Source organism: Halorubrum sp. 2020YC2, from assembly GCF_018623055.1.
Classification (GTDB): Archaea; Halobacteriota; Halobacteria; order Halobacteriales; family Haloferacaceae; genus Halorubrum.
The window spans coordinates 1518600-1745209 of the sequence record NZ_CP076019.1 but is presented as its reverse complement, the minus strand read 5'-3'; the positions used below and the strand labels follow the sequence as shown (position 1 = coordinate 1745209).

The window sequence follows — 226610 nt, the reverse complement described above, 5'->3', positions numbered from 1 at the left end:
GGGAGAGTTTCAGGTTCGCGACCATGACTCCGCCACTTCACGGGAGTTCACGCCTCACCCGGTCGTCGTGGTCGGCCGCCGACTGCCAGCGCCAAACCGTCGGTACTCCTGTCCTCGACGCGGTGAATTCCTCTCCGTTGTCTTTGCCAGCGGGGAGTCGCTGACGCGTCGCCGGACTCGGAGTTATCTCCTGTCCGCTTGACCGACAGGCAAAACGACGAACCCTTCGAGAATTCGCGTTCACCGCGTCGGTGGTTCGGATACTGCCTCATTGAGTGGCGGAGAGACCGCCTCCGGAGGTCGTTCGGAATCCGCTCCGTTCCGACCTGACCCTACTATCGTCTCGTCGTTTTTTCGAAGTCCAAAGCACGCAGTAGAAACTCGAACAAATCCGTCGAACGTGGGGTATCCCACGTCTTCGGATTCGTCCCACGGCTAAAGCTGCGGGTATTCTCTCTGATTTCGTATAAATAGAAATCTCGAAACCGCCGCTCCAAGCATTAGTTCGTTTCTAGTGTTGTTCGGAAGCAGTACCTCGTAGTACCATACGCGAGAATCGTTCTGATAACCCTTCCCGGTCCAGTTTGGGTGCTTATTCGGATTCGAGACATTTTTCGAGATGCCAGACCCCCGCCCACTCACCCGGCCGCGTAGCATGCGGCGGCCACGGACCCGGCTCAGGCACATCGAGTCCGGGACCGACTTCCTCACGCAGGTACAGCCGGCCCCACGTCGTGATCGACCGGTGGTCTCGACGCGACTGAACCCGACATCGCGGTCTTTGCGCTCGACAAGTCCGGCGTCGACCAACACGGTCGAGCGGTTCAACGCCGACGCTCTCGAATTTTGGTGTCCAACGGAAATAGAAACCCGACAGGGGTTACAACCGAACTACGCGATTAGCTGAAGTCCCACGTCCGCTCAAAGATCGCGTTTCCGCTCGGGTCGTGAATTATCCGAACTTCGGCCTCTCCACCGGTCCAGCCACCGTCGGTATCCTTAATGATCTGCCTTTGTACACCGGTCTCCCAAGGACCGCCCCCAATGGATTCATTCGCCCTCTCTCCGTTAACAGAAAGCGCGAGATCGCCACCATCAATCGACTGGCCGCCTGTTTTGGTTATATTGATCGTGTCCGTACCATTGTCGTCGATCGTGAAACTCGCCTGCGGCGCGGTGTCGCCTAACTGGTCGCCCAGCCCGAGGACGAAGGTCCCGATGACGGCCGCCAGGATGACTGTAATTGCGACCATCAGGATGACCCCGATAACGGGGCTTACTGCGCGGTCGTCCGAGTCAGATCGGTTGTTTGGTTTCATTGTTTGAACCCAGCGGTTCACCGACGAACGGACGCCGAAGGCCTCGTGTGCCATCGTTTAGCGGCCCGCGGCTCCGTTCCGATCGGTTGCTGGTTACTTATATGGATGCGGACCTCGCTTATGTACTTAATGGCACGAATATCAGCGCCGAAAATTGAACGGCGGGCGTCGCCGCGTTCGGGGGCACACCCCTCCGTTTCGGGGAATCCGTCGAAATACGCGTGACCCCGGCGGCCTCCGGTCGGCGGGCGGCCGGCTCGGGCGTGGGTACAGATGCCCTCGATGGGTACATTCTTATTTCTACCCACACTACGTCCGCGTATGTCCGAGGCGACGCTCGACGACCGAGGGCGCATGACGCTTCCGAAGGAGCTGCGAGAGCGGTACGGCGACCGCTATCGCATCGTCGAGGTCCACGACGGGATCAAGCTGATCCCGGTCGCGGAAGACCCGCTCGACGCCCTCCGAGACGAGTTCGCGGGGGTCGAGAAGACGGCCGACGAGCTTCGCGAGGAGGCGCGCGAGGCGGCGTTCGACGAGGCCGGGCGCTGAATGTACGCGGAGACCGATTTCCTCCTCGCGCTGATCAAAGACGAGGACTGGCTCGGTGAGGCAGCCGAGGAGGTGTACCGCGACCGTCGGAGCGAGCTGTGGACGTCGCAGTTCACCCTCATCGAACTCCTCCTGGTCGCCTACCGCGAGGACCGGGACACGGAGCGCGTCGTCACGAACGCCGCGAATCTCGTGGAGGTCCGCGGCGACGTGGACACGGTCGTCGCGGCGGCGACGTACGTCGAAGAACACGGGTTCACGCCGTTCGACGCGCTCCACCTCGTCGAATCCGACGGCGACACTATCGTCTCTAGCGACAGTACGTACGACGGCTTCGCGCCGCGATACGACCTGGCGGAGCCGAGCGAGGACTGACGCTCCGCAACCACTAAACGCGGCTCGCTCCTTTGCTCCGGTAATGGCCGACTGGACGGAGAAGTACCGCCCGAGCACGCTCTCGGAGGTGCGCGGCAACGACAAGGCCCGCGACGCGTTCGCGGAGTGGGCCCGCTCGTGGGACGACCACCGCGAGGCGGTCGTCCTCCACGGCAGCCCGGGCGTCGGGAAGACGAGCGCGGCGCACGCGCTCGCGAACGACATGGGGTGGGAGACGGTGGAGCTGAACGCCTCCGACCAGCGCACCGCCGACGTCATCGAGCGCTTCGCGGGGCGGGCGGCGCGCAACGCGACCCTCGGCGGGAGCGCGGCCGGCGGCGGCGCGAGCGGCGGCGACACCGCCTCGCGCCAACTCGTGATCGTCGACGAGGCCGACAACATCCACGGCAACTACGACCGCGGCGGCGCGAGCGCGATCACGAAGCTGGTCAAGGAGTCGGGCCAGCCCATCGTCCTCATCGCCAACGACTACTACGACATGTCGCGCGGGCTCCGGAACGCGACTCAAGAGGTCGAGTTCCGCGACGTCTCCGCGCGCTCCATCGTCCCCGTCCTCCGGGACATCTGTCGCAAGGAGGGGATCGAGTTCGAGTCGGACGCCCTCCAGCGGATCGCGGAGGGGAACCGCGGCGACCTGCGCGGCGCGGTCAACGACCTCCAGGCCGCGACGCAGGGGCGCGACTCGATCGCGGTCGAAGACGTCGTCACCGGCGACCGCGACAAGGCGCTCGGACTGTTCCCCTTCCTCGACGCGGTCCTCAAGGAGGAGTCCGCCGAGGAGGCGCTGCAGTCGGCGTACGCCGTCGACGAGACGCCCGACGACCTGATGCGCTGGATCGAGAACAACCTCCTCGACGTGTACGAGCCGACGGAGGCGGTCCGCGCGTACGACTTCCTCGCGAACGCCGACGTGTGGCTCGGCCGCGTGCGCGCCACGCAGAACTACTCCTACTGGCGCTACGCGACCGACAACGCGGCCGCGGGCGTCGCGGCCGCCCGCGACGGCGAGAAGGGCGGGTGGACCCGCTACGGCCGCCCGCAGTTCTGGTCGTCGTCGGACGCGACCGCGGACGAGGTGGTCGGCAAGATCGCGGCCGCCAGCGGCTGTAGCGTCGCGACCGCCCGCCGCGAGGTGTTACCGTTCCTCGAGGCCGTCACCCACCATTGTAAGCCCCGCGAGCTGACCGTCTCGATGGCGGCGGCGTACGACCTCGACGAGGCGGGCGTCGCCTTCGTCACCGGCTCGGGCGAGTCGACGAACAAGGTCGCGTCCATCGTCGAGGACGCGCAGGCCCGCCGCGAGGAGCTGATCGAGGAGCACGCCGACGGCGCCTTCGCGCTCGACGCGGGGGGGCGCGCGGACGACGGCGACGACGATGCGGCCGCCGCCGAGGGTTCCGCCGCGGACGGCTCCGAAGCGAACGCCGCCGAGACCGGTCGCGACGACCCCGCCGACGGGGAGACCGACGACGCGGCCGCGGAGGACGACGACGCGGGCGACGACCAAGCCGGGCTGAACGACTTCATGTGAGTCGCCTCTGGCCGCGCGCCGGGGAGGGTCTCCGGGGCTGGCAGGCGGACCCTTCCCCTTGTGACCTGCTCTCCGTCCGACACCGTCGCTGTCGGGCTGTGACGCGTCACCCGACGAGCGATCCGGCGGAGGCGGTCAGACGCCCCGAGTCGGACTCGTCTCGCCCTCGGACGGCTCCGCGGTCTCGATCGGCTCGTCGCAGACGAACTCGAACCGGGCGCCGCCCTCCCGGCTCTGGGCCGCCGAGACCGTCCAGCCGTGGGCCTCCGCGATCCGCTCGACTATCGCCAGTCCGAAGCCGGTGCCGCCCGGGGCGGTCGTGTGTCCCGGCTCGAAGACGGCGTCCCGCCGGTCGGGGTCGATCCCCGGCCCGTCGTCCGCGACGTAGAACCCGTCGTCCGTCCGGCCGACGCGGACGCGGACCGCGGCGTCCTCCGCGGCGCGCTCTCCCGGCGACCCCTCGCGCGTCGAGAACGTTCCGGACGCGACGCGGTCCCCGGACCGGTTCCCGGCCGGATCCGAGTCCGGGAGGGCGTCGACGTCCTCCGGCGTCCCGTGTTCGAGGGCGTTCCGGAAGAGGTTCTCGAGGGCCTGCCGGAGCCTGTCGGCGTCGCATGGCACCGTCCCGAGCGGGTCGTCGACGACGAGGGCGGCGTCCGCGCGTTCGCCGACGGTCTCCCACGCGCTCTCGACGACCGACCGCAGCTCCGTCGGCTCGGCGGACTGGACCGTCTCCCCCTCCCGCGCCAGCGTCAGCAGTTCGCCGATGAGGTCGTCCATCCGGTCGAGCGCGTCGAGGGCTCGGTCCAACCGCTCGGCCGACGCGTCCTCGTCGAGTTCGGCGGCCAGTTCGATGTTCCCGACCGCGACGGAGAGGGGGTTCCGGAGGTCGTGCGAGACGACGCTCGCGAACTCCTCTAACCGCTCCCGCTGTTGCTCCAGTCGCCGTCGGCGCTGAACGCGTTCGTCCGCCAGAAAGAGGTACCCCACCACGTCGCCGTCGTCCGTCGCTCGCCCCCGCTCGTGGACCCACCGCGGCTCCCCGTCGGAGGCGACCCGATACACCACGTCGACGGGGTCCGAGTCGAGCGCCTCGCGGAGGCGCTCCTGATCGTCCCCGACGACGCGGTCGAGCCACCCGCCGTCGGGCCGTTCCGCGACCTCAGGTCGCGGCTCCCCGGAGGCCTCGATCACGAACCGCGACGGGTCGCCTTCGGGGCGACGGTACGCGATCCCGGGCCGTCGTTTCGTCGAACGCGCCACGTGTCAACGAGGTTACTCGGCCGTGATAAACCTTACTCGGATATCACTTTTCGCGCCCTGAGAACAAGTGAATATCGCGTGAAATAATCGGCGGAGCCCGGGAACGCCGGGAGAACTTTGTCGCGTGCGGCGCTGGGTCGTCGCATGCGCGCAGCGATCCTGCGGGAGTACGGCGAGCCGCTCGCGGTCCGCGAGGTCCCCGCCCCCGAACCGGCGCCCGACGGCGCCGTCGTCAGCGTGGACGCCTGCGGCGTCTGCCGCAGCGACTGGCACGCCTGGGCCGGCCACGGCGAGTGGGCGGACGACCGCGTCCCGCGCGGACAGGTCCTCGGACACGAACCCGCCGGCGAGGTCGTCGCCGTCGGCGGCGAGGTGGACCGGTTCCGTCCGGGCGACCGCGTGGTCGTCCCCTTCTCGCTCGGGGACGGCACCTGTCCGCACTGCCGCCGCGGGGCCGGGAACGTCTGCGAGGACGGACGCGCGCTGGGGTTCGAGCCGGCGGCTCCCGGCGCGTTCGCGGAGCGGGTGGCGGTCCCGGCCGCCGACTACAACCTCGTCGAGCGCCCCGAGTGGCTCGACGCGACCGCCGCCGCGGCGCTCGGCTGTCGGTACATGACCGCCTACCACGCGCTCGCGGAGCGGACGGCCGTCGGCGGGGGCGACGCCGTCGCGGTCCACGGCTGCGGGGGCGTCGGGCTCTCCGCGGTCCAGATCGCGGCGGCGCTCGGCGCGCGCGTGATAGCGGTCGACGTCGACGACGACGCCCTCGACCTCGCCCGCGAGTTCGGCGCGGCCGAGACCGTGACTCCGGAGTCGCTGCCGGCGGAGAGCTCCGTCCCCGAGCGAATCCGCGCCCTCACCGACGGCGGCGCCGACGTGTCGCTCGACGCGCTGGGCATCGCGGAGACCTGCCGCAACTCCGTCCGGTCGCTGCGGCCGCGGGGCACGCACGTTCAGGTCGGGCTCACGACGAACGCCGAGCGCGGCGAGGTGTCGCTGCCGACGGACTGGATGACTCGGTGGGAGATCTCCTTCGTCGGCTCGCGCGGGATGCCGCCGACGAGCTACCCGGACCTGTTCGCGCTGGTCGAGGCGACCGGGATCGATCCGGGCGCGCTGGTCGCCCGCGAGCTGTCGCTGGGGGAGGTCTCGGACCGGCTCGCGGCCATGAACGAGTACGACGTGCGGGGCGTCGAGGTCGTCACCGACTTCGAGGGGTGAGCGTCACCGCTCCCGGTTCGCACCGAGTCCGGGGATCGCAACGCGGGCGTCGACGCGCTCCATGAACTTCGACGCCGTGAGCACCAGCGCGAGGTACATCGCGCCGAGTATGAGGAAGACGGCCGTGTACCGGAAGGTGTCGGTCGCGACCTGGTTGGCCCGGTAGTACAGCTCCGGGACCGTGATGAAGCCCGCGAGCGACGAGTACTTGATTAGGTAGACGAACTCGTTCGTCCACGAGGGGATCGCGTACCGGAGCGCCTGCGGGAGCACCACGTAGTAGATCGACTCCAGCTTCGAGAGCCCGATCGCCCGCCCCGCTGTGATCTGCCCCTCGTCGACGCTCTCGACCGCGCCGCGGATGTACTCGGCCTGGTAGGCGGCCCCGTTGAGCGTGAACCCTAAGATAGCGACCCAGACCACGTCGCGCGGAAACACGCCGGACAGCGCCGCGGGCACCGACGCCGCGAGGTTGAGTCCGTAGTACAGCACGAACAGCTGCGCGAGCAGCGGCGTGCCGCGCAACAGCTCGGTGTATCCCAGCGAAAGCCACGCCGAGGCGCGGCCGTACACCCGCGCGACCGCCAGCGGCACGGCGATGAAGAAGCCGCAGACGAGGCTCACGCCGGTGATGACCACGGTGAGCCACGTCCCCTGCGCGAGGACGGGCGTGAGTTCGACCACGAACGCGGCGTCGGCAGCCACCGCGGCGAGCCCCGGCACCGCGGCGAACGCGCTCTCGACGGCCTCCGGCGAGACGAACGGCTCGCCGACCGGGGCGATCACGCCGCCGAGCCATCGGTTGACCCAGCTGACGACGAGCCAGCCCCAGAACAGCGCGCCGACGGCGACGAGGAGGACCCTCCCCGCGGACGGGTCCGCGTCGGACACGCGCTCGCCCACCGTCTGCGGTCGCGTCGCCCCCGCCATCACTCGTGGCTCGCGATGCGTTCGAGGAAGCGGCCGGTCCGCTCTTTCTCGGGCCGTTCGAACAGCTGCTCCGGCGGGCCGCGCTCGACGACCCGACCGTCGTCTAAGAACACGACCTCGTCGGCGACCGCCCGCGCGAAGCTCATCTCGTGGGTGACGACGAGCATCGTCATCCCCTCGTCGACTAAGGCCCGCATCACCTCCAACACCTCGCCGATGAGCTCGGGGTCGAGCGCGCTCGTCGGCTCGTCGAACAGCATGAGCTTCGGCTCCATCGCCAGCGCGCGGGCGATCCCCACACGCTGTTGTTGGCCGCCGGACAGCTCGGCCGGATACGAGTCGAACTGGTCGCCAAGGCCGACGCGCTCCAGCTGCGCCGCGGCGCGCTCGCGGGCCTCGTCCTCGGAGAGTCCGAGGACGCGGCGGGGCCCGAGCGCGACGTTTCCGACCGCGCTCAGGTGCGCGAACAGGTTGAAGCTCTGGAACACCATGCCGACCTCCCGACGGAGCCTGTCGACGTCGGTCTCGGGCGAGAGCACCTCCTCGCCGTCGAACGTGATCGAGCCCTCTTGGGCCTCCGCGAGCCGGTTGACGCAGCGCAGCAATGTCGATTTCCCGGAGCCGGACGGGCCGATCAGCACGGTCACGTCGCCCCGGTCCATCTCGAAGGAGACCTCGTCGAGCACCTGCTCGTCGCCGTACCACTTCGAGACGTCGCTCACCCGGAGGAAGTCGCCGTCAGTCACGCCGACTCCCCCTCCGGGATCGCGTACCGGGTACCGAGGTAATCGAGCGCGCGGTTCGTCGTGAACGTGAGGACGAAGTAGATACCACTGATGAACAGGATGACTTCGAGGACCGCGGTCGTCTCCTGCGTGAACAGGTCGTACCCGCGGGTCAGCAGCTCCGCGAGCCCGATCGCGAAGACGATGCTCGTGTCCTTCAACACGATGGTGAACTCGTTTTGGAACCCCGGGATCGACCGCCGAAGCGCCTGCGGCACGACGACGTACCGGATCGCTTCGAACTGCGAGAGCCCGACGGAGCGACCCGCCTCCAGCTGGCCGTCGTCGACGCTCGACAGGGACGCCCGGAATATCTGCGACTGGTACGCCGCGCTCCGCAGCCCCAGTCCCAAGATGCCCGCCGAGACCGCCGGTGAAATCGACCCGACGCCGGTGTTCACCTGCGGGACGCCGATCACGAAGTACATCACGAGGAGGATGACGACGATCGGCGTCCCGCGGAGGACCACGCCGGCGGTACTCACGAGCCGCTTCGGGAGCCCCTCGCCGTACACCTCCACCGCGCCGGCGGGGAAGCCGACGAGGAACCCGAGCAGGATCGACGCGACGGTGAGCCCGACCGTCAGCAGGACGCCGCCGGCCAGGTAGTCGACGTTCCGGACGACGAACCACCAGTCGGCGGGATCGCCGACCAGCCACCAGTCGATCGACTCGATCACGGACCCGACGGCGGCGGCCGTCGGCGGCGTCTCGCCGGAGGCAGTACTCGGCGCGAGAGCGCCGAGGCTATCGGACGCGTCGAGCGCGAGGGGCCCCGCGACCGACATCCTACTCCTGCCCGAACCAGGTGTCTCTGAGCTCTCCGAACGTCCCGCCGTCTTGGACGGTCTGGAGCCCGCTGTTGAGCGCAGACTGGAGCTCCGACTCGTTCTGACGGATCCCGAATCCGTACTGTTCGCCGGTCTCCTCGACGAACGCGACCGTCACGTCACGGCTCGCGGTGAACGTGTCCGCGACGGGGGTGTCGACGACGACCGCGTCGATGTTCCCGTTCGAGAGGTCCTCGACCGCGAGGACGTAGCTGTCGTACGTCGAGAAGCTGTCCTCCGAGATGATCCCCTCGTCGACGAGGTTCGACTCCACCTCGGCGGCGCCGGTGGTCCCGGACTGCGCGCCTACCCGGGTGCCCTCGAAGTCCGCCCACCCGGACGGCTGGAAGTCGCCGTCCTCGCGGACGAGGACGGCCTGGTTGGCCTCCCAGTAGGGGTCGGAGAAGGCGATCGTCTCCTGACGATCTTCGCTGATCGTCAGCGCGGCGGCGATCACATCGATCTCCTCGTTCTGCGTGAGGGCGGGGATGAGCCCGTCGAAGTCGAAGGTGGCCCACTCGCCGAGCTCGTAGTCGGTCTCGGCCACGACGGCTTCGAGCAGGTCGACGTCGAACCCGACCAGCTCGCCGTCCTCCCGCATTTCGAACGGCGGGAACCCGGGAGCGGTTCCGGGCGTGATCGTCATGCTGCCCCCGCTCTCGCCAAGACAGCCGGCGAGGCCGGTAGCTCCCACGGCGGCCGTTCCGCCGGTCAGTTTCAGGTACGTCCGACGGCTCACGTCGGCTTGGGTGCGGCGTGTCATACCCGTGCGAGTACGGCGAGTGATTTCAACCTTTCCTCCCTCGGGCAGGCTCACCCCGTCTCTGGCGGTCCAACACAGCCTTTGCCAAGATGGCTAACAAGAACTCGGCCGTGCAGCGCCGGTCAGTCGCCGCCGATCGGAACGGAGCCGTCGCGCATCTCGTCCGTCCCGCGGAGCGTCCACGCCGCGCCCGCGGCGAGCGCGACTGCGACGCCTAACGCGACGAGGTTGATTTGCTGCCACGTCGCGGTGTAGAGGACCAGATCGCGGCCGAGCAGCAGCGTCACGACAAGCGCGGCCATCGACCCGGCGGCGAGCGCGCGAACGGTGCCCGCGGTCCCGCCGTCGAGACCGTCGTAACCCCCTCGAACCGCCTCCGTCGCGTACGCTATTGTCGCGACGAGCCCGAGGTGTCCGGCGAGTCCGGTGACGTAGAAGGCGGCCTGCGCGGGCGGCGCGTAGGTGAGGAACGGCACCGCCCGCGAGAAGACCGCGCTGGCGACGATGCCGGCGACCGCGACCCCCGCGGCGGCGCGGAGCAGCCGCGAGTTTCCTCGGCCGCCGCCCCAGATGGTCGCCAGCCCGAGCAGCGTGAAGATGGTCAGCGCCCCGATCAGGTGCGCGGCGTGGGTCGACACCGTGTACCCGCCCTCGATGAGCCCGCCGAGGGTGACGGTGATCGCGCCGACGGTTATCTGGAGCGGTAAGATTGCGACCGCGAGCGTCGCCGCGAGCTTCGTGCGGCGCTCGAATCCGGAGCCGAGCCACGTCCACCCGACGACCCCGACCATGAGGAAGCCGGTGACCATCGCCCACGCCCGGTGGAACCACTCGATGAAGTCGGGGTTGATCGTGAGTGCCGGAATTAGCTGGTCGGAACACAGCGGCCATTGGGCCTGACACGCCAGCCCGGAGCCGGTCGCCGCGGTGTAGACGCCGAGCGAGAAGAGGACGAGCGTCATCCCGGTCGTCGCCGCCGCGTATCGCCTGAACGTTAGCCACGCGGGCCGAAGACTCATTGGCCGATTTCGGGCGCGCGCGCACTTAGACCGTTCGGCCGCTCCCCGCGCCCGGGAAGCGCGGGCGTCGCGCCCGCCGGCTTCAGAACGCTTTTGACTGACCAGTCAGTCAGTATTAGTACGAACCGAATGGAACACACGGAACGACCGACCCCCGACGCCGCGCACGGCCCTCTCCGCGAACGCGACGATCCGACCCCTTCGGGGGTGACCCGCTGATGGGGCTTCGCGACTCGATCGACTCGCTGTTCAAGGGCGCCGACGAGCTCGACCTCACCTCGGGCGACATCGGGTGGCCGCTGTTTTTCCTCTCTTTACCGATCGTCGTCCAGAACCTCTTTCAGGTGCTGTACAACCTGGCCGACACCTTCTGGCTCGGCCGCTACAGCACCGAGGCGCTCTCCGCGATCACGTTCGCGTTCCCCATCGTTTTCCTGATGATCTCGCTGGCGCTGGGCGTCTCCGTCGCGGGGAGCGTCCTCGTCGCCCAACATACCGGCGCCGGCAACGAGGAGCGCGCCGCCTACGCCGCCTCGCAGACGATGGCGTACGCGGCCGTCATCTCCGTCGTCCTCGGGGTGCTCGGGTACGTCTTCGTCGACGACGTCACCGCGCTCCTCGGGGTGAACGCGACCGTCGCGCCCCTCGTCGTCGAGTACATGCGCGTCTACGCGGTCGGCCTCTTCGCCGTCTTCGGCTTCGCGGTGTTCATGGCGCTGATGCGCGGCTACGGCGACACGGTGACCCCGATGTACGTCATGGCCGGCTCGGTGGTGCTCAACATCCTCCTCGACCCGATATTCATCTTCGGGTTCGACGCGAACCCCCTGTTCGGATTCCTCGGTCTCGGCGGACTGGAGGCTGCGGCGCTCGACGCGACCGGGTTCACCGGCTGGGGGATCGCGGGCGCCGCGATCGCGACGGTCGGCTCGCGGGCGCTCGCGCTCCTCGTCGGGCTCCAGATCATGTTCCGCGGCGACCGAGGGGTTCAGATCCGGCTCTCGGAGATGCTCCCGGACCCCGAGTTCGGCAAGACCGTCCTCGGCATCGGCCTGCCGGCCTCCGCGGAGGGGGCGGCCCGGTCGGTGTCGATCACCGCGCTCCTCGTCGTGGTCGCGAACTTCCCGAACGCGGTCAGCGGGGCGTACGGCATCGGCACGCGGATCTTCTCGGTGATCTTCCTGCCGGCGCTCGCCGTCTCCCAGGGGATCGAGACGATGACCGGGCAGAACATCGGCGCGGGAGAGCTGGACCGCGCCGCCGAGACGAACCACTTCGGCGCGCGCGCCATGCTCGCGCTGCTCACGGTCGGTGGCGGGATAATCGTCCTCGCCGCGCGGCCGATCGCGACCGCCTTCTCCCCGGACCCGGCGGTCGTCGACCACGCGACGACGTTCCTCCGCGTGAGCGGCCTCTCGTTCGGGTTCATCGGCGCCATGCGAGCGTACACCGGCGGGTTCCGCGGCGCCGGCCACACGATGATCGCGGCCGTCATCTCGCTCGTCACGCTCGGGTTCGTCCGCCTGCCGGTCGCGTGGGTCGCCGCCGGGTCGCTCGGCGCGATGGGGCTGTGGATCGCGTTCCCGATCTCGAACGTCGTCGGCGGGGTCGTCGCCTACCTCTGGTTTAACCGCAACACCTGGCGCGACGGGAACCTCACCGACGAGGGCCCGTCGGCCGAGGAGATCGGGTCGAACGTCTCGTCGCCCGACGACTGACCGCGGACGAGCCGAGCGGACCCGCTCGATGCGCTCGGCTCGCTGGTCACATCTCGAAGAACGTCTGCGAGCGTCGACCCTCGGGACGTAGAGCGCTATCCAGACAGTTCGCGCTTCGCCTTCCGCGCCCGCTCCGACATCTCCCCGTTGCCGTCAACGTCCGCGAGCGTCTCGATCGCCTCCAGCTTCCGGACGGAGTCGTCGAGGAAGGAGAGCACGTCGCCGGTGTACGCGTACACCATGTAATCGTCGGTCATCACGTCGACGATGGCCTGCGGGCCTAGCCCCTCGGCGCGCAGTTCGAGGACGTAGCGCATGAACTTCTCCTCGGGACAGCCGCAGTAGGGGTTCGCGTCGCAGTCGCAGTCGAGGAAGTCCTCCGCGAAGTCGAGGACGCGGTCCCGGGTCGTCTCGTCGAGCTTCGAGAGGCCGTCGCCGGTGAAAAGCAGGTCGAGGGTGGCGCCGGCGAACGCGCCCTTCGGGATGTTCGTCTCCAGTTGGGAGGCGAGCTGCCGGTGGTTCTTCACGTAGATCTTGTCGGTAAAGGCCACGAGTTACCCCTCAATACGCCCGCGACCCTCAAAAGCGACGCGGTGATCGAGGAATCAAGCGGTGCCCGGTCCGAACTCCTCGATCCGATTCGGGCGCCACTCGGTGCCACGCCCGTCCGGGAGTCGTAACCGTTATTTATCGAAGCGGGGTACTTGACGACGCGTGTCCGGGTTAGGGTAGTGGACTATCCTTCAGCCTTGTGGAGGCTGAGACGCGGGTTCGATTCTCGCACCCGGACCTACACGGCGGAGCCGTGTTGCGTTTTCACCGGTTCTCAACACAACGAGAACCATATGTCTCAAGTCAAAAAGGCGGGTATCCGGGTGGTTCCAAAACCGTCCGAAGAGTACCTGTCACAACGTCAGTTGACCGACTACCGAGAACACCGAGAACGCCTCATCGGATGGATGGTAAACATCGGGAAAGATCCCGACCACGGAGACGGATACGCCTACGATACTGCGAACGGACGAGCATATCGTCTTGACGCCTTCTACCGGTTCGTTTGGGACGAAGAAGACCGCTATACTACCGAGATCACACACGACCACGCAGACGCCTACATGAGGAAGCTTGCCTACGGAGAGACCTCTCAGGAGAACAAGGCAAGCCACCTGAAAGCGGTCAAAATGCTGTTCCGCTGGCGTACGCACACGCTTGACGGGGAAGAGTGGGAACCAGAAATCACGTTCTCCACGAACACCGGGAACACGAATCCCAAGGACTTCCTCACCCGCGAAGAGCGGAGTGCCGTCAGAGAGGCCGTGCTGGAACACGGGAGCGTTCCGAGCTACAACAACCTCACACCCGAACAGCGCGACCGATGGAAGATACACCTCGCACAGCGCTTTGAGAAGCCTAAGAGGGACGTCGGCCCCGACGAATTCAAACAGGCCAACTCGTGGAAGATCCCGAGCTTGTTCTGGACCGCACTCGATACTGGTTTGCGCCCGGTAGAGGTGAAACGAGCAAAAGTCGGATGGGTAGACGTTAGGAACTCCCTCTTGCGGATTCCTAAAGAGGATTCGTCAAAGAACACGGATAATTGGACCGTCTCTCTCACGGATCGTACTGCGAACGCGCTGGATAGATGGCTCACCGAGAGACAGCAATACGACAAGTATCTGGATTCGGATTCTCTGTGGCTCAATCGATCGGGGAATCCGTACAAGTACTACTCTCTGAACCGTCTGTTTCGACAAGTCTGCGAGACTGCGTGTATTCCCTCTGAAGGCCGCACGTTCTATTCGATCCGTCACTCGACGGCAACCTATATGGCCCGAGAAGAAGATTTGGGAGCGGCACAGGCCCAACTCAGACATAAGAGCGCTCAGACGACCATGCGATACGATCAGGCGCCGGTAGAAGATCGACGGGACGCGTTGAATCGGATGGGATAGGAAGTGACACCACCACTTTCAGTATAATAACAGACACACTTATTTTATCCAAATAATACAATCAGTAATAAACATCCAAAAACGCTGGATTTATATATTGATTCTAACTCGATATGATTGTATGTCAGACACATTCGCTCTGTCTGCTTCGCCACCGGATTGGGTTGGTGACTATCCGCGGGATGTAAGCAAACCGAAGGGAACTGCTACCGATGGGGTTGGGGTACTCCATGAAACCGATTCTACAGTTTACTGGAAAACCTTTGAAGTAGTTGAACTTGATGATGGATCAGAACAAATTCGATCAGGGTACTACACCAAATCTGGATGGAGAAACAAACCCCTGATGCTCCCGACTCAGGAATTTAACGATCTGGTCACGTTCGCTGAGGGTAGAATTCTATAAATAAACTCACGCGGACCCAATATCGACACTGACTAATTGGATATTTAAATTTTGAAATAGATAACAATAAAAGCGTTAATTCCTGAGTTTATAGATCGCTCAAGTCAGCCATTAGATCAGAACTTCGCTCATTCCACTCATCTCGCTCTTCTGTCTCGCGCGCATCATCTTTAGCCTGATCTTGCGTATACTCATCCGGAAATTTGTAGTCATCTGGAACCTCTTCAAGCGAAACCGTGTAATCAAGGTCGCTATCTCGGTATGTTAATTTTTTCTTGAATTTTTTGAATATAGTATCAAAGGATTCTGTAGTGTTCTTCCATTTACCCTTCAGAGTGCCCGACGCTGGAATTAGTTCAACACAGATTACATCACCATCATCACCCCGATGATATGCCGGATTGGATCCTCCGAAGAGTGGAATATTCCTGTCTGAATACACCTGTCCGGCGGGATTAGCCGGTTTTGAACTCCGACCACCGGTCAGTTTCACTAAGAGAACATCTCCCTTCTGTAATTCCATCTATACGTATTGTCTCAGTAGAATACAAAAGTGTATCCCTATCTTACCAATTTAAAATTATAATTTCTCTCCGAACTGATCTAATGAGCATAATCACAGATACAGTCTTTTTGAGCTGATTTGATCTCTTTGTACGGTAACTAACTCAGCACTCGGGTTAAGGTCATCATGTGATTCACCAACTTTCGCAGTTGCCCCTCCAGACAACGCTTGGAATCCATCATTTTGGTATTCCGAACGAGAATGTGTGTCCAGATATGATTAAATCGAGCGGAACGTTGGAAGCCTCTAAGATACTATTGACTGAACAGTCCGGGTTGTTACTCGTCGTAAATGGGGCTATAGATTGGTGTACACAGAGTATTGTTGGAAAATCACCAGTACCAGATTCGAGGTCAAAAACAAAATCACTCCAGTTAGACCGATAATCAACTCCGTAGACTGCTACAGCGTCATCGATTACTTCGTAACGTGGGCCAAGATGTACAGCAAGGCCATCATCAACGAACCGTTCCATAGTTTGTCGGCCAGCTTGGCGTTCGTGGTTTCCGTAAATGAAATAGAATGGAATACCATGCTCTGCCAACTTTGTCAAACTCTCGCGACAGACGGCAACATCTTCATCCTCAATACCACTTCCAGGATTATGGAATAAATCGCCGCCATGGATAACGGCATTCACATTCTCTTGGATCGCACGCTCTATCGCAGTACGGAATCCATCTACAGGGGATACCGGCCAACACGACCCACTATAGGTGTGTTCTGATTTACCAAGATGACTATCAGTCAGGTAGATCAGATTCACTTGGCTACCGCTTTGGCGCATCCCAAGCTTCTCAATCCCAAGTGAAGAGGTACCATGAAGCACTTTTCCAGAGGGCCAATTGTTTATTGATACTCCACTCAGCCGATACCAGCAACTGTTCTGCCAATTGTAATTGCGTCCTTCCTCCGACTTCTCCCATACAATAAACGGGAACCGCGTCCCATTAGAGTCCTCTAAGCTCAGCTCAAACGCACGATTGTCTTCTTTTGTACGCGAGTAATCTCGAACTCTAACAACGATCTCGTATTGATTGCTCTCCTCAAGATCTTCGTATAACGTTTCCACAACGGCACTGCGTGGCACGGGGTGATAACCAGATTGGTAACCGGACCAAACGAATAATTGGTCGTTGCTATCAGCGTCTATCTGTCACGGTGTGAAAACCAATGAGACCCAACAAACCCTGTTGATGAGAAGATCTACTTGGTGTCAAACATATACTCCGGAGTAATCTCCTAATGCGCCTGTTTCAGATTGGTGTTTCTGGATAGTTCGGAAGCAAGGAGAACGAACCGCTACGCGATCGACATGAAGAACCTGTCTGAGATGGACAGTCGTGCGTTCACTCTGACCCCGGACTCGTCCGAGGAACAGACCCGCGCGATCAACACCCGACAGGTGGAAATGCGCGACGGAACCTACGAACAGCGAGTTGACGATAATCGGCTCGCTGAAATCCGTCAATACTACCGCGGAATTCCGATCAAGAAGTACACGGAGTCGGAGGCCGGTGAAATCCTGAATCTCACGATGGCCGGGGTTCAGGAACAGGAACCGCTTCCGCCGAAGTTCGTGAAAGCGAGGCGCGACATTTCCCGTCTCATGGACTTCATCGACGCGGTTGCCCTGTTTCATCACGAAGACCGAATGGAAATTACGAGTGAATATCCTCAGAAACTCTTGGTCGCACCCGCCGACGCTTGGTACGGCTTCAAGATTTTCGGAGAGGAACTGGTTATGAGCGCCCTGAATCTCAAGCCCCTCGACCGGAAAATGCTCCACTTCCTTCGGGCACGAACCAACCAGAAGTATTCCGCGATGGACTTACAGAAGGAAATGGGGCGGCCTGAGTACGGGGAGAACCGGGCGGTTTCCGAGATTCGTCAGTCCCTCGAAGACATGATCGAGAAGTTGTATGTTGAGAGGCATGAAGAGAATCCGGTCGCGTATTCCGCAAGCCCGTTCGGACAGTCCATCGACGTGTCGGAACAGGCCAAGCTCGATTGGTCAAAGGTGGTTGAACGTGCCAAGGAGAAGGCGCGTGAGAACCTTGAGCCGGACGAGGCCGAGAAGTACATCCAGAACCATTGCGAGGGTTCCGGCCTCATTGTGACTCACCCGATCAGCGGGGAGACGGTTAACATCCTCGAAGACACGGACTTCGAAGAGGAACTGGAAGAGGCTCAGGAGGAAGTGGACGAGGTAATGGACGAGCCCATGGACACCAATTGGAGAGATGTGAGGCACCTTGCGGACGACCAACCCAATCCAGCAACTACTGATGGAGGAGAAGCGACCAACAGAATATAGACTGATGCTACCCCCAACTTGGAACTGGAGAACGAACACACAATATAAACTGAGACAAGTTTATCGTAGCTTCCCCTGATCCGGTATATGACAAATCGAGATCCAAATAGAGATAATATACAAGACAACACCCATGTCCGTTTGAAATAGAACGTTGAAATACGAAGGGTTATACGCGCCGGCAACCTTTGTAAAAGAGGGAGAGTCCTGACGGATGTTTTGCTCTGAGTAGTCAGGTCTACGTTCAGCGATCAGCGATTACCAGTTCTAAGCTACTACCAGAGAGAGTGCTGACTCTGGTGATCCTTCTCTAGGCGACAATTCCCCCGTAGAACGATGATTCAAAAAAGTATATTCGCGTACGAGAGTAGTCAGATACCAGAGTTTTTGAACAAATTATCATATTTCGATACAATATCTGTAGGACAGTGTATCGGATATATTGGGGAAGACATTGGAAGAGGTAAACCAAAGACAGGCTACTTAGCTAAGAGACAGCGAACAAGCCAAAATAACCACTTCTCCAAGGAAATAAACGGCTATCCTATCTCTGAAGAAGTTCTGGAGGCGTGTAAGTCGCACAACGCTACCGAGATATTCATCATCGAAGAGAAAACTGGTCGGGTTCTTGAGTTCACTCTCAACGACTACCTACACGGTACCAAACTCGATGGAGACTCCGATAACAGCCACCGATGTGTTCCCATCGAGACTCGTCGCCACAGCTGGAACGCGGACGAGATATTCCGATAATGATAGCAAGAGAAGACAGCGAACTATCGAGTCTTGAAAAGGAAGTCACATTTCGTGTGAACAAGTCCGATCAAGTCGTAGTAGTTCATTCAGAGATCGGCAGTGTCAATCGAGCATTACTTACTCGTGATGATTTCGAGCAAACAGCGAACAGAACAGATGACGACGGAGTGATTGTCGCACTAACTGGAACACTACCTATGGGCGCACTCAAGATCTCACAACATGCTCGAACGGGTGGCTCATTCAACTCCATCGTCTCACCTCACGACTGACGTGTGGTTCTCGCTCAATGACTGCCGTGCGAGAGCAGTCTTTAGAACTTGATAGCTGTACGTGACCCGTGGGACGTTTAGAAATCAAATTCCACCAGCGGCCCGTGAGCCGACTCAGTGTAATCTACAGGAATTCGCTCGGAGATGTAGCTCACTCTGTAAACGAGTCATCATAAGCGGATCTCAAGGCAGTTCAACTGTACTAATCCAATATCGAATGTTCCGGATAGAATCACAATCAATTCTAAGAGGCTTGCTGGACCCGTGGTGAAGCTCCCCCACCGTCTACGACCCTTGGCCCACCTCACACGTGAAATCGCTCAGGGAGGACGTGGGGACAGGGGGTGTGCTAATAGTCTCACAGGGGTCCCTTATGGTATCCCTGTTGAGTACATTACAGCAACTTTAGTAGAGAAGTTGTAAAGGAGAACACCCCTCATTAAAAACAGTTGTTAACAGCAACAGCAACAACAGCATCAGCAACAACAGCAACAACAGCATCAGCAACAACAGCAACAACAGCATCAGCAACAACAGCAACAACAGCATCAGCAACAACAGCAACAATAGCAACAGCAATGAGTTGTTACTATGCCGTCTCTGCTGGTTAACCGTTCTTTCTCTTATTGTACTACCCCCCGCCACCTCACTGTGTTATGTTGCGAGAATCGCATGACTGTAGCGGGATAGGATGGCAGAAATTCAGAGAGATATATAAAAGAATTCTGCTGTGAGTCTGTATAACTGAGTTCGGTAGAAGCGAGAAGTCGTATTAACAGATTCGGGAAATATCTGATAACAGTACATAAATGTCAACTGATAATACAGCGATTGAACAGTCCAAGAATGGTGCGGCGAATAACGCAGTTCCCGAGAACTGGAACGACATACCGTGTGTTCAGTACGGATTTGCTGAAGGAGAAGGACCGAAGCGGGCTCCAACACTCCGGACGATCTTTGAGCCGATACCCGATGGTGTAGAGACAGCAAGTGCGGTCTACGTGCTTACTCGTGATCAGTATGACCGCCAACAGAACCTCGAAAGCGGATACCAAATCGATGGAGAGTACACATCGATTGCCACTGAACTCCAGGAGGAGTGCGAAGTAGACGATCGTGTTCTCTACCCCATCTATATCGAGAGCGACGCGCTAAACGAAGTTGGCCCGGACAAGCTCATGAGATGGTTCGAGGTATTTGTCGAAGAATATCTTGAAATACCGTTTCAAACGTGTAAACGGTATTTTTCTGGAAACCGTTCGATTCACATTCATGTTCCTCGTTTCGTAAAGGAACATGGCCGGGGAGAGCTGAAAGAATTGGCCGAATCGTACTGTAAAAGAACTGGTGCGGAGTTTGATTGCGGGATCTACTCTTCCAAACCATTATTCCGAATTCCGGGTGTAGAACACTCAAAAACGGGAGTCAGAAAAATAGAATTTGAGGGAGAATGGGACAACGCCGTTCTCGCTGGTAAAGTTCAGTCGGGTGCGGATGACACGCCCGAGTCGTATGTAGACGTGCTTCAACACGTATTCCTCTCCCAACCATCCCTAACTGTAGATTCAAGTCAGACTGTTCAAAATGACCCGTTTAGCTTGTTTCGGAACCTCGATGGTGAGAAGTCGGTTCTCTCGTTCGAGTCAGCTGAACCATATATCGAGACTCCACTAATAGAGAAGGAAGAGTATCCAGACCAGAACGGGAACGTCCCAAAGTGGGCCCAATACAACGACAAAGAGTTCTCGCCGTATGCTCTTGCCACAGGTGGTTCTCGGAGTGTTGCGGTCGTGGAAATCAAAGGAACTCCGTTTGCTCGACGAAACAAAACGATTGGAAACCGTAGCGAGCCGATCCACGCTCTGATTCCATCATACTTCTACGGAGCCAGAGGGTGTGCTGGTGAAGAATTCACCAAAGATCATGTACACGCGCCACTTCAGCTCTCGAAAGCTGACTACAAAAAATGGGACTACGAACCGGGAGATAATGTGGTGATTATCGGGGGCAAGAGCAATGAGTCGGTCATTTTCAGTGTAGATTCGTTCCAAGCCTCCGACATTGGAAACTCTCTCACCGGGGAGGACGGAAGCCGTCAAGCCGCTCTTGATTACCTGAAAGATGAGGGGTACGATGTTGGGAAGGCTGGTAAAAGTGAATCAAAGCCTTTCACAGATAACAAACGACAACAAACTTACTCTCAATCACAATCAAGCGGAAAGTCTGAGACGAAAGCCTCACGGCTACAACGTCTGGCCGAAGATGACGGAATTCAACTCTTAGGCTACACAGAGGTCGCAAACGTAGCGAACCGTCTTCTCCAGATTGGGGGTTGGCCCCTCGCATGGGAGTGGCTTGAAGAACAGTATGGGGCGCAATTCAAACCGAAGAGGACATGGGAAAATCTCAAAGAGATTATTGAGTATTATGATAACATACATGTCTCGATTCCACCGAAGCCGAACTAAATCAGGTATTCAATTATCTCTGTGAAATTAATATCATGACCGCTTATCCGTACAACCTCTAATACCCGACTAATGGACAGAGAGAGCAAAAATGAGTTGTGGGATCAGTGGGTTTCTGAGACGATACTCACCGACATTACCTCTCCAGTCACACCCGATCCGGTTCCCATGGTTGACGAGTCCGGATCGCAACTGGAGATGACCGATGAATACGACTCGTATCGCTTGGGACGAGGGAACGGAGATTATCTGTACCTACTGTATGTCCTTGACGAGCCTGTGAGCGGCTCGTCTGATATTATCCCGGTCTACATCGGAGAAACGAGTCAGGTCTCCAGTAGACTACTGGACCACTTCAGAAAGCTCCGTAACTCTCTCCCAACCTCTGAGTGGAAGGATGATGGCTCGTGGGGAAGTTACGGAAAATACGATCATATCGCGACGGTATTCGAGAAAGCAAATTCACCCCTGTATGTGTGGGTCGTCGATGTGAATGAGATTGAGACGGGGCCGTACGGATATTCCACATATCGACAGGAGCTTGAGGCAAAGACCGTCGGGCTTGTCCACTCACATCCCCAATTCAATCGGGTGTTCGCAAACCGGGATTTTGTTCCAAATAGAGTCGCCCATGAGATGGGGAAGGTAGGCCCCGATTGGGTTGATTTAGAAAACGATTCACCAAACGAAGAGGCGGTGGTAGCCGCTGATAACGCGGGAGACGGCGTCAGCGGCACGAGTAAAGCAGATCTTTGGCATGAGTGGGTTGAACAAACTATCCACAAAGAGATTCATGACCCCGAAGGTGAGGATCCAATACCACTCTTCGAGACGGACGACGATCTCGTCGTTGAACTCACTGAGGTCGGTTCTTCTACGGTCCTCAAGCGTTCTGAAGCGATTGATACTCGAATCCGCCAGGAAGGAAAACGATGTGTTCACAGAACCGGAGTGAAGGATGGTCCTAATGGATTACTCTATGTTATGTACCAGCTTGAGTCCGACCCGCCTTCTCCCGAGCAAATTATCCCTCGATATATCGGCAAAGCAGAGGCGTATGGCAAAAAGAACGAGTTGAGTGCGAACTTCGAAGAGATCGCGAAGGACCGAAGTGGAACACGAAGCTTCGCTCGATGGGGCGATGGGAGTTACTGGCACGTCGGAGAGCTATCAGATACTGTCTTTGGCGTGGATTCGAAGAAACTCAGTTGGGCGAGCGAGCTATTCGAACAGGGAACACACCAACTCAAAGAGCAAACCTATCTGTGGATCCGAGCATGGGATCCAGAAAAGTACACGGGGCCGTACGGCTATCCAGCCTACTTGGCTGAAGTCGAGGCGTTGTTGATCGGGTTAGCCTACCAAACGAACCCTCATCAACTGCTCAATCACCATGAGGTTCCAAATGGGGCACCAGCGAACCAGAAGCAGTTTGAGTTTGATCCATCTTCAACATAGCTCCACCATTCTTGACACACTCCAACTACGTGTTGCCCGGTGAACCACCAATGAGATACTGCTCCGAGTAGTGATTGACTCTCTCTTGTCTGTACTTGTTATTGTAGTACCCCAACAACCTCACTGTGTTATGTTGCGAGAACCGCAACACAGCAATGGGATGAATGAATTCTGCGTTAACAGTACTTATAAAAGAATACTCATAGCCACTTGAGTCAGATGGCCTTCTGGTCAGTCTATACCTCTCGTGTACACGCCGCGTGTGTGCGACATAGACGACTTGGTCTATGAGACATAGTGGGTCTTCTGTATCTGTAAAACGCGCGTCAGAGTGTCGTGAGACCCACGTGTGGACAAGGATAGATGAGATATAGGCAAAGTCTCAATAGAAGTTTCACCAACGATTTTATTTATACACTCTATTGGGATCTCGAAGGTACTGTCGTATCCTCGTCTGGCGTTTTTCGCACCATCACACAGTTGGAGGGGGGTGAGAATAGATTGACAAGAGGGGGTTAAGAACAGTTAGTTCTCTACCCACAAAGACGAATAAGTAAGGTACAAGTACGAACGGCGATTGGCTTGTCGTAAGGGCTCGTAGATCAGTGGCAGATCGCTTCCTTCGCAAGGAAGAGGCCCGGGGTTCAAATCCCCGCGAGTCCATCATTTTTGGAAGCCGCTGAATGGCTGTATTCATCCTTTAGAAGGCCTAAAACATCAATATTTGTATTCGGGAATCACCCGAGAATGCCATTTAAATCCGTCTCGTGGACGGGATTGCCGCCTACAGTTGATTCGGTAATGGGGTCGCGGGCGGACCATGTCGCGGTTTTTTTTTGAAAGGAACGATTGTCTGCCCACCGGGAAGATCCCCATCGTTGACGGTCTCCTGCGTTCCGGTGCCCGAGTTACGAGAGAACCGCCCACTCAGAGGGAACCACAAGTGGCCATTCGTCTTTAGTTAATACTCAACAGCCTCACTTCTGGCCAGATTCGGCACTCTGACGCCGGCTATGGGATGAAAATAACATTTTCGAGAGATACTTACCGTTCGATATCAGCAACGCGGGAGTCTGAGCTGTGAATTCCCTTGTTGCTAATACTGAACAGATAATTTATATCTGAATATTACCATTGGGCTTAACTAAAGACGAATGACTATTCTGTATAAGAGAAACGTCCGGAGATCAGTCTCTCTTTCTAACTTCGACTGTATGGGTGATTCTTATCGGAAACAGTGATATCGGCTCACCAATAGGGTGGAGAACATGGCAGAGTATCTTGGTCTGGATTGGGCCGGAAACGGATGGCTTGGTATCATTCTACGGGACGATGGTAATCATGACTTCGACCTGTTCCCATCAATTCTCAGTGTCTGGAGCAATTACAAAGACGCAGATCAAATTCTCATCGATATCCCAATTGGCCTGAGTAAAAACGGGAAGCGAACCTGTGACGAACGTGCGGTGGAGTTACTCGAGCCAACTCGTCACAATAGCGTCTTCTCAACTCCTGTCCGAGAGGCAGTCTACGCTAAGACGCTCACAGAGGCGAAAGAAATCAACGAGGAATTCGGATTCAGTATTTCCAATCAAGCTTGGTCGATCTGTCTTCGTATTCGTGAAGTAGATGAGCTGTTCGACGAATTCAGTGAGGCAACAGGAAGAGTACGGGAATCACATCCTGAAGTCTGTTTTGCCGCTCTTAATGGGTCCGCCATGGAACACAAGAAGAGTACCGAGGAGGGACTCAGTGAGCGTAAGGAGTTTCTCTTTGACGAAGATGAATCACTTGAAGCGCTGTATGAAAGTGTAATTGAGACGCTTGTTGAACCACCGTCTTGGGCACGACGCGTTAGCAAGAATGGAAAAGACGACGTGCTTGATTCACTGGTTTTAGCCTATACTGCTCAACTATCTGAGGAGGAACGAACCACACTTCCGGAAGATCCAGAACTGGATCGCTCAAAGACAGAGCCGCTTCCAATCGAGATTGTTAAGCCAAAATGATTGGACTCTAAATATACTACTACCTATAGGTCATCCGTTGAAAAGATGAGAGATGTGCTGTTATCTTCTAACCACTCAGAGTGTTCTGTGTACTCAGGATCGTGTTCTGCGACCAGCGACCAGAACTCGTCAGTATGATTCTGTTCACGGAGATGGGCCAGCTCGTGAACAACGACGTAATCGACAATATCTGATGGAGCCATCATCAATCGCCAGTTCAAACCGAGAGTGCCTGTGGTGGAACACGATCCCCACTTCGTCCGTTGATTTCTGACCTCGATCTTGTCGTACTCGACTCCTATCTCCTCCGAGAAGTGATTAGCCCGGTTTTCAAAGAGTTCCCGAGCTTTCCGCCGATAAAGAGTCTCCAAAGCCCGCTTGATAGATGTCTGTTCCACATGGTGCTTTGCCAGTCGAAATTCGTTCTCGACTACCTGTGAAGCGGGACGTTGTTCCACGACAATTTCGTACTGTTCCCCGAGATACGGAAATCGTTCTCCTTCTTCGAATTCCCGATCAGGGATTTGCTCACGATAGGCGTCGTACTTTCGCTTCTTTTCCAGAACCCACACGGCGTTCTCCTTGAGAAGCTCCTCGGGGTCCGTGGTGGAGTCATCTGGAAGAACGACCCGAACTCCATGTAAATCCAAATCTATCCGTGGTTGCGTTGCCTCGTCGCTCTGGCGTACCTCATAGGCGACGTTCTCCCCTTGAAGTGTGACCTTCCGGGGTGCCGTTTCAGGCATAATTGTTCACGAGGTAATTCCGGATCGCGTCTACGAGTGGGTCATCGATCAGGTCGGGCCGGTTGTATTCAAGCGCGACCACGTCGAGGATCAGCTCCTCCACATCTTGTTCGGTCGCCTTGTTAGTCTCCCACCCTGAATAAGCACGATCCACGCGGTCCTCAAACTGATCGACAATGGAATCTGCTATGTCGGCGGCATTTCCCCGTTCAAATTCCTCGTCAAGCTCCTCTGTTAGGTGATTCTCAATGGCGTATTTGGCACGCTCGTCGGAGTCATCACCAGCTTCTTTCTCAACTTCAATGACTTCTTCTTCAACTGATTTGAGTGCCTCAACCGCTTCCGGATCAGCCACGTCACCGCCTTGCCAGCGTTCAACGATCTCTGTCACCCGTTCGCTTAAACGCTGGTAGCGGGGATTCTGACCCGTTCTCGGATGGAGGTGATCCTGAGTTGCGTGAGCTATCTGAGAGGCTTTCACGCCGGGATTGTCCAGCCCTTCTGCGTCTTCAAGGAATTCTTCTCCCAATTTGTACGTCGGGAAATCGTCGCGGATCTCACCCACATCCACGTTCTCGTTGATTATCTGGCGTGTCTTCTCCCGCATATCGTCTTCAGGGGCCTCTTTCCCGGAAGTAGTTCGCTCAAAGGCTACCTGAATCCGACTCAACCACTTGTACTGGTCCTGAATCCCTTCTTTAATCAACCGACCGTCCGGGGCCACGGATTCGTAGAGGTTCTGGAGCCCTCGGAAGCCCTGTTTGAATTCGCGGCGTTCAGGGTGCTTACTGATCCGGGAGACTGCGGCGTTTGTAGCCTCTTGGGAATCGTCTTTCGGGATCCCGTCGAAAATGTCCATGACCGTCTCCAACTGGTCAACGAGATCGTCGAATAGCTCTTCCTCGTCACGAGCCGCGTATGCCTTCGTCTCGGCGTCGTAGTCGAGAGCGTCGTCGATGTTCTCAAAGACCCCTTGAAAGTCTACGATCTCCCCGTTCTGTTTCCCATCGGCTGGCCGATTTGTCCGGGCAATAGCTTGGAGGAGATTGTGGTCTGTCAGGTTCCGATCGAGATACATCGTCTTCAGGATCGGAGCGTCGAAGCCCGTAAGGAGCATATTGTGAACGACGAGAAGGCTCGGATTCTCCTCGGGTTCCTTGAAGCTTTCAACGATACTGTCACGCTCCTCGGGGTCCGTGTGGAACTTCCGAATGAGGTCGGGATCGTCGTTGGTGGATGTAAAGAGGACTTCGACGGCGTCCTCTCCCCGACGCTCTCTCAATCGTTCCCCGTACATGGCGGCTGACCGCCGGCTCGGTGTAACGACCATTCCTTTCCAGCCGTTGGGGGCGACCTTCTCCTGATAATGGGCGTCTATCTCTTCGACGGCCCGATCAACCCGAGGCTCGAGTTCGGCCATGGTCCGGCTGGTGACGTTTTTACTGATGAACTCTCGCTTCTCCTCGGTCGTCATCCCACGGAACTCGTGTTCGAACTTCTCGTCAAGGGCGTCTTCGGATACTTTCCACTCCATCTCGTGTCGGAGAGTGAAGTAGACCGGGAGAATGAGGCCGTCTTCGATCCCCTGTTTGACCGAGTACCGGTGGAGATAGTCCTCACCTTCGGGACTGAACTCGGTGAATGTGTTTCGGTCCTTCTCTCGTTCCCCTTCCCGCACGGGAGTCCCGGTGAAGCCGAAATGTGAACTATTGGGGAGTGCGGCGTCGAGACGGCTTCCGAGGTCGGCCTCCATGAATCGGTGGGCCTCGTCGGACATGACGATCACTTCGTCGTTCCCTTGCGTGTCCGGCTCTACGTCTTGGAACTTCTGAATAGTCGTGAGAATCAGTTGGCTACTCCCTTCCTCGATCAGTTCTTGGAGATGATCGATGGATTTGGCCTCTGTCCATTGGGCCAGCGAGAGGTTCGAAAGCTGGTCCCGCATTTGGCTGTTGAGCTTGTCCGTATCGACGATGATGAAGACTTGCGGGTTGCGAACTACCTCGCTTCGAGAGAGAAGGTTCTCAGCCGCATAGAGCATAGTGAACGACTTCCCTGAGCCTTGGGTGTGCCAGATAAGTCCTCGATCGTGAACCCCCTCACGGACTCTGTCGAGGATTCTGTTGACGGCGTAGTATTGGGTGTATCTCGGGATGATCTTGGCGTCGCCACCCGGTCGCTTCTCGAAGAAGACGAAGTTCTTGAGGACGTCCACAAGAGTCGCCGGATTACACAAGGCTTGGACAGCCTGTTTCATCTGGTTGTCCTCGTTGGCGTACTGTTCGGGGGCCTCGTTCCACAACTCGTAGAACTCGTCAGGGGCACCCACAGAGCCGTATCGGAACTCCATGGTGTCGGCGGCGACGTTGAACAGTCCGGGAATAAACATCCGGGGGACGTCTTCCTCGTACTGTTGGAGGTCGTTTATGGCGTCGTAGTAGTCGTTATCTTGTGCCAGAGACTTCAACTCCATCGTGACGAGGGGGATCCCGTTGACGAACAGCGTCACGTCCGGGCGAATGGTTGCTCCTCGGGAGACAGAGAACTGATTGACAGCGTGGAATCGGTTTGATTCTGAGAAGGTCTTCGGACCGAAGTCGATCAGGTCAACGTAGATCGTGTCGTTCCCGCCGTGGGCATTCTCCACTCCAAAGGTTTTGCCCTTTGTGAGAAGTTCATGGAAGTTCTGATTGCCTTCCAATAAATTCTCGTAATCAAGCTCTCGACGGAGTGAATTGAGGAACCGATCGGCGTTGTCCTCAGTAATTTCCTCATTGATTTCAATTATTTGCTCTTTCAGGAGGTTCCAGTAGATGACCTCGTTACTCCGGCGGTCGTACTTCCCGTCGAGAACGTTTGCGCCCCGGCTTCCATCTTGCCCGTGTGTTTCCCAACCGACGGCGTCAAGCCATGAGAGGAGGGATCGTTCGACGCCGCCTTCGTTGGGGACGCTAACCATGTTGGGTGATTTTGTCGGGCACCTCTATGTTAGTGTTGGTTGTTCTGACTGTTCCAGAGAGAAGGTCTCGCATGAGACCCTGTTTAACACGTCGTAGCTGATTTAGATACCTACTTTCCGAATGGAGGCCGTCCTCAACAACTGAAACTTTCTTAAGAATCTCCTTTTGTTCAGATAGCGGCGGTACTGGTATTGACAGTTTCTTAATTTCCTCAAGGTGTAAGTTTGTTACAGTTCCTGTCTTTGACCGGGCATTTGCCTGTCTCATACAGATTCGTGATTCTAATAGTGTAGCCAAATAATCTGGATGAATTGTACTCTTATTGGGACGTATCAGCGCGAGACTAACGAAATGGCTGAATTCGTTATCCCAATCAACTACTTTTGAGATACCAATAGTTCCATTCTTGGATAATAGAACATCTCCTTCTGTTGGATTACTTCGATTGGTTAGCTTCTCATGCTCTTCTTCAGGTATTCTGGCTACTGAACCCCAATCGATTCTATCTTGTTTGATATTTTCCACTTTTAAAAATGGGATTCCACTTTCTACATACGTCGGTGTCTGATGGGCGCCGTCTGTAATTAGAGTCGTTATATCTTCCAAAAATTCTAATCTCCAATGATTTGGGATTTCCCACCTTTCTGGAAGCATTGGCACTTTATGTTCGACTAAATTCTCATTACCAATACCTGTCGTAGCTATATCCTCAATAAGGCCTGATAGGATAGTTTGATATTCTTCTACGATTTCCTCTGTCTTCTCGATCGCCTGGTCAACCGTGTAGAGTACGGTGGCGATCTTGCGCTGTTCAGGGAGCGGTGGAGAGGGGACTTTGAGGGATTTGGCAATCGCCTTACTGATGGAAGGTACTGCCCCTTTCTGTGCGACTGCCTCCATGTCAATGACACACGATATATAGTAGAGGAACTCTGGATTGATTTCATCAGGAACCCAACCCATCACATTATTATCAAATGAAGAAGGCTCGGTAAGCAGACGGCGCTTGTTTGTCAACAGTGCGGCTCCAACCTTAGGGAGAATTGTCGTTCCTTCTGGATAGAGCGTATGATTTATTTTTTCTAAATTTTCTTTTGAGAGTCGGTTTGAGCTGTCAGAGACGTATTTCTGATTTCCAGTAGCATTCATGTCGGAAACTTTGTAAACGGGATGCCCGCTTTCATTTCCATTCTGATACTCTGTCGGTAGTGAGTTCCCGCTGACTACATGAACCAATTCGCCTAATCTTGCTACAGTCCAGTCTTGTGGTGGAATACCGCAGACCGTTTTCCGGACTAAATCCTCTGCCTCTGGTTCAGAGGAATCGGAATCTGTTTCAGCAAACTCGTCCAACGTCGTATCCTTACTCATAATCCAGCGCCTCCATATGCTCTGTCATCGTCGCCTCAATCTCATCACGCTCAGATTGTAACTCCCGTAATTTAGCTAGTTCTTCTTTTACATCTATGTCTTCTTCAGGCTCAGTCGTGTCCACGTAGAGCGCAATATTGAGATTATAATCGTTCTCCCGGATCTCGTCCAATGAGACAGTTCGGCTCACCCTTTCTTCGGTTGACCACCCACGGAAGTTCTCAATAATGTGGTCAAGCCCGTCCTCGGTTAGTTCGTTTTGATTCGAGAGTTCGGTGTAGAAGTCCTCATCAGCGGCGTGAACGAACTGTACTTCGTTCTCCCGATCCTCTGGCTTGTTCGTATTCAGCACGAGGACAGCCGAAGGGATCGAATTGTTCTGGAATAGGTTTTCGGGGAGGCCGACAATCGCCTCCACCATGTCGTTCTCCAACATCGACTTTCGATACCGACTCTCGTGTTTCCGGAACAGAACGCCGTGAGGGATAACGATGGCCGCTTTCCCGCCGTTCCCATCATCTTCGGGACGCTTCAGTTGTTTTGCGATGTGCTGAATAAAGGCATAATCGCCACGGTCTGCTCGGGGAAGCTTCTCGTGCCAATCGAATCGATTGTAAGGGTCATCCTGTAGTTCGTCTTTCGCCCAATCCGCCGAGAAGGGGAAGTTGGCGAGAACCCGATCGAACCGAGTGAGTTCGTTTTCGTCCTCATTGGTAAACGCTGGCTTCGAGAGAGAGTCCTCACGCTCGATGGTCCCATTCAATCCGTGGATGGAGAGGTTCATCTTCGCGATCGCGGCAATGTCCGGATTAATCTCTTGTCCGGAGAACCGGAGCTTCTCGGGGTCACCACCTTGCTCCTCACGGTAGTAGCGAGCCGCCTCAATGAGCATTCCCCCGGATCCGACCGTTGGGTCGTGGAACGTTTGACCGTCCTCAAAGTCGTCTACGAGCCGCACACACAGGTTGACAATATGCGGCGGCGTGAAGAATTGGCCGCCCGATTTCCCTTCTTCTTCGGCAAACTGACGGACGAGATCCATGTACGCCTCTCCGAGCATATCCGGCGGGATACTGTCTCGGTCGAGGTCGTGTGTGGAGAGGTGTTCGACCAGTTTCCCGAGGCGATCGTCGTCAAGGGCGTCGGCGTCGATGTAGTCGGCCCGGAAGACGCCTTGTAGCTCGGGGTTCGCATCGGTGACGGCGTCGAAAGCCTCGTTCAGCGCTTGGTCAACGTTGTCGCTAACGCTCCGGAGGTCTTCCCACAGGTAGCCTTCGGGAACAACGGGAACGTCGTAGAGTTTCGGGCGTCGGGCGAGGTCTTCGTCACCGTACTTCTCAACGTTTTCTTGGTATTGCTTCTCGTACTCGTCGGAGATCGCCTTATAGTAGACGAGCGGGAGAATGAACTCTTTGTAGTCGGTTGGATCGACGGCGTCCCGAATTATGTCGGCACATTTGAAGAGGTGAGAATCGAGGTCGGGGAGTGACAGCGACATAGAGGAGTAGTGTGTTCAGGGGGTCATATCTCCTGTGGTGTGAGTAATAGTCGGAGGAGATAGTGGTACAAAAAGTAGACCTAAGAACTAATGGAGGCACCTCAAACGACTAATTGCTTTCAGATATTTCCTCAAGTAAGGAGGACAAACCCCCATCATTATTCTGCTCATCAGATTCAGACGACAATTCTTGGTTATAACTCTCACCATCCTGTCCGTGATGAACCCTATAGTGACAGTTTGGGCAAAGTGCTACTACATTCTCTGGTGCGTCAGAACCTCCATCACTTAGTTCGTGGATGTGGTGAACTTGGAGATATGGATCGCCGCTTTTGTCGGTGAATGGCGCTGGTTCATTACAACCCTCGCAGACACCATCAGCACGAGCTTTTACATAATCCTTGATTTCTTGTGACCGTGAATAACGAGTTGTCGTAGAACTCGATTTACTTACGGTGGCTGAAACGTTATCAGTAGCCGCTTCTTCAGCTTCTTTCCTTAGTTCATCAAGAGATTTCTGTGTCGTGGTATCCTCTGGAGGTGAATTCTTGTTTTCATTGGATAAATCAACCACTTTGGCCACTACGTAACCATCTCGCCGAGATTGTATCTCTACATCAACCTCCGTACCAAGATCTTGATCTCCTACGATTTTTATTCTTTTTTCTCTTCTTGAACAGAAGTTATTCTCAGAGTCATACACAACCGCTACTCCTTCAATTACTTCTCCCGGGTCCGAGGATTCAGCTATACCGAGGTCTATAGTTTCACTACTACCACCGGCGTTGTCAGGTGGGAATTCACTACCACAGGTACCACACTTCCATTTCTCTCCTGATTTCAGTGCGACTGAGCCACAATCCTCGCAGAACATCGCCGAGTCAATAGTCTCTTTTCCAAATTTGTGGAACTGATGGCGATTTGCCCTCCAAAAGTTCGAAGTATAGTTCTCGGCTCGAACGCTTTCCGTTATACAGATACCAGAAGCACCAGAATACATTTCCACCCCTACTTTTGTCCCGTCAGCATTCGGTTTTACAGGACCAATATTGATGTGTGATTCATTTGTGTTGACAATGCCATTTCCTGAGTTGCTGATTCTATCTATTGTGGCTACGAATCGATCCCCCTCCTGTAACTGGTTTTTATATAGATCAGTACTCTCATCATTTTCTTCATCGCCTTCTGGTAATGAAGATATTTCACCAGCGAGTGTGGAACTCTGCTTTTGATAATTGTCATGTGTAGCAATATATCGTCTAAGATCTTCGCGTTGGGACTCTGAAAGATCTTGAGCAAAATCTTCGTTTATTTCTCCAATATCATCTGTCTCTACTTCTCCAGTACTATCTGATTTGAAATGTAGATCACCTAATACGCGGAGTGGACGGCAAATGTCCCATGGAACATCTACCTCATCCCCTTGATTAGGAACACTAAATCCAAGTTCCGCAAGAAATGATACAGCCCTAGTTTTGACCTGATATGTGCTTGGGCGATTGTGATCTGGATATGGCTTCCATCTAACAATCACACCCTTACTGGTAGTCTTATTGCGAAGCGTTGCCACGGCAAATCATTATGACAGGGACATATCCAGTTTTCGATCACTTACGAATTGGCAGTAAAGCTACAGACAGTGTAGCTGAACTTACTACCAACCACCGCCGAACTGAACAGAGCAGTCACACACTTCTACTAAACGACCAATTTCCCTCTGCTTCTGTCCAGAGCTTAGGTTGACTTCAAGATAATATCCGCCAGCAAGTTCCCGAGGTTGCTTCATCTGCTTTCCCTCAAAGCTGTTCTCGTCATGTATGATAGGGCGCGTCCGTCCCGGAATGTACGGAAGTGGCTCAAGTTCCGAGATGAGGTTATGATTTCTGACGAGGTAATCCACAGCCTCAATAAACACGTCGGCCTGTTTTGACGCACCGAACTCCGCAAGCTCGTTCTCTCCATCAAAGAACGTAATCTGATAAGCTCCGTTAGAGTTCGTCTGATCTTTCTCAACTATAGCTTGAGGTGATTCCTCTATATCGTCTCGCTCAGGAGAATCTCCGTCACTATTGATTTCGTTCTCAATATCATCGATTAGACGGTCAATCATCTCCTTTGCTTGCGACTCCGTCTGAGGAGTGATCTTACCCGAAATCCGCTCAGAGAACAGTTCCGCAACTTCTGTCGCTAAATCATCCTTCTCTCTTTCAAGTGTCGTCCGTGCTTCGCGGAGTTCCTTGATTCGGTTGAGAATCTTTTCCCACTCGTTGCTCTGGATCGCGTCTTTGGTGAATGCTCTTAGTGTTGTAACCCTATCAGGAAGACTTTGAAGGCCCGTTCTCCCGAGTGTATTCACGTTGACTTTGGTGTCAACCACTTCCCGCCGATAGAACTCGTATTCCTCTCCGTTCGTGAGGATACCCAAGTTTACATCCTCGTTCTTGAGATAGGCTTCCAACTTCTTTCTGTGCTTGTCCGTAAGCGACGTGTCTACGCCTTTGGCTTCGAGGAAGGCAACGGGGGTACCGTCCAGAATCAGGGCGTAATCTACCTTGTAGGTCTTCCCGAAAGCTTCGACAGAGTATTCCAGTTGAGTGTTATCGGGGATCGTCCAGTCGAGAAGGTCGAGAAAGTCACGTAGAACGGCGGCTTTCGTGTTGGCCTCATCCATCTGTGGGGCCGCCTCAATAGTCGCTTGGGCGTGATCGACGTAGTCTTTCACCGCGTCCTCATCCATAGATGGTCGTAGTTCAGACGGTTATCATATCAAAGTATTCGATGAGAGGTGGAGAACTCTCTGAACCTTTGTTGACCCTTGCGGCACAAAGGCGCTGTTTTATATCGGGTGGTATCCTGTGTATTAGGTGAGAACCGGTATAGGTCCCATCCTTCAGTTCGCGCCCGAAGATCGCAATTGGGTCTGAGGGCGCTTGTGGAGGCTGAGACGCGGGTTCGATTCTCGCACCCGGACCTTTTCCGACGAACGGAGTGCCGAACCGATCAGCACTCGATCCGCTCGCCGTCCTCAGGCACCAGCACGTCCTCCGTCTCGGCCCGGAGCTCCTCGCGCGAGAGCAGGCAGTGGTTGATCGCCTCCATGTGGACCACGGCGACCGCGGCGTCGGTGGCGTCGCGCACGGCGGTCACGTCGTCGACGCCCATCGTGATCGGCTCGCCCTGATTGAACCGCGCCGCGCCGCCGTTGAGGACGACCGAGTCGGGGTCGTACCGGTCCAGCGTCTCCGCGACCGGCCCGTACCAGACCGTGTCGCCGGCGAGGTACAGCGTCTCCTCGGCGTCGAGGACGAACCCGGAGACGGGACCCATCCGCTCGGCCAACTCCCCGTGGCCGTGTCGGCCGGGCGTCCGGTGGAGCGTGACACCGTCGAAGGACGCCTCCTCGTCGACCGGTCGCACGTCGGTGAACCCCTCTTCGACGAACTCATCGGCTTCCGCGGGCTGGCAGAACAGCGGCACGTCGGCGCCGAGTTCCTCCCTCGCGGCGTCGTCGAAGTGGTCCGGATGGCGGTGGGTGACGATCACCGCGTCGTGCGAGCGGTCGACATCGGGCATCGGGACCAGCGGGTTGTTCCGGTCGTTCGGGGTGTCGTCGATCGGCGGCATCGCGCCCTGCGGGGCGAACAGCGGGTCGACGAGGAACGTCGTCCCGTCGACGGTCGCGAGAACGGTGGCGTTGCGGACGAGGGTGACGGCGGCGCCGGCGTCTGTCGGCATACCTCTCCTTCGGGGAGTCGCGGGTTGTGACTTGCGGCGCGCTCGCTCCGCGCACGCGGTTGCGAACTCGCGGTACGCCCGCTCGAACGCCGTCGATACGGGTCCATTCGGCGTCGACGCGGCCGGCCGCCGCTCCCCTCACGGGCGAGTTTTATTCCGATGGGAGGTTATCCCTCTGAGTATGACCGAACCCCACAGGCGTCTGAACCGACGGGACGCGATTCGGGCCGACGCGGCGGTAGAGACCGGATTTCTCGGCGCCCTCGACGGGTGTCCCGGTCGCCACGGCACCGCGTTCGAGGAGGGGTTCGAAGGCGGACTCGGCGGTCGGGCGACCGGTTCCGCGATCGGTCCCGGGCGCGACGCCGACGAACTCGCGGCGTGCGTCGGGCGGCGATGACCGGTCCGGCGGGGGCGACGTCGGGCACGGACGACGCTCCCGACGCCGAGAGCGACACGGACACCGCCGACACGATGCGCGAGCGCGCCGGCGAGAACCGGCTGAAGCTCTGGCTGTTGTTGCGCGCGGACCGGCTCGTCGTCGCCGCCGTCCTGACGCTCGCCGTCTTCGTCGCGTTCGTCGCCGTCGCGGCCGTCCTCTCGCCGCCGCTCGCGGAGAAGGTCGGAGCGAGCGACCCGATCGAGACGCTGTTCGCGTCGATGATCACGGCCATCGTCACGGGGGCGACGCTCGTCGTCACGATCGGCCAGCTCGTGCTCACACAGGAGAACGGCCCCCTCGGGGACCAGCAGGAGCGCATGGACGGCACGCTCGCGGTCCGGGACGACATCGCGGCCCTGACGGGCGCGCCGACCCCCACGGACCCGGCCGCGTTCCTCGACGCGATCCTCGACGCCGCGGCGGAGCGCGCCCGAGAGCTCCGCGACCTGGTCGACGACCGGGAAGGCGACGGACCGGACCGGGCCGCACTTCGGGGCGACGTCGACGACCTCGCCGCGGGAGTGACCGAGAACGCCGACGCCGTGCGCGGCCAGCTCGACGGCGCCGAGTTCGGCTCCTTCGACGTCGTGTTCGCCGCGATCAACTTCGACTACGGCCCGAAGATAGGCGGGATCGAGCGTCTCGTCAGGAATCACGACGAGGCGCTCACCGACGACGAGCGCGACCTCCTCGGGGAACTGACGGAGTCGCTGTCGCTGTTCGGTCCCGCCCGCGAGCACGTCAAGACCCTGTACTTCCAGTGGGCGCTGATCGACCTCTCGCGACAGATCCTCTACGCCGCGGTGCCGGCGTTGGTCGTCGCAGGCCTCATGCTGGCGGGCGTCGGCGCCGGAACGGTCCCGGGACGGACCCTCGGGGTCGACCACGTGACGCTCGTCGTCGCGGGCGCGTTCGCGGTCACGCTCCTCCCGTTCTCGCTTTTCGTCTCCTACCTGCTCCGCGTCCTCACCCTCGCGAAGCGCACCCTCGCCGTCGGGCCGATGGTGTTGCGAGACTCGGAGTGACCGGTCGCCGTCGCTCTCGGAGTGCGGAAATGTACGCCCGCGACACTACCGGACGAAAATCTACTAGTAGGCTTAGTGAAAGTGAATTAGCCTTTCTGAAGGCCTCATAGCTGTGAAATTGGAGTATCTGATCAGATCCACGGGTCGAGTTCTTCTCGTCCACCGAACGCCTCTCGGGTCGGATACGTATCGACTATCGTGATAAGGCCAGCCGCGACCTGATACGCCGGCATCGTATCGTCGTAGAGGAGAACGATGCCTGCGTGGGCATCTGGTGGTAGTCCACCGAAGTCTTTCACCTCACTCGTTACGGTGATCAGTTGGTGTTCCCGCGCGTACGGCAGGACGTCCGCTTCGTCATCGGCTCCCTGCCAGAGCGCATCACGGACGTGCTCGGCGTGGATTCCTTCCTTCTCCAGATACGTCGCCGTCTTTAGATCGATGTTCTCGTCGAGAAGAAAACGCTATCCACCCATTTCAGGCAGCGTCCGGATCGATACCTTCGGGACGATCGATCGACTCGTGGAAGTCCACTATCGCGTCTTCGCGCTCTCGTTCGGCCTCACGCATCTCTCGTGGGTGGTCGTGATAGTACGCCAGCGCGTGGTACACGTCAGCTACGTCGAGATCGTACCGATCGGCAACGGTCTCGGGGTTTTCACCCCGGTCTTCGACGAGGGCGTACACCTGCCGGACGCTGATTCGACGGCCACGAATGTGGGGCTCGCTCATGAGCTCGCGTGCGATCCGCCTCGATTCACCCTCAGCCATACATGGGCGTTGCTGCTACTCCCGCAAAAATATACTGTTGACTGGGTTGAGAGGGGACTGCAATACGTGAAATGTACGCCCGCGACACTAACGACCGGTCTCATCTCCGGCGGCGTGCCGCGTCAACCGGGAAACCCTCGTGGCGGGCGGTCGCCTGCGCGGCGACGGGCGGGTCGCGTCAGCGACCGGTGTCGCGCGCCTGGGTTCTCCGCGCTATCATCGCTCCCATCGGGGAGTACTCGGGCGGGGACTAATGGCGCGCGACCCCCATTAGCCGGTGAGCGCGTTTAAAAGGTCGGATCGGCCGCTCAGTCCTTCTCGCTGCCGGCGACGACCACGCGCTCCCCGTCGTCCGCCTGCGGCTCCGAGACCGAGACGGGGTCGATCCCGCGGCGATTGGCGTCGAACTCGGAGAGGAGGTAGACGAGCGCGACGAGCGTCAGGACGCCGACCGGGAGCAGCACGAACGGCGAGATTCCGAAGAACCCCCACGCGAGCAGCAGCGCCACCGAGACCAGCCCGACGGTGACGGCGTAGTAGATCTGCGTGCGGACGTGGTCGACGAGGTCTGCGCCGGTGAACGTCGCGGACAGCACCGTCGTGTCGGAGATGAGCGAGCTGTGGTCCCCGAAGATCGCCCCCGAGAAGATGACGCCGACCATGACCGCGACGAGGGTGTGTCCCTCGGCGCCGCCCCCGCTGATCTCCCACGCGATGGGGACCGCGATGGGCGTCATGATCCCCATCGTCCCCCAGGAGGTCCCCGTCGAGAAGGCGATGAAGCCGGCGACGACGAGCACGAGCGCCGGGAGCACGGGCCGTGGCACCGTCCCGACCGTCGCCTCGGCGACGTACTGCCCCGTCTCCAGCGCGGAGATGACCTCGCCGATCCCCCACGCGAGCACGAGGATGGACACCGCGGTGAGCATGATCCCGAACCCGTCGACCGCGTACTCCGTCGCGTCACCGAACCCGAAGATCCGGTACGCCTTCCCGAGGGCGAACCCGGACAGCACCATGCCGAACGCGCCGATCATCAGCGCGGTCGCGAAGTCGGCGCCGATGACCGCCTCCCAGAGGCGGTCGCCCGCGCTCGCGAACTCGGCCGCGAGGAGGTCGGACAGGAAGCCGGTCGGCGCGAAGCCGCCGGACCAGAACGCGGTCGCGACCGTGACGGCGATCAGGACGGCGACCGGCGCGAAGAAGTTGATCAGCCGCGGCGTCGACGCCGGCGGCTCGCCCAGTTCCCCGGCCACGTCCTGCATCGGGTCCGCGCCCTCGCGGGTGACCCGCCCGGTCGTCCACGACCGGTGTTCGGCCGTCAGCATCTCGCCGTAGTCGCGGCCCCACAGCACGACGATGGCGACCATCGCGACCGCGAGGATCGCGTACATGTTGAACGGGATGGAGGAGAGGAACACCTCGAAGGTGCTGGGCCGGTTCGCCTCCGCGACGCCCGCCTCCGCGTACCCGTCGTCGATCAGCGACAGCTGGAACGCGACCCACGAGGAGATGCCCAGCGTGGCGACGGGCGCGGCGGTGGAGTCGACGACGTACGAGAGCTTCTCGCGGGAGATCCGGAGCTGATCGGAGACGTCTTTCATGGCCGAGCCGACGATGGCGGTGTTCGCGTAGTCGTCGAAGAACAGGACCACTCCGAGGACCCACGCGGCCAGCCCCGCCTTGCGCTGCGTGTCGAGGCGTTCGATCGCCCAGTCGCGGACGGCGTAGGTCCCGCCGAGGTTCCACACCATGGCCACGCCGGAGCCGAGCAGCAGCGTGAACACGAGGATCGTCGCTTGGAACCCGTCGTCGGCGACGATCGCCGCGACGATCCAGTCGAACGTCTGGACGATCCCCAGTCCGCCCGTGTAGACCACGGCCCCCGACCAGATGCCGAGGAACAGCGAGAGGATCGCCTTACGGGTAACGATCGCCAGCGCGATGGCGAGCAGCGGCGGCAGAATCGAGAGTACCCCGAACTCGGACATAGCGCGGCAGTACCACGCTCCCCTATTTATAATGCGTTGCCTAACGGGGCCGATCGCGGGACCGTGGCGGGATCGCGCCGGCTCGCGAGTGCGACGCCGGCCGCGACCGGCGGTATCGACGCCTATCCGAACGCACTTACGTCCCTGTCACGGACCCACGCGCAATGTCAGTCCGAGTCGGCATCCTCGGCGCGACGGGCGCCGTGGGCCAGCGATTCATCCAGTTGCTCGACGACCACCCGACGTTCGACCTCGCCGCGGTCACCGCGAGTTCGGAGAGCGCGGGGGAGACCTACCGCGAGGCGGCCAAGTGGCGCGTCGACACGCCCATCCCCGACGACGTGGCCGAGATGGAGGTCGCGGAGACGACGCCCGCGGGGATCGCGGACGACGACGTGGACCTCCTCTTCTCCTCGCTGCCCTCCGGCGTCGCCGCCGAGGTCGAACCGGCGTTCTTAGCGGAGGGGTACGTCGTCTCCTCGAACTCCTCGAACGACCGCATGGCCGCGGACGTGCCGCTCACCATCCCCGAGATCAACCCCGACCACCTCGACCTGATCGAGGTCCAGCGCGACGAGCGGGGCTGGGACGGCGCCTTAGTGAAGAACCCGAACTGCTCGACGATCACGATGGTGCCGACGCTCGCCGCCATCGACGAGTTCGGCCTCGAAAGCGTCCGCGTCTCGACGCTTCAGGCCGTCTCGGGCGCCGGCTACTCCGGCGTCACCTCGATGGAGATCATCGACAACGCCATCCCGCACATCGGCGGCGAAGAGAACAAGATGGAGACGGAGTCGCGGAAGCTGCTGGGCGAGTTCGACGGCGCCGAGGTCAGTCTTCACGGCGCCGACGTGGCCGCCTCCTGCAACCGGATCCCAACGCTCGACGGGCACTTGGAGAACGTCTTCGCGGAGTTCGCCGCGGACCCGTCGCCCGAGGACCTCCGCGAGGCGATGCGCTCGTTCGAGGGCGCCGGGGACCTCCCCAGTTCGCCCGACCGGCTGATCAAGGTGTTCGGTGACGACGAGCCGGAGCGCCCGCAGCCGCGCCTCGACCGCACGTACGCGGACGGGATGGGCATCGTCGCCGGCGGCGTCCAGTCGACCGACGCCGGCGCGAAGTACAACTGCCTCGCGCACAACACGATCCGCGGCGCGGCCGGCGCCTCGCTGCTCAACGGCGAACTGCTCGTCGAGGAAGGGTACGTCTAAGGTCGAATTCGGTCGCGACCGTCGTTTCCAGCGACCGCGACTTCTTTTAAATAACCGGCAGCGACTGGACCGCGGATCGGAACCTCAAATTTCCAGTGGCGCGTGCCGGTGAGCGGCCGCAGGCCGCGAACCGCACGCGCGAGGGAGTCAGTCGCCGGAGCGAAGCGGAGGTGACTGACGAGGCTGGGGAGGCGTGAGGTGCTGTGCGGAGCGGTGCGGGGCGGGAATCGAAGGGGCAGTCGCGAGGCGGGCGCAGACGACGCAAGCACCGCAGGGAGCGAACGCAGTGAGCGACCGAGGAGCGCAGCGAGTGTGCGCCCGCCTCGCGGCTGGGGCTTCGGTGGTATCGGTGTTGATCATCGGTTTATAAACAGTAGCGTACAGCCGAGCGGCTGGGGCTTCGGTGGCGTTCTTTTCGACTCCGTGATCACTCAGTTATAAATGCGTAGTCGGAGACGCGATGATCCCTACTACGGCGGACCCTTTCGCCTATTACTTCCCTTCGAACTCCGGCTCGCCGTCGCCCATGAACGCCGTGACCCCCTCGATGAGGTCGTCGGTGTTCATCACGTGGCCGAAGCCCATCGCCTCGACCTCCAGTCCGGCCTCGTTGTCGGTGCGGCCGGCGTGGATCGCGCGCTTCGTGTACTTCTGGGCGATCGGCGGACCGCGGGCGAGCTTCTCGGCCAGCTCGCGCGCCCGCTCATCGAGCTCGTCGTCCGGGACGACCTCGTTGACGAAGTCGTAGTCGGCCATCGTCTCGGCGTCGTAGCGGTCCGCGGTGAGGATGATCTCCTTCGCGCGCCCCTCACCCACGATCCGGGCGAGCCGCTGCGTGCCGCCCCACCCCGGGAGCAGGCCGAGGTCGAGTTCGGGCTGGCCCAGCTCGGAGCGCTCGGAGGCGATCCGCATGTCCGCCGCGGTCGCCAGCTCCATCCCGCCGCCGAGGCAGTAGCCGTCGATGGCGGCGATCACGGGCTTGTCCGACTCCTCTAACTTGCCGAACGTCCGCTGGCCCTGCCGGGAGAGCTCGACGGCGTGGATCGGGTCGGCGCCGCCCGCGGCCATGCTCTGGACGTCCGCGCCCGCGGAGAAGGCGCGGTCGCCCGCGCCGGACAGCAGGATGGCCCGCACGTCGTCGTCGGCGTCGAGCCGGTCGATCGCCGTCTCCAGCTCGTCGAGCACCTCGCCGCTGATCGTGTTCATCCGGTGCGGGCGGTCGATCTCAATGTGGCCGACCCGCTCGTCGACGCTGACGTTCAGGACATCGAATTCGGGACCGGCGTCCGCGTCGCCGCTCCCCCCGTCTGCGCCGCCGCGGAAGCCGCCGGACTCGGCGGCCTCGCGCAGGTAGTCGGCCGCCTCGTAGCGCGCCTCGCCCGTCTCCTCCGCGAGGTCGTCGAGCGTCTCGACCAAGGCGTCGAGCCCCTCGGCGTCGGCCAGCTTGGCCGGGCCGTCGGGGAAGCCGGCGCCGAGCTTGACCGCCTCGTCGATGTCGTCCGCGTCGGCCACGTCGTTGCCGATCAGGCCGGCCGTCTCGTTGGCCATCACCGCGAGCAGGCGGCGGCTGATCTCCTCGTCGAGCGCGTCGCTCGGGATCTGGGCGCCGTCGCCGTCCTCGTAGTCGTAAAAGCCCTTCCCGGTCTTCTTCCCGAGGGTCTCCGCCTCCACCTTCTCACCGAGCAGCGGGCACGGGCGATAGGCGTCGCCGAGGACCTCGTGCATGTACTCCAGCACGTGGTAGCCCACGTCGATGCCGACCTGGTCCGCGAGTTCGAACGACCCCATCGGGAGGCCCATGCCGAACTTCGTCGTGGAGTCGACCGTCTCGACATCGGCGTCGCCGGACTCGACGATCCACGCCGCCTCGTTCATCAGCGGGACGAGGATGCGGTTGACGACGAACCCGGGGCTGTCCTTTCGGACGCGGACCGGGGTCTTCCCCATCGACTCCGCGAGCCCCTCGATCAGGTCGAGGGTGTCCTCCGAGGTGTGTTTCCCCGAGATGACCTCGACGAGGTCCATCCGCACCGGCGGGTTGAAGAAGTGCATCCCGCAGAAGCGCTCGGGGCGGTCGGTGACCTCCGACAGTTCGGTGATAGAGAGGCTGGATGTGTTGGTGACGAAGACGGCCTCGTCGGGGGCGTGTTCGACCACCTCGTCGTACACGTCCTTCTTGATCGCCATCTTCTCGGGGACGACCTCGACGACCACGTCGGCGCCGTCGAGCGCGTCCTCGAGGTCGACGAACGCCTCGACGCGGTCGAGCGCGGCGTCGGCCTCGTCGCCGCCGATGCGGTCCTTCTCCGCGAGCTTGCCGAGCGACCACTCGATCTGGTCGTACCCCTTCTGGACGAGTTCGTCGTTGATGTCGCGGAGCGACACGTCGTAGCCGGCGAGCGCGGCCACTTCCGCGATCCCGTGTCCCATGTTTCCGGCGCCGAGCACTACCACGCGCTGGACGTCTTCGAGTTGCATACCCGAACGGTCGGAACCGTCATGATTGAACCTTTCCATCTTCCAAACGCCAAACGCGCGGTGAGTTTATCGCGGTGAGGAAGGGGCGGGACGACGCGCACCGAGGCGGCCGCCGGGTCGGCGCGGAACCGAATCGCACTCGTGCGTGCGGTCCCGCCCACCGCCATGGACGATTCCGTCGCGGCGACCCTCCGCGAGGACCCGACGATGGCGGCGCTGGTCGACCGGCGCGGCCCCCTCGACGTCGCGCCCGCGGACGACGAGTTCGCCCGGCTCTGTACCTCGATCGTGAACCAGCAGCTCTCGACGGCCTCCGCGGCGGCGATCCGCGAGCGCTTCGTGGACGTCCTCGGCGGCGCGCCGACGCCAGACCGCGTCCTCGCCGCCGACGAGGCGGCCCTGCGCGAGGCCGGACTCAGCGGCACGAAGGTCGAGTACCTACGTAACGTCGCCGCCGCCTTCCGCGACGGCGAGCGCGACTTCACCCGGGAGGGGCTGGCGGGCGTGAGCGACGAGGCGGTCGTCGACCGGCTCACCGAGATCCGCGGCGTCGGGGCGTGGACCGCGCGGATGTACCTCATCTTCGCGCTCGGCCGCGGGGACGTGCTGCCGCTCGGGGACCTCGCGGTGCGGAAGGGGATAGAGCGGATCTACAACGACGGCGAGGAGCTGTCGCGCGCGGAGATGCGGGAGATCGGGGCGGCGTGGCGGCCCTACCGGAGCTACGGGACGCGGTACGTCTGGGCCGAGTACGAGTCCTGACCGGTCGGCGGTTCGGCGTCAGTCGAGGACGACGTGGTCCGGGTCGCACGACCGACAGAGCCGCGAGACCTCGCCCGGCAGTTCGAGGAACGACTCCTCACAGCGGATACACGTCCGTTCGCGGGCGCGTCCCACGACGCTCTCGCCCGCCGAGCCGGCGGCCGCCCCGAGCCTGCGGCCCGGACAGTCGTCACAGATCCGCGTGACCGTTCCGGAGGGTTCGGTGAACCGCTCGTGACACCGGATACAGGTCCGGGTCCGTTCGAGCGTGACGACGTTCATGCGCACGCGGCGCCGACCGGGCTATCGGCTCCGGGTCGGCGGCTCCTGCTCGCGCTCGGGCGCCGGCGGCCGCCCGTCGCTCGGTGTGTCCTCGCGGTACAGCCGGAGGATCTCCTCGAGGAGGACCGCGTGGCGGTCGCCGGGGACATACTGGTGGTCGATGAAGTCCTCGGCGTCGCTGAACTTCCCGCGGAGCGCGAGCTTCCGCACGAACGCGACGGACTCGAAGAACGGCGGCCCCTCCGCGTCGCCGTCGGTGCCGAGTTCCCGATCGGTCTGCGGGATCACCTCGGCCTCGATCGACTCGTAGTCGATCGTCTCCGGGTCGTACTCGTCCAGCGTCCGGGAGAGCACGTAGTCGGCCGAGAAGCGGTAGAACTCCGACTTGCTCTCGAACTGCCCCTCGTCGACGAGCGATTCGATCTCCTCGACGACCGACTCGGGGAACCGAACCGTGCTCTTCACCATGTGCCGTGCCATTGACACCCTCGGTCTTATAACTTCTTGAGACGGCTCCGGCGTTCGATTCGAGAGCGATCCGCCGGCGTCACTCCTCCTCTTCTAAGATCTCGCCCGCCTCGTCGCGCTCCGCCTCGTCGGTGTCGGCGCGCCGGCGCACGTCGACCCGGTAGTCGGTGAGGATGTCGCGGCCGAGCAGCAGCGGGTACTCCATGTGGCCGCGGTCCTCGACGCTCGCGGTGACGGTGTGCTGGTTGCCGCCGATGCCGATGACGAGGTCGACGACCGGGCGGGCCTTCCCCCCCTTCACGCTGCCCGACTTGACGCGCGTCATGCTCTTGATCGGGCCGGCCCCGATCTCGGCGGCCAGCTGGGTGTCGATGCTCGTCCGGGTCGCGCCCGTGTCCGACTTCGCGAGCGCCTGCGTGGAGCCGGAGGTGCCGGTGACGACGACCTCCTCGATGTAGCCGATGTCGGGCTGCTCGGTCGAGGTCGGCTTCGGCGCCGGCGCGCAGGAGGGCCGCGAGTCGTCGAGGGTCGCGGCGACCCGCTCGACCGCCTCGTCGTCCACCTCGCCGCCGACCGTCTCGATCGCGAGCTTCGCGATGTGGGGCGCCGGGCTGGTGCCGGTCGCCTCGAAGAGGCCCTTGAAGCCGGCGGTGGGGTTCACTTCGAGGACGTACCAGCCGTCGTACCCCTCGACGAGGTCGACGCCGGCGTAGTCGAGGCCCATCACCTCGGCCGCGTAGAGGGCGGTGTCGGCCGCCTCCTGCGGCATGTCGTCGGTGGCGTCCTCGACCGCGCCGCCGAGCGCGACGTTGGTCCGCCAGTCGCCCTCGGGCGCGTAGCGGTACATCGACCCGACTATCTCGTCGCCCACGACGTACACCCGCAGGTCGCGGTGCTTCTCGTCGTCGCGGTCGATCAGCTGCTGGAGGAACGCCTGCCGGTTCCCGACCTTCGGGTTCACCCGCTCCGTGAGGTCGACCTTCCACGTCCCGCCGCCGTGGGTGCCGATCGCGGTCTTGTACACGCCCACGTCCCCGAACCGCTCGCGGCCCTCGTTGAGCCGGTCGTTCGAGAGCGCGAGCAGCGCGTCGGGCACGCGGATGTTCCAGTCCGCCAGCGTCGCGGCCGTGGCGAACTTGTGGATCGACGCCAGCACCGCGTTCGGCTCGTTCAGCATCGGCCGGATGCGCTCGAACGTCGCCGCCAGCCCCAGTAGCTCCGCGGGCTGGTCGGTGTTCGACAAGAGGAGGCGGTTCGCGATCACGTCGACCGCGGGCTCGACGGACACGTCGCCGTCCTCGACGCTGACCGCCGCGTTCTCCTCGCGGAGCCACACCGGCTCGTGGCCGAGGTCCTCGACCGCGTTACAGATCGCCTTCGTCTCCTTGCTGTTGTGCAGCGACAGCACTCCCACCCGAACCGAGTCCGAACTCATACGCGTCCCTGCGTGGGGGTTCCTAAAAGTTCGACCGATCGGTCTCGCCCCCGAGCGGACGGGGAGACGCGTCGGGGGAGCGGCCCGCTCGCGGGTCGCCATATATATAGCCGCCGCCGTGTTCCGCTCCGGCATGAGCGACGACCGGGCGTTCACGTACAACGGCGGGGCGGTGCCGCCCGGCGAGACGCAGAACATCCGCTACGGCATCAGCGAGACGTACCTCGGCGACCCGGTTCGGATCCCCGTCACCATCGTCAACGGCGAGCGCGACGGGCCGACCGCGTTCCTCACCGCGGCCGCCCACGGCGACGAACTGAACGGCATCGAGGTCGTCCGCGAGGTCGCCCACGAGTGGGACCTCTCGGCGCTCGCGGGCACGTTGGTCTGTCTCCCCGTCCTCAACGTCCCCGGCTTCCTCGCCCAACAGCGGTACCTCCCGGTGTACGACCGCGACCTCAACCGGTCGTTCCCCGGGAAACGGGGGTCGACCAGTTCGAAGCGGATGGCCCACCAGATCTACGAGAACTTCATCGCGCCCTGCGACTTCGGGCTCGACTTCCACACCTCCACCCGCGGGCGGACGAACATGCTCCACGTCCGGGCCGACATGACCGACGAGGGCGTCCACCGGCTCGCGCTGGCGTTCGGCTCCAAGGTGGTCATCGACAGCGACGGCCCGGGGGGAACCCTCCGCGGCGAGGCGACCGCCGACGGCATCCCGACGATCACGATCGAGATGGGCGAGGCCCACCGGTTCCAGCGGCCGCTGATCGACGACGCGCTCGCCGGCGTCCGATCCGTCTTCGCGGAGTACGGCCTGCTGGAGACCGACACGGTGCGGTGGCCCGGCTGGCGCACCATCGTCGCCGGCGCGGGCGAGAAGACGTGGCTGCGCGCCGACTCCGGCGGCATCGTCGACACCCACTTCGAGAGCGGGTCGCTCGTCCGCGAGGGCGAGCGCATCGCGACGATCACCAACCCGTTCAAGCAGGACGCCGTCGCGGTCGAGGCGCCCTTCACCGGCCTCCTGATCGGCCTCCTGGAGAACCCGGTCGTCTACCCCGGCAACCCCCTGTGTCACCTCGTCGAGATCGGTGAGGCGACACGCCGGGCGATCGAGGCCGGCGACGCGCCCGAGCCGGTCGGCCAGCCGACGCCGCAGTAGTCGGGTCGCGGTCGCGGCGAGTTGTGGTCGTGGCGGGTCGCGGCCGCAGTGCGGCGCGGTACGGCGGGTCGCGGTCGTAGCGAGGGACCGACCGGTTAGCGGCCGCCGAGGCGTCCCCGAAGCCCGACCGCGGCGCCGGCGACGACCGCGAGGAACCCGCCGAGGAACGCGGCCGGCTGGAGCAGGACCCGCTGCGCGATGACGGCGCCCGGTTCGCGCTCGACGGTCCGAGTCCAGAACTCGTACCGCTCGCCGCCGTACTCGACGATCAGCAGTCCGTCCCCGAGCGTCGGCTCGGTCGGGTACGGCAGCGAGTCGACGCGCTCGGCCGGGTCCTCGACGCCGAACCCGCCCTCCGGCGCGTCGCGGGCACGGTCGAACGCCTCGCGGGCGTCGGGGGCGAGGTCGGCGTACGCGACGACCGCGTCCGAGGCATTGGAGTCGTTTTCTCCGTCGGACCCGCTGTCTCCGTCGGTCCCGTTGCCCGCGCCGGTCGCGGGCGACTCGATGCCGGCGACCGACCCATCGGTCACCGGCTGAACGGTGTGCGTGTAGGCGGGGTTCGGCTCGCCGACCGAGACGGGGAGGAACAGGGGGTTCGCCATCAGGAGGACGCCGAGCGCGACGAGTCCGGCGGCCGCGAGCGGGGTGCGCATGGCTCGGGGTTCGTCGGGCCGGGAGTTGAGCCTTTCCGACTCGATGAGGATTTATAAGTTGAATTGGTCGTCTCTGTTGGTCGTTTATAAACAAACAGCGACTCTACGGGGTACCTCTCCGAAGTCACAACCGCTTGTTTATAAACTGCTACTGACGGATCGATGGCGGACATCTTCAAAGCCCCAGCCGTGAGGCGGGCGCACGCTCGTTGCGGTCCTCGGTCGGTCGCTCGCGCTGCTCGCTCCTTCCCTGTGGTCCTTACGTCGCCTGCGCCCGCCTCACGGCTGCCCCTTTGAGTCCCGCCCCGCACAGCACCGCAGCCTCACGCCTCCCCAGCCTCGTCGGCGGTCCTCCGCTTCGCTCCGGACCGCCGACTCCCTCGCGCGTGCTGTCTCGCGGCCGCCGAGGGCGGCCGCTCGCAGGCACGCGCCGCCGCACCATTCTTTATAAGCGATTGTCGCCGCCGCTCGCGAATATTTAAATACCGTATCGCTCCCGCAGCCGCGATTCGCACACTCCCGAAGTCGGTCCCGCCGTCCCTTATCGCCCGATCGTCCCCTGCCGCGTCACGGGCGCGTCCGGGTCGATGAGGAACGCTACGGCGGTCGCGCCCTCGTCGCCCGCGGTCACGGTCGGCGGGGCGCCGTCGCCGGTCCACAGGGCGCTCTCCGTCTCGTCGAGCGCGACGCCGTCGACGTCGGCGTCCCCCTCGAAGACGTACACGTAGGCGTCGCGGCCCTCAATTTCGGGGAGCGTCGCCCCTGCGTCCGCGTCGAGGCGGACGTCGTAGCAGTCGACCGCGTTGCGCACGGTGAACGGGTGGTCGGACCCCGCGGGCGCGAACACGCGACGCCACGCGTTCGGCTCGGGGTCCGGGAGCGGCCCGTGCTGGATTCCGGGCTCCAAGCCGGTCTCTTGCGGGCGGACGAATATCTGGAGCATCCGGAGGGGCGGGTCGTCCGCGAGCGTCTCCTCGGCGTGCCAGAACCCCGCGCCCGCGTTCATCACGAGGAGGTGCTCGGAGTCGGTGACGAGTTCGTTGCCCTCGCGGTCGTCGTGGCGCATCACGCCCGCGGGGACCCACGAGACGATCTCCTCGTCGCGGTGCTGGTGCATCCGGATCAGCGTGCCGGGGTCCATGAACGACTCGACGACCGTCGAGAGCGGGCCGTACCCGTGGTCGTCGCGGTCCGGGAGGTTCCGGCCCGGGAAATTGAACCGAGTGCGGAACGTCCCCTGGTTCTGAAAGACGTCGGACCGCGGCGCGTGGAAGAGGCCGCTGTCGGCCCTGGCGGCGTTGTTCATTACCAATTGGTAAAACGCGCGTCGCAAAAAGCCGTCCGGTGGACCGCGGCTCGGGGGCCACCGGCGACGCCCTCTTACTTCCCGCGCCCCGTGTTCCGGTACCGTGACGACCGTCCTTTCCAACCGCGACCGGCGCAAGCGGGACGACCGGCCCGACGGGGCGTTCTACGACGAGCCGCGGTTCGTCACCCACGCCGACGACGCCTTCCTCGACAGGCTGACCGCGCTGTACGCGTCCGTGACCGACCCCGGCGACCGCGTCCTCGACGCGATGAGCAGCTGGGTCTCGCACCTGCCCGACGCGGACTACGAACGCGTCGTCGGCCACGGACTCAACGAGGCGGAACTGGCCGCCAACGACCGGCTCGACGAGCACGTCGTCAGCGACCTGAACCGGGACCAGTCGCTCCCCTTTGCCGACGACGCCTTCGACGCCGTCTGCTGTGCGCTGTCGGTCCAGTACCTCCAGTACCCGGGAGCCGTCTTCGCGGAGTTCGCCCGGGTCCTCGCGCCCGGCGGGACGGCCGTCGTCAGCTTCTCGAACCGGATGTTCCCGACCAAGGCGGTCCGCGCGTGGCGGGCCGCCTCGATGGACGAGCGCGCCGACCTCGTCGAGCGGTACCTCGCGGCCGGCGGGTTCCCGGCCTCGGAACGGATCGCGGAGCGCCCAAGCGGGGACCCGTTCTACGCCGTGGTCGGGACCGCGCCGTGACCCGCCGCGCCCTCAGTCCGTGGCCGCCGGCCCCCCCGTCTTCAGTCCGGACCCGCTCGGCGGCCGGAGAGCGAACACCGCCAGCCCGGCCGCGAGCGCGAGTCCGCCGCCCAGCGTGAATGTCGGGGTCCACCCGAGCGTGGCGACGAGGTAGCCGGCGACGGTGCCGGAGAAGACGCCGCCGCCGACCTTCGCGGTGTACAGGACCGCGTAGTTGCCGGAGGAGTTGGCCGCGCCGTAGTAGTCGGCCAGGAGCGACGGGAAGAAGACGTACAGCGGCGAGGAGAAGAACATCGCGCCGAGGACGAACGCGACGAAGACGGCGCCGTTTCCGGCCTCGCCGGCGCCCACCAGCCCGATCCGGAACAGCCCGGCGAGGAGGAAGGATCCGGCCATCACGCGCTTGCGGCTGAACCGGTCTATCGCCTCGCCGAGGATCAGCCGCGAAACGCCCGCGGCGACGGGGAGGAGGGTGGCGGAGAGCGTCGCGACGAGCGCCGCCAGCCCGAAGTTCTCCGCGAACCGGACCACGTTCGCGATGACGATCAGGTCGGCGCTCGCCATCGCGATGAACATCGCGTACAGGAGCCAGAACTGCCACGTCGAGAGCATCTCCCGCGTGGAGTAGTTGCGGCCGCGGATCGACGCCGCGAGTCCCTCGTCGCCGGCCTCGTCGCCGTCGTCGCCGCCGTTCTGCCGATCCAGCCAGTCCGTCGGCGGGTCTCGCAGGAGGAACGAGCCGACGAGCGTCACGACCAAGATTCCGAGCCCGACGTTGCGGAGCACGTCGCTGTACGCCGACACGGTCGCGTTCGCGCGGACGTACGGGACGACGAGGGCGCTCCCGGCCGCGAACGCCATCGTGCCGACGCCGGTCGTCAGCCCCGTCCGGTCGGGGAACCACTTGACCGCGGTGTTGACCGCGACGGTGTAGACGATGCCGACGCCGACCGCGCCCAGCGAGTACAGCAGGTACAGCTGCCAGAGGCTCGTCGCGTACGCCAGCCCGATGTACCCGCCGCCGGCCAGCAGCGCGGCGAGGAACGTGAGCGCGCCCGGCCCGCGGCTGTCGCGCCACTTACCGGCGGGGAACTGCGAGAGCGACTGGAACACCACGTAGAAGGAGAACACCGCGCCCAGCGCCGGCAGCGCGATGTCGAGGCTGTCCGCGAGCGGCTGTTCGATGGACGACCAGACGTACTGGTACGGGCTCACCGCGGCCATCATCCCGGCCGCGGCGGCGATCTGCCACCACCGCGAGAAGCCGAGGACCTCGGCCGCCCGCGCCGCGTAGTCGACGCCGCCGGCCGCCTCGCCGTCGCGGCCGTCGGCCGGTCCGCCCCCGACCTCGCCCTCGTCGACCGCGCTCCCGCCTTCGTCGCTGTCCTCACCCATCGTTTCCGTCCGTCGGCCGCGTGGTGGTGTTCGGTGTCATGTCGTGTGCTCCGACCGCGTCCCGAGGGCGGTCCGTCGCGCCGCGCTCGTTCGTACCGACACTGTTCGGACTGATCGATTAAAACGCGTCGTTGGGGCCGTACTTACCGCGTCGACTCGCGGCCGGATCGGTCCCCGGTGTGGCGGACCCTCAGAGCGCGTCCGGGTCCGCCGCGGTGTAGCGCACCGCCGGCGGGATCAGGCCGCCGGCCGCCAGCATCGCGAGGCCGCCGACCCACAGCGCCGCGACCCCGGCGGACGCGCCGTAGCTGATCAGCGGGAGCGACAGCGCCATCAGGACGAACGCCAGGACGAACCGGTCGAGGACGCCCATCTCAGGCCACCCCCAGCAGCCCGGCGGCGTTCAACAGGACGATGGCGAGCCCGACCAGCGCGCCGACCGCGGCGACCCACGGGATCGTCACGCGGAGGACGTCGCCCTCGCGGCCGACGACCCCGGCGGCGGTCGTGCCGAGGATGACGTTCCCCGGCGATATCGCGTTCCCGATGGCGCCGCCGGCGCTCTGGCCGCCGAGGATCAGCGCCTCCGAGAGGCCGCCGAGCTGGGCGGCCGTCTGCTGTTGGAGCCCGCCGAACAGGATGTTCGACGCCGTGTTGCTCGACGTCATGAACGCGCCAAGCGAGCCGATGAGCGGCGAGAGGAACCCGTAGGTGTTCGGCGTCGCGACGCTCGCGGCCCCCTCCGCGAGGACGAGCACCTGCCCGCTGTGGTCCATCAGCTTCGCCATCACGAGGAAGGAGATGACCGCGATCGACGCCGGGATCGCGGTCGCCAGTACCGCCCGCGTGAAGCCGGACCGGTCGGCGTCGGCACGCGTCGCGGCGTTCTCGTAGTAGCCGCCGCGCCGGTACGCGAGGAACGCGGCCAGCGCGCTGACGAGCAGGAACGTTCCCGGGTGCGACAGCGGCGAGAACGGCGAGTACGGCGCCGTCGCCTCGGTGACGACGCCGAGGCCCGTCGATATCTCCGGGAAGGACAAGCCGACCTGGAGGCTCCCGAGCGCGTCCCCGAGCGGGGTCACGACCGCGGTGACGAACGCGATCCCGGCGAGTACCGCGAACGGCAGCGCCGCGAGCGGGAGGCCCATCAGGTCGTCGTCGTGTTCGGCCGCGTCGGCGGGCGTCGCCGCGCCGCCGTCGGCCACCGCGGTCCCGTCGCCGTCCGCGCCGGCCGCGGGGCTCCGCTCCTCGGCCATCACGAGCCGCTCGCCGATCGCGTCGGTGGCGCTGGCGTACCGGTCCCACGCCGCGAGCGGCGCGAGCGCGAGCAGCCCGACCGTCGCCGCGAAGAAGTTCGCGAACTCCGGCGGGATGACGGTCACCGCGGCCAGCTGGCCGCCGCCGTGGATCAGCGAGATGACCAGAATCATCGGGGCAGCGTACCGCACCGCCTCCGTCCGGCCGTAGATCCACGCGATCGAGAACCCGGCGACGAGGTTGGGGATCCACAGCAGGACGGCGAGCGCGAGCGCCGTGACCGCGACGCTTTGCATCTCCGTGACCTGTACCAGCGCCAGCCACGCCACGCCGAGCGTGCCGAAGGTGTTCGCCCACGCGTGGCCGATGAGCGGGATGGCGACCGAGTACACCGGCTTCACGCCGAGCGCGAGCAGCAGCGGCGCGACCACGACGATGGGGGTCCCGAAGCCGGATATCGACTGCATGAACGAGACGAACACCCAGCCGAACGCCAGCACTAAGAACAGCTCGTTGTCTGTGAACTCGGTGATCCGAGTGCGGAGCGCCTCGAACCCGTCGGCCCGGTCGATCACGTGGTAGAAGACGAGCGCCGGGAGGATGACGTAGAGGACGAACACCGCGTCCCACACCCCCTTGCCGCTCGCGACGGCGAGGGCCTCCGCGGGCATGCCGTACGCGGTCAGCGCGACCGCGGCCGCCGCGAACATCCCGACCGACGCGGCCTCGTGCGCCCGCCAGCGCAGCACGACGAGCGTGAAGAGGAGCAGCGCGAGCGGCAACAGCGCCAGCGCGGCGTACGTCGGGTCAACTGGCAGCACGACGTTCACCCCCCGTCCGCGGTGACGGACCGTACGCCGGTCGGCTCCGACTCGTTCGTTCGCCCTCGTCGTTCCGACGAATCTCTCAGGTTTCGTTCGATTTTCTCATTGGACGACGAGTTTGAGTGCTTTATTGGTTTACAAAAGGTTGCTCATAATACAGATCGGTGAAATACTAATCGACTTGATTTCGAGTAGTGTAATAGGTTGTTACAGGTAATTTCGACGAAGGACCGATCGGACGGTCGGATTTACGCCGCGAATGTTTCGAACAGAGTTCTCCGGAGTTCACGTCGTTCCGCGGTTCGGGGTGCTCCGCGCGGATCGCCGCGGTCCTCCCGTGGCCACCGAGCGATCCCGAGACGGGCCGTCCGGGCCAGCCGACCGGTCGCACCTCGTAGTAAATTATGATAATTGTCTATCCTGTCGAAAATTGTTAAGATGGATCCGTCCGTACCGATATTCAAACACGAGTCGTCAGATCGACGGCTCAGAGCTAAACTCATGTCAACCGACATCGACGCCATCGACCGGACCGACGGAACCGCGAGGAGGTCCCGTACCGACACCGCCGTGACGGGTGCCGGGGCGGGGCGCTTCGAGCGCGTGCTGGTCGTCGCGACCGACGACCCCGCCGGGCGGGCGGCGGTGTCGACGGCCGTCGGCCTCGCGGCGACTCACGGGGCGACCGTCGACGCGCTGTACGTCGTCGACACCACCGAGGGCTGGGACTTAGTCGTCGAGCGCCGCGAGCGGACCGGGGAGGAAGTCGTCGAGGCCGCCGCGGAGGCGGGCGCGGCGGCCGGCGTCGACGTCGAGAAGTGGTTCCGCTACGGCGCCCCGCACCAGGAGGCGATCGACTTCGCCGCCGCGCACGACGCCGACCTCGTGGTGGTCGGGTCCGCCCGCCGAACCGGGATCGACCGGCTGCTGCACCCCGACCCGGTCCCCGGCCGCGTCCGGCGCGGCGTCGACGCCCCGGTCATGGTCGTCGGCCCGGACGACGGGTGACCGTCCCCTCGCACCTCACACTTCCGCCCTTTCGCCGTCCGGTCCGTCGGCTCTTCGCCGTCCGCCGCGCCGCTTTCGCCGCCGACTCCGTCGGACGCGACCGATTAAGTGGATCGGACCCGAAGGATCGGTGTGACAGACGTAGGCATCGTCGGCGCGGGCGCGGGGGCGGCCGCGGCGGCGTTCGTCATCGGCGAGACAGTGCCCGACGCGGACGTGACCGTGCTGGAGAAGTCCGGCGGGCTCTGCGGGCGCGCCGCGACCCGCCGCCACGAAGACCTGACGTACGACTACGGGGCGAACTACCTGAAGAGCGACGAGGACCGCGTCGTCGAACTGATCACCGAGACGCTCGACGACGAGGGGCTCGTCGACGTGACGGAGCCGGTGTACACCTTCGAGGCCGACGAGGCGGTGTCGCCGGGCCGCGACGCCGACGAGCACAAGTGGAGCTACCGCCGGGGTCTCACCCAGATAGCGAAGCGGCTGTTCGGCCGCACCGACGCCACCGTCCACCGCCGGACCCGCGTCGAGACGGTTCGGCGGGTCGAGGCAGGCAGTGAGTGGGAACTCGACGACGCCGACGGCGAGACGCACGGCCCGTTCGACGTCCTCCTCATGAACCCGCCGGCCCCGCAGACCGCCGAACTGCTCCGGACCGCCGAGTGGGACGACCCGCTCCGCGAGACGCTCGTCGAGGCGGTCGGCGGAGTCGAGTACGGCAGCGTCTGGACCGCGGTGTTACACTACCCGTTCGCGCTCGACGTGCCCTACTACGCGCTCGTCAACACGGACAAGGAGCACGCGGTCGGCTGGATATCTCGCGAGGAGTGTAAGGCCGGCCACGTCCCCGACGGCGAGACGCTGCTCGTCGTTCAGGCGAGCGACGCGTGGTCCGACGCGCACTACGACGACGACCCGGCCGAGAACGTCGCCGCGCTGGCCGACCACGCCGCCAACATCGTCGGTGACGAGCGGCTGGCCGACCCCGCGTGGACCGACCATCAGGGGTGGCGCTACGCGCACCCCGACGCGGGCGTCGACCGCGGCCCGGTCGACTCGGCGCGGGACGCCGGGTTATTCCTGCTCGGTGACTGGGTCGCGGGCGAGGGGCGACTCCACGCCGCGCTGGCGAACGGACTCGACGTCGGCGAGCGCGTCGCGTATCGGGTCTGAGAAGGACGGCAGGTCGCACGGCGGCTGCGATTTTTCTTCGAGGGCGGCTCGGCGGCGTTCCGACCGGCGGTCGGTCGCTCGCGCGTTCAGTTCGTCGTGATGCGGTACTCGACGGTCCCCAGTCCGGGGAGCGTGAGCGTCCGGACGCGGCCGCTGCGCCGGCGAAGGGTCCGCAGGACGGACCGCGAGAGGACGGCGAGCGCGACGGTGCCGGTCAGCAGCGCGACGGTCGGCACGGGGTACGCGAGCGCGACGAACGGGACGACGACGAGCGCCAGGTACGCGAGCGTCCCCAGCGACGAGCGGGCGGCGGGCGGCGATTCGGAGCCAACGGGTCGGCGCCGCGCCCCCGTAGCGGTGGTGTCTCGATTCATACTACTCCGTACGAACTCCGGCGACTAAAACCTTTCACTTTCCAAATAAGTTCTGAGAATCGGTACCACACACCATCCTGCTAGAAGTTCTAAAACGGTTGTTAATGAGGTGTAAACTGTACCATGGTACTCGTTGGTATACTTCTCACACTTCTGTGACTTACGCCGAACGCGGCATCGATCGGCCCCCGCGTCCGGGGCTCTCCGAGGGCGAACGCGCCGCTCGCGGGACCCGCCTCGACGCCGCGCTCGGTCGGCGGCGCGGACCGATGTCCGCGTGCGCTCGCCGGTGCTTTTATTTCGGTTCGATACCTCCCGTAGATACGGATAGACACACGATGTCAATCGACACTCGCACCACCGATCCAGCGGTCGTCGCGGCGCCGGAGCGCAGGCGCGTGGTCGCCGGTCTCGCGGACGGGACCGTCGAGACGGTCGCGGATCTGCGCGTTCGCGGACGGGCCGAGGAGATAGCGGCCGAGCTCCGCGAAACCCACCTCCCGGCCCTCGAAGAGGCCGGCTACATCGAGTGGGACCGGGAGGCCGGCACCATCGAACCCGGCCCGAACTTCGAGGAGGCCGCCGACCACGTCGACGGCCTCCCGCTGCCGGAGTCCGACGACGACTGAGCGGTCGACCGCGCGACCCGAGAGACGAGTGGACGGGCGCGGCGGACGCGGCCCGGGACGTTTATCCCCGGGCGCGGGCGACACCCGACGGATGGCCGAGCCGATCCTGAAGTGGGCCGGCGGGAAGCGGCAGCTGCTCGACGAGCTGTACGCTCGGTTTCCGGCCGAGTTCGGCCGGTACCACGAGCCGTTCCTCGGCGGCGGCGCCGTCTTCTTCGACTTAGAGCCCGCCGACGCGACGGTCAACGACGCGAACCCCCGGCTCGTGAACTTCTACGAGCAGGTCCGCGACCGGCCCAAGGAGCTGATCGACCGCCTCGCGGCGTTCGACGACCCCGAGAGCGACCCGGACCCGGCCCTCCCGCACGCCGAGGAGACCGCGCGCGGCCGCGATGTGGACGCCTACTACTACCAGCAGCGCGCGCGGTTCAACCGCCGCCCGTACGAGGGGGCGTTCGACCCGCTGGAGGAGGCCGCGCTCCTCCTCTACCTCAACCGCACCTGCTACAACGGACTCTACCGCGAGAACGCCGACGGCGGGTTCAACGTCCCGATCGGTCGGTACGCCGACCCCGACTGGGTCCAGCGCGACCGGATCCGGCTCGCGAGCGACCTGCTCGACGACGCCGAGCTCCGTAACGGCGACTTCGCGTACGTCCTCGACGCCGCGGAGCCGGGCGATCTGGTCTACTTCGACCCGCCGTACGAGCCGATGAGCGCGACCGCGAAGTTCAACGAGTACAGCGCCTCGGGGTTCGACCGCGAGGACCAGCGCCGCCTGCTCGACGTCGCCGGCGAACTGGACGAGGCCGGGGTGTGGGTCGTGCTCTCGAACAGCGGCGTGATGTACGACGCGTACGACGAGGCGGGGTTCCGCGTCGACCGCGAGGACGCGACCCGCGCGATCAACAGCGACGGCGACAACCGGGACGCGGTCGACGAGATCGTCGCGACGAACGTCCCGCCCGCCGAGCGCCGGGAGGCCGGCCAGCGGGAGCTGTCCGGGTACTGAGACCGCTGCGGTCGCGGCGTTGGGGCGGGCTTTTTGACCTCCCCCGCCGACGACTCGGGTATGACCGATCTCGACATCGACCTCGTCCTCGTGCCCGTCGACGGCAGCGAGGAGTCACACGAGGCGGTCGATTACGCCATCGCGCTCGCGGCGGAGTACGAGGCGAGCGTCCACGCGCTGTACGTGCTCGACGAGGACGTCGTCCGGGCCATCGACCACGGCGTGGTCGACGAGAGCGAGGTGGCCGACGACTCCGAGGCGTTCACCGACTCCGTCGCGCGACGCGCGGAGGCCGCCGAGGTCCCCCACAGCAACTCCATCGCGTACGGCTTCTCCACCTCGGTGAAGACCGTCCACCCCGGGAGCGTCGTCCTCGACACCGCCGAGGAGCTGGAGTCCGACTTCATCGTCGTCCCGCGCGAGCCGGTCTCCGGCGACCCCGGCGAGGTGCTGGGGAAGGCCGCCGAGTACGTCCTCCTGTACGCGAGCCAGCCCGTGCTGTCCGTCTGATGGTCGGCGGCCTCCTCCCGGCGGGCACGACGCTCCCGCCCGCGCCGTACCTCCTCACCGTCCTGCTCGCGACCGGCGGGGTCGTCGCCGCGCTCCGCCGCCGTCGACCCCCGGTCACCGCCCGGCGCGTGCTCGCGCTCGCCCCGTGGATGGCGTTCGGCTCCGCGGCCCACGTCCTCTACGTCGTCGACGCGCTCCCGCCGCTGCTCTCCCCGCTCGCCGGTTCTCCGACCGTCTACCTCACGGCCGGGTCGCTGGCGGGCGCGGCGTGGCTCGCCGCCGACGCCGTCCACCCGGACCGGGTCGCCTCGGCGCTCGCGGCCGCCGGCGTGCTCTGTCTCGTCCCAGTCGTCGCGGTCGCGGCCTCGACCGGAGTCTCCCCTGAGGGCGCCGGGTGGTCGGGGGTCGCGCTCGCGCTCAGTCTCCTCGTCGCCGGCGTCGCTTGGGGCGCTCTCACCCGGCTCCGCCCCGAGACCGCGGTCACCGGCGGCGTCGGCGCCCTCGCGGTGTTCGGCCACGCGCTCGACGGCGTCTCCACCGCGGTCGGGACGACCCAGCTCGGCTTCGGAGAGCGGACGCCGGTCTCGCGGTTCCTGCTCGAACTCGGCGGGATTCCGCCGGTGCCGGTGCTTGGGGAGGGGTGGCTGTTCCTCCTCGTGAAGCTCGCGGTCGCGAGCGCCGTGACGTGGCTGTTCGCGGCGTACGTCCGCGAGACGCCGGGGGAGGGGTACCTCCTCTTAGGGTTCGTCGCGGCGATGGGGCTGGGCCCGGCGGCGCACAACCTGCTGCTGTTCTCCGTCGCGGCGTGAAGAGGGATCAGAGGACCGCCAGCGCGAACGCGACCGTGACGCCGGCGAGCAGGACGGCCTGGACGAACGCGCTGGCGAGGGCGCCGACCACGGCGTAGGCCGCCTGCCGAGCGGCCTCGCGCGTGTCGCCGTCGTGTTCGTTCAGCGCGGCGAGGAAGACGGTGCCGCCCAGTCCGACGACGAGCCCGATCGGGCCGAGCGGGATCAAGAGGGCGATCCCCACCAGCGTCCCGACGACGACGGTCCGGGTGGAGGCACCGCCGAGCCGCCCGGAGACCATTCCCGACGCGAGGTCCGCGGCCGAGGCCAGCAGCGAGACGAGAACGAGCGCGACCACCACGGCGAGGCTCGGTTCCGCGAACCCGGTGGTGTACGCGTAGCCGACGACGGTCAGCGCCGCGAGGGCGCCGCCCGGCACGAGCGGGACGAACGAACTGGCCGTCCAGACGACGAGCAGCGCGATCGCCAGTCCGGCAGCGAGAGTCACCATACGGACCGGACGCTACGTGCGCTGAAAACGCTTCACCTCGATCGACCCGGCGAGGGCGGATCCGCCGACGCCGTCAGTCCTCTTCCTCGACGACTTCCGGGTCCTCGATGGCCGACTGGAGGGAGTCGAGGCCGTTGACCCACTCGGAGACGAGCCCGTACTCCAGGTCCTCGACGAGTTCGATGTCGAGTTCCTCGCCGTCGACGACGCGCGTGCCGGCTTGAACGACGTAGCCGAGCGCGGCGTCTAAGTCGTCGCCCTCCTCGGCCTCGGCGGCCGCGCGGACGAACTCGCTCACGTCGCCGTCGACGACGCCGCCGACGACGTACTCCTCGGCCGCGTAGAAGACGGGGACGAGCGAGGTCTGGACGCCGTCGATCAGCATCGCCTTGTCCTCGTCGTCGAACTCGACGTCGTCGAGGACGATGTCGCGGATGTCGTGGATCTCCTCGACGGCGCGGTCCTCGTCGATGCGGTCCTCGTCGAACGCGGCGAGCACCTTCACGACCGCGATCGCGGCGTCGTCTTGGAGGTTGAGGAGGAGCCGCGCGGAGTCCTCGTTCTCGGGGTCGAGCTCCTCTTCGGCCAGCCGCTCGAGCCAGTTCTGCCAGCGTTCGTCGGTATAGAACGTTTCAACGGCGTCGTCGTCGGTCATGTCCCGTACGTCGCCCGGACTACTCAAATGCCTTTCCTATCGATCGCCGCCCGAGATAGGGTCTCACCCGCGTGAATCCCGAATTCAGGGCGCTCGGTCGAGCGTCGCCTCGGTGTCGATCCCGTACACGTCGCGGGGCGTCTCAACGTGCGCGCGCCGAACGGCCTCGTCGTACCCCTCCGCCAGCAGCCAGCGCACCCGCCGCGGGACGGTCTTCGGGCCCAGCACCATCCCCGGGCGGTCGGGGTCGTCGACGAAGTCCGTCTCCATCAGGAACGGCTCGCCGGCCTCGGCGGCGCGCTCCAGTCGGTCCTTGTCGCTCATCACGCTCGGCGTGACGCCGGCCAGCTCCCCCGCTGCGTAGTGTTTGACGACGCGCGAGGGGTCGAGGCCAACCTCGTCGGCGACCGCCGCGAGGCCGGTCAGGTCCTCGGTGGCCTCGGTGTGGAGCTGGACCGCGCAGTCGACGTCGGCGCCCAACTCGAACGCGCGCCGCGTGACCGCGTTCGACGCCTCCCAGACCGCGTCGCTCACGTCGTAGTGGGGCCGCCCGGACTTCAGCGCGAGCGCGTCGCCGTCCGCGACGTACTCGCTCGCGACCGCCAGCCCGCCGCGCATGAGGTCGCGGGCCGCCTCGGGCGAAAAGTTGCGCTCGTCGACGAGCCGGCTGATCAGGCCGGGATGGACGCCCAGAACGGGCCACGCGCGCCCCGGGAGCGCCTCCGTCGCGGCCGCGACCGTCTCCAGCGTCTCCTCGAAGACGGCCCGGAAGTCGGCCGGCTCGTCGGGCTCGACGCCGAGCAGCCACGAGGGCTTGTTCACCACGAGCAGGTGGGTGCCACCCAGGTGAGCGAACTCCTCGACGGCCTCGACCCCGCGGCCGTGTCGCGGGTCGAGGTGGAGGTGGTCGTCCAGCACGGGCGTGCCGAGGTCCTCCGTCATGGAGGGGGATTCGGCCGCCCGCGATTAGAAGGATCGGTCTGCGGCGGTGAGGTGGCCCCCCGGACCGCCCGCCGTTTCACGTCTCCTCGTCCGACGTTCGGTACAGGAAATCGTACCGGTGTCCGACGTACGAGAGGCGCCCGTCCGCCAGCTGGTCACGTCTCGCCGACAGCCAGTCGCCGACTGCCGGGGTCGCCTCCGGCGGGACCGACTCCTCGACGAAGTCCAGTAGGCAGCTCATGAAGTAGCGCTCGTCGGCGGGATACCCACCGTTTCGGGGCCGTACGATGGCGTCGGAGGCGTCGACGGCGAGCAGCGATCCGGCCCGGTTGCGGAACTCATCGAGGAGGTGCCGCCCCGCGCGCGTCTCGCGGTCGGCGTCGGCGTCGATCGCGTCGTGATACGCTCGCTGTATCTCGCCGTCGGCGGGGTGGTCCGGCTGAAAGACCGTCACGCCGTCGAACGTCAGCGGGCAGTACACGAGGCCGCCCCCGCCGACCGCCGCCGTCAGCGCGTCGACGGCCGACTCGAGCGGGACGAGATCCATGAACTGCTGGGCGACGACGAGGTCGTGGCTGTGCCCCCGGAGCTCTTCGAGCGCGTCGCCCACTTCGAACCCGAACCGGAAATCGCCGACGGTGCCGCCGGTCTCGGTGTCGGTGACGTCGTACCCTCTGTACCGGAGCGCCGCCGGTTGCGTCCGCTTCGCGTGGGCGATCACGGTCGGCGACAGGTCGATCCCTCTGTACGACCCCCCGGTCACCCCCCGTTCGAGCAGCCACGGGACCGCCGTCCCGGTCCCCGCGCCGGCCTCGCCGACCGTCGGCGACTCCGGCAGGGCCTCGAACAGTCGGTCCGCGACCCTGCGCGACCGCGAGCGCTCGTCGACGCTGCGTTTGGCCTCCAGGTATCGGATCTGCGCGTGGTTCATATCGCCGTCCGGTAGCTCGCCCACGCGAGGTCGTCCTCCCAGATGCGGACCGTGACCTCGTCTGGATTATCACCCGAGAGGGCCTCGCGGAATCGGTCACAGACGATGCGGGCAAAGCGCTCGACACTCGGGTTCAGCCCCTCGAACTCCGGCAGATCGTTGAGCAGCGCGTCGCGGTACCGCCCCTCGATATCGTCGAGGAGCGACTCCACCTCGTTGATGTTCACGAGGTAGCCGTACTCGGCCAGCGAGTCGGCGGCGAACTCTACCTCCACGGTGAACCGGTGGCTGTGAACGTCTCCCTCCGGTGGCTCCGGGTCGGGGACCGTCAGGAAGTGCTGCGCGATGAACTCGCGTTTGACCATCAGTCTGTGCGCTCCGTCTGGCGTGTCAGAGTCGTTGTTGGATGGCATATGTCAGTCGTACGAGAGCAGCACCTGAATCGTTCCATCGGGCGCCTCGTCGAGTCGTTCGTAGGCGTCTCCGGCCCGCTCGAAGGGGATCACGTCGGTGATCAGCGCCTCGTGGTCGATCGTTCGCAGAGCGTCGAGCGCGGTATCCGTGCGGCGGTCCTTCGACCACCGACCGCGCAGCGACGGGTCGATCGTGCTCACCTGGCTCGAGATGAGGTCGACGCGGTCGCGGTGGAACGACCCCCCGAGCTGGAGATCCGACCGCTTGGACCCGTACCACGATCCGACGACGATCCGGCCGTCGTACCCGACGACGTCTATCGCGTCGTTGAGCGTGTCCGGTCGTCCCGAGAGCTCGTACACGAGGTCCGCGTGACCGTCGCCGACGGACTCGAACAGGGCGTCGACGTCGGCCGGCGGGACCGCCTCGTCGGCGCCGAACTCCCGGGCCAAGTCGCGCCGCGAGGCCCGCGGTTCGACGACGACCAGCGAGTCGAGCGGGAACTCTGCGAGCAGGCGGATCGTGCAGAGGCCGATGACGCCGGCGCCGAACACGACCACCCGTTCGCCGAGCTTCGGTGCGCCGTCGAGCAGGAAGTTCGTCGCCGTCTCGGCCGACGGGAACAGGGCGCCCGCTCGCCGTTCGATATCCGGCGGTAGGGGAGTCAGACAGTCCGTCGTGGAGGTGAACCGCGTCTGATGGGGGTGGAAGGCGATCACCTCTCGGTCCACCCACGCGTCGTCGACGTTCCCTCCGGCGTCGACGACGGTGCCGACCAACGCGTAGCCGTACTGGAGCGGGAACGAGAGATCGCCGTTCAGCGTCTCCAACGACGAGTCGGCCGCGATACCCGACGGTGCCTGACCGCGGTAGACCAGCAGCTCCGTCCCCGAGCTGATGGCCGAGAGGTGGGCGTCGACCGTCACCTCGTTCGCGCCCGGGTCGGTCGCCTCAGTCTCCTCGACGGTGACCTCCCGTTCGTCGGTGAACACGAGCGCCCGTTCAGTCATCCGTCGCCTGCTGCTGTATCGTCGTGGCTTCGTGGACTCTCGTCCCGGTCTCCCGGCAGTGTTCGAGCGCCTCCTTCGCCCGGTCGCCCGCGCCGTGGGCCGTCGGTCCCGAGCCGATGCCGACCTGGTACTCGATGCCGGTCTGGTCGTACACGTGGTCGACGACGTCGCCGAACGCGTCCTCGCTCAACTGCGGACAGACGGCGATCATGTTGTCTCCGCCGACGAACTGGGCGATGCTGTCGTGTTCGGAGAGGAGCCGCTGCTTGAGCGCGAGCATCGACCGCTGGATCGCGAGTCCGGCCGTCGCGGCGTGTTCCGTGTCGGTAAACGACTCGGTCACGCCGACGATATCGAAGTGTGCGATGGTGACGTGACCGGACGAGCCGCTCGTGTCCCCGGCGCTGAGGACCTCCCGCCGGTCGGGGTCCTGCGCGCTCCCCGCGTCTTGGAGCTGCTGGCTCGCCACTTCCACCGCGCGGACCGGCGTTTTCCCCTCTCCGACGCCGATACTGACGGTGATCGGGTATCGGTTGCGGACGCGTTCTTGGAACCGCTCGTACTCCGCGACATCGATGCCGTTGGCGATGCCGAGCATGTTGTCGAAGCGGTTGAAGAACGCGTAGCCGTCGCTGCGGCCGACGAAGTCGGCGAAGTCGGCGTACAGACGCGCTTGGAGCGCCTGTAAGTCCGTTTCCCGTCGCGGTGACGGTTCGACCGTCCAGGGCCCGTACTCGTCGAGTTGAACGACGGAGATACGAACGGTGTCTCTGGTATTTGTCACTACTAACCGTTATAAGACACCGAATTAAATAAAACGTACCCCTATATGTTGGATCGGTATCGCTGGCAGTCGACACGTCTCTCTCGCGCGCCGGCCGGAACGCCGGCACGGACCGACGTGGCATATATATCCGCGCCAGCCTGAACACGCAAACGTGACGAACATCGCGGTCGTAGTGCTGGATACCGTCCGGGCGGACGCGTTCGAGGAGGCGTTCGAGTGGCTCCCGGGCACGTGGTTCGACGCCGCGTACTCAACGAGCCACTGGACGGGCGGCGCGCACGCCTCCCTGTTCACCGGTATGTACCCAAGCGAGGCGGACGTGACGGTCGCCGACTGGTCACTCTCGACGTCCGAGCGGACCCTCGCCGAACAGCTCTCGGCGGCGGGGTACCGGACGCGCGCCTTCTCGGCGAATATTAACATCTCGCCCGCGTACGGGTACGACCGCGGCTTCGACGAGTTCGACGGGACTCGCGACATCGAGTACCCGACGGCGTCGGTGTTCAACTGGTATCGACACCTGGAGGAACACGAACACCCGCGACTGGCGTACCTGACGGGCGCGGCCGCGGCGCTGCGCGGCGACTACGACACCGGGCGATCGCTCCGGTTCGGCCTCGCGGAAGCGGTCGCTGGGACCCCGCTGGGCGACGACGACGACGGCGCCGGTCGGTTCCGCGACTTGGCACGGTCGCTGTCGCCCTCGGAGCCGACGTTCCTGTTCGCGAACCTCATGGAGGCACACCAGCCGTACCGCCCCCCGGCGTCGTATCGGTCGGGTGATCCGTACGACCTCGGCCCGGCGTTCGAAACGACGCTTCGCAACCGGTTCGACGACCCCGACGAGGCGCTGGCGGAGGGAGTCGACCGCGAGCACGCGGGGCCGGACCCGGACCGAGCGCGGGCCGCGTACGAGGACTGCGTGCGATATCTGAGCGACGTCTACCGCGACGCGTTCGAGGCGCTGTCGGCGCGGTTCGACTACGTCGTCACCCTCGGTGACCACGGCGAGCTGTTCGGTGAACACGGGGTCTGGGAGCACGGGTACGGCCTCTACCCCGAAGTGACGAACGTCCCGCTGGTCGTCACCGGCCCGGACTTTTCCGACGAGCGCGTGGACGCCCCGGTCTCGCTGCTCGACGTCTACCACACTGTGCTGGCGCTTGCCGACGGCACCGAGCCTGACCGCCGCGGCCGCGACCTCCGAGCGGCCGACGACGAGCGCGGGGCGACGTACCTCACCGAGTACAACGGCATCGCGTCGATGCGTCGCGAGGCGCTCTGCGAACGCGGCTACGCGCCCGACGCGATCGACGCCGTCGACGTCGAGTACCGGGGGCTGGTGGCGGACGGCTACTACGGTTTCCAGAGCGACGAGGGGTGGATCGAGACCGGCGCGTCGCCGTTCGAGGCCCCGCGAGAGGAGGTGGCCGCGCGCCGCGAGGCCGTTCCCGACAACCGCGACGGTGACGGGACGACCTCGGTCGATCCGGCGATCCGCGAGCGGCTGGAAGAGCTGGGCTACGCCTGACCGATTCTCATCGCGGCCGAGTGTCCGCTGGACGACCGTCGCGTCGGGCGTGCCGAAGCGGGCCGCGGGAACCGCTCGAATTCCGACTGCGACCGCAGACTCACTCCGACGGGAACTCGCGGTCCGAGTCGGCGACCCAGCCTTGGTGGCGGACGATCACCCGAACCGGGACGCTGTCCACGTCGAGCAACTTGGCGATCGAGAGGCGGTGTTTGCCGTCGTTGAACAGGAGGTGTCCGTCGCGCCCGACGTTGACGGCGATCTCGTCGTAGCGGAGTCTCCCGTCCCGCAGCTCGCTCGCCGGTCGGTACCCCTCGCGGTCGATGCGGTCGTACAGCCGGTCCAAGTCCTCGCAGCGGTCGCGGAACTCCGACTCGGTCTCACAGCCCCACAGCGGGGATCCGCCGGTGATACAGTCGACGATGTTCCGGTAGTACCGCGTGTCGTCCCAGTCGACGCCGTCGACGAAGTGTCGGCGGAGGCCGACGTACGGGAGGTACTCGTCGAACGGAAGCAGTCGCCGGTCCCACTCCCCGCGGCGCACCGCCCCCGCCTCGGCGGTGCGGAAGAAGCCCGCGAACCGCGCGTCCGACGGCGTGAACACGGGATGTCGTTCCCCGTCCTGCGCCTTGTCGACCGTGTCGGTGTAGACGGTCACGTGCCCGATCCGGTCGGGGTCGACCCGTCGCACGGTGAACGGATCGGCCGGCCGCTGGAGTCGCTTCGTCCGCTTCCACTCCTCGAAGGGCAGGTCCGCGTGTGGGTCGGCTTGGTATTCCATGCCGAACACAGGGCGGTTCGCCACTTATACCCAGCCCGTCGACGGTTCGCGCTCGGAGCCGACGGCCCGTCTCACTCCGAGAGGCGCCGTTCGAACCTCTCCAACTGCGCTCGGTAGCGGTCGCCGCGCTCCGGATCGCCGTACGGATCCCCGTGAACCGCTCCGGGGTCCGGTGCCGGATACGCCCCGTTCTCCACGGCCTCGACGAACTCCGTCGGGCCGTGGTACGTCCACGGTCGCCCGTCGGTGTACTCGGTGACGTCCGTGTCGTCGACCACGACGAACCGCACCTCCCGGTCGTAGCTCGCCGCGTACAGTTGTTCGAGGAGCCGAAGCCGGTCGATCCGGCCGCTGTTCATCCGGTCGTACGCCGCCACCGGCTCGCGCCCGGCCGCGACGAGCAGCTCTCGGGCCTCGCGCGGCGAGGGAACCCCCGCCTCGCGACAGAGCCGCGGGTTGCCCGTGGCCCAGACGTCGTGGTCCGTACGGTGCGCGTAGTACTGGACCCACCCGAGCGGCACCGCCCGCCCTCGCTCCGGCGGCCGCACGTCCACCGTCCTGTCCCTGTCGAAGCAGAACACCGGTTCGTTCATCCGTCACCGTTCGGCCGCTCGGCCGTCACTCTTCGGCGGGGTCGACGGCGGAGCGTTTGCGCGCGACGGTGGCCGCGACGATGCGACGACGCCGTCCCGCGCTGGGCTCGACTCGCCCGCCGCGGCGAACCCGGTCCGCCACCGCGTGGAGGCGCACGCCTCTCTCTCGGCGTTCTCGGTCACGGCTACCCCGACCCCGACTGCTGGCTGTGCCCGGGGACGGCGTCGTTCTCGGGCGGATCCTGAAGCGTGATCCAGTGGTCGGTGTAGCGGGCTTCGTGCTCCTTCGCCAACTTATGAGCGGTCACGCAGTCCTCGACCCACCGGTCGAGGTCGCACTCGTTACAGGTGATTTTACATGGCATGTGATAGCATGCGGCATGGAAAATCATTAACTTGACGACCGCCTCGGTCCCGCGGCCATGCCGGACCGAGGTGGAGGCGATCGTTTACCGCCGGCGTGCCGAGGTCTCCCGTCGTGAGCGTGGGTTCGACGCCGCGCATTCGAACGGAACGGCCTCGGGAGCGGAAGATCGCTCGGAGCGGTCAGAGCGTCGGCGCGCTCAGTCGGCGCGGTTCGCCGCGAACGCCGCGTCCGGACGGGGGATCGTCACGTCTGCGAGACCGAACTCGATCTCCTCGCGGCGGTCCTCGAACCCCCCCGGCAACACCAGCCGCTCGCCCAGTTCGTCCAGCGGCTCGTCGCTCGCGTACCCCGGGTCGGCGGTGGCCAGCTCGAAGAGGACGCCGGCGAACTCCCGGAAGTAGACGGACCGGAACCAGTGCCGGTCGATCTGTTCGGTCGGGCGCAGTCCCATCGACGCCACCGCGTCGCGCATCCCGGACTGGTCGGCGTCCGTCGGCGTCTGGAACGCGACGTGGTGGACCGTGCCGCGCCCCGAACTCCCCTGCCGGTCCGTCTCGACGACGTCGACGTACTCGCCCACGGCGCCGCCTGCGGCGAAGCGAGTACGGTCGTTCCCGGTTCCGACGTCCGCCTCGGTCGCCTCCGTCTCCAGTCCCATCGTCCGGAGGAGCCCCTCGGTGCGCTCGGCGTCGTCGAGCCACAGCGTCACGGAGTGGAAGCCGCGGATCGCGGCCGACTCGGGGACGAACGCGGTCCACGCCGTCGTCGGGTCGTCGTCGGGTATCTCGACGGCGACCAGTTCGACGGGGAGGCCGTCGGGGTCGCGGAAGGGAGGACCGTCTCGCCGAAGCGCTCCTCGCGGTCGTCGTAGTCGACGCCGCGCTCGTCGAACCGCTCCTCCCAGTAGTCGAGGCTTCCCTCGGGGACGCGGAACGCGGTGCGGGAGACCTGCCCGGCGCCGACCTCGCCGTCGGGGAGGTTCGTCCACGGGAAGAAGGTCATGCTGGTGCCGGGGTTCCCCTCGGCGTCACCGTAGAAGAAGTGGTACGTCCCGGGGTCGTCCTGGTTGATCGACTGCTTCACCAGCCGGAGGCCGAGCGTCTCGACCCAGAAGTCGAGGTTCCGCTGCGGGTCGCCCGCCACGCAGGTCACGTGGTGGATTCCGGGGGTAGGTGTCGGGCCGTCCTGTCGTCCGTCTCCGCCGTTCTCGGATTCGTCCGTCTCCGCCGTTCTCGGATTCGTCCGTCATACACCCGTCTACGCCGCGCAGGGACTTGAATCGGCGCGGACACGGGTGTTACCGGGTTGGGGTGCGTCGAGGGACCCCGTCGACGGAGGCGATACGATTTATAACTGATCGTGAGCGGCAGCAACGTCGATTATAAATACACGCGGCGGCGCGTGCCTGCGAGCGGCCGCCCTTGGCGGCCGCGAGACAGCACGCGCGAGGGAGTCGCGGCCGCCAGGGGCGGCCGCGACGAGGCTGGGGAGGGATGAGGTGCCGTGCTGGGCGGTGCGGGGCGGGGCGGGACTCGAAGGGGCAGCCGCGAGGAGGGCGTAGGCGAAGTAAGGACCACAGCGAGGGAGCGAATGGAGTGAGCGACCGAGCGAGGACCGCAGCGAGCGTACGCCCTCCTCGCGGCTGGGGCTTTGGCGGTGTTCGTCGTCGATCCGCTCTCAACAGCTTATAACCGAGCGACCGGGGCCTCGGAGGAGTTCTCGGCGGTCCGATATCACTTATAAACGACGACGGCAGCACCGCTCGCCCGCTTATAACTACTCACTCCGCTCACGTCCGAGCTAAAGCCGACGGATCAGCGGGCCCGCGCCATCGCCGTCTCGATTCGTTGCTTAAGGGCCTCAATTCGGTCCCCGACGGCGCCGACCGCCGCGAGGACGGGATAGGTGACGTCGAGGTCCTGATAGCAGTACGCCGGCAGGTCGAGTTCGTCCCCCAGCGCGAGCCGCCGCTCGTGGTCCGCGAGCGCGCGCTGGCGGCGGGCCGCGATCCGGTCGCAGTCCCCTCGGAGCGCCTCGGTCCGGGTCCGGCAGGCGTCGAGCGCGCCGAAGTCGAGCGACGCGGCGTCGGGCGACGCGGCGTCGGGGCGGCCGTCGAGTTCCTCGTCGATGGCGTCGATTTCGGTCCGTATCGGTTCGAGCCGGGAGCCCGCGCGCCCGACCGACTCGGTCTCCGACTCCAGCGCGTCGAGGAACGCCTCGCGCTCCTGGACCACGGTCTCGGCGGCGCTCAGGAGCGACCGCTTGTACTCCTCGTGGAAGCTGCTCGTCCGGGTGAGCGCGTACGCGAGTTCGGGACCCAGCTCCGCCGCGACGCTCCGCTCGTAGGTGTCGTCGTACTCCGCCTCGTAGTGCGGGACCGACATCACCGTGGCCTCGTACGCGTCCCGCACCGCGACGAGCCGGGAGCCGGGAGCGGCGGACGCGTCCCGCCGGCTCCCCGTCCCGCCTCCCACCGCGCCGCCCATCGCGCCGCCGACGCCGGCGAACCCGTCGGCCGCGCCCGGGCCCGGCGGGCCGGCGCTTCCGCCCTCGCTCGGGATCGACGACACGCGGCCGCGGAACGCCCGGAACGCCTCCCGCTCGTCGACGACTCGGCGCCGCTCGACCCGGAGTTCCGCCCGCGCCGCCCGGATCGGATCGCTCCCCCCGTCCGCGTGAGTCGCTGCCATACGCCACGCCACGCCCAGACCGCTCGTAAACCCTTATATGAGTGGTATCGCGGGCGGCCGAGCCGTCCGGAGCGCTCCGGAGCGGTATATATCTGCCCGCGACCGACCGGCTTGCGTCCGCCCGGCTTGCGGGTGACCGGGTCGCGGGCGCGGTCGCCGGCGATCCCTCGTCGAGGCTCGCCCCTCGCCGCGGGTGGACAGCGACTTTACCGCTCCGCCGGCGAGCGGGGGCATGGAGAAGGTGAATCTCTCGCGGGCGTTCGACTCGTTCGAGGAGACGTGGTCCCCGCGGCTCGCGGGCGAACTCAACGGGCAGGCGGTGAAGCTCGCGAAGGCGGACGGCGAGTTCGTCTGGCACCGCCACGCGGACGCCGACGAGCTGTTCCTCGTCAACGCCGGCCGGCTCCGGATCGAGTTCCGCGACGAGGCGGACACGGTGTTGGAGGCGGGCGAGTTCACGGTCGTCCCGCGCGGGACCGAACACCGACCCGTCGCGGAGCCGGAGGCAGAGATCCTGCTCTTCGAGCCGAGCGAGACGCGCAACACGGGGGACGTCGAGAGCGACGAGACGGTGACCGACCTGGAGCGTCTCGACTGACTCACGGCGCGACGGCGCGCGCGAGTGACCCGAACAGCGGGAGGCCCAGCCCCGCGCCGACCGCGACGTAGGCGACCGGCCGCATCTCCGGAACCGCCCCGGCGGCCGACCCGAGCGACGCGGCGAACGCGACGAGGACGACGGCGCCCGCGACGAGCGCGTAGAGGGCCCCTCTGCGAACCGTCGGCGCCACGAGCGACGCGAGCGCGCCGGCCGCGATCAGCCCGAGCCAGTGGACCGACGCGAGCGCGACGCCGACGGCGAGCGCGGCGACGAGCGCGACCGCGTGCGGCCGCGGCTCGGTCCGGACCCGGTCGCGGAGCGAGGGGGACTCCGACGGCGGGGGCGAGCCCGACGCGGTCGACTCGGGAGCGCCGCTCACCGCGACCCCTCCGCCGACGGCTCGAACCGCGTCACCGGATCGCCGCCGGCGCCGAGCGGCATCGGGCGTTGGTCGTTGTCGAGCCACCGGCGGAGCTGGTCGTCGTAGTGCTCCGAGAAGTAGTCGCCCGAGTTCCCTCCCGGGAGGACCGCGGTCGCGTCCGTTCCCGGCCGCACCACCATCCGCCAGCTGGACCCGACAGCGGACTCGACGCGGTAGTTCTTCACGGTCGCGGGCGAGCCGTCCGCCGGGCGCTCGTCGTAGTTCAGGAACGGCGCCTCGCTGCCGAGCGGATGGTCCATCGCCCGGGTGGTGTTGTAGTCGCCGTACGCCTCCCACCCCGCCTCGTCGATTTCGTCGAGCGCGTCCCGGAGCGCCGCGACCGCGAGGGAGCCGCGCGAGCGCCCGTCGAACAGCGGGTCGTCGCCGGGGAGCCGCGCGAGCGTCCAGTCGCTCGGGTAGTACGACTCGTCGAGGTCGGCGTCAGAGAAGGCGGGACCGAAGACGCGCTCGCGGAGCCGCGGCAGGTAGCGCGCGAACAGCAGCGCGGCGCGGGAGCCGCGGTCCGTCCGGTACTCCCAGCTGTCGAGGGCGTCGGCGGCGTCGACGAGCGGCTGGCCGGGGTCGGATCGGTCGCGGACCGCGGCGACCAGTTCGGGGACGAGTTCGGGCGCACGTCCGTCTCGCACGTCGCTCTGGAGGTCGCGGTGGAAGTCGGGGTCCGTCGCGGCGCCGCCGCTGATACGGTCGTCCAGCCGGCCTGCGATCCGCGCGCCGCGGTACGGGGTCGCGTAGCCGACGCCGACGTAGTGGGTCGGGTCGTCTATCGGGCGCTGGTTGGCCGTCGAGAGCGCGTCCGGGTCGAGCGCGTGCGGCTTCTCCTCGAAGGGGACGAACCCCGCCCACGAGGACTCCCCGAACGGCTCGAACCCCTCCCACTCCCCCTCGCCGGCGGAGCCGTCGAAGATCCGGTCGCCGTCGACGACCTCGCCGTCGATCCGGCGGACTGGCAGCCGACCGGTCGCGAAGTAGAGCGTCCGGCCGTCGGCGTCCGCGTACACGAGGTTCTGGGTCGGCAGGTCGAAGTCTCGGGTGGCCGCGAGCAGGTCGTCGACCCCCTCGCTGCGCCCGTACGCCTCGATGGCGGCCGTCGTGCGCGTCGCGGCGTGGCCCGTCCACGCGACGCCGACCGTCCGCCCCTCGCGCTCGATCAGCGGACCGTGGACGGTTCGGCGCACCCGGATCTCCCGGTCCTCGCCGCCGGCGACCGGGATCGTCTCGCGCTCGTCGGTCTCGAAGGGGCGCCACTCGCCGTCGTACCGGTACCGGTCGCCCGCGTCGTCGATCTCGTACCGGTAGCAGTCGAGCACGTCCGCGCCGAGGTTGGTGAACGACCACGCGCCGCGGCCGTTCGCGCCCGCGATGACGAACGGTACCCCGGAGAACGTCGCCCCCCGCACCGACCGCTCGGGGGTGTCGACCGACTGCTCGTACCACAGCGGCGGCGCCTGGAGAGAGAGGTGCGGGTCGTACGCGAGTATCGGCGTCCCGCTCGCGGTGTGGTCGCCGGAGACGACCCAGCTGTTCGAGCCGACGCCGGTCGGGGACTCGAAGCCGGAGAGCCAGTCGGTCAGGGCGGGGGCGACGGGGTCGGCTTCCTCCCCGGCGTCCGCCTTCCGCCGGCGCGCGGACTCCCGCCCCTCCCCGAGCCGCGTCTCGGTCCCGTCGAGGATCGGGTACTCGTGGTCGTACCGCCTCGGGAACAGCGTCTCCGCGCGCTCGGCTCCGAGGCGGTCGGCGACGAGCGCGCGCCGCAGTTCCCCGAAATCGCCCGTGAGCGTCCACGAGATCTGCTTTTCCATCAGCATCGAGTCGACGGGGGTCCACGGCGCCGGCTCGTAGCCGATCAGCTCGAACTCCAACGGGAGCGGGAGGTCGTCGATCGCCGCGTTGACGCCGTCTGCGAACGCCTCGACGAGGGGGCCGGCGCGCGTCTCGGCCACGACCTCCCAGGTCGCTTCCGCGGCGTCGGCAAAGCCCATCGCGACGTTGAACTCGTCGCCGTCGAGCGTCGCCTCCCCGATCACCTCGGAGAGCCGGCCGCGCATCACCCGCCGCTGGAGGTCCATCGCGAACAGTCGGTCGACCGCCTGACAGTAGCCGACCGCGAAGTACGCCGCCGGCTCCGCGTCGGCCTCGACCTGCGGGACGCCGAACTCGTCGCGGGCGACCGTCGCCGCCCCGTGCGGGCTCTCGACGGTCTCCGGGAGCGACCGGTCCGCCGCGTCCCACGCCCCGCCCGACAGCGGGGCGAACGAGTCGAGGAGGTCGGCCGCGTCGCTCGCCGCCAGCCCGGCTGTCCCAGCGGCGAGGACGCTCGCGAGGACCGCGCGGCGCGTGGTGTCGCGTGTCACCTCGTCACAGAGTCGGCGGTCACTCATTACTATTCGGGTCACCGACCGCGGCGGGAAACGTACATCCGTCGCCCGGCCCTACCCCGGCTCGATGGAGGTCGCGCTGATCACGGTCGGGGACGAACTGCTCTCGGGCGACACGGTGAACACGAACGCGAACTGGCTCGCCGCCGAGCTGAGCAAGCGCGGCGTCGCCGTGCCGCGGATCCTCTCGATCCCGGACGACGGGGCTGAGATCGCAGCGCGGGTCCGGGAGTACGCCGACGCCTTCGACGCCGTGATCGTCACCGGCGGCCTCGGCAGCACCCCGGACGACGTGACGATGGAGGCGGTCGCGGACGCGTTCGACCGCGAGATGGTCGTCACCGACCTCACGCGCGAGTCGGTCGAGCGCCGGCTGGCCGCGATCCGCGAGCAGGTGCCTGACCGCGAGTTCGACGTCGACGTCGAGGCCGAGGCGGCGGTCCCCGAGGGGAGCCGCCCGCTGGTGACCGAGGCCGGACTCGCGCCGGGCTGCGTGATCGAGGGGGTGTACGTCATGCCGGGAATTCCGGACGAGCTGAAGGCCACCTTCGAGACGGTCGCGGACGAGTTCGCGGGCGACCGGCGCTCGCGGTTCTGCTACACGGTCGAGCCGGAGTCGAACATCATCGCGACGCTGGAGGAGGCGACGGAGCGGTTCGACGTCGCCGTCGGCTGTTACCCCGACCGCGAGGCCGAGCACAACCGGCTGAAGGTGACCGCGACCGACGACGAGACGCTCGACGCGGCCGTGGGGTGGCTGCTGGAGAACGCCAACGCGAGCGAGACGCCCGTCTCTCGGGACTGGTGAGGTCGGGCCGCCCCGTCGTCAGATGAACTCCGAGGGGTTCGGCCCGTTCGTGACGTGGACCTCGAACGGCTGCGTGCCGACGTCGTCCCGCTCGACGAGGTGCCAGTACGTCTCCGCGAGCTCGTCGGGGTCGAGAGACGTCTCGGCCTCGCGGTCGGGCTGGCGCTCGCGGGCGCCGGGCGAGTCGATCTGCCCGTCGATCACGACGTGCGCGACGTGGACGCCCTCGCCGCCGAACTCCTGAGCGATGTCCATCGCCATCCCGCGGGCGGCGAACTTCGCGGCCGTGAACCCGATCGCCCCGCCGCGGCTCCGCACCGCCGAGGTCGCGCCCGTGAAGATCACCGTGCCGCCGCCGGTGCCGAGCATGTCGTCGACCGCCTCCTGCGAGCAGACGAACGCGCCGCGGCCGTTGACCGCCCACGCCTCCTCGAACGCTTCGACGGTCGTGTCCATCAACCCGGTCCACGACGCGGCGCTCGCGTGGTTGACGAGGACGTCGACCGGACCGAACGCCTCGCGGACGGTCTCGAACCCCTCCCGGACCGCCTCGACGTCGGTGAGGTCGACCGTGACCGCGAGCCCTTCGCCCGGATCGGGGAGGTCGTCAGCGAGGTCCTCGACGTACTCCGTCGAGCGCGCGAACAGGGCCACCTGACACCCCTCCGCCGCGAACTTCCGCGCGAGCGACTCCCCGAGCCCCGGACCGACGCCGGCGACGACTGCTGTACGTGTCATACTCACGGTACGGGTCGACGCGTGAAAACGGTGTGTCCGGCGGCGAGGGAGGTTCGGTCGACCGGGCCGCGTCGGACTCAGGACTCCGGCTCGTCGACGCGCCCGTCCGTCGAGACGGAATCCGGTCGGCCGAGCGGGTGGCCGCGGGGTGTCGTCCCGTCGAACCGGACGATACGCCACCCGTCCCCGCGACACCGGACCCGTTCGAGGACGACCGTGACGGTGTCCCCGCGGCCGAGTTCCCCGAGCCGCTCGCGAGCGTCCTCGCCGGCGTCGACGACCTGATAGCTCCGTCCGTGGGACCCGTACAGCGTCACCGCTCCGTCGCGGTTCGGCGCCGCCGCGAGCGTACACCGTCGCCGGACGTCGTCGGTGTCCTCCATCGGCTTCGGGGACGCGCAGATCCGGCATAAAACGAACTATGTGGCCCCCGTACCGCGGGGGAACGCTACTGAGCGCTACCGAGACGGCTCGCGTCGGGGAGGAACGGGCGCGACCGGTCCGCGTCGAGGTCGAGCCGCGCTCCCGTTGCCCGCGTTCTGCCTCTCCGGACTGTTCTCCCAGACGTGCCGGCCCGATCCGTCCCACTCGTCACCGTGTTTGAGCCGGCTCAACGACTTCGCCGTCATCGGCGCGATGTCGAAGGGCCTGGTGTCGTACCACGTGACGAACCGCTCGGCGACGTCCGCCGGATCGAACTCGCGTCGCTCGGCGAGGCTCCGCGCGATACACAGCGCCTGCTCCGTGTCGTCCGTGATCGCCCCGGCTGGCTGGTTCCACGTGCCGTGTCCGATCACCTCGTCGAGCCGTCCGTGCTCGGCGCGAATATCGGAGGCCGGCATGAACTCGACCGGTCGGCCGAGCGCGTCCCCACAGGCGATCCCACAGAGGACGCCGCGGGCTCGAACGATATCCATACGTCACACGACGCGAGTCCCGACGGAGAGCGTCGGGCGCGAAGTGCCGCTTCGGCCGTCACCGTATCGCAGTCGAGGGACCCGGCCGACTACGGTAGTCCCGTTTCGGCGCCTGCGGTCGCGTCGCAGGGCCGTCTCGACAGAAGTCGGGATCGGAATTCAAATAGCCGAATAGCCGCAAAGAGAGATGTTCGAATGACAGAAGACAGCAGTTCTGCCCGCGTTCCCAGCCAGCCCGTCGTCGTCCAAGAGGATACCCATCAGAACGAGATCCCGGATAATATCGACTCGGAGCTGTACTCGGCGGACAGCCCCACCAACTCGTTCCACGAGTTCACGATCGAGCGCGGAGACGACCTCGTCGAAGCGCTTCGCGACAACGGCTACACGGTGGAGTTCAGGGACCGGTGAGATCCGACTCCGACCCCGCTGAAACACGTCGAAACGAACAGGGTGCGTACTGAATCGAGCAGCCGTATTCGACTCGCGGCCCGGTCGGTCAGTCCAAGTTCAGCCGAACGTCACCCATCCGCTTCCCCCGGGCGACGAGCGTGCTCCCGTACTCGGTGCGCCTTTGGTCCCACGCCGCGAGCGCCTCGTCGACCGATTCGTGGCTCGCGAAGGCGTCAGCGAGCGCGGTCGCATCCCCTTCCGCCTTCGCCGTCCCCGCCGCCGTGTGCGGACGGGCAACGAACGCGCCGTCTCCGAGCAGACACGCCCGATCCGCGACCATCGACGGGACCGTCAGGTCGTAGATCGCCTGGACGAAGAGATCCGGCGTCTCACCGACGAGCGTCTCGAACACGGGCGGGAGCGTCGCTGCGCGCTCGCGCTGTCGGTGCCGAACCGGTTCGCGCAACCGACCCGGTGAGACGGAGAACGTCCGTTCGCTCCCGCTCGTGTCCGTGAATATCGCGGTCCGGTCCCGCCCGTCTAGCGTGTCGTACCACACCCAGTTGAGCCGACGCGACCCCGGCTCGGTCTCGCCGTCCGGGCCCGGAATGAAGTACGCGAGGACGAGCTGATCGGCCCCCTGAAAGAACGTGAACGTCCCGTCGAACGCCTCGACGCACGCGGCCGGGAGGGCGGCTTCGTCGACGACGCCACGCCACGCGACGTAGGACGCGAACTCCGGGTCCGCGTCGGGACGTAGTTGTTCACGCGTCGCGGACCGGCCGCCCTCGGCGGCGACGACCACGTCCGCCGACCGTTCCGACCCGTCATCGATCGTCACGGTCGCCGTCTCCGGGGTCACGCCCGTGACCGCTGTGCCAGTTCGGTACCGCTCGTCGGAGAAGGCGTCTCGGAGCTGTCGGTAGAGCGCGTCCCACGACGTGAACACCATCGTCTCGGAGGCGGCGCGTTCGACGTCCCCGCACTCCGTGAGAAACCGGCGCTCGTGAGACCGGGTCGTGATCTCGTCCGGGTCAACGATGTCGTGATCGCTGAGAAACCGGCGGATGTTCCGTTGGGCGACGATTCCGCCGCCGCGGCTTTCGAGCGCCCCCGCCGACCGCTCGTAGATCGTCGGCCGGTGACCCGACCGCTTGAGTGCAATCCCGGTGAAGAGTCCCCCCATCGATCCGCCGGAGACGAGCACGTCGAGGCCGGACGCGGACTGATGGGACTGGTCGTTGGACACACAGATCCGTTATCGCGTGACAGGTGAAAACCTACGGGTCGATCAACCCGCACGGGTCCTCCCAGCGGCCGCCGCTTCACTCTGGAGACACGGTACCGACGGTGCGGGCGCCTCTCGAGTGAGCAGCGCAAGCGTGACCCTTACGCAGGTGTGAGGAGAGAGCCCCGCCGTTCACGGCGGGGATGAATCCGACAACCCCTCTACGAGCTACGTTCGACGTGCCGAACGGATATTTAATTAGGTTGAGATCGTATTCAAGCGCAACTGAGGGGGTCTACCCGCCCCACTAATCGGACAATATCGGGATCCCCTAATTTCAAGCGGAAGACACCCTCTTCCGTGCCGAAATAGGGCTGAGTCAGCAAGAAGTACCTCCGAATCCCATGCCGGGATAGGAGTAACGGCTGGTTGGCACAGCCAGTAGCCGTCGTCGAGGCGTCTACAAACCGTAACCATCCCAACCCAGCGGCACGGTGCCGTGGGAATCTTCGCCTTTCAGGGGGGAGAGGATGTCAAGGCCGGAAGTCCGGAGTCGCTACCCGGCCGGACCCTGTCGGCGGCGCAGTCCGTCGCCACCGAACCAGCGGTGCCTATACGGTCCCGCGATCGGGTGCCGGCAGCTCCTCGTCAATGCCGACATCGTGTCCGGCGGCGTACCCGTTCAGCTTGGCAGCGATCGGGGATTCGCGCAGTTCCTCGTCGCCATATCCCGCTTCCTCGAACGCGTCCACGAGCGAGGAGACGGACCGGAGCTTGTACTTCTGGTGGTAGTCCTCAGCGGGGTAGAAGCGAGAGAGCTGTTCGATGCGCGTTCCGATCCCGTCGGCAGCGAGCCCTCGCGTGGCGAGAAACTCGTCGAGGACTGCCCGTTGGGCTTCCGTCCCGGCGAACACGACGTTCTGATACTGTGTCTTTCCGGCCTGGCGTCGCGGATCGTGCGACTCGAACACCCGACTCAGGAGCTCTCGGTACGCCACCGTCTCGGGGTCGAACTCGACTTGGACCACCTCCGTGTGGTCGCCCAACGCGTGATACGTCGGATCGAGTTTCGTCCCGCCGGCGTAGCCGACGCGGGTGCGAACGACGCCGTCCATCGCACCGAACTGGGCGTCGGGCCCCCAGAAACAGCCGATTCCGAACGTCGCCGTGGCAGTCTCCGCGCTGTCCGTCGCGCGACGGTCGTACTCGCGTATCTGTGTTTGCGTGAGCGTCATTGGAGTCACCAGCCTCGAGAGTCGCCGGAGCGCGGGTCGTGGATCCCACCGCATCTACCACCAGTTAGGCTCGCACCCGTATATACTGCGTGTCGAGAGTCGTACGTAGTCGGCAGCGGAGAGGCAGGCGGGATGACGCTAGTCGGAGCCCGGAGTCGGCCAGTCGGGTGTAATGCCGACTAGTTCGGCACTCATTCGCCAGAGCCGCCGTCGAACTGCTCGGTTCGTCGCCTCAGGCGCGGGGTCTTCGGGACCATCGCCGCCGACGTATTGGCCACTCACGGAGCCATACCGAGGGTCGACGAGAACTGCTTGGAGGCGCTCGGCGGCCGCCCGCTTCGAGGTGGCGACGCCCGGAACCAGCCCGGCGATCCGAACCAGCAGCCGCGTCCGGAGCGACGCCTCGCGGAACAGGTCCGTCGACGGGATGAACCCCGGATGAACGCAGTTGACCGTGACTGCGGCGTCGTCCGGGAGCCGAGCATCAAGCTCGACCGCGAACGCGACGTTCGCCAGCTTCGAGCGGGCGTACGCGTCGAGCGAGTCGTACCCGTCCGCCAGTTGGAGGTCGTCGAAATCGAGTGTCGCCCGCCGATGGAGGTCCGACGCGGTAACGACGACGCGCGGAGCGGGCGCGTCACGGAGGTGGTCGAGCAATTCGTACGTCAGGAGGTAGGGAGCCAAGTGGTTCACCGCGAGCGTGAGCTCGATTCCGTCCGGACTCTCACGCCGTGATCCGGCGGAGAGTCCGGCGTTGTGAGCGAGGACGTCGATCCGGTCGTACTCGCGTTTCGCGGTTGATGCGAGAGATCTGACGGTGGATTGGGACGCGAGGTCGGCCTGATGGAACGCGATCGTTCCGGCGAGGGCTTCGGACCGATCGACGAGGGCTGCCCCCTTCGACTCGTCGCGGCCGACGACTGCGACGGTCGCACCCCGTCTTGCGAGCTCGACCGCCGCCACCCGTCCGAATCCGCTCGTTCCGCCGGTGAGAAGGATCGTGCGGTCGGAGAGATCGTCGGTCATGTTCCGTTTCGACCCCGACGGTTCGAGAGCGCGATCGACTCGGATACGTCGACGATCCGGCCCGGAGCGACCGTCGGGAGAACGCCGACCGCACCGAGGAACTGCCGTCGCATGCGCGGTGCTTCGATCTGACGTTGCTTAAGCGTCGGTGCCGGCGGCATGGACCCCCAACGTCGGCGCGGGTGTTGGATCGACCGTCGCTCTGGTTTCTGGTGTTGCCGTCACCACACGGGTCCACTCAACCGCGAACGGACCAGCGATCACGTCACCCACCGCTACTCCACTTCAGCGGCTTCGACCGCCACTCCGGTGCGTACAAACGAGCCCGATCCGCAGCGGCCGACTCCTGTAGTTCGCTGACGTGTGCCACTCCTCGGTCTGCGGATTTTCGGAGCCGGACGACGGTTACCGCCTCGCTGATGACGTGTCCGGCCGGAAAGTGGACTCCGTTCAGAGCGCGCCGAGGACCTCTCAATGACGTAAGCTTTCCGTGTGGGGCCTCTTCTGTTCGTATGACGATAGCTACCGGCGATTCCGTGACGCTCGAGTACACGGGCCGCCTCGACGATGACACGGTGTTCGACACCTCCCGGAAGTCTGTCGCCGAGGAGACCGGCCTTGCCGAGGCCCAGCCCGACCGAGAGTACGCGCCGTTGACGGTCGAAATCGGTGCCGAGCAGGTCATCGAAGGGATGGAAGAGGGACTGATCGGACTCGAAGCCGGGGAGACGGACACGCTGACGATCCCGCCGGAGAAGGCGTACGGCGAGCCCAACGACGAGAACGTTCGGGAGTTCGAAACCGAGGAGCTCCGAGAGATGCTCGGCGGCCAGACCCCCGAAGAGGGCTCGTATCTCGAGGCCCAGAACGGGAGCCAAGGCGAGGTCGTTCACGTCGACGAGGAGACCGTCCGAGTGGATTTCAACCCCCGTCTCGCCGGCGAAACGCTGACCTTCGACGTCGAAATCGTCGACGTCAACTAACTCCGATCGGCGGCAGTCCCGTGGCCGCCGCCGGAGAGAACTACCCCAACACCGATCGAGCGGCTACTCCCTTTAAGCGGATCTGTCTTCGACGAACCGGTCCGGGGCCACAGAGCGAATAATCGTCGACGGGCGGAGAGAGAGGCCGCTGACAAGCAGGAAGCCGACGAAAATAACGCCAAATCCTGCGATCGACAGCACGGAAAGGGTCTCCCCGAGCAGCGTCCATCCGCCTACCGTCGATACGATCGGAACGAAGTAGAACAACAGGTTCGCTCGAGTCGCGTCGGTCTCGTCGATTAACGCAAAGTACGCGAGGTACGCGATCGCACCCGAAAACACACCGACGTACAGCAACGCGACGACCGCGACGGGCGGTATCGACAGCGAGGCCACGGACTCACCGGCGCCGATACTGAGGGCGTGCGAGAGGACGGCAGCCAGCGGAACCCCCCAGACGGTACGTGCGGTGCTCGACAACGTCGCATCGGCACGGCGAATCGCCACCGCACCGAACGCGCTCGTCACCGCGGCGGTAAAGAGGAGCGGGACACCCAGTCCACCACCGAGTAGCGCCGACGGCGACGGGTTGGCCACGAGGACGACACCCAGCAGTCCGAGCCCCATCCCGACGACGCCACGTCCGGAGAGTCGACTGTTCGTGAGCAGGAAGCCGGCGAACACCGGTGTCAGGATGGGATTCAGGCTGAAGATGACGGCCGCTACTCCGCTCGTCACGTACTGTTGCCCGACGAACAGCAGCGCGTTCGTCAGCCCGATCACCAGCACGCCGGTCGCGAGGATCCCGGCGACGTCACCGACCGTCCGCGGGCGGAGCTCCGCACGCGAGAGGCGCGTCACCGCAAACGCGACGAGGACGACGGCCCCGATATCGAAGCGAACGGCGACGAAGAACAGCGGTGGCAGGTGTGCGAGGCCGGCCTTCGCCGCCACGAACGTCCCGCCAAACAACAGCGCAGAAACGACAAACAACGCGGCAGACCGTCGAGTGAACATGTTACCGCAACACCCCGGCCGTGCTGTCACACGAACTGGCAGTTGGAGGCAGCGTCTCAGTCACAATTCAACGAAGGAGCCCCAGACGTATAACGAAATTCAGAAAATATTCGACGTTGAGAAACGTTCGCCCACCGTGACAGCATTTCATAACGTGAAATTCACGCGGGGAGCGAAGCCGGTTTATCCGCAAGGGGCTTGAAGCTCGTATGGAGGCGCCGCTCGAAGAAATCGAGTTTCTCGCGCGCTCAACGAACCGCGTCGAGGTACTACGGCTGCTGGCGGCCCGGCCCCACACTCGAGGAGAACTCGCGGCGACGACCGGGGCGTCACAAGCGACGCTCGGTCGCATCCTCGAAGACTTTGCCGAGCGGTCGTGGGTTACGCGGGAAGGAAGAAAATACGTCGCGACCGCCACGGGGGAGCTGGTGGCGGACGGGATCGACGACCTCGTCGCAGTACTGGAAACCGAGGGGAAACTCCGTGACGTGGTCGCGTACCTCCCCACAGCGGAATTCGGATTCGACCTCCGTCATCTTGCCGACGCGACGGTCACGGTGCCGAGTCGGACTCGACCGAGTGCGCCTCTTCAGCGTGTTCTTGAGGGCATGGAAGGGGCGGAGACGCTGCGTGCGGTCTCGCATACGCTAAACGAGCAGAGCCTCGCGACGGCTCACGGTCGCGTCACCGCAGGGCAACAAACGTTCGAGGCCGTGCTCTCGTCGAGCACGCTCGAAGCCCTCGCAGTCGAGGATCAACTTTGGGCACGGGTGCGAGCACTCGGCAACCACGACAGCGCAGCGATCCGAGTTGCCGACGGGAACGTACCGCTTTCAGTCACTATCGCCGACGACACGGTGTACCTACTCGTTCGCGACGAGGGTGGAATCCTCCGCGCGGCGATCCACACCGACGACCCGGCGGTTCGCGCCTGGGCTACAGAGACGCTTTCGGACTACTGGGAGCACGCGACGCCGTTTGATCCGACGTCGTTTGAGGAGTGATCTACCAGCGATCAGGTCAACGGATCAGCGGTTCGTCCCGGTCAGTATAGACCGGAGAGTAATCGTTGGTGTCGCCCAACCGGTATCATGGCGCGATGTACGGTAGCCGGTTGAGCATCCAGACCGCAACGGGCAGCCCCGCGACCGTGATTCCGAGGGCCGACGGTGGAGACCCTCCCCGTGCTCTCGGCCCACTTGACGGCGTGATATTACTGCCTGTAGACACTATTTCCTTGTGAACCCCGCCACGTATGGCGGTTTGGGACAAACGTAGCCGGTGACTTGGTGGATTGCTGAGGGGGGTGGAAGGCGAGAGCCTCCCCGTCATGCGATTTGCTACTTCATCGAGAGGAAGTATTTAAATGGGTTGGGGCGGATTCGAACCGCCGACCTGCTCCGTGTGAAGGAGCCGTCATAACCTGGCTAGACCACCAACCCGCTCATGTCGAGGTATCCGACCTCCGGACTTAAGAGTTACCTTCCGCCGAATCGTTCATGCCGCACCCGCCCGGATCGCCCCCGTGACCCACGAACTCCGCTACCTCGAACGCTTCCGATAGGGCGTCGCGAGCCTCCTTCACGCGCCGCTGTCGCTCGTCGGGCGCTACGCCGAGCGGAAGACGCCCCGCGAGCAGTACGCGTTCACGCTCCGCGAGCCGTACCCGGTCGTCGAGGCACAGCTTCACCGGCTTGGGTTCGTCCGCAACCTCATCTCCTCGCTCAAGTACCGGGCGTACGCGACGCCGCCGGAGACGACCGTCGCGAGTTGGGTGCGGTATCCCGAGGGCGCGCTCGCGAGCGACCACCAGCTCCACCTCGCGCTGTACGCCGGGAGCGACCGCTCGACGACGGACGTGTACGCCCACTGGGAGCCGTCGTGGATCCGACACCCGATTCGCCACTACCGGGCGGAAGCCGTCGACACACAGGAGGGGATCGAACGGGCGCGGTCGCTGTTCGAGGACGCGGGTATCGAGTACGCGGTGGTGCCCGCGGAAAATCGGATCGGGATCGACGCGTCCGCGTCGGCGGGGCCGTCGAGCGACGCGCCGATCGGGTAGTCGGTCGGACGATTCCAGCGCTCGGTGCGCCCCGGAAGCGTTACTCCGCGGCGGCGTCTTTGCCGCGGTACTCGGCTACGCGCTTCCGGGCGGACGCGACCGCCTCGCGGGCCTCGCCCTCGGCGCGCTCTTCGAGTTTTTTCAGGTCGGCCTGGAGCGCGTCCAGCCGCGAGGGTTCCGGTTCCTCCTCTTCGCGGCCGACGAGTTCTTTCACCCGGGCCTCGACCGGCTCTAGCTCCTCTACCACGCCCGCCTTCGCGTGTTCCGCCGCTCGACCGAGGTAGTACCGTGCGTCTTCGAAGTGCTTGCTCATATCTGTCCTTTAGTGAAGGGCAGATATAACCGTTGTGGCGGCAGCGCAAGGACAGTATTCGGCGCGGTGGCTCGCTCGGGTCGCGAGAAGCCCGAGGAACGCCCGGAATCACCCGCTTACCGGTCTCGAAGCGGTAACACGGACGCGTGGAAGAAGTGGTCGACCACGAGACACCGATCCCGAGTCACTCCCGCGCGCCGGGCGGCAGCGGGTCGGCGTGGTCGGCGATCGCGTCCGCGACGCGGTGCGGGTGTTCGTGGACGACCCAGTGGCTCGCCTCCTCGATCGCGAGCAGGCGACCGTCGGCGCAGCGCTCGACGCTCTCGTTGGCTAGCCGGCGCGCGAGGAACTGGTCTTGCGCGCCCCAGATGACGAGGGTCGGGACGGACACCTCCGTCTTCGCCGGCTCGGGGCGGTCGCGGACGATGGCGCGGTACCAGTTCACCATCGCCTCGAAGGCGCCGTCGCGGTTCCACGCTCGCCGGTACCGGCGCAGGTCCTCGTCGGTGAAAGTGCCGGGCGCGCTCGTGTCGCGCAACGCGTTCGTCGCCAGCCGCCAGTTCCCGGCGCTCGCGACCGTCTCAGGGAGTTTCGGGAACTGGAACGCGAGCACGTACCAGCTCTTGAGCCGCTGGTCCCACGAGGTGCGGAGCGCGCGCTCGAAGACGCTCGGGTGCGGGACGTTGAGGGCGACGAGTTCCGAGAGCCGCTCCTCGTGGTGAAGCGCGAGCCACCACGCCACCGCGGCGCCCCAGTCGTGGCCGGCGACGGCCGCTTCGTCGCGGTCGTAGGCGTCGATCAGGCCGACGACGTCGCGCGCGAGTTCGTCGATCCGGTAGTCGCGCACCGCCGGCGGCTTCTCGGAGCGGTTGTAGCCGCGCTGGTCAGGGACGACGACGCGGTAGCCGGCGTTCGCGAGCGGCGCGATCGCCTCGTGCCAGCCGTACCAGAACTCCGGGAAGCCGTGGAGCAAGACGAGGAGCTTCCCGTCCTCCGGGCCGGCCTCGACGACGTGGAGCGTCACGCCGTTCGCCTCGACCGCTCGGGACTCGGCGGGGATCGACTCGGGAATCTCGTCGTCGGGGACCGACTCCGGCAGCGCCGCCGTCTCGACCGGGCTGCCCGTGGGCGCATCGCGCATGGCCGACACGAGGGCCGCGACGGTCAAATAGCTACGCTCGACCGCGCGTCCGGGCGATCGAAATCCTCAAGCCGCTGGCAGACCGCGCTCAGGTACACTCGTAATTCTCCGTGGACCGCTCGTCGCGAGCGGGACCGCGGGGGATTCGCCGCGTACCCTCATGACATCCGATTCGTCGACCCGGACGGCCGCAGACCCCGGCGCGTCGAGCGACGACGCGGCCGTCTCGAACGTCGTTCTCGTCACGGTCGACTCGCTGCGCGCCGACGCCGTCTCCCCGTACGACGCCGAGCGCCGCTCGCCCGTGATCGACGCGCTGGCGGACGGCGGCACCGTGTTCGAGCGCGCGTTCGCGACCGGCAACTGGACGCCCTTCTCGTTCCCGTCGATCCTCGCCTCGGAGCCGGTGTTCGCCCGGACGGGCGACATCGGCGTCGACGAGTCGGTGACCCTCGCGGAGGCGCTCTCCGACGCCGGAATCGCGACCGGCGGGTTCAACGCCGCGAACGGGTTCCTCACGGACCACTGGGGGTATCCCGACGGGTTCGACGAGTTCGAACCGTTCGTCACGAGCGTCGGGTCCAGCGTCTACAGCCGGTACCTCGCCGCGCACCCGACCGTCGAGGCGTGGATCCAACTCGCGTCCTCCCCGCTCCGCCGCCTCGGGTCGAAGCTCCGCGGTGACAGCGACGACCGGCCCTTCCTCGACGCCTCGCGCATGTTCGACGTCGAGGACGCCGCGACCGAGTTCGTCGACGAGACAGACGAGCCGTTCTTCCTGTGGGTCCACTACATGGACACGCACACCCCGTACGTGCCCGCGCCTCGGTACATCCGCGAGGTCTCGGACGGCATCGTCGGCACCCATCAGATGCTTCACGCGCACGCCCGGACGAGCCTCGGTCTCGAAGTGGGCGAGCGGACCCTCCGCGAACTCCGGACGCTGTACCAGGCGACGGTCCGGCAGGTCGACGCCAGCATCGGGCGACTGCTGGACAGCCTAGACGCCGCCGGCGTTCGCGACGACACCGCCGTGCTGCTCGCCGGCGACCACGGCGAGGAGTTTCAGGAACACGGTCACCTCGCCCACTATCCGAAGCTGTACGATGAGCTGATCCACGTCCCGTTCGTGGCCGACGTGCCCGGGCGCGACGGCGGCCGCGTTGACGGCCACGTCGGGCTCGACGCGATTCCGCCGACGGTCGCGGACCTGCTCGGCGTCGACCCCGCGCCCGAGTGGCACGGCGACTCGCTCCTGCCGGCGCTCCGCGGCGAAGATCGCGTCTCCGATGACTCCGGCGAGGGCGCCGCCGATCACTCGGTCGTCTCGGTCACCGTTCGGGGCGAGGACGTGACCCAGCAGCCGATCCCCCGGTCGCTGTCCGACGGCGACCTGCTCGTCAGCGCGCGCGACGACGACTGGACGTACATCGAGAACGTCGACGCCGGCGAGCGGGAGCTGTACCACCGCCCCTCGGACCCGACCCAACAGGAGAACCTCGCGGTCGACCCCGACGACCGGGAGCGAGCCGTCATCGACCGGCTTCAGCCGGTCGTCGACGCGCACGCGGAACTGCTCCGCGAGCGCGGGGCGGCGGCGGAGGCGGCCGCCGCCGAGCGCGGCGAGGACGGCGACGACGAGGTCGACGAGGACCTCGAAGCCCGCCTCGAAGCGCTCGGGTACAAGTGATGATCCGAGCGACGCTTCGCAACCTCGCGACCGGGCCGGTCGCCGGCCAGATGCGGCGGTTCGTCGTCGTCGGCGCGCTCACCGCGGGGCTCCAGCTGGCGCTGCTGTGGCTGTTCGTCGACACCGCCGAGCTGAACTACATACTCGGCGCGACGATCGCCATCGAGATCACCATCATCTGTTCGTACGTCCTCAACAACGCGTGGACGTTCCGCGCGAGCCGGAACACCGGCGTCTCGGAGTACCTCTCCGGACTGCTGAAGACGAACCTCGTTCGCGGCACCGCGATCCCGATCCAGATCGGCGTGCTCGCCGCGCTCGTCGAGTGGGGTGAGATCATGTACCTGATCGCGAACGTGGTCGCGATCCTCGTCAGCGGGGTCTACAGGTTCGTGCTCGACTCCCAGTGGACGTGGGGCTAACGCGGGAGCGCCGCCCGCCGGCGACCGACGCCGGCCTCGACGCGCCTCAGAAGGGGAGCCGCGGCTCGACGCGCGCGACGAGGTCGCGGACCGCTTCCTGCTTGTAGTAGCCGACCGCGGACGCGGCCACGACGAGCGCGACGAGCGCCATCGCGGAGAGGAACCGCCCGCTCGCGAGTTCGCCGCCCGCGTACACCGTCAGCACGTACGCCGGGAGCCGGCCGACGGCGATGACGCCGATGAAGGTGGGGAGCGACCACTTGGTGAGTCCGCTCAAAAAGCAGATGGCGTCGTCGGGGAGGCCGGGGATGATGACGAACGCGAACAGCCCGGGGATCCCGACGGTGTCGACGAACCCGTCGAACCGCTCGATCACGTCCTCGTGGATGACCCGCTCCACGAAGGATCGACCGTACCGCTTCGACAGCGAGAAGGCGACCGCGCTGCCGATGAGCACGCCGGTGAGACTGTACACGGTGCCCGCGAGCGGGCCGAAGAGGTAGCCCGCGACCAGCGCGACGACCTGTCCCGGGATCGGGGCGACGATCACCTGGAGGGCCTGAATGGCGATGAACACGAGGGGGGCGAAGACGCCGAACTGGTCGAGCCACGTCCGGAGGGCCTCGGAGTCGGTGAGAAAGCCGGCGTAGCGGCTGACGAGGACGTAGAGCCCGACCGCGAGAATCGCGACGCCGACCGCGGCCGCGATCCCCCGCCGGCGGTCCGCCCGCGAGGAGAAGAGTTTCATTCAGGTGATAGCGGGTGACAGAGGGACTTGAAGCTTACCAACGACCGGATTCCACACCCCCGTTGCGCCCGCGACCCCCGCCGTCCCGGCGCGTCTCACGCCAGCGGCTCCGCGCTCCAGTACGCCATCCGCATCGGAACTCCCTCGCCGTCCCGGTGGTCCGCGCCGCTCGGTAGGAACCGGAGGTCGTCAACTGGGTAGCGCGCGACGACCGCCAGCCCGAGCGCGTCGACGGCGTCGTCGACGGTCGGGTCCGCGGCGTCGACCGCGGCGGCCACCTCGTCGGTGGAGTCCGCACCGCCCGCGGCAGCGGGCGCGTCAGCGAGTCGTCGGCAGATCCGCCCGAGCGCGGCCGCCGGCTCGTCGAGGTGACCGTCAAGCGCGCCGAGTCGCTCGCCCACGCCCGGCGCCCCGGTCTTGGAGTGGTCGAGTCGCCGGCCGTTGAGCCCGCGGAAGCACACCTCCGGGTGCGCCTCAAACACGCGCTCCCGCGCCGACTCGTCCGCGCGGAGGAACGCGTCCACCTCGCCCACCGCCGGCGCGATGTGGTACGACTGGCGGCTGAGCCCCTTGTCGAGGTCCGCGCGGTTCCGCTCGTTCACCGTCTCGTAGTCCGCGCCGTCCCTCGCCGCCTCGCATGCTCTTCGTGACGGAACGGGGAAGACGCTGCTCGGACGCTCGGCGGCCGACCGCGCGGCCGAGTCGACGGTCTCGCGGGCGGCTAGGGTCTCGGGGTCGTCGGGGAGTCCGATCGGCACGTCGACCAGAATTCGGTCGACGCCGGCGTTCCACAGCGCTTCGAGGTCGCGTTCGAGGCGCACCGCTGGTTCGTTGTCGCCGTCGAACACGACCGCGAGCCACGCGCCGCCCGCCCAGTCGACGCCCGCAACGGTGTCGGTTGGCATCACGGATCGGTTCGGACTCGGGACACTCAACCGGTTCGGTGACTGGAGGACGGAGCGCCGTCGCTCGTCGAGGTAACACGGATGCGGGAGAAGTGGGCCGGCACGACGGCGATTTAGGGCTTTGAACGGCCCGCTCGGTGGTGTCTATTTCTCGATTCATGTTACTGGGTGGTGAAATCAAGTTCATCGTCGAAGTCGAGTTTCTGGAGGTGTTCGCGACGGCTGTCCATCTGGTCGTGATAGCGAGACCACCGCTGGGACTCGGTCGCCCAGTCGTAGTGATCGCGGATAGTCTGAACCGAGGCGTTCACGCGCTGCGCGACGACCTCGGGAGGTATCCCCGCGTTGAGCATCCACGTCACCGCGCCCGTGCGAATCCGGTGTGGAGACCGAGACGACGGGCACTTGCTCGCGTGCTTAATCTCGGTGTAGTCGCAGCTGGTGCGCTCCTTTCCGTGCGGGCAGTCCGAGTGAAGACACGGGAGCGTCGCGACGTACGACCAGGTGCGGACCGTGTTCTCGGTCGGCCGCCCGTATCGGCTTGCGAGGTAGGGCTGCCGATCGTGGTCGTCGCGAACGTCGTACCGGTTCCCGAGGAACTCCCGTAGGACGGTCGCGACCACGTCGGGGACCGCGACCGCACGTTCCCCGTGCTGTTTGTTCTTGAGCGGGGTCCCCGTCTCGGGGCGATGATGGAACTCGACGTATCCCTCGTCGGGGTACACGTCGTGAACGTCGAGGGCGCGGAGACCGCCCTGCCGCGCGCCGGTGTGCCACGCGAGTTCGAGGAAGGCATGCTGCCGGGTCGCCCGGTGAACGTCGGAATCCCGGTAGTAGTTGAGCAGCGAGAGCGCCGCCTCGGTCGACAGGCTCTCAGAGTTCGCGCGGTCGGACGGGTCGAGGTCGGGGACCCGCACCGAATCGGATAGGTCGTCGACGGCGCCGATCTGTTCCAGGTACTCGGTGAACTTCTGGAGCGTCCACATCTCGCCTTCGAGGGTCGCCGGTGCGACCGCCCCGCTGCGCAGCTCGTAGTACTCGTCGAGGTCGTAGCCGCGGAGATCACCGACGCGTTCGACGCCGATCCCTTGGCACCACTCGACGAACAGCTTCAGCCGGTACTTCCACGACTTGACGCTGGCGTCGGTCGAGTCGGACCGTCGTCGACGGAGGTAGCGGGTAACTGCCTCCCGGGGGTGGAGGTCGCCGGGGTCGCGGGAGCGGTCCCGGCTCATCGGTTGTATCTCCCTTTGTACTCGTCGAGCCATTCATCGGGAGCGCAGTCGCGGCACATCCCGAGACGGTAGGGGGCGGAGCCGATCAGGAAGTGGAACGGCTCGTTACATCCCTTACACTCGATTCGGTTCGGAGAGCGGACGGAGACGACGCGGCGATCGTAGAAGCTCACAGGTAGCCCTCCGGGGCGTCGAGGATCGGATGATTCGGGTGCGCCTCAGCGAAGTGGTCGAGGTAGCCCGCGACCTGTCGCGCGTACCGAGTGAACCCGTCCGGTGGTTCGGGGTCGATGGAGGCGCCGCACACCTCGCAGCTGGAGAGATCGCGAGCGTCGGCCGCCGCGATCAGTCGGGGATCGTCGTCCATCACGACCTGCTATTCTGAGGCTACCAAAATATAGTTTGTCCCTGTAGCGAAAGTTTCTTATCTCGGATTATATAATGTCGCGCCCTCGATAGCGAGTATGCGAAAATCCGGGAAGTGGATGGTTCTCCTCGACGAGCGGATTCTGGAGCTGTTCGTCGAGTCCGACGAGGATTACATGTCCGTCTCCGAGATCGCGGAGCATCCCCGGATTCCGTACAGCTCGCAGTACGTAGGCCAGCGGAGCAGGAAACTCGCGAATCACGGACTATTGTACGCGGTCGGGAACGGGATGTACACGCTCACCGACGAGGGAGAAGCGTATCTCAAGGGGGAATACAACGCGGCAGAGAACGGGAACGCAGAGGTATCGACGAGTGAAGACGCTGGTGAGACTCAAGACGAGGCCTAAATGTGTAAGATGCGTCGGATGGGCCGGTGGATGTACCCCGTGGATGAGCGTATACTTGAACATTTGAAGGAAGAATCGTGGGCATCTTCCTCGACGATGGCAGCCGAGTTAGAATTTCAACAGCTCGACGCTGATGAGCAGTACATTGAGCAACGATGTTGGCAATTGATTGAACGAGAATTAGTTGCTCCAGTCATTGAAGATGGAGACATGTACGAAATAACGACTTGGGGACTGGCGTATCTTCGTGGAGATCTTAACGCAGGTCACTTGCCCAGGTGGGGGGACAATCGTGGGGTTGCTACTGATCATGGCTGAAAGGAATCCTGAAAAAGAAATCTCTCAATCAGAAGACTCTGCTGTTGGGGAAAAAGAGAGACTGATTGGCGAGCTGGGTATAAACGAGGGACGCAGATCTCTCGATCATCAAATAGAATTATTGAGGCAACAAAAGAATAATTACATTGAGATAATGAAATTGAATCTAATCTGTCTAAGTATCTTGGTAGCGGCATTTGGAATCGGCAGAGTAAATGTAGCTGATTTAAATACCATAGGGCTGGCTCTTCCGCTCATTTTCTTCGTCTTGTCTATCACTTTGTCAATATCCATGTACCACTCAATAAATCCCACAATTGGTATGAATAGTCACTCTGTTTATGAACTGGATCCTCGTGAAGATTTGAACGAGAATTTCTACTCGGTAAAAGACACATATGCTAATGCCATCAACCAAAACAAATCAAAAATCAAGAAGTCAAGTAGACTTATGTTGTTTTCATATTTCTCAACCCTTGTGGGGATTTCGTCTACAATAGCAGTAGTCTCAATCGGGTTTCTGTAAGCTGCGCGACCCCCCACAAGGAGGGGCCGCGCAGGCTCCCGCCCACTAACAGGGGTGGGTGGGTCGGTGGGTGGATCACCGTGTTTCGCTGCGATTATCACTTTGCTTCAACTATGAGGTAGCTTTATTTTCTAAGTATTTGAGCGGTATATGTGAGACTGAACGATTACCTCATTGACAAAGAGGAGGCGACGGCGAAGATCGGGGCATTTGATGATCCGGATTCGGTTATCGATTCGAGCGAAGGAACGCTCGCCTGTACTCCCTATCGGCTGGTCTACATCAACGGAAACGACGTTACCGACATCTCGTTGAAAGGGGTGAACTCGATCGAATACAGGGATAAGGGCTATCCGATGCGGTATCTCGGATACGGCCTCGCTGGTGTCCTACTCGGAATCGTCGTGTGGTTCGTGCGGTTCTTTTTGGAGATTGGCGCGATGGTCCCTGGTGAACTGGGATGGTTGTTTGTCGGAATATTCGTCCTTAGCGGACTCGGAACGTGGATTCAGGGGCTGTTTATGGGACGAGCCAGCCTAAAGGTGTTCACACCGAACAAGACGTACGAGTTCTATTCGAAGGAGAGCGGCCTCGACGAGATTGGTCACGCTGTGCGTGGTCACGAAATGAAATCTTGAGTTTCATGTAATGGTTAGCGGGGGTTGTCTCGTTTAGTGGGACCAGGGACAAGTTGTGGATCCCCATTACTCGAAACCACTATATTTACATTAGTATCTGAATTCGCGTATAATTTATGTAACATCCCGTAATGTGCGTTCATATGTTCGAACAAAATGAGGATGGAGAGGAGCAGATTATCCTTTCGAACGTACCAGAGAGTGATGAAAATGTTTTTTCTGTGCGACGCTTTGCCGAATGGGCAGGAGTTCTTACGGTGGTCACACTTATATATGGCAATTATTCATATTTTCCCATTTGGAATTATTTTTGAACCAGTATCCGATTCTATTCTTAACCCTCTAGGTCTCGGGGTGGGAACAGGTGATCAAACATTTGGTGTGAGAGTTTTAACCTCAATATACTCTGCTGCCGTGTTCTTCCTATTATTAGACCTTCTCTGGGCACTTCCAAAAGCAATCTCATATCATTTAGCAGAAAACACATCGGACAGCCGAACATACCACTATATGTCTGTGATTTGGGGTATACTCACATCCACCGTTATTGTTCCACTTATTATTGTTATAATAACAACCTTTGTAGCCTCTCAAGTTTCTACCGGTGAAGATTTGTGGGAGATTATGAAGGCCGGATATGCAGGGGCAATTATCGGTGTTTACAGGCAGTTCGTGCTAGCAGTTCGTAAACGGGTCTAATCGGGTCCTTGTTCTCGCAACTCGGAAAGCAGATTCGGCCAGTCGAGGTCGAGTGTGAACAGGTCGGGTTCAAGATTCCAGTTCCACGGCGCCGCGTCGTCTGGGTCCGGTTCCGCGGTCGCAGGTTCGAGGTTTTCGACGGTCCCGCCGAACAGCTGGTTCGTCGGCTTGTCAGCGTCAGCGGGCCAGTCAGCAAAGAAATCGACCTCCTTCTTGGAGTGTTTGAAGTACGCCGTCGTGAACAGCCGCTTCAGCTCCGGGTGGCAGTCCTTGCCCGTGTGGAATACCGTTCCGAAGACGTCGACGTTCACCTTCGCCATCCGTTTCGCCAGCGGAGAGAACTGCGCCGCGACCTCGTAGGAGTTCGTCCGCGCGTCGAAGTGCGTCGACCCCTCGTCGATGAACACGAACTTCGGCCGGTCGCGATGCTCGATACACGTCACCGCGAGGTCGTGCGCGCTGGTGACCACCTTGTCCGTGAGCGGCCACGTCCGCGAGTTCGAGATCACGAGGAGGTCGTCGACGGTCGCAGAGCGGAGTTCCGCCAGCAGCGCCATCAGGTTCGTCTTCCCCGTGTTCGGGTTCCCGGCGCCGCCGATGAACGCCGTCGCGTCGTTGTTCGTCATCGCGTCGTCGAGCTGGAGCGGGAGCCGAAGCGCGGAGCCGTCGAGGTCCTGCTCGGTGATACCGACGAGATGCGAGAGCAGCAGCGAGTTCCCCGACCGAATCGCTTCCGACGCCTTCCGCGACTGTTGGGTCCGGTCGACGAGATCGAGCAGCTGGGAGTCCTCGACGATCTCGGCGTCGAGGTCGTTGAGGAACACCGACGCCGACACGTCATCCGGGTCGATCGCGCCCGCTCGCGGGTCGAGGTTCCGATCCGTTTCGATGCGGCCCGAGAGCTGTTCCGCGAGCTTCGCCGCGGTGAGCATCCCCTCGTCCGAGTTAGACATCCGCGCTCACCTCGGCGGATTCGGAGTGTCCGTTCCGGTCGGCGTCGGGTTCCTCGGGCGTCGAGAAGTCGAATCCCGACTTGTGGTCCATCTCGTCGATCGCCTCGTCGTCGACGAGGTCGGAGAGGTCCGAGTCCGAGGCGTCGTCGAGGCCGAAATCTTTCAGCTCCTGGTCAACGGCGCGCTCGATCCCTTCGCCGGAGTCGGGCAGCGAGCCGTCCTCGAACAGCTCGACGATGCGCTCAACCGTGTTGCGGGTCGCGCGCCGGACCACGACGAACGCGGAGCTTTCGAGGATGAATCCTCGCTGCGCGTCGTCTTGGAGCTGGCCGCGACACTCGTGGACGGCGCGGAGCGCGCGGGTCAGTTCCCGATCATCGAGCGTGCCGCGCCAGGTGCCGACGACGGTCATGTCTTCGAGGTCGACCTGTTTCCCGACGTAGAGGTTGGGAGACAGCTGCGTGAGGTCGTACGTCGAGTTGACGAACTCGTCGTCGTCGAGGATTTCGAGCTCTCGGAAGTCTTCGAGCGGGAGCCGGTAGATCCCGCCGTCGAGTACGCGGGCGTCGAGGTCGATCAAGTAGACCCACGCGGGATTGTAGAGCCACGAGACGACCTTGTTCCCGACGAGGAACCCGAGCGGCGACAGGCCGACCGCGGCGACGCCGAACACGTACCAGAAGCGCGGCACTTCGAGGTCGAAGCCGACAATCGCGGACAAGCCAACGAGCGCGATCACGCCGACGGCGAGTTCAGGCGCGTGGCTGTGGAGCCAGTCGAGTATCTTCACGTGACGGGGCGGCTCGGGTCGGGGTTCTGGTGCGTCTCTCATGCTAACCTCTCAGGTTCCTCGCTGCGGCCGTAGACGACCTTTGCCACGATGAAGATGGTCACAACGGCGACACCGACACCGCCGCCGAGACCGGCCGCCTGCGCGTCGCTGGCGGTGAACGGACCGGCGACGATGGTCGAGGCCGTTTCGAGCGGGACGCCGTAGAGCGTGGTCCCGTCGTCGATCGTCACACCGGCCCGGCCGTTCGACGGTTGAACGCGCATCCGAATCTCGGTCTTCCCGTCGACGATGAACGAGTCTCGGCGCAGCTCGCGTGACTCGGTCAGCGCGACCGCCTCGGTCACCGTCACCCGGTCGCGGGTGTCGGAGTCGAGCAGCAGCACGGCTTCGCCGTCGACGTAGTCGGCCGAGCAGAGTCGGAGCGTCGAGGTGATTTCTTTCGAGCAGGTGTTGACTTGTTCGCCAGCCGTCGCGTTCTCGGCGGTCGCGTTCGGAGCGTCCTGTGCGGTGACAGCGCCGGACAGCGACGCCACTACCACGACCGCGATCAGGAAAAATCGGGAGAACATGGTGGTCAGTTGCCGCCGAGTACGCCGAGCGCGACGAGCGCGGCGGCGCCGACAGCGACCAGTTCGCCAGGCAGGCCGAACATGTCGAACTGCCCGAGGTCGATACCACCACCGGACTGCGAGTTCTCGTACTTCTCGATGAGCTTCTTGTTCTGCTCTTCGAGGTTTTCCCACTCCTCCTGCGAGACGTAGTTCGAGTCGTTCTGCGGTTCGGAGTTCTCGAAGTTCGTCGAGGTCACTTCCTCGCCGGACTGCTCGTTCACGAGCTTGTCGACGGTGAACGAGCCGTCGAGTTGAAGCGTCTCGTACTGCGTCTCCGTGGCGGTCGAGACGAAGCGCGCAGAGTCGACTTCGGTGATGTTGGTGTCGAGGTCGCCCGAGGCGTCGTACGTCCACTCCTCAGAGCCGTCGACCGCGGACCAGTCACCAGCAGGGACCGAGACGGTTTCTCCGGCGGTGGTCGTGACCTCGACGGCAGTCTCCGCGTACGGTTCCGCGGTGATGGTGATGGTTCCGCCGTCGACGCTCGTGTTGATCGCGGACCAGTCGCCCTCGACGAGACTCATGTCGGTGGTGAAGTACACGTCGCCGGAGAACGACGACGGGTCGTACGTCTGACCCGACTCGATCGGACCGTCCGACGAGTCAGTCAGCGCGAACGTCCCCGGCAGCGTCGCACCGGTGTCGTCGATGGTGATCGTCGCCTCGCGTTCCGCGTCGACCGGGACGTTGAGCGCGATCAGGTCGGCAATCGCTTGGCTCGTGCCTTCCCCCTCGGCCATCATGGAAGCGCGTTCGCGAGGCGTCACGAGGTCGGAGATCTCGATGTCGCCGGTTTGAACGTCGCCGTAGACGTTCGTTACCCACGTCGAGATACCGTCGCGGACGTTTTGGAACGTCGTGTTCATTTCAGACCAGATGCTCGTCCAGCGAGGAGGAAGCATGTATCTGACAGTATCACTACCGCTACTGACCTCGATGAAAGCCTTACCGTAGGAGAGGCCGGAAACGTTGGCACCGAGGGGAGAGACGTTGAAGTTCTGTTCGGCAGAAGCACCGGAAGAAGGCTTGTAGCCGTTTATCTCGATAATATCGATAGTCGAGCCGTCAGGGAACTCGTGAGACAGCGTGTTCTCGGAGACGCTATTCATCGTGGTAACGACTTCGCCGCTACCATCCTCGTGCGTGGCACCGAGCGTGATCACATCCGAGACAGCAACGTCGGAGTGACTTTCAGCGAGGCTCTTGATCGAGAAAAATTCGTTCGCGCCTTCATTCCACGTCTTGAGGAGGTTCTTTTTGACCGTCGTTTCGTAGGCGTCAATCGCGACAGTAGCCGCGTCGAGTACGTCGGACTCGGAAGAACCGGCGTTCAGTTCCTCGATAGCAGCGACCTTGGCTTCGGTGTAGGCGTTGTGTTTGACGCCGTCGAGGATGTTCCCGTTGTCGACGATGGTCGAGGCGTTCGTGGACTTCCGAGTCCGAGCAGTTTGGTAGACCTGTTGTTTGAGGGCGTCGGCAGTCAGGCCCTCGGGTGGCGCGTCGGAACCGACGACCTCGAACTCTCGAAGCGCCCAGCCGACGCCGACAGAACCGGCGACGGCAGCGCCAGCGATGAGCGGGGCGATCGCTTCTGCGTCCTGCGCGAAGCCGCGGTCGTGCGAGAGACCGACGGCGGTCGCGCCAGCTGCGCCGAGACCTTTCACGAAGGTCCGGCGGCCCAGATGAGCAGGGCCGTTGGTATCAGAACCGTCAGCGCCCACAGTAGGCCCATCAGGAGGGCGATTCGAAGCGGTACAGCTAGTCGGGTCGTCATGGTTGGAACTCATAAGTTGAGGGTCGAGGGTGGTTACCGAACAGCGACGCCCCAGGCGACGACCGTCACGAGGAACGCGAGGATCGGGCCGAGGTTACTGCTCGTGTTGATGATGTCCGCGATCTGCGGGACGTACTGGTAGCCGATGATGACGAGCGGACCAGCCGCGATCGCGATCTGTTCCCAGCGTTCGTAGCTGTCGAACTGTTTGGTCTCGCTGCTGGCGAACGCGATCAGGTACGCGGCGAGCGAGATGAACGTGGCGTGCTGGGCGGTCAGCGCGTAGTCGAGCCAGGTGATCATCACCTCGGAAATCCCACCGAACTGGTAGAGTCCGGCGAGTACGAACACGACCGACAGCAGCGCGGGAAGCGTCCGCAGGTGGGTGTAGTCCGAGAGCGTGTCGGACATCGTCCGCGAGTACGACGACGCCATCAGTCACCACCCGGGAACGCGCAGTTGGTCGGATGGTAGTCGTGCGTCGAGCCGTCGTCGCGTTCTAGCGTCACCTCGTCGGTGGCCATCGCGATCCAGATCTGTTCGCCCACCTCGATGCGGTCCTGCGCAGCTGCGCGCTTCACCTCGTCCTTCGCGAAGTACCGCACGACCCCGCGGCTTTCGTCCTTGATCTTGAGCCGGTACCAGGGGCCGTACTCTCCCTCACCTTCGGTCAGGTCGAGTACGAGCCCTTCCAGCACGTCACCCGGGCCGAGTTCCACGGTGGGAACATCGGACTCCGGTGATTCTCCTTCGAACCGTTCGTAACCGTCAGGCGGCGTCGGGTTTTCAGTCGACATCTCCAATTGTTTGTCGGGGAAGAAATCAGGTATAGTATCAGCCAAGGCTCGGTGAAAGTGGTTGAACAGTAGTCACTGATCTAAAATCCAAAACCACCGATAATCTGATCTATGCGTGGCGATGAAACGTATTTCTGGCAGTATACCGACCAAGAAGCCAATTATTGAGATGATTAATCGGCTTCCGCAGAAGTTTGTTCTATCTACACGGTGAATTCAGTCGTCAGCTTTTTCAATATGTGTCCTGTATCGCCTATTACAGGCTGACACCCTAACGGGCGTGGCCTGCTTAAATCATACCCCTTTCAAAACTTGTCAGAGACTTCACTGGCATCGATAAGCGTTATCTCCTTACTGGGATGAAGATTTTGGAGTGTTTTTGCCTTTTCTGGTCGCACAGGGTTGTAAACAATATAATCACCATCTCGGACAGTGAATGGGAAATTCTCCACGTTAAACTTGGTTACACACCCACCCCTTTCCCGTGCGACGTTACACAGATACCCCATTAATTGAGACCGATCAATTGCTTCTCTATCTTTCCCAGACAAAATACTCTCTTCAATGAAGATTACTGGATGAGGATAGGAGAGGTGTGGGCGTACATCATATTTGTGTGGTTTGATGTGGTCAACTACCCAGTCATCCGAGTTGTGATATATATAATCTGTCTCGACGTATTGGTTATCGGTATCTGGAAGTCTAGTGAGTAGCCATCCATCCACGTGGCGGTCGTATTCGGTGTAGGGTTCATCATCAGGAAGAATTCCGCCAAGCGCTGATGCTATGATATCCGCGGCAGATAGCTCAGGATAAGTTAGATCTCCCTTTGGTACAATATCAAAATCAAACTTGTTTCCCACATACTTCCATGACTTCGTTATTTTGCCAGTAAAACTATCCAGTAGTGCTGTCTCAGTAGGATTATAATCGAATTGAGACCGGTGGTATCTCCAGAGCGTTACTACTGGGAAGTACGATTTTACAAAATTATTGATGAATTGTCCTCCACTGAACGAGCCAATAGGAGTTTCAACATGGCCCTCGTACCAGCATATAGTAGTATTAACACGTTCAATCGATTCCGTATCAAGGATTTCTGCCCCAATAGTTTCTCTTGCGTCACCCAATCGGTACGATGGGATATTTCTGCTAAGATGGTCTGATTTGATTACCCTATTTTCTCTATTGATGTCATATTCATCATAAATGTCGTTAATAACCTCAAAATAATGCTGTCGAAATTCCTCTACATCATCCAAAACAAGGGCAACTCCAATTAGGCAGCGTTGGTTTCCAGAACTCTTAGTTGCGGCGTCTACTGCGACAACTGAAGACATATTTGTACATTACGACATGGAAATAAAAAGCCTCGGACAATTTACATCGGGCAATACGGCCATTCTTGAACTGATGACACAATACTGAAATTCCCCGTTATCATATTAGCAGTTACTGAAGTTAGTGTGCTAATAATCTACACTTTGTTTTACTCTCTGGTGATTATGCCATTTGTGTTCCGGTAATGCTAAATATAATATAAGAATTTTAATATAATTACTGTTGTAGGGTCATTTCTCAGTTGGATGAACCATACAAGATCGTCGCTTGTTCCGTTCCATTGATGGATTAGAAACGTGGTAGTCGTTGATGATCAGAAGCCGCTCAACAACCTCAGGATCAGTAATCCCGTCTTCAACGAACCCAGCGGCAATTATCTTCCGGCTGTGACTCGCTACCCCAGTTCGAGCGTCGCGGAATACTTCACCTTGAGCGAGGTCGTTCCGGAGCCGAGTATTCTGGATAACATTGTTTATCGGCAGTTCTAGTGATACCATGTCGACACCGCCGCCACACGGTTCGTGTTCGTTCCCATCGCGGTCGACGATCGCTTTCAGCTCGTAGCCGAACACGGGTTCCGTCGAACGTCGATCGAACGCCTCGGAGTCGGGTTCCATTTCACCATCTAGAATCTGACCGACGAACTCTCTATACGACGGGTCGATGTTCAGATGCGCCAGTATCGAGGGAAGGGATACGTCTCTACCTTGTATGTCGAGGTAATCGTGAACGCGGTCGCGTATCAACGACTTTCGCGGGGATTCTCCGTAGGACCATGCGCTGTCGGCACTGGGCCACCGCTCGGCGAGTGATCGGTCCTGTTCCGGTTCCGGCGCCGGAGCAGCTGCGTCAGCGGCCCAACGAAGATCGTCGTCGAACGCGGATTCAGTCTCAGGCGGCCCGTCGAGCTGGTCCTGGTCGACAGTCCACGGGGAACCACAGCAGGAGCAGACAACATCGGCGCCACGGCCGTCGTCCCAACGGATGCGCTCGCCGTGAGCGTCGACCTGCCCAGACTCCTCGTTTTCCGCACGCTGTTCACATCGATCGGCGCGTATGGCCTGATTCACAGTCTGCGAGCGGGTGGTCCGCTGGCGGGCAGCCGACCAGTAGACCGCGCCCCACGCGATGTACTCGATCGGCTTGTCTAGCAAGTCCTCAGTGTAGCCGCCCATGTACGCGGCGAGGTACGAACCGAGGTTCCCGACGTCTGCGTTCATCGAAATACAGCCGTCGTCTTCCTGAAGGTAGTCGTCGATCGCGTCGTAGTTGTGCGCCGACCAGCCGGCGGGGTCGCAGACTTCTAGATGCTTGTCGATCACCCGTTCGAACTCGGAAGCGACCGGGCGGAGGTCACCGAACCCGACTCCGTCGAAGTAGACGCCGACGTGAATATGAGTGTAGCAGACATTGAGGCCGGCGTCTTTGTCGGGGGCCGCAGCGGCGCCCATTCCGTGCGGTTCCGCTTGGAGCCAGTAGCCCCACTGTTCCGAGTCGAGGTCTAGGTGATACTCCATCACGTTGCGGAGCGTGTCGCGAACGCCGCCGTAGCTGAAGGCGTCGTGTATCGCGTCCATCTGTTCGACGGGCGGAAGGCGATCGCCGTCAGGGACCGACGAGGCGGTCAGGGTGAGCATCACGGTCACCGGGTCATCCCACGCAGGAGCGGCTTCGCCACCGGATGGACGCTTTCCGCCGGACATCTGTCGCTGGAGCGCGCGGGCCCGTGCGTACTGCTTCTTGCTGTACTCTTTCCCCCACGCGTCGGCAAGCGGTACGTCGAACTCGTCGCCCGATTCCCGATCTTCGAAGCGGGCCATCATCCCGCTGTACTCGTGGTGGGCGCGGAGGAACGCGTGAATCGCGTCGAGCCACGTCCCGGCGGACCGAGAGCGCAGCGAGTCGACGGCGAACGAATCTTCGAGCGGGTGATCAGGATCGACGAACTCCTTTTCCCAGTCGGCTTCCGTGACAATGCGGCGAAGCTTCCGCCCGTGCGCCTCCGAGAGCGGAAGGTCAGCGAGGTGCGGGTACTCGGTCGCGAACTCGCTCAAACGTTCGACGATCGGATCAGCGTCATCCTCTAATCCGGTGAGAGAAGCCGTTACAGAGTTAGTCTCCTTGGAAGGCCAAGACGCGGCCGGCTCGTCGGGCGCGCTCATCGTTCACCTCCGAACGTGCGCGACCGCTTCGCGACAGCACCGCCGCTCGTTTGGCGACCTTCGGTCGCCTGTGCGCGGTCGGCGCCGTTCGGTCCGCGTCCGGCGGACCTCACGGACCACAAGGTCGCCGACCGCTTGGAGAGACTGACGGGGCTCGCCTCGAGGGAGCGAACGAGATCGTGCCGGAGCCGTGGGGAGGTGGACCGGCGCGCAGCTGGCCGGCTCACTTCTCGTCGGGATTCGAGAGCTCGCTGGGACGCGCGGGACAGTCCAGGGCGTGGCCGTACTCGACGCCGCTCGACGAGTTACGAGTACACCGCTGGTTACAGAGCCCGCACCAGAACTCGCCCGGACCGTCAGCAGAGAGGGTAGTCCCGGTTGAGCCGTCGGAGAGGCTCACAGAGACCACCCCGTAGAGCCGCTAAGACCTGTCAGTAGAGGCTGGAAAAAGTATAACGGGGTAGTGGGCCGGCACGAATTTGAATCGTGGTTACGGCCACCCGAAGGCCGAAGGATACCAAGCTACCCCACCGGCCCGCACTCGACAGAAGGCCGCTCGTTCTTTTAATCCTTCCGAAAGGGGGGCGATCAGAGCAGTTCAGTCAGGGTGGCAGTCGATGACATCCGGGTGAACTGACGGCACCTACGGACGCCACCAAGGGCCCAGTCGCCCGCTTATAAATGTCCGCTGACGGATCGACGGTGAACACCTCCAAAGCCCCAGCCCCTTTGAGTCCCGCCCGACCGCGACCGCACCGCAGCCTCACACCTCCCCAACCTCGGGGTTCGCGCTCTCCGAGCGCTCACCGCGTCCAGCGAGAATCGAAGATTCTCTGGCAGCCGGCGCGTAGCGCCGGCGACCTCGCGCGTGCGGTTCGCGCCGCGGCGCTCACCGGCACGCGCCACCGCACCGCGCAATCGTTTATAAATCGTCTCTGTCGTGCCCGCCGTCCGACCCCGCCACCTCGAAGTACCGGTCGCGGTGCTTCCGACAGCCGGGGTTGAACGCGGCGCCGCACGCGGGGCAGGTGTCATCGCTGTCCAGGTACGCCCGGGCGGTGAGGGTGGTCCCGCAGGCGCCGCACAGCACCGCCGGCTCGTCGAAGCGGTCGCGGGGCCACGGGACCGCCTCGTGGTCGGCGGCCGCGTCGTGGCAGGCGTCGCAGGGGTAGTACGTCTCACAGCAGCCGAACCGGAGCGCCACCACGTCGACGGGGTCGTCCCAGTGGGCGCAGCGCGTCTCGGGGTCGACGGCGACTCCGCGAAGCGGGACCGAAAAGCGCGGGTCGGTATCGGGCGCGGTGGTCGTCTCGCGGTCGGGGGGTTCGGTCGGCATCCGTCTCGCGGTCAGTAGTCGGCGTACCCGTCGGTGTCGAGCCAGTTGTGGACCACCGTGACGGCGTGGTCCGCGTGGAGGAGTTCCGGGCCGACGCGCAGGCGTCGCTCGGCGCGGTCCGCTATCGAGTCCGCCTCCTCCGGCGCGAAGTCGTGGTGGTCCGAGAGCACGAACACGGGGTCGGTCGGCGACTCGGCGTCAACGAGCGGGTCGCCATCCTCGTGGAGCTGGACGAGCGTCCCGTCGGGGCCGCGACCGTCTTCGCCCGCGAGGCGGTCGAGCGTCGCGTCGAGTCCCATCCGGCGGAGTTCGACGCCCGGCGAGACGTCCGCAGGCATGTGGCCGATGGCCTCGTCCTTCGCGGCGAGCGCGTCGCGGACCCGCGCGGCGACGTTGCGCTCGTCGGGGTGGAGGTGGCGGAGACTGTCAGAATCGAAGGTGACCGTGAACTCGTCCGCGATCACGAGGTGGACCCGGACCGACTCGCGGATCCCGTGCGAGAGGAAGACGCCGGCGCTCACGCACCGGCAGAGCAGGTCGAGCCGCCCGGCCCCCGGAATGTCCGACAGCGAGACGGCGTCGGGATCGGTGGGCACGTCGCGGCCGACGACGACGAACTGGCGCATGTCCGTGGCTCGCCCCCGATCCTGATAAGCCGTGCGACCCTACCGCCGCCGTGAGCCTCACGGGACTCTGTCAGGTCTGCGAGGCGGCGAGCGCGACTCACGCCTGCGACCGCTGCGGGCGCGCCGTCTGCGACGACCACTGGGACGAGACCGCTCGCGCCTGTTCCGGCTGTGCCGCCGGGCGCGGGTAGCGGGCGCCGAAGGGCACGCGAGCCTAGCGGTGCCGGTTCAGCCGCTTTGTGAGCCGCTTCGCCGCGTCGCCCGCGGCGCCGAAGTACGTCGCCTCGTCGTCGGGCCGGCTCGACTCCTCGCCGGCGAAGATGATCCCGCGCGAGGAGTTCACGAGGCCGACGTCGACCGGGAGGTCCGGCCGCGACGCGAGCCCGTGTTCGACGGCGGCCTCGGTGTCGCCCCCCTGCGCGCCGACGCCGGGCACGAGGAAGGGGATCTCGGGGACGATATCGCGGACCGTCTCCAGTTCCTCGGGCGTCGTCGCGCCCACGACGAGGCCGACGTTGTCGTTGGCGTTCCAGACGTCCGCGAGCGCGGCGACGCGCTGGTAGAGGGGTTCACCGGAGGCGAGTTCGAGGTCCTGGAGGTCGGCGCCGCCCGGGTTCGAGGTGCGACAGAGCGCGAACACGCCCTTGTCCGCGCGGTCGAGGAACGGCTGGAGCGAGTCGCGCCCGAGGTACGGGTTCACCGTGATCGCGTCGACCCAGTCGAGCGCCTCGGCGTAGCGGCGCGCCGTGTTCCCGATGTCGCCGCGCTTCGCGTCGAGCAGGACGGGGACGCCCTTCCCCTCGGCGTACGCGGCGGTCTCGCGGAGCGCGCGCCAGCCGTCGGGGTCCTCGTAGAAGGCGGCGTTCGGCTTGTAGCAGGCGGCGTGCTCGTGGGTCGCGTCGATGATCCGTCGGTTGAACGCCCACCGCGGGAGGTCGGCGTCGGTTACGGTGTCGGGGAGCCGGCTCGGGTCGGGGTCGAGGCCGACCGAGACGACGCTGTCGACGGCGTCGATCCGGTCCGCGAGCGTCTCGAAGAAGCCCATACGCGCCCTGCGTCGGCGGGCGCGCTAAACGTTGTGTTCCGCGACCGGCGCCCAGCGCGTCGCCTCGGCTGCCGGCCGAACGCCGGGCGTCGACCGGCGGACCGGGACCTCCTCGACCGCCCCGCGAAACGCTCGGTCGCGCGAGGGTACCGGCCAGATACGCCGGCGTATGTTCCGATCGGGGACTCCGTAATAACAGGATACACCCGTCGACGCCCCATTTGCCGGGACACGCATGGCCGGTAGCAGGAGTGACGATCTCGGAGGTGCTCTCTCCCGAGACATCCTGAAGTACTACGTATATAAGGCGACGAAAGCGGTCGAGTTCTATCGGCCGATCATGTACCTCTTCTTTTTGGCTCAGGGGCTCTCTTTCACGCAGATTTCAGTTCTGGAGGCGCTGTACAACTTGACGACGCTGTTCGGTGAGATACCCACCGGGTACATCGGCGACCGCGTCGGGCGACGCAACAGCCTCCTCATCGGAACCGCGCTCATCTCCGTGACGCTCCTCGGGATCGGTCTGTCGAACTCGTTCCTCCCGCTGGCGGGGTTCTACGTCTGCTGGTCGCTGGGATACAACTTCCGCTCCGGCAGCGAGGACGCGTGGCTCTACGACACGCTCACCGACGACCTCTCCGAGGACGAGTTCGCTCGCGTTCGGGGGCGCGGGGAGTCGGCGGCGCTGGCCGTCGGCGCCGTCGCGGCGATCCTCGGCGGGTATCTCGGCGGTGTCGACCTCTCGTACCCGTGGTTCGTCGCGGCGGGCGTGACGAGCCTCGGGGTCCCGGTACTGCTCACGCTCGACGAGGCCGAGACGTACAAGCAGACCGATGCGGGGGACCTGAGCCTCCGCCGGACGGTCGGCATCGTGAGAGACGTCCTCTCTCGGCGTCGGTTGCGGTCGTTCCTGCTGTACTACTACGTCCTGTACGCCGCGGTCACGTACCTCGTGTTCGTATTCCTCCAGCCGATCTTCGAGACCGTCGTCCTCGACTTCGGCCTCCGGCAGTCGCAGGTCGAATCGCTTCTGGGGTGGTTCTACGCGGCGTACAGCCTCGTCGGCGCGGTGCTCACCTACTACACGGGCGCTATCAGGGAACGGATCGGACTGCGGACGTGGTTCCTCCTCCTCCCGTTCGCCGTCGGCGGCGCGCTGATCGGGATGTACTTCGTCCCGGTGCTCGCCCTCCCGACGTTCCTCCTGATCCGCGGGGTGTCGGACGTCACCCGGTCGTTCGCCGGACAGTACATCAACGACCGGGTCGAGTCGCTCGGCCGTGCCACCGTCTTGAGCGCGATGGCGATGGTCAGCGGTCTCGCGGTCGTCCCGTTCCAACTCGGGAGCGGCGTCGTGTCCGACGCCGTCTCCCCGCTGTTTGCGCTGGGCGTTGGCGGCGCCGTCCTCGTCGTCGGGGCGGCGGCCATCCTCCTCTGGGAGGTCCCCGTCGGGGACGGCTCGGGCGCCGATCGGGCGTGATCGACGCCCCTCGTTCGGGCCAGCACCGACCTAACAGGAGCAGTAGTACTCGCGGTCGACGAACTCCGTCTCGAACAGCTTCGCGGCCGGGCCCGGGTCGGAGGGGCGGTAGACGCCGGTCGTCAGGTCCGCCTCGCGCTCGAACGCGCCGGAGACGAGCCGGCGCCAGTCGGCCGCCGACAGCTGGTCCCAGAAGACGTCGTCGCCCGCTACAAGAGAGAGGTAGTCGCGGAGGTACACCCACCGCGTCGGCTCGACGCCGGCGGACTCGTACTCGGCGTCCGTGACCGCGGCGTAGGCGGCCATCGGGAGGTTCGCGCCCGCGGCGACGGGCATCGAGATCCACTTCCACGGCCGGGTGTTGACGTCGAGGAGCAGGAACTCCTCGCGGGCCTCGTCGTAGACGAACTCCGCCTCGCTGATCCCGTGGTAGCCCGCGTTGTCGAGGACGGCGAGCGCGCGCTCCTCGATGGCCGGCTCGTCCGCCGTCTCGACAAGACAGGAGGTGCCGAAGTCGCGCGGGTATCGGACCGCCGCGTTGCCCACGACCGCGAGCGCGTCGTCGGTCCCGGACGGCGGGACGTAGGAGGCCAGCGAGTGGTCCTTCCCGCTCGCGATGTCGACGCGCTTCTGGGCCATCACCGCGATGCCCTCCTCGCTCGCGGCCGCGACGACGTCTTCGAACTCCCCGCGGTCCGCGACCTCGATCACGTTGGTGCCGAACGCCTCTTCGAAGTCGCGCTTGAGTTCGGGTTTCACCACCAGCGGGAAGCCGAGCGCCGCCGCGGCCTCGTCGACCGTGGCGTCCGCCTCGCGAGTCCCCGCGGCCGTGGTCTCCTCAAGCCGGTACGTCTCCGGGTACGGGACGCCGAGCGCCTCGCAGGTCGCGTACAGCTCCGACTTGTTCAACACGTCGTCGAGCGCCTCGCTGCCGGCGAAGGGGAGCCGGACCCCGTCGGGGTCGGCCTCGGCGTACGACAGCGCCCACTCGTCCATACAGCCGAACGCGACCGCCTCCGTGCCCGCGGCGTCGAGGACCGCCTCCACGTCCTCGCGGAACCCGTCGAGGTCGTCGAGCGGGTACGTGACCGCGCCGGCGTAGTCGACCGCGTCCGACGGTGGCGCCAGCCCGTCGTGGGTGACGGTCCGGGTCTCGGCCCCACCGTCGCCGGCGTCGCCCGCGTCGCCGCCCGCGCGGTCGAGCGCGATCACGGGCACGCCGTGGGCGTCGAGCGCGCGAGCGACGCCGAGTCCGGTGATGTGCGCGTTGCTGACGAGCGCCGGGGGGCGGTCGAACTCCGCGTCCGCGAGCGCGTCGATCAGTCCCTCCGTGGACCGGAACGTGTCTGCCATGCCCGGTCTCGTCGGTCGACGCACAAAAGGGTCCCACGTACCGGCTCGGAGTGCCCGTATCGACGACGGGAGCGGCCGGTCGACGACGGGAGCGGCCGGTCGACGATGACGGCCGAGAGCGCGCGATCGACGCGAGCGGCTTTTCAGGCCGCGTCGCCTCCGGATCGGTATGAGCGAGACCGACGACGAGGCCGAGGCCGCCGACGGCGCCGACTCGACCGACGACTCCGCGGGCGACGGCCCCGTGGGCGACGAACTCCCCGGCCGGGTCCGGCGGGCGTTCGCGGACCACGGTTCCTTCGAGCGCGAGGGCGACGGCTGGGTCTCGACGACGACCGCGTTCGACGGGCGCGTCCGCGCCGAGCCGGCCGAGGAGGGCCGGATCCGGTTCGCGGTCACCGTCCGAGTCCCGACCCTCTCCGCGGTCACCGCCGACGGGGTCGCGGACGTCGTCGAGGACGGCTGGGCCGACACGTTCGAGCGGCGCGCGGTCGACGTCGGCGGCGTCACCCGCAAGGACCGGGCGTTCGACCCCGCGATCGAGCGCGAGGGCGACGAGATCTCGGTCGCCTACGCGCTCACCGACATCAACGAGCGGCGGGGCGTCGACGACGCGGGCGCGCTGATCGACTTCGTCGAGGGGACGTACGTTCAGGGCGTCATCCCCGGATACGAGTACACGGAGCCGGTCTCGAACCTGCTCTCGGCGGCGCGACAGCAGGGCGGCGGCGGCCCGGTCTGAGCGTCGGCGGGTCGGTCCGAGGGCGGTCCGCCGGGGGCGAGCGACGGCGGTCCGGGCTGCGGCCGATAGCGGGAAGTGTCGCGGGTCCGTACGACGACTATGCTCGCGCTGTTCGGGTTCGGCAGCCTCCTCGCCTTAGTCGCGTTCCACACGTTCCTCGCCGGTGTCGCGACTCGGTTCTTCCGGATCCAGCTCTCGACGTCGTGGGGTACCGTCGTGTACACGCTCGTGTTGACCCCCCTGCTGCTGCTCGTCTCGACGCTCGTGTTCACGGGCGCGCTCGGCGTCGGGACGGGGATCAACGTCGGCAGCCCGACGATCCTGCTCGCGCTCCTCATCGGGCTGCCACTAGCGTTGGGAGCCGCGATCGACTACCTCTACGTCCCGTCGCCCGACGAGTACGAACTGCCGGACACGCGCTGACGAGACGGTTCCCGAGCGGGTCAGCGCTCGACGAGTTCCGCCACGATATCCTCGACGCGAGCGATCACGTCCTCGGGCGACCGCGTCGCGTCGACGCGGTGGAACCGCCCGGGGTCGGCGTCGATCAGGCGCTCGTAGTTGTCGGCCACGGCCGCGAGGTAGCCGTCGCGCTCGAACTTGTCCGTCCGCCCGGCGCGCTCGGCGGCGGTCTCCGGGTCCAGATCGAGGTAGATCGTCGCGTCCGGCGGGCGAGAGAACGCGGCGTGGATCCCGCGGACGTACTCCAGCGGGCGCTGGATCTCGGCGTCCGAACGCGCGAGCGTCGCCCCCTGATAGGCGAACCGCGAGTCGGAGTAGCGGTCGGATATCACCAGGTCGCCGTCCGCGAGCGCCGGCCGCACCCTCTCCGAGAGGTGGTTCGCGTGGTCGGCGGTGTACAGGAACAGCTCCGCGAGCGGGTCGGCCTCCGGGTCGCCCATCGAGCGGCCCACCGCCTCGCCGTACCAGCTGTCGGTGGGCTCGCGGGTGAACGTCGCGCCGGGGTACACGTCGTGGAGCGCCTCCCAGACCGTCGTCTTGCCGCTGCCGTCGAGCCCCTCCAGCGTGATCAGCATGGTGGCGTTCCGCCGCCGCGAGGAATAAACGACCCGGGTCGCGGCGGGGCTCGGGGGGCTCCGCGACGCGTTCGCGCGCACCGGACCCGCCGAGGCCGCGACGACGCGAGCGTTTTTCACCCGGCGCCGCGACGGTGCCGGTATGTTCGACCGGATCTGCGTCCCCACCGACGGCAGCGACGCGGCCGCGGCGGCGTTCGAGCACGTCCTCGCGGTCGCCGCCGACCACGGCGCGACGGTCCACGTCCTCCACGTCGCGGACACGACCCGCGACAGCGTGACGCGGATCGGCGGCGACGTGGTCGACGTGCTGGAGCAGGAGGGCGAGTCGATCGTCGAGGAGGCGGCCGCTCGCGCCGCCGAGCGCGGCGTCGACGTGGAGACGGCGGTCCGACAGGGCGGCGTCCCCGAGACGGTCGTCGCGTACGCCGACGAGGTCGACGCCGACCTCGTCGCGATGTCGACGCGCGGGCGGCAGGGCGTCGAACGCGTCGTCGGCAGCACCACCGAGCGCGTCGTCCGGCGGTCGCCGGTGCCGGTGTTGGCGCTACGGCCGGGCGACGAGACGGTCCCGTACCCGTACGGGGACGTGCTGGTCCCGACCGACGGGAGTCCGACCGCGGCCGCGGCGATCGAACGTGCGGTCCCGACGGCGAAGCGCGCGGGCGCGACGGTCCACGTCCTTTCGGTCGTCGACACCGGCGGCATCGGCGTCGGAGACCACGTCGACGCCCTCTCCGAGGAGGCCGAGGCCGCGGTCGCGGCGGGCGTCGAGCGCGTCGAGGCCGCCGGACTGGAGTCGGTCGGGGCCGTCGAAGTCGCCGCCTCGGCCGCCAGCGGAATCCGGGCGTACGTCGGCGACCCCGGCGTCGACCTCGTGGTGATGGGGACACACGGCCGGACGGGGGTGGGGAAGTATCTGCTGGGGAGCGTCGCAGAGCGCACGCTCCGGACGGCTCCCGTGCCGGTGCTGACGGTCCCGCTTCCCGAGGAGGAGTGATTCCGGCCGCTCGCGTCGGCGCCGGCCGCCGACTCGTCGGATCTCGCGAACGTCAGACGCCGCGGTAGGTTTAGGGGCCTTCCGCGCGATGCGGATCGCATGAAAGTGTTGGTAGCCGGCGGGACCGGCTTTATCGGATCGTACCTCTGTCGCGCGCTCGCCGCCGACGGTCACGCGGTGACCGCGCTCTCCCGCTCGCCCGAGGAGACGCCGGAAGGCGTCACCGGCGTCACCGGCGACGTGACCGACTACGGCTCTATCGAGTCGGCCGTCGAGGGGCACGACGCGGTCGTGAACCTGGTCGCGCTCTCGCCGCTGTTCGAGCCCGACGGCGGCAACCGCATGCACGACCGGATCCACCGCGGCGGGACCGAGAACCTCGTCCGCGCGGCCGAGGCGGGCGGCGTCGAGGGGTTCGTCCAGCTGAGCGCGCTCGGCGCGGACCCGAACGGCGACACCGCCTACATCCGTGCGAAGGGCGAGGCGGAGACGATCGTCCGCGAGAGCGACCTCGATTGGACCATCTTCCGGCCGTCCGTCGTCTTCGGTGAGGGCGGGGAGTTCGTCTCGTTCACCAAGCGGCTGAAGGGGATGTTCGCGCCGGGCGTCCCGCTGTACCCGCTGCCCGGCGGCGGCAAGACGCGGTTCCAGCCGGTCCACGTCGAGGACCTCGTCCCGATGATCGCCGCCGCGGTGACGGACGACGAGCACGCCGGCGAGACCTACGAGATCGGCGGCCCGGAGGTGCTCACCCTCCGGCAGGTGACGGACCTCGTCTACGAGGCGGAGAAGAAGGGGGTCACGATCGTTCCCCTCCCCATGCCGCTGGCGAAGATCGGGCTCTCCGTCCTCGGCGCGGTCCCCGGGTTCCCGATGGGGGCGGACCAGTACCGATCGCTGAAGTTCGACAACACGACCGCCGACAACGACGTCGGCGCGTTCAACGCCGACCCGGCGGACCTGACGACGCTGGGCGAACACCTCGGGATCCGATGAGCCGGAGATCGAACGTGTCAACTGCCCTAATCTCAACGCTGGTAACGCCAACCGAAGGCTTATATACGAGATCACGCTCTGTTCATTTCAAACGCGGAGGGAGCACACGATGAAACTCGCAATGATCGGATTCGGACAGGCGGGGGGTAAAGTAGTTGACAAGTTCTTGGAGTACGATAAGCGGACGGGCTCCGAGATCGTTCGGGCCGCGGCGGCCGTCAACACGGCGAAGGCCGATCTCATGGGCCTCGAACACATCGCCGAGGACCAGCGCGTCCTCATCGGCCAGTCCCGGGTGAAGGGCCACGGGGTCGGCGCGGACAACGAACTGGGCGCGGAGATCGCGGAGGAGGACATCGACGAGGTCCAGGGCGCGATCGACTCGATCCCGGTCCACGAGGTGGACGCGTTCCTCGTCGTCGCCGGCCTCGGCGGCGGGACCGGCTCCGGCGGCGCGCCGGTGCTCGCGAAACACCTCAAGCGGATCTACACCGAACCCGTCTACGGGCTAGGAATTCTGCCGGGCAGCGACGAGGGGGGCATCTACACCCTCAACGCGGCCCGCTCGTTCCAGACGTTCGTCCGCGAGGTGGACAACCTGATGGTGTTCGACAACGACGCGTGGCGGAAGACGGGCGAGTCCGTTCAGGGCGGCTACGAGGAGATCAACGAGGAGATCGTCCGCCGGTTCGGCATCCTGTTCGGCGCCGGCGAGATCCAGCAGGGCCAGGAGGTCGCGGAGAGCGTCGTCGACTCCTCGGAGATCATCAACACGCTCTCCGGGGGCGGCGTCTCCACGGTCGGCTACGCGGAGGAGGAGGTCGAGGAGCGCTCCTCGGGCGGCCTGCTCTCGCGGCTGCGCGACGACGGGGACGACGAGGAGCTCGACAGCGCACACACCACGAACCGGATCACCAGCCTCGTCCGCAAGGCGGCGCTCGGCCGGCTCACGCTCCCCTGTGAGATCGAAGGGGCGGAGCGCGCGCTGCTCGTGCTCGCCGGCCCGCCGGAGTACCTCAACCGGAAGGGTATCGAGCGCGGCCGCAAGTGGCTCGAAGAGCAGACCGGCTCGATGGAGGTCCGGGGCGGGGACTACCCGTACCGCGGCGCCGGCTTCGTCGCGACCGTCATCCTGCTCGCGGGCGTCACGAACGTCCCGCGGATCAAGGAGCTCCAGCAGGTCGCCATCGAGGCGCAGGACAACTTAGACGAGATCCGCGAGGAGAGCGACGAGAACCTCGACGAGCTCGTCAGCGACGACAGCGACGAGCTGGAATCCCTGTTCTAGGCCAGCCGCCGCTCGCGATGGAGGTCATCGTTCCCTTTTCGACTGACCGCCCGAAGTCGCGGCTCTCGGGCGTCCTCTCGCCCGACGAGCGACGCGAATTCGCGCGGGCGATGCTCGACGACGTGCTGGAGGCGGTCGCCGCCGCCGGCGGGGAGCCGCGGGTCCTCGCGACCGACGCGGTCGACGTCGACCGCCCGGTCACCGTCGACGACCGCCCGCTGACGGACGCCGTGAACGCGGCGCTGGACGCGCGGTTGGGAGCGGACAGCGAACGCGGAACAGCCGTTGAACCGGTCGCGGTGGTGATGGCGGACCTCGCGCTCGCCACCCCGGCGGCGCTCGGCCGACTCTTCGACGCGGGCCGTGACGCGGACGTCGCGGTGGCGCCGGGGCGGGGCGGCGGAACGAACGCGTTCGTCGCTTCCCATCCTGAGTTCCGGGTCGACTACCACGGCGCGTCGTACCTCGACCACCGCGATATCGCGGCCGAGGTCGGCGCGGCGTTCGCCGCGGTCGACTCCCACCGGCTCGGGACCGACGTCGACGAACCCGACGACCTCGCGGAGGTGCTGGTCCACGGCGAGGGGCGCGCGGCGACGTGGCTCCGCGAGGCCGGCTTCGCGCTCGACGCGTCCGAGGGGCGCGTCGCGGTCACCCGGGAGTGAGTCTCGAAATCGCTGGCTCCCGCCGTCCGGCGCCGACGTAACCGGATCCGGTGTCATCGAGGGATCCGGAACCGCGATCCTTTTTGAACGCCGACCGCGAGTGACGGGCGTGTTCGCCGGAGCCGACGAGTACGACGTCGACGTGACGGTCGACGAGCGGGCGGTCGAGCGGCTGCTCTCGGTCCGCCCCGCCGACGTCGACGCCGCCGACCGGCTGACCTTCGCGCGCAACGTGTTCATCCCGCTCACCACGGCGTGCCGGTACACCTGTACGTACTGCACCTACTACGACGTCCCCGGCGAGGCGTCGCTGCTGTCGCCCGAGGAGGTGCGCGACCAGTGCCGCGTCGGCGCCGACGCGGGCTGTACGGAGGCGCTTTTCACCTTCGGAGACGCCCCCGACGAGCGGTACACCGAGATCCACGAGACGCTCGCGGAGTGGGGGTTCGACTCGATCCACGAGTACCTCTACCGGGCCTGCGAGATAGCCCTGGAGGAGGGGCTGCTCCCGCACTCGAACCCGGGCGACCTCACGGAGTCGCAGTTCCGCGACCTCCGCGAGGTGAACGCGTCGATGGGCGTCATGCTGGAGACGACGGCCGACGTCGACGCGCACTCGGGGGGCAGACGAAAGACGCCCGGCCAGCGGCTCAACACCGTCCGCGCGGCCGGGCGGCAGGGCGTCCCGTTCACGACCGGCATCCTCGTCGGCATCGGGGAGGCGTGGCGCGACCGGGCCGAGAGCCTGCTCGCGATCCGCGCGCTCCACGAACGGCACGACCACGTTCAGGAGGTGATCGTGCAGAACGTCGTCCCCAACGAGCGCTCGGACTTCCCGAGGCCTGACCTCGACACGATGCGCCGGGTCGTCGCGATGGCCCGCGCGGCGCTGCCGCCGGAGGTGTCGGTCCAAGTGCCGCCGAACCTCTCGCCGGCCGCCGACCTCGTCGACTGCGGTATCGACGACCTCGGGGGCGTCTCGCCGGTGACGGACGACTACATCAACCCGGCGTACGAGTGGCCGGACCTCCGCGAACTTGAGGCCGTCGCGGACGCCGGCGGCGTGCCGCTCCGCGAACGCCTCCCAACGTACGCCCGGTACCTCCCCGACGGGATCCGACCCGCGGGGGTCGACCCGGCCCCCGAACCCGACGGCCGCGAGGCGTGGATCCCGCCGGCGGTCCGGGAGCGGGTCGCCGCGGACGACGTCCACGGGCGACGACTGCGCGCGGTCGCGCGCGGCGACGGGCCGCTCGCCGTCCGGAGCGACTGAGGCGCGAACCCCGTCGCTCGCGGCCCGGAGCGACCGGCGGGCCGGCGACCCATCGACTCCGCCGTCGAACCGGACGTAAACAACCGCGCCGCCAGTAGCTTCTTTATATAGTCGCCGCAAAGACGGGACGATGTATCCCTTACAGCTCGACGCGGTCACGAACGTGGTCGACGTGGGCGCGCTCGCGGGGACGGCGCTCCGGTTCGTCGCCGGCTTCGTCGTCGTGTTGCTGCTCGGAAAGCTCGTCTTGATTCCCGGGCTTCGGCGGGTCGTCAGGTCGCGCGGGTTCGACGAGGCCGTGTTGAGCCTCGGGACGAACGTGCTCAACGCCGTCGTCTGGGTCGCGGCGATTGCGATCGGCTTCGCGGTGGGGGGCTACGGGAGCTTCCTCTCCGCGTTCGCGGTGTTCGGCGGCGCCATCGCACTCGCGGTCGGCTTCGCCGCGCAGGACCTCCTCGGCAACTTCGTCGCCGGCGTGTTCATCCTCAAGGACAGGCCGTTCGAGGTGGGCGACTGGATCGAGTGGGGCGGCCGGTCCGGTCGCGTCGAGGAGATAGACCTGCGGGTCTCGCGTATTCGGACGTTCGACAACGAGCTCATCACCGTGCCGAACGGCGACCTCGCGAACAACGCGGTGACGAACCCCGTCGCCTACGATACGCTCCGACAGAAGTTCGTCTTCGGGATCGGCTACGACGACGACATCGAGGAGGCCACCGACATCATCGTCGAGAAGGCAGAGGCGCACGCGGAGATCCTCGACGACCCGGGCGTCTCCGTCCGCGTGGTCGAACTCGGTGACTCGGCCGTCGGGCTCCAGTCGCGGTGGTGGATCGAAGACCCCGACCGCGGCGACTTCGTCCGGGTCCGGTCCGAGTACGTCACCGCGGTGAAGGAGGCGTTCGACGAGGCCGGCATCGACATGCCGTACGTCCACCGGCAGCTCACCGGGAGCGTCGAGATGGTCGAGGAGGTCGCGGACGGCGAGTAGGTCGCCCGTCCGCGACCGGCGGCCCGCGTCCTGCGCTTCGAGACGAGACCGCAGCGCGTCGGGGGTCACCCCACCTCTTCTTCCGCCTCGCCCGCGTCGGGCCGATACCGTCGGCTGACCGCCTGCCAGCGGTTCGACCGGAACCGGTAGCCGTTCAGCCCGGCCGGGACGAGCTTCTCCGCCACCAGCGCCGCGTACAGCCCGCCGACGCCGAGCGGCGTGACCAGCCCGACGAGCGCGACCGGGAGCGCGAACGCGTACAGCCCGATCAGCGACGCGACGAACGGCCACCGCGTGTCGCCCGCGCCGCGCAGCGACCCGGTGATCGATCCGTCGACGCCGAGCGGCACCGCGCTCACCGCGGCCGCGACGACGAACGCCGCGGTGGCGCCCACCGCGGTCGGGTCGTCGACGAACACCCCGGCGATCGGCGCCGCGGCGGCGATCACCGCGGCCGAGGCGAGGACGTAGACGACCGCCGACAGGGCGATCACGTCGCGGCCGTACGCGGTCGCGAGCGACTCCTCGCCGGCCCCGAGCCGCTGGCCGACGAGCGTGCTCGCGGCGATCGAGAACCCCCAGCTGAACGAGCCGAGCAGCGCCCGCACCCGGCGGCCGACCTCTAAGGCGGCGACCGTCGCGGAGCCGAACGACGACGCGATCCACAGGAGCGGGAACACCACGACGCCCTCGGCCACCCGGCGCGCGACGAGCGGCGCGGACACCCGGAGCAGCTGACGGGTCAACCCGGCGTCGAACCACGGCCCGGAGCGGCCGACCGGGACGGGCGAGGCGCCGCGGCCGAAGTAAGACCGGCCGGTCATCCCCCACGCGAGGACCAGCGCGACCGCGGCGATGGAGACCGCGGTGCCGAGGCCGGCGCCGAACACGCCCAGCCCGGCGCCGAGGACGAGCCACGCCGTGAGGACGACGTTCAACAGCGCCCCGCCGGCGCGCGCGACCATCGGGGTGCGGGTGTCCCCGACGCCGGCGTACGTCCGGCTGGCGATCATGTTGAAGAACTCGAAGGCGAGCGCGGGCGCCGTGACGACGAGGTAGGTGGTCCCCGCGGACAGCGCCGCCCCATCGCCGCCGACGAGACCGACCAACCGCTCCGCGCCGAGGACGTAGCCCGCGACGATGGGCGCGACGAGCAGCGCGGCCACGATCAGCGACTGCTTGACGACCAGCCCGGCCCGCCCGCGCTCGTCGCCGCCGTAGTTCTGCGAGACGAGCGAGACGGTGCCGCCGGCGAGGCCGATGGAGACGAACTTCGCCAACTGCCAGAACGCGAACGCATACCCCATCCCCGCGACCGCCGAGACGCCGACCGCGTGCCCGATCACCGCGAGGTCCACGGTGTTTTTCGACATGATCGCGAACCCGGTCACGATCCGGGGCCACGCGAGGCCCATCGTCTCGTCCAGCCGCGACCGGTCGATGACGCCGGCCCGGTCGAGCGCGGCTGCGACCGCTTCGCCGGCGCGAGCGGCGCCGTTCCGGAGCCGGGACAGCATTTGATCACGGTACGGGTCGCGTCGGCTTGTGTCTGTCCGTCCCGGCGCACCCGCTCGACTCGCGACCGCCCCGGTCGCAGTCGAGCGACGCGCCCGACGTTCGGAACGCAACCGTTTTCACGCCGCCACCGCCCGATATCACACGTGAATATCAACGAGTGGCAGGCGTATCTCGTAACGGCGGCGAGCCGTTCCGCGGGGCGGACGACGACCGAGGTCGTCGCGGCCGCGCTGGACGGCGGCGTCGACGTCGTCCAGCTGCGCGACAAGGGGCACACCGACCGCGAGCGCTACCAGACGGGGCTTCGGCTCCGCGAGTTGACGGCGGAGGCGGACGTCCCGCTGCTCGTCAACGACCGGATCGACCTCGCGGCCGCCGTCGACGCCGACGGCGTCCACCTCGGGCAGTCCGACCTGCCGGTGTCGGTCGCCCGCGAGCGGCTGGGCGAGTCGGCGGTCGTCGGCGTCTCGGCCTCGACGGTCGGACAGGCGCGGGAAGCCGAGGCCGCGGGCGCGGACTACCTCGGCGTCGGCGCCGTGTACGCGACGGCCTCGAAGGACGTGCCGGACGAGCGGAACGGGGTCGGCACCGAGCGGATCGCCGCGATCGCGGACGCGGTCGACCTCCCGGTGATCGGGATCGGCGGGATAGACGCGAGCAACGCCGCGCCCGTCGTCGAGGCGGGCGCGACCGGCGTGGCGGCCCTGTCCGCGATCACGGCGGCCGACGACCCGGAGGCGGCGACGGCGGCACTCGCGGGGGCGGTCGCGGATGTCTGACGGAGACGACCCGCTCGCCGGGTTCGACGCCGACCGCCTCCGGCGGACGCTGTCGGCGGTCGGAGAGGCGTCGCCGCTCGTCCACCACCTCACGAACGCCGTGACGACGAGCGAGACGGCGAACGTCACCCTCCATTGGGGCGGGCTCCCGGTGATGGCGGACGCGCCGGCCGAGGCCGGCGACATGGCGGCCGGCGCCGACGCCGTCGTGATAAACACCGGGACCGCGAGCCGCCCGGACGTCGACGCGATGGTCGACGCCGGCCAGCGGGCGAACGAGGCGGGCGTCCCGGTCGTCCTCGACCCCGTCGGCTACGGCGCGACGCCGCACCGCGTCGAGTCGGTCGGGCGGCTCCTCGACGCGGTCGCGTTCGACGCGATCAAGGGGAACGCCGGGGAGATCCGCGGCCTCGCGGGCGAGGAGGCGACGGTCCGGGGCGTCGAGTCCGTCGGCGAGGAATCGGGCGTCGCGGCCGCCGCAGAGGCGCTGGCGAGCGAGACCGGCGCGGCCGTCGTCGCGTCGGGGAAAGTCGACGTCGTCGCCGGCCCGGACGGCGGCGCGTACGAGGTCGCCGTCGGCCACGAGCGCATGGGCTCGTTCGTCGGATCGGGCTGTATGCTCGCGAGCACGCTCGGGACGGTGACCGCGCTGGTCTCCCGCGCGGACAGACCGGTCGAGGCGGCGACCGAGGCGGCCCTCGTCGCGACGACCGCGTACGGGCTCGCCGGGGAGCGCGCGGCCGAGGCGTCGCCGGCCGGCCCGGCCAGCTACCGGACCGCGTTCATGGACGCGGTGGCGTCGACGGCGGCCGACCCGCCGGCGGTCGACGTCGACGAGCGCGTGTCGCGGGTCTGAGCGCCGGGGCCTGCGATCCGGCGCGGGCGAGCGCCGGCAGCGGCCGGAACGCGCTCGCGCCCGGACACCGGCTGCTCCGCTACCGCGTCGCCGTCTTCCACTCCCGCAGCCCGAGCCGTCCCCCGTTCAGGTCCTCGGCCGGGGCCTCGGTCGCGGCCCAGACGAACAGCGGCGCGACGCTCTCGGGGTCGCGGGCGCGCTCCTTCCCGGTGAGGTCGGTGGCGACGAGGCCGGGGTCGACGACGCCGACGGTCGCGTCGAGGTCGGCGGCGAAGCCGCGCGCGACCGCCTCGGCGGCCGCCTTCGACACCGCGTACGCGCCCATGCCCGGCTTCGACTCGGCCGCGACGGCGCCCGACGGGACGAGGACGCGCGCGTCGTCCGCCAGGTGGGGGACCGCCTCGCGTATCGTGGCGAACGCGCCGCGCGCGTTCGTCCGCATCGTGTCGTCGTAGTCGGCGTACGTGACCTCCGTCGTCGGTCGCTCGCCCGGTTCGCCGTGGAACACGCCGGCGTTCGCGAAGGCGACGTCGATCCGGCCGGCCTCGCGGGCGACGCGCTCGAAGAACCGTTCGAGGTCGAGTTCGTCGCGCACGTCGACGCGGTCGCCCCAGGCGGCGCCGCGCTCGCCGCCGTCGGCCCCCTCAGAGGGCTCGTCTCCGCCTTCCGCGTCGTCTCCCTCGCCGTTCAGCGCCGCGACGGTCCGATCGACTGCCGCGCCGTCGCGTCCGGAGACGGCGACGAACGCCCCCTCGTCGACGAACGCCTCCGCGACGGCTCGTCCGATCCCGCTCGTTGCTCCGGTGATCGCGACCGTCAGATCCATGTGGAAACCGGTACGCGCGGCCGCAACTTAGTCGTATCCACTCGGTTCAGCGCCGTCCGACTCGGGTCGCCCGGCCAACCGTTTCCGCGTCGCCTCCGCGTCGCTTCCGCGTCGCGTGACGCGTCGCCTCTCCCCCGTCGCGACCGGGTTCCCCGAACGTGTCAGGGACGCTCCGCCGCCGCGTCTGGCCGGATTTATACCGGAGCCGCCCGTACGATCTCATATGGACGTGGTCCCGAACATCGACAGCGTTGCCGGCGAGTCGGTCGTCGTTATCGGCGGCGGATTCGGCGGACTCTCGACGGCTTGTTACCTCGCGGACGCCGGCGCGGACGTCACGCTACTGGAGAAAAACGAGCAGCTCGGTGGCCGCGCCAGCCGGCTCGAAGTCGACGGCTTCCAGTTCGACATGGGGCCGTCGTGGTACCTGATGCCGGACGTCTTCGAGCGGTTCTTCGGTCACTTCGGGCGGTCGCCCGACGAGTTCTACGAGTTAGAGCGGCTCGACCCCCACTACCGCGTGTTCTGGAAGGACGGGGACAAGGTCGACGTGCTGCCGGACCGCGAGGCGAACCGAGAGATATTCGAGTCGTACGAGCCGGGCGCGGGCGAGGCGTTCGACGCGTATCTGGAGGAGTCCCAGCGGACCTACGAGATCGGGATGGAACACTTCGTCTACGAGGACCGGCCGCGGCTGCGCGACTACGTCGACACCGACGTGTTGCGCTACTCGTGGGGCCTCTCGCTGCTCGGGAAGATGCAGGGGCACGTCGAGGACTACTTCGACCACCCGAAGCTCCAGCAGCTGATGCAGTACACGCTCGTCTTCCTCGGCGGCTCACCCACGAACACGCCGGCGCTGTACAACCTGATGAGCCACGTCGACTACAACATGGGCGTCTACTACCCCGACGGGGGGATCGGCGCCGTCGTCGACGGCATCGTCGAGCTCGCGGAGGACCTCGGCGTCGAGTTCGTCACCGACGCGGAGGTGACGGGGATCGAGGGGCGGTACGGCGCCTTCGCGGTCGACACCGAGAACGGCGAGCGCTACCTCGCGGACCGCGTCGTCTCCGACGCCGACTACGCGCACACCGAGCAGGAGCTGCTCCCGGAGCGGAAGCGGCAGTACACCGAGGAGTACTGGGAGTCGCGGACGTACGCCCCCTCCGCGTTCCTGTTATACCTCGGCGTCGAGGGCGACGTGCCGAACCTCGAACACCACACGCTCGTCCTCCCGACCGACTGGGACGAGCACTTCGAGCAGATATTCGACGACCCCGAGTGGCCCGACGACCCCGCCTACTACCTCTGTGTCCCCTCGAAGACCGACGACACGGTCGCGCCGGAGGGACACAGCAACCTCTTCGCCTTGGTCCCGATCGCCCCCGGGCTGGCCGACACCCCGGAGATCCGCAACCGGTACCGCGACCTCGTGATCGACGACATCGCGGCGAACACCGACACCGACCTCCGCGGCCGGGTCGTCGTCGAGGAGACGTTCTCCGTCGACGACTTCGCTGACCGGTACAACAGCTACGCGGGCAGCGCGCTGGGGCTGGCGCACACGCTCACCCAGACGTCGCTGCTGCGCCCGCCGCACACCTCCGACGCGGTCGACGGGCTCTATTTCACCGGGTCGACGACGACGCCCGGCATCGGCGTCCCGATGTGTCTCATCAGCGGGGGGCTGACCGCGGAAGCGATGGCCGACGACGACGTGTGATGACCGCCGTGAGCGACCAGAACCGATCCGCCGGGAGCGGGAGCGAGGGGCTCCGGTACCTGCTGGTGTTGTCGCGGCCGCGCTTCTGGCTCTACCTCGCCGGACCGGTCGCGGTCGGCGTCACCTACGGGATCGACGCCGTGAGCGGGCTGTTCACGCCCGTCACGGTCACGCTCGCGGCGTACTTCCTCGTGCCGGCGAACGTGTTCCTCTACGGCGTCAACGACGTGTTCGACGCCGACATCGACGAGCTGAACCCGAAGAAGGAGGACCGGGAGGCGCGCTGGCGGGGGAGCCGGCTCGTCGTCGCCGCGGTCGTCGCGTCGGGCCTCCTCGGGCTCGCGACGCTCGCGATCACGCCCCGGGTCGCGTGGCCGTACCTGCTCGGGTTCCTCGTCTTGGCGGTCGGCTACAGCGCGCCGCCGGCGCGGTTCAAGACGACGCCGTTCCTCGACTCGCTGTCGAACGGGCTGTACGCGCTCCCCGGCGCGGCGGCGTACGCGACGGTCGCGGGCGCGCACCCGCCGCTCGCGGCGCTCGCCGGAGCGTGGCTCTGGACGATGGGGATGCACACGTTCTCCGCCATCCCCGACATCGAGCCGGACCGGGCGGCCGGGATCGACACGACCGCGACGGTGCTGGGCGAGGGGCGGACGTACGCCTACTGCTTCGCCGCGTGGGCCGCCGCGGCCGCCGGCTTCTGGCTCGTCGACCCCCGGCTCGGCGCGCTGCTCGGGGTGTACCCCGTCTTCGTCGCGTGGGTCGCGCGCTCGTCGGTGTCGGTCGACCGCGCCTACTGGTGGTTCCCGGCGCTGAACACCGTCGTCGGCACGCTGTTGTCGATGGGCGGCCTCTGGCGGGTGTACCCGCTCTGGGAGGCGCTGCCGTGACCGACGCCGACGGCGGCGGGTCGGCGGAGGGCGGCTCGCCGGAGGCGGGGTCGGTCGGCGGCGAGTCTAGGGGCGGCGCCGCGACGACGACGACCGGGTCGGGGTTCGACGCGCTCCGCGAACGCGCGCCGGACACGCGCCGCGAGGCCGAGGCGCTGCTCGACCGGCTCGTCCGGGAGAACCGCTTCACCATCGCGGTCGTCTTCCCGCTCGTGGGGGCTATCGCGCTCGTCGGCAGCGCCGAGGGCTGGATCCCCGAGCCGTTCGCGTTCCATCCGTGGTTCGTGCTGTTCGGCGTGCTCGTGATGCGGTCGCCGCTCGTCGTCGGCGTGCTGCCGACGGTCGACCGCCGCGCGCTCGGCTGGATCGGCGTCCTCATCGCGTACACGTACCTCATCGAATCCGTCGGCGTCGCGACCGGGTGGCCGTACGGCGAGTTCGCGTACACGGTGGACCTCGGGCCGATGCTCGGGGGCGTGCCGGTGGCGCTCCCCGTCTTCTTCATCCCGCTCGTGATGAACGCCTACCTGCTGTGCCTGCTGCTGCTCGGGCCGCGAGCCGACAGCGTGTGGGTCCGGCTGGCGACGGTGATCCCGGTCGTCGTCGCGATGGACGTGGTGTTGGACCCCGGCGCGGTGTCGCTCGGCTTCTGGAACTTCGGCGGCGGGGCGTTCTACGGCGTCCCCCTCTCGAACTACGCGGGCTGGGTGCTGTCGGCGGTCGTCGCGGTGGTCACGCTCGACCGCGCCTTCGCGGCGGCGGCGATCCGCGAGCGGCTCCGGGACTGCGAGTTCATGCTCGACGATATGGTGAGCTTCGTGATCCTCTGGGGTTCGATCAACGTCTGGTTCGGGAACCCCCTGCCCGCCGCGGTCGCGGCCGCGTTCGGCGTCGGTCTCGTCCGCGCCGACCGGTTCGACACGCGGCTGTTCACGGAGTGGCGGCGGTAGCGAGCGCCCGGAGCGAGCGCGGCGCGAGCGGGCCCGCCGTCCGTGACCCCGACCGCGGATCGCGACCCCGACGTACTCGGCTGCCCTTATATACCGGGGGCTCGTCCCTTCGGTCGTGACCGACGGCGGCAACCGCGGCGGACGACCGAACCGAGCGGAGCGACCGCGATGAGCGGCCTCGCCATCGACTACGGCGACCACGAGCGCGTGCGCGAGGTCGTCGACCGGCTGACCTACTGCGCCGGACACGTCAGCGTGTCCTTCGACGGGTGGGAGGAACCGCACGTGAAGGGGCCGGGGCTGTACTTCGCCGTCATCGGCGACAGCGACTACGGCGCGTACGCCGACCCGATGGGCGACAACCGCTGGCCGCGCGACGCCTGTTCGTCCGTCTTCGACGAGGGAGGGTTCGCGGCCGCCGCGGAATCGGTGAGCGTCACGCAGGACGGCGGGATCGTCGTCGCGGTCGACGGCGAGATAGAGACCCAGATGGTCCGGTTCCGCGACCTCGGCACCCGCGACGAGGAGGCCGACCTCGTCGACGACGTGAGCTACGAGCCGTGGATGGGGTCGCGCCACATGAGCGCGATAGAGACCTCCGTGCGCCCGGAGGTCGTCGCGACGGTGACGCTGAGCGAGGAGACCGGCCGCGTCAGCGTCTTCCGCGACGGCGAGGCCGACAGCATGCGGCGCGAGGAGATCGGCGGCCGCTGGCGCGGCGGATAGCGCTTTCAGAGTCCTGTACCGAGGCCCCATCGTTAAGCCGGTACCGGGCGAACGTTGGCGCATGTACGACGAGATATTGGTGCCGACCGACGGAAGCGAGGCGGTCGACCGCGCGCTCGACCACGCGATACGGCTCGCGAGCGACCACGGCGCGACGGTCCACGCGCTGTACGTCGTCGACCAGCGGATCGCGGCCGCCAACTCCGGCGACCTCCACGACGAGGTCGTCGCGGACCTCGAAGCGCAGGGCGAAGACGCGGTCGAGACCGTCTCCGAGGCGGCCGCCGAGGCCGGTCTCGACGTCGAGACGCACATCGCCCACGGCACGCCGGACACCGAAATCGTCGCGTACGCCGACGAGAACGGCATCGACGTGATCGTGATGAGCCCCGAGGGGAAGTCGCCGCGCGAGCGGATCCGGTCGCTCGGGAGCGTCTCCGACCGCGTCGCCGACGACGCGTCGGTGCCGGTGTTCCTGATAAAGTAGTCCCGCCGCCGGGCCGGACCCGGCCGACGCCGACCGCGGTCGTCCGGTTCCGCGCGGCCGAGCCAATTAGGTGGATCCGGACGCGACCCGTCCGCATGGAACTCACCGTCCTCGGGTCCGGCAGCGCGATGCCGGTCCCCGACCGCGCGCAGGCCGGGTACCTCCTCGACGACGGCGACCGCTCCCTCTTGGTCGACTGCGGCAGCGGTGTCCTCCAGCGGCTCGCCGGCACCGACACCGGCTACGAAGGCGTCTCGACCGTCCTCCTCACCCACCACCACCTCGACCACGTCGCCGCGCTCCTCCCGCTCCTGAAGGCGCGCTGGCTCGCCGGCGAGGAACACCTCGAAGTGGTCGGTCCCGCGGGCACCAAGTCGCTCGTCGACGGCCTCCTCGACGTCCACGACTACCTCGACGGCCGGATCGACCTCGCGGTCCGCGAGGTGTCGGCGTCCCGCCCGTTCGCCGCCGGCGGGTTCGACGTGACCGCCCGCGAGACGCGCCACTCGATGGACGGGTTCGCGTACCGCTTCTCGCCGCCGAGTTCGGACGCGCCGGCGGCCGAGGGGCCGCTGGTGCTCTCGGGCGACACCGAGGCGTTCGCGGGGATGGCGCGGTTCGCGGACGGCGCCGACTGCCTCGTCCACGACTGCTCGTTCCCGGACGACGTGGACGTGTCGAACCACCCGCGGCCGACGAGCCTCGGGGAGTCGCTCGCGGGCGCGGAGATCGGGACGCTCCTCCTCTCGCACCTCTACCCGCACACCGGCGGCCGCGAGCGCGAGATGGAGCGGGGGGTCCGCGAGGCGGGCTTCGACGGCGAGGTGCGGACCGCGGCCGACGGCCTTCGCGTGTCGCTGTGACGGCGGCGGCGCGGTCCGACCCCCACCGAACCGCGATGTCGGAATCGTAATCGGTCGGCGGGGGGAAGGCGGCCGGGACGTAACCGGTGAGAGTTACATACCTTCACGATAGACCCGGTCGTTTAAGCGCGCGTAGTGGCTGCTGTCTCCCATGGCCGGGCCACTCGCGGACGACTTCGGACGGGAAGTGACGGGGGTGCGGATATCGCTCACCGACCGGTGTAACTTCGACTGCGTCTACTGTCACAACGAGGGGTTAGGCGACACGCGCGGGCCGATGGAGCCGAGCGAGTCGGAGATGAGCGCGGACGACGTGGTCCGCTTCCTGGAGGTCGTCGAGGGGTACGGCGTCGACGCCGTGAAGTTCACCGGCGGCGAGCCGATGCTCCGGCAGGACTTAGAAGAGATCATCGAGCGCACGCCCGACTCGATGGAGGTCTCGATGACGACGAACGGCACTTTCCTCCCCGGGCGCCGCGGACCTGAAGGCCGCGGGACTCGACCGCGTCAACGTCTCGCAGGACGCGCTCGACCCGGACGACTTCGCGGAGGTCACCAAGGGGCGCCTACGAGAAGGTGCTCGAAGGCGTCAAAGCCGCCGTCGACGCCGGGCTCGACCCCGTGAAGCTCAACATGGTCGTGTTCACGCACACCGCGGGCTACGTCGAGGAGATGGTCGACCACGTCGCGGACAACGAGGGCTCCAGCCAGCTCATCCAGTACATGCCGGAGCTGACGGCAAGCCCGAGTGGAACGTCGATATCGGGCGCGTCCACGACGGCTCGCGGAGGAAGCGGACCGCGTCGAACACCGCGAGATGCACGACCGAAGCGCTACTTCGTCGGCGAGGAGCGACGACGAGACGGGCGGGATGGTCGAAATCGTCGACCCCGTCGAGAACGAGGAGTTCTGCGCCAACTGCGGCCGCGTCCGCGTCACCCACGAGGGCTATTTAAAAGGCTGTCTCAACCGCAACGACGACCTGCGCTCATGGGCGAGATGACCCGCGAGGAGATAGCGGAACGTTCGAGAGGTGGTGGCGAACCGCGTGCCCTACTACGGCGAGTACCTGGTCGAGGGCGACGACGGCGAGTACGAACTCAACGAGAAGTACCTGGGGACGCCGTCGCGGCGGACTGATGTTAAGTCACAATCGTGCTGAGATTTATATTACCAACGCAATTAATTCGGTATATGACACCCACCCGCGGAACCAACAAAATACTCACGCCTGAAGAAACCACGAAATTGGAGAATACCGGGGTAAAATCGTGACTATATGGGAATATGAATCTGTGTTAACTCATTAAATGATACATTGTAAATCAGTCATAAAGATGTATTCCTCTTTTGTGAAGACAAATGAATCAATCTAAGAGCCAAACTGGAACAACTCATATAGTTTCCGGAGTACTAGGTGGTGCTTTGGGAATTACAGTTGGACTCGGAATAGCCACTACTGTCTCTCAAATGACAGAGATTCCCACACTTGTATCCGTTCTTGGTTCGTCTGTAATTGCACCAGGCGTGATCGCTATTGTTGGTTGCATATCAACAGCAAGCTTCAGCATTTGGCGTCAGAGAAAAAAGAAAGAGAGCAAGAGAGGATACACTGGAAACTTCAAGCTGTTTCATTGTTGCAGAGGATCGCCATTGAGTGTAAACACCTTGATGGGACAGAATCAATTGAAGATCGGAGGTTCCGACAGCAGTCTACCAATACGAGGACACGAGCCATTGGCACATCTTGATACTCTTTTTACTAAATTGATGGATCATTATACGGAAGCACACCAGAAATAGATAGAAGTGGAAAGTTTCTATTTCACGACTAAAGCGAGCATATGATGACCCAGGAAATCATCCAGAGATTGATGTTGATCCTAGTTTAAGTCCGAAGACACACGATATTTCAAAACACGACTTGAACCGCAAGTTACAGAACTCCTTCTAGAACTTGGAGAAAACAGAGGGTGTTGATGAGGAACAGTTACCGTTATATACTGCAGATCCAGACTAGCAAGCTATATATCGAGTTCTGGACACACCAAATTTGGAGTATAGTGCGATGGGGTCGTCGCTTGCTCTCAGTATATCATTAATTAGATCGGCGATCGTATTCACACGAACTACAAGTCGTGACTATTGGATAGATATCTGTAAAATTTAGACCTTCTGCGTTCATATTATACCAGTTGATAGCACACGCCAGCACTGCCCCATTCTCCAAATTCGTCTTGTAATGGTGCTAAACTGTATCTTCATAATTCCGATCGTGCGAAGTCGAAGCCGTTGAGATGCATGGGAACTGATTGTTACCTGACCAGTTAGATAATCTTCGATATGGTCTATTACTGTTTTCAATCCATTCTCTTTTGCACTCTCAATCCATGCGTTTGTTTCACGTTCGAATATTCGCCGGTCAAGACGACCGAGTTCTAAATCATATTTTTTATTAAACTCTCAAAATTAAATGGATCATCCAGAATATCTGCCCTATTTTCTTCCTCTGTATCGACCAACATCGCGTCTAAGTATGTGAATTCCTGTACTAGTGCATCATAGTATTTCTGCGTGAAGTATCTCTCATCTACTAGAGTGGTTGCGAGAGGTGCAGTATATCGGCTTCCATCAAAATCACGTAAGAGGTAATCTGAATTTTCGATTGTGCTATCTCCATCCGCGTTTGCTGGAGATGTAAGTCGAAAGTGAGCGTATATCGGGGCCGTCGTTAAGAAAATTTCGTCAGGCACTTTTAACTGAAGTGCGGATTCTGACTCACGTGTTCTGGACTGTAGTTCCTGGTTCGAAAGACTCCAGTCCTCCCGAGACTGAATCAAGTTCTGGTTTTTCAAGGAGGATCGAAGCGTTTCTATCTGATCTTCAACATCATCTTGAAGTTGATCCTCAGCCTTCTCGCGGTATTCTGTCCGTTATTTCGTTTATTTCGGCCGTGGACAGTTAGACTAGAGATACGCATCGCTGGTAGCTTCCAAATTGGATCGTGATATATCTCCGCGAGACTGTACAGTTCACTAGTGTGATCACTTGTGAGATTATTGTTACTCACCGCGCACGTCGCGGCAACTGCCTGGCGTAGAAGCCTGAGATACTGAGAGATTGTCTGTGTGTCAGAGACAGGCAATTCATCATGGAGGATGAGCTCACGCTGGAACCGTCGAGAGACGTCCCAAACATCTTGATAGAATTCTCCATCTGGATCTTGTTCGTGCCAGTCATCAGATAGTGCAATCTCACGAAGTATCTCCTGCATCTCAAGGTTTGCTAAGTAGAGCGGTTGGTGCTCATCAGGAGCTTCTTCATACGCTGCTTCAAGGAACTCATTGAGTGGAATCTCACAAATTGCTTTAATTCCAGTAACGCCACCAATTTCAACATCTTCAATAAAGAAATCTCGATACCACCCCTTTGATTTGGCATTGGGATGGGCGTCTTTAGCAGCCGTTTCTTCACCTGCTTCCGAAAGTGATTCGTAACCTACTTCGCGCCCCATTGCCACGCTGTTTGCTATGGATTGACCGTATCTAAACCAACTCCAGAGGACTGGTAGATCAGCCGCCTTGACAGCCTGTTGTATGAGTTTATTTGTCCGAATCCCGCTCATTACGGAATTCATCAGATACATTTGTACCAAAGGCTGCATCAGTAGCGTGTATAGCCGCACCTAAACCGTCGGTAATATGACGGAGAATTTTCCGCTCGTCTTCCGTATCGAAGACGACCATATTCTGTGTCTATCTGCTTTTCTCTTCCCCTCCGTGATAAAATATTCCCTTGTCCAAGGGAGGTGTTCAGCTGAGAATTGACTGGTGGGGGTCCGCTTCCAAAATGTTCACTATAAGTTCTCCTCAGTAACTGTCCCAATGAGATAATAGCAAGAAGTAACACTACGGTTTTTGATGTGGAATCGTATTTAATCCTCTGTCTGGGTTAACCCCTCTAGAGAATATATTTGGTGTTGATCGGGCTCAATCTACCATTCACAGAACAGGGTTTCTCACTATAATCACCTTTCCCCGTATCCTGCTTAGAGATAAAAGTGAGTAGCCGATTTATCCCTGATTTAATCCTTACGAGAAAGAGTGTTCAATAGCTGATGAGCCTCAAAGAGGCCAAACATCATATGAAGTCCATGATTCGCCGCGACAGACGAAGTCATGTCTCCATTTGAGTGGAGCGTCTTACCGGTGATTGGCGTACGGGCACAGTGGGATTCGAACCAAAATCAGACGTGCTCGCTCACTACGTTCGCTGCGCGCGACTGATAGGATTCGAATCCCTGTGCCGCTACTGCTCGCTTCGCTCGCAGATAGCGGCACGGTGGGATTCGAACCCACGACCATCGGATTAGAAGTCCGACGCTCTATCCGGGCTGAGCTACGTGCCCTCATCAATCCTGATCCCCCGAGTCTAAAAAACGCCCGCGGTTCGCGTCGGGAATTGCCCGAGTCGACCGCGTTCAGTAACTGTACTCGACGACCGTGTTCCCGTCCGGATCGTCGACGAACACCGTGTCGCCGTTGTTCCACACCGGCGCGCCGCCCCCAGTACACCGTGTCATCGGTGTCGGTTCCGGTCCCGGAGTACAGCGTGACCGTATCGCCGGGGTCGACCGTGACGCGTCGAAGGTGTAGCTGTTGTTGGCCGCGTCGGACACCTCGTAGCCGGTGAGGTCGATCGCGTCAGGGCCCCCGTTGACGAACGCGACGTACTCGTCCTCGAGGAAGTCTCCCTCGGGGTCGTAGACGATCTCGTCGACCGCGAGGTAGCTCCCGGAGCCGCCGTCGCCGTCGCCGTAGGCGTCGAACAGGTCGAAGTCGGTGTCGAAGTTCGTCGTCGTCGGGACCGTCGGGTCGCCGCCGAGGTTGTTCTCCCGTCGGTCACCGCGTCGCCGGTCCGCAGGTCGGAGCCGAGGTCGGCGGCGAGCGAATCGAGGTTGTCGCGCGCGTCGGCCGCGGCGTCCGCGCCGGCGCCCGCGAGGATCACGGCGCCGCGCCGTCGTCGCGGAAGTCCTCGATGGCGGCGACCTCATCGCTCCCGAGTTCGTCGGGCGCGGTGACGATCACCGCGCGGGCCTCGGCGAGGTCGCGCCCGAGGTCGTCGTCGAAGTCGTTCTTGCCGTCGAACTCGACCGCGAACCCTTCGAGGTAGCGCTGGAAGTAGGCGGCGTCCTCGGCGGAGAGCGCGTAGTCGGCCGCGAACTGGCCGTGGCCCCGTCGATGACGACGCTGCCCTCGCGGCCCTCCGCGGCGAGCGAGTCGATCAGGTTCGCGAGGAAGACGTAGTTCCCGTACGGCTCGATGCCGGGGCCGCCCTCGCCGCTCTCGAAGCTCTCCTCGACGAGCGGGCCGCCGACGAGCGCGACGTTGTTCGCCTCGTCGACGCCGACGAGGGGTCGCCCCCCTCGGCGGCGACGGGCACGCGGTCGCCCGCGATGTCGCCGTCCGCGGTCGCGACCGAGGAGGCGAACGGGACGAACAGCTTGTCGACCGGGCCGTCGCCCACGACGGGCGTCCCCTCGAAGTCGGATATCTCCCAGATGCCGTCGCCGGCGTCGCGGGCGGCGCGTTCGAGGTCCAGTACGCGTCGTGGTTCGCGAGGCCCGAGTCGTACACGCGGGCCCAGCCGTCCTCGATGGCCTTCGCGTTGTAGACGCTTCCGTCGGGGAGTTCGAGGAAGCCGAGGAGCCGACCGAAGTTCCCGCGGAGCCCCTCGTTCTCGTCGAACGACAGGGTGACCGTGCTGCCGACTTCGAGCTCGTCTTCCGCGTAGTCCGTCGCTCCGTCTCCCTTGTCCTTGAGCGCCTGCGCGTCGTCGATGCCCTCGTACTCCTGGAGGCGCTCGTCGGTGTCGCCCGTCTCGGGCGTGTCGATGCGAGGATCCGGACGGTGTCGACCAGTCCGATGTCGAACTGGACGTCCGCCGTGTCGCCGTCGGCCACGCTGACGACCTCGACCTCGTACTCCTCGCTCGGGTCGAGTTCGATCCCGAGCCCCTCCCGGTCCGCGAACAGGCCCGGGTACGTCTCGGTGTCGAGGTCGCTCGTCACGGCACGAACTCGGCGCCGGCGTTGCTCTCCTCGTCGATCACCTGGTTGTCGTTGAACCGGATCTGCGTGCCGACCCCGCTCGCCAACGCGTTGAGGTTGTCCGTCGCGTCGAAGTCGTTGAAATCGGACTGGTCCATCAACACGACGAGCCCGCCGGCGTCCGCGAACGACGCGAGCGCGTCGATCTCGCTCCCGCTGAAGGAATCCGACGGCGACGTGATCACGACCGCGGAGGCCGACCCGAAGAGGTCGGTTTCGAGGTCGCTCGTCGCCTCCACGCTGTACCCGTTGTCCTCGGCGTAGTCCGCGAACGCCGAGTGGCTGTCGAGGTCGTAGAACTGCCCGTGGCCCTCGTCCCACAGCACGGTCTCCGAGTCCGCGTACTCGTCGAGGACGTTCAACAGCACCTCCTCGTTGCCGTACTCGCCGAACGTGAGCCCGTTCTGCGCGAACGGGAAGCCGAACGCGACCACCGGGCGGTCCTGGTCGACCGCCATCAGCGGCAGCGGCTCGGTGACGGCGTTTCTTGTCCTCGCTGCCGTTCTGACCGAACGGTCAGAAACGGCAGCTACGGGCACTTTCAGCGGTATCTGTGTAAGGATTGCGGCCGCACGTTCAACGATAAAACCGGCACGATCTTCGCTCATTCGAAGATCGCGCTCCGCAAGTGGCTGTTTTCGATCTACGCGTTTTGCGGTTTAACACGACTCTCAGCAGTTACAGTGCGAAATCGAGGTCACCTACAAAACGATCCACAGGCGTGTCGAGCGCTTCGCGAAGCGCTCGACGCGCCGTCACTCGAGCTCGTCGGACCAGTCGAAATTGACGAGTTCTACGTCTCAGCCGGCTTGAAAGGCCGCGAGCGCGACCGCTGGTCGCGCTCTCGCGGTCTCTGTCGACGCGGGCGCGGGACGTATGAGCAAGACAAACCGCCCGTGTTCGTACTCGTGGATCGCGGCACCGATCAGCGGTACGTTGTGCCAGCGAAATCCGCAGACGAATCGACGATTCGGCTCCTGCTGGCTGACCGCCAGCAGGAGCCTCTCACCGTCTATACCGACGGATTTTGCGCGTACGATCCGCTTACAGAAGACGAAACATTCGACCGCGAATACGTCGTTCACGGAGACGGTGAGTACGCCGATGAGACGGTTCACGTGAACACGTGCGAGAGCCACGCGTCGCTGGCGCGACGGTGGCTCTCGCCGCATCGAGGCATCTCAAAAGATCGTCTCACACAGTATTTCCGCGCGTTCCAACTCAGACGAGAACTCTACCGCAAACCTGGACGAGAAGCGCTCAAACATGCCGTCAAAGCCACTCTCTGAAATCAACAATGTGCTACACAAGAGCGCTGGTCGAAGAGCAGTACGCCGCTGCCGTCGTCGACGAAGTCGCTCAGCGCGTCGAGTTCACTCGCGGTGAACCCCTCCGCCGGCGTCCCAATCGCGACCCCGTCAGCGTCGGAGAGATCGGCTTCGAGGTCGTCGGTCGCTTCGAGCGTGTACCCGTTATCGTCAACGTAGTCGACGAACTGACCGAACGAGTTCGGTCCGTCGTCTTCGAGCGTCCAGAACTGTCCGTGGCTCTCGTCCCAGAGGACGGTTCCCGAACCGATGAGATCGTCCATCAGGTTCAACACGAACTCCTCGACACCGGTGGTGAAGTCGCTTCTCTCGTCGTCGAGCGACTGCATGGTTCCGAGTCCCGCGACCGGGACGTCCCCGTCGATCGATACGAGCGGAATCGGATTGTCTTCGTATATGACCGGGTCTGTACCGTTCTCGTCGCTGTTCGCGGCGGTGTCGGCAGCAGTCACCGCGATCACCGACTCGTCGGTGAGTACGCTCTCGCCGTCGGCCGCGATCTGACTCGCCGTGGAACGGAACTGTATCGAGTCGATCGTCTCGGGCGGCTCCGGCTCGGGGTCGTCCGGTTCGTCGTCGCCCTCCTCGAAGGCCGCCTCGATGGTGATGTCGATGTCGAGCTCCTCGCTGACGTCGACGTCGCCCGTCTCGACGTGGGTGCCGACCGACTGCTCCGCGCCGGTCTCCAAGACCACGGCGTTGTCGGGGTCGTCGAGGGTGCCGTCCCGGTCGCCGGTGGGGTAGAGTCGGAACTCGCCGTCGAACGCGTCGGTGTCGCTCGTCGCGGTGATCGAGACCGTCTCGGTCCCCTGGTTCGCGATCGCGAACACCTCGTCGAAGAAGAACTGCGCGTTGCGCCCGATGCCGTCGCCGTCGCCGGAGACGTCCCCGAACGCGAGCGCGAGTTCGCCGTCGCCGTCCGTCGTCGCGTACGCGCTCTTCGAGACCAGCCCGAGGTACGCCGCCTCGTCGTCCGCGAAGTTCACCGTCGCCGTCCGCTCCGCGCTCGCCGCGTCGAACGCGCCCGTGCCGATGAGTGTTATGCCGCCGATACCGCCGGCCGCCGCTCCCGTGATAAGTGTTCGTCGTCGCATGAATCGTCCGCGGCCGTCGCGTGCCGTCGCGACTCTCCACCGTCCGAACGGAGCCGTGAGAAACGAGGCCCCCGAGACCGGAGAGCGAGCGCGAGGGGAATACGTTTCCGTACTGTCACACGTCAGCCACGGCCACATCATCCGCCGGGTAGTTTAAATAATTTTATACTAACGCTACGAGATTATGTATTCGAGTACGTAGCGCTCGGGAGCGGTCCGGAAGGATCCAGAGATTAGGGGGATCCGGAGTCCGGTCGCGCAGCGGTCCCGTCGGGAGCGCGGCGGTCCGCCCTCGCCCGGGAGGCGCCAACAGCAGACCTAAGTCCGCGAGCGGAGTAGCGCCCGGTAATGAACGTCATCGGAACCGTCGGTCTCCCCGGCAGCGGGAAGGGGGAGGCGGCGAACGTGGCCGAGGCGGCGGGCATCCCCGTCGTCGTGATGGGCGACGTGATCCGCGCCGAGTGTCGCCGCCGCGACCTTGACCCCGCCGAGCACCACGGCCGGATCGCGCAGGCGCTCCGCGAAGAGGAGGGCGACGACGCCATCGCGACCCGGACCCTGCCCCGAATTCGAGAGGCCGCCGCCGAGAGCGACCGCGACGACGGTACCGTCCTCGTCGACGGTCTCCGGTCGACCGTCGAACTCGACCGCTTCCGCGAGGCGTTCGGTAACGACTTCACGCTCGTCGCGATCCGGGCGCCGTTCGAGGTCCGCGCCGAGCGGCTGGGCGAGCGCGGCCGCGACGACTCCGACTCCGACCTCGAGGCGCTTCGCGAGCGCGACGACCGCGAGATCGAACTCGGACTCGGGGAGACCCTCGAACGGGCCGACGTCGAGATCGACAACACCGACAGCCTCGCGGCGTTCCGCGACCGCGTCCGCGACGTGCTCGGCGTCGAGGCGGCCGACCAGAACGGCACGGACGCCGCCGAAGCCACCGACGCCGCCGAAGCCACCGACGCCGCCGACGCCGGGGGTGAGGGCGCGTGATCTACAGCGTCGACGTCCGGATCGAGACGCCGGTCCACGACACCGAGGTGACCGACCGCGTCGCGGACGCCGTCGAGAACGTCTTCCCGGACGCGGAGCCGGTCCACGAGGACGGGCGGCTCGTCTCCGAGACGCACAGCCTCGACGCCTTCTCCGACGTCCTCCACGAACAGGAGATCCTCGACACCGCCCGCCGGGTCTTCCGGCAGAACAGCACCGACGAGGGGTTCGCCTTCTCGTTGAAAAAGCAGGCAGCGCTCGAAGGCGTCGTCAACTTCGCGGTCGGAGAACCGGACGAGCTGGGCGAGATCGACGTCGATGTGCGCGTCCGCGAACCGGACGTCGAGTCGTTCGTCGACTACGTCGCGCCCGAGACGGACGAGGGCCAGCCCGTCGACCCCGTCCGCGAGTACGGCGACCGCTTCGACCCCGAGGACGGAGACTACTGAGGCGAGAGCCGTCGAAGGGGGTCTCGGATTCAGCCGCTCAACAGCGACGAGGCCGTCCCGCCGATCGCACCGAAGGCGGCGGGGTAGACGGCGCCGGCGAGGAGGGCGGCCGTGACCATGTCAGGCGCCACGCTCCCGCCGCCGGTGACCGCGTACCGGAACAGGAACGTGCCGACGACCGCGAGCGGGAGGTAGCCGGCCGCGACGAGCGCTCCCGAGCGGGCGCCCTCGGCGGGAGTTCGCGCGCCGGCGACTCGGCCGGCGACGACGCCCGCGACGAGCAGGAGGAGCGGCGGAACGACGAACAGGAACGACCCCCCGTCGGCCTGCATGAGGAGGTTCCGGGACTCCGTGCCGCCGAGCAGTCCGGGAGACGCGGTCTCGACGAAGTGGGCGTTGTAGAACAGCCAGCCGGACACCTGCCACGCCGAGATGGGGTCACCGCCGAACAGCTCAGCGAGGAAGTTCAGCCCCGACAGCCCCTCCTCGATCCGGCCGCTCTGCGTGAGGTAGACGGTCAGGTAGCCGAGGAGGTACGCGGCGGCGCCCGCGACCGCGCCGCCGATCGCGTCTCGGGCGATGCTCTGGTCCGAGCCTGTCGTTGCGGCCGTCGCGCCGGTCGGTGACGAGGACATGCGCCCGGTATCGTTTCGGACGCGGTAAGTGCCTGTTGGGACGTACCGTGCGGCGCCGATCGACAAATTCCGCCGGCGAGAGCGGTTTCCGGCGCAGTTCTCTGCTCGTCTCAGTCGGTCGCCTCCCGCCACTCCGCCTGCGATATCGTGTACCGCACCTCGTCGTGGACGCTCCCGTCGGCAAAGGCGAGCGTGTTGCGGAGGCGACCCTCGCGCCGCCCGCCGAGGCGGTCGACGTACCGCTCGATGGCGCGCCGCGACGCCTCGTTGTCGGGGTGGTGACTCACGGCGACGACGTCCAGGTCGAGGTCGTCGAGCGCGACCGCGACGAGCGCGGCGGCGCGCTCGCCGGAGTAGCCGCGGCCCCAGAACCGCTTCCGGAGCCACACGCCGAGGTTCGCGGTTCGCGTCTCCCAGTCGACGTCGAAGCCGCCGAAGCCGGCTATCTCGCCCGCGCCGTCCTCGCCCTCGCGGGGACGGATCACGTAGGTCGCGGCCTCGCTGTCCTCGAAGCGCTCGCGGCCGCGTTCGAGGAACTCCAGCGTCTCCTTTTTCGTCTCATGGGGACCCCACGTGACGTGCTCGGTCACCTCCTCGATGCCGGGGTCCGACGAGCAGACCCGGTAACACTCGTCGAGGTCGACCGCCTCGGGACCCCTCGCCTCCAATCGCAGCCGGTCCGTCTCGATGGTCTCGGGGAACACACGAGACCGATCGTCGTCGGCCGGATAAACTCTCCCGCCGGTGCGGGGCTCGGTCGCACACCGAGGCGGGCCGACTCGGCGGTCGCGCGACGGCGAGCGCCGACCCGGACGGGGTCACGCGTCGAGTGCGTCCGCAAGGTCCGCGCCGACGCTCGCGATCGCCTCGCGCGCCCGGTCGACCTCCCGCATCGTCATGAAGCCGTGAACCATCGACGGGTAGTTCTCGTACCGCGTCGCCACGCCGTCCGCGACCAGCTTCTCCGCGTACGCCTTCCCGCCGTCGCGGAGCGGGTCGAAGCCCGCGGTGACGACCGTCGCGGGCGCGACGCCGGAGAGGTCGCCGGCGTTGATCGGGTCGGCGTACGGGTTCCGCCGGTGGATCTCGTTCCGGTAGTAGCACGATGAGAACCACTCGATGTCCGCCCGCGAGAGGACGGTCCCGGCGTGTTCGCGCACCGACTCCTGCTCGGTGTCGACGCCGATCCCGGGGTACAGCAGGGCTTGGTGGGCGATTTCGGGACCGTCGCGCTCGGCGGCCATGAGCGCGGTCACGGCCGCGAGGGTGCCGCCCGCGGAGTCGCCCGCGACCGCGACGTCACCGGTCCCGCGGAGGCGCTCCGTCGCGTCAGCGGCCCACTCGACGGCGGCGTACGCGTCCGCGACCGCGGCCGGGAACGGGTGTTCGGGCGCGAGCCGGTACTCGACGGAGAGGACCGCGCAGCCGCTCTCCCGCGTCAGGTACCGACAGAGCCGGTCGTGAGTCTCGACGCTCCCGAGGACGAACCCGCCGCCGTGGAAGAAGACGACGGTCGGGTGCGGCGGCTCTGCGTCGGGGAGGTACAGGCGGGCGTCCAGTTCGCCCGCGGGACCCGGAACCGTCATCGACTCGGTCTCCCCGACGCTCGGGGGGTTCCGGTTCTGAAACCGCGCCAGGGGGTCGGTCAGGAGCCGGAGCAGCTGCAGCTTGTAGCGGCCGTGCGGGAGGGGGATCCGCGACTGGCGGGCCGCGGCGCGCTTCGCTTGGGGATCGATCCGGTCGGCGGCGCTCATGCCCGGAGCGTCGTCGGCCCGCCGACAAGACGGTTGCGGCGGGGTCGCCGGGGAGCGGGGAGAGCCGCGTCGTTTACCCGACCACGCCGGCCGCCCGCAGCTCGTCGCGGATCGCGTCGCGTTTCACGAGGGCGAAGCCGACGCAGATGATCAGGAAGCCGGCGACCGTCGTGGCGGTGATCCCCTCGTCGAGGACGAGCCAGCCGACGACGGCCGCGAACACGGGCGCGACGTAGGAGACGAGGTTGATCTCGATCGGGCCGAGCCGGTCGAGCAGGTCGAAGTAGATGAGGAAGCCGATCCCGCTGGCGACGATAGAGAGGTAGCCCAAGGCGAGCAGCGACTCCGCGTTCCAGACCGCGTCGGCCACCGACTCGCCAAGCGCGAGCGCGACCAGGTGGGTGAGACCGGCGCCGAGCAGCATCGACCACGCCTCCATCGTCTCGATGGAGATGTCGGCCTCGGAGGCCCGAGAGAGGACGGAGCCGAGCGCGAACGAGGCCGCCGCGAGCAGCACGAGCAGCTTCGCGCCCGTGCCGCCCCCGGCGAGGTTCGCGGGGTCCGGGTTCGCGAGGACGACCGCGCCGACGAGACCGATCCCCAGTCCGAGCGCGCCGACGGCGGTCAGTCGCTCGGCGGGCAGGAAGGCGCGCGCGAAGACGGTGGTCAAGAGCGGCGAGAGGCTCACGATGACGGCCGCGACGGCGCTGGTCACCGCGGGGTCGCTCTCGCCCACGAACAGGAACGCGTGGTAGGCGGCGATGATGAACACGGCGCCCGAGAGGACCTCCGCCCACGCGTCGCGGCCGCGGGGAATCGGGTCGTCGACCGCGTACGCGGCGTACGACAGCATTGCGACGCCGGCGACGTCGAACCGGAACGCCGCGAACAGCACCGGCGGGAAGTACGCCAGCCCCGCGTTGATCGCGACGAACGCCGAGCCCCACGCGGCCGCGAGGACCAAGAACAGCGAGAGGTTTCTGAGACGGCTCACGTCCGCCCTCTCCCGGCGCCGTGCCAAAAGGTTCCGGAAACGGTCGCGTTCGCTGGATTCGCTCCGGGGGGAGTACCGGCTACCGAACCCGGTACCCGTCGGCGTCGCGGGAGACGACGCCCACGTCGGAGAGGCGGCGGAGGGCATCCTCAACCGTCGACTCCCGGGCGCCGATCTCGTCGGCCACCGCCGCGGGCGTCCCGTCGGTCTCGACCACCGCGGCGATGACGGTCGCGAAGAAGCGGCTGTCGGCCTGCCCGCCCAGCCGCTCGTCGATCTCGGCCAGCGCGTCCTCGACGCGGCCCTGGACCCACCGCTGGGCGAGCGACAGCTCCCGGTCGAGGTCCTGGAGGCGCGCGAACTCCTCCGCCAGTTCCGCGAGGTCGCCGGTCGTCCCCGACCCGTCCGGGACCTCGATCGAGAGGTGGGGGCACCGCCCGGACATGTCGAGGCTGTTCTTCGCCGGGTACGCGCTCTTCGCGCCGAACCCGTACGGCGAGACGCTCACCTCCAGCCGGAGGCTGCGCGCGATCCGGAAGTACTTCCGCCGCTGGTCGTCCGTCGTCGACTCGACGAGACCGGCCTCCTCCAGCTTCCGCAGGTGGTCGATCACCGCCTTCGGGCTCACGTCGAGGTACTCCGAGATCTCCGTGACGTAACAGGGCTTGGTGGAGAGAAGCCGGAGGATGCGCCGCCGGTTCTCGTTACCGAGGAGATCGAGCAGTACCGCGGAGTCCATTAACGTATGGTTAGCGTCGACAATATAAAAGGGTGATCTACCCGCGCCGGATCAGTCGGACCGGTCGTCGCCCGCCTCGCCCAGTCGGCGCCGAAGCAGCTGAACCGCTCCGCCGATGCCTGCGAGGGCCCCCGGAACCCCGAATCCGGGCGTCGAGTAGTCGGACCCGTCGGCGTCTTCGGTCTGCGGGTCGGCCGTCGCCTCCTCGACAGTGACGTTGTTCGTTGTCTCCGCCGAGTCCCCGTCGTCGCTCACGACCGAAAGCGTGACTCGATACGTGCCGGGGTCGCTGAACGCGTGTCGCGGGTCGGTGCCCGCGGCGGTATCCCCGTCGTCGAAGTCCCACGTGTAACTGATGAGTTCGCCGGTCTCCGCGCTCGACGCTCCGGCGTCGAACGCCGCCTCCTCTCCGGCCGACGGCCGGCTCGGGGAGACCGTGAACGACGCGGTGACCGCCGACTCGGCAGAGGCGTCCTCGGCGTCGCCGTCGTCGTCCGAGGTTCGGGCGGTGATCTCCCGCGTCGTCTCCCCCGTCGTCCCCTGATCGCTCGTCACCGAGAGCGTTACTCGATACGAACCGGACTCCTCGTACGCGTGCGTCACGGTCTCACCGGCCGCCGTCTGCCCGTCACCGAACTCCCACGAGTAGCTCACGAGCTCGCCCACGTTCGGTCGGGAGTCGCTCGCGTCGAACGTCACGGCGTCTCCGGTGCGGGGGTTAGCCGGCGAGGCCTGGATGTCCGCTACTGTCCCGAGCCGTTCCCCGAACTCGCTGACGTCCTCCCCGGCGAGGCTCCGCCGGTGGAACTCGACGAGGTCCTCGGTGTCCGCGGGGCGATGCCCGCGGTCGTCGTATATCCTGAACTGGGCCTCGACGTCGGCGTCGTCGTACGCCCGCTGGCACCGGGGGAACCGGTCGTTGATCATGTCCTCGCCGTAGACCGCCAGCGCTAACTCCCGCAGGTCCTCGCTCCAAGCGTCGTCGTACGGGATCGTGTCGTTGGTGTCTTCGACCCCCATGTACAGCAGTTGGTTCACATCGGCGAGCCCGCCGACGTCGACGGAGTCTCCGGTGAGGGATTCGAGCCCCGCGACACCGACGTGGTACTCCAGCGTGTGCCCGTTCCACTCCTCGTGCGGGAGCAGCGCCATGCCGTTGAGTCCGCCGGCGGTGACCGACAGCACGCGGTCGGGGTGTAACGCCGTGAACCGGTCCGCGAAGTTCCCGGACGCGGAGAACCCGTTGAGCATGATCTCGTCGGTGAACGCGTACTCGTCGCCCGCCAACCGGTCCTTCGCGTCCTCGACCATCCGCAGGAGCTGTTCGTCGATCCGCGCTAACGGACCCTCTTCGATAGCCACCGTCTGCCTGTCCAACTGGTGCGTGTAGTGCGACCAGTCCACCGGTTCCTCGGCCGGACGCGGGAACACCGGCACCAAGAGCGGCACGCCGAGCGCCTCGCTGATCGGACGCGACGACCCCCGACGGACGAGCGACTTCGCCGCCGACCTGTGTTCCTCGAAGTCGTCCGTCGCGGTCCCCGTGTTGTTCGATTCGACGAGCATCGGGATGCGACCGTCGCGCCGGTCGATCGGGCTGAAGAGGTAGTACGGGTAGTTGAATCCGGACTCGGGGGCCGCCTCGACGAGGGTGATCCCGATCGTCTCGTCGAGCTCCTCTCCGACGGCGACCAGCGCCTGTTTCACCGTGATAACCTCCGATTCGTGAGCCGGCCCGTCCCAGAGCCAGGCTTCGACGACCTGCGTCTCTCCGAGCGGCTCGTCCAACTCGACGACCAGATCCGTCTCGTCCGTTCCGGCCGGAAGGGACTTCATCGCGAACAGGGTGTTGTCGCTCTCGGCCTGATCCTGAATCATCAGCGTCCCTTCACTTTCTACCGACACCGACGCGACAGTAATCGAGTCCCCGTCGGATTCCTGCTGTTCGAAGACGAGTCCCTCGCTACCGTCCTGTGCGGAAACACCTCCACTAAAGGGCGTCAAGCCGGCCGATACCGCGGCTCCGGTTCCCGCGGTCTGTAGCAGTCGACGACGAGTTATCGGAGGGACCGAGTCTGACATGCGAAAATTGTTTGATTTCCGGATAATAAGGATATCGGATAGTTACACGAAGACGATATATCTGGCGCGTGGTCACACACGCTATCGACGGAATCCGCAACTCCCACGCCACGACTGGCCGCGACGGGTCGCGTGGTCCTCACCGACCGGTCGGCCGGAGCGAAGGGTAGTTAGTCGGGGGAGCGAAACGGGTCGTATGGAGACGGCACTCGTTATCCTCGACGGTTGGGGACTCGGCGATCACGACCGCCGCGACGCCGTGAAGGCGGCCGACACGCCGACGTTCGACGCGGCGACGGAGCGCGGGGCGGACGGCCGCCTCGTCGTCCACGGGCGGCGCGTGGGGCTTCCCGAGGGACAGATGGGCAACTCCGAGGTCGGCCACCTCAACATCGGCGCGGGGCGGGTCGTGAAGCAGGCGTACACGCGGATCACGGACGCGCTCGCCGAGGGGTCGCTCTCGGACAACGACGCGGTCGCGGCCGCGCTCGACCACGCGAAGTCGACCGGGGGCCGGGTCCACTTCATGGGGCTCGTCTCCGACGGCGGCGTCCACTCGGACGTTGAGCACCTGCTCGCGCTGATCGACGCCGCCGCGGACGCGGGCGTCCCGGCGACGAGCCACGCGTTCACCGACGGGCGCGACACCGCCCCGGAGATCGCCGACGAGTTCCTCGCGGACGTGACCGCCAAGGCCGACGAGCGCGGGACGGGCCACGTCGCGACCGTCACGGGCCGGTACCACGCGATGGACCGCGACGAGAACTGGGAGCGGACGAAGAAGGCGTACGACGCCGTCGTCGCCCGCGAGGCGCCCCACGAGGCCGACAGCGCCGTCGCGGCCGCCCGCGAGGCGCACGCCCGCGGCGAGACCGACGAGTTCGTCGAGCCGACGCTCGTCGCCGGCGAGGCCGCGCTCGAGGACGCCGATGGGCAGCGCTCATCGAGCCATCGAGGCAAGCTCGACGACGGCGACGCGGTGATCTTCTTCAACTTCCGCGCGGACCGCGCCCGGCAGCTGGTCCGGATGCTCACCGGCACCCGGCCCGAGTGGGACTTCGAACTCGACCAGCCGGACATCCGCATGACGACGATGACGGAGTACGACGAGACGTTCGAGTTCCCGGTCGCGTTCCCGCCGGAGATCCCCGCGAACACGATCGGGGAGGTCGTCGCGGACGCCGGCGGCACCCAGCTCCGGATCGCGGAGTCGGAGAAGTACCCGCACGTCACCTACTTCCTCAACGGCGGCCGCGAGGTTGAGTTCCCGGGCGAGATCCGGACTATCGTCGAGAGCCCGGACGTCCCGACCTACGACCTCCGGCCGGAGATGTCCGCGTCCGGAGTGACCGACGAGGCGGTCGAGACGATCGCCTCGGACGACCCCGACCTGCTCGCGTTGAACTACGCGAACCCGGACATGGTCGGCCACACCGGCGACTTCGACGCCGCCGTCGAGGCCGTCGAGGCCGTCGACGCGCAGCTCGACCGGCTGCTCTCCGCGGTCGCGGACGCCGGCGCGCACGCGGTCGTCACCGCCGACCACGGCAACGCCGACGACATGGGCACGGCCGAGGACCCCCACACCGCCCACACGTACAACCCCGTCCCGTTCGTCTACCTGACGTCCGACGGCGACGACGGCGGGCGCACGGTCCGCGAGGGCGGGTCGCTCTGCGACATCGCCCCGACGCTGCTCGAGTTAATGGACCGCGACCGGCCCGCCGAGATGACCGGCGAGAGCCTGCTCGAGAGTAAACGATAAACTTCGGATCGATTCTCGCTCGTTCCACGGCGTTTTAATACGGCGACTCGCCTGTAATCGTTCATGACAGACGAGACCACGCCGGTGATCGCGGCCGCCTACCGAACGCCGCAGGGGAGAGAGGGCGGCGTCTACGAGGACGTCCGCAGCGAGGACCTCTCGACGACGCTCATCGACCACGCGCTCGACGAGACGGGGCTGACCAGCGACCACGTCGACGACCTGATGTGGGGCGTCGCCCAGCAGCGCACCGAGCAGGACAACAACGTCGCGCGCGTCATCGCCCTCCTGTCGGAGCTTGGCGAGTCCGTCCCCGCCACCTCGATCAACCGCTGGTGCGCCTCCTCGATGCAGGCGGTCATCTCGGCGTCGGACGCGATCGCCGCGGGCAACCGCGACTGTATCATCGCGGGCGGCGTCGAGAACATGAGCCGCGTCCCGATGGACGGCGACTCCTACGAGCACCTCCACCCGGAGCTCTCCGAGCGGTACAACATCTTCCAGTTGCAGATGGGGATGACCGCCGAGAAGGTGGCCGAGGAGTACGACGTGAGCCGCGAGGCGCAAGACGAGTACGCCGCCCGCAGTCACCAGCGCGCGGCGGAGGCGACCGAATCGGGCCGGTTCGACGACGAGATCGTCCCCGTCGAGACCGAGGACGGACTGGTCGAGGCGGACGAGGGGATCCGACCGGACACGACCGCCGAGAAGCTCGCGGGCCTCTCGCCCGCCTTCACCGGCGACGGCACGGTGACCGCCGGGAACTCCTCGCAGATCTCCGACGGCGCGTCGCTCACGGTCGTGACGAGCAAGGCGTTCGCGGAGGAGCACGGCCTCGACGTGCTCGCGGAGGTGGGCACGAACTCCGTCGCCGGCGTCGACCCCACCGTGATGGGGATCGGCCCGGTGCCGGCCACCCGCGGGCTCCTCGAACGCGCCGGCACCGACATCGACGACTACGACCTGGTCGAACTGAACGAGGCGTTCGCGTCCCAATGCGAGTACGCGCGCCGCGAACTCGGCATCGACGAGGACATCTATAACGTCAACGGCGGCGCCATCGCGCTCGGTCACCCGCTCGGCGCCTCGGGCGCGCGGCTCCCCGTCACGCTGCTCCACGAGATGGAAAAGCGCGACGCCGAGCGCGGCCTCGCGACGCTCTGTGTCGGCTTCGGGCAGGGCGCCGCGATCGAGTTCCTGCGGTAGAAGCCGCGAGAAGCAGTACATTTCTGCGGTGGCGTCGCCGGCGGCCTTGCCGCCGGCTACAAGAGGCGCGTCGCGCCTCCCTGCGTGCCGACGAGCAGCCGTAGGCTGCGAGTCGCACGCGCGAGGGAGTCGCGAGCGGTGCGAGGTGCGAGCGGTGCGAGGTGCGAGCGGTGCGAGGTGCGAGCGAAGCGAGCACCTCGATTGCGAGCGGTGGAACCGCGAGCAGCGAGCGACGAGGCTGGGGAGGTGTGAGGCTGCGGTGCTGTGCCGGGCGGGACTCGAAGGGGCAGTCGCGAGGCGGGCGCAGGCGTTCACGAGAGCGGAGCTCTCGTGAGCCAATCAGAACGCGAAGCGTTCTGATGACGACGTAAGGACCGCAACGAAGGAGCGAGCAGCGCGAGCGACTGAGTGAGGAGCGTGGTTCGAGAGAGCGAAGCACTCTCGTCATCCCGAAAATCGGAGATTTTCGGGCGACAGCGAGCGTGCGCCCGCCTCGCGACCGGGGCTTCGGCGGTGTTCGCCGCCGAGCAGCAGTTGGTTATTTATAAACGAGCGGCTGGAACTTCGCCGACTTACTTGTCCCCGTGCGTGAAGCCGCGGTCGGGCAGAGGTTTGCCGTCGGCGAGGACGCGCGGCTCCTCCTCGCCGGGCTCCTCGATCACGGTTCCCACTCGCGTTAGCCCGGCGGGACACGCCCCTTCGACTACCTCCACTTCCTCTTCCGGCACCGTACAGAGCAACTCGAAGTCCTCGCCGAAGTGCGCCGCGAGTTCGAACCGCTCCGCCGAATCCTCGGCCACCTCCTCGACCGCGGGGTGAACCGGAACCGCTCCCCGTTCCAGTTCGATCCCGACCTCGCTCGCCTCCGCGAGCTGGTGACACGACCGCGCCAGCCCGTCCGAGGAGTCCATCATCGCGGTCGCGCTCGGCGCCAGCGCCAGCCCGTCGGCCACGCGCGGCGTGAACCGGAACAGCTCGTTGGCGCGCTCGACGTACTCGTCGCCTTCCCTTTTAAACAACCGCAGCGCCGCCGCGGACCGCCCCCACTCGCCGGTGACGCAGAGCGCGTCGCCCGGTCGCGCCCCGCTCCGAGTGACGGGGCCGGCGTCGGTCACGTCGCCGATCGCGGTGGTCGCGGTCGTGAACTCGACGTGCTCGTCGAGGTCGCCGCCGACGTACTCGGCGTCGACCGCCTCGCAGACGTCGACCGCGCCCGCGACGAACCGGGTCAGCGCCTCGCGGTCGAACCCCTCGTCGGCGTAGACGGCGACCGCGGCGCTCGCGGCGGCGCCGGTGGCGGCCACGTCCGACAGCGACGCGCCCACCGCGCGCCAGCCGGCGGTGTACCGCGTCGTCCCGGGCGGGAAGTCCGTCCGCTCGTGGAGCATGTCCGTCGTGATGACCGTCCCGTCGACGACCGCGGCGTCGTCGCCCGCGTGCGGGAGGTCGGCCGCGATGGCTCGGAGGGCGTCGCGCTCGTTCACTACCCCACGCTCCGCGCGTGGAGCCAATAAGCGATCGGTCCGAGCCGGCGTCGTCCCCGAACTCGACACCTTTGCTCCCGTCGAGATCGACCCCGATCCGTGGTGCGTGTTGTCATGAAACATTTAACCAAATAAAACAACATAACGAATATTATCATTATCAATCATTATGTTTATTACCGCCCTTCGATTTGTACCGGTCGCAATGGCAGTACCCGTATCCGAGCACGCAGGCACACGCACAGACCCGACCACCAGACGACCGCCGCAACCGCCCACACGACCCGATGACGACACCTAACGACACGCCCGACGACACGACCCGACGCACCGACCGCACGACCGCTCGATCGACCGACTCGGCCTCGACCAACACGAACTCAACCGACTCGGCCGACCGGCCCGAGACGACTACACCTCCGCGGACCGTCCCCGGCCGCACCCCGCTCACCGAAGAGGCGGGCGCGCCGCTGGTCCCGACGATCACGACCCGCCGAGCGACGGGAACGCGCTCCCAGTCTCCCGGCCCGCAGCCGCGAACCGAGGGCCGCGCGTCCGCGCGCCCGCCGACCGACGGCGAGCGCGACGCCCCGCTCGTCCCCGACCTGCGTCCCGCCTCGCGGACGCGGACGGACGGGGGGTCGCGATGACGGCGAACGCGACGCGCCGCCCCAGCGACGGCTCGACCCGATCCGAGGGGTCGTTCCGTCGCGCCGTCCCCATGGCGGGGACCGGCGACGGCCCGCGACCCGACGCCACGACGTTCGCGCCCGCGGGCCACACCGCCGGCGGACACGGTACCAACGGCTCCCGCGCCGACGGGCGACGGGCGACGGCGAACCGCACCGCAGACGACGCCACCACGCAGTAATCCGATGAACCCCAACGAACTCGACGACGACGTCTTTCGGAGAGATATCGACAACCCGGCCGGCCGCCGGCTCCGCGAGCTGTTCGAGGAGCAGGACTACACGTTCGCGCCCGGGATCTACCACGCGCTCGACGCCCGCCTCGCGGAGATGGCGGGCCTCGACGCGGCCTACATGAGCGGCTACTCGACCGTCCTCGGCCAGTTCGGCTTCCCCGACCTGGAGATGGTCACCATGAGCGAGATGGTCGAGAACGCGAAGCGCATGGTCGAGGCAACGAACCTCCCCGTCATCGCGGACTGCGACACCGGCTACGGCGGGGTCCACAACGTCCGGCGCGCGGTTCGCGAGTACGAGAAGGCCGGCGTCGCGGCGATCCACATCGAGGACCAGACCTCCCCCAAGCGCTGCGGCCACATCGCGGGCAAGCAGATCGTCTCCCGCGAGCAGGCCCGCTCGCGGTTCGAGGCCGCCGTCGACGCCAAGCAGAGCGAGGACACCGTCATCATCGCGCGCACCGACGCGTACGGCTCCGCCAACGGCGACTGGGAGGAGCACCTCGAACGCGGCCGGATCTACGCCGACGCCGGGGTCGACCTCGTCTGGCCGGAAATGCCCGACCCGTCGCGCGAGGACGCGGTCGAGTACGCCGAGACGATCCACGAGACCCACCCCGAGTTGGATCTGGCCTTCAACTACTCCTCCTCGTTCGAGTGGGGCGCCGAGGAGGACCCGCTCACCTTCGAGGAGCTGGGCGATCTGGGCTACCAGTACATCTTCATCACGCTGTACGGGCTTCACTCGGGCGCTCACGCCGCCTACGAGGACTTCGCGAACATCGCGGAGAACGACGAGGAGGCGCAGTTCGACCTCGAAGAGCGGTACATCGGCCACGAGACCGAGAGCCACCACGAGCTCTCCTTCGTCCCGCGCTATCAGGACATCGAGGCCGAGTTCGACCCCGAGGCGCGCAAGCGTCAGGAGGAGTCCGCGGGCTTCACCGAGGAGGAGAACGACCCGATCACGGCCGAGAACGACGACGACTGACGAGACGGTACCGGTCGCGCTGACTTTTTTATCTCACTCAGAGCGTTCCGAGATCGCCCCGCGGTCCCGCAGTTCGTCGAGCGCGTCGTCCCCGTAGCCGTACTCGCGTAACACCGACTCCGTGTGTTCGCCACGCGCCGGCGGGTGGCGGCGGACGGTCGTCGGCGTCCGCGAGAAGTGCATCGGCGAGCCGGGGAACCGCACCGTGCCCGCGGTCGGGTGCTCGGCCTCCGCGAGCATGCCGCGCGCCTCGATCTGCGGGTCCTCGAACACCTCGCTCACGTCGCGGACGCGGCTCGCGGGCACGTCGTGCGCGTCGAGGGCCGCGACCGCGTCATCCGTCGTCATCGCGGCGAACGTCTCCTCTAACTCGCGGTCGAGGACCTCGCGGTTCCGGACGCGCCCCTCGTTCGTCTCGAAGCGCTCGTCGGCCAGCAGGTCGGGTCGGTCGAGCGCCTCGCAGAGCGGCGGCCAGAACCGGTCCGAGGAGCAGGCGACGACGACGTAGTCGTCCGCCGTCTCGAACGCCCGATAGGGGACGATGTTCGGGTGTTTGCTCCCCATGCGGCCCGGCACGTCGCCGCTGGCGAAGTAGTTCGTCGCCATGTAGCTGGTCCAGGCGGCCTGCCCGTCCAGCAGGCTCACGTCGATCTTCTGCCCGCGCCCGTCCCCGAGTTCGCGTTCGAGCAGCGCCGCGAGGACCGCCTGCGTCGCGTACATCCCCGCGCCGACGTCCGCGAGCGCGACCCCGATCCGGACCGGGGGACCGCCCTCGACGCCCGTGAACGACATGAACCCGCCCCGCGCCTGCATCATGATGTCGTAGGCGGGCCTGTCGCGGTCGGGCCCCCACTCGCCGTACCCGGAGATGGCGCAGTAGACGAGTCCGGGGTTCTCCTCCGCGAGGTCGGCGTAGTCGAGGTCCCACCCCGCGGTCTTGCCGACCCGGAAGTTCTCGACGAGCACGTCGGCCTCGCGCGCGAGGTCGCGGACGACCGCGCGGCCCGCCTCGGTGGTGAGGTCCAGTTGGACCGACCGCTTGTTACGGTTGACGCTGACGTAGTAGGCGCTCGCGGCGCCCTCGCCGTCTCCCCCGTCCGCGTCGCCCTTACTGAACGCCGGCGGGACCCACGTCCGGGTCTGGTCGCCCTGCCCGGGACGCTCGACCTTGATCACCTCCGCGCCGAGGTCGCCGAGTTGCATCGTACAGAACGGGCCGACGAGCACGCGCGAGAGGTCCAGCACCGTGAGCCCGTCGAGCGGGCCGACGTCGCCCTCGGGCTCGCGGGCCTCACCGACCACGCGGTATCGCCTCCGCGGACCGCCGCCGTGTCCGGTTCATGCATCCGCCTCAGCCGCGGGGCTAGTGAGCCTTGCGGGAGCGTCGGAAGCGAGGGACGGGGAGAAGGGTCCGGTCAGGCCGGCAGGGTGTCGATGCCGTCGATCTCGACGTAGCCGTAGCCGCAGTCGGGACAGCGCCACTTCGTCTTCTCGCCTAAGTGGAGCGTCATCGCCGCGGTCCGGTAGAACGAACGGGTCTCGCCGCACGCGGGACAGTCCACGTCCTTTTCGAGCGCCATGTGCGCCGATCCGTCGGCGGCGGTGTTGAACCTACTGATTCGGGCGACGCGGTCCGCGGTCGGTCGCCGCGGCCGTCGGCTCCTCGGAACCGGCGGCCTCACCACACCGGCGCGAGCAGCAGCGCGACCGTCGCGGAGATGAAGACGAGCTTCAGGGCGGTGTTGACGACGATCACCTTCGTGCCGAACGACGCGCCCCAGATCCCGTACTGGAACGGGATCGAGCGGCGGAACGTCGAGACGGCGAAAGAGAGGATGCTCCCGATGAGCAGCGACGCGACCGCGGTGCGCGTGGTGAAGGTGCCCGCCTCCGTCCCGGCGAGCGTCGCCGCGCCCGCCGTCGTGTCGAGCGTGAACACCGCGATGACGGGCACCGCTTCGCCCGGTAACCCCAGCACGCCCGTGATCGGCTCCGCGACGCTCGTCAGCGCCGCCACGTCGTAGGCCGTCACGAGCCAGATGACCAGCGTGTACACGACCGCGAGCCGCGGGACGATCCGGCGGAGCGTCTTCCACGACTTCCCCGCGGCGTCGCGGACGCGCTCCCGGTCGGTGCGGTCGTCGTCCTCGGGCCCGGTCGCGTCGACGTCGTCGAGCGCGGCCCGGTCGACGTTCGCCTCGGAGAGGAGGAGGCCGCCCGCGAGCACGCCCGTGACCGTGATGAGCAGCGCGATACCGGCGCGCGCGCCGACATAGACAGCGCCGGTGGTGACCCCGAGGATCGGGATCAACACCGGGACGTAGTAGGTGAACACGTGCTGAACGAACCCGAAGAACGTGTTCATCACCACGGCGACGAGCGTCGCTCGGTCGTCGAGCAGCCCCGACTCGCGGAACTCCGCCAAGGTGGCGTAGCCCGCGGTCGTCGACGCCGCGGTCGTGAGGATCGCCGTGCCGACCTCGTCGGGGAGGTTCGCGGGCCGGGTGAGCCACCCCGCGATCCCGGCGACGTACCGGACCAAGCCGAACGCGACGGCGACGTTGGCGGCGAAGACGCCGCCCGCGATGAACGCCGTGATCCGGGCCAGCCGGGGGACCACGTCCGCGAGCAGGGTCGAGAGGTCGGCGGCGACCGATTGCACGCGCCGCGGTAGGTCGGCGGCGACCAAATGGCCGTCGGAACGCGCGGGCGTTCTCGGGTCGTCGGAACGCGCGGCCGCGCCGGGGTCCGGGAGGTCGCGACCGCGCTGGGGAGGGCTGCGGCCGCGCCGTGCGGGGGAAGACTGTGGCCGCGCCGCGCGGGGGAAGACTGTGGCCGCGCCGCGCGGGGCTTATGCCTCCCGCCGGTGAATCCCCGGGCGATGGCTCCCGCCGAGGACGACATCTCGATCGAGGAAAAGCGCGTGTACGCGGGCAGCGCCGGCCGCACCGACGCCTACGTCGCGACGGCGGCCGGGACTGTCCGCGTCTCGCTGTCGGCCGACAAGGTCGGCGCGTTCGACATGGTCTCGCGCGACCCGGCGCGCGACGTCGCCGTCCTCGCGTGCGGCGACGCGCCGGACCTCGTCGCCGCCGCGACGCCCGGGGGGCTCTCCGTCGCCGCGGTGGCGGACGACCCCGACTTCGCGCTCGTCGACGACGACCCGGCGGTCGCGGTCGGCGCGGCGGGCGGTCGTGAGGGGGTGATCGTCGCCCGCGAGGACGGGACGGTCGAGCGCGTCGCGTTCGAGGAATGCGGGGCGGCGGTCGCGTCGACGACGGGACTCGGAACTGTCGCGGATCCGCGAGCAGTCGACGCGTCCCTCGTCGCGGCCGCGGACGGCGTGTACCGGGTCACCGACGGTACCCTCGTCGACGTCGGGCTGGACGATGCGCGCGACGCGGCCGGCGCCGGGATGCCGCTCGCGGCGACCGGCTCCGGACTCTACTGGCTCGGCAACGGGTGGATGACGGCGCGAGAGCGCGCCGCGGACGCGGTCGCGAGCGACGGCGACGGCCACGCGATGGCGGTCGTCGACGGCGACCTGTTGGTTCACTCCGGCGGGAGCGAGTGGGACGGCGAGACGTGGGCGGTCGCTGAGCTTCCGGTGGACGAGACGGCGGTCGCGCTCGGCTACGGCCCGGGCGTCTCGGTCGCCGTCACGGACGCCGGCACGCTCTGCGTGGATGCTGGTGACGGCTGGCGCCACCAGGTGGTCGGCGTTCGAGACGTGAACGGCGTGGCGCTCGCGGTCGTCGAATAGGTCGTCGATCGGGTGTTGCGATCCACCGTATCTCCCGTCGATCGCTTATAAATGGTCGGGGGCGGATCGGCGGCGGCTCACTCTAAATCCCCGGCTGTGAGGCGGGCGCACGCTCGCTGTCGTTCGAAAGGCGCTTTGCGCCTTTCGTGATGGCGAGACGCCTTTGGCGTCTCGAACCACGCTCCTCGGTCGCTCACTTCGTTCGCTCCCTGCGGTGCTTACGTCGCCTGCGCCCGCCTCACAGCCGCCCCTTTGAGTCCCACCCCGCACCGCTCCGCACGGCACCTCACACCTCCCCAGCCTCGTCAGTCGGCCTCCGCTACGCTCCGGCCGACTGACTCCCTCGCGCGTGCGACTCGCGCCCGATGGGCGCTCGTCGGCACGCAGGGAGGCGCGACGCGCCTCTTGCAGCCGGCGGCAGAGCCGCCGGCGACGCCACCGCCTCGTTCATTTATAACTGAAAAGTTAGATTCTCGTTCTGGGCCGCCTTACGCGCTCGGCAGGTCAATCGGCTCGCCGTCGGCGTAGACGGTCGGGTTCCGGATGATGCCGTCGAGGTGGAGCGGCGCGTCCGTCTCGCCGCCGATGCCGGCGTTGTCCCCGATGGCGATGTGGACGGTGCCGCCCGCCTTCTCGTCTAAGAGGACCGAGCCGACCAGTTCCTCGACGCCGCCGTTGGTCCCGATTCCCAGCTCAGCGAGGTTGTACGCCGCGTCCCCGACCTCGTCGGCCGCGGCCTCCACGTCGGCGCGGATCGCGTCGTCGGAGATGTCGGTCACGAGGCCGTCCTCGACCTCGAAGGCGAGCGTCTGGTCGTCGTCGAGGAGCCCGTGGGGCATCATCGTCCCGTCGACGACGAACGTCCCGGTCGCGGTCTCGGGCGCGACGAACACCTCGCCGGCGGGGAGGTTCGAGAAGTCGCCCGGCTCGTGAACCATGCCCGTGTCCGCGAGCCACTCGCGGTCGCCGGTCCCGAAGGTGATGTCGGTGCCGGCGGGCGCGGTGACGCGGACCTCGTCGGCGCCCGCGACCCCTTCGAGCACGTCGTCGCAGGCGGCGTCGATGGCGGCGTAGTCGGCGTCGAGACCGGTCGCGAACACGGCCTCCGTGATCCCCGGGAGCGTCGCGCCGCGCGCGCCGGCGTCGCAGGCCGCGCCGCGGGCGCGGGTGTGGCTCAGGCTCTTCGTCGTCGGCGCGAGGAAGACGTCCGCCTCCCGCATCGCGGCCGCGACCGGCGCCGGCGGCTCCGTCCCGTGTTGCCCGGCCGGCGGGTAGCGCAGTATCGTCGCGTCGTCCGTGACGGCGCTCGCGGCCGCGTACAGCGCCTCGCCTATCGGCTCGCGCGCGTCGTCGGTGACGACGACGACGGACTCGCCCGGGGAGACGTTCAGACACTGTTCGACCGCGGTCGCCGCGCCCTCCGAGAGGTCGGCTGCCATGTGCGCGTCTCCGAACGGACGGGCGTTAGGCCTTGTCATCGCCGTTTTTACTCTATTCCGTAATTGAATTATTTACGTCCGGTGCCGATCGGCGTCGAATTAACCGACAGCTTACTCGTGGGGTAGTTAATTTCATTTTGCGTTCCTCGAAAACATTATGTCGGTGCCCGAGAGACGAGCGGATATGACACGCGTGGGCGTCAACGGCTACGGCACGATCGGGAAACGGGTCGCAGACGCCGTCGCTGCCCAGCCCGACATGGATCTCGTCGGCGTGACGAAGGCGTCGCCGGACTACGGCGTCGAGGCCGCGACCCGGCGGGGCTACGACCTGTACGCGGCGGTCGACGACCGCGCCGACGAGTTCGCGGCGGCCGGCGTCGACCTCTCCGGGACCCTGACCGACTTACTCGACGCGGTCGACGTCGTCGTCGACTGCGCGCCCTCCGGGATCGGGGAGCGCAACGCCCCCGTCTACGAGGCGCACGACACCCCGGCGGTGTTCCAGGGCGGCGAGGACGCAGCGGTCGCGGAGACCTCGTTCAACGCGCGCGGCCGGTTCGAGGCCGCCCGCGGCGCCGAGACGGTCCGCGTCGTCTCCTGCAACACGACCGCGCTCTCGCGGCTGCTCGCGCCGCTCGACGAGCGGTTCGGCGTCGAGAAGGCGCGCGTCACGCTCGTGCGCCGCGGCGGCGACCCGAGCGAGACCGACCGCGGCCCGATAAACGACATCGTCCCCGACCCCGCGACGGTCCCCTCCCACCACGGCCCGGACGTGAACGAGGTCCTCCCCGACGTCGCGGTCGACACCGCGGCGCTGAAGGCGCCGGTCACGGGGATGCACACCCACAGCGTCAACGTCACCCTCGCGACCGACCCGGACCCGGCCGCCGTCCGCGACCTCCTCGCCGACGAGGGCCGGATCTTCCTCGTCCCCGAGGCCGCCGGCATCGACGGCGCGGGCGCGTTGAAGGAGTACGCCGCCGACGCCGGCCGCCCCCGCGGCGACCTCTGGGAGAACTGCGTCTGGGAGGAGTCGATAAGCGTCACGGGGCGGGACCTGTACCTCTTCCAGAACGTCCACCAGGAGGCGGACGTCGTCCCCGAGAACGTCGACGCGATCCGCGCGATGGCGACCGACGTCGGCGCCGCGGAGTCGATCGCGCGCACGAACGAGACGCTCGGCGTCGGTCTCGAAAGCCGACTCGGGGACGGCGAACTCGTGCGGGCGGGACTGACGGCCGACGACTGAGGGCGGTGACCGGTCTCTTTCGCGCTACCGTTTCGACCCGACGGTCACTCCGTCGGTCGCGTCACGAGGAACGTCCGCCCGCCGCGGCGTTCGAGGTGGACCTCGCTGCCGTCGACGCGGTTCGCTCTGACCCGCTCGGGCAGGCGGTCGGTTCGACAGTCGGTGACGTCCACGCGCGTCGGCGTCGCGTACCGCGGTCGGTCGGCGGTGACTGCGCTCATACCTCCGAATCGGTCCGGAACGCCCCTATAAGCGAGCCATCCGCGGAGTGAAAGTGAAAGTGGACGGCTGCGAGTCGTTACCGTGCGATCCGAACGCGGTCGGCGGCCGACGACCGGGCTCCGCCTCGCCTCACCGGCGGAGACCGGTCGCCTCGTCGTCCTCGACGAACCGCACCGTGAAGTAGTCGTAGCCGCCGTAGGCGGCGTCGAGCGCGCCCATCCACCAGTTCCACCGCTCGACCAGCGAGGAGCCGTCCGGCGCGTCCTCCAGGTGCCCGATCACGCCGGTGACGGTCAGGCCGTGGCCGCGGTCCTCGGAGGGCCGTTCGGAGTCGACGAGGTCGCGGGCCGCCCGCGAGACGGCGCGCCGCTCGGCCTCGGTCCCGCCGAACTCGTCGTCGAGCGCGCTTTCGAGGCGCTGTCTGTCCATACCCGACCTAGGGGACGCGGGTATATGAGTCGCGTGATAGGGGGTGTCACGTCCGGTGTCGCGGAGGGACCGCGACGCGGGCGCGTAGCCGGCTCACAGCCGCGCGGCCAGCGCGAGGAACAGGACCGAGAACGGGGCCGAAAGCAGCGCCAGCGCCAGCCCGCCCGCCCCCTCGCCGCCCGCGACTGTCATCAGGAGACCGACGACGAGCGAGAACGACCCCAAGACGGCGAGGGTGACCCGCTCGGGGACGCTCGCACGGTCCGGGCCGTCGCTCTCCGAGAGTACCGCGTCGAGCGCGGACTCGACCTCGTCGGCCCGGCCGGACGGGACGAACAGCCACGGCGTCGACCGGTACCACGCGTTCCCTCGGTACGCGAGCAGGAACAGCGTCGTCCACGGGAGGTCTATCCGCCGCGTCCGGACCGCGGAGCCGAGGTCGTCGCTCCGGGTCCGCTCTTGGCTCGGATACGTCCGCTCGACCGTCCCCTCGGTCAGGTCGACCCGCACGCCCACGCCCGACGACTGGACGACGGCCGGCACGAACCAGACGAGCCAGAACAGCGACCAGAAGGCGGGGAGGAAGTCGGTCGGCAGCGCCAGCATCACCGCGACGACGCCGCCGAATCCGGTGAGCGTCCAGCCCGGGCTGAGCGCCCCAATGGTCTCGCGCAGCCGAGCGCCGGTCAGTTCGTCGGCCGAGGTCTCGCGGTACCAGAGGTACAGGGCCGGTGCGAGGGTCACGGCGACCGCGACCGCGACCCCCGCGGCGACGGCCCCCGCGCCGAGACCGACGCCCGGCAGCGCGATCTCCCCGGCCGCGACCCGCGGGACCATCGCGGCGACGACGGCGGCGACCCCGACGAGGACCGCGCCGACGATTCCGACCGTCGCCCCGGCCGCGAGCGACCGGATCCGGTCGTGCCGGACCGGTCCCCACTCGATCGGGTCGCGGTCGGCGGTCGCCCCGCGGTCGGCGGTCGCCTCGCGGTCGCGGGACTCGGTCTCCTCGCCGTCGTCGAGTTCGTCGCGGTCGCCGGTTTCGTCCCGGTCGTCGTCCGCGAGGACGCGCTCGGCGGAATCGACGGCGTCCGCGGCCGCGGAAGCGGTTCCGCTCTCGGAGGGCATACGAGTCGGCTTGTCGCCGGTTGAATAAAAAGCGTGAGGGCGGTCGGAGCCGATCGACGCGGGGGAGGGCGGCTTACGGGGAGACCGGCTTCGCCCCGCTACGCGCTCGATTCGGCGGATTCCGCCCCCGCTTCCGGCGGTTCCGCCGGCTCGACGTTCCCGAGGCGGAGCGCGTTCCCGGTGACGCCGAGGCTCATCCCCATGTCACCGACGACCACGGCCATCGCGACGCTCACGTAGCCGAGCGGGGCGCCGGCGGCGAGCACCGCCTTCACGGCGAGGGAGGCGCCGATGTTCGTCCGGATCGTCTCGCTCGCGCGCGAGGAGAGGTCGATCACGTACGGGAGCCGCGTCAGGTCGTCGGCCATCAGCGCCACGTCGGCGGTCTCGATGGCGGTGTCGGTGCCGGCGGCGCCCATGGCGATCCCGACGTCCGCGGCCGCGAGCGCCGGCGCGTCGTTGATCCCGTCGCCCACCATCGCGACGCCGCCCTCCGTCTCGGCCGCGAGTTCGCGCACGGCGGCGACCTTCTCGTCGGGGAGCAGCTCGGCGCGGACCTCGTCGACGCCGACGCGGTCACCGATCGCTCGGGCGGTCCGCTCGTTGTCGCCGGTCAGCATCGCGACGCGGTCGATCCCGAGCTCGTGGAGGCGGTCGACGACCCACGCCGCCTCCGGGCGGACGGTGTCCGCGACCGCGATGACGCCCTCCAGCTCCGTCTCGGTCCCCACGAGGACGACCGTCTTCCCCTCGGCCTGTAACCGCGGGATCGTCTCGCTCGCCAGGTCGAGGTACTGCCCGTGGTCGCAGGGTTCGGGTTCGGTGGCGGCCTTCGAGTCTCCGTCGCGCTCCCGGACCACGCCGCCGTCCGACCGGACGTGGGCGTGGCTCAGGTCGAAGCCGAGCTCCTCGAACAGCGAGGGCTTCCCGGCGTAGTGGGTCTCGCCGTCGAGGTCGGCGCGGACGCCCTCGCCCGTCAGCGCCTCGAAGCCGGTGACCGCGGTCTCGCCGTCGGACTCGCGGCCGGCCTCCTCGCCGCGCGCGACGATGGCCTCCGCCACCGGGTGCTCGCTCCGGCGCTCGATGGCGGTCGCGCACGCCAGCACGTCGCCCGCGTCGCGGCCGCCGAGCGGGACCACGTCGGTCACCGACAGCTCGCCGCGCGTGAGCGTCCCGGTCTTGTCGAGCGCGACGGCGTCGACGTCGCCGGCGGCCTCCAGGTGTTCGCCGCCCTTGATCAGGACGCCGTTCCGGGCGGCCGCGGTCACCCCGGAGACGACGCTGACGGGCGTCGAGATGACGAACGCGCACGGGCACGCGACCACGAGCAGCGTGAGCCCGCGGACGAACCACGTCTCCGCGCCGCCGCCGAGGAGGACCGGCCCGAGCGTCGCGGTGGCGATCGCCCCGGCCACGACGATCGGGGTGTAGACGCTCGCGAAGCGGTCGACGAACCGCTCGGCGCGCGTCTCCTCGCCGTTGGCGGCCTCGACGAGTTCGACGACCCGCGCGATGGTCGAGTCCTCCGCGGCCGCCGTCGCCTCGACCTCGAGGTAGCCGGCCTCGTTGATCGAGCCGGCGTACACCTCGTCGCCGGGCTCCTTCTCCGCCGGGACGGACTCGCCGGTGATCGGGGACTCGTCGACCGCGCCCGACCCCTCGCGGACGACCCCGTCGAGCGGGACGCGCTCGCCGGGCCGCACCGCCAGCCGCTCGCCGGTCGCGACGCGCTCGACGGGCACCGTCTCCTCGTCGCCGTCGCGGATCACGACCGCCTCGTCGGGCGACAGCTCCATCAGCTCGCGCAGGGAGGTCCGCGCCCGGTCGATGGAGTAGCGTTCGAGCAGCTCCGCGACCGAGAACAGCACCGCGAGCGTCGCCGCCTCGAACGGGAGGTCGACGAGCAGCGCGGCGACGACGCCGACGCTCATCAGCAGGTCGATGTCGAGGCTCAGCCCCCGCAGCGAGTAGAAGCCGTTCCGGAGGATGGGCGGTCCGGCGACCGCGACGGCGACGAGGTACGCGACCGACGCGCCGGTGACGGCCCACGGGCCGAGGAAGCCGACGCCGCCGACGGTCGCGAACGTCGGGTCGAGCCCGGGGAGCAGCCACTCCAAGGCGAGTCCGACCGCGAGGAAGACGCCGCCGACCGCGGTCGCGACCGCGCGGGGGCTCGTGAACAGGTCGTCTGCGACGCCGTCGGACTCGGCGTCCGCGACCGCGTAGCCGGCGCCCTCGACGGCCGCCGTCAGCGCCTCGACGTCCGTCGTGTCGGGGTCGTAGGTGAGGACGACGACCCCGGTCGTCGGCCGCGTATCGACCGAGAGGACGCCCTCGCGGTCGAGCGCGCCCTCGACCTTGCCGGCGCACGACGAGCAGTCCATGTCCGGCACCGCCAGCCGGAGCTTCGTGCCGTCGGAGCGGTCGGCGGTTCCTCCCTCGGGACGGTCCGTCGCCCCGTCGTCGGGACCGGTCGATTCGCGTGAGGCGCTCATTGCCTCCCCCTACCGGTCGCAGCGTTATTAATTCGGCTACCATTCTCGGCCGATGTTTTATAAATAGTTATTAAATTTGGTACTATAAATAGCAAATCACCCGCGAGTATTTATACACGGGTCGGCTACCGCGGGCCATGACAGACTGGCGCGCCGTCGGGTACGGGTTCGCGGTGATGCTGATCGCCGGCGTGCTGGCGACGGCCGTCCCGGTCGTGGGACACGCGGCCGCCGGGCTGGTCGGGGGGTTCGTCGCGGGCTACCTCGCCGGCGGCGGCCTGCTCTCCGGGTTCTGGCACGGCCTGTTGGCGGGGTCGGTGAGTGGGGTCGCCGTGACCCTCGTCCTCGCCGCGTTCGGAAGCCTCGTCGGGCTGGCCGGCGGGCCGCTCGGGAGCCTGCTCGGCGGTGCCGGCGTGTTCGTCGTCGGGCTGTTCCTCACGCTCCTGTTCGCGGTCGACTCGGCGCTCGCGGGCGCCATCGGCGGCGTCGTCGGGGAGTGAGACCGTTTTTCGAGATTGTGCGATTTACCGAGTCGTAGGAGGGCCTTTTTCGGTGGCGCGTGCCTCCGAGGGGCCGCCGAAGGCGGCCGCGAGGAGCACGCGCGAGGTCGCCGGCGGCGAAGCCGCCGGCTGCCAGAGGGACCTTCGGTCCCTCGCTGGAGTCAGTCGCCCGGAGCAACGCGGAGGGCGACTGACGAGGTTGGGGAGGTGTGAGGTGCGGTTGCTGTGCGGGGTGGGGTGGGACTCAAAGGGGCAGTCGCGAGGTGGGCGCAGGCGATGTAAGCACCGCAGGGAGCGAACGAAGTGAGCGACCGAGGAGCGCAGCGAGCGTGCGCCCGCCTCGCGGCTGGGGCTTTGGAGGTGTTCTCTGCTGATCCAGCAGCAGACATTTATAAGAGAACGGTCGGGAGCTTGAAGAAGGATATCACTACGAGTGCCTCGACGTTTCACAAAAGAATGACTGGAACGGCAACGGAACCAACTACTCCGAGAGCAGCTACTTCTTATGCGCTCTCGACGGCGTCGAGCACCGCGTCGTAGTCCGGTTCGTTCGTCGGGTCGTCGGCCACCCAGTCGTAGACGACCTGACCGTCGTCGTCGATCACGAACACCGCCCGATTCGCGATGCCGTGAAGCCCGAGGTCCGCGATGTCGATCTCGAGGTCGTACGCGCGGATCGCGTCGCCGGCCATGTCGCTCACGAGGTCGAACTCGATCCCGTGCTCCTCGCGGAACGCGCCCTGCGAGAACGGCGAGTCGGCGCTGACCCCGAACAGCGTCGCGCCGGCCTCCGCGAACGCGTCGGCGCGCTCCTGGAACGCGATCATCTCGTTCGTACACGGCGGCGTGAACGCGCCGGGGAAGAACGCGAGCACGACCGGCCCGTCGCCTATCTCGTCGTCGAGGTCGAACGGCTCGTGGTCGCTCGTGCCGACCGTCGCGGTGAACGCGGGTGCGGCGTCGCCTGTGGATACCATCGATCGCTCGTACGGCCGATTCAGGCAAAAGGCTTGTCGCGACCCCGTTCGGTGCCGGTATCGGCGCGGGACGCTTCGAGACGGGCGAGAGCTACCCCCGGTCGAGGTACTCCTGCTGGATCGCGACGACCTCCGAGGAGTCCTCGCAGTCGGCGTACCGCCCGAGCGGCTCCGCGTTGAGTTCGAGGAACGTCTCGCCCCACGTGAACTTCGACAGGACCCGCTCGGCGCGGTCGCGCTCCCCCAGAACGATCAGCGCGGCCGCGAACGCCTCGACCGTCGTGAGCCGCATCGGCCGGCCGAAGTTCACGGGGTTGGCGGCGACGAGGTAGGGGAGCGCGCGGTGCTCGCCCGGCAGCGAGAACATCTTCTCGCCGGCCGACTCCCACGAGCAGTCGAGCGCGACCAGGGCGTTCTCGCGCGCGAGGTCGGCGTCCGCCGGCGAGAGCGCCCGCTCGGCGTGCGGGTTGAGGACGACTCCGTACGGCGTCGCGCGGTCCGAGCGGTGTAGCTCCGCGAGGTCGAACCGCGAGAGCTTCCGGGCCGTGCACTTGTCGGGGTCGTCGTCGCCCTCGTACCGGACGTGGAGTTCCACACCCCGGGTTCGACGGAGCCGCCTATAAGCGGTGCGGACGGATTCGGCGGAAAAATAGACGAGACGACCGCCCGCGGCCCGTCACGGGGCGCGGGTCGTGGTCGCGATCGGCTCGGAGTCGTCGCTTTTCGACGGAACGCGCGTCCGCGTCTCTATCGGCTCGGATTCGTCGTCGCTCGTTGGGTCTCGCATCGCGGTCGGCGGTCGCCGCTCGCCGCAGAAAACTGTTTGGCCAAATAAATCGATATTCAGCGTATCACCTAATATTCGTTCACCGTATTGCGAAGAGTATTCACGTTCCACGTAGATATATCGAAATAACTATCTGATAGATGGATTCGTCTTCGCGCTCCGGCCGCTCGGCCCTAGGTAGCGTCAAGCCAACCCGGTACCGGCGGGGTTTTTCCTCGTCGCCGCGCAGGTGATTGCATGGAGCTGTTCGCGGTCCCGGACCTCCCAGAAATCCGGGAGGGAGACGATCTGGCGGCCATGATCGACGAGCGCGTCGACGTCCGCGCCGAGGACGTCGTCGTCGTCGCCAGCACGGTCGTCTCGAAGGCCGAGGGACGGGTCTTCGACCTCGACGACTTCCCGGCGAGCCCGCGCGCAAAGGAGGTCGCGGACCGGCTCGCGGACGTCGCCGGCGAGGAGAAAGACCCACGCTTCGCGCAGGCCGTCATCGAGGAGTCGACGGAGCTCATCATGGAGGCCCCCTTCCTCCTCACCGCGACCCGCTTCGGACACATCGGCGTCAACGCCGGGATCGACCGGTCGAACGTCCCCGACGGCGACCTGCTGTTGCTCCCGGAGCGCCCCACCGAGAGCGCGGAGCGAATCCGCGACGGGCTCGCCGCCGACCGCGTCGTCGTCAGCGACACCTGCGGCCGCCCGTTCCGACACGGCCAGCGCGGGGTCGCGATCGGGTGGGCCGGGACGCCCGCGAGCCGCGACTGGCGCGGCGAGCGCGACCGCGACGGCCGGGAGATGGGCGTCACCGTCCAGAACGTGATCGACGAACTCGCCGCGGCCGCCAACCTCGTCGCCGGCGAGGGCGCCGGCGGCACCCCGGTCGTCGTCGTCCGCGACTGGGCGTTCGGCGACCACGACGGCTCGGACAATCACTTCCGCGACGTCGAGGGCGACTTCGTGCGACAGGCCCTCCGACAGTGGGAGTTTCAGGAGTAACCATGCTCGGTATCGAACTCACCCCCGAACACGAGTTGTCCCGCCTCGTCGACCTCGGCGTCCGCGCCGAGGACGCCGGCTACGACGCCGTCTACTCGACGTGTCACTACAACAACCGCGACCCGTGGGCGTTCCTCTCGCGGCTCGCGACCGCCACGGACTCGGTCCGGCTCGGCCCGGGTGTCGCCAACCCCTACGAGACCCACCCCGTGACGCTCGCCTCGAAGGTCGCCACCCTCGACGAGGCTTCCGGGGGCCGCGCCGTCTTCGGACTCGGCCCGGGCGACCCCTCGACGCTCGCGAATCTCGGACTCGCAGACGAGCGCGGCCTCCGCCCCGTGCTGGAGGCGTTCAAGACGGCCCAGAAGCTGTGGGCCGGCGAGCGCGTCGACCACGAGGGAACCTTCGACGCCGCGGACGCGGGGCTCAACTACGAGCCGCCGCAGGGCGCCGCAATCCCGGTCCACGTCGGCGGCGAGGGCCCGCACATGTGCCGGATGGCCGCGAAGCACGCCGACGGTCTGCTGTACAACGGCTCGCACCCGAAGGACCTCGCGTGGGCCCGCGAACAGGTCGACGACGGACTCTCCGACCGCCCCGACGACCGCGGCGACTTCGACCTCGTCGCGTACGCCGCCGTCTCGGTCGCGGAGGACGAGACCGCCGCCCGCGAGGCCGCCCGTCCGCCGGTCGCGTTCATCGCCGCGGGCGCGGCCCCGCCCGTCCTGAAGCGTCACGGGATCGACCCGGACGCGGCCTCGGAGATCGGCGACCGCGTCTCCGCCGGCGAGTTCTCGGCCGCCTTCGAGCGCGTGACCCCGGAGATGGTCGACGCGTTCTGTATGGCGGGCACCCCCCAGACCGTGCGCGAACGCGCTGCCGCCGTGGCCGACCACGCCGACGGACTCGTCGTCGGCTCGCCGCTCGGCCCGGACCTGGAGGCGGCCGTCGACCTCGCGGCCGAGGCGGTCGACGGGCTGTTCTGATCGGGCGCGACGAGCCTCGCTGATCTGTCCCGTTGGCCTTTCTGAATCGGTCCCGCTTGGTCTCGCAGCCGACGCTCGTGCGGTCGGCGGATTCTCGCCCCCTGACAATCGAGAATCGCTCGTGATAACGCTGCCGAGGGATTCATAACCCGTTCTCATCGAGACCCGATCATGTCTACGACACGGCAGCGCCGCCCGGGGGTACGCGGGCGGTACGAGGCCCTCCTCTGGCGGACGATGGACGCGCTCAACGTCACGGAATCGATAGAGCGCAAGGTCGTCACCGCCGTCGGCATCCAGTTCCTCGTCACCGTCGGCATCTTCCTCACGCAGTTTCTCGTCTCCGGAACCGCCGCGTACGTCGTCTCCGGGGCGCTGTTCCTCGGGGCCGTCGTCGCCATCTACAACACCCTGCTCATCGTCCGGCGCGACTTCTCCGGTCCGATTCGGGCGTTAGAGCGCGAGGCGGAGGCGATCGCCGCGGGAGAGATCGAGGGGGACGACCGGGAGGCCGGCGACGCGCTCGACCCGACTCAGCCCGACGAGATCGGCAGCCTCGTCGGCGCGTTCGACGAGGTCCGCGGCTACCTCACGACGGTCTCCGCGCAGGCGGAGGCGCTCGCGGCGCAGGAGTTCGACGACCCGGCGCTCGACGAGGAAGTGCCCGGCTCCTTCGGTCGGTCGCTCGACGAGATGGCCGGGAACCTCGCCGCTTACACCACCGAGCTGGAGGCCCTCGTCGACGCCTTCGGTGACGCCGCCGAGCGCGCCCAGAACGGCGACCTGACGGCCACGATCGACGAGGACGCGCTGGCGACCGACGAGCGGCGGTACGCGGAGCTCGTCGACAACTACAACCGGCTCGTCGCGACGCTCGGCGGGACGATCGGCGACGTCGGCGCGTTCACGGCCGACGTGGCCGACACCGCCGACGACGTGCGCGCGAGCATGGACGAGGTCGACGACGCGAGCGGCGAGATGGCCGGCTCGGTTCAGGAGATATCCGACGGCGCGGCCGAACAGACCGACGAGCTGGAGGCGATCGCCGCCGAGATGAACACGCTGTCCGCGACGGTCGAAGAGATCGCGGCGAGCGCGGACGACGCGGCCGAGACGGCGCGCGACGCCGCTGAGCGCGGTCGGTCCGGCCGCGAGGAGGCCGCGGAGGCGATCGCGGAGCTGGAGACGCTGGAGACGCGGATCGGCGAGACGGCCGCCGCGGTCACCGACCTCGCGGAGCGGGTGGGCGAGATCGACGAGATCGCGGCCGTGATCGACGAGATCGCGGAGGAGACCAACCTGCTCGCGCTGAACGCCTCCATCGAGGCGGCCCGCGCGGACGGCTCCGGCGACGGGTTCGCGGTCGTGGCAGACGAGGTGAAGTCGCTCGCGGAGGAGACGCGCGAGTCCGCAGCGGAGATCTCCGGGCGCATCGAGCAGGTCCAGCGGGCGTCCGCGGAGACCGCGGCCGACGCCGAGGCGATGGAGGCGGAGGTGGCCGAGGGTGTCGAGACGATCGAGTCGACGCTGCGGGAGTTCGAGGGGGTCGTCGAGGACGTGACGACCGTCGACGAGACGGTCCAAGAGATCAGCGACGCGACCGACGACCAGGCGCGCACGACGCAGGAGGTCGTCGACATGGTCGACGGGGTCGCCTCCGTGAGCGGACAGACCGCGACCGAGGCGGAGACCGTCGCGGCCGCGGCCGAGGAACAGACCGCGACCGTCTCCGAGGTGACGGGGCGGGTTCACACCCTCTCCGACCAGTCCGACGAGCTACTGGCGCGGCTCACCGAGTTCGAAGTGCCGAGCGGGGACGGCGCGCCCGCGGACACGACCGGCGGTCCGGCGGGCGGCCCGGGGCCGCGGCCGGCGACGGGAGACGACGACTGAGGAGCGGGGTCTGAGATCGAGCGAAGTCGCGGGCCCGGCTATTCTGAGCGGCCGCGACCGCCGAGCGAGGGGAGGTTCACGCCGATCTCACCGAGGAGCGCGCCGACAGCGGCGTAGCCGAACGCGGCGACGGCGCCGAAGAGGATCACCTGTCCGACGACGACGAGCAGCGCCGACAGCGGGTCGCCCGCGCCTAAGATTAGGTCGTTCAGGAAGATGTCGACGAACCGACCGATGTCTCCGACCACCCGAGAGACGAAGTCGATGAGCGCGATCATGGACCACGGTTGGGCCGGGGGGTACTTGGGTGTTGAGTTCGCGGCGCCGCGCGGTCCCCGCTCGCCCGGCTACGCCTCCGCCTCCGACGCCGGGTCGTCGTCCGAGCGCGCGTACCGCAGCGCCCAGCCGATCAGGACGCCCTGAAACGGGAGCCGGACCAACGCCGCGAGCCGCGCCGGTCCGACGAGTCGGTCCGGCACGAGGTCGCTCAGGACCTCGCGGCGGGCGAGGTGGACGTTCGCCGGGAACACCGCCACGAGGAGGGCGACGACCCCCCACGCCGACGCGCGACGGGTCCGCCGCAGCGCGACGCCGACCCCGAGGAGTATCTCCGCGATCCCGGAGAGGTACACCAGTCCGACCGGGCGGGGAAACGCCGGCGGGACCGCCTCCGCGAACCGCTTCGGGGCGAGGAAGTGAGCGATCCCGGCGACGACGTACACCGCTCCCATGAGCGGCGCGAGCGACCGCCCGGAACTCCCGGACCCGTCGCCCCGCGATTCGGTCGGCTCGGAGGGCCCCGACGAATCGGGGCGCGCGGCGTCGCAGTCGGTCGATCCGGGTCGGCCTGTGTCGGTCATGTCTCGGCACACGAGCGGGACGCCTATCAGTCCTCCCGATCGAACCGGGGTCCGCCGCGGCGCGGGCGCGGCCGGGCCGAGGGTTCCCGGAACCGAACCCCTTAGGGACGGCCGAGCCGTAGGGGTCGGTAATGAACACGTTGTTCTGGGTGCTGACGGGGGTCCTCGCCTACTCCGCGGTCGCGATGTGGCTGCGGAACAGGGGGGCCCTCCCGGACGCGTTCAGGGTCTCCGGGCCGGTGTTGACCCTCCGGACCCTCCGCGGACGCGCCTTCCTCGGCCGGCTCGCGGCGCCGAAGCGGCTCTGGCGCGCGGTCGCGAACCTCGGGCTCGGCGGAGCCCTGGTGGCGATGGTGGCGTCGTTCGCGCTCATCCTCTCGTCCGCGATGTCCGCGTTCACGAACGCGCAGCCCTCCGCGATCCAGCAGCCGCAGAACTTCCTCATCATCCCCGGCGTCAACGACTTCCTCCCGCTGTCGGTCGCGCCCGAGATCGTCGCCGGCCTCGCCGGCGCGATGGTGATCCACGAGGGCGCCCACGGCCTGCTCTGTCGGGTCGAGGACATCGACATCGACTCGATGGGGCTGGTCTTCTTCGCGCTGCTCCCGGTGGGCGCGTTCGTCGAACCGGACGAGGAGGCGACGCAGGAGGCCTCCCGCGGCGCCCGCGCCCGGATGTTCGCGGCCGGCGTCACCGCGAACACGGTGCTCACGGTCGTCGTCTTCGCGCTCCTCTTCGGTCCGGTCGTCGGCGCCATCTCGCCGGCGGCGGGCTACGCCGTTGGTGAGGTGAACCCCGACTCCCCCGCGGCCGCGGCCGACCTCTCGCAGGGCGACCGGATCGTCGAGGTGGCGGGGGCCCCGGTCGAGACGAGCGGCGAGTTCGAGTCCGCGATAGCCGACGCCGGCGACTCCGTCGCGCTCACCGTCGACGACGGGGAGACACGGGAGACGCTGACCGTCGACCGCGAGCTACAGGTGGTCGGCTCCGCCGGCGGCAACCCCCTCGGGGTGACCATCGAGGAGCAGCCGGTGACGATCGCGGCCGTGAACGGCGACCCGGTCGCGACCGAGTCGGACTTCTTCGCCGCGGTCGGCGGCGACGAGCGCGCGACGCTGACCGTGACCGGCAACCAGACCGTGCTCGATCAGGTCCGCGACGCGCCCGGCGCCGAGAACGCGACGGGCGTCGAGACCGCGGACGACGAGGGCGCCGTCACCGTCTCCGACGCGCCGATCGGCGCGTACGTCGTCGGGGTTCAGGAGGACGGCCCGCTCCACGACGCGGGCGCGACGCTTGGCGAACCGCTGACGGTCGTCTCGATAGACGGCGAGCGCGTCGTCGACAACGAGGCGCTCTCGGCCGTCCTCGGGGAGCGCGAGCCGGGCGAGACCGTCCCCGTCACCGTCTACGACGGCGACGGCGAGCGCGACACCTACGACGTGGAACTCGACCCGCACCCGAACCGCGACGGCGGGTTCATCGGCGTCAGCGTCTTCCCCGGCACGAGCGGGCTGGCGCTCGACGACGTCGGCGTCACCGAGTACCCGGCCGGCGCGTACCTCGAACTGCTCGGCGGCGACGGCGGGCAGGAGGCCGCGGACGGGCTCCCGCTCGGCGGGATCACGGACTCGCCGCTCGGCTTAGTGTTCGTCGCGCTCATCCTCCCGCTCGGCAGCCTGTTCGGGCTCCCGTTCAACTTCGCGGGGTTCACCGGCGACCTGACCAACTTCTTCGTCGTCGAGGGGCCGCTCGCGGCGCTCGGGGGCGGCGTCTTCCTGCTCGCGAACCTCCTCTTCTGGTCGGGGTGGATCAACATCCAGCTGGCGCTTTTCAACTGCCTCCCGGCGTTCCCGCTCGACGGCGGCCGCATCCTCCGGATGGTCGCGGAGGCGGTGATCAGCCGGGTCCCGATCAGCGACCGACACGCCGCGGTGCGGACGATCACGGTCTCGTCCGGACTCGTCATGTTGGCCGGGCTGATCGCGATGATCTTCGGCAACCAGATCCTCACCGCGCTCGGGATGATCTGAGGCGGTGGCGCGTGCCGGTGAGCGCCGCATCGCGGCGCGCACCGCACGCGCGAGGGAGTCGGTGGTCCGGAGCGAAGCGGAGGACCACCGACGAGGCTGGGGAGGTGTGAGGCGCGGTGCCGTGCGGGGCGGGGTGTGACTCAAAGGGGCAGCCGGGAGGGCGCCGTAGGCGACGTAAGCACCGCAGCGAAGGAACGAAGTGACTGAGCGAGGAGCACAGCGAGCGTACGGCGCCCTCCCGGCTGGGGCTTTGGCGGTGTTCGCGGTCGATCTACTGACACTCATTTATAAGTGGATGGCTGGAACTTCAGCGGTGTTCTCCACCGATCTGTTGGTAGCCGTTTATAAGCGAACGGCTGACCCTTTCGAGATCGTCACCGCGCCGTCGTTCACGGATAAGTAGCCGACGGCAACACCACAATCCGATTTATAAACAACCGAACAACAACACTACTTCATCCTTCCTCGCTACCGTTCGCCGGCGTTTCCGTACCGCGCGAGAGATACGTCGGACTCCTCTCCGTTGAAGAGTCGTAACAGAGCGAGGGAAACGCGTTTCCCCCGTCGACGCGACGCCCCCGTATGACCCACTCGCGGACGGTCGAGCTGGAGGGCCACATCATCGACAGCGGGACGATACAGCGCTGCTTCGGCGCGGTGATGGACCTGGGCGGCTCGTTCGACGTCGAGCGGTTCGACGTCGGGAAACACGAGACCGAGGAGTCGTACTGCCGGCTGACCGTCTCCGCGGACGACCCCGAGACGCTGCGGGACATCCTCCACGAACTCCACCAGAACGGGGCGGTGTTAGAGGACCCCTCCGAGGTGGAACTCGTCGCGGCGCCCGCCGACAAGGTGGTCCCGCCGGACTTCTACTCGACGACCAACCACCCGACAGAGGTGCTGTACGACGGCGAGTGGATCGACGTCGAGCGGATCGAGATGGACTGCGCGCTGGTTATTGACCCCGAAGGTGCCGTCGACGGCTCCCCGCGCGCCTACACCAAGACGCTCAACGCGGTCGAGGCGGGCGACCTCATCGCGACCGACGAGTCCGGGATCCGCGTGAACCCGCCCGAGCGCCCGCGGAGCGGCGGCGGCGCGTTCGGCTTCATGCAGGGCGGCGTCTCCGCCGAGCGCCCCTCGGAGTCGACGATCCGGGAGGTCGCAGCGGAGCTGCGCGCGGTGAAAGAAGAGGGGGGTAACGTGATGGTCGTCGCGGGGCCGGCCGTGATCCACTCGGGCGCGGGCGACGCGCTCGCCGATCTCGTCGCGGGGGGCTACGTCGACGCGCTCTCCGCGGGCAACGGGTTCGCCACCCACGACCTCGAACGCTCCATCTACGGCACCTCGCTCGGGATGAACGTCGAGACGCTCGAACACCCGCGGAAGGGCCACAAACACCACATCTGGACCATCTCGGAGATCATCCGGGCGGGCGGGGTCGAGGCCGCCGTCGAGGAGGGAATCGTCACGGAGGGCGTGATGTACGAGTGTGTCGCGAACGACGTCGACACCGTCCTCGCGGGGTCGATCCGCGACGACGGCCCGCTCCCGGACACGGTCACCGACGCGGTCGAGGCGCAGAACGCGATCCGCGAGCAGGCCCACGACGCCGACCTCGTTATCATGCTCGCGACGCTGCTCCACTCCGTCGCGGTCGGGAACTGCCTCCCGTCGACGACGAAGACCGTCTGCGTCGACATCGACCCCGCCACCGTCACCCAGCTGCTCGACCGCGGCTCCGCGCAGGCGATCGGGATGGTGACCGACATCGGAACCTTCGTCCCGACGCTCGCGGAGTTCGTGCTGGAGGGAGGGGAATGACGCTCGAGATCCGCCCGTACGACCGCGAGCGCGACGCGGAGGGACTGTACGCGTCGAAGGTCGCCTTCGAGCGCGGTCTCGGCGCGAACACCGGCGGCGAGGGGAAGGCGGCCGCCTACGAGGGGAAGCTCACCGACGCGTACCGCGAGCGGTGGCTCCGCTGGGTCGACCGCTGCGTCGACGACGACCCCCGGTGCGTGACCGTCGCGGTCGACGATGGGGCGAGCGATGAGGGCACCGCGGAGGGCGAGGAAGTGGTCGGCTACGTCTTCGTCCTTCCCGAGCGGCTGGCGATGGTCTGGGACGCGGCGGTGTTGAACGAGCTGTACGTCGCGCCCGAGCACCGCGGCACCGGCGTCGCGGACGACCTGCTGGACGCCGCGCTCGCGCTCGCGGCCGACCAGGACCTCCCGCTCGACCGGATGGTCCTCGACGTCGACCCCGCGAACGAGCGCGCGCAGGGATTCTACGACCGCCGCGGCTTCGAGCCGTGGGGCGAGATGGCCGCGCGGCCGCTGGACGACGCCTGAACCGGCGGCCGCCGGGCGGAGCCGCCCCGCGGATCCGTCGCAAATCCGTTCCGACTCCCGAAGCTACAAGCGCGTCCGACCGCTCTCGACGGCCGTGATACAGATCGGTATCGTCGGCTGCGGCGTCATCGGGAACCGCCTCGCGGCCGCGATAGACGAGCACGACCGGTACGAACTGGCCGCCGCCTGCGACCTCGACCCGGAGCGCGCCGCATCGCTCGCGGCCGACCACGGCACCGACCGCACCGCGACGACGACCGACCACGCCTCGCTCGTCGAGACCGACGGCCTCGACGCGGTGTACGTCGGCGTACCGCCGCTCGCGCACCGCGAGGTGGTCGCGGACGCGCTCGCGGCCGACAGGCACGTGATCTGCGAGAAGCCCATCGCGGCCGACGCGGAGACGGGCCGCGAACTCGTCTCGCTCGCGGCGGAGACCGACCGCGTCACGGCCGTGAACCTCCCGTTCCGCTACACGACGGGGTTCGTCCGCCTGCGCGAGGCGATCGCCGCGGGCGAGGTCGGCGAGCCGCGCCGTGTCGAACTCCGGTTCCGGTTCCCGGAGTGGCCCCGCGAGTGGCAGGACGTGACGTGGCTGGAGTCGCGCGAGCAGGGCGGCCCGCTGCGCGAGGTCGGCACGCACTTCCTGTTCGGCGTTCAGGAGCTGTTCGGTCCGATAGAGGCCGTCTCCGCGGACGTCGGCTACTCCGGACCGGAGGCCTACGAGGACGACGTGGTCGGCACGTTCCGAGCGGACGGCGTCCGAGGAACGATCGACCTGCTCTGCGACCACGAGGGCGAGGGGGCGAACGACATTACCGTCGGCGGCGACGAGGCGTCGCTGTCGCTGACGGAGTGGTATCGGCTCATCCGGAACCGCGGCCGCGGGGACGAGGAGACGCTGGTCGACGAGCGCGGCGACACGGTGCGCGCGCTCCTGACGGAGTTCGCGGGGGCGGTCGAGGGCGACGGCGGCGACCTCGTCTCCTTCGTCGAGGCGACGCGGGTCCAAGAGGTGCTCGACGCGATACATGCCTCCGAGGGGGACCGGGTTCGACCCGGAGCGGGCGACGGGAGATAGTCGGACCGCGCCGTCGCGGGGCGGGAACGCCCGGCAGGAATTATGTGTCCCTCGGACCCATCTCCGCGTATGAGCTACCTCGTTGCGACCGACGGGTCGACGGAGAGCGACGAAGCCGTCCGGTACGCGGCGCGACAGGCGGTCGCGTTCTACGAGACGCTCGAGATCGCCCACGTGTTGACGCCGGACTCGGAGCTGGTCGACGGGACGATCATCCTCCCGGGCGAGGAGGCCGCCGTCGAGGCCGGACAGGGCGTCTTGGAGAGCGCCCGCGGCGTCGCGGAGGAGGCGGTCGACGAGCCGATCACCGTCGAGACCCAACTGCTCACGGGGCGCCCGGCGGACGCGATCACCGATCACGCGGCCGCGGAGTCCGTCGACGCCATCTACGTCGGCCACCGCGGCCTCTCGGAAGAGCGCGAGCAGGTCGTCGGCAGCGTCGCGAAGAGCGTCGTCGACAAGGCGAGCGTTCCCGTGACGGTGATCCGCTAGGTCCACGGGTCGCAATCGGGAGGAGCGTCAGAGACGCTGGCAAGGACCACCGTTATCGGGCCTTCAAAACCGGTTGGGTGCCTAACGGATGTTGATGCCCGAAGACGTACTCGTCACGGCGGACTGGGTGGAATCGAACCTCGACGCGTTCCAAGACGACGACTCCGATCACCGGCTCGTCGAGATCAACAACCCGACCGTCACGGACGAGTCGGAGTACACGCCCTACGAGGAGGGCCACATCCCCGGCGCGCTGAACTTCGAGTGGGACGCCGTGTTCACCGACGAGACGGAGCGAGACATCGTCTCGAAGGAGAATTTCGCCAAACGAAACGGCGAGGGCGGCATCGACGCCGACACGACGGTCGTCGTGTACGGCGGCGGTCGCGTCCCGAACTGGTTCGCGCTGTTCGGCTACTGGATCTACAAGTACTACGGCCACGACGACATCCGCGTGATCGACGGCGGGAAGGGGTACTGGGTCGACAACGACTACCCGCTCTCCACCGATGAGCCCGACTTCACGCCCCGCGAGTACGAGGCGAGCGGCCCCCACGAGGACATCCGCGCGTACAAAGACGACATCGACGAAGCGATCCAAGAGGGGATCCCGATGGTCGACGTCCGCTCGCCCGAGGAGTTCTCCGGCGAGGTCATCGCTCCCGAGGGGCTCAACGAGACTGCCCAGCGCGGCGGCCACATCCCCGGCGCGAGCAACGTGCCGATCGGGACCACGCTGAACGACGACGGGACGTTCAAGAGCCCGGACGAGCTCCGCGAGCTGTACGACGCCGCCGGCGCTGACGGCGACGGGGAGACGATCACGTACTGCCGGGTCGGCGAGCGCTCGTCGATCGAGTGGTTCCTCCTGCACGAGCTGCTCGGCTACGACGACGTCAGCAACTACGACGGCTCCTGGACCGAGTGGGGCAACCTCATCGGCGCGCCGATCGAGACGGGCGAGTAAGCGAGGCTCGCGGTCGCTGACCGACGTTTCCTCTTTCCGACACCGATCCGGCAGAGGGGCGTCAACCGGGCGCATCTCCGTCGACCCCTGACCGCCTCGACGCGCGTCTCGAACGACCCCCAGAAGGCCTATCTTTCTTCGAGGAGAGAATCCCGCCGTTCACGGCGGGCGTGAATCCGACATCGCCTCCACAACCTACGTTCAGCAACAATACGGATATTTAACTAATAGTGTATCGTAGCATGACGTACACCGAGGCGGTCACACCGCCCACTCAAATGCACAATATCGGGACTCCGAGGCCCAGAACGTTCGAGACACACTCTCGAACCGCTGTGGTGTCTCGGTCAAGATAACTCCGAGTCCCCTGCCGGGATAGGAGTAACGGCGGTGTGGCCCCGCCATCGGCCTGTCATGCCGACAGGCCGTGAACCAGCAAATATCCCAACCCAGCGGTGTAGTGCCGTGGGAAGCCTCGCCGTTTACGGCGAGGAGGAGGTCACTAGCGAACTCGATCAAGCACAACCGTGTACCCCGCGCTCGCCCTCTTCCTCCTCGCGTTCGGGATCCCGCAGGCCGTCTGGCCGTACCGGCTCGCCCGGTTCGAAGAGCGACTCGACTCGATCGGGAGCAAGCGGGCGCGTGGTCCGAGGTCGAACCCGCGGAGTGGAAGGTGACACTCACGCGCGTCGTCGGGATCGGAATGGCGTTTCCGGGGGCGATCGAACTGCTCGTCGGGTGAAGACGGACCCTACCGTCGCCCCCACAGCGTCTCGATACGATCCTCCACTCGATCGAAGGCGATCCGAATCACGTCCCGGTGGTCCGAGGGCCACTCGGCGTCCCGCGCGTCGGTGCGGCCCGCGGTCGGCGGCGGGTGGAAGTGGTCCCGCGAGTTGTGCGCGTTCTGGTGCCGGTCCCACCGACACTTCCACGCGGTACCCCGTCGGTCCTCCTGGTAGTGGACGGCGAAGTCGTCGTTGCGGTACCAGCGAATCTCGAACCGAGCGGCCGCCTCATTCAGGTAGTACTCCGGGGACAACTCGACGCGCAGGTGCGTGTTCCCCGCTTCGAGTAACTCCGCGGACTCGACGGTGCGACTACCGGCGCATCGAGACCGTATCCGCTCCAACACCGATCGGTCTATCGGTGCGGGACTGGCGCCGTCGTCTGCCGGTGCCATCGTCAGCCGTGCGACGAGACCGCGGATCCGGCCGCCTTCCGCCGAGCGCGTTCGTGAAGGCGGCGTGCCTCGAGGGCGGTGGCCCAGTCGCCGAGGTCCGCGTACACGTCGTCGATCCGCGGCGCGTCGAACGCGAGGGCGTCGACGTCGGCGGGCGAGTCGGCGTCGTACTCGTCGCGGTACCCCTCGATCCGGTCGGTCAGTTCGGACACGCGGACCCGTAACTCGTCGATGGTGTGCTTGCGCGCGAGTTCGCTCACCCGCCGCCACTCGAAGTAGTCGTCGTTGCGCTCGTACCGGACCGGCCGCCCCTCGTGACGAACGACGATGCCGAGGTCGGCGTAGAACGACAGGTGCGCCCGCGCCGACTCGTCCGAGCAGTCCGCCCGCTCAGCGATTTTGGAGACGGTCATCGGCTCCCGAGCATGTAACACCGCGCCGTACACGCGCCCCTTCGTGTCTTCGTTCTCAAAAGGTCGCTCGAACGAGGGCGGGTCGTCGCGGTGCGCCTCATCTGCCATACCTCGCACGACGAGACAAAACTACATATTTCTTTCTGCGACCAAGATATATTTGTTGAGTCCGCGGTCGGCGCGTTTACCGGACGACCGTTAGACCGGGAGGCGCTACTGCCTCCTCAGTCGTCCAGCGACGCGACCGCGGTCCGCTCCGCGCCGATCCGTCGGTCGAGGAAGTCGTCGAGCAGCTCCAGCGAGCGGATCTTCTGGTCGATGTCGCCGGAGCCGTGGCCCTCCTCGCCCAGTTCCTCGTACTCGTAGTCGACGCCCGCCTCGAAGCCGGCGTCGTCGAGGGCGTCCCGGAGGATCCGGGCCTGCGAGACGGGCACCCGCGGGTCGTTGACGCCGTGGACGATGAGGAGCGGCGCGTCGAGGTTCCCGACGTGGGTCACGGGGCTGCGCTCGCGGTAGAGCGCCTCGTTCTCGTCGGGGTCACCGAGGTTCTTGGCCATGAGCTCCGTCCGGAAGTGCGGCATAGTGTTTTCGTACATGTCGAACAGGTCGCTGACGCCGACCCACGCGATCCCGGCGGCGTACAGGTCCGGGTACTGGACCAGCTGCCAGTTCGCGGAGTAGCCGCCGTAGGAGCCGCCGTACACGGCGACGCGCTCCTCGTCGAGCCAGTCGTACTCGTCGAGGACGTGCTCGGCGCCGACCGCCACGTCCCCCTGCTCGGCGCCGCCCCAGTCGTCGTACAGCTCCTCGACGAACTCGCGGCCGCGCCCCGTGGAGCCGCGGTAGTTCACCTGAAGCACGGAGTAGCCGCGCGACAGCAGGAACTGGACCCGGTAGCTGAACCGCCGCGCGTCGTGGTGCCGCGGGCCGCCGTGCGGGTTGATAATAAGCGGCGAGGGGCGTCGGCCGGAGTCGAACAGCAGGCCCTCGATTTCGAACGCCTCGTACGGGTCGTGGTCGACCGCCCGCGCCGGGGTCTCGGGGACGCCGTCGGAGACGAACGACACCGTCTCCGGCTCGACGAAGTCGTCGGGGTCGAACGGGCCGTACTCCGCCTCGAAGACCGTCTCCGTGGCGTCGCTTTCGAGGTCGTACGCGACCAGCTCCGGGCGCCGGCTCGACGTGGTCCGAGTCGCCAGCAGGCGGTCGTCGGTCAGCCGCCCCTCCAGCACGCCGGCGACGCCGGCCGGGAAGTCGAGTTCGCGGCCCTCGCCAGTCTCGACGTCGTAGACCACGGGGACCGTCACGGCGCCGCGCGTCCGGCTCGCGACGAAGCGGTCGCCGCCGTCGAGGAAGTGGCTCGGGGACTCCTCGGAGTCGTCGCCGCCGAACCACGTCACGGTCGCCCCGTCGACGCCGTCCGAGAGGTCGACGACCCCGGACCGACCGAAGTCGGTGGTGTTGTCGCTCACGAGCAGTCGACCGCCGTCCGGTCCCCAGTCGACCGGGGCCGCCTCGGCGCCCGTCTCGCCAACGTTCAGGTTCCGGGGGTTCGAGCCGTCCGCGTCAGCGACGTAGACGTCTTCGTTCTCGTAGGCGTCGGTCTCGTTCGTCGCGTACGCGATCCGGTCGCGGTCGGGCGACAGCTGCCCCGACCCGGTGGCGCGCTCGTACTCGGTGAGCTTCGCCGTCTCGCCGCTCGGAAGGTCGTGGCGGTAGAGGTTCATCTGCCCGTCGCGGCTGGAGCCGAGCAGGAGCGTCTCGCCGTCCTCGCCCGCGTCCAGCAGGTAGGTCTGGCCGTCCATCTCGACGACCGGCTCGCTCTCGCCGTCGAGCGACATCGCCCACACGTCGTGCTGCTCGTCGCCGCCCTCGTCGCGGTGGTAGAAGAGGCGGTCGCCGCTCGGGTCCCACTCGAACCCGGCGCGGACCGAGCGGGGCACGTCGCCGTCGCTCAGCTGGGTCAGCGACCCGTCGGCCGGGTCGAGTAGGTGGAGTTCGTTGCGGCCGGTCGCGTCGTAGTAGAGCGCGACCGTCTCGCCGTCGGGCGACACTCGGGGACTGGAGAAGGTCGGAAGCTCCGCCAGTTCGCGGAGTACGTCGGGTTCCTCGGTCTCTGACATCCGAGTAGAACGGGCGGCGGAACCGTCTTGAACGTTTCCCGGAGAGTCGATGCGCGCGTGGCGCGATGGTTCCGACACCTTCAGACGGGTGACGACTCGGAGACGCGGTCCAACTCCGCGAGACCGAGCGCCATCCCGAACAGCATGAGGCCGAGCGTCGCGACGCCGGCCGCAAGGGAGATGTTCGCGATGACGTTCGTGGTGAACGTCTCGACGCCGGCGCCCATGGCCCCTCGGAACCGCGCCCGCCGATTCGTCTCACCGCGCGACGTTTCCCGCCACGTCTTCCGATGGGAAACGACAAGCGAAGTCGCCGCCGCGCAGACGGGAAAAATCGCCGCGGTCACGAACGGGTCACCGGGGGAGAATCGCGCCACGAGACCGGTGACGGACAGTCCGACGATCAGCGCGATACCGTAGCGGAGGGCTCAGTTCACGGGCCTTTTTGTAGGGATTTCACAAATGGATTTTGGTCGGATTCCGGCGGCGCCGACCACTTCTACGAGCACCTGATCGACGGCGACGCCGCGATCAACTACACGCAATGGCAGTCGCAGTGCGGGCTGGTCGGCCGCCCCGGGCTGCGATTGTACGATCCGCGCAAGCAAGTGCGCGATCAGGACCCGGACGGGGAGTTCATCGGACGGTGGGTCCCCGAACTCGACCCGCTGCCCGCCGCACACCTCGACGCCCCCGAGAAGGCGCCGCTCGCGGTCCAGCGCGAGGCGGGCGTCGAGGTCGGCGCGGACTACCCGCGCCGGGTCGTCGACTACGAGCGGGCGCGCCTGGAGTTCCGCGAGCGCTACGGTGACGCCTTCGACGCGGCCGCCACGCGCCTCGGTGACGAGGAGATCGCGCGTCGCGCGTCGCTCTCGGGCGGGATCGAGGGCGCGCGGTCGATCGCAGCCGAACACGGCGAGCCGGCGGGGTCGGGCGCGAGCGACGCCGACGAGTCCGCCCAGACCGGCCTCGACGAGTTCGGGTGAACGGGTGGTCGAATCCCGAGGAGGGCGGGCGGTGCCCCCGTGGTGGAAAGCTTCATACGGTTGTGCGTCGTATTGTGCGTTATGACACAAAACGTCGGCGCGACGGACAAGCGAGTCAGGACAGCGGTCGGCGCCCTCGCCGGCGTCGCCTCGATAGCCACCCTCGCGGGCGCCGCGCCCCTCCCCGCGCTCGCGGCCCCGGTCCTCGGCGTCGTCGCGCTCGCGATGCTCGCGACCGCCGCGACCGGGACCTGCGGTCTGTACGCCCTGCTCGGCGTCGACACCTGCCCCGCAGACGCCGGCGGCTCGCGCTGATAGTCCCGTTCTCCTTCGCTTCAGGATAACCGATATTCCGACTACAGAGCCGTTGGAACGTTGGTTTTCGTACATGTCCGACGGCAGCCTCAAGTGACCGCAGCGCGTACCGATCGCATGTTCGACACCGAGCCGAGCAGACGGCGTCGCGCCGCGGAACGCGGTCGGGTCCGAACCGGGGTGACCGCCGCGTGAGCGACGGTCCGACCGCCCTCGTGATCGGCGGCGGCGCGACGGGGACCGGGATCGCCCGGGACCTGGCCGCGCGCGGCGTCGACGCGACGCTCGTCGACCGCGGCGGACTCGGGAGCGGGACCTCCGGGCGCTCGCACGGCCTCCTCCACAGCGGGGCCCGCTACGCGGAGGCCGACGCCGAGGGCGCCCGCGAGTGCATCGAGGAGAACCGGACGCTCCGCGATATCGCCGGCGCCTGCGTCCGCGAGACGGGCGGCCTGTTCGTCCGACTCGCCGGCGACGACCCGGACTACTTCGAGGAGAAGGTCGCGGCCTGCGAGGCGGTCGGGATCGAGACGGAGCGGCTCGACGCCGACGCCGCCCGCGAGGCGGCGCCGGGGCTCGCGGACGACGTCGAGGAGGCGTTCCGCGTCCCCGACGGCGTCATCTACCCCTCTCGGCTGGTCGCCGCCAACGCCGCTGACGCCGAGCGCCGCGGCGCGACCGTCCACCCGCACGCGCCGGTCGAGGACGTGACGGTCCGCGACGGCGCGGTCGAATCGGTCCGCGTCGGCGGCGACGTGGACGCGGCGCTCTCGCCCGATGTCGTCGTCAACGCCACCGGCGCGTGGGCGGACTCGATCGCGGAGATGGCCGGCGTCGAGGTCGGCATGGCGCCGAGCCGCGGCGTGATGGTCTCGGTGGAACACGAGGGGTTAGGCCCCGTGTTGAACCGGTGCCGCGACCCCGACGACGGCGATATCGTCGTGCCCCACGACGGCGAGGTCGTGTTGGGGACGACGAGCGTCCCCGTCTCGGACCCCGACGACTACGAGCGCGCCGACTGGGAGGTCGAGCGCTCGGTCGAGGAGTGCGCCGCGATGCTCCCCGCCGTTGCCGACGCGCCGACCGTTCGGACGTGGTGGGGCGTCCGACCCCTATACGCGCCCGACGAGTCGGGGGAGGACCGTCGCGGCATCTCGCGCGGCTTCACGCTGCTCGACCACGAGCGCGACGGCGCGGCCGGGCTGTACAGCGTCGTGGGCGGGAAACTGACCACCTATCGGCAGATGGCCGAGACGACGGTCGACCGCGTCTGCGACCGGCTGGGGGTCGAGGCCGACTGCGAGACCGCCGAAGAGCCCCTCGCTCACGCCGACGACCCCGAGCGGCTGGACGAACTCGTCGAGGAGTACGGCGGGGCGAACCCCACCGACGCCGGCGTGGTCGACGCGCCGGCGGACGACTGACCGACGGACGCCTCCGGGCGCGTCGCGGCCGCGTGCCGACGCGGGTTCGAGGCTGAACCACGGGGTTGAGGGCCCGACGGCGCGACCGATCGGTATGCCAGTCGCGACGGTCGGCGAGACGGCGACCCACGAGGTAGCGATCACCGATGAGACGATAGAGACGTTCGCGGCCGTTTCCGGCGACGAGAACCCGATCCACCTCGACGACGAGTACGCCGCCGAGACGATGTTCGGCGGCCGCGTCGCGCACGGAATCTTGTCGGCGGCGGTCGTCTCCGGCGCGCTCGCGCGGCTCTCCGGCGACATCGTCTACCTCTCGCAGGACCTGTCCTTCGAGAAGCCGGTTTTCCCCGGCGAGACGGTCGAGGCGACCGTCCGCGTCACCGAGGACCTGGGCGACGACCGGCTCGCGGTCGAGACCACCGCGACCGTCCCCGAGCGCGACGAGCGCGTCCTCTCGGGCGAGGCGACGGTGTTGTCGGTGCCGCACGGAAGCGGTGAGTGACCCACGACGGCGGACGCTCGGCCAATACGGCTTATAAATAAACGAAAAGAGGGGGAGGTGGCGCGTGCCGACGAGCGCCCACAGGGCGCGAGTCGCACGCGCGAGGTCGCCGGCGGCGAAGCCGCCGGCTGCCAGAGAATCTTCGATTCTCGCTGGAGTCGGCCGGTCGGAGCGAAGCGGAGACCGGCCGACGAGGCTGGGGAGGCGTGAGGCTTCGGTGCTGTGCGGGGCGGGACTCAAAGGGGCAGTCGCGAGGGCGAAGCACGGCGACGTAAGTAGCGTGGCGCTACGCGCCACGGAAAGCCGGCGGCGCCGCCGCCGCCGACACCGGAACGAGGGAGCGGAGCGACCGAGTGAGGCGCGCAACGAGCCGCGCGAGTCCTCGCGACTGGGGCTTTGGAGGTGTTCGTCGCCGATCCGCTCTCAGCCATTTATAAGCGAGCGGTCGAGGTTTCGGAGGTATCCGCCACCGACCCACAGTCAACTATTTATAAGCGGTTAGCCTCGCCACCGGAGCACGGTCGCGGACCAGGTGTAGCCGGTCCCGGCCGCGAGCAGACAGACGAGGTCGCCCGGTTTGAGCCGACCCGTCTCGGCGCCGCGCTCCACCGCGAGCGCCTGGTCGACGCTCTGGACGTGGCCGTACTCGTCGAGGTAGTAGCCGTCGCCCGCGGGGTCGAGGCCGAGCTCGTCGAGGACGCGCTCGTGGAACGACCGCTTCATGTGCGTGAGCGCGACGAAGTCGAGGTCGTCGCGGTCGAACCCGGACCGCTCCAAGGCGGTGTCGGCGACGGAGAGGTACGCTGGCAGCGACACCGGCCCCAAGCGTTCCTTCATTCCCTCGGGGTCGGGCACGTCGAGTGTGTGGAGCCCCTCGCGGACCGTCTCCCCGCTCGCCGGGCGCTTCGACCCGCCCGCGGGCATCACCACGTCGTCGGCGAACGAGCCGTCGGTCTCGGCCGCGCTGGCGAGGACGGTCGCCCGCGCTCGGCCGTCGAAGGGATCGCTTTCGACCCCGTTGTCCGACGCCTCGTCGTCCGCCGCCTCGACGACGAACGCGCTCGCGCCGCTGCCGAAGTTGAACATGAACGAGCTGTCCTCGTTGCCGTAGTCGACGAGGTCCTCCTCGCGGCTGGCGGCGACGAGCAGCGCGGTGTCGATCGGCTCGGTCTCTAGCTGCGCGGTCATCTGTCGCAACGCGATCGGCGCGCCCGCACAGAGCGTGTAACTCTCGGTCGCGTAGGCGTTCGTCGCGCCCAAGCGGTCGGTGATCGCGGCCGCCGCCGACCAGACGACGTGGTCCTTGTACTCGGATCCGTGGTAGACGACGGCGTCGAGGTCGGTCGGGTCCACGTCCGCGTCCGCGAGCGCGGCCTCGGCCGCCGTCACGGACATGTCGGTCGCGTGGTCGCCGTCGGGCGGGCAGACGTGCTTCTCGCGGACGCCCATCTTCTCGACGACCACCTCCTCGGGGATACCGCTCTCGGCCGCGATGGCCTCGCCCGTGATGATCTCGTCCGGGACGTACGTCCCGATTCCGGTGATACCGACGGTCATCGGTGTCCCCCACGTCGCGTTCGATTCGGTTCGCCGCGTCGCGTGGTGTCGATCATGTGTCGTGTGTCCGCATCGTGATTCGTCGCCGTTGTGCGTACTGACACCGCAGAGTTCGAGCCGGTAGGCCCGCGCCCCACAACGCTACCTCCGATAGCGCCGCAGGTAGTCCGGGAGCCGCTTCCCGACGGTGCCGCCGAGCCGGTCGCGAAGCGTCCCGAGGATGCCGTTCGGGACGAACAGCACGAACAGCACGAAGACGATCCCGAGGTACAGCGGGGCGCGCCCGTCGACCGCGGTGTTGACGAACAGCTCCAGACTGACCCCGAAGAGGTCCGCTTCGAGGACGCTCGCCGGGAGTCCCTCGCGCAGCAGCGTCGCGATCCCGCCGCTCTCGGTGGAGAGGACGTCCGCTAACCCCTGATTGAACAGGGTCCCGTAGATCGGGCCAGCGAGGGTGCCGAACCCGCCCACGATCGTCGTGATCAGCGCGTCGGCGGTGACGAGGAAGTAGAACGTCCCGTCTGGCGCGACCGACCGCGAGTAGGCGGCGAAGACCCCGCCAGCGATCGCCCCGAAGAAGCCGCTGATGGCGAACGCGGCCAGTTTGAACCGGTAGGTCGCGTAGCCGACGGCGCGCGCCCGTTCCTCGTTCTCCCGAATCGCGATCATCACGCGCCCGAACGGCGAGTGGATGATCCGCTGCATCGCGAAGTAGCAGACCACCACGACGACCCCGAGCGCGTAGTACGAGACCACCGTCGCCGACAGGTCGATCCCGAGCCCGAGCAGGTTCTCGACGCTCTCGCCCGTGAGCCGCCCCACGTCGAGACTCAGCGCGTCGACGTAGGGGACGCCGATGGCGAGCGCGTCACCGCTCACCGTCGCGCCCTCGGTCGGGTTGCTGGAGACGTACCCCCACGACCGGATCAGCTCGTAGATCACCTGCGCGAACCCGAGCGTGATCATCGCGAAGTAGACGCCCGTGAGCCGGAACGACACCGACCCGATGACGAGCGCGAGCACCCCGGCCAGCACGGCGCCGAGGAGCAGCGTGATCATGAACGGCGTCCCACCGGGGACCCCCGGCACCTGCCCGTTCGCGGCGAGGACGACGAAGTACGCGCCCGTGCCGAAGAACGCCGCGTGGCCGAACGAGAGGTAGCCGGTGTAGCCGCTGACGAAGTCGAAGCTCATCGCGAACAGCCCCATGTACAACACCACGACCATGAACGTGATCGCGGGGAGGAACGCCTCCGCGAACGGCGCGGCCGGCGTCGCCAGCAGCGCCTCGTAGACCAGCGGATACAGCAGGAACCCGAGGATGACGGCCGCGTGAACGACGTGGTCCCGCAGGTGCTCGCCGAGGCCGCCGGTCGCGGTCGACGGCGGAACCGGGTCCGCCTCGTCGACGGGAGCGTTCGCGTCGACGGGAGCGTTCGCGTCGGCCGAGGAGCCATCGTCGCCGGGGTCGTCTCCCTCGACCGAGGCGCCCTCGTCGGCGGAACGGTCGGGGTCGCTAATGGCCCCCCACCTCCTCGACGCCGTAGAGCCCCTGCGGGCGGATGATGAGCATCACCACGAGCAGGAGGAAAATGGTCACCTCGGAGAGGCCGGGGAAGGTGACGATCCCGGTGGTGAACAGCCACGTCGTCACCGAGTCGGCGATCCCGACGATGCCCGCTGCGACGAGCGTCCCGGTGAAGCTCCCGAGCCCGCCGATGATGACGACGACGAACGCGTACAGCAGCACGTCGACGCTCAGGAGGACGCTCGGCCCCCAGATCGGGTCCCACATCAGCAGGACGCCGCCGACCGCGGCGAGTCCGGTGCCGACGCCGAACACGACGGTGAACGCCTGTCGCACGTCGATGCCGAGCGCCTGGACCATCTCGGTGTCCTCGCTGCCGGCGCGGATGTAGAGCCCGTACAGCGTCTTCGTCAGGAACGCCCACACCGCGACCGCGACGAGCGCGCCGATCGCGACCTCGAAGAGGTACAGCCGCCTGACGCCGACCCCGAGCAGTTCGGTCCGACCGAGCAGCACGTCCGGCGCGGTGGCCATCGGCGCCTGCCACTGCGGGTCCGGCTGGATCCCGCGGAGCGTCAAGACGATCCGGGCGACCTCCTCGATGATGAGCGAGACGCCGAACGTCAACAGGATCTGGTAGGTGGGCGTGCGGTCGTAGATCGGTCGGATCAGCGCCACCTCCATCGCGCTGCCGGCGGCGGTCGTGACCGCGAACACGAGCGCCAGCGCGACGAAGAAGACGAGTATCGTCGCGAGCGTCCCGGTGTTCGCGCCGACGAGGAGGACGAGCACCAGCCCGCCGAGGTACGCGCCGACCATCGCGACCGCGCCGTGCGCGAAGTTGAGCACGCCCATCAGTCCGAAGACGAGCGTCAGCCCGACGGCGATGGTGAAGTACACCGCGCCCTTGCCGATCCCCTCGGCGAGCACGCGGGCCGCGGTCTGAAGTCCCTCCACCGCGCCGCCGGTCGCGAGGAGCGCGGTCGGGTCGACGAGCGGTGCGATCTGCGAGACGACGGGAGCGGCGAGCGTTCCGGGGCTCATGCGGTGAGGTACCTCCGGATGCGCTCGTCCTCGCTCGTGACGCCGGCCGTCTCGCCAGCTTCCACAACGACGCCGTGGTCGACGAGGTAGAACCGGTCGGCCAGATCCATCGCCAGCCGGAAGTTCTGCTCGACCAGTACCATCGTCGTGTCCGCGGAGGCCGCGCGCAGCGCCTCGACGACGTCCTCGACGATCTGCGGCGCGAGCCCCTCGCTCGGCTCGTCGACTAACAGTAGCTCGTTGTCCCCGACCATCCCGCGGGCGATGGCGAGCATCTGCTGTTGCCCGCCGCTCAGGTCGCCGGCCTCCTTGTCCGCGAAGCGGTCGAGCGCCGGGAACAGCTCGTACGCCTCCGCGATCCGCGCGTCCGGGTCGGCCGACGAGTGCGCGGCGACGCGGAGGTTCTCCGCGACCGTCAGATGCGAGAACACGCGACGCTCCTCCGGGACCCACCCCATTCCGCGGGCCGCGATCTCGTGGGGCTCCATCCCGGTCACGTCCGTCCCGTCGAACCGGACCGTCCCCTCGCGGGGCGGCGTCAGCCCGAGCGCGGTGCGGAGCGTCGTCGTCTTCCCGACACCGTTCCGGCCGACCAAGGCGACGATCTCGCCCTCCTCGACCGACAGCGACAGCCCCTGGAGGATGTGGCTCTCGCCGTAGTAGGTGTGGACGCCGTCGAGTTCGAGAGTCCTCACCGCGGTTCACCCCCGGCGCTCGCGCGGCGCCCGCCGTCGGCCACGGCGTCGCCGTCGCGGTCGGCGGCGTCGTCGCGGTCGGCGTCGCCGCCGCTCCCCTCGCCCGCGGCGGGTCCGTCTTCGGACTCCTCGCGGCCGTAGCCGCCGAGGTACGCCTCCTGAACGGCTTCGTCGCCGCGCACGTCCTCGGGCGGCCCGTCGGCGATCAGTTCGCCGCGGTGGAGGACGGCGATCCGGTCGGAGATGTCCATCACCACCTCCATGTTGTGCTCGATGAGCATCACCGAGTGGTCTTCGGCCACGTCCTCGATCAGCGCGACGACCTCCTCGACGCCCTCGCTCGACACGCCAGCGGTCGGCTCGTCGAGTAGGAGGAGGTCCGGGTCGCCGGCGAGCGCGACGCCGATCTCGAGGCTGCGCTTCTCGCCGTGGCTCAGGTTTTCCGTGACGGTCTCCGCCTCCCCCGCCAGCCCGATCCGCTCGAGGATCGCGGTCGCCTCCGCGTAGTGGGCCTCGAAGTCGGCCACGTTGCGCCAGAGTTTCCAGGAGTCGTTCCCGCGGCCCGCCTGCGCGGCCACCCGGACGTTCTCCAGCACCGACAGCGTCGGGAACAGGTTCGTGATCTGGTACGACCGGTGGATCCCCGCGAGCGCCGTCTCGTCCGGCGAGGCGGCGGTGATGTCGACCGGCGATCCGCCGTCCCCGTCGCCCGCCGGGTCGAACCGTATCCGTCCGTCAGAGGGCTCTAACACGCCCGTAAGCAGGTTGAAGAACGTCGTCTTCCCCGCGCCGTTCGGGCCGATGATCGAGCAGAGCTCGCCGGCCTCTAACGCGAAGTCGACGCCGTCGACGGCCGTGATGCCGCCGAAGCGCTTCGTGAGCCCCTCGGTCTCCAGCAGCATTACAGCGAGCAGCTCGCGTCCTCTTCTGGGACCATTACGTCCTCGGCGTCGAGGCGCTGCTCCGGCTCGCCGGGCATGATCGCCGCGTCCCAGGTGTCGGCGAACTCGTCGGTCGTCGGCACCGGCCACGCGACCGTCATCTGCGAGGCCGCCTGGTTGTTGTGTTCCTGGAACGTGTACGCGTCGGCGCCCTTCGGCGTGTCCGCGACGGTCATGCCGCGCAGCGCGTCCGCGACGTCGGCGCCGTCGGTCGAGCCCGCCTCGCTCACCGCCTGCGCGAGCGCCGACGCCATCGTGAACGTCCCCGAACTGAACAGGTCGGGCACGATGCCGTACGCCTCCGTGTGCATGTCGATGAACGCGTCGTTGATCTCGTTGTCGTACTGGTTCCAGTGGTATCGGGTAGTGAACGGCCCGAGACCCGCCTCTTCGATGTCCTGCGCGGTGAAGTCCTCGCCGAGCGCGGACTCGATGGTCCCGCCGATGAGCTGTGTGGTCAAAAGCGCAGCGAAGCCGCCGAACACTTGGATGTCGTACGACACCGCCGCCGAGAGGAACTGCGGCAGCGTCGCGGCGGTGAAGCCGCCGACGACGCCGGTCGCGCCGTCGGAGACGGCCTGCTCGAAGAGCCCGTCGAACTCGGAGTACCCCTGCTCGACGAACCGGGGTTCGAGGACCTCCACGCCCTCGGCCTCCAGCACCTCGGTGTAGTTGTTCGCGACCCCCTGCCCGAACGCGTTGTCCGACGCGAAGATGGCGACCGTGTCGATGTCGAACTCGCGGGCGACGTAGGTGCCGCCGGCGCGCGCGTCCATCGCCGTGTGCTCGCTCGCGCGGAACGCGAGCGGGTGACAGAACTCCTCGCTGACGGTGATGTCGGCGTCCGCGGCGGGGCCGATGAGGAACGGGACTTCGCTCTCGTCGACGACCGTGTCGATGACGCGCCGCGCGCTGTCCGAGGAGGACGCCCCGAACAGCACGTCGACCTCCTCGTCGACCACGAGGTCGGTCGCGACGCTTTGGGCCGTGTCCGGGCTGAACCCGGTGTCCTCGACGATTATCTCGTAGGTCGGCCCCCCCTCGGGCTCGACCGTGTACGTCCCCGGCGTGGCCTCCTCGATCGGGTCGAGGTCGTGTTTGTACGCTAGCCCGGAGTAGAACCCGCGGAGGCTGATCTGCCCGTAGTACTGAAGATCCCCGGAGGTCGGCTGGATCGCGCCGATCCGGATCGTCTCGCCGGAGAGGTCGCCGCCACCACCGCCGCTGCCGTCGGAGCCGTCCGATCCGTCGGAGCCGTCCCCGCCGTCTCCCCCGCCGGAACAGCCGGCCAGTCCCGTGAGTCCGGCCGCGCCGACCGCGGCACCGGTTCCCCGCAGATACGCTCGCCGTGTGTGTTCGTCTCGCATACACTATCCGATGACGGACACCACCATGAAGGGCCGAGTTAAGATGTTAACAGTCCGCGCGGATTCGACGGAAGACGGCGGAAATCGGCGCCGAAACCGCGTTTTTCGAACGCCGCGCGCGGTCGAACGCGGTGGCTCCCGGTGACTGGGGGTCGCTCGGTCGACACTACTCGAGTCCGTCGAGCGCGGCGACGACGCTTCGGAGCAGTTTCTTCTCGCCGCGGCGCATGTTCTTCGAGACGGCCGCGGTCGAGACGTCGAACTCGTCTGCTAGCGTCGACAGCGTCGCCTCGCGCGGCGACTCGAAGTAGCCCGCGTCGGCCGCGGACTCGATGGTCTCGCGCTCGACGTCGGTCAGGTCGCGGCACGCGTCCAGCATCGTCGAGGCCGCGTTCGCGTTCCGCATCGTGTCGAACAGCGCCTCCATCGAGAGCTCCGAGCGGTCCTCGACGACGAACTCGTTACCCTTCTCTAAGTCGTGGAGCGCCGCCTCCGTCGTCGCCTCGTCGTCGAACCCGACCTGCCAGCGCTCGGAGCCGTCCTCGATCAGGAACGGGCCCGTGATGTAGCCGCCGTGGTCCGTTATCGTCGACATCGCGTTCGTCTCCTCGATGACGGTGCGGACGATTGCGGTGCCGTCCTCCTTCGAGAACAGCCGGTACTCGGCCATGTTCTCGTGGTCGCGGAGCGCCGAGAGCCCCTCGCCGAGCTCGTAGCGGTCCGGCGACTCCACGAGCAGCCGCGTCTCCAACTGCTCCGACGCGGTGTCCAGCTGCCAGTGCATGGCGGAGAAGGAGACGTCGTGGTCGGCGGAGGTGTCGATGAACGGGCAGTCGAACTGCTCCATATCCATCGTGACGTCGAGCATGCCCCCTCCTTATTTTCCGCGTATATAATGGTTGTTCCTGTGGAATACCCGCCACCTACTCGCTGAAGCGCTCCTTCAGCGCCGCGCGGTCAATCTTCGAGGGCCCGGAGGTCGGCATCTCGTCGACGAACGCCAGCTCCTTCGGGACGGCGTACCGGGCCACGCGCGAGGCGAGGTGCGACTCGACCTCGTCGAGCGTGAGCGACTCGTCGCCGACGAGTATCGCCTTCCCGACCGTCCCCCACCGCTCGCTGGCCACGCCGATCACGACCGCCTCCTCGACGGCGGGGTGGTCGGTGAGCGCGTCCTCGACGCGGGGCGGGTAGACGTTCTCGCCGCCCGAGACGAACATGTTCTTCTTGCGTCCCTCGATGTGGTAGTAGCCGTCCTCGTCGACGCGCGCGAGGTCGCCGGTCGACACCCAGTCGCCGAACGTCGCCGCGGTCTCCTCGGGTTCGTTCCAGTATTGATCGGCCGCGGCCGGGCCCGCGAGTTCCAGTTCGCCGACCGTGCCGTCGGGCACCGGCCCGTCCTCGTCGACGACGCGCGCGTCGACCGCGAGCACCGGGACGCCGACGCTGCCGGTCTTCTCCGGCGGGAAGTCGTCGGGCATCGCGAAGTTGTTCGGGCCGCACTCGGTGAGCCCGTACCCCTGTGAGATCTCGACGCCGCGATCGCGCCACGCCGCGATGACGCTCTCGCGACAGGGCCCGCCGCCGCTCTTCACGAATCGGAGCGAGGAGAGGTCGGTGTCCGCCCACTCGTCGTGGCGGGCCATCATCCGCAACACGGCGGGGACCGCGACGAGCGTCGTCGCCGACTCGCGCTCCACGTCGCGCAGGCGCGGCCGGGGTCCACCTCCGGACTCAACAGGACACGTCCGCCCATCTGGAAGAAGGGGACGGTGAGAACGTTCCACCCGCCGGTGTGGAACATCGGGAACACCATCGGCGTCACGTCGTCCTCGCGGAGCCCCAGGCGGTGATCGTGTTGAACGCGTTCCAGCGGATCGCCCCGTGGCTGATGACGGTCTCCTTCGGCGTCCCCGTCGACCCCCCGGTGTGCAAGAAGAGGTGCGGGTCCGCGAGCGAGACGTCGGCGGTCTCGACCGGCGAGCCGTCGACGGGCAGGTCCCGCGTGTAGGGCCGCCAGGCGTCGTCCCCGTCGGTCGGGATCGATCGGACCGCGGGCTCGACGTCCGCCCGCTCCAACGCGTCGATGACGTCGCCGCCGAACGGGGCCTCGACGAGGAGCAGTTCGGGGTCGACCGTGCCCAACACCGCGGCGAGGTCGCGCTCGGCGAGCCGGTGCGAGAGCGGCGCCAGCACCGCTCCCGTCTTGGCGGTCGCGAAGAACAGGTCGACCAGTTCGACGCGGTTCCGCGAGACGACGGCGACGCGGTCGCCCGTCTCGACGTCGGCCTCGCGGAGGAACCGCGCGGTCCGGTTGGCGCGCTCGTCCAACTCCGCGTACGTGTACTCGGCGTTCGCGGCCGTGTCGGTGACGGCGACCCGATCCGGCGAGAGCCGCGCGCGGCGGGCCGACAGCGATCCGACCCAGTCGTAGGCGCGGTCGCCGTGCGGATGCGGTCGCGGGTCGGCGGCGGACTCCGCTCCGGCGCCCTCCGCGCGGTCGTCGCTCCGGGGATCGTCTCCGGTCGCCATCTCAGGCGACCCCGCCGAGGAACGACCGGACGCGGTCGTTGACGCGCTCGCGCTCCTCGACGAAGAAGAGGTGCGGCCCGCCCTCGAACAGCTCAACGTCGGCGTGCGGGAGGCGCTCCGCGAGCAGGTCGGCGTTCTCGACCGGGAGGACGCGGTCCGCGGTCCCGTGGAGGACGAGCGTCGGTACGGAGAGGTCGCCGATCCGACCGCTCGCGTCGAACGCCGCCACGGCCGCGACCTGCGCCTCGCGGCCCGTCGGCGTCGCGTCGCCCGCGAGCCGCCAGTCGACGATCCGGTCGACGAGCTCCGGCTCGCGCTCGTAGAAGCCGTCGGAGACAGCCGGCTCCATCAGGTAGCGGATCCGCTCGCGGGGGTCCGCGTCCTCGGGCGCGGAGAAGATGTGCTCTTGCACCTCCGGCGGCGTCGGGGCCGCCTCGTCGCCGCCCGGCGACGTACAGAGCAGCGCCAGCGAGGCGACGCGGTCGTCGGCGAGCGCGAGCTCCTGGGCGATCATCCCGCCCATCGACGCGCCGCAGACGTGGACCGCGTCGACGCCGCGGTCGTCGATGACCGCGGCCGCGTCGGCCGCCATCTCCGCCGCCGAGTACGGTCCTTCCGGCACGTCGGAGTCACCGGTGCCGCGGTTGTCCGGGCGGAGCACCTCGTAGTCGTCGGCCAACGCCTCGGCGAGCCACCGCCACATCCACCGGCCGTACCCGAGCCCTTCGAGCAGCAGCACGGTCGGTCCGTCGGGGTCCCCGTCGACGGCGTAGTCGATGGCCACGCCGTCGCGTGTCACGCTTGGCATACCCGTATCGACCACGGCACGGTCCATCAACCCGAGCGTTAACGTTTCAACCTCCCCGGAGGCGACCGGGAAGCGCGCGCCGGCACTCACACTCAAGTCCGTCGCGGGCGACGGCCCGGCATGGACACCGCGAACTTCCTCTTCGTCTCGGCCGACGCGGCGCTGATCACGGACCTGGCGTGGCAGGTCCGCCGCGAGGGCCACGCCGTGAAGTACTACGTCGAGGCCGAGAGCGACCGGGAGATAGGCGACGGGTTCGTCCCGAAGACGGACGACTGGCGCGCCGAGGTCGACTGGGCCGACGTGATAATCTTCGACGACGTCTGGGTCGGTTCCGACGTGGGGACCGGCAAACTCGCGCAGGAACTCCGAGAGGAGGGACACGCGGTCGTCGGGGGGACGCCGAACACCGACCGTCTCGAGGAGGACCGCGGCTACGCGATGGAGGTCCTCGAAGACCACGGCGTCGACACCGTCGAACACCACGTCTTCCACGCGTTCGACGCGGGGATCCAACACGTTCGGGAGAACCCGGCGTCGTACGTGATCAAGCCGCTCGGGGAGGTCCAGAACGTCAAGCGCCTGCTGTACGTCGGCAACGAGGACGACGGCAGCGACGTGGCCGACGTGCTGAAGGCGTACGAGAAGGCGTGGGGCCACCGGATGAAGGGGTTCCAGCTCCAGCGGAAGGTCGAGGGCGTCGAGGTCGCCGTCTGCGGCTTCTTCGACGGGAACGAGTTCGTCGACCGGGTGAACTTCAACTTCGAGCACTATTTCCGGGATCTATTATATAACTCACCGCAGTGTACCGAGAGACAAACTGCTGTCACCGCTGCTTAAACCACAACAATGGAATCCAAACACTTCCTCTTCGTTTCCGCCGATGCCGCACTGATCACTGACCTCGCGTGGCAAGTCCACCGCGAGGGTCACGATGTGAAATACTACATCGAATCGGAAGGAGATCAGGAAATCGGTGATGGCTTCGTGCCCAAGACTGATGATTGGCGGGCGGAGGTCGACTGGGCCGACGTCATCATTTTCGACGACATCTGGGTGGGCCCGGACATCGGGACGGGCAAGCTCGCTCAGGAACTCCGCGAGCAAGGGAAGGCTGTCGTTGGTGGGACCCCGAACCGATCATCTTGAAGAAGATCGTGGCTATGCGATGGAGGTCCTCGAAGAGCACGACGTCAACACCGTTGAGCACCACATCTTCCACGACTTCGACGAGGGCATCAACCATGTCAAAGAGAATCCGGCTCCATACGTCATCAAGCCACTCGGCGAAGTTCAGAACGTCAAACGATTACTCTATGTCGGGAATGAGGATGACGGGAGTGACGTTATAGACGTACTCCGTGCTTACAAGAAGGCGTGGGGTCACCGAATGAAGGGCTTCCAACTCCAACGGAAAGTCCAAGGCGTCGAAGTCGCCATCTGCGGATTCTTCAACGGTGAGACGTTTATTGACCAAGTCAATTTCAATTTTGAGCATAAGAAATTATTCCCTGGAACATCGGTCCACAGACTGGTGAGATGGGAACGTCGATGTTCTGGGCGGGGCAGAACAAACTGTTCGAGGAGACGTTTGGCAAACTCGAAGGCTGGCTCGCCAACGAAGGGTACGTTGGAAGCATTGACATCAACTGTATCGTCAACGAAAGCGGGATCTATCCGCTAGAGTTCACACCCCGGTTCGGGTACCCGACGATTGCGCTACAAGAAGAGTCAATCGAGTCGTCTACCGGCGAGTTCTTCTACGACCTCGCACACGGAAACGACCCGAACGTAGAGGTTCACAATGGTTACCAGATCGCCATTCGGGTTGTCCTCCCACCGTTCCCGTTCGACGACGACAAGACATACGATGAGAACTCTCGAAACGCCGCAGTGGTCTTCGAGGCGGAGAGCCGCGAAGGGATTCATCTTGAAGACGCAAAGAAGGTTGACGGCCAGTGGCGTGTTGCCGGCGGCAATGGGATGCCCATCGTTGTGACCGGGAAAGGTGAGACGATGCAGGCAGCGCGTGAGCAAGCGTACGACCGGATTGATGATATCGTGATGCCGAATATGTACTACCGCGATGACATCGGTGAACGTTGGATCAGCGGCGATGGAGACCGTCTACAGGCGTGGGGGTACCTAGGACCTGCGGATAGTTAGATACCAAGCCCGAACTTGTAGATCTCGTCAAGGTATCGGTCTTTGATGTCTTCGTAGTACGTGTGGACGTATGTGGCAAGTGAGTCATGCTGATCGCTGTCGTAGCTACCCTTGTGGCCCGTCATGTACTGTACTTTCTCTTCTGGCCACTGCCGTTCGTTTCGGAAGTGCGTTGAGAACCGGTGGCGACCGAAGTGTGAGGTTAGACTCCGATATGGATCATCAGGATCCATCTTATATTCGGGGTGGAAGTAATCTTTCCAAATCTCGTTGATTTTTGAGTTGTTCATCTGATTATGGCGGGTCGGAGAGAGAAACAGCCATGATTTTCCGTTGTCGGGCCTCACGAGAAGATACTCAATGAGGAGCAGCCGCATCTCATCGTCGAGTGGAAGCACTCGGGGGACATTTGACTTGTTCAGATCTCGGTCAGGCGGAATGTAGACGCAGTTGGGCCGGTCGCGGACTCGTCTGTGCGTCCCCATCTCATCGTAGTGGTCTGTCAGTTCTTGATGACGGAGATTGATTTCTGACAGCTTGATGTTACACAGTTCACTTGCGCGGAGACCGAGTTTCAGTTGCATCACAATGATACACTGATCTCGCCAGTGGTTCACGTCTTGGAGCTTCTCACGGAGTTCAGGAACAGAGATTCGTGGCGGTTCGTTCGCTTCTTCTGGTGACAAGTGACCTCTCTGTAGTTCCTTCGAAAATGGATTGAACGCGTCGTCGTGGGGGAAGGCCGGGTCGGACTGCCAGTGTTTGAAAACGCTATCCAAATGGCGGATCTTCGGTTTAATGGTGCTGTCTGAATTTTCGCGTTCTTGCCGGAGGTATGTAATGAACGCACCAACATGGTGTTCAGCCGGGCATGCCGGGTGACGGTCATATCTGTCCATGAAGCTTTTCCACTGTTTGATTGGTACCGTGTAGTTATTGATCGTTCCTTGAGGCGTCGTTTCGTAGTCGATGAGGTCGGTAAGAGCCGCCTCAAACGGTTCAAGTTCCTTTCTGATGAAGGTCTCCTCGAGCGTCGAGAGCGGATCTAAATCTTTCTCGAAGGCGTCTGCGATCTCTCTGCGTTTTTCGTTTGTCATTTGAATGACTCCCTGTCGAATGACATGACGAACTCCCAGATTTCATTACATGCTGGGTAGTTGGCTGAGGCCATTAGCACCGGATTATATCGATGTGGATACTCAGTGTGCCACACGAGCCAGTGGTAGAACCGCTTGAGGAACAGCCAATAGGGTTTGTACGCTCGCTCAATTTGGACCTCGTCAAGAAGCCCCTTGATGAAAGACTCGACATCTTCTGGTGTCGCTAATGCGTAATGTCTCCCCGTGTCTTCGAGATGGTCTCCCCAGCGGTCTTTGACGCGGCGTGCCTCCGCACGCTTCCACTTAGAATCAGAGTGGATTTCGTTCCACTCCGACCAGATATTTTGCTCATCTATGCCGGGGGAAAACGAGTAGAAACGGTACTCTTCCGGTACCTCTGATAGTGACTTGTATATCCCCAACCGCTCTTCGATCTTCGTTGAGACCACTATTTTTCACTCTCGATTGGATAGAACATCTCCTCATCTCGCCGTACCCGCTCTCCATCAAGGACATCCAATTGACGACTCACCCGTTCGGGAGTTGAGTTCATCATATGCTGGATGATTTCGCCGTACTCGGCCCCTGGGTTGTTCTCGATGTACTCGGCAATTGCTTCACGCTCACCTTGGTAGAGTGCGGTTTCCAACTCTTGGACGCGTGATCTCCTGGCTTCTAGCTCTTTGCGGAGATTGTTCCGTTGTTTTCGAAGGTCGTTGATGTCCTCGTCTCGCTCAACTGATGGGCTGAATTTTTTCATCCCTGCTTCGACCATTGCTTGAATCCACTCTGAGAACGACATATCCATCTCCGCGGCCTCACACTTCCACCGCTCTAACTGTTCGTCGGTGGGGTAGGTCGCTACATGTTTTGTCATCGAACTATTTCTCAAGAAAAGGTTCACCAGCAACAAATATAGTTCTTGTCGACAAAGATATTTAACTAAGCACACATCGCTTGCCACAGCAGAGCGTTGAGATGATTCAATTTCGGGGGGTGTCTGCTACTAGGTTTTAAAAGTGAACACAAATTAGCCCGAAATACTGTGCTAAAATTAGGATACCGAGAGTCCGCAAGGGATCGAAACCAGACACTATCTCTGCCACGAGTGGAGTTCCATGACCCGCCATATCGATCAGGAAATAGATGATTCAAAAAGCGTCTTTGAGCAACTGCGAAAAGCGAAGATTAATCGAACCGACAAAGACGGTGCGATTGGAGTTCCGGTATTCCTGACCGCGGAGGAACTTGAGCAGCAAGGTATCGATCCGGAAGAAACAGATGAAGTCGTAATCCGCGTTGAAAGGGGCTTCTTGCTCTTGGATGATGCGAACCCCGACGAGTGAACCACACTCGTTAGAATCTGTTAGGAATTATTGGCCCTGTTCCTCAGTAGGTGATCTATTTTGCCCCGATTGCGGTCAATACAGGGTACATCCTTATCAGCAATGCTGGTAATGAAACCGTATGAGAGTTTCACGTAAGGAAGACAAGATGTGGCACTTCACTGAACCAGATCACTGCGGGTGGGCACAGACGTTTACAGAGGAGGATTCGTTTGAGGAGACAATTGAGATTTCATCGGTAGATGAGGTCGACGATTTTTGTGGAATGTGTCGGGAACGCCGCGAAAAATAAGCACCCTTCAGGGGCCGGATGTTTCATCTCAATTTATGTCTGAATAATAGTATTTCAACAGAGCCTCTGAAATCAATTCCCTCCCCAGCGCGTACGTGTACTGGCGAATGGGTCGGTTGACGACTCTGCCCGTTCTTTGTGCTCGATATCGACCGCTTCGTACCCACGATCGGTCTCCCGGATATCATACTGTAGTAGGTCATCCTCTGTGGGGAATCGACCTGCAACGTTGCTCATGTGGAAGAAGACATCATCAGTCACCTCACTTGTCGAAATGAACCCATAGCCATCCTCCGGATTAGAGTAGTCAACAATACCGACATCGTCCCGAGCCACGAATCCGTCGTTTAGCTGTTGTCCGCCAGTTGGGGCCGAGGAATCGTCCGTGTCAGCGGTATCGTTCGAGTGTTCCGTGTGACTCGCCTTGTGCCTGAGGAGATCCATCGGCGCATCGAACTTATCTCCACAGTCAGCACAGCGATGTACTGTCTGTTCCTCTGGCTCCGGCTCATGAGTGCGTTCGACATGGCGGTCGACTGCGTGCTGAGAGTGGTATGTGCGGTCACAGTGATCGCACCCGAAGCGAGCACCATCAGGGCGCTCGGCACACGACGTTAGATGAGACATCAACTCACGTTCCCTAGCAAATGGCTCTGCACAAAACTCACACTCGTAGTCCCTCTCAAGATTGTTTTGCCCGCCTCCACCTTCGTGCACGTCCCCCGCAGTCGAGTTCGAATTATCGGCGTTCGAGTCGACACTCTCGTCCGTCTCGCACGTTCGGTCCCTCTCGGGTTCAGACCCTCCTGGCGTGTTCAATCCTGAAGCGGAGAGTATCCTGCCGATTGCCTGTTTGCGCTCCGTAGAGAGTGATCCCCGAACCTCGCTGAGCAACCAAAGAGTCCGCTGAACCGTCTCAACGGGGACCTCAGCAGACGGTGGGTCTGTAATCGTCGCCGCTGTTTCCCGATGCGCTGACGGGTCGGTATCGATGGGGGTTACCTCACGAGTCAGAATTCCGACTATCACTAGCGCTTCCGGGACCGTCGAATCTGGGAGCGTCTCGAGAACCGTTTTGAATCGGTTCCCGACCCGGTAATCAGTACGGTCCGGGTTTCGGATTCGATCTCCACCGTCATATTGGAGGGGCATCGACTACTATCGCAATTGACCAGTTCACATAAAATATGTTTGTGACTGATTGCCCCGATCGGGGTTGCGTCGCCCGTAGACCTCATCGACGGTACACGGCCCCAACTTCAGTTCTCGCTGTACCGTCCACCAAATGTAGCGAAGTGGTCAACGAATTCCGCCTGCGCCGCCTCGAGTTCGTCGACTGATCCGACATGCTTGTAGAAAACCGTGTTCGAGTCGAACGGATTACCGGCAGTTGAAAGCGACCAGTCACCCTCACGCGTCCGGTCAACAACCGCTTGGTCAACAGCTTCGTCAGCACCTTTGATTTTGTAGCCGAACGCTCGCAACGCACCGTCGACATCGGTCCGATCGTAGTCCGTCGGAGACATCCAATACAGGTGTACGTTCAGTCGCTGCTTGCGCTTCGCTGGTGCCTTCGGCCCCTCCATCTCGTGATTAATGCGATGGATCGCAAGTGCCGACCCGGAGTTTCGATTGGTCTTCACGCTCATGTCTGTCTCCGGGTCGAAGAGCTCGGGCTGTTCATCAACCATCTCCTGGTCGAACACGCGGAGGCGTGCCTCGATTTCGTCTTCGAACTGCGAAATCAGTTGGAGTGCCTTGAGGTAGCGATCCGAACGCAACCCCTCGGTCAGAAACTCGCCGGTCATAGGTCGAGTCTCGACCGTAGATATGTTAATTGTTCGTCGAGTGTGTCCGAGACAACGATCGGTCGCACCGTCTCAACGACACCTGATGGGTCCACCATCCGGTCGATCACAGGCTGCGGATGGAAGCGCGCGAGGTGCTGTTCAACCGTCGCACAGAAGAGATACGCGTTGGCTGCCCAGTGATCATCAACTATGTCGCCTCGCTGTAGTACCGCTCGAACCGCTGTAGCGACGTCCTGCCAGTACAGGACGGTAATTGGTCCCGATTCGTCCCACACGATCTCACGCGTCCCGTCCGCGTGCTCATCGATACTTGGCGACACAACTGCGTTGAGACGACCACGCTGCCGCTTTGGTAACAGGAGGATGTGATCCCACCGCACGTCATCGTAGTGCCGTTCGATGAGCCGCGCCGTCTCCGGCGTTTTCCGATAGTTCTCATCACCGAGTTTCACTTCGATTGAGACCCCGTAGTCGGGATGCCGAACCAGAATATCCGCCCGGCGTCCCCCACTGTCTTCTTTCGGGAGTCGAGCCTCACGGAGTACTTCGTTCGGTGGGTCGTCACTTGGAACGTCAAACAATTCTCTGACGAGCGCCGCAGATGGTTCAAGTAACTGCGCGAGCCACTGCGACCAGTCTAGTTCACCGCTCGGTCGTACTGGCCCCCGAAGCGCTCGCGTCCCTGTTATGTCGGCAGCCAACGGGTCCGTCTCAAAGGGAGCCGCGGATGTTGCCCACGACGCGTTGGATTGTTCAAGTAAATCAGCGATCTCAATTGCATTCTGGTGGCCCGCTTTACTGAAGGCATTCCACCACGTATCGAGTTCGGTCCACCACTCGGTCAATTGGTCTTGGTTCGTGACTTGTAGTGGTGGACTACAGAACAGCGTGGAGTTTGAGTTCAATCCGGCTTGGGCCACTGAATCAATCGCTTCCCACTCCTGTTCCGGTTCCCGGAGCACTCTCTCCCGATCAGACCGCTGCGTCCCCGCACCGCTTCCGGAGCCGAGGTACGCCTCAAACCACGGATCAAGACGGCCCAGTCACTCGGCTCAACGTCGCTGCTCACAAGCCGACAGACTCAACGTAATTATGTAAAACTGCTTGCCAGGCTCACCGAGGAATTTAATCGACGTCTCGTGAGTGATTCGGTATGCCCTCCACGGACACCGCACAAGCAGAACCCGGCCATCGTTGGGAGACGACCCTCGACGGCATTCGTCAGCTTCCGCATCGGATGGCGGCGTTCATCGTCACGATGCATCCTGCGATCTGGGTCGGCTTTTTGTCGTGCTACCGCTCGCGGTCCTTGGGTCGATAACTGCTTTCGGTTCTCGGGCAGCTATTGGGTACGTGGTCGTCTGTGCGTGTCTGTGGTTGATGGTGTGGTTTTCGAGCGCGGGGTTCAAAATGAACCACTACCGGCTCATTCCCGAGACTCGCACCGTTGTGATCGAGCCCAAGTTCGACGACCCCGAGACCGAACAGTTCGCGGCGGCGACCGGTACTGACGAACGGACGGTCGACCTCACGGAGGTAGACGCTCTACAGTTGATCCCGCTCGGGCCGATCGTTGCTGCTCGACTCCACTATCGGTCGCTTACTGTCACGAAGCCAGAAGGGCTCTCATACCACGCCAGCTCGGCGAAATCGCTGCCAGCTTTCGATCGTGTGGCGTGTCGGTTCCCGAATTGGTTGCTGGCGACCCTCCGGCACTACAGCGTCGGCCGCTCCGTGCCGTAGCTCGGATCGCGGCGACGCCGATACTGATCGGCGTGCTCCCGATTTACATCGTGCAGGTTCGACTCGACATCGACGTGTGGCCGTTTCTGTTCGGGTTCATACTCGTCCCCTGGGTCGTGATCGTTCGCCACCTCTCAGTTCGGTTCGGGATTCGCCCCGAAGGAGGCCGAGCACGCGACTGGCTGCTTCGGTGGGTGCTCGACCTCTTTGTTTCGGCAGTGGGGTTAGTGGCCGCGCTCGGAATGCTCGCGTTCGTTGAGTCGATGTGAGACCCGACTTCGTAGGGTAACTTCATATAGAATAAATAAGTCAGTTTGACACCATCGCACCCGAGACAAAGAAGCGAGGGTGAGCCAGCCGTGTGTACCACCTGGGCGCGTACGGCATTGTCGCCGTGTTGGCCCGAGATACCGGCTGTTTCCCTTCACCGCTCACAACTCCGACACAAGCTCAACCGGATGAGTCGCCCCGCCCTCCACGGCGTGAACTCTCTCTCAAACACACCGCCACCGATGCCCTCCACACTCTCACGACGCCGTTTCCTGTCGCAGTCCGCTGCCGTCGGTGCTGGCACCGCCGTCGCGGCCAGTGGTCTTGCGAGCGGTTCGACCGAACCGACACAACCGACCAACGTGGATACGCTTATCGACGATGCGGCCACCCGCGCGTTGGCAGAACACGATGCGGGCGGACTGACAGTCGCCGTTGTCGACGGTGACGAGGTCCACACGAGCGGCTACGGCCACGCCTTTCTGAGCGAAGACGTCCCGGTTCGAGCGGACGAGACGCTCTTTCGCATCGGCTCCGTCTCGAAGGTGCTCACGTGGACGGCCGCGATGCAAGTCGTCGACCGTGGGCAGATCGCACCAGACGCCCCGGTGGACGACTACCTCGAGGCCGTCGACCTCCCGGAAACGTACGACGAACCGATCACACTCGAACACCTTGCCACCCACACCAGGATTCGAAGTTCGAGGGCGAGGCGATTCGGTGAGCGATCCTCAGCACGTCCGTCCACTGGCCGAGTCAGTCTCGACAGACGTCCCGGCGCGTGTCCGTCCGCCGGGTGAACTCGCCCAATACACCAACTACGCCGCCGCACTAACCGGACAGCTGATCGCGGACGTCTCCGGGCAGCAATTCGACTCGTTCGTCACGGAGAACGTGTTCGCGCCGCTCGGGATGTCACACAGCACATTCCAAGCGGCTCCCTCCGGACTCGTACCTGCCGATGGAACGGCGGTTGACGATGTCGTGAGTTTCTACTCCGACGTGTCACCAGCCTCCGGCCTCCACACGACCGCCGCAGATATGGCACGGCTGTTACAAGCACATCTCAACGACGGTGTCGTCGACGGCGAACGGATCCTTTCGGAGAGCGCGGTCGACACGATGCACCAGCAGTGGTTCACACCGCACGAACGGATCGACGGCATGGCGTTCGGTCTCTTTGAGAGAACCCGTGGTGATACGCGGATCATCCGTCACGGTGGCGGCGTCCCGCAGTTCGCCACTGAGTTCGCCCTGCTCCCAGAGGAGGACGTCGGCCTGTTCGTGGTCGCCCACGGCAGCGAAGCATCCGCTGCGAAGCAAGAAGTCGCAGACGCGCTCCTCGAACGGTACGCACCCGTTGATTCAAGCGGACAACGGCGGTCTCCTGACGGGACACCCGAACGTGCTGGCGAACTCGCCGGTCGATACCGGTCGGTGAACGCGACCGACACGGTCAGTTCCGAGAAACTCGTCTTCGGACTCGTTACGGGCCGACCGATCGACGTCCGCGTCGCCGACGACGGTCGGCTGATAACGGAGCAAGGAGACGGCAGGGACGAATGGGTCGAAGTCGAGCCGCTCGTCTTCGAGCACATCGAGGAGGACTCGACACTGGTGTTCCGCGAGACGGACGGTGAGGTGACCCACCTGTTGGACGGACTCAGCGCGTACGAACAGATCGGCTACCACGAGCGGCTCTCGGTACAAGGGCGAGTCGCGGCGGCTGTGACAGTACTGGGACTCACCGGTCTCGTGGGCTGGCCGGTCGCCCGGGGATGGCGTCGATATCGCGGTGGGGATTCGCCACCGCCATCTGCCACTCGTGCTCGGTGGGTCGCTGGCGCGGGCGTCGCCGGGCTCCTGCTGTTCGTCCTTACGTTCTTCGCCGTTTCCGTTGCCGTGGCGTCGATGGGCAGGCCGACACTGTTCGACCGCCCGCCTGCGTGGTTCGAGGTCGTGTTCGTCGTGCCGACGCTCGGAGTTATTGCGACCACTGGGGCAGTCGCCTACGCAGTTCGTGCGTGGGTCCGAGGAGATTGGTCAATCGCCACGCGGGTCCACTACTCGGCCGTTGTCGTCGCGGCGACCGTCTTGTACTGGCTCCTACAGTATTGGAACCTGCTGTGGGTTCGGATGGGATGACTGATTCAACTTTTCTGTAAAGCCCTAGAAGCAGGAAGGCTTCCGCTCAAGGAGCGATCGGCGTCAGCGGTGAGCGGGTCGGGTAGTTCACGACAGGGTCGTGAGCTGACTTGCCAGGGATTCGAGTTCGCCCACCTCATCGATGGCACTCAGCCACCGCTCCGGAAGCTGTGATTCCCCGAACCGCGCACCTGCGACCGCACCCGCAATCGCGCCGATCGTGTCGGTATCTCCACCGCGATTGACCGCAGTCACAATCGCCTCCTCGGCACTCTCAGCAAATAGCCCATCGTGGAGTGCTGTCTGTAGTGAGTGGACGACGTATCCCGACGTCTCCAACGTGTCTGGTGAATCGCCACGAGCGAGCGGTTGAAGCGCCGTCACGAGCTCGCTAGGCGCGTCCGAACCGACGTCGTCGAGTGCGTCCTGTAAGGGCGTGTCCGCGTTGTCGAGGAGGCCAGCCACCGTGAGATTCAGCACCGCGCAGCCGTACGTACACCGCGGATCGGCGTGGGTGATCTGCGAGGACTGGCGGCTCACCTTGCCGAGTCGCTCCCAGTCGTCCGCGTACGGGATGGCGAGCGGCGCGCATCGCATCACACTCCCGTTGCCCGCGTTCTGACCCTCCGGACTGCTCTCCCAGACGTGCTGGCCTGCTTCGTCCCACTCGTCACCGTGTTTGAGTCGGCTGAGCGACTTCATCGTCATCCGCCCGATGTCGAACGGGTTACTGTCATACCACGCGACGAACCGCTCGGCAATGTCTGCCGGATCGAACTCGTGTTGCTCGGCGAGGCTCCGTACGATACACAGCGCCTGCTCGGTGTCGTCCGTGATCATCCCGGCGGGCTGATTCCACGTCCCCTCGCCGACCATCTCGTCGAGTCGTCCGTGTTCCGTACTGATCGCCGACGCGGATTTGAACTCGACCGGTCGGCCTAGCGCATCGCCGCACGCTAACCCGAGGAGGACACCGCGTGCTCGATCCGAATCCATACGTCGGCAACGGAGAGCAATTTGAAAAACCTACGTCGTGGTACAGTATCAATCAACGTGGAGGGGGGAGGGGGTTCCCGAGTGAAATTGAATGGTACGTCTCGCATGACTGGTCCTGTGTGAGACATGGATACTGACCCGAGACTCCTTCATCGGTCACCACTTACCTCGTTCTGCGAGCGCGAACGGATACACGATCCCACTGCCGCCGTCTCGCAGCGTTAATCCGGCCTCGGTAAGCGTCCACCGGGAGTTGACTGTCTCGTCAACGAGCAAAACCGGGTCTGACCGAACACCGGCCGTCACCTCGAACGCGTCCTCGACGTTCCACCGTTTCTGATACGAATTTGCTAACTCGTGTTGCGAGTCGGTCGATTTGACCTTTCGCAACGCGGGTTCGTAGGGAACTCCGAGTCCCGCTGCGATTCGCTGTGCGAGATCTGTCACGTGCTCATCGTCGTTTCGTGACGGGACAGCTGTCACCCACGCCGGCGCGGGTGTCGGTTCCCACACGGCTTGGATGTGTTCAACGGCGGCGTCGACTACTTCCTGGCTGTATGCCTCACCATTACTCCGCTGTTCGCGGACGAGCTCACCGAGCCCCGGGTCTCCGTACACGGTGAGTGTCCGCCCGTCTTCCGTTTTTCGTGTGTCTGCGATCTTCGAACGCCCACCGTCCGGCTCCGGCATGTAGTACCGTGCAGATATCACCTGCCACGACGCGTCCCGGTAATGCTCGACAGCTTCGTCGACGAGCGCTTCGTCTCGGACCGAAGACGGGAGGAACGGACCGGTACAGTTCGCACACTGCCCACACGACGTCGTCATCGTCCCGTCGAGCACGTCGTCGATAAACGCCGCCAAGCAGGACTCCGTCTTGACGAACTCTTGGATCTGCGCGAGTTCCCGCCACCGCTGTTCCGTGATCGATTCGAACCGGTCGCGATCGTACTGCCAGTCTTTCGACGTCCGCTCGAACCCGTCCTCAACGCGGAGCAACGCGTTCTCGACACGTAGGATATTCAGGCACTTCGACGCCGCTTTCCACGACACGTTCGCGCGTTTCAACACCTCATACTTGTACAGCGGTGCGTCGCTCTCTTCGATCGTCGCCAGGACGGTTTCGAAATCCTCCGGAGCAGGGAACGCTTCTTCGATGAAGTACTCGGCAATCCTGTCGTCTTCCTCTCCGGAGAGCAGGACGGCGTACGCCTCGTCTAACCCGCGTCCTGCGCGACCGATCTCCTGGTAATACCTGATGAGGTTTGGCGGGCGCTGAAAGTGGACGACCCACCCGAGGTCTGGTTTATTGAACCCCATCCCGAGCGCGTTCGTCGCAACGAGCGCGTCGACCTCGTTCGCCAACAACTGGTCTTCACGTTCGCTCCGAACGTCCCCGTCCATTCCTCCGTGATAATGCTTCGCAGAGAATCCTCGCTGAGTCAACCACTTCGCCACCATCTCGACTTCGTCAGTCGTCAAGCAGTACACGATTCCGGACCCTGGTAACTCGCCGAGATTCTCCGCGAGCCACGCGAGTCGCCTCGCTCGTGAGTCCATCTCTACCGTTTGAATGCGTAGCGAGTCCCGCATGAGATCACCACGAATCACGCGCAAGTCCGGGACCTGAGTCGTCACGTCGTCAATGACCCGGTCGTTCGCCGTCGCAGTCGTCGCTGCAACCGGGATATGACTCGGTAGGTCCTGTAGGATGCGTTTGATCCGACGGTAATCCGGCCGGAAATCGTGACCCCAGTCAGAGATACAGTGAGCCTCGTCGATGACGAGCAGTCCGATTTCGTCTTCCATCTCCGCAAGAATATTCTCACGGAATTCCGGCTTAGCGAGCCGCTCTGGTGAGATGAGAAGTACGTCACAGTCCCCGTCGAGAACCCGCTGTTTCGCGTCGTCCCACTCATCGGTGTTGTTCGAGTTGATCGTCCACGCGTCAAGCCCGAGTTGCTGTTCCGCGTCCTCGATTTGATTCCGCATCAACGCCAACAACGGACTGATGATGAGCGTCGGCCCAGCTCCCTGTGCTCGCAACAGTTTTGTCGCAATAAAATACACCGAGCTCTTCCCCCACCCGGTCCGCTGAACGAGCAGTAATCGCTCTCGTTCATTCACGAGCGCATCGATCGCTTCCCACTGGTCAGGCCGGAACTCCGCATCGGGCCCGATAGATCGCTCAAGCAATTTCTGCGCCTGCCCTTTCGTCACACGATCTGGCGAATCACTCACGTCTACATGACTCTCATCACACCGACTATTGATGTTACGGGACGCGCCTCACGATCAGTAACCGATCACGACCAGCCCCGTGTGTCGCCACTCAAACTATGAAGTCAACAGCTGGTCGAGTTAGCTCTCCTAGTCACAGTCAAGACAGTGACTGTTCGGAGCTCATCTCTCCCACACGACTGGTGTGATCGGGAGGTATCCCTCGAAAAACTTGATGAGCAGAATGCCGTTGTCAAAACCGATGAGTGCCCGTTCCTATACAAGACGACATCGCACTCTCGTCCCGACGACAGTATGTCCGGGACTTTGAGGTCCGCTGTCTCAATGTGGACGGGATAATACTGCTAGAAAAGATTTATTCCGTGCTAGCGCGAACTGAGGGCGTATGGAGGAGCCACGTCCGGATCGGAAAGCTGAGCCCGAAAGCGACGGAGAGCCGCCGGACTTCAAATCGCTGACCGATCCCGAAGACGTCGTTCGCGGTAAGCGCACGCGTGACGACTTCTTTGACGCCGTGCTCGGGTTGAGCAAGCCGGCGACCGCAAGCGACGTGGCCGAGCTCGCCGGACGGGGCGTAGACGCGGCACGTGAGTACTTGGAGTGGTTCGAGGAGCTCGGCATCGTGACGCGAGTCACTGAGACGCCGGCGACGTACCAGCGGAATCAAGCGTACCTGAACTGGCGTCGCGTACAGCGGCTCCGAGACGAGTACTCCGACGACGACCTGCTCGGGTTCCTCCAAGCGGAATCCGAACGATCCAAGTCATTCAGCGAGCAGTTCGACGCCGAGTCCCCCGAAGCGGTGTCGATCACCAAGCACGCGTCCGCGACTGGCCGGTCAATCGAGGATGTGTGGGAAGACGTGTCTGCGTGGAAGACCGCTCGTCGACGAGTCGATCTCCTCGAACGTGCGCTCACGTCCGGTTCGGCCGGTGACGCCAACGAGCGAACGGCGGTATGAGCGACGGGGGAGACGCTGACAAGTCGGGCAGGCCGGGTAGTGGCGCACCAATCGACTTCGACCGTCTCGATGTCATCAGAGATCGGCTCGCTACCGACGAGCGTTTCGTTCGGATTGAGGAGCGCCCCGAGTTCGCACCGGACCGCCTGGTCTGTACGTACGACTCGCGGTTCTATCCCGGTCGCGTCGAACGAGCCCATATCGAGATTGCGTGGTACGAGAACGGCGACTTCACGATCCACTACCACGAAGCTCACCAGGATAGAGCGTTCAATCACCGATGGGACCGTCACCCCTCGGATCACAATACGCGAGACCACGTCCATCCGGGCCCCGACGCACCGACGCCCGGCGACGACGTCGACCACCCCGACGATTGGCGCGACGTCCTCTCGACAGCACTCACCGAGATTGAGACGCGACAGCGGGCTTTCTGGGAAACGTAACCGTCTCAACTACCGGGCATCACTACCGAAGAGGTCAGACGGACCACGCACGGACTCTTTGTGAACGCTCACCGCTGGTCGCATGACGAGTTCGTCGGGTAACCTGCCACAGACTCATCGCTGGGACGGCCACAATCCGCACGTCTGTGACACGCGACGCTCGTTCAGGCAGTCACCCAGAGCCTCGGTCAGTTCAGATTCAGCCGCACGTTACCCATCTGCTTCCCACGGGCAACGAGCGTGGTGCCGTACTCGGTGCGTGTTTGATCCCATTCTGCGAGCGCGTCGTCGACCGATTCGTGACTCGAAAGGGCGTCGGCGAGCGCGGTCGCATCCCCTGCCGCCTTCGCAGTCCCAGCTGCCGTATGTGGGCGGGCAACGAACGCGCCGTCACCGAGGAGACACACCCGGTCCGAGACCATCGCCGGCACCGTCAGGTCGTAAATCGCCTGTACGAAGAGATCCGGTGTCTCGCTGACGAGTGTCTCGAACACGGGTGGGAGCGTCGCTGCGCGCTCGCGCTGTTGGTGACGAACCGGGTCGCGTAACCGCCCCGGTGGAACGGAGAACCGTTGTTCAGTATCGCTCGTGTCCGTGAATATCACATCCCGGTCCCGGCCGTCGAGCGTGTCGTACCACACCCAGTTGAGACGACGCGAGCCCGGCTCAGTCTCGCCGTCCGGCCCCGGAATGAAGTACGCGAGAATGAGCTGATCGGCCCCCTGGTAGAACGTGAACGTCTCGTCGAACGCCTCGACACACGCAGCCGGGATGGTCGCTTCGTCGACGACGCCACGCCATGCGACGTAGGACGCGAACTCCGGTTCCACGTCGGGATGTAGTTGTGCGCGTGTCGCCGACTGACCACCCTCGGCGGCGACAACCACGTCCGCCGACCGTTCTGTCCCGTCATCGGTCGTGGCCGTGGCCGTCTCGGGCGTCACGCGTGTGACCGTTGTCCCAGTTCGGTACTGCTCGTCGGGGAAGGCGTCACGGAGTTGTCGGTAGAGCGCGTCCCACGACGTGAACACTATCGTCTCGGACACGGTGCGTTCGACGTCCCCGCTTTCCGTGAGAAACCGGCGCTCGTGAGACCGGGTCGTGATATCATCCGGGTCCACGATGTCGTGGTCACTGAGAAACTGACGGATGTTCTGTTGGGCGACTATCCCGCCGCCGCGGCTTTTCAGCGCCCCTGCTGACCGCTCATAGATCGTCGGCTGATGACCTGACCGCTCAAGCGCAATACCGGTAAAGAGTCCTCCCATCGATCCGCCGGAGATGAGTACATCGAGTCCGGAAACAGGCTGATGGGGCTGGTCGTTGGACACACTAGTCCGTTACTGCGTGACAGGTGAAAGCCTACGGATCCATCAACACCGTATGGCTTCTCACAACGATCGCTGCTCCCCTTCGGGAACATGGTACCGCCGGTGCGAGCGCGTCTCGATTACGCAGCGCCCGCGTAGTCGTTGCTGCCGGAATTCCCGCGTTGTCTACTTGACTGGCCTCTGTCGACGGCGCTATCCGTCGTCACCAAATCAGTGGTGTCTATACAGTCCCGCGCTCGGGTGTCGGAAGTTCCTCGTCAATGCCAACATCGTGCCCGGCGGCGTACCCATTCAGCTTGGCAGCGATTGGCGACTCACGCAGCTCATCGTCGCCGTATCCCGCTGCCTCAAACGCGTCCATGAGCGAGGAGACGGACCGGAGTTTGTACTTCTGATGGTAGTCCTCAGCGGGGTAGAAGCGTGAGAGCTGTTCAATGCGTGTTCCGATCCCCTCGACAGTGAGTCCTCGCGTAGCGAGAAACTCATCGAGGACTGCTCGTTGGTCTTCCGTCTCAGCGAACACGATGTTCTGATACTGTGTTTTTCTGGTCTGGTGCTGTGGGTTGTGCGATTTGAACACCCGATTCAGAAGGTCTTGATACGCTACCGTGTCGGGATCGAACTCAACTTGGACCACTTCAGTGTGGTCGGCTAACGCGTGATACGTCGGGTCGAGCTTTGTTCCACCGGCGTAGCCGACCCGGGTGCGAACGACACCGTCCATCGCACCGAACTGGGCATCTGGCCCCCAGAAACAGCCGATACCGAACGTCATCGTGGCAGTCTCCGCACTATCCATCGCACGGCGGTCGTACTCGCGTATCTGTGTTTGTGTGAGCGTCATTGGAGTCACCAGCCTCGAGAGTCGCCGGAGCGCGGGTCGTGGATCCCACCGCATCTACCACTAGTTAGGCTCGCAGCCGTATATGCTGAGTGTCGAGATTCGTGCGCAGTCGGCAGCAAAAAGACACTCTCGATGTGTGGCGCTCGACAGCCCGGATTATCGGATATCGGACCCACTAAAATTGCCAAATTCCCGAGGGTGTCATAGAACAGTTCACATACCTCGTTGACTGACCCGAGGATCGCTCAGTACAGAGGAGATGTCGATTGATCAGAGCGCTCTTTCTAGATCGAGAAGGTCTGTAGGCATGAGTAATAGACAATCTGAAATTAGCCTATTTTGAGATAGGCTATTCGGAAGTATTATTCTCCGTCCAGACGGAGAGGATGTATGGACCACTTCGTGAATCGGGACGATGAACTCTCTCGGCTACGCGGATGCTACGAATCCGACGACGCCGAGATGGTCGTGGTTTTCGGTCGACGACGCCTCGGGAAGACACACCTCGTCCAGCGCTCGCTTTCCGACCGTGACGACGCAGTCGTCTATCAGGCCACGGAGACCACCTCCCAAATACAGCTTGACGAGTTCGTCGATGTCGCCTCCGAATCGTTCCCGGAGATTACACAGATCAAACAGAACTGGGAACCGCTGCTCGGATATCTGGGGGATCAGGACGCAATCGTGGTTCTCGACGAGTTCCCCTATCTCATCGACGCCGACGAGAGCCTTCCCTCGGTCATTCAGCGACTGTGGGACCAGCGGCTCCAGAACACCTCGGGGACGCTCATTCTGGTCGGGTCATCGATCAGTATGATGGAAGAAGCGACGCTTCTCGGAAACAGTCCACTGTACGGACGATTTACGGAACGATTCGACCTTCGACCCCTCGATTTCGCTGCCGCACAGGAGTTCGTTCCGGACGAGTATTCACCCGAAGAACGGATTTTCACGTGGGGGATCTTCGGTGGCGTTCCGTACTATCTCGATGGCGTCGATCTCGGACAGAACCTCGGAACAGTTCTCACCGAGGAAGTGCTCTCCCAGAAGGGATATCTCCATAACGAACCTGAGTACGTGCTCCGCACCGAACTCACGGACCCGAACCGATACTTTGCGATCCTCACCGCCATCGCTGCTGGAAAGACGACGTCGAACGAGATCGCTCAAGCGATAGGAATCGATGGAAAGCAGATATCGACGTACACACAGAAGTTAGAGCGTCTGCGGCTCATCGAGCGGGAGGTCCCGATCACTGAAGAGAAGGCGAAGTCACGCCGGGGCGCTATCGAATCCTCGATCCCCTGTTCCGGTTCTGGTTCCGTTTCGTTTACGGCAAGGAAGATCGATACGAACGACTCGGAGAGAATGCCTACGACGCGGTCATTAAGCCGGAACTTCCGGATTTTGTGAGTCACGAATTCGAGCGGCTTTGTCAAGACGCACTCCCTGGCCTCTACCCCGACGAAACGTTCCTGGATCTCGGGCGATGGTGGTACAAGGAACACGAGGTTGACGTCGTCGGATTCACCACGGACGGGACGATGGTCGTGGGGGAATGTAAGTTCACGAACGCACCGCTTGACTACGGAGCTCTCGCCTCGCTTGAAGACCATGCCGCCGAGATACGCTGGACGCCGGACGGCGATGAGCAGGACACTGAGTACGCCTTATTCACCCGAAATGGTGTGACACAGTCCGTTCAGGAAGCTGTGTCCGAACGCGATGACGTCCGACTGTTTGACTTGGCTGACATTGCGCGACACGTCTGAGAATCCACCCTTGACCCACTAATTAGCGCCTTGCGAAAACACCATTCGCTACGTCTCCTCGTCGCTTAGGTCGGGTAACTCCTCAGCCCACCCGCTATTCTGAGCGTACCAATCATCACTGTATGTAGAAGATGCTGTCTCGACCCCAATGAAGGCAGCCGTCGCTGCTGCGATCCGGTCGTCTTCCGCGGCTGCCCAATACGGTTCCTTGTGACGAACGAGGCCCGCAGTTTCGAGCCGGTTCATTGTCGGTCCAACACTCCCACGCGAGACCCCTGTTTCCTCTGCCAATTCCGCTGGCGTGTATCCCACGGTCGGTGTCGTCAACAGGAACTCCAGCAATCGCCTCGCGTTGGTCCCCTCTGACAGGTCAACACGTGGGTTTCCGGGTTCGTGTGCTTCGAAATCGACGGGCATGTGCGAGAATTGTATGTTTATTGTATTAGATGTTGGGTGAAGAGTAAGTACCCCTCAGCGACCGGCTGTTTCAGATCATTTCGTACTTGAATTATCGGATTTGACAGAGCCGAATCTCGGGGATCTCATTAACCTACAGATCCGAAATGTGCCGAGAGATTATTGGTTAATACAGTTGATGATAGCCCTCACGCATTTCGCGTCTGGTGGCCAACATACTGTCCCACAGATTATTATACTGTTCTCTCATTGGTACGTGTTTAGCCCGAACTGATTTCGCTGCTATCTCATAGAAGGCGCACAACTTAGCCTGTATGAACTGGCAGCAGAGGTTCGTGATGATTCTCAGGGATGGGCTCCGTCGTGGAGCCCTCCCGTTACCTCTGCTGTCTGTACTGGAAGGTGGGATCTGTGAACGGAGATGATCTCACCAAAGAGGAGTTGCTCTCCCGGTTTTTACAACTTGAGCAACGAGTCGAAGAGCTTGAACAAGACAACGCACAGCTCCGAGAGAAGTTACAAGAGAAAGACGAGCGGATCGAAGAGCTCGAAACACGTCTTCGCAAATACGAGAATCCGCACACTCCACCCAGCAAGCGACGGTCGGGGACCGATGGGTCCCCGACCTCGCAAGATGACGAAGACGACGATGTCCGAACTGACTGGGCACTCCCGGTCGGAAGGATGGTCACGATCCGGAGTGGCGTTCTACGGCCGATCCTGACGAAGAAATCGAAGTCACCTGTGACTGTTGTCCTGAGTGTGGCGACTGCTTCGACGAGTCGGTGGGCGTCAGCCCCCGACTCGTCGAGGAGATCCCTGATCCCCAGCCCCCAGAAATCACCCGGTACAACCGCCACTACTACCAGTGCGATTCCTGTGGAACAGAGACAGTTGCGGCTCACCCCGACTGCCCCGATGAGGGGCAGTTCGGGGTGAACGTCATCGCTCAATCAGCTCTGTCACGGTACGATCACCGCCTTCCTTACCGGAAGATCGCTGATCGCTTCGAGCAACTACACGGACTCGAACTCTCGGGTGCATCCGCGTGGCACGCGACCGAGCGCGCTGCGCGCGCCGGTCGCTGTGAGTACGAGCAGATCCGTCAAGAGATTCAGGATGCTGACGTGGTTCACATCGACGAGACAGGCATCAAGCGCGACGGTGAACAAGCGTGGATTTGGACGTTTCAGACCGTTCAACACACGTTGTACGCGGTCAGGGAGAGTCGCGGAAGTGATGTTCCCGCAGAAGTCCTCGGCGAGGACTTCGCGGGAACAGTCGTCTGTGACGGGTGGACGGCGTACCCAGCTTTCAGCAGCAACCTCCAGCGGTGCTGGGCGCACATTCTTCGAGAGGCTGAGGACGTCGCCGAAAGCAGCCAGAAGGTGAACCGATCTACCAGGCTCTCAGACAGGTATACGTCGCTCTCCAGGCTCGGCTGGAGAGCGACCCAAGTCCTCGTGAGAGCAGAGCTCCAGCGTGTGGCGCGAAGAGAGCTTGAATCGCTGATTGACCGGTCAGTACCCGACGGACCAGTGGCAACACTGCTGGGGAAGATCGAAGGAGGTCTCGACCACTGGCTCACCTTCATCGGTGAGCCAGCGGTCTCTCCGACAAACAATGCCGCAGAGAACGCACTTCGTGAGCCAGTGGTTCTCCGGAAAATCATCGGAACGCTCCGTAATGACCGAGGAATGTTCGTTCACGAGACGGTCTTGTCCCTGCTGGCGACGTGGCGCCAGCAGGGACGCAATCCATACGAAGAATTTCGTCGAGTCGTCAGCAATAATGAAGTTATCTCACGGGCTCACGCTGTGCCGGCTGTCGAGACCTCGGGGTAAACACGTACCACTGTCTAATGTCCAACAGCGGTACTCCAGAGATCAGCATGTAATTCAAGACCATCCACATATCAAGGTACAGCTGAAGTACGTAGTAAAATTCATTTTTAAATAGCCATTAGATACTTATACCCGAAGCTGTCAACGAAAAATAATGCCGTACTATAGCAAGAAGGAATTAGAAGAATTGATTGAGCGTGGTGAGGCTCGCAAGTTGGAAAGAGCAACGGTATCAAACGTTTCGTGATACCATGACTAACCAAGAAGAGCCTTACCCTTGCTACTTTGCCACAGAGGCACAACAAAAGGGGTATTTTCGATACGCATTCCCGGTAGAACGACTGATGAAGATGATTTAAACGACCTTTCGGAGGCACTTGAGGGATTCTTGAAGAACCACCGTGACTTCGGGGAATATCCTGCGCTTATCGTGATGTTCAGACCTCAGGGCGAGGATACACATGCGACACAATATAAAGAGAATTCTGGGATATTCTTGATTTCCTGCAGAAATCTGATCCAGAGCCTTGGCCTGCATCAGTCCCAACGGACCCATATCATCCAAAGTGGCAGTATTGCTTCGCAGGACAGCCCGTATTCATTGTTGCTCGTGCCCCATTCTATGAAGCTCGGAAAAGCCGTCACACGGCTCATGGATTAGAAATTACGTTCCAGCCATGGACTAATTTTGAAAGCTTGACTGGACTTGACGACAAGGGGCAAGAAGCCCGAACACTAATTCGACGTCGCCTGTCCCAGTACGATGACGTGGATAAACATCCTGATGCTGGGGATCTTGACGATCCGAGAAAACTAGAATGGCAAGATACATGGTACCCGATAATAACATCGAAGGTGTAGTCCGTTTCCCCCTATCTGAGCGTTCTGACGTCGAAAACACTATGAATTAACTTTTTAGTATGAAATAGACGGCTTCTCCTTCTCTATTCGATAGGATTCATATGTGGACTGTCGCTGATAGCTATTTCATTTGTAGTGAGTTCAGAGAATCCTCTTACTGGTGACATCTCTTTTAGATCAGGGGTCCTAATAACCCTAGTCACAGTTACTGCAAGTTTGATTTCAATTTCACGCGAAGTCGTATCGTTGTACAAAATTGTCCGAAAACCGGGTTTGTTTATCAATTACAATATTGATTTGTTGGGTAAACTTGTATTCTGGGAATTTGGTCCCCTTATGATGGCAGGAGGAGAGTTAATAATAGTTTATCCTGACCGAGAAAAGTTGCCTGAAGCTCCGGGAAGATCACTCATGATGTAAAATCAATAATAACGTTAATTACTGAGCTCAATAGCAACTTTGGAGATCTTGAGTACATGGAAATTAATGATCAGCGATTGTGGACACGTACAAAGATAATAGTCTAGTGTGTGTTTCCGGGCCGATAGCGAATGATATCTCACGAGAAGTGCTACGTAGCTTGGACCTGCCAATCAAATTTCACAAGCAGGAAGAGATTATGCGGATGCTAGATGAGAATCAAGGCCGATCCATCAGTCAAGATGAACTTGATGAAAAGGGAATCAAAGATATGGTTGTTGGTGTAGATGATACATATGAAACAAAAAATACTCTGATAGTGTTCCTAAGAAACCAAAATAAAGACAGATTGGGGAATCATAACATATATTCCAAGCCCTACGATAGCGAATATGACGTAATAAATATCGCCGGGTTTTTGGGCCAGGAACTACGGTGGTTTTGAATTACTTACTTCATCTAACAAACTCCAGCAAATAGAGGAAGATACTGACAAGTATTTTCAATTGGTTTACAGGGTGCCTGTCGATAGGAATGGTAACACGACCACCCGAGATCATGGAAATAACGTCTCTTGACGATGTACAAGAATAATTCTCTATCTTACTGCCTTGACACCGCATACTCCAACTCCTCAAATCCACCACCACAGAGATATTCAAGTGAAACCTGTAACCGGTCCCCATTATCAACCAATATGTCCTCCTCTATCGGCAATACAAGTGGAGGATTAAGCCAGTCTGTAGGTTGTATAAAATCTTGGTTCCTACAAAACCTAGTATATGTATTATTTTTATACTATTGACAACCCCATGCTGAGTTGCCGGCACTTCTATGGTAAGGTCAATCTGCTCATCGCTCGTTGAATTATATCGTACATTATGATACTCAACCTCCCTAGATCTTGAAATACTTTCCCGACTCCCATATGCTTCGAAATGTGGAAGTCGAAATTCTTTCCCATGAAAGTGGTAATCGGATTCGACTAACTGAACCGTGGTAGTAGTTTCAAACGGAATCGTTCGACCACTATCACGAAGTAATTTGTCGATAGCGTGGTTCATTACTGGGATCTGTAGCTCAGTAATTAACCGGTGTCCAACATCTCACAAATAATAACATCAACTTCCTCTACGATCGTTGCTTCACGGACATCCGTGTTCAGAAAATGGATATTTTCCGTGTCACCCAAGGTTCTTTTAGCGAAATCATGTATTTCCTCACCTAACTCAATATAGTAAACTTCAGAAGCTTCTTTGAAGCCATATGAGATAATATTCCCGTTCCAGCGCCGATATCAGCAACAACATCCCTCGACCGACTACAGAATCAATAGCTGAGTGAAGAGTCTCTAGCCGGAGTTGATCGGAAAGAAGGTTGTATTGATACACTAATGGAATCACTGGCCCGGCTGGAAACTTGGTCCCGTTGGGTCCTATTGTTCGATGTCATTTTGTGTTATTGACTGTGGATTAAATACAGCGCTAGTAACAACTACAGCACAATCCGTTCTTTTGTGCTAGTTATTTTCGTTTTCTGAGTTGTATTCCAGTTCCAGTCCCGATTATTTTTCACATCTTCTAATTTTCTATGGGTTGTTTGCGGCAGTCTTCCTCGTCACGATCGGTGTGCTCAACAAAAATACCACCTTCTTCGGCTGTCATCCAACCAAGTCCTGCAGAGATCGGTTCACCTGATGTGGTACCCGACCTTCTCGCCATCACGACTGGTATTATATGTCCCACATTCCAGATCCTCGGCGCCAATTCACACAAACATCAACGTTTGCTCCGGCAGGGACTATTGAAGACAGCTTTGTTAGATTGTAGTTGTGTAAATTTGCATTTTTAACGCTACATCAAAGCACCGAGTTCAGTCTGGGATTCTCCTGCTCCCCAGACAATTCTGATATCCATATGGTCGTTCCTTGTACACCCAACTTGGTAAATTCTATTATATTACTACATTGATAGGAATGTGTACTCATTTTGGCTACAGAAGTTGCACTCATCACTCCGTACAACTCTTGAAACACCGGTAATTCGAAGAAGATCGAATACAGGGAAAATGCTCGATTAAGCAGCATAGTACGGACGTAAAGCTGAATAATCGGCGTGGGACGAAATAGCAAGCTTTCCCGAACGCGTCGGTGCGAGAAGGTAGCCGACGTACCCCCCGGACCACAGAGCGACCGAAGCGAGAAAGACAATAAACCCCTCTCGGGTCCCGATGCTGGATCTTTCGTGCTTGTGGAATTGCCGCTACACAGACAATCGCAGCCCGAAAATCACGATATGACCGAGAAGAAGAGGCTCTACCATTCGTTCTAACATAGATGTTCGGCAGTCGGATGATTGTTTGGAAGCGGCCTCTGATGTAAATATCTCTGATCTTCTCACGGTGAATAATCACTCTGTACTGAGCGATCCGAGCCCATCGAATCTGATGATGATTCTATGCGAGAAACGCGCCCTGTATCTCTCACGGGTACTAGAACAAGTCTTTCATCAGTCAAATTTCGCAATTGTCGGTCTCGTCACCCAAACACGCCACACAAGCCCCCCGCATCACAACGACTACACCACAAAAATCCGCTTGAAAGCGGGCTACTCCTCGACGTCGTCGTCGTCCCGCAACGCCTCAAGCGCCTCCTCTAACAGCTGTTGAACGCTATCCGCATCTGCCTCCCCACCTGTCTCTTCTTGACGCCCGTCACCCACTGACTCACTCGAATCTGACACGATCTCGCCGCAGACTCGTCATCCTCATCGGCAGTCACCTCGCTCGCCCGCGCCGCCGCGTTCCGTATCGCGTCTGCTTCGTCCGGTCCTCTCGCTGCCGTCGACGAGTCCTCTTTATCCGACCCTTCCTTCGAAACCCGCGGCCGACCGCCCCTGCTGAACGCGTCGAGCGGGAAGTCATACATTTTCGAGCGCGTCTCCTTGTAGAATGTGCCGCGCCGCGAGACATCGAAGACCTCCATCACTGTCTGGCGATCACACCCCCGATCGAGCGCTCGCCGTACGAGCTCGTCTTCTGTCCGTTGGACGAGCAGTTTGGGATCGTCTGGGATGTGGCCACGGGCGCTCGTCACGATATCATCGAGGAGTCCCCACTCTTGGGTAGCGATATCTTTCGTCACGAGCGGCTCTGCCCGCTCAGCCACTTCATTATCGAGCCCGCCCAAATGCCACAATCGCTCTCGAACAGCCGTGCGGGTCATCTCAACTGTTAATTCCTCCGCAATCTCCTTTGTGCGGAGTGGGCCGTTGTCATAGAGGATCCGCAAAATCTCGTACTCGTGGGACTGCAATTCCTTGTCATCGGCTTCCGTCAGCCGGATGGGTATATCGCTGGGCGTCGATCTCATGTGATGCACGAGTGGCAACTCCGGCACACCGTGAGGAGATTCGCTAGGTCGTGTTCGCCGACATCATCCGGATCCCGATCTGCGTGGTGGACCTCGAGGTCGGCCAGGCCGCCAGCGGCTGGCGCTTTCACATTACACATCTGGCAGCGATACCGGTCGCGTTCTAACACCTTCTTCTGCGTCGCCTGATCAACCGTCTCGTTCCGCTCCGCGCCCGAGCCCATCGACGTCGTCTCTAACTGGTCCGATGGCGTCTCGGCATCGGCCGCCGCTGTGTCAGCCGGCTCCTCGTCCGCTATTGGTTCGTCGTCTGTTCCGTCAGCCGTGTCCTCGTCTTCTGAATCTCTCATGTATCTCGTTCTGTGTCCGGCTTCGCACGCACTGTGACCGCCAGCATCGCTCATCCTCCTGGTGTATCGCTTCAATCAGCAGCCCCGCTGTTGGGGAACGCGCCGCAACCGCTCACCGAGCCAGACTCACGCGTCCCGTGTCGGCGTGAGCGATTTCACGTTGAACTCCGCTTTCGAGCAGTACCGCTCTGTAATTGCGCCAAGAGCCTGCGTCCGCAGGATATCCGCCACGTTATGGCAGACGAGTTCGTCGAATCGCCCCTCCTCGAAGGCGGTCACCGCCGCCGCACTGTCCGCGAACGGATCGATTCCGCTGTAAGTCCCGTCGCCGAGCAGCTCGTACACAGCCGCCAACCCCCGCTGTTCCTCGCCGTCAACAGTCGTGTTGAACCGATCCGAAATCACCGGCAACACGTCCGCGTACGCCACATCGAACGGCCACGCCATCTCACGGGCCGCATACCGACTCCGCAGGAACGGCAGATCGAAGCCACCGCTCCACACCTCGCCGTTGAATGCGATGAGTAGTGTCGGCGTCGTGTATCCGATCTCTGACGAACGTCGCCACAGCCGCCAGCAGCGCGGCCTCATCGGTGTGTGTCGAGACGTTCACGAGTGTCTCCGACAGCCGCGCTTTCACGCTGGTCTCGACGTCACCGGCTGTCCGCCCGGCAGTTTGGACGAACACACGCACGCCCATCGGCATCGCAAACCCGACGACAGTTACCTCATCGTCGACGTCGAAGCCGGTCGTCTCGATATCAAAGGCCACCTGATCGAGCACTATGCCACCTCACCCCGCTCTGGCACACGATCGTGACAAGCCGGTCGCACTCGCAGTTCACCGAAGCCGAACCGCGCGTGTGTTCCGAGCCGCAGTATGCCATTCTTCGCCGTCTGTATTGGGTCGCTTCCGGCGTAGCCGACGAGTTGTCCGTGGTCGACTGTTGCCAGTTCGTATACAGACTCCCCAACGAGTCGTTCCTCGCGGCGACGTAACCGGCGGTCTCGCGTCGGCGCATCGCCCGGCACGCCAGCGACCGACCTGTCCCACCAATAGGGCACTGACTGAGTGTCCGCGTCTGGTTTCTCACTTTGGAGGACATAGGGCGTCACCAGTTCGATCGTGTACTGATCGTAGCCTCGCAACCCATCGAACGACACCGCGTCGAGATCGATAACCTGTGAGTCCGCGAGCGACACCTCCCCAAACCCGTAGTTCCGAGCACCGCCCAGCTGAATCCCATCAAGCACGCTCTCATCAAGCGGCAGCACGCCCTCGCGCTCGCTATGGACATACGCGTGGATGTACCATTTCACTCGGCGCTTCGAATTCCGCTGGTGTTCGGGGACGCCGAAGAACGATTCCGGCGCGACTGTGAGCCGCCCGCCATGCGACTGGCGATCCATCGTGTTCTGCGCATCGCGCGGCCGAGACGTCTGCAGCCACCGCTGGGCCGCATCTCGAAACAGAAACAAATCCTCGTACGACTCAACCGGTGGAAGCGAGCTCCCGAGTTTGCCGGCATACCCTTTCTGTGAGTGTGACTCTGGGTAGGAGCCGTACTCTGACGGCGCGAACATCGCATGGCTCACCTGTAGTTCGCGTCGCGTCCGGTCATCAACGTCCGCCGCGATCGCTTGATATAGTGCGTTGCCCGACACGTGGTACGGCCGCCCCGCATACGGGGTTTCGAGTTCGAACACCAGCTGTTGGATCATCGTCACGCCACACACCCTTCGATTTGAACAGGAGCTGTAACACGTTCACACCACTCGTGATGAGCAGTAGTTGTAACACGTTCACGTCCTGCGTGACCGTTGACTGTGGTGGATCGCCCCGCACAGATCTGGCACCCACGGTTGATTGGAGAGCTCAGCGGTGTCGCCCCCCATCGGCACGCACGCACCGGTCCGGCACGCTGGCTCGCAGCCCGTCCCGCGGATTCACGGCCCGACCATTCCGCTGGGACGCTGGGGTGTGGGTTCGCTTGGCTCGCCAGAGTGTGAGGTGGTCTGTGCCCCCAGCCGTCGTCGACGTTCGTCGAGCCGACAGTGTCGCGGGCGCTCCCGGGCGGGCCAGCAGACGTCGACGCCCACTCACTGGCGACGCCGGCAGACCGCCAGTCCGCTCTGTGGACTCACCGCACGACCATATCGGATGATCTGTCGTGGCTGGCGTCCCAGCCGTGGCGGGCTCGGTCGTTGATGATGCGTGCGCTCCCGGGCAGGCCGGCAGTCGTCGACACCCACCCACTAGCGACGCCGGCGGACAGGCAGTCCGACCCACGGGCTCACTGCCCGACCATATCGCATGGGTGGGGGCGGCGGTCCGCCAGTCACGATCATGATGGGTCACGCGTCCACCCCACGGTGTCGCGCGTATCCTCCGCGACAGCATCCTCGATGTACTGTAGCGCCGTCGACCACGACCTCATTCGTCGCAACTGCGCATCCACGTGACGCCACCACTGCGCCTCACGGCCCAAGGGCGACCCAGACACTCGGTTCCATACATCAGCAAACGATTCAGCCGGTTCCGGACCAGGCCACGCCGCCGGCCCGTCTGGTGACGCTGACAGCCGCATCGTCATCGCCTCCGTCCACAACACCGTTCGGTGTGGCACCACGCAGTCCGCGTCGAGCGCTGCTGCTGTCTCGCTTTTCGATCCGCGTTCCGCGGTGGTGATTCCGACGTCGGCTCAGCAACCAGGAACAGGTCGTCGAATGCGTGGCCCGCCCGATAGGCGTCGAGCAACGCGGCCACCAGCAACACGTGGTACTTGAGCGACGAGTACGGGAGATACACCGACTCGTTCACCAGCGCCGCAGTCTCGCTCGTCAACCACGCCGCGTGGAGCTCCTCTGGCGAGCCATCGATCACGGTACAATCGCGCTCTCTACCATCGGGACCGCCCCGTCTTCGAGCACCGAGCCCGTCAGCAGCGACAGCCGCGCCGGCGACGCATGATTCGCCACCGTCTGCTCGGGTTCGCCATCCGGTCGGCTCAGCAACGCCGCATCTCGATCCGCTCCCAGCGGGACTGATTCATTGACCGGTACGTCGAACAGCTCGTCACGGCCCGATCCATGTTGGCGACCGCGCAGTTTGTGGACGTCGTGACGGTACGCCACCCGCAGGTCCACGCTCGCGGTGTTACTCGCTTGGGCCATCACAGCTCCTCCATGCTGTTCACGCGCTCTTGGAGTGGCACCACGAACTGCTGGCGCACCGACTCTCGCCACAGGTCATCCTTCCACGCCATCCCCGACGTCGCGTCCTGTGCGCGATTGTACACCCGCTTGATCTCAGCGTCCGTGTAGAGGGGGTTGATGACGCGCGCCTCGACCATGCCCGCCCGAAGTTCCGTGCGCCGCCCAACTGTAGTTCGAACTCCTCGCTGTGGGCGTCAAGGTAATCGACCGCCTCGACGAGTAACCCGACGTACTCCGGTTTCAACTCTCGCAGCGAGAGTTTCCACGTCCCCACCAGGTTGCCGACGACGTCTCGGGACGCCATCCGAAGCGGTTGCCCGTCGTCCTCGCTGTTACGTGAGCGTACCTGGGTGTTCAGTTGCCGGTAGTGCGCTTCTGCTTCGCCCTGTAGGACGTCGACTTGCCGGCGAATTGGCGAGAACCGGAGCGGCCGGCGCACCAGCCGTCCCGCACGATCGTTGAATCCGCCGAACAAGTCGTAGAGGACGCAGCCGGCGTCCCCATCGACGCACGAGCCTTTCTCGTGGTAGCCGGCGTCGAGGTCGCGCTCGTACACGTCCTCGAGCATGTAGTCCCCGTTCGCTGCGCCCGGATGGCACGCCGTGCCGCCGGCGATCTGTATCACGCGTTCACAGCCGTGGCGTAACCACCCCGAGAGTGGGAACGGCGACACCATCCCGCCGATTTGGTTCTGCGGGTCGTCGGCCTCGTACCGGTCTGCTGAGGCATGGTGGCGGTCCGTCACGATCCCATCGCCCGGTGCGAGCAGTGGGATTTCGAGCCCCACATACAGGTCCGGGAGTGTGAGGTTCTCGATGTCGTCTGGGAGTGACATCTCGTGGTCGAGGTGCGATGTCTCGAATTCCGGGGGCATTACTCCTCACCCCCTTGGTTGGTCGCGTGTTGGTGGACCTGCTCGTTGTGTTCGGCCTGGTGTGTCCCGTCTCTCTGGGAGTAATCAGCCGTGTGCTCAGTGGCCCCTTCGAGTTGCGTTGACCCGCGCTCATCGATGCCTTCGAACGGTGATGTCGGGTCCGCCTCGGTGGCCTGGTGTGTGTGGAGCGGGTCAGTCTCGCGTGTCGTCTCCTCACCGATCGTGTAGGCGTCGCTTGATCTGGGTCGGCTCGCCACAATCGGTTCCGGCGCGAGGAGTACCAGCCAGGATGACTGGGTCGACACGTCAGTACACAGGCCAATTCGGCCTGTCACGACGAGTTCGTACACGCCGCGCATGAACTCTGTCGGGTGCGCGTGCTCGTCGTCCCCGCACATCACGTATCCGATTTCAAAAATGGGGTTGCCAGCCGCCCGGAAGGCATAGGCCGTTAGGTCGTCGCCTTCCCGGAGTTTGCGGTCGCAGATTTGACATGCTGCCGGCCCTTCCCCGAGCGCATGAAATTCCACTTGGTTTATTGCTTCAATTAACTGATCGACGTTCTCTTGACCGCTGAAATCCTTCTTTGTCATGGGTTCTTACTTTCTAGGTGGGAACCCGGTCCGCGTGCGCCAACACGCGGGCTTTCTAACCGACTGCCCCGTGGGACCGAGTGTTCAACCTCTTCTAACGCTCCTAGTCATTTATACTTAACGAATGGTAAAGGCTATGCGTATTAACGGAATTGTATGGTGAGAGATAAGAGGTATCAAGAAAGATATGACGTAAACATGCCCCTGAGAATTGACGAGAATACCGAGAAAGTGATTGATGAATTTGTATCTAAAGGTAATCTCACAACGGGCGCGCTTGTAGATTTCACAGGCCTATCCCGACCGACTGTAACAAAAAGGCTGGATCGTCTCCACGCTGCGGAGTTTGTTGAATATGTTCATGAACCAACAGCACTCTGGCAACTCACTAAAGATCCTAGAACGAATTGAGCCATCTTTCAAATTTACTCTTTTTCTCCGTGAAGGAGGGAACTTATATCAAAATTCTGTCATTTACAATACGTCTGAATCCTACTCATGTTTGGCTAAAAATCGGTTCTATGTACTAGCGATCGATAATTCAGATGGACGGGTCTGAGCAGTAATATAGGTTCTTTGAATCACTACGGCCAATCTGGGTGGTAGTCTGGCCGGACACGCTCGTGGACTTGATGTCCAAATCCAGTGGGTTCGAGCTCGCCACGGCTGTTTTCGTATGCGAGATCAAGATGAAGCGCCCACGAAAGATGAGTCTGGGCCTTCTTTTTCCAGGAATTAATACTTTCGACGTTCTGGTAACCTTCGAGATGATCGATCCGGTCACGGAAGCCCTGTGCCCGGGCATCAGTCTCGGTATCCGCAACTGTCGTCGTTGCCAGTAGGTTCACTGTTGCGAGCATCGGAACCCAGTTCCGCTCAAACAACAACTGGCCGAACACGGATTGCTCAGTTTGTGATAGAGTTCCTTTTGCACCTAATCCGGGTTCCCCATCTAGCCCTTGTTGATTCGCCTGCTCGTAGTCTCGTGCTAACCACATCCCCTGTGGACTAAGAGTTCCTCGCTCAGTTATCAAGCGCAGTTTTTCGGGCCCCAACAGTGTCATCAACTGGTTCACTTTGTTCCGATGACCTTCCGAAGCTAACTGCTCGGACACCTCTTCTGAGGATTCATCGGCCGCTTCCCAGTGTGCTTTCAGGATTTCACACGCGTACGGTAGGTCTCCCCATGTTGGCTGAGCCCCCGAGAGATGCGGTGAGTCTATTGCCTCTGGATCGTACATGGGTCTATGTATTTTCGGACTGGTAATATGTCTGAGGGTCGCCGGTGGATAGAGCGCAACGTATAGATGTGTCCCCACCTCGTCTGTTCATAACCAGACTAGATATGGAACAGACTGTACATGAAGTCCGTAACGGACAGCAATACGTCGTCGGCGACGTCGGAGAGGTCCTACCAGCCATCGAGGAGGATGCCCACGTTATCTATCTCGATGACGCGTGGGCGCGCCCACAGCGGGGCGATTGGTATGGTGTTGAATACGAGACCACGGCTTCGTACCTAGTAATAACAGTGAGCACGACGGTATCACCACTACAGACATTATCGACCTCTGTGAAGACGCCTTAGTTGATGGTGGGTGGCTGATTGCGGACGCTGACGATGGCTACTCCCACGCCTCATCGATTACATTCGTGAGAACTGGGGAGATGTCGCCGCCAGCTACAAGGGCGGAGGATACCGTCGGATTGGCGGCGTTACGTTTGTTTCCAAATCGGGAGATCCAGACTGTAGTACCCCTGGGATGTATCTTTCAAACGGTGGCTATCCAGTTGTGTTTGCCCACAAGGGTGAGACGGATCGGAAAACGTCCGTATCCGCTCGACAGATTACCCCGCAAGCCTCCTTCGACGGCGATTGGGGCAGCGTAAAACCGATTGAGCCTTACCGGAATTGGATAGACGGACTCATGAACGAGGGAGAGCACCTAATTGTTCCGTGCGCTGGGACTGCTCCCGCCGCGATCGGTGCAGAGGAACTATTTGGCGATAATGTTCGATATACCTGTATTGATAATGAACCAGAAGCTCTAGAAATGTTTAAACAGCGGCGGGCAGAGGCCAACCTGCCAAAGAAGAGCGTTTCTTCCTACGATTAAATCGCAGGATAGGCCCACTGAGAACCCGGGGGTTCTTTTTATTGGCAATCAAGGGCCTACTATGGCGGTTGAGCAGGTCACAGGTGTCCGAACGGATTCCGTTATCATTCTAAAGGACCCCCTCACGAGCGAAAATGCGGCCGGCAATCAGATGGGATACCTCCGATCGCTGCCGTATCTCTTTCAGGAAGGCATCGCACAATACACGTTCCCTCCAGGATGGCTCAGGAAGATGTCGAACGAGACATTTGACGAGGTGCTCCAGGAAAAAGAAAATGAAGATGACTCTTTGTTTGAATACTGCGCGCTTCCTGATTTTCCGTTCAACTATACGCTTATTGATCAAAAAAGACGGCTGATGATCTTACTTTCCAACACATATGCCAGATAACTAACCAAGAGACTGACGAATACAGTTCTGCCCGAACTACACACAAACTATTACGAGCGTATTTGGATGGAAGAATCGAGGAACTCTTTCTTGTTACAGATCGTGCGTCATTCTCTCTTAGTGACACTACCACATACAAACCCCTCCGCGAGGAACTCGACCACGCAGAAGTTCTCTCCTACGAAAAGATTGCGAAGCAGTATATTCGCAGTCAATTCGATAGTCCAAGCATTCCATTTGCGAAGACGCTCAACATCTGGCTCCACCACGCTGCTGATGATTATCATGAAGTGATGAGCAGGCAACCCCAACGCATTGGAGATCTTTTTGAGTTCGACGTACTGGAACCGGGAGTTCGGACGTGGGACCTGTTCGAGTTTTTGGCAACAGAAGTTTCACGGGACAGCATTGAGCACATCAACGCGGTAGTACGTCCGTGGATCGAATCCGACATCACCAAAGTTGAGGCAAACATTCGCAACGCCCTCCAAGAGTTTGATTACGATCGGGAAGCAGTCCGGACATTCAGAGAAACGGGGGATCGCTCAGCGTAACCAATTTATCATAACTCCACGTGGTAACGTAATTCTCCGGTAAACGACAACGAGCGAATGATTCTTAACAATCGACTCTTGTTAATGATATCAAGCGTGATGCCATAGTGTACGCAACCACCACATTAGCCAATCGCACCTGACCATGCCAATTCTCACGCGAAATGTTACGGGAGGAGACCTGTTTGCAATCAGAAAGACAATCTCCGACGAAGCCCCTATTACAAAAGACGAAGTGGTTGAGTTGTATTTCCCGGGAGATGTATCTGATCCACAAACGTCAGATCAGCGAAAGCCAATTCAAGACGCCATTGAATTCCTCGCTGAAAGCAATCAAATACAGCACTCCGACACAGGGTACGAACTGACGGAGACCGCCGTCGAGTTTGACGACGCCCACCTCAGTTTACTACACGGTATCCGAACCGCGGATGGCGAAGAGAGTGCCTACAATGATGTCTTGGAATGTCTCGCAGAGCAGTCTGCTGTGCTGGCTGACAGGAGTGGGGAACTCATCGACGAAATGAGTGATCGCGTCCCGTCCGCTAACTGGAACGAACAAAAACTCCGGTACTGGGCCCGGGTGATGGAGGAAATCGGGGTCACCAAGGAGGTGTATGGCGACGAGATGACGACGATGTTCGGCCCTAACCGGAGCCTTACACTACGGGTGTTAGTCGACGTGACTGAAAACAGGACAGCGCCGCTGGCCACTGTTTTGACAGATATCGATGAGGACTATCTTCCAGTTATCGGCGACGGGATGGAGATAGCACCGTATTTCGAACGGACGCTGTTATCGCTCAAAGAATCGAATGACGTCCAACTTCGGACAGTCAGTGATATCGGACAGAGTGTTGATATCGACGGCACTGGTTACAGCGCGATCGAGGTAATGAGTAATGAGTGAGACGAGCAGCATTCGTTATCCCAAAAACTGGACACATGATGCCGTACAGACGTATCTCACACAGGAGTCTCAACAGAAGTCCCGTGAACACTTCGAGAAAACTCACGTCCCAATTCGTCGGATCAAGGTCACCCGAAACAACAGCGTTCCCGGTTTTGATGACGAATACATCGACGAAGAAACCTTCCGTGATGGGGTTGTATCGTCGGATCTCAAAGCTGACAACCGAATGTTCTTTGTGGTGGGTGAGTCTGGGAGCGGGAAGTCGGAGCTGTGCCAATGGCTACAGTACGAACTTCAAGACCGATCTGAGGTAAGCGGCGGAGATTTCACACACGTTCCAATCCACATTCCACGGCAGGTTCGTGAACCACGGGAGGTTCTCGGCCGGCTCGCTGACTACCTTGACGACGCAAATCTGGATGAAGCGAAGCAGTTGGCCAACCTTCCGCCAAGCGGTGTATTCGAGAAGACGATCGGCACAATCACGGTCGCCTTCGAAAAGGGCGATCCTGTCGTCCAACTCGTCAAGGATGACGAGTTCCGCGAGACGATTCGTGAGAACCTCGAAGAGTACGTTGACTCCTTTGACGACCCGGAGTCTGAGTTGGAGTTCGAGCCGATCTCCGAGGAGAAACTATCCGAATTGTTCGACCAGTATCCGGGGGCTAGAAACGAGTATGGTAACCAGAGAGCCTCTCCGGAGGAAGAACTGTTTGACATCATTACCCGACAGGCCAAAGACGCTATCAAGGATATGCTGTACGTCGGGGACATTAAAGAGACACTCCGCCAAATTAACGAAAGATTCCAGGAGCGCGAAGAGAGGCCCGTTCTCATCATCGAAGATCTCACCGGCTTCACGATCTTCCAACACGAAATTCTCTCGTTCTTCTCTGATCTGGGGGCGTCTAACTGGGACGTCGTCATTGGCGTGACCACTGGCATGGAGCAGAAGTTGGTGGAAGGGCGGCGCGCCGATGTTGCCTCCCAAGATACTATCAACGACCGTATCTCTGCCCGGGTTACGCTGACCGAGCAAACCGATGACGGTTCGAAGACCCTGTTCCTCGAACAAGAGAACGTCCACGTTGATCTTGCACGGACGTATCTCGTGGCGATTAAGGAAGATTCAAACTGTGAGTTCTCACCTATGCCCAGCATCTCGGAAAAAGAGATTGACGATGTCTTTGGTGAGGACCTATACCCGTTTAACGAACGATTCCTCACGCGGATCTATGAGAATCTCCAAGAAGATGAGCAGCGAAAGCAGACACCCCGCGTCTACCTGAAGTTCGTTCTAGAGGGGCTCCTCGACAACGATAAGCCGCCATTTCAGCACGCGGAACTCCTGGACACGCTAGGGAAAGTCCGGTGTATGATCACCGCCGACCACCAAGGCCTCGATCGGAACGTCCTGAAATGGTACGGGGTGGAAGATTCCGAAGCCGGGGTACAGCGCGTGGACCCTCGTATTCCAGAAACATTCGGCGTCGGGAGCGATGGCACCATTCCCCTTACGACTTCAGACACGGAATTTTGTCCAGAATGTAGCGCCCCTCTAGAGGAGACCGAGAGCGGTGCGCTCGTTTGCCGTAACTGTGACACGACTTGCGACGACTGTGGTTCCCCAATGGAGCAACGCGAGGAGTTCTGGGTCTGTACATCTGATTCGTCTCACCAGAAACCCATTGGGGGCAAACGAGAACTGTTCGAAAACCGCCTACAAGACTTGCTTGACTGGCGAGGTGAAG

The 226610-nt window shown here is 64.7% G+C and carries 214 protein-coding genes, 5 tRNA genes and 13 pseudogenes (1 of these 232 only partly in view); 101 read left to right on the top strand and 131 right to left on the bottom strand.

What is annotated here, in order from left to right; genetic code table 11:
* Positions 1-899 precede the first annotated feature (899 nt).
* The gene (locus tag KI388_RS08620) at positions 900-1319 is read right to left on the bottom strand and encodes a type IV pilin N-terminal domain-containing protein (protein ID WP_215088768.1); all 420 of its coding nucleotides are present in this window, start codon (positions 1317-1319) and stop codon (positions 900-902) included.
* Between the two features lie 321 nt (positions 1320-1640).
* Here KI388_RS08620 and KI388_RS08615 point away from each other — a divergent pair, with 321 nt between their 5' ends.
* Genes KI388_RS08615 through KI388_RS08605 form a run of 3 tightly spaced genes read left to right on the top strand, consistent with a single transcriptional unit; the run spans position 1641 to position 3798 of the window.
* A complete protein-coding gene (locus tag KI388_RS08615; RefSeq protein WP_215086261.1) occupies positions 1641-1871 on the top strand; it encodes an AbrB/MazE/SpoVT family DNA-binding domain-containing protein in 231 nt (76 codons plus the stop codon).
* Positions 1872-2246: a PIN domain-containing protein gene (locus KI388_RS08610; protein WP_215086260.1), complete on the top strand. Its 375-nt coding sequence runs from the start codon at positions 1872-1874 to the stop codon at positions 2244-2246. It abuts the gene before it with no gap.
* Positions 2247-2289: 43 nt separating this feature from the next.
* Positions 2290-3798 carry a replication factor C large subunit gene (locus tag KI388_RS08605; RefSeq protein ID WP_215086259.1) on the top strand — a complete coding sequence of 503 codons (1509 nt, stop codon included), beginning with the start codon at positions 2290-2292 and terminating at the stop codon, positions 3796-3798.
* A 135-nt stretch (positions 3799-3933) separates the two neighbouring features.
* On the opposite strand, the gene KI388_RS08600 is transcribed toward KI388_RS08605, so the two are convergent.
* The gene (locus tag KI388_RS08600) at positions 3934-5061 is read right to left on the bottom strand and encodes a PAS domain-containing sensor histidine kinase (RefSeq protein ID WP_215086258.1); all 1128 of its coding nucleotides are present in this window, start codon (positions 5059-5061) and stop codon (positions 3934-3936) included.
* 144 nt (positions 5062-5205) lie between these two features.
* Between KI388_RS08600 and KI388_RS08595 the strand changes: the two genes are divergently transcribed.
* On the top strand, positions 5206-6282 hold the full coding sequence (locus KI388_RS08595; RefSeq protein ID WP_215086257.1) for a zinc-dependent alcohol dehydrogenase family protein: 1077 nt from the start codon (positions 5206-5208) through the stop codon (positions 6280-6282).
* Between the two features lie 3 nt (positions 6283-6285).
* Here the strand turns inward: KI388_RS08595 and KI388_RS08590 are convergent, their stop codons facing one another.
* From KI388_RS08590 to KI388_RS08570, 5 genes are all read right to left on the bottom strand, one after another.
* Positions 6286-7212, bottom strand: coding sequence for an amino acid ABC transporter permease (locus KI388_RS08590; RefSeq protein ID WP_215086256.1), 927 nt, complete (start codon positions 7210-7212; stop codon positions 6286-6288).
* Positions 7212-7958 (bottom strand): amino acid ABC transporter ATP-binding protein, encoded by a 747-nt coding sequence (locus KI388_RS08585; protein ID WP_215086255.1) that lies wholly within the window; start codon positions 7956-7958, stop codon positions 7212-7214. Before KI388_RS08585 ends, KI388_RS08590 begins: the two co-directional genes overlap by 1 nt.
* Positions 7955-8785: an amino acid ABC transporter permease gene (locus KI388_RS08580; RefSeq protein ID WP_215086254.1), complete on the bottom strand. Its 831-nt coding sequence runs from the start codon at positions 8783-8785 to the stop codon at positions 7955-7957. The genes KI388_RS08585 and KI388_RS08580 overlap by 4 nt, the downstream gene beginning before the upstream one ends.
* 1 nt (position 8786) lies before the next feature.
* Positions 8787-9590 (bottom strand): basic amino acid ABC transporter substrate-binding protein, encoded by an 804-nt coding sequence (locus KI388_RS08575; protein WP_215086253.1) that lies wholly within the window; start codon positions 9588-9590, stop codon positions 8787-8789.
* A gap of 122 nt (positions 9591-9712) precedes the next feature.
* Positions 9713-10552 carry a COX15/CtaA family protein gene (locus KI388_RS08570; protein ID WP_215088767.1) on the bottom strand — a complete coding sequence of 280 codons (840 nt, stop codon included), beginning with the start codon at positions 10550-10552 and terminating at the stop codon, positions 9713-9715.
* A 275-nt stretch (positions 10553-10827) separates the two neighbouring features.
* On the opposite strand from KI388_RS08570, the gene KI388_RS08565 reads away from it, so the two are divergent.
* Positions 10828-12327, top strand: a complete 1500-nt coding sequence (locus KI388_RS08565; RefSeq protein WP_215086252.1) for an MATE family efflux transporter — start codon at positions 10828-10830, stop codon at positions 12325-12327.
* 95 nt (positions 12328-12422) lie between these two features.
* Here KI388_RS08565 and KI388_RS08560 read toward each other — a convergent pair whose 3' ends face one another.
* A complete protein-coding gene (locus KI388_RS08560) occupies positions 12423-12878 on the bottom strand; it encodes a DUF5814 domain-containing protein (RefSeq protein ID WP_209544572.1) in 456 nt (151 codons plus the stop codon).
* Positions 12879-13044: 166 nt separating this feature from the next.
* Between KI388_RS08560 and KI388_RS08555 the strand changes: the two genes are divergently transcribed.
* The 3 genes from KI388_RS08555 (at position 13045) to KI388_RS08545 (ending at position 14685) form a co-directional block, all read left to right on the top strand.
* Positions 13045-13117 (top strand) — tRNA-His (locus KI388_RS08555).
* Between the two features lie 55 nt (positions 13118-13172).
* Positions 13173-14279: a site-specific integrase gene (locus KI388_RS08550; protein ID WP_215086251.1), complete on the top strand. Its 1107-nt coding sequence runs from the start codon at positions 13173-13175 to the stop codon at positions 14277-14279.
* A gap of 121 nt (positions 14280-14400) precedes the next feature.
* Positions 14401-14685 carry a hypothetical protein gene (locus tag KI388_RS08545; RefSeq protein WP_215086250.1) on the top strand — a complete coding sequence of 95 codons (285 nt, stop codon included), beginning with the start codon at positions 14401-14403 and terminating at the stop codon, positions 14683-14685.
* Between the two features lie 88 nt (positions 14686-14773).
* Here the strand turns inward: KI388_RS08545 and KI388_RS08540 are convergent, their stop codons facing one another.
* Both KI388_RS08540 and KI388_RS08535 read right to left on the bottom strand, forming a co-directional pair.
* Positions 14774-15208 carry a hypothetical protein gene (locus KI388_RS08540; protein WP_141212651.1) on the bottom strand — a complete coding sequence of 145 codons (435 nt, stop codon included), beginning with the start codon at positions 15206-15208 and terminating at the stop codon, positions 14774-14776.
* A gap of 220 nt (positions 15209-15428) precedes the next feature.
* Positions 15429-16340, bottom strand: coding sequence for a metallophosphoesterase (locus tag KI388_RS08535; protein WP_215086249.1), 912 nt, complete (start codon positions 16338-16340; stop codon positions 15429-15431).
* 174 nt (positions 16341-16514) lie between these two features.
* On the opposite strand from KI388_RS08535, the gene KI388_RS08530 reads away from it, so the two are divergent.
* The 6 genes from KI388_RS08530 (at position 16515) to KI388_RS08505 (ending at position 24530) form a co-directional block, all read left to right on the top strand.
* Positions 16515-17567: a hypothetical protein gene (locus tag KI388_RS08530; RefSeq protein WP_215086248.1), complete on the top strand. Its 1053-nt coding sequence runs from the start codon at positions 16515-16517 to the stop codon at positions 17565-17567.
* A gap of 336 nt (positions 17568-17903) precedes the next feature.
* A complete protein-coding gene (locus tag KI388_RS08525) occupies positions 17904-18320 on the top strand; it encodes a hypothetical protein (RefSeq protein ID WP_215086247.1) in 417 nt (138 codons plus the stop codon).
* Between the two features lie 1084 nt (positions 18321-19404).
* Positions 19405-21063 carry a hypothetical protein gene (locus KI388_RS08520; protein WP_215086246.1) on the top strand — a complete coding sequence of 553 codons (1659 nt, stop codon included), beginning with the start codon at positions 19405-19407 and terminating at the stop codon, positions 21061-21063.
* A 72-nt stretch (positions 21064-21135) separates the two neighbouring features.
* Positions 21136-22521 (top strand): GIY-YIG nuclease family protein, encoded by a 1386-nt coding sequence (locus KI388_RS08515; protein WP_215086245.1) that lies wholly within the window; start codon positions 21136-21138, stop codon positions 22519-22521.
* Positions 22522-23112: 591 nt separating this feature from the next.
* A tRNA-Ala gene (locus tag KI388_RS08510) sits at positions 23113-23184 on the top strand.
* Positions 23185-23789: 605 nt separating this feature from the next.
* Positions 23790-24530 (top strand): DUF429 domain-containing protein, encoded by a 741-nt coding sequence (locus KI388_RS08505; protein ID WP_215086244.1) that lies wholly within the window; start codon positions 23790-23792, stop codon positions 24528-24530.
* A 23-nt stretch (positions 24531-24553) separates the two neighbouring features.
* Here KI388_RS08505 and KI388_RS08500 read toward each other — a convergent pair whose 3' ends face one another.
* The 7 genes from KI388_RS08500 to KI388_RS08470 form a co-directional block, all read right to left on the bottom strand.
* Complete coding sequence (locus KI388_RS08500; protein WP_215086243.1) at positions 24554-25276, bottom strand: SprT family zinc-dependent metalloprotease; 723 nt, start codon at positions 25274-25276, stop codon at positions 24554-24556.
* A complete protein-coding gene (locus KI388_RS08495) occupies positions 25269-28235 on the bottom strand; it encodes a type I restriction endonuclease subunit R (protein WP_215086242.1) in 2967 nt (988 codons plus the stop codon). Before KI388_RS08495 ends, KI388_RS08500 begins: the two co-directional genes overlap by 8 nt.
* Complete coding sequence (locus KI388_RS08490; protein ID WP_215086241.1) at positions 28228-29607, bottom strand: restriction endonuclease subunit S; 1380 nt, start codon at positions 29605-29607, stop codon at positions 28228-28230. Before KI388_RS08490 ends, KI388_RS08495 begins: the two co-directional genes overlap by 8 nt.
* On the bottom strand, positions 29600-31105 hold the full coding sequence (locus KI388_RS08485) for a class I SAM-dependent DNA methyltransferase (RefSeq protein ID WP_215086240.1): 1506 nt from the start codon (positions 31103-31105) through the stop codon (positions 29600-29602). Before KI388_RS08485 ends, KI388_RS08490 begins: the two co-directional genes overlap by 8 nt.
* A gap of 109 nt (positions 31106-31214) precedes the next feature.
* Complete coding sequence (locus KI388_RS08480; RefSeq protein ID WP_215086239.1) at positions 31215-32675, bottom strand: HNH endonuclease signature motif containing protein; 1461 nt, start codon at positions 32673-32675, stop codon at positions 31215-31217.
* 84 nt (positions 32676-32759) lie between these two features.
* Positions 32760-33842 carry a type I restriction endonuclease gene (locus KI388_RS08475; protein WP_215086238.1) on the bottom strand — a complete coding sequence of 361 codons (1083 nt, stop codon included), beginning with the start codon at positions 33840-33842 and terminating at the stop codon, positions 32760-32762.
* A gap of 263 nt (positions 33843-34105) precedes the next feature.
* Complete coding sequence (locus KI388_RS08470) at positions 34106-34840, bottom strand: MBL fold metallo-hydrolase (protein WP_215086237.1); 735 nt, start codon at positions 34838-34840, stop codon at positions 34106-34108.
* 181 nt (positions 34841-35021) lie between these two features.
* Between KI388_RS08470 and KI388_RS08465 the strand changes: the two genes are divergently transcribed.
* Together KI388_RS08465 and KI388_RS08460 are read left to right on the top strand one after the other, a co-directional pair.
* On the top strand, positions 35022-35240 hold the full coding sequence (locus KI388_RS08465) for a hypothetical protein (RefSeq protein WP_215086236.1): 219 nt from the start codon (positions 35022-35024) through the stop codon (positions 35238-35240).
* Positions 35237-36307 (top strand): hypothetical protein, encoded by a 1071-nt coding sequence (locus KI388_RS08460; RefSeq protein WP_215086235.1) that lies wholly within the window; start codon positions 35237-35239, stop codon positions 36305-36307. The genes KI388_RS08465 and KI388_RS08460 overlap by 4 nt, the downstream gene beginning before the upstream one ends.
* Before the next feature lie 477 nt (positions 36308-36784).
* Here KI388_RS08460 and KI388_RS08450 read toward each other — a convergent pair whose 3' ends face one another.
* Entirely contained in the window at positions 36785-37078 is a 294-nt protein-coding gene (locus KI388_RS08450; RefSeq protein ID WP_215086234.1) for a DUF433 domain-containing protein, read from the bottom strand.
* Between the two features lie 308 nt (positions 37079-37386).
* Positions 37387-39069 (bottom strand): Na+/H+ antiporter NhaC family protein, encoded by a 1683-nt coding sequence (locus KI388_RS08445; protein WP_215086233.1) that lies wholly within the window; start codon positions 39067-39069, stop codon positions 37387-37389.
* 164 nt (positions 39070-39233) lie between these two features.
* On the opposite strand from KI388_RS08445, the gene asd reads away from it, so the two are divergent.
* Positions 39234-40280, top strand: coding sequence for an aspartate-semialdehyde dehydrogenase (gene asd / locus KI388_RS08440; RefSeq protein ID WP_215086232.1), 1047 nt, complete (start codon positions 39234-39236; stop codon positions 40278-40280).
* 492 nt (positions 40281-40772) lie between these two features.
* Here the strand turns inward: asd and KI388_RS08435 are convergent, their stop codons facing one another.
* Complete coding sequence (locus tag KI388_RS08435; RefSeq protein WP_215086231.1) at positions 40773-42758, bottom strand: 3-hydroxyacyl-CoA dehydrogenase/enoyl-CoA hydratase family protein; 1986 nt, start codon at positions 42756-42758, stop codon at positions 40773-40775.
* 165 nt (positions 42759-42923) lie between these two features.
* Between KI388_RS08435 and KI388_RS08430 the strand changes: the two genes are divergently transcribed.
* Positions 42924-43520, top strand: coding sequence for a DNA-3-methyladenine glycosylase 2 family protein (locus tag KI388_RS08430; RefSeq protein ID WP_215086230.1), 597 nt, complete (start codon positions 42924-42926; stop codon positions 43518-43520).
* An 18-nt stretch (positions 43521-43538) separates the two neighbouring features.
* On the opposite strand, the gene KI388_RS08425 is transcribed toward KI388_RS08430, so the two are convergent.
* The 3 genes from KI388_RS08425 to KI388_RS08415 form a co-directional block, all read right to left on the bottom strand.
* Complete coding sequence (locus KI388_RS08425; protein ID WP_215086229.1) at positions 43539-43802, bottom strand: hypothetical protein; 264 nt, start codon at positions 43800-43802, stop codon at positions 43539-43541.
* 21 nt (positions 43803-43823) lie between these two features.
* A complete protein-coding gene (locus tag KI388_RS08420) occupies positions 43824-44270 on the bottom strand; it encodes a hypothetical protein (protein ID WP_215086228.1) in 447 nt (148 codons plus the stop codon).
* 79 nt (positions 44271-44349) lie between these two features.
* Positions 44350-45705 (bottom strand): RimK/LysX family protein, encoded by a 1356-nt coding sequence (locus tag KI388_RS08415; RefSeq protein WP_215086227.1) that lies wholly within the window; start codon positions 45703-45705, stop codon positions 44350-44352.
* Positions 45706-45838: 133 nt separating this feature from the next.
* Between KI388_RS08415 and KI388_RS08410 the strand changes: the two genes are divergently transcribed.
* Positions 45839-46873, top strand: coding sequence for a succinylglutamate desuccinylase/aspartoacylase family protein (locus KI388_RS08410; RefSeq protein ID WP_215086226.1), 1035 nt, complete (start codon positions 45839-45841; stop codon positions 46871-46873).
* Between the two features lie 95 nt (positions 46874-46968).
* On the opposite strand, the gene KI388_RS08405 is transcribed toward KI388_RS08410, so the two are convergent.
* Together KI388_RS08405 and KI388_RS08400 are read right to left on the bottom strand one after the other, a co-directional pair.
* A complete protein-coding gene (locus tag KI388_RS08405) occupies positions 46969-47529 on the bottom strand; it encodes a hypothetical protein (protein WP_215086225.1) in 561 nt (186 codons plus the stop codon).
* Between the two features lie 541 nt (positions 47530-48070).
* Positions 48071-48835, bottom strand: a complete 765-nt coding sequence (locus tag KI388_RS08400) for a pirin family protein (RefSeq protein WP_215086224.1) — start codon at positions 48833-48835, stop codon at positions 48071-48073.
* A gap of 103 nt (positions 48836-48938) precedes the next feature.
* Between KI388_RS08400 and KI388_RS08395 the strand changes: the two genes are divergently transcribed.
* Positions 48939-49547 carry a class I SAM-dependent methyltransferase gene (locus KI388_RS08395; protein ID WP_215086223.1) on the top strand — a complete coding sequence of 203 codons (609 nt, stop codon included), beginning with the start codon at positions 48939-48941 and terminating at the stop codon, positions 49545-49547.
* A 12-nt stretch (positions 49548-49559) separates the two neighbouring features.
* Here KI388_RS08395 and KI388_RS08390 read toward each other — a convergent pair whose 3' ends face one another.
* From KI388_RS08390 to KI388_RS08380, 3 genes are all read right to left on the bottom strand, one after another.
* Positions 49560-50942: an OFA family MFS transporter gene (locus tag KI388_RS08390; protein WP_215086222.1), complete on the bottom strand. Its 1383-nt coding sequence runs from the start codon at positions 50940-50942 to the stop codon at positions 49560-49562.
* Positions 50943-51132: 190 nt separating this feature from the next.
* Positions 51133-51315: a hypothetical protein gene (locus KI388_RS08385; protein WP_215086221.1), complete on the bottom strand. Its 183-nt coding sequence runs from the start codon at positions 51313-51315 to the stop codon at positions 51133-51135.
* 1 nt (position 51316) lies between these two features.
* Positions 51317-53020: an L-lactate permease gene (locus KI388_RS08380; RefSeq protein ID WP_251133130.1), complete on the bottom strand. Its 1704-nt coding sequence runs from the start codon at positions 53018-53020 to the stop codon at positions 51317-51319.
* 504 nt (positions 53021-53524) lie between these two features.
* Here KI388_RS08380 and KI388_RS08375 point away from each other — a divergent pair.
* Complete coding sequence (locus tag KI388_RS08375) at positions 53525-54031, top strand: universal stress protein (RefSeq protein ID WP_215086219.1); 507 nt, start codon at positions 53525-53527, stop codon at positions 54029-54031.
* Between the two features lie 132 nt (positions 54032-54163).
* Positions 54164-55207, top strand: a complete 1044-nt coding sequence (locus KI388_RS08370; protein WP_215086218.1) for an FAD-dependent oxidoreductase — start codon at positions 54164-54166, stop codon at positions 55205-55207.
* Positions 55208-55293: 86 nt separating this feature from the next.
* Here the strand turns inward: KI388_RS08370 and KI388_RS08365 are convergent, their stop codons facing one another.
* Entirely contained in the window at positions 55294-55581 is a 288-nt protein-coding gene (locus tag KI388_RS08365; protein ID WP_215086217.1) for a hypothetical protein, read from the bottom strand.
* A 338-nt stretch (positions 55582-55919) separates the two neighbouring features.
* Between KI388_RS08365 and KI388_RS08360 the strand changes: the two genes are divergently transcribed.
* From KI388_RS08360 to KI388_RS08345, 4 genes are all read left to right on the top strand, one after another.
* Positions 55920-56210: a hypothetical protein gene (locus KI388_RS08360; RefSeq protein ID WP_215086216.1), complete on the top strand. Its 291-nt coding sequence runs from the start codon at positions 55920-55922 to the stop codon at positions 56208-56210.
* 91 nt (positions 56211-56301) lie between these two features.
* A complete protein-coding gene (locus KI388_RS08355; protein ID WP_215086215.1) occupies positions 56302-57222 on the top strand; it encodes a Dam family site-specific DNA-(adenine-N6)-methyltransferase in 921 nt (306 codons plus the stop codon).
* Between the two features lie 60 nt (positions 57223-57282).
* The gene (locus tag KI388_RS08350) at positions 57283-57732 is read left to right on the top strand and encodes a universal stress protein (protein WP_215086214.1); all 450 of its coding nucleotides are present in this window, start codon (positions 57283-57285) and stop codon (positions 57730-57732) included.
* Positions 57732-58541 carry a DUF63 family protein gene (locus tag KI388_RS08345; protein ID WP_215086213.1) on the top strand — a complete coding sequence of 270 codons (810 nt, stop codon included), beginning with the start codon at positions 57732-57734 and terminating at the stop codon, positions 58539-58541. Before KI388_RS08350 ends, KI388_RS08345 begins: the two co-directional genes overlap by 1 nt.
* 7 nt (positions 58542-58548) lie before the next feature.
* On the opposite strand, the gene KI388_RS08340 is transcribed toward KI388_RS08345, so the two are convergent.
* From KI388_RS08340 to KI388_RS08310, 7 genes are all read right to left on the bottom strand, one after another.
* Positions 58549-59031, bottom strand: coding sequence for a DUF456 domain-containing protein (locus tag KI388_RS08340; RefSeq protein ID WP_215086212.1), 483 nt, complete (start codon positions 59029-59031; stop codon positions 58549-58551).
* Between the two features lie 73 nt (positions 59032-59104).
* On the bottom strand, positions 59105-59686 hold the full coding sequence (locus KI388_RS08335) for a DUF2150 family protein (protein WP_215086211.1): 582 nt from the start codon (positions 59684-59686) through the stop codon (positions 59105-59107).
* Positions 59687-59770: 84 nt separating this feature from the next.
* A complete protein-coding gene (locus KI388_RS08330; RefSeq protein ID WP_215086210.1) occupies positions 59771-60628 on the bottom strand; it encodes a TatD family hydrolase in 858 nt (285 codons plus the stop codon).
* Between the two features lie 76 nt (positions 60629-60704).
* Positions 60705-61583 carry a class I SAM-dependent methyltransferase gene (locus tag KI388_RS08325; RefSeq protein ID WP_215086209.1) on the bottom strand — a complete coding sequence of 293 codons (879 nt, stop codon included), beginning with the start codon at positions 61581-61583 and terminating at the stop codon, positions 60705-60707.
* Complete coding sequence (locus KI388_RS08320; RefSeq protein ID WP_215086208.1) at positions 61556-61924, bottom strand: 6-carboxytetrahydropterin synthase; 369 nt, start codon at positions 61922-61924, stop codon at positions 61556-61558. Before KI388_RS08320 ends, KI388_RS08325 begins: the two co-directional genes overlap by 28 nt.
* A gap of 51 nt (positions 61925-61975) precedes the next feature.
* Positions 61976-62983, bottom strand: a complete 1008-nt coding sequence (locus KI388_RS08315; protein WP_215086207.1) for a zinc-binding alcohol dehydrogenase — start codon at positions 62981-62983, stop codon at positions 61976-61978.
* On the bottom strand, positions 62976-63740 hold the full coding sequence (locus tag KI388_RS08310) for a GTP cyclohydrolase IIa (protein WP_345777407.1): 765 nt from the start codon (positions 63738-63740) through the stop codon (positions 62976-62978). Before KI388_RS08310 ends, KI388_RS08315 begins: the two co-directional genes overlap by 8 nt.
* Before the next feature lie 181 nt (positions 63741-63921).
* Here KI388_RS08310 and KI388_RS08305 point away from each other — a divergent pair, with 181 nt between their 5' ends.
* On the top strand, positions 63922-65301 hold the full coding sequence (locus KI388_RS08305) for a sulfatase-like hydrolase/transferase (RefSeq protein ID WP_215086205.1): 1380 nt from the start codon (positions 63922-63924) through the stop codon (positions 65299-65301).
* A 100-nt stretch (positions 65302-65401) separates the two neighbouring features.
* Here KI388_RS08305 and KI388_RS08300 read toward each other — a convergent pair whose 3' ends face one another.
* The 5 genes and pseudogenes from KI388_RS08300 to KI388_RS08280 all read right to left on the bottom strand — a co-directional run bounded on the left by KI388_RS08300 (position 65402) and on the right by KI388_RS08280 (position 69732).
* On the bottom strand, positions 65402-66082 hold the full coding sequence (locus tag KI388_RS08300; protein WP_215086204.1) for a hypothetical protein: 681 nt from the start codon (positions 66080-66082) through the stop codon (positions 65402-65404).
* Positions 66083-66153: 71 nt separating this feature from the next.
* Positions 66154-66675: a hypothetical protein gene (locus KI388_RS08295; protein WP_215086203.1), complete on the bottom strand. Its 522-nt coding sequence runs from the start codon at positions 66673-66675 to the stop codon at positions 66154-66156.
* Between the two features lie 185 nt (positions 66676-66860).
* Entirely contained in the window at positions 66861-67040 is a 180-nt protein-coding gene (locus KI388_RS08290) for a hypothetical protein (protein WP_215086202.1), read from the bottom strand.
* Positions 67041-67238: 198 nt separating this feature from the next.
* Positions 67239-68203 (bottom strand): annotated as a pseudogene (locus KI388_RS08285) (VOC family protein).
* Between the two features lie 653 nt (positions 68204-68856).
* The gene (locus KI388_RS08280; RefSeq protein WP_215086201.1) at positions 68857-69732 is read right to left on the bottom strand and encodes a hypothetical protein; all 876 of its coding nucleotides are present in this window, start codon (positions 69730-69732) and stop codon (positions 68857-68859) included.
* A 232-nt stretch (positions 69733-69964) separates the two neighbouring features.
* Here KI388_RS08280 and KI388_RS08275 point away from each other — a divergent pair, with 232 nt between their 5' ends.
* Positions 69965-70330 (top strand): cupin domain-containing protein, encoded by a 366-nt coding sequence (locus KI388_RS08275; protein ID WP_215086200.1) that lies wholly within the window; start codon positions 69965-69967, stop codon positions 70328-70330.
* A 1-nt stretch (position 70331) separates the two neighbouring features.
* On the opposite strand, the gene KI388_RS08270 is transcribed toward KI388_RS08275, so the two are convergent.
* Positions 70332-70712, bottom strand: a complete 381-nt coding sequence (locus KI388_RS08270; RefSeq protein WP_215086199.1) for a hypothetical protein — start codon at positions 70710-70712, stop codon at positions 70332-70334.
* Positions 70709-73126, bottom strand: coding sequence for a penicillin acylase family protein (locus KI388_RS08265; RefSeq protein WP_215086198.1), 2418 nt, complete (start codon positions 73124-73126; stop codon positions 70709-70711). The genes KI388_RS08270 and KI388_RS08265 overlap by 4 nt, the downstream gene beginning before the upstream one ends.
* Before the next feature lie 91 nt (positions 73127-73217).
* Here KI388_RS08265 and KI388_RS08260 point away from each other — a divergent pair, with 91 nt between their 5' ends.
* Positions 73218-73958 carry a competence/damage-inducible protein A gene (locus KI388_RS08260; RefSeq protein WP_215086197.1) on the top strand — a complete coding sequence of 247 codons (741 nt, stop codon included), beginning with the start codon at positions 73218-73220 and terminating at the stop codon, positions 73956-73958.
* Positions 73959-73976: 18 nt separating this feature from the next.
* Here the strand turns inward: KI388_RS08260 and KI388_RS08255 are convergent, their stop codons facing one another.
* The 3 genes and pseudogenes from KI388_RS08255 to KI388_RS08245 all read right to left on the bottom strand — a co-directional run.
* Positions 73977-74696, bottom strand: coding sequence for an SDR family NAD(P)-dependent oxidoreductase (locus KI388_RS08255; RefSeq protein ID WP_215086196.1), 720 nt, complete (start codon positions 74694-74696; stop codon positions 73977-73979).
* A 77-nt stretch (positions 74697-74773) separates the two neighbouring features.
* Complete coding sequence (locus KI388_RS08250; RefSeq protein WP_215086195.1) at positions 74774-75079, bottom strand: hypothetical protein; 306 nt, start codon at positions 75077-75079, stop codon at positions 74774-74776.
* Positions 75080-75217: 138 nt separating this feature from the next.
* Positions 75218-75613, bottom strand: a pseudogene (locus KI388_RS08245) (ADP-ribosylglycohydrolase family protein); the annotation flags it as partial.
* Between the two features lie 195 nt (positions 75614-75808).
* Here KI388_RS08245 and KI388_RS08240 point away from each other — a divergent pair.
* On the top strand, positions 75809-76024 hold the full coding sequence (locus tag KI388_RS08240; protein WP_215086193.1) for a hypothetical protein: 216 nt from the start codon (positions 75809-75811) through the stop codon (positions 76022-76024).
* A gap of 88 nt (positions 76025-76112) precedes the next feature.
* Here the strand turns inward: KI388_RS08240 and KI388_RS08235 are convergent, their stop codons facing one another.
* The 3 genes from KI388_RS08235 to KI388_RS08225 all read right to left on the bottom strand — a co-directional run bounded on the left by KI388_RS08235 (position 76113) and on the right by KI388_RS08225 (position 79495).
* Positions 76113-77192 carry an FAD-dependent monooxygenase gene (locus KI388_RS08235; protein ID WP_345777406.1) on the bottom strand — a complete coding sequence of 360 codons (1080 nt, stop codon included), beginning with the start codon at positions 77190-77192 and terminating at the stop codon, positions 76113-76115.
* Between the two features lie 653 nt (positions 77193-77845).
* Positions 77846-78469, bottom strand: a complete 624-nt coding sequence (locus tag KI388_RS08230) for a peptide-methionine (S)-S-oxide reductase (RefSeq protein WP_215086191.1) — start codon at positions 78467-78469, stop codon at positions 77846-77848.
* A gap of 138 nt (positions 78470-78607) precedes the next feature.
* Complete coding sequence (locus tag KI388_RS08225; protein ID WP_215086190.1) at positions 78608-79495, bottom strand: SDR family NAD(P)-dependent oxidoreductase; 888 nt, start codon at positions 79493-79495, stop codon at positions 78608-78610.
* Positions 79496-80031: 536 nt separating this feature from the next.
* Between KI388_RS08225 and KI388_RS08220 the strand changes: the two genes are divergently transcribed.
* Complete coding sequence (locus tag KI388_RS08220) at positions 80032-80478, top strand: FKBP-type peptidyl-prolyl cis-trans isomerase (RefSeq protein ID WP_251133257.1); 447 nt, start codon at positions 80032-80034, stop codon at positions 80476-80478.
* 72 nt (positions 80479-80550) lie between these two features.
* Here the strand turns inward: KI388_RS08220 and KI388_RS08215 are convergent, their stop codons facing one another.
* A complete protein-coding gene (locus tag KI388_RS08215; protein WP_215086189.1) occupies positions 80551-81495 on the bottom strand; it encodes a DMT family transporter in 945 nt (314 codons plus the stop codon).
* 209 nt (positions 81496-81704) lie between these two features.
* Between KI388_RS08215 and KI388_RS08210 the strand changes: the two genes are divergently transcribed.
* Entirely contained in the window at positions 81705-82499 is a 795-nt protein-coding gene (locus KI388_RS08210) for an ArsR family transcriptional regulator (RefSeq protein WP_215086188.1), read from the top strand.
* A 363-nt stretch (positions 82500-82862) separates the two neighbouring features.
* Here the strand turns inward: KI388_RS08210 and KI388_RS08205 are convergent.
* Positions 82863-82937, bottom strand: a tRNA-Val gene (locus KI388_RS08205).
* Positions 82938-83020: 83 nt separating this feature from the next.
* Here KI388_RS08205 and KI388_RS08200 point away from each other — a divergent pair.
* Positions 83021-83560 (top strand): annotated as a pseudogene (locus tag KI388_RS08200) (hypothetical protein).
* Between the two features lie 40 nt (positions 83561-83600).
* Here KI388_RS08200 and KI388_RS08195 read toward each other — a convergent pair.
* Complete coding sequence (locus KI388_RS08195; RefSeq protein ID WP_215086187.1) at positions 83601-83873, bottom strand: hypothetical protein; 273 nt, start codon at positions 83871-83873, stop codon at positions 83601-83603.
* Positions 83874-84057: 184 nt separating this feature from the next.
* Entirely contained in the window at positions 84058-85014 is a 957-nt protein-coding gene (locus KI388_RS08190) for an alpha/beta hydrolase (RefSeq protein ID WP_215086186.1), read from the bottom strand.
* A 160-nt stretch (positions 85015-85174) separates the two neighbouring features.
* Between KI388_RS08190 and KI388_RS08185 the strand changes: the two genes are divergently transcribed.
* Both KI388_RS08185 and KI388_RS08180 read left to right on the top strand, forming a co-directional pair.
* Positions 85175-86704, top strand: coding sequence for a sulfatase (locus KI388_RS08185; RefSeq protein WP_215086185.1), 1530 nt, complete (start codon positions 85175-85177; stop codon positions 86702-86704).
* On the top strand, positions 86704-87126 hold the full coding sequence (locus KI388_RS08180) for a GtrA family protein (RefSeq protein ID WP_215086184.1): 423 nt from the start codon (positions 86704-86706) through the stop codon (positions 87124-87126). The genes KI388_RS08185 and KI388_RS08180 overlap by 1 nt, the downstream gene beginning before the upstream one ends.
* Positions 87127-87172: 46 nt before the next feature.
* Here the strand turns inward: KI388_RS08180 and KI388_RS08175 are convergent, their stop codons facing one another.
* The 5 genes from KI388_RS08175 to KI388_RS08155 form a co-directional block, all read right to left on the bottom strand.
* On the bottom strand, positions 87173-87874 hold the full coding sequence (locus KI388_RS08175; protein ID WP_215086183.1) for a TVP38/TMEM64 family protein: 702 nt from the start codon (positions 87872-87874) through the stop codon (positions 87173-87175).
* Positions 87875-87969: 95 nt separating this feature from the next.
* Entirely contained in the window at positions 87970-88779 is an 810-nt protein-coding gene (locus KI388_RS08170) for a DUF429 domain-containing protein (RefSeq protein ID WP_215086182.1), read from the bottom strand.
* Between the two features lie 161 nt (positions 88780-88940).
* The gene (locus KI388_RS08165) at positions 88941-90014 is read right to left on the bottom strand and encodes a site-specific integrase (RefSeq protein WP_215086181.1); all 1074 of its coding nucleotides are present in this window, start codon (positions 90012-90014) and stop codon (positions 88941-88943) included.
* Entirely contained in the window at positions 90011-90187 is a 177-nt protein-coding gene (locus KI388_RS08160; protein WP_215086180.1) for a hypothetical protein, read from the bottom strand. Before KI388_RS08160 ends, KI388_RS08165 begins: the two co-directional genes overlap by 4 nt.
* Positions 90184-90381, bottom strand: a complete 198-nt coding sequence (locus KI388_RS08155) for a hypothetical protein (RefSeq protein ID WP_215086179.1) — start codon at positions 90379-90381, stop codon at positions 90184-90186. The genes KI388_RS08160 and KI388_RS08155 overlap by 4 nt, the downstream gene beginning before the upstream one ends.
* Before the next feature lie 97 nt (positions 90382-90478).
* On the opposite strand from KI388_RS08155, the gene KI388_RS08150 reads away from it, so the two are divergent.
* From KI388_RS08150 to KI388_RS08135, 4 genes are all read left to right on the top strand, one after another.
* Positions 90479-90790 (top strand): hypothetical protein, encoded by a 312-nt coding sequence (locus KI388_RS08150; RefSeq protein WP_215086178.1) that lies wholly within the window; start codon positions 90479-90481, stop codon positions 90788-90790.
* 247 nt (positions 90791-91037) lie between these two features.
* Positions 91038-91634 carry a hypothetical protein gene (locus KI388_RS08145; RefSeq protein WP_215086177.1) on the top strand — a complete coding sequence of 199 codons (597 nt, stop codon included), beginning with the start codon at positions 91038-91040 and terminating at the stop codon, positions 91632-91634.
* A 152-nt stretch (positions 91635-91786) separates the two neighbouring features.
* Positions 91787-92272: a hypothetical protein gene (locus KI388_RS08140; protein ID WP_215086176.1), complete on the top strand. Its 486-nt coding sequence runs from the start codon at positions 91787-91789 to the stop codon at positions 92270-92272.
* Positions 92273-92545: 273 nt separating this feature from the next.
* On the top strand, positions 92546-92971 hold the full coding sequence (locus KI388_RS08135; protein ID WP_215086175.1) for a hypothetical protein: 426 nt from the start codon (positions 92546-92548) through the stop codon (positions 92969-92971).
* Here KI388_RS08135 and KI388_RS08130 read toward each other — a convergent pair.
* The 11 genes from KI388_RS08130 to trmY form a co-directional block, all read right to left on the bottom strand.
* The gene (locus tag KI388_RS08130; RefSeq protein ID WP_215086174.1) at positions 92968-93924 is read right to left on the bottom strand and encodes a hypothetical protein; all 957 of its coding nucleotides are present in this window, start codon (positions 93922-93924) and stop codon (positions 92968-92970) included. The two genes, KI388_RS08135 and KI388_RS08130, sit on opposite strands and share 4 nt — an antisense overlap.
* Positions 93917-94756 carry a hypothetical protein gene (locus tag KI388_RS08125; protein ID WP_251133129.1) on the bottom strand — a complete coding sequence of 280 codons (840 nt, stop codon included), beginning with the start codon at positions 94754-94756 and terminating at the stop codon, positions 93917-93919. Before KI388_RS08125 ends, KI388_RS08130 begins: the two co-directional genes overlap by 8 nt.
* Positions 94753-95286: a hypothetical protein gene (locus KI388_RS08120; RefSeq protein ID WP_215086173.1), complete on the bottom strand. Its 534-nt coding sequence runs from the start codon at positions 95284-95286 to the stop codon at positions 94753-94755. Before KI388_RS08120 ends, KI388_RS08125 begins: the two co-directional genes overlap by 4 nt.
* 5 nt (positions 95287-95291) lie before the next feature.
* A complete protein-coding gene (locus tag KI388_RS08115; protein WP_215086172.1) occupies positions 95292-96992 on the bottom strand; it encodes a hypothetical protein in 1701 nt (566 codons plus the stop codon).
* A 143-nt stretch (positions 96993-97135) separates the two neighbouring features.
* Positions 97136-97537, bottom strand: coding sequence for a hypothetical protein (locus KI388_RS08110; protein ID WP_215086171.1), 402 nt, complete (start codon positions 97535-97537; stop codon positions 97136-97138).
* Positions 97537-97899 carry a hypothetical protein gene (locus KI388_RS08105; RefSeq protein ID WP_215086170.1) on the bottom strand — a complete coding sequence of 121 codons (363 nt, stop codon included), beginning with the start codon at positions 97897-97899 and terminating at the stop codon, positions 97537-97539. Before KI388_RS08105 ends, KI388_RS08110 begins: the two co-directional genes overlap by 1 nt.
* Positions 97900-98204: 305 nt before the next feature.
* Positions 98205-99239 carry a hypothetical protein gene (locus KI388_RS08100; protein ID WP_215086169.1) on the bottom strand — a complete coding sequence of 345 codons (1035 nt, stop codon included), beginning with the start codon at positions 99237-99239 and terminating at the stop codon, positions 98205-98207.
* Between the two features lie 231 nt (positions 99240-99470).
* Positions 99471-101402, bottom strand: coding sequence for a hypothetical protein (locus KI388_RS08095; RefSeq protein ID WP_251133128.1), 1932 nt, complete (start codon positions 101400-101402; stop codon positions 99471-99473).
* Positions 101403-101866: 464 nt separating this feature from the next.
* Positions 101867-101939: transfer RNA gene (locus KI388_RS08090), tRNA-Pro, on the bottom strand.
* 385 nt (positions 101940-102324) lie between these two features.
* A complete protein-coding gene (locus KI388_RS08085; RefSeq protein ID WP_215086168.1) occupies positions 102325-102738 on the bottom strand; it encodes a CHY zinc finger protein in 414 nt (137 codons plus the stop codon).
* Between the two features lie 11 nt (positions 102739-102749).
* Positions 102750-103364, bottom strand: a complete 615-nt coding sequence (gene trmY / locus KI388_RS08080) for a tRNA (pseudouridine(54)-N(1))-methyltransferase TrmY (protein WP_215086167.1) — start codon at positions 103362-103364, stop codon at positions 102750-102752.
* Between the two features lie 50 nt (positions 103365-103414).
* Here trmY and KI388_RS08075 point away from each other — a divergent pair, with 50 nt between their 5' ends.
* On the top strand, positions 103415-103555 hold the full coding sequence (locus KI388_RS08075; RefSeq protein ID WP_215086166.1) for a hypothetical protein: 141 nt from the start codon (positions 103415-103417) through the stop codon (positions 103553-103555).
* 23 nt (positions 103556-103578) lie between these two features.
* Here KI388_RS08075 and pyrF read toward each other — a convergent pair whose 3' ends face one another.
* Positions 103579-104409 (bottom strand): orotidine-5'-phosphate decarboxylase, encoded by an 831-nt coding sequence (gene pyrF, locus KI388_RS08070; protein ID WP_215086165.1) that lies wholly within the window; start codon positions 104407-104409, stop codon positions 103579-103581.
* Between the two features lie 235 nt (positions 104410-104644).
* Here pyrF and KI388_RS08065 point away from each other — a divergent pair, with 235 nt between their 5' ends.
* Positions 104645-105889 carry an MFS transporter gene (locus KI388_RS08065; RefSeq protein WP_215086164.1) on the top strand — a complete coding sequence of 415 codons (1245 nt, stop codon included), beginning with the start codon at positions 104645-104647 and terminating at the stop codon, positions 105887-105889.
* A 30-nt stretch (positions 105890-105919) separates the two neighbouring features.
* On the opposite strand, the gene KI388_RS08060 is transcribed toward KI388_RS08065, so the two are convergent.
* Positions 105920-107242 carry a carboxylate--amine ligase gene (locus KI388_RS08060; RefSeq protein WP_215086163.1) on the bottom strand — a complete coding sequence of 441 codons (1323 nt, stop codon included), beginning with the start codon at positions 107240-107242 and terminating at the stop codon, positions 105920-105922.
* Between the two features lie 169 nt (positions 107243-107411).
* Here KI388_RS08060 and KI388_RS08055 point away from each other — a divergent pair, with 169 nt between their 5' ends.
* Entirely contained in the window at positions 107412-107984 is a 573-nt protein-coding gene (locus KI388_RS08055; RefSeq protein ID WP_215086162.1) for a DUF5813 family protein, read from the top strand.
* 99 nt (positions 107985-108083) lie between these two features.
* Entirely contained in the window at positions 108084-108407 is a 324-nt protein-coding gene (locus KI388_RS08050) for a hypothetical protein (protein WP_215086161.1), read from the top strand.
* A gap of 20 nt (positions 108408-108427) precedes the next feature.
* Here the strand turns inward: KI388_RS08050 and tmk are convergent, their stop codons facing one another.
* On the bottom strand, positions 108428-109021 hold the full coding sequence (tmk, locus tag KI388_RS08045; protein WP_215086160.1) for a dTMP kinase: 594 nt from the start codon (positions 109019-109021) through the stop codon (positions 108428-108430).
* A 142-nt stretch (positions 109022-109163) separates the two neighbouring features.
* On the opposite strand from tmk, the gene KI388_RS08040 reads away from it, so the two are divergent.
* The 6 genes from KI388_RS08040 (at position 109164) to KI388_RS08015 (ending at position 115234) form a co-directional block, all read left to right on the top strand.
* Complete coding sequence (locus KI388_RS08040; RefSeq protein WP_215086159.1) at positions 109164-110021, top strand: universal stress protein; 858 nt, start codon at positions 109164-109166, stop codon at positions 110019-110021.
* Between the two features lie 99 nt (positions 110022-110120).
* Entirely contained in the window at positions 110121-111017 is an 897-nt protein-coding gene (locus KI388_RS08035; RefSeq protein WP_215086158.1) for a complex I NDUFA9 subunit family protein, read from the top strand.
* Positions 111018-111126: 109 nt separating this feature from the next.
* Positions 111127-112305, top strand: a complete 1179-nt coding sequence (locus KI388_RS08030; protein ID WP_193365843.1) for a tubulin/FtsZ family protein — start codon at positions 111127-111129, stop codon at positions 112303-112305.
* 17 nt (positions 112306-112322) lie between these two features.
* A complete protein-coding gene (cofC, locus tag KI388_RS08025) occupies positions 112323-112970 on the top strand; it encodes a 2-phospho-L-lactate guanylyltransferase (RefSeq protein ID WP_215086157.1) in 648 nt (215 codons plus the stop codon).
* A 109-nt stretch (positions 112971-113079) separates the two neighbouring features.
* On the top strand, positions 113080-114243 hold the full coding sequence (cofG, locus tag KI388_RS08020) for a 7,8-didemethyl-8-hydroxy-5-deazariboflavin synthase subunit CofG (RefSeq protein WP_215086156.1): 1164 nt from the start codon (positions 113080-113082) through the stop codon (positions 114241-114243).
* Between the two features lie 130 nt (positions 114244-114373).
* The gene (locus KI388_RS08015) at positions 114374-115234 is read left to right on the top strand and encodes a mechanosensitive ion channel family protein (RefSeq protein ID WP_215086155.1); all 861 of its coding nucleotides are present in this window, start codon (positions 114374-114376) and stop codon (positions 115232-115234) included.
* Between the two features lie 65 nt (positions 115235-115299).
* Here KI388_RS08015 and KI388_RS08010 read toward each other — a convergent pair whose 3' ends face one another.
* Positions 115300-116751, bottom strand: coding sequence for an MATE family efflux transporter (locus KI388_RS08010; protein WP_215086154.1), 1452 nt, complete (start codon positions 116749-116751; stop codon positions 115300-115302).
* A 144-nt stretch (positions 116752-116895) separates the two neighbouring features.
* On the opposite strand from KI388_RS08010, the gene thiE reads away from it, so the two are divergent.
* Both thiE and thiM read left to right on the top strand, forming a co-directional pair.
* A complete protein-coding gene (thiE, locus tag KI388_RS08005; protein ID WP_215086153.1) occupies positions 116896-117531 on the top strand; it encodes a thiamine phosphate synthase in 636 nt (211 codons plus the stop codon).
* The gene (thiM, locus tag KI388_RS08000; protein WP_215086152.1) at positions 117524-118387 is read left to right on the top strand and encodes a hydroxyethylthiazole kinase; all 864 of its coding nucleotides are present in this window, start codon (positions 117524-117526) and stop codon (positions 118385-118387) included. Before thiE ends, thiM begins: the two co-directional genes overlap by 8 nt.
* A 79-nt stretch (positions 118388-118466) precedes the next feature.
* Here the strand turns inward: thiM and KI388_RS07995 are convergent, their stop codons facing one another.
* A complete protein-coding gene (locus KI388_RS07995; RefSeq protein WP_215086151.1) occupies positions 118467-119213 on the bottom strand; it encodes an SDR family oxidoreductase in 747 nt (248 codons plus the stop codon).
* 223 nt (positions 119214-119436) lie between these two features.
* Here KI388_RS07995 and crtI point away from each other — a divergent pair, with 223 nt between their 5' ends.
* From crtI to KI388_RS07955, 8 genes and pseudogenes are all read left to right on the top strand, one after another.
* Positions 119437-120939 carry a phytoene desaturase family protein gene (gene crtI, locus KI388_RS07990; protein ID WP_215086150.1) on the top strand — a complete coding sequence of 501 codons (1503 nt, stop codon included), beginning with the start codon at positions 119437-119439 and terminating at the stop codon, positions 120937-120939.
* Positions 120939-121829, top strand: coding sequence for a prenyltransferase (locus KI388_RS07985; protein ID WP_215086149.1), 891 nt, complete (start codon positions 120939-120941; stop codon positions 121827-121829). Before crtI ends, KI388_RS07985 begins: the two co-directional genes overlap by 1 nt.
* Positions 121826-122779 carry a bisanhydrobacterioruberin hydratase gene (gene cruF / locus KI388_RS07980; protein ID WP_215086148.1) on the top strand — a complete coding sequence of 318 codons (954 nt, stop codon included), beginning with the start codon at positions 121826-121828 and terminating at the stop codon, positions 122777-122779. Before KI388_RS07985 ends, cruF begins: the two co-directional genes overlap by 4 nt.
* Positions 122780-122947: 168 nt before the next feature.
* Positions 122948-123505: a diadenylate cyclase gene (locus KI388_RS07975; protein ID WP_215086147.1), complete on the top strand. Its 558-nt coding sequence runs from the start codon at positions 122948-122950 to the stop codon at positions 123503-123505.
* 61 nt (positions 123506-123566) lie between these two features.
* The gene (locus KI388_RS07970) at positions 123567-123992 is read left to right on the top strand and encodes a universal stress protein (RefSeq protein ID WP_215086146.1); all 426 of its coding nucleotides are present in this window, start codon (positions 123567-123569) and stop codon (positions 123990-123992) included.
* 95 nt (positions 123993-124087) lie between these two features.
* Positions 124088-124855: an MBL fold metallo-hydrolase gene (locus KI388_RS07965; RefSeq protein ID WP_215086145.1), complete on the top strand. Its 768-nt coding sequence runs from the start codon at positions 124088-124090 to the stop codon at positions 124853-124855.
* Positions 124856-125006: 151 nt separating this feature from the next.
* Positions 125007-126017, top strand: a pseudogene (gene moaA / locus KI388_RS07960) (GTP 3',8-cyclase MoaA).
* A 200-nt stretch (positions 126018-126217) separates the two neighbouring features.
* Positions 126218-126658: a hypothetical protein gene (locus tag KI388_RS07955; RefSeq protein WP_215086144.1), complete on the top strand. Its 441-nt coding sequence runs from the start codon at positions 126218-126220 to the stop codon at positions 126656-126658.
* A 635-nt stretch (positions 126659-127293) separates the two neighbouring features.
* Here KI388_RS07955 and KI388_RS07950 read toward each other — a convergent pair.
* The 5 genes from KI388_RS07950 to KI388_RS07930 all read right to left on the bottom strand — a co-directional run bounded on the left by KI388_RS07950 (position 127294) and on the right by KI388_RS07930 (position 131422).
* A complete protein-coding gene (locus KI388_RS07950) occupies positions 127294-127608 on the bottom strand; it encodes a hypothetical protein (RefSeq protein WP_215086143.1) in 315 nt (104 codons plus the stop codon).
* Between the two features lie 119 nt (positions 127609-127727).
* The gene (locus tag KI388_RS07945; protein WP_215086142.1) at positions 127728-128480 is read right to left on the bottom strand and encodes a hypothetical protein; all 753 of its coding nucleotides are present in this window, start codon (positions 128478-128480) and stop codon (positions 127728-127730) included.
* A 709-nt stretch (positions 128481-129189) separates the two neighbouring features.
* A tRNA-Arg gene (locus tag KI388_RS07940) sits at positions 129190-129263 on the bottom strand.
* Between the two features lie 72 nt (positions 129264-129335).
* Positions 129336-129908, bottom strand: coding sequence for a lamin tail domain-containing protein (locus KI388_RS07935; RefSeq protein ID WP_215086141.1), 573 nt, complete (start codon positions 129906-129908; stop codon positions 129336-129338).
* Between the two features lie 1013 nt (positions 129909-130921).
* Positions 130922-131422 (bottom strand): DUF4350 domain-containing protein, encoded by a 501-nt coding sequence (locus tag KI388_RS07930; protein WP_215088808.1) that lies wholly within the window; start codon positions 131420-131422, stop codon positions 130922-130924.
* Between KI388_RS07930 and KI388_RS07925 the strand changes: the two are divergent.
* Positions 131408-132253 (top strand): annotated as a pseudogene (locus tag KI388_RS07925) (IS1595 family transposase). The gene KI388_RS07930 and the pseudogene KI388_RS07925 sit on opposite strands and share 15 nt — an antisense overlap.
* A 2-nt stretch (positions 132254-132255) precedes the next feature.
* Here the strand turns inward: KI388_RS07925 and KI388_RS07920 are convergent.
* On the bottom strand, positions 132256-133386 hold the full coding sequence (locus tag KI388_RS07920; RefSeq protein ID WP_215086140.1) for a DUF1102 domain-containing protein: 1131 nt from the start codon (positions 133384-133386) through the stop codon (positions 132256-132258).
* Positions 133387-133734: 348 nt separating this feature from the next.
* Between KI388_RS07920 and KI388_RS07915 the strand changes: the two genes are divergently transcribed.
* Entirely contained in the window at positions 133735-134376 is a 642-nt protein-coding gene (locus KI388_RS07915) for an AAA family ATPase (protein WP_215086139.1), read from the top strand.
* Positions 134373-134825, top strand: coding sequence for an RNA-binding domain-containing protein (locus KI388_RS07910; protein WP_215086138.1), 453 nt, complete (start codon positions 134373-134375; stop codon positions 134823-134825). Before KI388_RS07915 ends, KI388_RS07910 begins: the two co-directional genes overlap by 4 nt.
* Before the next feature lie 29 nt (positions 134826-134854).
* On the opposite strand, the gene KI388_RS07905 is transcribed toward KI388_RS07910, so the two are convergent.
* The 6 genes from KI388_RS07905 to KI388_RS07880 form a co-directional block, all read right to left on the bottom strand.
* The gene (locus tag KI388_RS07905) at positions 134855-135460 is read right to left on the bottom strand and encodes a transporter (RefSeq protein ID WP_215086137.1); all 606 of its coding nucleotides are present in this window, start codon (positions 135458-135460) and stop codon (positions 134855-134857) included.
* Between the two features lie 110 nt (positions 135461-135570).
* Positions 135571-136164 carry a GNAT family protein gene (locus tag KI388_RS07900; protein WP_215086136.1) on the bottom strand — a complete coding sequence of 198 codons (594 nt, stop codon included), beginning with the start codon at positions 136162-136164 and terminating at the stop codon, positions 135571-135573.
* Positions 136165-136278: 114 nt separating this feature from the next.
* Positions 136279-137214 (bottom strand): alpha/beta hydrolase, encoded by a 936-nt coding sequence (locus KI388_RS07895; RefSeq protein ID WP_215086135.1) that lies wholly within the window; start codon positions 137212-137214, stop codon positions 136279-136281.
* 73 nt (positions 137215-137287) lie between these two features.
* Positions 137288-138208, bottom strand: coding sequence for a DMT family transporter (locus tag KI388_RS07890; RefSeq protein ID WP_215086134.1), 921 nt, complete (start codon positions 138206-138208; stop codon positions 137288-137290).
* A gap of 79 nt (positions 138209-138287) precedes the next feature.
* Entirely contained in the window at positions 138288-138947 is a 660-nt protein-coding gene (locus KI388_RS07885; protein WP_215086133.1) for an ArsR family transcriptional regulator, read from the bottom strand.
* A gap of 51 nt (positions 138948-138998) precedes the next feature.
* Positions 138999-140825, bottom strand: a complete 1827-nt coding sequence (locus KI388_RS07880) for a PKD domain-containing protein (RefSeq protein ID WP_215086132.1) — start codon at positions 140823-140825, stop codon at positions 138999-139001.
* A 400-nt stretch (positions 140826-141225) separates the two neighbouring features.
* Here KI388_RS07880 and gpmI point away from each other — a divergent pair, with 400 nt between their 5' ends.
* On the top strand, positions 141226-142794 hold the full coding sequence (gene gpmI / locus KI388_RS07875; protein ID WP_215086131.1) for a 2,3-bisphosphoglycerate-independent phosphoglycerate mutase: 1569 nt from the start codon (positions 141226-141228) through the stop codon (positions 142792-142794).
* Positions 142795-142857: 63 nt separating this feature from the next.
* Complete coding sequence (locus tag KI388_RS07870) at positions 142858-144000, top strand: thiolase family protein (RefSeq protein WP_215086130.1); 1143 nt, start codon at positions 142858-142860, stop codon at positions 143998-144000.
* 572 nt (positions 144001-144572) lie between these two features.
* Here KI388_RS07870 and thiL read toward each other — a convergent pair.
* Positions 144573-145484 carry a thiamine-phosphate kinase gene (gene thiL, locus KI388_RS07865; protein ID WP_215086129.1) on the bottom strand — a complete coding sequence of 304 codons (912 nt, stop codon included), beginning with the start codon at positions 145482-145484 and terminating at the stop codon, positions 144573-144575.
* 287 nt (positions 145485-145771) lie between these two features.
* On the opposite strand from thiL, the gene KI388_RS07860 reads away from it, so the two are divergent.
* The 3 genes from KI388_RS07860 to aceA are packed head-to-tail and all read left to right on the top strand — an operon-like array spanning position 145772 to position 147400.
* The gene (locus KI388_RS07860; RefSeq protein ID WP_215086128.1) at positions 145772-146134 is read left to right on the top strand and encodes a hypothetical protein; all 363 of its coding nucleotides are present in this window, start codon (positions 145772-145774) and stop codon (positions 146132-146134) included.
* A complete protein-coding gene (locus tag KI388_RS07855) occupies positions 146131-146355 on the top strand; it encodes a hypothetical protein (protein WP_215086127.1) in 225 nt (74 codons plus the stop codon). The genes KI388_RS07860 and KI388_RS07855 overlap by 4 nt, the downstream gene beginning before the upstream one ends.
* Positions 146356-146359: 4 nt before the next feature.
* A complete protein-coding gene (aceA, locus tag KI388_RS07850; RefSeq protein WP_215086126.1) occupies positions 146360-147400 on the top strand; it encodes an isocitrate lyase in 1041 nt (346 codons plus the stop codon).
* A 33-nt stretch (positions 147401-147433) separates the two neighbouring features.
* On the opposite strand, the gene KI388_RS07845 is transcribed toward aceA, so the two are convergent.
* The 3 genes from KI388_RS07845 to KI388_RS07835 all read right to left on the bottom strand — a co-directional run bounded on the left by KI388_RS07845 (position 147434) and on the right by KI388_RS07835 (position 150062).
* Positions 147434-148702, bottom strand: coding sequence for a CoA transferase (locus tag KI388_RS07845; RefSeq protein ID WP_215086125.1), 1269 nt, complete (start codon positions 148700-148702; stop codon positions 147434-147436).
* A 113-nt stretch (positions 148703-148815) separates the two neighbouring features.
* Entirely contained in the window at positions 148816-148980 is a 165-nt protein-coding gene (locus KI388_RS07840) for a hypothetical protein (protein WP_007345976.1), read from the bottom strand.
* Positions 148981-149078: 98 nt separating this feature from the next.
* Positions 149079-150062 (bottom strand): nucleoside recognition protein, encoded by a 984-nt coding sequence (locus KI388_RS07835; RefSeq protein WP_215086124.1) that lies wholly within the window; start codon positions 150060-150062, stop codon positions 149079-149081.
* Positions 150063-150281: 219 nt separating this feature from the next.
* On the opposite strand from KI388_RS07835, the gene KI388_RS07830 reads away from it, so the two are divergent.
* Positions 150282-151163, top strand: a complete 882-nt coding sequence (locus KI388_RS07830) for a hypothetical protein (RefSeq protein WP_215086123.1) — start codon at positions 150282-150284, stop codon at positions 151161-151163.
* A 488-nt stretch (positions 151164-151651) separates the two neighbouring features.
* On the opposite strand, the gene KI388_RS07825 is transcribed toward KI388_RS07830, so the two are convergent.
* Positions 151652-152602 carry an aminopeptidase gene (locus KI388_RS07825; RefSeq protein ID WP_215086122.1) on the bottom strand — a complete coding sequence of 317 codons (951 nt, stop codon included), beginning with the start codon at positions 152600-152602 and terminating at the stop codon, positions 151652-151654.
* A gap of 184 nt (positions 152603-152786) precedes the next feature.
* On the opposite strand from KI388_RS07825, the gene KI388_RS07820 reads away from it, so the two are divergent.
* A complete protein-coding gene (locus KI388_RS07820) occupies positions 152787-153854 on the top strand; it encodes a type II glyceraldehyde-3-phosphate dehydrogenase (protein WP_215086121.1) in 1068 nt (355 codons plus the stop codon).
* A gap of 44 nt (positions 153855-153898) precedes the next feature.
* Here KI388_RS07820 and KI388_RS07815 read toward each other — a convergent pair whose 3' ends face one another.
* From KI388_RS07815 to KI388_RS07800, 4 genes are all read right to left on the bottom strand, one after another.
* Complete coding sequence (locus KI388_RS07815) at positions 153899-154075, bottom strand: hypothetical protein (protein WP_215086120.1); 177 nt, start codon at positions 154073-154075, stop codon at positions 153899-153901.
* 130 nt (positions 154076-154205) lie between these two features.
* Positions 154206-154505, bottom strand: a complete 300-nt coding sequence (locus KI388_RS07810; protein WP_215086119.1) for a hypothetical protein — start codon at positions 154503-154505, stop codon at positions 154206-154208.
* A gap of 93 nt (positions 154506-154598) precedes the next feature.
* Positions 154599-155633, bottom strand: coding sequence for a hypothetical protein (locus KI388_RS07805; protein ID WP_215086118.1), 1035 nt, complete (start codon positions 155631-155633; stop codon positions 154599-154601).
* A 98-nt stretch (positions 155634-155731) separates the two neighbouring features.
* A complete protein-coding gene (locus tag KI388_RS07800) occupies positions 155732-158128 on the bottom strand; it encodes a cation-translocating P-type ATPase (protein ID WP_215086117.1) in 2397 nt (798 codons plus the stop codon).
* Between the two features lie 137 nt (positions 158129-158265).
* Between KI388_RS07800 and KI388_RS07795 the strand changes: the two genes are divergently transcribed.
* On the top strand, positions 158266-158628 hold the full coding sequence (locus KI388_RS07795) for a DUF5518 domain-containing protein (protein ID WP_215086116.1): 363 nt from the start codon (positions 158266-158268) through the stop codon (positions 158626-158628).
* Between the two features lie 503 nt (positions 158629-159131).
* Here the strand turns inward: KI388_RS07795 and KI388_RS07790 are convergent.
* Positions 159132-159605 (bottom strand): redoxin domain-containing protein, encoded by a 474-nt coding sequence (locus KI388_RS07790; RefSeq protein ID WP_215086115.1) that lies wholly within the window; start codon positions 159603-159605, stop codon positions 159132-159134.
* A gap of 91 nt (positions 159606-159696) precedes the next feature.
* Positions 159697-160200, bottom strand: a complete 504-nt coding sequence (locus KI388_RS07785; protein WP_215086114.1) for a DUF367 family protein — start codon at positions 160198-160200, stop codon at positions 159697-159699.
* A gap of 429 nt (positions 160201-160629) precedes the next feature.
* On the opposite strand from KI388_RS07785, the gene KI388_RS07780 reads away from it, so the two are divergent.
* From KI388_RS07780 to KI388_RS07770, 3 genes are all read left to right on the top strand, one after another.
* Positions 160630-161385: a coenzyme F420-0:L-glutamate ligase gene (locus tag KI388_RS07780; RefSeq protein ID WP_215086113.1), complete on the top strand. Its 756-nt coding sequence runs from the start codon at positions 160630-160632 to the stop codon at positions 161383-161385.
* Between the two features lie 2 nt (positions 161386-161387).
* Positions 161388-162371, top strand: a complete 984-nt coding sequence (locus tag KI388_RS07775) for a 5,10-methylenetetrahydromethanopterin reductase (RefSeq protein WP_215086112.1) — start codon at positions 161388-161390, stop codon at positions 162369-162371.
* 237 nt (positions 162372-162608) lie between these two features.
* Entirely contained in the window at positions 162609-164264 is a 1656-nt protein-coding gene (locus KI388_RS07770; RefSeq protein WP_215088762.1) for a methyl-accepting chemotaxis protein, read from the top strand.
* Between the two features lie 38 nt (positions 164265-164302).
* Here the strand turns inward: KI388_RS07770 and KI388_RS07765 are convergent, their stop codons facing one another.
* Both KI388_RS07765 and KI388_RS07760 read right to left on the bottom strand, forming a co-directional pair.
* Positions 164303-164542: a hypothetical protein gene (locus KI388_RS07765; protein ID WP_215086111.1), complete on the bottom strand. Its 240-nt coding sequence runs from the start codon at positions 164540-164542 to the stop codon at positions 164303-164305.
* Between the two features lie 69 nt (positions 164543-164611).
* Positions 164612-165124 carry a MauE/DoxX family redox-associated membrane protein gene (locus KI388_RS07760; protein ID WP_215086110.1) on the bottom strand — a complete coding sequence of 171 codons (513 nt, stop codon included), beginning with the start codon at positions 165122-165124 and terminating at the stop codon, positions 164612-164614.
* Between the two features lie 131 nt (positions 165125-165255).
* On the opposite strand from KI388_RS07760, the gene KI388_RS07755 reads away from it, so the two are divergent.
* The 7 genes and pseudogenes from KI388_RS07755 to KI388_RS15575 all read left to right on the top strand — a co-directional run bounded on the left by KI388_RS07755 (position 165256) and on the right by KI388_RS15575 (position 172796).
* On the top strand, positions 165256-167157 hold the full coding sequence (locus KI388_RS07755) for a site-2 protease family protein (RefSeq protein ID WP_215086109.1): 1902 nt from the start codon (positions 165256-165258) through the stop codon (positions 167155-167157).
* 582 nt (positions 167158-167739) lie between these two features.
* The gene (locus KI388_RS07750) at positions 167740-168984 is read left to right on the top strand and encodes a TIGR00300 family protein (RefSeq protein WP_215086108.1); all 1245 of its coding nucleotides are present in this window, start codon (positions 167740-167742) and stop codon (positions 168982-168984) included.
* On the top strand, positions 168981-169514 hold the full coding sequence (locus KI388_RS07745; protein ID WP_215086107.1) for a GNAT family N-acetyltransferase: 534 nt from the start codon (positions 168981-168983) through the stop codon (positions 169512-169514). The genes KI388_RS07750 and KI388_RS07745 overlap by 4 nt, the downstream gene beginning before the upstream one ends.
* Before the next feature lie 94 nt (positions 169515-169608).
* Positions 169609-170595, top strand: a complete 987-nt coding sequence (locus KI388_RS07740) for a Gfo/Idh/MocA family oxidoreductase (RefSeq protein ID WP_215086106.1) — start codon at positions 169609-169611, stop codon at positions 170593-170595.
* Positions 170596-170664: 69 nt separating this feature from the next.
* Complete coding sequence (locus tag KI388_RS07735; RefSeq protein WP_215086105.1) at positions 170665-171087, top strand: universal stress protein; 423 nt, start codon at positions 170665-170667, stop codon at positions 171085-171087.
* Positions 171088-171181: 94 nt separating this feature from the next.
* The gene (locus KI388_RS07730) at positions 171182-172054 is read left to right on the top strand and encodes a sulfurtransferase (protein WP_215086104.1); all 873 of its coding nucleotides are present in this window, start codon (positions 171182-171184) and stop codon (positions 172052-172054) included.
* 527 nt (positions 172055-172581) lie between these two features.
* Positions 172582-172796 (top strand): annotated as a pseudogene (locus KI388_RS15575) (hypothetical protein).
* Positions 172797-172805: 9 nt separating this feature from the next.
* On the opposite strand, the gene KI388_RS07725 reads toward KI388_RS15575, so the two are convergent.
* The 4 genes from KI388_RS07725 to KI388_RS07710 form a co-directional block, all read right to left on the bottom strand.
* Entirely contained in the window at positions 172806-173237 is a 432-nt protein-coding gene (locus KI388_RS07725) for a hypothetical protein (RefSeq protein WP_251133127.1), read from the bottom strand.
* A 2-nt stretch (positions 173238-173239) separates the two neighbouring features.
* Positions 173240-173758, bottom strand: a complete 519-nt coding sequence (locus tag KI388_RS07720; RefSeq protein ID WP_215086103.1) for a transcriptional regulator — start codon at positions 173756-173758, stop codon at positions 173240-173242.
* A gap of 116 nt (positions 173759-173874) precedes the next feature.
* On the bottom strand, positions 173875-175773 hold the full coding sequence (locus tag KI388_RS07715; protein WP_215086102.1) for a prolyl oligopeptidase family serine peptidase: 1899 nt from the start codon (positions 175771-175773) through the stop codon (positions 173875-173877).
* A gap of 80 nt (positions 175774-175853) precedes the next feature.
* Positions 175854-176000: a hypothetical protein gene (locus tag KI388_RS07710; RefSeq protein ID WP_215086101.1), complete on the bottom strand. Its 147-nt coding sequence runs from the start codon at positions 175998-176000 to the stop codon at positions 175854-175856.
* A gap of 258 nt (positions 176001-176258) precedes the next feature.
* Between KI388_RS07710 and KI388_RS07705 the strand changes: the two are divergent.
* The 4 genes and pseudogenes from KI388_RS07705 to KI388_RS07690 all read left to right on the top strand — a co-directional run.
* A pseudogene (locus KI388_RS07705) lies at positions 176259-176759 on the top strand (FAD-binding domain-containing protein); the annotation flags it as partial.
* Positions 176760-176840: 81 nt separating this feature from the next.
* A complete protein-coding gene (locus KI388_RS07700) occupies positions 176841-177074 on the top strand; it encodes a DUF2892 domain-containing protein (RefSeq protein WP_215086100.1) in 234 nt (77 codons plus the stop codon).
* Between the two features lie 191 nt (positions 177075-177265).
* On the top strand, positions 177266-178498 hold the full coding sequence (locus tag KI388_RS07695) for an FAD-dependent oxidoreductase (protein WP_215086099.1): 1233 nt from the start codon (positions 177266-177268) through the stop codon (positions 178496-178498).
* 94 nt (positions 178499-178592) lie between these two features.
* Positions 178593-179003 carry a MaoC family dehydratase gene (locus tag KI388_RS07690; protein WP_215086098.1) on the top strand — a complete coding sequence of 137 codons (411 nt, stop codon included), beginning with the start codon at positions 178593-178595 and terminating at the stop codon, positions 179001-179003.
* Between the two features lie 498 nt (positions 179004-179501).
* On the opposite strand, the gene KI388_RS07685 is transcribed toward KI388_RS07690, so the two are convergent.
* The 9 genes and pseudogenes from KI388_RS07685 to KI388_RS07645 form a co-directional block, all read right to left on the bottom strand.
* Positions 179502-180560 (bottom strand): 3-oxoacyl-ACP synthase, encoded by a 1059-nt coding sequence (locus tag KI388_RS07685; protein WP_215086097.1) that lies wholly within the window; start codon positions 180558-180560, stop codon positions 179502-179504.
* Positions 180561-180701: 141 nt separating this feature from the next.
* The gene (locus tag KI388_RS07680; protein WP_215088760.1) at positions 180702-181913 is read right to left on the bottom strand and encodes a branched-chain amino acid ABC transporter permease; all 1212 of its coding nucleotides are present in this window, start codon (positions 181911-181913) and stop codon (positions 180702-180704) included.
* Positions 181914-182076: 163 nt separating this feature from the next.
* Positions 182077-183132 carry a branched-chain amino acid ABC transporter permease gene (locus KI388_RS07675; protein ID WP_215086096.1) on the bottom strand — a complete coding sequence of 352 codons (1056 nt, stop codon included), beginning with the start codon at positions 183130-183132 and terminating at the stop codon, positions 182077-182079.
* Positions 183129-183827: an ABC transporter ATP-binding protein gene (locus KI388_RS07670; protein WP_215086095.1), complete on the bottom strand. Its 699-nt coding sequence runs from the start codon at positions 183825-183827 to the stop codon at positions 183129-183131. Before KI388_RS07670 ends, KI388_RS07675 begins: the two co-directional genes overlap by 4 nt.
* On the bottom strand, positions 183824-184729 hold the full coding sequence (locus KI388_RS07665; protein WP_215086094.1) for an ABC transporter ATP-binding protein: 906 nt from the start codon (positions 184727-184729) through the stop codon (positions 183824-183826). The genes KI388_RS07670 and KI388_RS07665 overlap by 4 nt, the downstream gene beginning before the upstream one ends.
* Positions 184729-186135: an ABC transporter substrate-binding protein gene (locus tag KI388_RS07660; RefSeq protein ID WP_215086093.1), complete on the bottom strand. Its 1407-nt coding sequence runs from the start codon at positions 186133-186135 to the stop codon at positions 184729-184731. The genes KI388_RS07665 and KI388_RS07660 overlap by 1 nt, the downstream gene beginning before the upstream one ends.
* A gap of 166 nt (positions 186136-186301) precedes the next feature.
* Positions 186302-187003 (bottom strand): helix-turn-helix domain-containing protein, encoded by a 702-nt coding sequence (locus KI388_RS07655; RefSeq protein ID WP_215086092.1) that lies wholly within the window; start codon positions 187001-187003, stop codon positions 186302-186304.
* A gap of 55 nt (positions 187004-187058) precedes the next feature.
* A pseudogene (locus tag KI388_RS07650) lies at positions 187059-188667 on the bottom strand (AMP-binding protein).
* Position 188668: 1 nt separating this feature from the next.
* Positions 188669-189475 (bottom strand): alpha/beta fold hydrolase, encoded by an 807-nt coding sequence (locus KI388_RS07645; RefSeq protein WP_251133124.1) that lies wholly within the window; start codon positions 189473-189475, stop codon positions 188669-188671.
* 120 nt (positions 189476-189595) lie between these two features.
* On the opposite strand from KI388_RS07645, the pseudogene KI388_RS07640 reads away from it, so the two are divergent.
* Together KI388_RS07640 and KI388_RS15370 are read left to right on the top strand one after the other, a co-directional pair.
* A pseudogene (locus KI388_RS07640) lies at positions 189596-190246 on the top strand (phosphoribosylamine-glycine ligase); the annotation flags it as partial.
* 78 nt (positions 190247-190324) lie between these two features.
* Positions 190325-191641 (top strand): annotated as a pseudogene (locus KI388_RS15370) (phosphoribosylglycinamide synthetase C domain-containing protein).
* Here KI388_RS15370 and KI388_RS07625 read toward each other — a convergent pair.
* Genes KI388_RS07625 through KI388_RS07615 form a run of 3 tightly spaced genes read right to left on the bottom strand, consistent with a single transcriptional unit; the run spans position 191638 to position 193645 of the window.
* Positions 191638-192738 (bottom strand): tyrosine-type recombinase/integrase, encoded by a 1101-nt coding sequence (locus KI388_RS07625; protein ID WP_215086088.1) that lies wholly within the window; start codon positions 192736-192738, stop codon positions 191638-191640. The pseudogene KI388_RS15370 and the gene KI388_RS07625 sit on opposite strands and share 4 nt — an antisense overlap.
* The gene (locus KI388_RS07620) at positions 192735-193190 is read right to left on the bottom strand and encodes a hypothetical protein (RefSeq protein WP_215086087.1); all 456 of its coding nucleotides are present in this window, start codon (positions 193188-193190) and stop codon (positions 192735-192737) included. Before KI388_RS07620 ends, KI388_RS07625 begins: the two co-directional genes overlap by 4 nt.
* Positions 193190-193645 carry a hypothetical protein gene (locus tag KI388_RS07615; RefSeq protein ID WP_251133123.1) on the bottom strand — a complete coding sequence of 152 codons (456 nt, stop codon included), beginning with the start codon at positions 193643-193645 and terminating at the stop codon, positions 193190-193192. The genes KI388_RS07620 and KI388_RS07615 overlap by 1 nt, the downstream gene beginning before the upstream one ends.
* A 214-nt stretch (positions 193646-193859) precedes the next feature.
* Here KI388_RS07615 and KI388_RS07610 point away from each other — a divergent pair, with 214 nt between their 5' ends.
* Positions 193860-194087 carry a hypothetical protein gene (locus tag KI388_RS07610; RefSeq protein WP_094558434.1) on the top strand — a complete coding sequence of 76 codons (228 nt, stop codon included), beginning with the start codon at positions 193860-193862 and terminating at the stop codon, positions 194085-194087.
* Between the two features lie 364 nt (positions 194088-194451).
* On the opposite strand, the gene KI388_RS07605 is transcribed toward KI388_RS07610, so the two are convergent.
* The 3 genes from KI388_RS07605 to KI388_RS15365 form a co-directional block, all read right to left on the bottom strand.
* Complete coding sequence (locus KI388_RS07605; protein ID WP_215086086.1) at positions 194452-195531, bottom strand: cold shock domain-containing protein; 1080 nt, start codon at positions 195529-195531, stop codon at positions 194452-194454.
* A 107-nt stretch (positions 195532-195638) separates the two neighbouring features.
* The gene (locus KI388_RS07600) at positions 195639-196187 is read right to left on the bottom strand and encodes a hypothetical protein (RefSeq protein ID WP_215086085.1); all 549 of its coding nucleotides are present in this window, start codon (positions 196185-196187) and stop codon (positions 195639-195641) included.
* Positions 196184-197035 (bottom strand): hypothetical protein, encoded by an 852-nt coding sequence (locus tag KI388_RS15365; RefSeq protein ID WP_251133122.1) that lies wholly within the window; start codon positions 197033-197035, stop codon positions 196184-196186. Before KI388_RS15365 ends, KI388_RS07600 begins: the two co-directional genes overlap by 4 nt.
* A gap of 565 nt (positions 197036-197600) precedes the next feature.
* Here KI388_RS15365 and KI388_RS15360 point away from each other — a divergent pair.
* The 4 genes from KI388_RS15360 to KI388_RS07585 all read left to right on the top strand — a co-directional run bounded on the left by KI388_RS15360 (position 197601) and on the right by KI388_RS07585 (position 200348).
* Positions 197601-197933, top strand: a complete 333-nt coding sequence (locus KI388_RS15360; protein ID WP_251133121.1) for a hypothetical protein — start codon at positions 197601-197603, stop codon at positions 197931-197933.
* Between the two features lie 32 nt (positions 197934-197965).
* The gene (locus KI388_RS15355; protein ID WP_251133120.1) at positions 197966-198202 is read left to right on the top strand and encodes a hypothetical protein; all 237 of its coding nucleotides are present in this window, start codon (positions 197966-197968) and stop codon (positions 198200-198202) included.
* 243 nt (positions 198203-198445) lie between these two features.
* A complete protein-coding gene (locus tag KI388_RS15350; RefSeq protein WP_251133119.1) occupies positions 198446-199003 on the top strand; it encodes a serine hydrolase domain-containing protein in 558 nt (185 codons plus the stop codon).
* Positions 198924-200348 carry a serine hydrolase domain-containing protein gene (locus KI388_RS07585; protein ID WP_251133118.1) on the top strand — a complete coding sequence of 475 codons (1425 nt, stop codon included), beginning with the start codon at positions 198924-198926 and terminating at the stop codon, positions 200346-200348. The genes KI388_RS15350 and KI388_RS07585 overlap by 80 nt, the downstream gene beginning before the upstream one ends.
* An 87-nt stretch (positions 200349-200435) precedes the next feature.
* Here KI388_RS07585 and KI388_RS07580 read toward each other — a convergent pair whose 3' ends face one another.
* Both KI388_RS07580 and KI388_RS07575 read right to left on the bottom strand, forming a co-directional pair.
* The gene (locus KI388_RS07580) at positions 200436-201344 is read right to left on the bottom strand and encodes an ADP-ribosylglycohydrolase family protein (protein WP_215086084.1); all 909 of its coding nucleotides are present in this window, start codon (positions 201342-201344) and stop codon (positions 200436-200438) included.
* A 156-nt stretch (positions 201345-201500) separates the two neighbouring features.
* Complete coding sequence (locus KI388_RS07575) at positions 201501-203564, bottom strand: RecQ family ATP-dependent DNA helicase (protein ID WP_215086083.1); 2064 nt, start codon at positions 203562-203564, stop codon at positions 201501-201503.
* 406 nt (positions 203565-203970) lie between these two features.
* Here KI388_RS07575 and KI388_RS07570 point away from each other — a divergent pair, with 406 nt between their 5' ends.
* On the top strand, positions 203971-204546 hold the full coding sequence (locus tag KI388_RS07570) for a hypothetical protein (protein ID WP_215086082.1): 576 nt from the start codon (positions 203971-203973) through the stop codon (positions 204544-204546).
* On the top strand, positions 204543-204992 hold the full coding sequence (locus KI388_RS07565) for a hypothetical protein (RefSeq protein WP_142986982.1): 450 nt from the start codon (positions 204543-204545) through the stop codon (positions 204990-204992). Before KI388_RS07570 ends, KI388_RS07565 begins: the two co-directional genes overlap by 4 nt.
* A gap of 188 nt (positions 204993-205180) precedes the next feature.
* Here KI388_RS07565 and KI388_RS07560 read toward each other — a convergent pair whose 3' ends face one another.
* The gene (locus KI388_RS07560) at positions 205181-206260 is read right to left on the bottom strand and encodes an FAD-dependent monooxygenase (RefSeq protein WP_345777405.1); all 1080 of its coding nucleotides are present in this window, start codon (positions 206258-206260) and stop codon (positions 205181-205183) included.
* 283 nt (positions 206261-206543) lie between these two features.
* Positions 206544-207167, bottom strand: coding sequence for a peptide-methionine (S)-S-oxide reductase (locus KI388_RS07555; RefSeq protein WP_215086080.1), 624 nt, complete (start codon positions 207165-207167; stop codon positions 206544-206546).
* Between the two features lie 390 nt (positions 207168-207557).
* On the opposite strand from KI388_RS07555, the pseudogene KI388_RS07550 reads away from it, so the two are divergent.
* Positions 207558-208939 (top strand): annotated as a pseudogene (locus KI388_RS07550) (ATP-binding protein).
* Positions 208940-208987: 48 nt separating this feature from the next.
* Here the strand turns inward: KI388_RS07550 and KI388_RS07545 are convergent.
* The gene (locus KI388_RS07545; protein ID WP_215086079.1) at positions 208988-209356 is read right to left on the bottom strand and encodes a helix-turn-helix domain-containing protein; all 369 of its coding nucleotides are present in this window, start codon (positions 209354-209356) and stop codon (positions 208988-208990) included.
* 662 nt (positions 209357-210018) lie between these two features.
* Here KI388_RS07545 and KI388_RS07540 point away from each other — a divergent pair.
* Both KI388_RS07540 and KI388_RS07530 read left to right on the top strand, forming a co-directional pair.
* Positions 210019-211200 (top strand): IS66 family transposase, encoded by a 1182-nt coding sequence (locus KI388_RS07540; RefSeq protein ID WP_215088757.1) that lies wholly within the window; start codon positions 210019-210021, stop codon positions 211198-211200.
* A gap of 1486 nt (positions 211201-212686) precedes the next feature.
* The gene (locus KI388_RS07530) at positions 212687-212926 is read left to right on the top strand and encodes a hypothetical protein (protein WP_215086078.1); all 240 of its coding nucleotides are present in this window, start codon (positions 212687-212689) and stop codon (positions 212924-212926) included.
* 2208 nt (positions 212927-215134) lie between these two features.
* On the opposite strand, the gene KI388_RS15345 is transcribed toward KI388_RS07530, so the two are convergent.
* From KI388_RS15345 to KI388_RS07495, 7 genes and pseudogenes are all read right to left on the bottom strand, one after another.
* Positions 215135-215851, bottom strand: a complete 717-nt coding sequence (locus KI388_RS15345) for a hypothetical protein (RefSeq protein ID WP_251133242.1) — start codon at positions 215849-215851, stop codon at positions 215135-215137.
* Positions 215848-216201 (bottom strand): HNH endonuclease signature motif containing protein, encoded by a 354-nt coding sequence (locus tag KI388_RS15340; protein ID WP_251133241.1) that lies wholly within the window; start codon positions 216199-216201, stop codon positions 215848-215850. The genes KI388_RS15345 and KI388_RS15340 overlap by 4 nt, the downstream gene beginning before the upstream one ends.
* A 126-nt stretch (positions 216202-216327) precedes the next feature.
* Positions 216328-216988, bottom strand: a pseudogene (locus KI388_RS07515) (hypothetical protein).
* On the bottom strand, positions 216985-217929 hold the full coding sequence (locus KI388_RS07510) for a hypothetical protein (protein WP_215088695.1): 945 nt from the start codon (positions 217927-217929) through the stop codon (positions 216985-216987). Before KI388_RS07510 ends, KI388_RS07515 begins: the two are co-directional and overlap by 4 nt.
* Positions 217930-219081: 1152 nt before the next feature.
* On the bottom strand, positions 219082-219375 hold the full coding sequence (locus KI388_RS15335) for a hypothetical protein (protein ID WP_251133240.1): 294 nt from the start codon (positions 219373-219375) through the stop codon (positions 219082-219084).
* Positions 219375-220291: pseudogene (locus KI388_RS07500) on the bottom strand (hypothetical protein). The gene KI388_RS15335 and the pseudogene KI388_RS07500 overlap by 1 nt, the downstream one beginning before the upstream one ends.
* Positions 220291-220884, bottom strand: coding sequence for a hypothetical protein (locus KI388_RS07495; RefSeq protein ID WP_215088694.1), 594 nt, complete (start codon positions 220882-220884; stop codon positions 220291-220293). The pseudogene KI388_RS07500 and the gene KI388_RS07495 overlap by 1 nt, the downstream one beginning before the upstream one ends.
* A 156-nt stretch (positions 220885-221040) precedes the next feature.
* On the opposite strand from KI388_RS07495, the gene KI388_RS07490 reads away from it, so the two are divergent.
* Positions 221041-221295 (top strand): helix-turn-helix domain-containing protein, encoded by a 255-nt coding sequence (locus tag KI388_RS07490; RefSeq protein WP_251133239.1) that lies wholly within the window; start codon positions 221041-221043, stop codon positions 221293-221295.
* A gap of 173 nt (positions 221296-221468) precedes the next feature.
* Here the strand turns inward: KI388_RS07490 and KI388_RS07485 are convergent, their stop codons facing one another.
* Entirely contained in the window at positions 221469-222125 is a 657-nt protein-coding gene (locus KI388_RS07485; protein ID WP_215088693.1) for a hypothetical protein, read from the bottom strand.
* 937 nt (positions 222126-223062) lie between these two features.
* Between KI388_RS07485 and KI388_RS07480 the strand changes: the two genes are divergently transcribed.
* The 4 genes from KI388_RS07480 to KI388_RS07465 form a co-directional block, all read left to right on the top strand.
* Positions 223063-223392, top strand: coding sequence for a hypothetical protein (locus KI388_RS07480; RefSeq protein ID WP_215088692.1), 330 nt, complete (start codon positions 223063-223065; stop codon positions 223390-223392).
* A gap of 62 nt (positions 223393-223454) precedes the next feature.
* The gene (locus tag KI388_RS07475; protein WP_215088691.1) at positions 223455-223946 is read left to right on the top strand and encodes a hypothetical protein; all 492 of its coding nucleotides are present in this window, start codon (positions 223455-223457) and stop codon (positions 223944-223946) included.
* Between the two features lie 145 nt (positions 223947-224091).
* Entirely contained in the window at positions 224092-224856 is a 765-nt protein-coding gene (locus KI388_RS07470) for a hypothetical protein (protein ID WP_215088690.1), read from the top strand.
* On the top strand, positions 224849-226610 hold the 5' portion of the coding sequence (locus tag KI388_RS07465) for an ATP-binding protein (RefSeq protein ID WP_215088689.1). Its footprint extends 1304 nt past the window's final position; only the first 1762 of its 3066 coding nucleotides appear in the window; it begins with the start codon at positions 224849-224851; the stop codon falls past the right edge of the window. The genes KI388_RS07470 and KI388_RS07465 overlap by 8 nt, the downstream gene beginning before the upstream one ends.

Excerpts from the sequence above, each read along its gene's own strand:
- KI388_RS08620 (WP_215088768.1), bottom strand. The coding sequence starts at position 1,319 with ATGAAACCAAACAACCGATCTGACTCGGACGACCGCGCAGTAAGCCCC.
- KI388_RS08615 (WP_215086261.1), top strand. The coding sequence starts at position 1,641 with ATGTCCGAGGCGACGCTCGACGACCGAGGGCGCATGACGCTTCCGAAG.
- KI388_RS08610 (WP_215086260.1), top strand. The coding sequence starts at position 1,872 with ATGTACGCGGAGACCGATTTCCTCCTCGCGCTGATCAAAGACGAGGAC.
- KI388_RS08605 (WP_215086259.1), top strand. The coding sequence starts at position 2,290 with ATGGCCGACTGGACGGAGAAGTACCGCCCGAGCACGCTCTCGGAGGTG.
- KI388_RS08595 (WP_215086257.1), top strand. The coding sequence starts at position 5,206 with ATGCGCGCAGCGATCCTGCGGGAGTACGGCGAGCCGCTCGCGGTCCGC.
- KI388_RS08590 (WP_215086256.1), bottom strand. The coding sequence starts at position 7,212 with ATGGCGGGGGCGACGCGACCGCAGACGGTGGGCGAGCGCGTGTCCGAC.
- KI388_RS08580 (WP_215086254.1), bottom strand. The coding sequence starts at position 8,785 with ATGTCGGTCGCGGGGCCCCTCGCGCTCGACGCGTCCGATAGCCTCGGC.
- KI388_RS08575 (WP_215086253.1), bottom strand. The coding sequence starts at position 9,590 with ATGACACGCCGCACCCAAGCCGACGTGAGCCGTCGGACGTACCTGAAA.
- KI388_RS08570 (WP_215088767.1), bottom strand. The coding sequence starts at position 10,552 with ATGACGCTCGTCCTCTTCTCGCTCGGCGTCTACACCGCGGCGACCGGC.
- KI388_RS08565 (WP_215086252.1), top strand. The coding sequence starts at position 10,828 with ATGGGGCTTCGCGACTCGATCGACTCGCTGTTCAAGGGCGCCGACGAG.
- KI388_RS08550 (WP_215086251.1), top strand. The coding sequence starts at position 13,173 with ATGTCTCAAGTCAAAAAGGCGGGTATCCGGGTGGTTCCAAAACCGTCC.
- KI388_RS08545 (WP_215086250.1), top strand. The coding sequence starts at position 14,401 with ATGTCAGACACATTCGCTCTGTCTGCTTCGCCACCGGATTGGGTTGGT.
- KI388_RS08540 (WP_141212651.1), bottom strand. The coding sequence starts at position 15,208 with ATGGAATTACAGAAGGGAGATGTTCTCTTAGTGAAACTGACCGGTGGT.
- KI388_RS08525 (WP_215086247.1), top strand. The coding sequence starts at position 17,904 with ATGATTCAAAAAAGTATATTCGCGTACGAGAGTAGTCAGATACCAGAG.
- KI388_RS08520 (WP_215086246.1), top strand. The coding sequence starts at position 19,405 with ATGTCAACTGATAATACAGCGATTGAACAGTCCAAGAATGGTGCGGCG.
- KI388_RS08515 (WP_215086245.1), top strand. The coding sequence starts at position 21,136 with ATGGACAGAGAGAGCAAAAATGAGTTGTGGGATCAGTGGGTTTCTGAG.
- KI388_RS08505 (WP_215086244.1), top strand. The coding sequence starts at position 23,790 with ATGGCAGAGTATCTTGGTCTGGATTGGGCCGGAAACGGATGGCTTGGT.
- KI388_RS08500 (WP_215086243.1), bottom strand. The coding sequence starts at position 25,276 with ATGCCTGAAACGGCACCCCGGAAGGTCACACTTCAAGGGGAGAACGTC.
- KI388_RS08495 (WP_215086242.1), bottom strand. The coding sequence starts at position 28,235 with ATGGTTAGCGTCCCCAACGAAGGCGGCGTCGAACGATCCCTCCTCTCA.
- KI388_RS08490 (WP_215086241.1), bottom strand. The coding sequence starts at position 29,607 with ATGAGTAAGGATACGACGTTGGACGAGTTTGCTGAAACAGATTCCGAT.
- KI388_RS08485 (WP_215086240.1), bottom strand. The coding sequence starts at position 31,105 with ATGTCGCTGTCACTCCCCGACCTCGATTCTCACCTCTTCAAATGTGCC.
- KI388_RS08475 (WP_215086238.1), bottom strand. The coding sequence starts at position 33,842 with ATGGATGAGGACGCGGTGAAAGACTACGTCGATCACGCCCAAGCGACT.
- KI388_RS08470 (WP_215086237.1), bottom strand. The coding sequence starts at position 34,840 with ATGCCGACAGACGCCGGCGCCGCCGTCACCCTCGTCCGCAACGCCACC.
- KI388_RS08465 (WP_215086236.1), top strand. The coding sequence starts at position 35,022 with ATGACCGAACCCCACAGGCGTCTGAACCGACGGGACGCGATTCGGGCC.
- KI388_RS08460 (WP_215086235.1), top strand. The coding sequence starts at position 35,237 with ATGACCGGTCCGGCGGGGGCGACGTCGGGCACGGACGACGCTCCCGAC.
- KI388_RS08450 (WP_215086234.1), bottom strand. The coding sequence starts at position 37,078 with ATGGCTGAGGGTGAATCGAGGCGGATCGCACGCGAGCTCATGAGCGAG.
- KI388_RS08445 (WP_215086233.1), bottom strand. The coding sequence starts at position 39,069 with ATGTCCGAGTTCGGGGTACTCTCGATTCTGCCGCCGCTGCTCGCCATC.
- asd (WP_215086232.1), top strand. The coding sequence starts at position 39,234 with ATGTCAGTCCGAGTCGGCATCCTCGGCGCGACGGGCGCCGTGGGCCAG.
- KI388_RS08435 (WP_215086231.1), bottom strand. The coding sequence starts at position 42,758 with ATGCAACTCGAAGACGTCCAGCGCGTGGTAGTGCTCGGCGCCGGAAAC.
- KI388_RS08430 (WP_215086230.1), top strand. The coding sequence starts at position 42,924 with ATGGACGATTCCGTCGCGGCGACCCTCCGCGAGGACCCGACGATGGCG.
- KI388_RS08425 (WP_215086229.1), bottom strand. The coding sequence starts at position 43,802 with ATGAACGTCGTCACGCTCGAACGGACCCGGACCTGTATCCGGTGTCAC.
- KI388_RS08420 (WP_215086228.1), bottom strand. The coding sequence starts at position 44,270 with ATGGTGAAGAGCACGGTTCGGTTCCCCGAGTCGGTCGTCGAGGAGATC.
- KI388_RS08415 (WP_215086227.1), bottom strand. The coding sequence starts at position 45,705 with ATGAGTTCGGACTCGGTTCGGGTGGGAGTGCTGTCGCTGCACAACAGC.
- KI388_RS08410 (WP_215086226.1), top strand. The coding sequence starts at position 45,839 with ATGAGCGACGACCGGGCGTTCACGTACAACGGCGGGGCGGTGCCGCCC.
- KI388_RS08405 (WP_215086225.1), bottom strand. The coding sequence starts at position 47,529 with ATGCGCACCCCGCTCGCGGCCGCCGGACTCGTCGCGCTCGGCGTCCTC.
- KI388_RS08400 (WP_215086224.1), bottom strand. The coding sequence starts at position 48,835 with ATGAACAACGCCGCCAGGGCCGACAGCGGCCTCTTCCACGCGCCGCGG.
- KI388_RS08390 (WP_215086222.1), bottom strand. The coding sequence starts at position 50,942 with ATGGGTGAGGACAGCGACGAAGGCGGGAGCGCGGTCGACGAGGGCGAG.
- KI388_RS08385 (WP_215086221.1), bottom strand. The coding sequence starts at position 51,315 with ATGGGCGTCCTCGACCGGTTCGTCCTGGCGTTCGTCCTGATGGCGCTG.
- KI388_RS08375 (WP_215086219.1), top strand. The coding sequence starts at position 53,525 with ATGTCAACCGACATCGACGCCATCGACCGGACCGACGGAACCGCGAGG.
- KI388_RS08365 (WP_215086217.1), bottom strand. The coding sequence starts at position 55,581 with ATGAATCGAGACACCACCGCTACGGGGGCGCGGCGCCGACCCGTTGGC.
- KI388_RS08360 (WP_215086216.1), top strand. The coding sequence starts at position 55,920 with ATGTCAATCGACACTCGCACCACCGATCCAGCGGTCGTCGCGGCGCCG.
- KI388_RS08355 (WP_215086215.1), top strand. The coding sequence starts at position 56,302 with ATGGCCGAGCCGATCCTGAAGTGGGCCGGCGGGAAGCGGCAGCTGCTC.
- KI388_RS08350 (WP_215086214.1), top strand. The coding sequence starts at position 57,283 with ATGACCGATCTCGACATCGACCTCGTCCTCGTGCCCGTCGACGGCAGC.
- KI388_RS08345 (WP_215086213.1), top strand. The coding sequence starts at position 57,732 with ATGGTCGGCGGCCTCCTCCCGGCGGGCACGACGCTCCCGCCCGCGCCG.
- KI388_RS08340 (WP_215086212.1), bottom strand. The coding sequence starts at position 59,031 with ATGGTGACTCTCGCTGCCGGACTGGCGATCGCGCTGCTCGTCGTCTGG.
- KI388_RS08335 (WP_215086211.1), bottom strand. The coding sequence starts at position 59,686 with ATGACCGACGACGACGCCGTTGAAACGTTCTATACCGACGAACGCTGG.
- KI388_RS08330 (WP_215086210.1), bottom strand. The coding sequence starts at position 60,628 with ATGACGGAGGACCTCGGCACGCCCGTGCTGGACGACCACCTCCACCTC.
- KI388_RS08320 (WP_215086208.1), bottom strand. The coding sequence starts at position 61,924 with ATGGTCAAACGCGAGTTCATCGCGCAGCACTTCCTGACGGTCCCCGAC.
- KI388_RS08315 (WP_215086207.1), bottom strand. The coding sequence starts at position 62,983 with ATGACTGAACGGGCGCTCGTGTTCACCGACGAACGGGAGGTCACCGTC.
- KI388_RS08300 (WP_215086204.1), bottom strand. The coding sequence starts at position 66,082 with ATGGAATACCAAGCCGACCCACACGCGGACCTGCCCTTCGAGGAGTGG.
- KI388_RS08295 (WP_215086203.1), bottom strand. The coding sequence starts at position 66,675 with ATGAACGAACCGGTGTTCTGCTTCGACAGGGACAGGACGGTGGACGTG.
- KI388_RS08290 (WP_215086202.1), bottom strand. The coding sequence starts at position 67,040 with ATGCCATGTAAAATCACCTGTAACGAGTGCGACCTCGACCGGTGGGTC.
- KI388_RS08280 (WP_215086201.1), bottom strand. The coding sequence starts at position 69,732 with ATGGCAGCGACTCACGCGGACGGGGGGAGCGATCCGATCCGGGCGGCG.
- KI388_RS08275 (WP_215086200.1), top strand. The coding sequence starts at position 69,965 with ATGGAGAAGGTGAATCTCTCGCGGGCGTTCGACTCGTTCGAGGAGACG.
- KI388_RS08260 (WP_215086197.1), top strand. The coding sequence starts at position 73,218 with ATGGAGGTCGCGCTGATCACGGTCGGGGACGAACTGCTCTCGGGCGAC.
- KI388_RS08255 (WP_215086196.1), bottom strand. The coding sequence starts at position 74,696 with ATGACACGTACAGCAGTCGTCGCCGGCGTCGGTCCGGGGCTCGGGGAG.
- KI388_RS08250 (WP_215086195.1), bottom strand. The coding sequence starts at position 75,079 with ATGGAGGACACCGACGACGTCCGGCGACGGTGTACGCTCGCGGCGGCG.
- KI388_RS08240 (WP_215086193.1), top strand. The coding sequence starts at position 75,809 with ATGACAGAAGACAGCAGTTCTGCCCGCGTTCCCAGCCAGCCCGTCGTC.
- KI388_RS08235 (WP_345777406.1), bottom strand. The coding sequence starts at position 77,192 with ATGGGGGGACTCTTCACCGGGATTGCACTCAAGCGGTCGGGTCACCGG.
- KI388_RS08230 (WP_215086191.1), bottom strand. The coding sequence starts at position 78,469 with ATGACGCTCACGCAAACACAGATACGCGAGTACGACCGTCGCGCGACG.
- KI388_RS08225 (WP_215086190.1), bottom strand. The coding sequence starts at position 79,495 with ATGACCGACGATCTCTCCGACCGCACGATCCTTCTCACCGGCGGAACG.
- KI388_RS08215 (WP_215086189.1), bottom strand. The coding sequence starts at position 81,495 with ATGTTCACTCGACGGTCTGCCGCGTTGTTTGTCGTTTCTGCGCTGTTG.
- KI388_RS08210 (WP_215086188.1), top strand. The coding sequence starts at position 81,705 with ATGGAGGCGCCGCTCGAAGAAATCGAGTTTCTCGCGCGCTCAACGAAC.
- KI388_RS08195 (WP_215086187.1), bottom strand. The coding sequence starts at position 83,873 with ATGAGCAAGCACTTCGAAGACGCACGGTACTACCTCGGTCGAGCGGCG.
- KI388_RS08190 (WP_215086186.1), bottom strand. The coding sequence starts at position 85,014 with ATGCGCGATGCGCCCACGGGCAGCCCGGTCGAGACGGCGGCGCTGCCG.
- KI388_RS08185 (WP_215086185.1), top strand. The coding sequence starts at position 85,175 with ATGACATCCGATTCGTCGACCCGGACGGCCGCAGACCCCGGCGCGTCG.
- KI388_RS08180 (WP_215086184.1), top strand. The coding sequence starts at position 86,704 with ATGATCCGAGCGACGCTTCGCAACCTCGCGACCGGGCCGGTCGCCGGC.
- KI388_RS08175 (WP_215086183.1), bottom strand. The coding sequence starts at position 87,874 with ATGAAACTCTTCTCCTCGCGGGCGGACCGCCGGCGGGGGATCGCGGCC.
- KI388_RS08170 (WP_215086182.1), bottom strand. The coding sequence starts at position 88,779 with ATGCCAACCGACACCGTTGCGGGCGTCGACTGGGCGGGCGGCGCGTGG.
- KI388_RS08165 (WP_215086181.1), bottom strand. The coding sequence starts at position 90,014 with ATGAGCCGGGACCGCTCCCGCGACCCCGGCGACCTCCACCCCCGGGAG.
- KI388_RS08155 (WP_215086179.1), bottom strand. The coding sequence starts at position 90,381 with ATGGACGACGATCCCCGACTGATCGCGGCGGCCGACGCTCGCGATCTC.
- KI388_RS08150 (WP_215086178.1), top strand. The coding sequence starts at position 90,479 with ATGCGAAAATCCGGGAAGTGGATGGTTCTCCTCGACGAGCGGATTCTG.
- KI388_RS08135 (WP_215086175.1), top strand. The coding sequence starts at position 92,546 with ATGGCAATTATTCATATTTTCCCATTTGGAATTATTTTTGAACCAGTA.
- KI388_RS08130 (WP_215086174.1), bottom strand. The coding sequence starts at position 93,924 with ATGTCTAACTCGGACGAGGGGATGCTCACCGCGGCGAAGCTCGCGGAA.
- KI388_RS08125 (WP_251133129.1), bottom strand. The coding sequence starts at position 94,756 with ATGAGAGACGCACCAGAACCCCGACCCGAGCCGCCCCGTCACGTGAAG.
- KI388_RS08120 (WP_215086173.1), bottom strand. The coding sequence starts at position 95,286 with ATGTTCTCCCGATTTTTCCTGATCGCGGTCGTGGTAGTGGCGTCGCTG.
- KI388_RS08110 (WP_215086171.1), bottom strand. The coding sequence starts at position 97,537 with ATGGCGTCGTCGTACTCGCGGACGATGTCCGACACGCTCTCGGACTAC.
- KI388_RS08105 (WP_215086170.1), bottom strand. The coding sequence starts at position 97,899 with ATGTCGACTGAAAACCCGACGCCGCCTGACGGTTACGAACGGTTCGAA.
- KI388_RS08100 (WP_215086169.1), bottom strand. The coding sequence starts at position 99,239 with ATGTCTTCAGTTGTCGCAGTAGACGCCGCAACTAAGAGTTCTGGAAAC.
- KI388_RS08095 (WP_251133128.1), bottom strand. The coding sequence starts at position 101,402 with ATGAGCGCGCCCGACGAGCCGGCCGCGTCTTGGCCTTCCAAGGAGACT.
- KI388_RS08085 (WP_215086168.1), bottom strand. The coding sequence starts at position 102,738 with ATGCCGACCGAACCCCCCGACCGCGAGACGACCACCGCGCCCGATACC.
- trmY (WP_215086167.1), bottom strand. The coding sequence starts at position 103,364 with ATGCGCCAGTTCGTCGTCGTCGGCCGCGACGTGCCCACCGATCCCGAC.
- pyrF (WP_215086165.1), bottom strand. The coding sequence starts at position 104,409 with ATGGGCTTCTTCGAGACGCTCGCGGACCGGATCGACGCCGTCGACAGC.
- KI388_RS08065 (WP_215086164.1), top strand. The coding sequence starts at position 104,645 with ATGGCCGGTAGCAGGAGTGACGATCTCGGAGGTGCTCTCTCCCGAGAC.
- KI388_RS08060 (WP_215086163.1), bottom strand. The coding sequence starts at position 107,242 with ATGGCAGACACGTTCCGGTCCACGGAGGGACTGATCGACGCGCTCGCG.
- KI388_RS08055 (WP_215086162.1), top strand. The coding sequence starts at position 107,412 with ATGAGCGAGACCGACGACGAGGCCGAGGCCGCCGACGGCGCCGACTCG.
- KI388_RS08050 (WP_215086161.1), top strand. The coding sequence starts at position 108,084 with ATGCTCGCGCTGTTCGGGTTCGGCAGCCTCCTCGCCTTAGTCGCGTTC.
- tmk (WP_215086160.1), bottom strand. The coding sequence starts at position 109,021 with ATGCTGATCACGCTGGAGGGGCTCGACGGCAGCGGCAAGACGACGGTC.
- KI388_RS08040 (WP_215086159.1), top strand. The coding sequence starts at position 109,164 with ATGTTCGACCGGATCTGCGTCCCCACCGACGGCAGCGACGCGGCCGCG.
- KI388_RS08035 (WP_215086158.1), top strand. The coding sequence starts at position 110,121 with ATGAAAGTGTTGGTAGCCGGCGGGACCGGCTTTATCGGATCGTACCTC.
- KI388_RS08030 (WP_193365843.1), top strand. The coding sequence starts at position 111,127 with ATGAAACTCGCAATGATCGGATTCGGACAGGCGGGGGGTAAAGTAGTT.
- cofC (WP_215086157.1), top strand. The coding sequence starts at position 112,323 with ATGGAGGTCATCGTTCCCTTTTCGACTGACCGCCCGAAGTCGCGGCTC.
- KI388_RS08015 (WP_215086155.1), top strand. The coding sequence starts at position 114,374 with ATGTATCCCTTACAGCTCGACGCGGTCACGAACGTGGTCGACGTGGGC.
- KI388_RS08010 (WP_215086154.1), bottom strand. The coding sequence starts at position 116,751 with ATGCTGTCCCGGCTCCGGAACGGCGCCGCTCGCGCCGGCGAAGCGGTC.
- thiM (WP_215086152.1), top strand. The coding sequence starts at position 117,524 with ATGTCTGACGGAGACGACCCGCTCGCCGGGTTCGACGCCGACCGCCTC.
- KI388_RS07995 (WP_215086151.1), bottom strand. The coding sequence starts at position 119,213 with ATGGATCTGACGGTCGCGATCACCGGAGCAACGAGCGGGATCGGACGA.
- crtI (WP_215086150.1), top strand. The coding sequence starts at position 119,437 with ATGGACGTGGTCCCGAACATCGACAGCGTTGCCGGCGAGTCGGTCGTC.
- KI388_RS07985 (WP_215086149.1), top strand. The coding sequence starts at position 120,939 with ATGACCGCCGTGAGCGACCAGAACCGATCCGCCGGGAGCGGGAGCGAG.
- KI388_RS07975 (WP_215086147.1), top strand. The coding sequence starts at position 122,948 with ATGAGCGGCCTCGCCATCGACTACGGCGACCACGAGCGCGTGCGCGAG.
- KI388_RS07970 (WP_215086146.1), top strand. The coding sequence starts at position 123,567 with ATGTACGACGAGATATTGGTGCCGACCGACGGAAGCGAGGCGGTCGAC.
- KI388_RS07965 (WP_215086145.1), top strand. The coding sequence starts at position 124,088 with ATGGAACTCACCGTCCTCGGGTCCGGCAGCGCGATGCCGGTCCCCGAC.
- KI388_RS07955 (WP_215086144.1), top strand. The coding sequence starts at position 126,218 with ATGAATCAATCTAAGAGCCAAACTGGAACAACTCATATAGTTTCCGGA.
- KI388_RS07945 (WP_215086142.1), bottom strand. The coding sequence starts at position 128,480 with ATGAGCGGGATTCGGACAAATAAACTCATACAACAGGCTGTCAAGGCG.
- KI388_RS07935 (WP_215086141.1), bottom strand. The coding sequence starts at position 129,908 with ATGAGGTCGCCGCCATCGAGGACTTCCGCGACGACGGCGCGGCGCCGT.
- KI388_RS07930 (WP_215088808.1), bottom strand. The coding sequence starts at position 131,422 with ATGGCGGTCGACCAGGACCGCCCGGTGGTCGCGTTCGGCTTCCCGTTC.
- KI388_RS07920 (WP_215086140.1), bottom strand. The coding sequence starts at position 133,386 with ATGCGACGACGAACACTTATCACGGGAGCGGCGGCCGGCGGTATCGGC.
- KI388_RS07915 (WP_215086139.1), top strand. The coding sequence starts at position 133,735 with ATGAACGTCATCGGAACCGTCGGTCTCCCCGGCAGCGGGAAGGGGGAG.
- KI388_RS07905 (WP_215086137.1), bottom strand. The coding sequence starts at position 135,460 with ATGTCCTCGTCACCGACCGGCGCGACGGCCGCAACGACAGGCTCGGAC.
- KI388_RS07895 (WP_215086135.1), bottom strand. The coding sequence starts at position 137,214 with ATGAGCGCCGCCGACCGGATCGATCCCCAAGCGAAGCGCGCCGCGGCC.
- KI388_RS07885 (WP_215086133.1), bottom strand. The coding sequence starts at position 138,947 with ATGGACTCCGCGGTACTGCTCGATCTCCTCGGTAACGAGAACCGGCGG.
- KI388_RS07880 (WP_215086132.1), bottom strand. The coding sequence starts at position 140,825 with ATGATTCAGGATCAGGCCGAGAGCGACAACACCCTGTTCGCGATGAAG.
- gpmI (WP_215086131.1), top strand. The coding sequence starts at position 141,226 with ATGGAGACGGCACTCGTTATCCTCGACGGTTGGGGACTCGGCGATCAC.
- KI388_RS07870 (WP_215086130.1), top strand. The coding sequence starts at position 142,858 with ATGACAGACGAGACCACGCCGGTGATCGCGGCCGCCTACCGAACGCCG.
- KI388_RS07860 (WP_215086128.1), top strand. The coding sequence starts at position 145,772 with ATGACGACACCTAACGACACGCCCGACGACACGACCCGACGCACCGAC.
- KI388_RS07855 (WP_215086127.1), top strand. The coding sequence starts at position 146,131 with ATGACGGCGAACGCGACGCGCCGCCCCAGCGACGGCTCGACCCGATCC.
- aceA (WP_215086126.1), top strand. The coding sequence starts at position 146,360 with ATGAACCCCAACGAACTCGACGACGACGTCTTTCGGAGAGATATCGAC.
- KI388_RS07840 (WP_007345976.1), bottom strand. The coding sequence starts at position 148,980 with ATGGCGCTCGAAAAGGACGTGGACTGTCCCGCGTGCGGCGAGACCCGT.
- KI388_RS07830 (WP_215086123.1), top strand. The coding sequence starts at position 150,282 with ATGGCTCCCGCCGAGGACGACATCTCGATCGAGGAAAAGCGCGTGTAC.
- KI388_RS07825 (WP_215086122.1), bottom strand. The coding sequence starts at position 152,602 with ATGGCAGCCGACCTCTCGGAGGGCGCGGCGACCGCGGTCGAACAGTGT.
- KI388_RS07820 (WP_215086121.1), top strand. The coding sequence starts at position 152,787 with ATGACACGCGTGGGCGTCAACGGCTACGGCACGATCGGGAAACGGGTC.
- KI388_RS07815 (WP_215086120.1), bottom strand. The coding sequence starts at position 154,075 with ATGAGCGCAGTCACCGCCGACCGACCGCGGTACGCGACGCCGACGCGC.
- KI388_RS07810 (WP_215086119.1), bottom strand. The coding sequence starts at position 154,505 with ATGGACAGACAGCGCCTCGAAAGCGCGCTCGACGACGAGTTCGGCGGG.
- KI388_RS07805 (WP_215086118.1), bottom strand. The coding sequence starts at position 155,633 with ATGCCCTCCGAGAGCGGAACCGCTTCCGCGGCCGCGGACGCCGTCGAT.
- KI388_RS07800 (WP_215086117.1), bottom strand. The coding sequence starts at position 158,128 with ATGAGCGCCTCACGCGAATCGACCGGTCCCGACGACGGGGCGACGGAC.
- KI388_RS07795 (WP_215086116.1), top strand. The coding sequence starts at position 158,266 with ATGACAGACTGGCGCGCCGTCGGGTACGGGTTCGCGGTGATGCTGATC.
- KI388_RS07790 (WP_215086115.1), bottom strand. The coding sequence starts at position 159,605 with ATGGTATCCACAGGCGACGCCGCACCCGCGTTCACCGCGACGGTCGGC.
- KI388_RS07780 (WP_215086113.1), top strand. The coding sequence starts at position 160,630 with ATGGAGCTGTTCGCGGTCCCGGACCTCCCAGAAATCCGGGAGGGAGAC.
- KI388_RS07775 (WP_215086112.1), top strand. The coding sequence starts at position 161,388 with ATGCTCGGTATCGAACTCACCCCCGAACACGAGTTGTCCCGCCTCGTC.
- KI388_RS07770 (WP_215088762.1), top strand. The coding sequence starts at position 162,609 with ATGGACGCGCTCAACGTCACGGAATCGATAGAGCGCAAGGTCGTCACC.
- KI388_RS07765 (WP_215086111.1), bottom strand. The coding sequence starts at position 164,542 with ATGATCGCGCTCATCGACTTCGTCTCTCGGGTGGTCGGAGACATCGGT.
- KI388_RS07760 (WP_215086110.1), bottom strand. The coding sequence starts at position 165,124 with ATGACCGACACAGGCCGACCCGGATCGACCGACTGCGACGCCGCGCGC.
- KI388_RS07755 (WP_215086109.1), top strand. The coding sequence starts at position 165,256 with ATGAACACGTTGTTCTGGGTGCTGACGGGGGTCCTCGCCTACTCCGCG.
- KI388_RS07750 (WP_215086108.1), top strand. The coding sequence starts at position 167,740 with ATGACCCACTCGCGGACGGTCGAGCTGGAGGGCCACATCATCGACAGC.
- KI388_RS07745 (WP_215086107.1), top strand. The coding sequence starts at position 168,981 with ATGACGCTCGAGATCCGCCCGTACGACCGCGAGCGCGACGCGGAGGGA.
- KI388_RS07735 (WP_215086105.1), top strand. The coding sequence starts at position 170,665 with ATGAGCTACCTCGTTGCGACCGACGGGTCGACGGAGAGCGACGAAGCC.
- KI388_RS07730 (WP_215086104.1), top strand. The coding sequence starts at position 171,182 with ATGCCCGAAGACGTACTCGTCACGGCGGACTGGGTGGAATCGAACCTC.
- KI388_RS07725 (WP_251133127.1), bottom strand. The coding sequence starts at position 173,237 with ATGGCACCGGCAGACGACGGCGCCAGTCCCGCACCGATAGACCGATCG.
- KI388_RS07720 (WP_215086103.1), bottom strand. The coding sequence starts at position 173,758 with ATGGCAGATGAGGCGCACCGCGACGACCCGCCCTCGTTCGAGCGACCT.
- KI388_RS07715 (WP_215086102.1), bottom strand. The coding sequence starts at position 175,773 with ATGTCAGAGACCGAGGAACCCGACGTACTCCGCGAACTGGCGGAGCTT.
- KI388_RS07710 (WP_215086101.1), bottom strand. The coding sequence starts at position 176,000 with ATGGGCGCCGGCGTCGAGACGTTCACCACGAACGTCATCGCGAACATC.
- KI388_RS07700 (WP_215086100.1), top strand. The coding sequence starts at position 176,841 with ATGACACAAAACGTCGGCGCGACGGACAAGCGAGTCAGGACAGCGGTC.
- KI388_RS07690 (WP_215086098.1), top strand. The coding sequence starts at position 178,593 with ATGCCAGTCGCGACGGTCGGCGAGACGGCGACCCACGAGGTAGCGATC.
- KI388_RS07685 (WP_215086097.1), bottom strand. The coding sequence starts at position 180,560 with ATGACCGTCGGTATCACCGGAATCGGGACGTACGTCCCGGACGAGATC.
- KI388_RS07675 (WP_215086096.1), bottom strand. The coding sequence starts at position 183,132 with ATGAGCCCCGGAACGCTCGCCGCTCCCGTCGTCTCGCAGATCGCACCG.
- KI388_RS07665 (WP_215086094.1), bottom strand. The coding sequence starts at position 184,729 with ATGCTGCTGGAGACCGAGGGGCTCACGAAGCGCTTCGGCGGCATCACG.
- KI388_RS07660 (WP_215086093.1), bottom strand. The coding sequence starts at position 186,135 with ATGCGAGACGAACACACACGGCGAGCGTATCTGCGGGGAACCGGTGCC.
- KI388_RS07655 (WP_215086092.1), bottom strand. The coding sequence starts at position 187,003 with ATGCTCGACGTCACGATGGATATGGAGCAGTTCGACTGCCCGTTCATC.
- KI388_RS07645 (WP_251133124.1), bottom strand. The coding sequence starts at position 189,475 with ATGCCAAGCGTGACACGCGACGGCGTGGCCATCGACTACGCCGTCGAC.
- KI388_RS07625 (WP_215086088.1), bottom strand. The coding sequence starts at position 192,738 with ATGACAAACGAAAAACGCAGAGAGATCGCAGACGCCTTCGAGAAAGAT.
- KI388_RS07610 (WP_094558434.1), top strand. The coding sequence starts at position 193,860 with ATGACCCGCCATATCGATCAGGAAATAGATGATTCAAAAAGCGTCTTT.
- KI388_RS07605 (WP_215086086.1), bottom strand. The coding sequence starts at position 195,531 with ATGCCCCTCCAATATGACGGTGGAGATCGAATCCGAAACCCGGACCGT.
- KI388_RS07600 (WP_215086085.1), bottom strand. The coding sequence starts at position 196,187 with ATGACCGGCGAGTTTCTGACCGAGGGGTTGCGTTCGGATCGCTACCTC.
- KI388_RS15360 (WP_251133121.1), top strand. The coding sequence starts at position 197,601 with ATGAACCACTACCGGCTCATTCCCGAGACTCGCACCGTTGTGATCGAG.
- KI388_RS15350 (WP_251133119.1), top strand. The coding sequence starts at position 198,446 with ATGCCCTCCACACTCTCACGACGCCGTTTCCTGTCGCAGTCCGCTGCC.
- KI388_RS07580 (WP_215086084.1), bottom strand. The coding sequence starts at position 201,344 with ATGGATTCGGATCGAGCACGCGGTGTCCTCCTCGGGTTAGCGTGCGGC.
- KI388_RS07570 (WP_215086082.1), top strand. The coding sequence starts at position 203,971 with ATGGAGGAGCCACGTCCGGATCGGAAAGCTGAGCCCGAAAGCGACGGA.
- KI388_RS07565 (WP_142986982.1), top strand. The coding sequence starts at position 204,543 with ATGAGCGACGGGGGAGACGCTGACAAGTCGGGCAGGCCGGGTAGTGGC.
- KI388_RS07560 (WP_345777405.1), bottom strand. The coding sequence starts at position 206,260 with ATGGGAGGACTCTTTACCGGTATTGCGCTTGAGCGGTCAGGTCATCAG.
- KI388_RS07555 (WP_215086080.1), bottom strand. The coding sequence starts at position 207,167 with ATGACGCTCACACAAACACAGATACGCGAGTACGACCGCCGTGCGATG.
- KI388_RS07545 (WP_215086079.1), bottom strand. The coding sequence starts at position 209,356 with ATGCCCGTCGATTTCGAAGCACACGAACCCGGAAACCCACGTGTTGAC.
- KI388_RS07530 (WP_215086078.1), top strand. The coding sequence starts at position 212,687 with ATGCTAGATGAGAATCAAGGCCGATCCATCAGTCAAGATGAACTTGAT.
- KI388_RS15345 (WP_251133242.1), bottom strand. The coding sequence starts at position 215,851 with ATGAGATCGACGCCCAGCGATATACCCATCCGGCTGACGGAAGCCGAT.
- KI388_RS15340 (WP_251133241.1), bottom strand. The coding sequence starts at position 216,201 with ATGAGAGATTCAGAAGACGAGGACACGGCTGACGGAACAGACGACGAA.
- KI388_RS15335 (WP_251133240.1), bottom strand. The coding sequence starts at position 219,375 with ATGGCCCAAGCGAGTAACACCGCGAGCGTGGACCTGCGGGTGGCGTAC.
- KI388_RS07495 (WP_215088694.1), bottom strand. The coding sequence starts at position 220,884 with ATGACAAAGAAGGATTTCAGCGGTCAAGAGAACGTCGATCAGTTAATT.
- KI388_RS07490 (WP_251133239.1), top strand. The coding sequence starts at position 221,041 with ATGGTGAGAGATAAGAGGTATCAAGAAAGATATGACGTAAACATGCCC.
- KI388_RS07485 (WP_215088693.1), bottom strand. The coding sequence starts at position 222,125 with ATGTACGATCCAGAGGCAATAGACTCACCGCATCTCTCGGGGGCTCAG.
- KI388_RS07480 (WP_215088692.1), top strand. The coding sequence starts at position 223,063 with ATGGCGGTTGAGCAGGTCACAGGTGTCCGAACGGATTCCGTTATCATT.
- KI388_RS07470 (WP_215088690.1), top strand. The coding sequence starts at position 224,092 with ATGCCAATTCTCACGCGAAATGTTACGGGAGGAGACCTGTTTGCAATC.